This window comes from Mucilaginibacter hurinus (genome assembly GCF_003324525.1).
In the GTDB taxonomy this organism is placed as follows: Bacteria; Bacteroidota; Bacteroidia; order Sphingobacteriales; family Sphingobacteriaceae; genus Mucilaginibacter; species Mucilaginibacter hurinus.
Genome location: NZ_QGDC01000001.1, coordinates 461372 through 692057 on the forward strand (window position 1 = coordinate 461372; position 230686 = coordinate 692057).

Here is a 230686-nt window from a genome sequence, read left to right on the forward strand (position 1 = left end):
ATCCGTTATATTTCTTGTAAATTAACCATTCTCTTGAACCGCTCAGACACTTCAAGCATGGTGTCAAAACTCCCTGAAGCGGTTACCTTGCCTTTTTCCAACAGATAAATTATATCAGCATTTTTAATGGTGGATAATCTATGTGCAATAATAACCATTGTATACGTACCATGTAGCTTCTCTATATTCTCCTGAATTATCTTCTCAGTCTCCGAATCGAGCGCCGAAGTGGCTTCATCTAGGATTAGTATTTCTGCTTTTTTGTAAAGTTCACGTGCTATGGATATACGTTGCTTTTGGCCTCCTGAAATCAATATTCCATTATTCCCTAACCGGGTTTGTTCTTTTTCTGGCTGCGTGGAAATAAATGAGGTAAGCGAGGTCAATTCAACCACCTCCCAAAATCTTTTTTTATTCTCTTCAGAGGGTTCTGCCCAAAACGTAATGTTGTTATATATGCTATCATTAAATACTACGGCATCTTGCGATATGTAGCCTATTCTACTTCTAAACGCATTTAAATCATAATTATTCAGCGGAACCTGGTCTATCGTTATTTCACCTCTATCCGGAGATATAAGACCTGATATTAAGTTAGCTAATGTTGTTTTTCCAGATCCGCTTTCGCCTACTAACGCAATAGTTTGATTTCGCGGCATCTCCAAATTTATTTTGTCAAGTATTTTAGTTTCACCGTAAGAGAAATCAACGTCCTTGATTTTTAATGCGCGCTGAATAGTAGGAGGGGGCACATCGGTAATTTCCTCCCGCATATCGTACATATCGTTCAAGGTTGATGTTACTGACATCATGCCGCCGGTGTTCTGTACAAAAGACTGCCAATTGTTTTGAATGATTACCAGGAAATTCAGTGCCCGGTAAAAAAACATCAGACTTAACAATATCGCGCCAAGGCTTGTACCGATTACTGATATCTGAATTTGAATCACGCCCGCTACAATAATCATAATCATCGGCTCCTTAGCACTTAGTGAAATAGCATTATAAAATCCTACTCTTTTATTCAGAACCTCATTCTCATGCATCACATCTTTAAGCTTTTCAGAATACCGGCTAAAATAGTTAGTAGATTTAAGATACTTAAAATTATGTATTGCCTGAATCATGTAACTGGTGAATTTGACACCATTGGCTGACAACTTAATGGATATTTGCTTCGTCGCCGTGTAAATCTTTTTGTAAAGCAGGTTGGACAACACACCCCCTATGGCAACAAGTATAGCAAACTGAGCATTGGCCAGAAATGCTAACCCTATATATGTTAACAGCATAACCGCGTTCTGCAATGCCAGGAAATAAAAGTTCATACTGGTAAAAACTTTTGTAACCTCGCTGGTTAACGTGTTATGTACGCGGCCTGACTCTAATTTTAAAAATCCAGGATAGCTTAATTTAGTTAAATTTTCAATTAAAAGAGTGCGAACAGTGCGTATAAACTGATAACGCAAGTCTACCTGAAAATTAAGCTGTATGAACTTGCAAACCCCTTTAAAGGTAAAAAGTAAACCAAGCACGCACAAAACGGTGGTAATATTTAAAGATATACCCAGCGCCTGTATGCCGTCTGTAATGAATTGCAAACCACCCATCGTGCTATCATCTGCTGACACAGAATCGTCCTTACTCATAGCACTAAATAGGGGCATAAACATAGCCAGCCCAATACCGTCAAGCAGACTCACCAAAATGCTTAACACCAAATAGGCAAATATTCTGTTGCCTATAATTTTATAGTAAAATGTGAAATAACCCCGAAAGTTGTTTTTAAATTCTATCAACATATTTTAGGCCGGATTGTCAGTAACATACATCTATATTTACCTTTTAAGTATTGTTTCTCCAGCAATTCGGCTGACCAACGTTATCCCTAGGAAAGCAATTTGACGTAGCCAGACGTACTGCAAAATTAATAAATTATTGAAACATTGCACGATATAATATCAAAATATAATATTTTCGTCGATCTTAATAGTAAATTTTCAAAAAAAACGCACTTTTTATGAAAATCAAAAAAGCCGGACCATTAGCTCATCCGGCTTTGTACTTTTTATTAAGATTGCGATTTACCCTTCTTCCTTTTAAATGATCCCTTAATACGTGCGGCAAGAGATATATCACTTTGTTCTTTATCATCGGAGTAATATCCGTATCCATAACCCCCATATCCGTATCCATAACCATAGCCATAGCCGTATCCATAACCATAGCCACCAAATCCTTTATTTTGTTGTATACCGTTAATTACTATACTCATGTTAGGCAACTTCTTTTTGTGGTGTAGCTCATTGATAAGATTCAAAGACGACCGTACCGAATAATTGTGCCTAATAATAAATAACGATATATCAGCAAATCCGCCTATTGATATAGCATCCGATACTAGCCCTACAGGTGCATTATCCACTATCACATAATCAAAATTGCTTCTTAAATAATCGAACAATACATTCATCCGGTTATGAAGAATTAGTTCGCCGGGGTTAGGTGGTATAGGGCCAGAACTTATAAAAGATAAATTTTTGTGTGCCTTAAGGGGCTGCACAATGTCTTCTGGTTTTATATCCTGCACTAAAAAGTTGGAGATACCAACAAGTTTCGAAGCACCTAATTTTTCAGATATCCTTGGCTTACGAAGGTCAAACTCTAATAACACCGCTGTTTTGTTGCTTATTGCCAAGCTATTAGCAAGATTTAAGCTTATAAAGCTTTTTCCCTCCCCACTACTGGTAGATGTTACTAAAATCACCTTCTTTTCTGTACCCTGACCCATGTACGACAGGTTTGTTCGCAAGGCCCTGAATTGCTCTGCTATGGCCGATCTATTCCGTTCAGAGATAACCATGGCATCAACGCTTTCATTAGCCATGCTTATTTCTCCAATAATTGGAACATTGGTAACTGCCTCAACATCTTTCTTAGCCTCTATTTTATTATTGAGCAGCATCCTTACAAAAATGTAAGCTGATGGAAGGAGTAAACCAAGTATAACGGCTACTGAATAAATTAAAAACGGCTTAGGCGACACTACGCCATTAAAAAGCGCGGTATCAACAGTACGTGATTTAACCACATCTGCCGAAACTAGTTGTATTTCTGTTTCTTCTTTCTTTTGCAATAAAAACAAGTAAAGGGTTTCTTTTACACCCTGGTTTCTATAAATTTCGATATATTCCTTATCCTGTTTAGGTAAATTACTAAACCGGCCACTGTATTGTTTTTCCTGCGCCGCCAAATAATCACGACTGATTTTTAGTTCACGTCTTACGTTACCGATTGTTTTGACAATATTGTTTCTTATCTCTTCTAACTGGCCGTTTATTGGAATCAACAACGGATCTTTAGGCATTCCTTCATCGAGTATTTGCCTTTTTTGCAATACGAGCTCATTATATTTGCTGACAAGGCCGCCAATAACAGGATCTTGTAATCCTCCCGAGTTGGGTACGATTTCTTCTTTAGAGTCGTAGCTCTTAATGTAACCTTCAACCAAATCCAGCAGTTTGCTTTGATAATCATTATCTGACTGCTTTTTGTCAATTTCAGAAATCGTGGTCAACGCTTGTGTTGCCGCACTGGAAACATCGTAAAGCTGGTTACGTATTTTAAAATCGCGTATTTTATTTTCCTGCTCGTTTAATTCCAAACTTACCGCGTATAAACGGCTATTTAAAAAGTCTAGTGCTTTACGTATAGCTTGGTTTGTGTAGCGTAAGTTGGAAAGATTATATTTATAAATCAGTACATCTATAAATTTCTTTGCCCTGTCAGGAAGTTCGTCATTTACAGATACCTGAAGCATCCCTGTTCCGGCTTCCACTGCAGGAATTACTGTTAATCTTGAGATATACTTCTTTATTGCTTTCTCCCTGCTCAATAATGTCACTAAGTATTCTTTATCTTCTTTATAAGCATCAGAACTTGTTAAAACAATATTAATAGAACAATCATTGATCCTTATTGGTGTGCCATAACGGCCTTTATAAATCTTGGCTTTATGTACGAGTTGGTAAGTATCTTTAGATAGCTTTAGTACATATTCAGGGCTCGAAAAATTAAGATATGGCTTATCTACTATAACTTTAAAGGGTAGTAAGTCCAGATCTGCGGGCAGGTCTTTAATCAGCCCATGTCTGGAAACCGACACATCCAGATTTAAAGAATCTACTACCTCGTTAATAAGCGTTTGCGACTTCATAATGAATATTTCATTATTAATCTGCGTTCCATTGGTAGACTGGCTGCTGTTGATAACGCCCGCTGATTTCAAAATTGCTGATGCGCCACTTTCCAGTTCAGCACCGCCAATAATTATAAAACTTGATACCTGGTACAATGCTACCTGATAGCGCAAATACAGTTTAGAAGATACAACCGCTATAACTAAAAATAATGCAATCCAGGGCCAGCTCCCTAATATGTTGAGTAAGTACCTTTTGCTATCAAACCCCAATCCTGAAGAGCTTTCTTCTGACTTATTTTCTTCCATTTATCTTTTACTTGAATCTTAAGAACAATATAAAAACCCCTGCCGCAACTGTTAACAAAGAGGTATAAAACCTAGCCTCCTCGCCCGCAAACCGGCTATCCCTTGGTTGAACGTATATTACATCATTGTGCTTTATTTGAAAAACATCTGCATTGTTAAGTAATGCGCTTTGTCTAAGGTCAATTTTGGTTATGGTACGTTTGCCGTTATAGTCGCGATAAATTTGAATATCGTAACGTTTTGCAGTACGAGGCAAGTCACCCGCGGCTCCGAGTGCGTCTAAAATTGTGGTGCGCTGCATTGGTAACGAAAATGTGCCTGGCGAGCGTACTTCGCCAAGTACTGTAAATTTAAAAACATAAAATTTAACGGTAACTAAAGGCTCTTTCAAATACTCTTTTACCAAATTGCTTATCTTGTTCTTCAGCCCGTCTGCAGTTAAACCATCGGCTTTTACTTTGCCAATTATAGGAAATTCAACATTACCCTGCGCATCAACGAGGTATCCGGAGATTTCGCTGTTCGCTCCTCCTGCTGCCCTGGCTCCGCCGGCCATACCACCGCTTGTTAGCTCACCACCATATCTGTTAAAGATTTGGGCTGATGCGTCGTTAAACGCGCCTATTGAAATAAGCAATCTGTCCCCGATCTGGATATATCTCTCCTCTTGCGGCAAAGGCTTTAAATTAACCACTGTTGAATCGGGCAGATCATTAAAATATCTTAAATTAGTTGAGCACGAACTAAATAATGTATTCACTACTATAAGTAGCAATACGGCTCTGGTTATTGATAAAAATCTCATTTTATATTCATATGGCCAAATATAAAAAGTTCAGCGTACTACTTAGCTTCTTAAATTTAGATTTTAATTATTGATAATTGTAGTAATCTTTAAACCAATTCACAAACGTGGAAATACCGTTTTTAATATCAGTTCTTTCCATAACCCCAATCTCACCTTCCAGTTTACTTAGGTCGGCGTAAGTAGCAGTCACATCCCCGGGCTGCATAGGCAAATATTCTTTTACCGCTTCTTTGCCAACGGCTGTCTCAAGTTCGCTAATAAAGTCAAAAAGCTCAACCGGAGTATTGTTACCTATATTAAATATCCGTGCGGGCGGCAGTGTTAACCCTTGAAAATCAGAAACATCAGCTAATACCGGCGGCTTTGTAATTAATAACCCCAACGCCCTTGTAATATCATCAATATAGGTAAAATCACGTTTCATTTTACCATGGTTAAATATTTGTATCGGGTTACCTTCCAAAATAGCCTTAGTGAATGAGAAGTAAGCCATATCAGGTCTTCCCCACGTACCATATACCGTAAAAAACCGAAGCCCTGTAGAGGGAATCTTGTATAGATGCGCGTAGGTGTAAGCAAATAACTCGTTAGATTTTTTTGTAGCTGCATACAGCGACACTGGATTGTCTACACTATCATCCTCTGAGAATGGGATTTTTTTATTAGCTCCATAAACAGAGCTAGACGATGCATATATCAGATGTTTGACAGGGTGATTTCTGCATCCTTCTAAAATATTTAAATATCCATATACATTGCTGTCAATATAAGCGTGCGGATTGATAAGCGAATATCTCACACCGGCTTGTGCCGCCAAATGCACAACGTAGTCAAATTTTTTGCTTTCAAACAAATTTAACACGTTATCCCTGTCGCTCAAGTCAAGCTTTATAAAGTTGTAATTATCATACTTGGTGCTTGGCACAGCTTTGTTATATTCAATGTCCTCTTTGTTTATTCCTGCTTCCAGCAAACGCCCATACTTTAAATTTACATCATAATAATCATTAATATTATCTAAACCGGTAATTTCATAGCCCTCTTTTACTAACTTGTTTACAAGATGAAATCCTACAAATCCGGCTGAACCGGTTATTAATATTTTAGTCATTTGAGTTATGCATTTAATTTAAAGCTGTGTTCAATTAGTAAACTTGTAGTTGCCTATCTTTTTTAAACGTAATATGCCAAGCAATTCCTTATACATCCGGTAAATATTCAGAACTATTTCTAGAATTCAGAGGGGTAGTTTTGATTAGGTTGCGCAATATGATGCCTAGTATTATTAACCAAAAGAACAATATACCATACATTTGATATTGAGGAACCGGTGGTAGAAAAATAAATATCGATCTCGAAAAATCTATTATACTGTCAATCCTCAAAGCTACTATTAATGCAAGTCCTAATGTAACCACCAATTGAACAGTCTTCTTCGAAAGAATTTTCTTCAGGTAATTAAACGCACTCGTGTAATCCATAAACGCTAAATACACCAACCCATTGTTTATAAAGCTGATATTAAAAAACAGGACGTTCGTTAAGTGAAAACAGCAAGCGAATACCAAAAACAATTGCCATGATTTACGGGAATGTAGCAAAAAAAATAACGGACTCAACTCAAGTATAACACCTGCAAAATCCATAGCCTTAAAAATCCAAAATGGCGCGTTTCTTAGCGAAGAAGCCAAAAAATAAGTGCGCTCGAAATTAAAATAGCTATTGTAGAACCATTTGGCTGTACCGCTGGTTGTTAAATCAAAATTAATCCAGTTTAGCGCTTTTTCACATCCGGCAGAGAAAAAGCCGAAACACAACAGTATACTCAGTATTGAAAGGCTCTTAGCGGGCAGATGATACTTATCTTCTTTATCCGGATAGATGGCTAACCTCGTTCCCCATCCGGAAAACGACATACATCCTAAAAGCAGATAGAGAAATATATTGTGGCCAATTTTACCGAATGACGAAGCATAATTAATGCATATTACACTTATTAATACATGTATTATGGTTGCAACTCTTGCTTTGACACCCAAGGTAATACAAAGGGCAGTTAGAATAAGCGCAAAATCCATTATCCAAAAGAATTCTTTCGGTGGAAAGCCATGCGTTAGGAGGTTAGCCGGGCTAAGTATTGGCGGCATAAAAAATGCGTTAGGCATTTCACCTATCCACGCATAATTGTTGGTATAAATGATCAACAAAAAAACACCTGCAATTATTCTGAAAACTGATAAAGATTGGGAGTTACTTTCTGTCGATCTTAAAACCCTCGACCAAAAGTAATCGTTAATCTTACTTATTGAAAGTGAGGATTTTTTCATCTTTAACTATTTTCTCAACAATTCGTCCGGTTGCTAACGAAATTCTTTTTGTAACAGTATGTATTTTAACCTGATTTGGCATAAAACCTTGTTGGGCTAGTTTGCCATTAAGCCATAGCTTTGCCTCACGGATATCGCCAGCACCAGGTGGCACCTTTTTAAATCTAAGTATTTTTTTTATCGTTTTAAATTTGCCCTTATAAACGGTATCAAATCCCTCTATTCCAAAGTTCGCTTTTGCCAACGGACTTAAATTTTGGTAAGAAGCAGGACTTAGAAAAGCTCGGGCGTCGATAACTTCCCATTTGCCGGATTTTCGTAAACCCAATACCTCCGTATATCCTAAATCTGTAGTACCATTAGACACTTTAAGTACGTTGGCACCCGATGGGAACAATACAGCAGGGTATGGCTCCAGGTCCTGAAACCGTAGCAGCAAAGGAATAAATAAAATTAACAACAAAATAATTGTTGATCTTAAGGATAGCATAGTCGAGCGTTAAATCCGAATTTTGTGGTAGGTCACCTTATTAACCTCTATTATTATCAGATAGCAACGCCTGTCAAAAGACGGCATTGCTATTCTCTACAACATTAAGCTATTTTACAGCTTCTTTGCCAATTGTATAAACCTTAAAGCCAATTTCAGTTAAAGCTGCTTCGTTTAGCAAGTGCCGGCCGTCGAATATAAATGCAGGCTTCTTCATGCCATCATATATCCTTTTCCAGTCGTAATCTTTAAATTGATCCCATTCGGTTAATACAGCAATCGCATGCGCATCCTTACAAGCTTCGTAGGGATCTTCGAAAACGGTAACATATTGCTTATTTTTTTCGCTGTTACGGGTTTCCAGGTAATCAAGATCGCTGTAAACTTGTTCAGCAGGCACCTTTGGATCATATACAGCGATACCCGCCTGTTCGTGCAATAGGTCGTCAGCTACGTATATAGCGGCTGACTCACGTGTATCATTGGTGTCTTTTTTAAATGCCCATCCCAGGAAAGCTATTTTCTTTCCTGAAACAGTATTATATAATGTCTTAACGATATTGTTGGCAAACCTGCGTTTCTGATGATCATTCATTATAATTACCTGCTCCCAATAATCAGCAACCTCTTTCAGGCCATATGAGCGGGCTATATAAACCAAGTTAAGAATATCCTTTTGGAAGCATGAGCCACCAAAACCTACAGATGATTTCAAAAACTTAGGGCCAATGCGGCTATCGGTACCTATTGATCTGGCAACCTCTGATACGTCCGCTCCGGTACGTTCGCAAAGTTCAGACAGGGCGTTGATTGATGAAACCCGTTGCGCCAAAAATGCATTTGCGGTTAACTTGGATAATTCAGACGACCATAAATTCGTAGTCAATATTCTTTCTCTTGGCACCCACCGCGCATATACATCAACTAATGACTGCAAAGCTTCCTGACCTTCGGGCGTTGTATCTCCCCCAATAAGCACCCTATCAGGCGCATGAAGGTCCTCAACAGCAGTACCTTCGGCAAGGAATTCAGGGTTTGATAAGATTTGGTAATTTACACCATTACCGGTGTTTTGCAGGATGTTTTTCACCGCTTCCGCGGTTCTTACAGGTAAAGTTGATTTCTCTACAACAATTTTATCAGTTTTAGCAACACGGGCTATCTGGCGTGCACACAGTTCAATATATTTCAGGTCGGCCGCCATACCTTTACCTGAGCCATATGTTTTGGTCGGTGTGTTTACTGATATAAAAATTACTTCAGCTTCGTCAATAGCTTTATCAACGTCAGTAGAGAAAAACAAATTCCTTCCTCTTGCTTCGCCAACTACATCTGAAAGGCCCGGCTCATATATCGGAATATTTTCAACATCAGGATCATTCCAGGCATCTATCCTTGCTTGGTTTAAATCAACTACCGTTACTGTAATATCCGGACATTTCTGAGCAATAACTGCCATCGTGGGCCCGCCAACATAACCGGCACCGATACAGCAAATCTTAGTTATTTTTTTAGCCATAAAAGAGTTTTTTATTTAGTGTTACCTATATGCTTGTGTTTGTTTCAAGATAAATTTTGGCGTTATGTAATAAGAAGAGCAACCGCCGACTTGCCGCATTTCCATTTTGTCCGCAAAAATGCAAATTTTTTTAAATAATGACACTTTTTTATAAAAAAAATTATAAATATATTAATTGACGACATCTACAACCATGCATTTCTTCAGTATTTTGATGTATAATATCATGTATTTATTAATGTGGCTTACCATTATACCTATTTTGTTAACCACATTAAATCAGTATCTGGCATCATTTATTGTGAAGCAAATTACAAAATAAAATCAAATAAGCACGACGGCAGCATATGCTGAGATTGCCACAGTTTATGTGATTTATAACGTGAGACGCGGTTTAATAAAATAATAGTGACGATCGGATGGCTATCGATAATAATTTGACTAGGTGACATTGCTGTCCACTTAGTCAATTACCCTATATGTGTGAATCGTTATTGATGGCTAAGATCTTATCCGAAGAGTTCTGTATTTTTAAAGCCGTAAGCTTTAACTTTATCAAATCCGTCTTTCCAGGCACGTGGTTCGCGCATACCACGTAAATGTTTGTCATGGTGAAAATCAGTACCGGCGAGGTCATACCATTTGTTTTTGAGCAACTTCAGTGATGTTTCCTTCACCTCCTTTCCATAATATCCGGTAACCGATAATAAATTGAGTTGCAACAAACAGCCCATATCTTTAAACCGTTCTATTTTCTGCGGCATGCCATGATAAAAATTATATCGCTCCGGGTGTGCCAGTATGGGTTTGTATCCTTTTATACTTAAATCAAATACATAGGCTTCAATGTCTGGCGACTCAGCCAAATATGACATTTCGATAAGCACATAGTTACCGGGAAGCGTGAGCAGGTTGGTTTCTTTTACCAACGGTCCAAAGTCCTGGTTAACCATATATTCAGCAGCAGCATCGATACGTATATTTCGTCCTTTTAGCTCGTCTGACTGTTTTACCTGGTTCAAAGCCGCAGTTATGGTTTCGCGATTATTCGGATACAACTCCATAAATATATGGGGTGTGCAGAAGAACCTGTTAAAACCAAGGTCGTTCAACGCCGATATATAACGTATAGAACTTTCTACATCGGGCGACCCGTCATCAATGCCGGGCAATAAATGCGAATGCATATCGGTGCCTAACCAATCAAAACGGACCTCAGGTAGTGGTTTTTTGAAGAAACTAAACATGCTATAAAGTTAATGGTTTTAATCTAAATGCCCACAACTGCATCAATCACCTAAAAATAATAAAGCCTTCCATTTCTGAAAGGCTTTATTACAAAATTATCTATTTCCGTTTAAGCTTCTACATCTTCGGTTTTAGAAGCCATCAGGCGGTCAAACTCTTCTTGCGAACCTACACGTATATTTTCGTATTCGCGCAAACCGGTTCCTGAAGGAATCAGGTGACCCACAATAACGTTTTCTTTCAAGCCAAGCATGTTGTCTTTTTTACCTGCTATTGCCGCTTCATTCAGAACTTTTGTAGTTTCCTGGAATGACGCTGCAGATATAAACGACTTGGTGCCTAACGACGCCCTGGTGATACCTTGCAGTATCGGGCTTGATGTAGCAGGGATAGCATCTCTAACCTCTACTAGTTTTAAGTCTTTACGTTTTAACGCAGAGTTTTCGTCACGTAGTTTCCTTAAAGATAGTATCTGACCTGCTTTTAAAGTTTCAGAATCGCCCGGATCGACAACCACTTTTTTGTCGAATATTTCATCATTTTCAATCATGAAATCCCAACTGTCAACAGCTTCTTTTTCCAAGAAACGGGTATCACCAGCGTCCTCGATCTGCACTTTCTGCATCATTTGGTGAACGATCACTTCAAAATGCTTGTCATTAATCTTCACACCCTGTAAACGGTAAACCTCCTGAATACCGTTAACGAGGTACTCCTGTACAGCTGCCGGACCTTTAATGGCCAGGATGTCGGCAGGAGATATTGATCCGTCAGACAATGGCATACCGGCTTTTACAAAGTCATTATCCTGCACTAAGATGTGTTTAGACAATGGAACCAGATATTTTTTGATCTGCCCGTCTTTTGATTCGATGCTCATTTCGCGGTTACCACGTTTAACACCGCCTAACGTTACTACGCCATCAATCTCGGTAACTACAGCAGGGTTACTTGGATTACGTGCTTCAAACAATTCAGTTACACGTGGTAAACCACCTGTAATATCCCGTGTTTTACCTGTTGAACGAGGAATTTTAGCAATCACCTGTCCGGTCTGCAGTTTTTCACCCTCCTCAACCGCAATGTGTGCACCTACAGGTATATTATACCCTTTAACTACGTTACCTTTATTATCGGCAACCTGAATTACCGGGTTTTTAGTTTTATCTCTTGTGTCAATAATTACCTTTTCGCGGTGGCCTGTTTGTTCGTCAGACTCCTCACGGAAAGTAACACCTTCCAATACTGCTTCAAATTTGGCAACACCTGCAAACTCCGAAATGATAACCGCGTTATACGGATCCCATGAGCAGATACGATCGCCTTTTGTGATTTTGCTACCATCTTCAACATACAGGTATGAACCGTACGGAATGTTATTGGTCATGATCACTTTATTGCTGCCCGGCTCAATGATGCGGAACTCGCCTGAACGGCCAAGTACAACATCAACAGTACCTTCTTCAGTTTCATATTTAACTGTGCGCACATTTTCAAATTCAATGATACCATCAAATCTTGCATTAATCTGAGACTCAGCTGCAATGTTTGATGCAGTACCACCCACGTGGAAAGTACGAAGTGTTAACTGTGTACCAGGCTCACCAATTGACTGTGCTGCGATAACACCCACAGCTTCACCTTTTTGCACACGCTTACCGCTTGCAAGGTTACGACCGTAGCATAGCGCACAAACACCACGCTTGCTTTCGCATGTCAATACCGAACGGATTTCAATACCTTCTAACGGCGAGTTTTCAATTGATTTAGCTATTTCTTCGGTGATATCCTCGCCTGCGCTCACCAACAATTCGTTAGTTAACGGATCGGTAACATCATGCAGGGAGGTACGGCCCAGTATACGGTCGTATAAAGGTTCAACAATATCCTCGTTATCCTTAAGCGCTGTAGTGAAGATACCCCTTAAAGTACCGCAATCTACTTCACCTACAATCATATCCTGCGCAACGTCATGTAAACGACGGGTCAGGTAACCAGCATCGGCTGTTTTCAAGGCTGTATCCGCCAAACCTTTACGAGCACCGTGGGTAGAGATAAAATACTCTAATACCGACAGACCTTCTTTAAAGTTTGATAAGATAGGATTCTCAATAATTTCGCCGCCTGAGCCTGACTTTTGGGGCTTGGCCATCAAACCACGCATACCTGCCAACTGACGGATCTGCTCTTTTGAACCACGTGCACCTGAATCAAGCATCATGTAAACAGAATTGAAACCCTGGTTATCATTGCTAAGGATGTCCATTACATTGGCTGTTAACCGGTTGTTGATACGGGTCCAGATGTCAATGATTTGGTTATAACGCTCGTTATTGGTGATGAAACCCATGTTATAGTTACCCATAACCTCCTCAACTTCTTTCGAAGCCTGTTCAATAAGCTTAACTTTTTGCTCAGGGATATTAATATCCTTAAGGTTAAATGATAAACCACCACGGAATGCCATTTGGAAACCTAACTCCTTAATATCATCAAGGAACTGGGCAGCGCGTGCCATACCGGTATTTTTAACTACCTCACCAATAATATCACGCAGTGATTTTTTGGTAAGCAGTTCGTTTATATAACCTACCTCTTCAGGTACGTGCTGGTTGAACAACACGCGGCCTACAGTAGTTTCTATTATCTTGCTAACAATGCTGCCATCACGTTCTTTTACATTTGCCTTAACTTTGATAAAGGCATGCAGGTCAATTTTCTTTTCGTTGTAAGCAATAATTACTTCTTCTGACGAGTAAAAAGATAAACCTTCACCTTTTACAACACGATCGGCATCAGTTTTACGGCCTTTAGTTATGTAGTACAAACCAAGCACCATGTCCTGTGATGGTACGGTGATAGGTGTACCATTGGCAGGGTTAAGAATGTTGTGCGATGCAAGCATCAGTACCTGGGCTTCCAGTATAGCGGCGTTACCAAGAGGTACGTGCACAGCCATCTGGTCACCGTCGAAATCCGCGTTAAAAGCCGTACAGGTTAATGGATGCAATTGGATTGCTTTACCTTCAACAAGGCGCGGCTGAAATGCCTGGATACCTAACCTGTGCAGCGTAGGCGCACGGTTTAATAATACAGGGTGACCTTTTAATACGTTTTCTAATATATCCCAAACAAGCGGATCTTTACGATCAACTATCTTTTTAGCAGATTTTACCGTTTTAACCACACCACGCTCAATCATTTTGCGGATGATAAATGGTTTAAACAGCTCGGCAGCCATATCCTTTGGTAAACCGCACTCATGCAGCTTAAGGTTAGGCCCTACAACAATTACCGAACGTGCAGAGTAATCAACACGTTTACCTAAAAGGTTTTGACGGAAACGGCCTTGTTTACCTTTCAGGATATCTGAAAGTGATTTAAGGGCACGGTTACCTTCCGTTTTTACAGCATTAACTTTACGCGAGTTGTCAAATAACGAGTCTACAGCTTCCTGCAGCATACGCTTTTCGTTACGTAAAATCACTTCCGGCGCTTTTATCTCAATCAAACGTTTTAAACGGTTGTTACGGATAATTACACGACGGTAAAGGTCATTTAAATCAGACGTTGCAAAACGTCCACCTTCTAAAGGCACCAACGGGCGCAGTTCAGGCGGAATAACCGGAACAATCTTTACGATCATCCACTCAGGGTTATTTTCAATCCTGTTTTTTGCATCGCGGAAAGCTTCTACAACTTGCAAGCGCTTTAACGCTTCGTTTTTACGTTGCTGCGAAGTTTCGTTTGCAGCCTGGTGGCGAAGGTTGTATGATAACTCGTCAAGATTAAGTCGCTTTAGTAACTCCTCAAGAGCTTCAGCACCCATTTTTGCAACAAATTTCTGCGGATCTTTGTCGTCAAGGTACTGGTTCTCTTTTGGTAAAGTATCTAATACATCCAGGTATTCTTCTTCAGTAAGGAAATCCATCTTTGAAATTCCGTCACCTTCTTTAATGCCCGGTTGTATAACTACATATCTCTCGTAGTAAATAATAAGGTCGAGTTTCTTAGTAGGCAGCCCTAACAAATAACCGATTTTGTTAGGTAATGACCTGAAGTACCAAATGTGCGCCACAGGCACCACCAGGTTAATGTGGCCCATACGCTCACGGCGTACTTTCTTTTCAGTTACCTCTACACCGCAACGGTCGCAAACTATACCTTTGTAACGGATACGTTTGTATTTACCGCAATGGCATTCATAATCTTTAACCGGGCCAAATATGCGTTCGCAAAACAAACCATCGCGCTCAGGCTTATAAGTCCTGTAGTTGATGGTTTCCGGTTTTAAAACTTCACCGCTCGAACGCTCCAGTATAGCCTCAGGCGAAGCCAGGCTAATGGTGATGGTGGTAAAGTTACTTTTGATTTTATTATCCTTTTTGTAAGACATAGTCTCCTTTGTTTTTTTGTTGTGAGTTGTGTGTTATAAGTTGCAGGTTGTGGGTTGCAGACCGCATTTTCATACTACCTGCAACTCACAACACACAACTTTACTCTAACGTGATATCCAAACCTAAGCCGCGTAACTCATGAACCAATACGTTGAATGATTCAGGAACTGACGGAGTTGGCAGGTTTTCACCTTTAACAATAGCCTCATAAGTTTTAGCACGGCCGATAACGTCGTCCGACTTAACTGTCAATATTTCCTGCAGAATGTTGGCTGCACCGAATGCCTCAAGTGCCCAAACCTCCATCTCACCAAAACGCTGACCACCAAACTGAGCTTTACCACCCAATGGTTGTTGTGTAATTAATGAGTACGGCCCTATTGAACGTGCGTGCATCTTATCGTCAACCATGTGACCCAGTTTCAGCATGTAAATAATACCTACTGTAGTTGGCTGGTCAAAACGGTCGCCTGTTAATCCGTTGTACAGATAAGTACGGCCCGACTCAGGTAAGCCTGCTTTTTGCACCCACTCTTCCACTTCTTCATGGCTTGCACCATCAAAAATTGGCGTTGCGAATTTAATGCCCAGCTCTTTACCAGCCCATCCTAACACTGTTTCATATATCTGGCCCAGGTTCATACGCGATGGCACGCCCAGCGGGTTCAACACTATATCAACCGGCGTTCCGTCTTCAAGGAAAGGCATATCTTCATCACGTACTATACGTGCAACAATACCTTTGTTACCGTGGCGGCCCGCCATTTTATCACCTACCTTAAGTTTACGCTTTTTAGCGATATATACTTTAGCCATCTGTACGATGCCTGAAGGCAGCTCGTCACCTACGCTTATCGCGAACTTCTCGCGACGGTAGCCACCCAATTCTTCGTTAACCTTGATGTTGTAATTGTGCAGCAACACTTTAATTTGCTCATTCTTATCATCATCAGTAGTCCACTTGGTTGGGTTGATATTTTCGTAGTTAAGCTCAGTAAGTATCTTCTGGGTAAACTTAACGCCTTTTGCTACATAAAGCTCCTTGTAAATGTTATAAACACCCTGTGATGTTTTGCCGTTTACAATTTCAAATAACTTATCAACTAAAGTATTTTTAAGGTCTTTGATCGCTTTTTCGTGCCTTGTATCAAGTTTCTCAATCTGTGCTTTTTCTTCGGCCTTGGTGGTCTTTTTAGCACGCGAGAATAATTTAGTATCAATTACAACACCGGCAATAGAAGGAGGAGTTTTTAACGACGCATCTTTAACGTCGCCCGCCTTATCACCAAATATAGCACGTAACAATTTCTCTTCCGGTGAAGGGTCAGACTCGCCTTTAGGCGTGATCTTACCGATCAGGATATCGCCTTCTTTAACCTCGGCGCCTACACGGATAATACCGTCTTCGTCAAGATCCTTGGTAGCTTCTTCAGATACGTTAGGAATATCTGCAGTTAATTCTTCTTCACCACGTTTAGTATCACGAACTTCAAGTTCAAACTCCTCTACGTGTAACGAAGTGAAGATATCCTGTGAAACCACACGCTCAGAAATAACGATAGCATCCTCAAAGTTATATCCCTGCCAAGGCATGAACGCCACTTTAAGGTTACGACCTAATGCAAGCTCACCATTTTGGGTAGCATAACCTTCGCAAAGTACCTGTCCTTTTTCTACCCTTTGGCCTTTTTTAACAATAGGCTTAAGGTTCATGGTAGTACTTTGATTGGTTTTTTTGAACTTGGTTAAGCGATAGCTTTTTGTATCCCCGTCAAACGAAACTAAACGATCAGCTTCATTGCGGTCATACATTATCCTTATTTCATTAGCATCAACATACTCTACTACACCATTGCCTTCGGCATTTATTAGTGTACGTGAGTCTTTTGCTACACGGTCCTCCAGTCCTGTACCTACAATTGGCGCCTCAGGACGCAATAACGGTACTGCCTGGCGCTGCATGTTCGAACCCATCAGGGCACGGTTAGCATCATCATGCTCAAGGAACGGGATAAGCGAAGCCGCGATAGAAGTGATTTGGTTTGGCGCTATGTCCATCAAATCAAGTCTTTCCGGTTCAATAACCGGGAAGTCACCTTCAAAACGTGCTTTAACTTTAGGGGTGGCAAACTCCCCTTTATCATCATATACAGCGTTAGCCTGTCCGATGGTTTTACCATCTTCATCTTCGGCTGATAAATATATTACCGGCTCATTAACTTGCACTTTACCTTCAACTACGCGTTTGTACGGTGTTTCGATAAAGCCCAGATTATTAATTTTTGCGTGAACGCAAAGCGATGATATCAAACCAATGTTCGGGCCTTCAGGAGTTTCAATGGTACACAAACGACCGTAATGGGTGTAGTGTACGTCACGAACTTCAAAACCTGCACGCTCGCGCGACAGACCACCGGGCCCTAAGGCTGACAGACGACGCTTGTGCGTGATTTCTGCCAGTGGGTTGGTTTGGTCCATAAACTGCGATAGCTGGTTAGTACCGAAGAATGAGTTGATAACCGATGACAAGGTACGCGCGTTGATCAGATCAGTTGGCGTGAACACCTCGTTGTCACGAATGTTCATACGCTCGCGGATGGTACGTGCCATACGGGCTAAACCTACACCAAACTGGGCATACAGTTGCTCGCCTACCGTACGTACACGACGGTTTGACAAGTGATCAATATCATCCACCTCAGCCTTAGAGTTGATTAACTTGATCAGGTATTTCACAATTGCGATTATATCCTGCTTAGTTAAAACCTTAGTATCGTCTGAAGTATCAAGTTTTAGCTTACGGTTGATGCGGTACCGACCCACATCACCCAGATCATACCTTTTGTCTGAGAAAAACAAACGATCGATGATACCACGAGCGGTTTCCTCATCAGGTGGTTCAGCGTTACGCAACTGGCGGTAAATATGCTCTACTGCCTCTTTCTCAGAGTTTGAAGTATCCTTTTGTAAAGTATTGTATATAATAGTATAATCACCGCTGGTGGCCGCATCTTCCTTATTCAGGATAATGGTTTTAACACCGGCGTCAATGATCATATCGATATGGTCGTCTTCAAGTACGGTTTCGCGCTCAAGGATGATCTCATTACGGTCAATAGATACCACTTCACCGGTATCCTCGTCCACAAAGTCTTCAACCCATTTTTTAAGCACCCTTGCAGCAAGCTTGCGGCCTATAAATTTCTTTAAGCCCGATTTGCTTACTTTCACCTCGTCGGCCAGTTCAAATAACTCCAATATATCTTTATCAGAATCATAACCTATGGCGCGAAGCAGGGTAGTAACCGGGAATTTCTTTTTACGGTCGATATAGGCATACATCACGTTGTTAACGTCAGTAGCAAACTCTATCCATGATCCTTTAAAAGGAATTACACGGGCCGAGTATAATTTAGTACCGTTGGTATGACGGCTTTGACCGAAAAATACACCAGGTGAGCGGTGCAACTGCGATACAATAACGCGCTCGGCGCCATTGATAACAAATGTGCCTTTAGGGGTCATGTACGGGATGGTACCCAGGTACACGTCCTGTACTATAGTTTCAAAGTCTTCGTGCTCCTCATCATTACATGATAAGCGAAGCTTTGCCTTTAATGGCACGCTGTAAGTTAATCCGCGCTCAATACACTCCTGTATATCATAGCGAGGCGGATCAATAAAGTAATCAAGGAACTCTAAAACAAAGATGTTTCTTGAATCTGAAATTGGGAAATTTTCAGCAAACACTTTAAATAACCCCTCTTTATAGCGGTCATCTGAAGTTGTTTCCAATTGAAAAAATTCACGGAAAGATTGTAACTGAACATCCAGAAAATCCGGGTAATCCAATACCTTACGGCTGGTTGCAAAGTTTACTCTTTGATTATTTTTGTTTGCCAAGGGATTTAAATTTTAGTTTATTATTTTAAATAGATCTGAGAAGCGGGATATGAGATTTGAGTTTTACCTTAAGGTATTTGATCTGAATCTCATGTCTTAACATCTCATATCTCAAATCTAAACCTGTATAAACAGCAATAGACCCCGACCTAAAACGGTCGGAGTCTGATGCTATTGCTATTGGGTTAAATTATTTAACCTCAACTACCGCTCCGGCTTCTTCTAATTGAGATTTCAGAGCTTGAGCTTCTTCTTTAGATACACCAGTTTTTACTTCTTTAGGTGCACCGTCAACAAGATCTTTTGCTTCTTTCAAACCAAGACCAGTTAAGTCTTTTACTAATTTAACTACAGCCAGTTTCTGACCACCAGCTTCCTTAAGGATAACGTCAAATGAAGTTTGCTCAGCAGCAGCTGCAGGAGCATCACCATCACCACCAGCAGCAGGGCCGGCTACAGCAACAGCTGCAGCAGCAGGCTCGATGCCGTACTCGTCTTTCAGGATTTGAGCTAATTCGTTTACTTCTTTTACTGTTAAGTTAACTAACTGTTCAGCAAAGGCTTTTAAATCTGCCATTTTATTTTAAATTTTAACTTTAATACTTTGTTGTTTAATGTTCCGGACTTTAAAGGTGTCCGAGATTAACCTCTTTCTTGCAATGTTTTTACAACACCTGCCAATATGTTTCCGCCTGATTGTAATGCAGAAACAACGTTCTTTGCCGGTGATTGCAGTAAACCGATGATCTCTCCTATCAGTTGCTCTTTTGACTTTAGTTTGGTCAAAGCATCCAACTGATTGTCGCCGATGAATACAGCTGAGTCAATATAAGCCGCTTTTAAAACCGGCTTGTCACCTGATTTTCTTAACTGCTTAATCAACTTTGCCGGGGCAGTAGCTGACTTAGAGAAAAGAATTGATGATGAACCTTTTAAAGACTCGTATATTTCGGTAAAATCGCCGTCAACAGCTTCCATAGCTTTACGGATAAGGGTATTTTTAGCTACCTGTATCTTAATATCGCTTTCGAAACATTTACGACGGATGTCATTGATTTTTGCAACCGTAAGATTTGAAGTATCGGTGATATAAAAATTACCGTACTCTTTAATCTGTTCAGTAAGGGCAAGAACAAGTTCGTGTTTTTCTTCTTTATTCATGATTAAATCCCCGCTACTGTTTTGGTTTCAATTTCAATTCCAGGCGACATAGTTGAAGAGATGTGTATGCTCTTGAAATATGTTCCTTTAGCTGCAGATGGTTTTAATTTTGAGATAGTTTGCAATACTTCTAAAGCATTCTCATAAATTTTATCTGCAGAAAAAGAAGCTTTTCCTATTGAGGCATGGATGATACCTGTTTTATCAACCTTGAAGTCGATTTTACCACCTTTTACATCAGTTACAGCTTTACCAACTTCGGTAGTTACTGTACCCGATTTAGGGTTTGGCATAAGGTTACGAGGGCCCAATATACGACCTAAACGACCTACCTTCGCCATCACACTTGGCATAGTGATGATAATATCAACATCAGTCCATCCGCCTTCAATCTTGGCAATATAATCATCCAAACCTACGTAATCTGCACCTGCGTCCTTTGCTTCCTGCTCTTTGTCAGGCGTGCAAAGCACTAAAACACGTACAGTTTTACCGGTTCCATGAGGCAATGTTGCTATACCGCGCACCATTTGATTGGCTTTACGGGGGTCAACACCTAAACGTACATCTATATCAACAGATGAATCAAACTTGGTTAAAGTAATTTCTTTTACCAAAGCTGACGCATCCTGTAACGAGTATGCTTTGTTAGCCTCAATTTTGGAGAGTGCCACTTTTTGATTTTTTGTTAATCTAGCCACTGTCTTAAAACTGATTTTGTATAAATAATTAATTTAGAATTGAGATCTGAGATTTGAGATATTATATCTGAAATCAGAAATCAACTTAGTTCCAGGGAGCCGTACCAGATACGGTGATTCCCATACTGCGGGCAGTTCCTGCTACCATTTTCATGGCCGATTCAACTGTAAACGCATTTAAGTCAGTCATTTTATCAGTAGCGATAGTTTTAACCTGGTCCCAGCTTACGCTTGATACCTTTTTACGGTTAGGCTCTGCCGACCCACTTTTTAAACCTGTAGCTTCCAGCAGCTGGATAGCAACCGGAGGGGTTTTAATGATAAAATCGAATGACTTGTCAACGTATACAGTAATAACCACAGGTAACACTTTGCCAGGTTTATCCTGGGTACGTGCATTAAACTGCTTGCAAAACTCCATGATGTTAACACCTTTTGCACCCAATGCAGGGCCAATTGGTGGCGATGGATTTGCCGCGCCGCCTTTTACTTGTAGTTTTACTAACGCACCGACTTCTTTTGCCATTTTAATTTACTTTAATTATTACTCAATGTTAGTAAGTGGAAGCTATGTAACATTTTGTTATTCTGGTATCAAGTAGTTAGTGTCAAGTATGAATACTTTCTACGTGCTGCTATCACCATTGTCTTAAATTAGCTTGTGGTCTTTTATCAATATCAATCTGTTCTTAATACTTGATATTAACTACTCACTACTCCTTTTCTACCTGCATGTAATTCAACTCAAGCGGCGTACGGCGCCCGAATATCTTTACCATTACTTTTAGTTTCTTTTTCTCTTCATTAACCTCTTCAATTACGCCACTAAAGCCATTGAAAGGGCCGTCCATCACTTTCACATTTTCGCCAACGTAGTAAGGTACGTTTATGGTTTCAGTTTGTGAGGTCATCTCATCAACCTTACCCAAAATACGGTTAACCTCGGCCTGGCGTAACGGAATAGCATTACCGGCTTTATCACCCAAGAAACCAATTACACTATTTATATTTTTAATTACGTGCTCAAGCTCGCCATCAAGCGCCGCTTCCATTAACACATAACCGGGGAAATAATTGCGCTCCTTAGCTATCTTCTTTCCATCGCGCATCTGGTAGTATTTTTCGGTAGGTATTAATACCTGCGGTACCAAATGCGATATACCAAGACGGTTTACCTCGGCATCTATATATTGTTTTACCTTTTTCTCTTTACCGCTGATGGCCCTAACTACGTACCATTTTAACTGATCACTCATCTATCAAAAAATTAAGCCAGTGAACTATAAAATTGTTTAAGCACATAACCTATTAGCTGGTCCATGCCAAAAATAATTAAGGCAATTATGATAGCTGCTACCAACACCAATACGGCACTGTTTAACAGTTCTCTCCAGGTTGGCCAGGTTACCTTCTGGGTCAACTCTATATACGACTCTTTTATATACTCAGTTACGTTAGCCATTTCAGTTGTTGCTCTATAATGCACGGGAACAAGGATTCGAACCCTGATCAAAGGTTTTGGAGACCTCTATTCTACCGTTGAACTATTCCCGTATTATCCCAAAATCTGTTATGAGACTTTTATTGTTGTATTATATTACAAAGTACTTAGGCCTAAACCCAAGTACTTTGTAGATAAATTAACCTATCCTTTTCCTCCGTTAAGAGGTTAGGGGGTCTTATTTTAAGATCTCGGTCACCTGGCCGGCACCTACTGTTCTGCCACCTTCACGGATAGCGAAACGTAAGCCTTTTTCCATTGCGATCGCATTGATCAATTTTACAGTGATAGTTACGTTATCACCAGGCATAACCATTTCTACACCTTCTGCCAGTGAAATCTCACCAGTTACGTCAGTGGTACGGAAATAGAATTGCGGACGGTATTTGTTGAAGAATGGAGTGTGACGGCCACCTTCAGCTTTTGATAATACGTAAACCTCAGCTTTGAAATCTGTGTGAGGAGTTACTGAACCTGGTTTACAGATAACCATACCACGACGGATATCAGTTTTCTCAATACCACGTAACAATAAACCTACGTTGTCACCAGCTTCACCACGGTCAAGGATTTTGCGGAACATCTCAACACCAGTTACGGTTGATTTTAAGTTCTCAGCACCCATACCCAGGATATCAACAGGCTCTCCTGAGTTGATGATACCACGCTCAATACGACCAGTTGCTACAGTACCACGACCAGTGATCGAGAATACGTCCTCAACAGGCATCAGGAATGGAAGATCAGTCAGACGCGGAGGGATTGGGATGTAGTTATCAACAGCATCCATCAGCTCCATAATTTTACCAACCCATTTCGGATCAGCGTTAAGGCCACCAAGAGCGGAACCTTGGATAACAGGAATATCGTCGCCAGGGAATTCGTAGAATGATAATAATTCACGAACTTCCATTTCAACAAGTTCTAATAATTCCGGATCATCAACCATGTCAACCTTGTTCATGAAAACAACAAGTGCAGGTACACCTACCTGACGTGCTAACAGGATGTGCTCGCGGGTTTGAGGCATCGGACCATCAGTTGCAGCAACAACAATGATTGCACCATCCATTTGAGCCGCACCAGTAACCATGTTTTTCACATAATCCGCGTGACCTGGACAGTCAACGTGAGCGTAGTGACGGTTAGCTGTTGAATATTCAACGTGTGCAGTGTTGATTGTGATACCACGCTCTTTTTCTTCAGGAGCAGAGTCAATTGAATCGAAAGAACGAGCTTCAGATAAACCCGCGTCAGCTAATACTTTTGTAATAGCAGCTGTAAGGGTGGTTTTGCCGTGGTCAACGTGACCGATAGTGCCGATGTTTAAGTGCGGCTTGCTACGGTCAAACTTTTCTTTTGCCATGATTATATTATTTTTTGTAGGTTAATTTTTAAATTAATTGTTGTTTATTATTCGCTAAACAGAGCCAACAATGGGATTTGAACCCATGACCTCTTCCTTACCAAGGAAGTGCTCTACCCCTGAGCTACGTCGGCTTATTTCAGTTTACAGCTGCCAGTTACAGTTTGCAGCCTTAACTACTTACTGCGAACCGCCCTCTGCGTGCTGATAACAGAGCGGAAGACGAGGTTCGAACTCGCGACCTATAGCTTGGAAGGCTATCGCTCTACCAACTGAGCTACTTCCGCAAATTAATTAGTGAATGAGCGAATAAGTGACTTATTGAATTTAGATATTACTCATTCGTTCAATAACTCACTAACTCACTCATTAACCGTTGTGGGGGGAGAAGGATTCGAACCTTCGTAGCCGAAGCAACGGATTTACAGTCCGTCCCATTTGACCGCTCTGGTATCCCCCCGTTGTTTAATTATCGAATAAGTGATTGAGTGATTGTTGAATTTTCATTCATTTATTCACTATTACAATCCTTTACTCATTAATCAAAACAGAGCCTCCTATCGGGATCGAACCAATGACCTACTGATTACAAGTCAGTTGCTCTACCAGCTGAGCTAAGGAGGCTAATTTTTTACCCTTCATCCTCTTTACATTCGCTTTCGCGCGCAAGAAGTCGTAAACGGTTAAATTAATTTTACTTTTTTTATTTTAAAGAACCACCCTTTTAAGATTGATTAACACATTGTGCACCTCTCCGAAAGGGATTGCAAATCTACACAAATTTAAAGCTGTACAAAATTTTTTATCAAAAAAAATCGGCGAGTTGTAAACCCGCCGATTTTAGTTGTTGAGTACTATGGTTTTATACTTAAAACTCGTCGTCAACCGAATTTAATATTGCCTTTTTAGCCGCGGTGTCGGCTATGCTTTTCTTAGTTTTATGCTTCTCTATCTGCTTCCTTAAGCTTTCAACCGCCAGGTCTGTAGCCTCTTCAAAGGTTTTGCATTGTTCTTTTGCAAACAGCTGGTTGCCCGGTAACTGTATTTTTATCTCGGCTATTTTATTCGCTTCGTCTTCTACATTTTCCAGCTTTAAATAAACTTGCCCGTTTATAATATGATCATAAAATGTCTCCAGTTTGTCTGCCTTCTTCTGTATGAAATCCAACAATTTTTTGTCTGCAGTAAAATGAATTGATTGCACTGTGATTTTCATGTTTCCTCCGTTTTATGCCTTTGGATGGGCGAGTTTATAAATAGACTTTAATCGTTCAACTGAATTGTGCGTATAAATTTGCGTAGCGCTTAAATTAGCATGACCCAAAAGTTCTTTGATAGAATTAAGGTCAGCTCCGCGGTTTAACAGGCTTGTAGCAAAGGTGTGCCTTAATACGTGCGGGCTCTTTTTAGTTTGGGTAGATATGTAGGAGAGATATTTGTGCACAATTAAATATATAAGTTTCGGATACGCATTTGCTCCTTTATCTGTAACGATTAACGCTAACGATTTGTTATCAAAATTTTCACTTTTCTTTAACACCTGGTACTCATTTAGCAAAGCCACCAATTCTCTGTTCACCGGTATAATTCTTTCTTTATTTCGCTTACCCAACACCTTAACCGTGTGCTCATAATTATCTATATCGGTCTCCTTTATCCCAAGCAGTTCTGACAGGCGTATACCTGTTCCAAATAAAAACTCAATTACCAGTTTATCCCGTACACCTTTAAAATCCTTACCAAATACTTCATTGTTATCAAGCATTTGGGTCAGCTTAACGTCTTCTACAACCACCGGAAGATTCTTTGGCACCTTAGGGGTAGTGATTTTAGCCGTTGGATTATTTGTTATAACGCCCTCCTGCAGCAGAAATTTAAAATATTTGCGAAGCGTAGCAATTTTACGATTAACGGAACGGGCTAACAGTTTATCGTCCATCATGCTCACCATCCAGTTGCGGATGTCATGATGGCTTATGTCTGAAGGGTGCGCGGGGGGCTGGCCTGATAGCGTTAAGAACGCCATGAATTGATCCAGATCAGATTGGTATGCAGCTACTGTGTGAACAGAATATCGCTTTTCGAATTTAATGTATTGAATAAAACGCTCTGAAAACATAAAAACTATTTACACATCCGGTTAATTGAATGTACAAATAGTTTCTATATATGTTATAAAATCTGAAATTTTTTTCCAGGAGAAAAAAACTTACGATGCGTCTAAATTCAATCCTTGCTTATAGATGGCATTTTTCACAGTAGTTCTGCGGGTAACAGATTTTTTCTCAAAAGCCTGACGGCTACGAAGCTCTCTTAAAACACCGGTCTTTTCGAATTTCTTCTTAAAGCGTTTTAATGCCTTGTCTAATGATTCGCCGTCTTTTACGTTGATAATAATCATATGTCCTTAAATACCTCCTTTCGTGGGACGACAAAGGTAGGCAAAATGTTTTATTTACAAAATAGTTTTATCGCTTTATTTAGTTGACGTTGTGAGACATCGGTGCGTGCCTCCCGACTATAAAATAATGTCATCATTTATTTCGTCATCGGGTTTGCGGTCAACCACAATAGTACACTCTCCTATCAGCGCTGCAAGGGCACCTACCGCGGCCAAAACGGGCGCTATCAGCACACCAACCACACCATAGGTTAGTGGTATTGACATCAATTCCTTTGCCTGTTTATCCAGGATGGTTATCCGCCGTATATTTCCCTCCTTAATCAACTCTTTTATTTTGTCAAGCAATTGTTCGCCATTTATGCTGAATGATTCTTTTGTGCTCATGATTTTTAACGTTTATGTGTTAGAGCGATAGAATATTAAATTTGTTACACCACGCTGTAAAACCATAAATCATTTGCAGAAAAACCACTGTAATTTAATCCCGAACCAAAATATTCCTTATGGTCGCTATTTGTTAGTTTTAGCTCTATAGATGAAAGGCTATCAACAACGACAACCATAGTATTATGAAAAGAATTGGTGATAGTTTTTATCTTATCTACCACATCCTTTTTAACAGTAATTAACGGAAGTCTTTTCCATACGAAAGCTACTTCAATATCACTTTGCATAACAGTTGCCCAGTTTTCTTCATCTTCCGGATACGAAACACTAAAACAATCATTGTTTAACGCATCAAGGAAAGAATAAAATGTTGCTATGCTCCAATCATCTCTATTCTCTAATAAAAAATCCAGACCGACAGATATATCTTTCATTTACCTCAATACTCCGCCAGCACAATAACATTATCACTCATTGCCGATATCTTTTCCCTGCCGTTTAAAAAAGTAAGGTCAACTATAAAAGCGTACCCCGCTACTACTCCACCCATTTCCTGTATTAACTCGCTAGCTGCAGATACTGTGCCGCCGGTAGCTAGTAAATCGTCGTGCACCAATACGCGCGCACCGGATTCAAACGCGTCAGTGTGCATCTCAATGGTCGCGGTGCCATATTCAAGATCGTACATCTTTTGTTTAACGGTGTGCGGCAGTTTGCCGGCCTTCCGTATAGGCACAAATGGCACACCCAATTTATTAGCCAGTGCCACGCCAAGCAAAAACCCTCTGCTCTCAATACCGGCCACGGCGTCAATTTGCTCACCTTTTAATCGATGTGTAAACTCATCAACAATAGCAAGGCATAGGGCATGGTTTTTTAAGATCGGGGTTATATCTTTAAAGATAATCCCCTCTTTCGGAAAATCCGGAATATCGCGTATGGCCGATTTAATTTGTTGTTCTATCATTTAAATACGATGTATGGTTTTATTTTGTTAATAATCGTTCCGTCGAGTATAGCAATGTTAAGCAAATCGTTAGCAGATGTATAATTGCCGTGCTGGATGCGGTATTGCTCAATAGCGTTCATTTGTTTGTATGTAAGGTAAGGCACTTCTTTCAATGCGGCCATATCGGCTGTGTTAACATTTACTTTTTTCAGATGAGCCGCATCAACTCTTATTTGTCCGGCTATTTCGGCATACTTGTTTGCATCAAGCCCGTATACCTCCTTCAACTGCTCCTTATTAGCATATCCGCCCAGTAACTCACGGTACCTGATAATCCGACGCGCAAACGACGGGCCTATTCCGTAAACCGTTGTTAACGCAGCAGAGTCGGCCCTATTTAATTCGACAGGAATTACAAGACGGGCCTTCTTTGAAAAAAGTACTTTATCGCGCTTTTTGTAATTGTTCGAGGCAAACGAATAGGTTCTCTTAGATGAGACAGGGTTAAGCGCAGCCATAGCAGTACTAACTACCTTTGAGCTTAAGGGAGCACGGCCGTTAAAACATAGCTTAATATGCGCCGTTGATAAAATCAGCATAACCAATATCATCAGCACAACCAAACCGTTCCACTCCTTTTTAGTAACCGCTAAGTAAGATTTTAAATACGACGCCATGAATTTGCCTAACCAGGCGTTAAATTAAATAAAAATTTGAGATATTTATTTTTTTGCATTTACCCCTATTCTGCCAGATAAATGAAAGTAATTACCACCGAGGAATTTGCCAAAGCCACCAAACTTGACAGGCTTAAACTACCTGGCCTGGCATCACTGCTAATGGAGCTGATGAAGATAAACCAGGTAAATGAGTTGTTTGCCCAGGCACAGCCAAATGAAGGCCCCGATTTTGTTGACGCGATATTAAAAGGATGTGGGGTTACTATTGAATATGATGAAGAAGATCTGAAAAACATCCCTGCAAATGGCGCTTTTATAGCAATAGCTAATCATCCCTACGGCGGACTTGAAGGAATGGTGTTATTAAAAATATTATGCACTGTTAGGCCCGATGCAAAAATAATGGCTAATTTTCTGTTAAAGAAGATACCTAATTTAAGCAACTACTTTGTGGCCGTAAACCCCTTTGAAAACATTGATCATTCCTCCAGCATCAGCGGTTTAAAAAACACTTTAGAGCTCCTTTCCAATGGCACGCCTATCGGCATATTTCCGGCCGGTGAGGTATCAACCTTTAAGCTGGACAAACAAGAAATAACCGACCGTTTATGGCACCCGGTAGTAGGTAAAATAATTGCCAAGGCAAAGGTGCCGGTGGTACCTATTTACTTTCATGGCAACAACGGCCTGCTGTTTAATTTGCTGAGCATGATACACCCTGCTTTGCGAACCGCCAAGCTACCGTCAGAACTGTTTAACAAGCAGGGTGATACCATTAAGCTGCGTATAGGTAAGCCAATACAATACAATGACATTCCTGATAATACAAATGCAACAAAATTACTAAGCTTTTTACGCGCTAAAACTTACGCGCTTGGCGCCGGCCTTGCCGAAGAAAAGAAGCTGTTTAACCCGGGCAACCTATTTAAAATAAAAAAAACTCCCGAACAAATTGTAGCTGCTACCGATCCGGATGTACTTGAGAGGGAAATTGCCTCTTTGCGTGACGACTACCGGGTATGGGTTGAAGGAGATTTTGAAGTATTTGTGGTACCACCCTCATATATACCATGCACAATACGCGAAATAGGGCGCCTGCGTGAAATTACCTTCAGGGAGGTTGGCGAGGGCACCAATAAAAAGATTGACCTTGACGAGTACGACATTTATTATCACCACTTGTTTATATGGGATACCGAAGCACGCGTAGTTGTGGGCGCCTACCGTATAGGCCTGGGCGACGAAATATTTTATAGTATGGGCAAAAGCGGGTTTTATGTAGCCGAACTGTTTAAAATAAAATCGCAGCTTACACCTGTGCTTAAAAAAAGCCTCGAATTAGGCCGCTCATTTATCCGTAAGGAATACCAGCAAAGACCGTTGCCTCTATTTTTGTTGTGGAAGGGGATATTTAAATTTTTAATGGATAATCCCCGTTACCGTTATCTTATTGGGCCTGTCAGTATCAGCAACTCGTTTTCTACTTTATCAAAATCACTCATCGTAGACTATATTAACCGCAATCACTTTGATCATGACCTTGCACAGTATGTTAAACCCCGTAAAAAATTTAAGGTAGACTTTTCGGGCCTTGATACTGATGTATTGAAGGGTGGCGAGGATAACTTTAAAATACTGGACAATATCATATCTGACATTGAGGTACACCACATGAAGGTACCTGTATTGCTAAGGCATTATATTATGCTTAACGCTAAAATTATATGCTTCAACATTGACCCTAAGTTTGCCGACTCCCTGGATGGCTTCCTGGTACTTGACCTGGAGAAGGTGCCGCAGGATATGGTTGAAAAGCTATCTAAAAATATGTAGGGGCCGGTACCCTTTATGTGTTTATTTTACTAAAACATGTTATAAAGAAAGAGCCCTCGTTTTCACGAGGGCTCTTTCTTTATAAAAAGTAATTAACAATACTTTTATTTTACTGCGCCAGGCGTAGTGTATGGCAACGTTCCCGGATCAAAGCTTGCCCAATTTGCAGTCCAGTCAGTTTCACCCATTGCACCTTTAAAGGCAACATTTTCAAAGAAATCACCGGCTAATTTACTATTGGTGAACGCAGCGCCTGAAGCAGCCGCTGAGCCAGCTTTTACAGTAAATTTAGGTGTGCCTGCATTAGCAAAGCCTGTGGAATATTTAAAAGGATCGGCAATTACCGCGTCAGCAAATAAGGCCGCGTCAAATACGTTATCAGCCCGCAGTTTAGTTTCAAAGTCAGCTTTGCTTTGACCTTTTACTTCATTGCTTAATACGTTGCTACCATAAACAAGGTTATTTGCAAATACCAGGCGGCCTTCTGCAAAGTTGTTTGAGGTTGCCTTAGCTGTCACAACTTTTGAGTCGTCGATATAAACGCCTTCATTAAAGCCAGCAAATACTGAGTTAAATATGCTGATAGATGAGTTACGGCGTATTTGCGCGGCATGCTGATGCAGCGGATTAACTGTTGAACCTACCAACGCTTTTGGACCAATCAAAGTCATGTTTGAGAATACGGCCGAAGTTTGCGGCGCATCATTGGTTCCATTACCGTCATTATCTGATTCAAAGGCATTTGATCCGGAAATATCAGCAACGTTTGGATAGCGTTGAACTATGCCAAATTGCACCTTGCCCGAGAAACCGAAATCGCTGTCAAAATCATCATCAACTGAACCTATTACTACCAGGTGTTTGGCATTAACAGTACCACCAAACCACTCAATACCATCATCACCTGAACGGAATACTTCAACATAATCAATAGTAGTACCGGCACCAACACCACCCAAAGTAAGGCCATTTATTTCGTTATCAGGCGAGAAAGCAACGCCAGCATACTCTATACGTACGTATTTTAAGATACCTGAGTTATCATTTTTATCTGTGCCACCATATTGGATGTATTTGGGTGCGTCACCTTTAGCGTCAAGGCCACCTTCAATTTTTACGCCTTCTGGTTTGTTAACCGGTGCTTTGCCTAATAAAATCAAACCACCCCAATCGCCTGGAGCACGCGTACCCGCTGCAAATGATGAAGTAAATACAATTGGTTTATCTGCCGTACCTTCAGCAATTATTTTTGACCCCCTGGTAATTGTTAACGTACCCAAGGTAACTTTGTCCCCTTTAATAATAGTACCTGGCTGTATGGTTAACGCGGCACCATTTGTTACGTATACAAAACCTTTTAGTAAATATATCTTGTCAGCTGTCCAGGTAGTGTTAGCAGTTATATCGCCGGTAATTTCTACCACATTTTCTTTATCAGAATCTGTGGGAATAACGGGGTCAATGTTACTGTCTCTTTTACTGCAAGCCGTAATAAATAATGTTGCAGATACTGCGAAAAATAATAATGTTCTTTTCATTTTGTTTTCTTTCATTTTATAGTTCAAAGAAAGCCAGCTCGTGTTAACCCTGCATTAAGCAGGGTTTAAGCATTAATTATTATATTGTTATCAGAATGTGTAATTAAAAGTCAACGAATACGTAGCACCTATCAAAAATCTTTTAAAGCGCTGGTCGCCACCGGAAAGGTTATATTTTTTATTTCCGTCCATGTCATAATAAAACACGTTTTGCTGGTTAAGTATATCGCTGGCGGCAAACTTTATCTCGCCTTTCTTTTTCAGCACCTTATATCCTAACTGCAGATCTAAAACATTACGCGGGTTTTCCCACACACTTGGCAGGCGCCTGCCACCGGCATAAAAAATCCTGCGGCCAAGCCTGTTATACAATACATTTATTGATAATTGATTGTCAAAAGCCATATGCTGTGCGCCAGCGTTAATCACATACGGCGACTGGCCTACCATCGGACGAGTAAGCTCTATATTGGGTGAGTTTTGCTTAACTTCTGATTTGGTAACTGATACGTTGGCATATATTGTGGTATTCTTATAAAAACCTGCATCGTTTATAAAATCAAGATTCTTGCGGGCTTCCATTTCAAAGCCCCAGGCGTAAGCATTACGGTTTATATAATCTATTACTGCTGCAGAGCCGTTATCATCAATTGATGGCTCAATAGCGTTTGCAAACTTTTTGTAGAACGCCGAGAACGACACTATCTCACCCGCCGATGGATACCACTCGTAACGCAGGTCGGCGTTATCAATGAGTGTGCGTTTTAAGTTGGGATTACCTTGCAGGGTAGCCAATATTTCGTAGTCGTAATACCCAAAGGTAGACAGCTCCCTGAATTCAGGCCTTGTAAGTGTGCGATAATATGAAGCGCGTAAGTTCGCTTTGCTCGTAAGATTATAAGTGAGGTTTACTGATGGAAGGAAGTCAATATTGTCCATCTTCACTTTAGGGCTTAGCGGATCTTTTGATACCAGGTCAAGGTTAAATTTCTCAACCCTTAAACCATACACAGCCCTAAATTTCTCGCTTATTTTATTGTCAAGCATTAAATAGCCTGCGGTAGTTAAACTGTTAGCTGTATACCTGTCTTTAAAGTTCGCCAGTTCCTCTAATTCATATATGCCGGAGTTGACAGCATTTTTACCAAACAATGTACCAATTGGACGTTTAATAACCTCTAGCCAGGCTGGGTTCGATTGGTCGATGGTAAGTGCTATAAATCGAGCGTCAAACTTACGATCGCGATACTGAGTTGATAATCCTGCTTTGAAATTGCTTGTTTGATTGAATATTTTAACAGGCATTTTATAATCAACCTTTGCAGAGTAAATGTCCTCTTTCAGATATGAAAAAAGACGGGTATTTTCTTTACTTGGATTGAATACGCTGGCAATAAAATCGCCGTCTTCTGTTGCCTTGGTGTAGTTAATTTTACGCTGGTCAGGTTGGTCGTTAATAATGTTACTATAACCGAGGTTCCAGTTTAACTTTGCATTTTTTGAACCAATCTGATGATCGCCCTCAAGGGTGGATTTCAATAACGATTTTTGTAAAAGGTCAAAAGCATAAAACCTGTTATCAAATGCATTTGAGTTGTTGTTAGTTCCGGTACGATACGTGAACAGATCGTCGAAAGTACGGTTATATAAGTTTTTGAAATTGATTTTGCTGTTGCCAAAACTGTAACCGAAGTTGGCCAATGCACCTACGTTAGTTGAAAAACGGTACTGATTATCTCTGAAATTGTAAAAGTCGTAGTCACGTATAATATCAGGCGTTGTAAGTTCTGAGTTTCGATAGGTTAATGCGATGGTTGTACCAAACCTGTTTTTGTTTTCGCCTATCTCTGAAACCCTACCTAAGGCAAACTGGTAGCTTTGACCTAGGAAAGCATTTTTATGATAAACATTAAAGTTGTTGTTGAGCGAGTTTATCGACTGAATATTTTGTGTGGGTGTTAATTGCTTGCCAACAATTTGTTCGGTGGTTGGAAAACCGGGCAACAACTTGCGCGCTCCGCCGTCAAAGCCAAAATAATCACTTGTGTTGCGATACCCGCTTTGAAAATTTTTAAAGGTACTTTGAGTATTGTAGCTATATCCGGCACCGAACGATAAAAAGTTTTGATCGGGTATGTCCTTGGTAAATATTTGCACTGTTCCGCCTGCAAAGTCAGCAGGAATATCAGGGGTAGCTGTTTTAACAATTGTTATATTGTCAATCAGACTTGACGGAATAATGTCAAAGGAAAACGCTTTACGGTTTGGTTCAGTACTTGGCAGCGGTGTTCCATCTAAAAGCGCGTTGTTGTAGCGGTCGTTCAATCCACGCACTATAACAAACTTATTATCTTGTATAGTAGTTCCACTCACGCGTTTCAACACATCGCCTGTAGTCCTGTCAGGAGATCTGCGGATAATTTCTGATGAAATACCATCAGAAATAGAAACGCTATTTTTTTGAATGGCATACAAAGACGCTACTGACGCCTGCCTGTAAGTTGCTTTAATAACAACCTCTGAAAGGGCTTGTGATGTTGATTCAGATAATGCTACGTTAAGATTGGTAACATCTCCGGCTTTTACAGATATATCTGATATTGATTTACTTTGATAACCCATGTATTTTACGGTTATCGAGTATTTACCCGGAGCAAGGCCGGATAGTGTGTACTGGCCATCAACATTGGTTGCCACACCTTTAGTTGTGCCGTCAACCATAACAGTGGCACCAATTAACGTCTCGCTTGTTTTTTGATCGATGATCTTACCGGCTATTTTCCCGGTAGATTGAGCAAATAAATCGCCGGAAGCGGCGGTTGTGAGTAATGCGAATAATACTGATAATAATTTTTTCACTTGATTCTTATTTTTAATCAAGGGCAAAACTATTAACCCAATATTAGCTGAATGTTACAGGTGCATTACCTTACGTTTGTTAAAATGTTAAGGCAATATTAACACCCTAATATTTAACGGAGAATTTATTGAGCACAATGTGCCATAAATATGCCGGAGCAATAAAAATATGCTTTAAACGCACGCCAAAGCCGGGATTCTTTTTTTCGGCCGCGTACCCCAACCAGATGCCGGTAACGCCAATTATTAATATTAACAAAGAAACTTGCCAAAGCGCGGACCCGTTTGGCTGAAATTGTTGAATTAACGTGATGATATAACTTAAAATAAATAAAGTAAACAATATAAAATATGATATGACGGGCGAAAGCCTGTAATAGAAATATATGCTCACACCAATTAATACCGACGCCCAATTAAACATATCATTCCGCTCGCCTAAAAACTTCAGGTGAGGAAACGGTATAGCCCATACCAACCCAAACAGGCCTAATATAAATAACGGTATAAATATTACCTGAAGCAGCTTATTGGTAGGATGTTGATGGTAAGCAGTATATTCTGCGAATAATTGGTCAATGTGACGCTGCTGCTTTAAAGGCTGGTGCTTACCGGGTATTTTATTTTTAACCATGAGTAAAAAGCCCCCTCATTACTGAGGAGGCTCTGATTTTATTTAGCGAATGCTACTGAGCGGGTTTCCCTTATTACGGTAACCTTTATTTGCCCCGGGTAGGTCATTTCAGTTTGTATACGGTTTGATATATCAGCCGCGAGCACTTCAGATTGTGCATCGGTTATCTTTTCGCTTTCAACAACCACACGCAACTCACGGCCGGCTTGTATAGCAAACGTTTTTTCAACACCCGGATACGACAACGCCAGGTCTTCCAACTCTTTTAAACGCTTAATGTAGCTTTCAACTACCTCGCGGCGGGCACCTGGGCGGGCGCCTGATATTGCGTCACAAACCTGTATAATAGGCGATAACATTGAGGTCATCTCCACCTCATCATGGTGAGCGCCAATGGCGTTACAAACTTCCGGATGCTCCTTATACTTTTCGGCCAGCTGCATACCTAAAATAGCGTGCGGCAGTTCCGGGTTATCATCAGGTACCTTACCAATATCATGCAACAGGCCCGCGCGCTTGGCTAATTTAACATTAAGGCCCAACTCGGCAGCCATGGTGGCACAAAAATTAGCTACCTCGCGCGAGTGCTGTAACAGGTTTTGCCCGTATGATGAGCGGTAGCGCATACGACCAACCATGCGTATCAATTCGGGGTGCAGGCCGTTTATACCTAAATCTATTACGGTACGCTCGCCTATTTCAACAATTTCTTCTTCTATCTGCTTCCTGGTTTTGGCAACTACTTCTTCAATACGCGCGGGATGTATACGGCCATCGGTAACAAGGCGGTGCATAGCCAAACGTGCTATTTCGCGCCTAACCGGATCAAAACCTGATAAGATAATGGCCTCTGGAGTATCATCTACAATAATTTCAATACCGGTAGCCGCTTCCAGTGCACGGATATTGCGTCCCTCGCGACCAATGATACGGCCTTTTATTTCGTCGTTCTCGATGTTAAATATTGATACCGTATTCTCAATGGCCGATTCGGTGGCAGTACGCTGTATGGTTTGTATTACAATTTTCTTAGCTTCTTTGGTAGCAGTAAGCTTAGCTTCGTCAACAATATCTTTTATCTGGGCCATCGCTTTACTGCGGGCCTCTTCTTTCAGATTCTCAACAAGCTGGTTACGGGCATCCTCAGCAGATAATCCGGCAATAGTTTCAAGCTGTTTAACATGCTCATTTTTTAGTAAGTCAACCTCTTCCTGCTTCTTAACAGCAAGTTCTGTTTGCCTTTCCAGGTTTTTACGCACATTATCAAGCTCATTCTCTTTCCGTGTAAGATTCTCAAGCTTTTGGTTAAACGATTGCTCTTTTTGCCTTACGCCGTTCTCGCGCTGGTTTATCTCATTATTTTTTTGATTTACGCTTTGCTCATGTTCGGCCTTTAGCTGTAAAAAGCGCTCTTTTGCCTCAAGTAATTTGTTCTTTTTTAATATCTCCGCGTCATTCTCGGCATCCCGCAATATTTTCTTTACCTTATTTTGTGCCGATGCCTCCTGATCTTTAAAGAGCTTGCGAAGCATAAAACGACCAATGCCAAAGCCTACGATAACGCCGGTCAGCAAGCCGATAATTACATATAATAAATCCATTTTTTAAGTTTATAAAATAAAAAAACCGCAACTAAATCGTAAGTGTCATGTATTGAAAAACCTCTCATCAGATGTTGGGACCCGGGCTATCGTTAAATACATGAAGTAACGTATGCCTCGTTTTAGTCCGCTGATATTGAAGCGTTAAGTTTTTAATAGTGAAACTCAAGATTTAACCACGGTTATATCTTAATATGCTCGGTATGCAAAGAACACTTTACTGCTTTAAAAAAAACTCAGACAACATCTGATCAAGCCGGTAAACTTTGTCTGATACTTCGGTATCCTCAACTGTTACCTTCTTTTCAGCCTTTAATGTTGATGTAGCATAATGCAATACACACATCGAAAGCAAATCCTGCTTATCACGAACCGCATAGTTCTCCTGGTACTCTTTTATGCGGTCGTTTATCAGTTTGGCTGCCCGTCTTATTATTTCTTCTTCTTCCATGTTTACCTTTAACGGGTAAACTCTGTCAGCAATATTTATTTTTATGGAGATTTCTCCCATTTGAGCTATTCACTAATTGCGTTACTTTTTAAGCAATACAATACACTTGTCAATTTCCTGCACAAAGTCGTTAATTTTTTGCTTAATGTCAAGGCTTTTTTCATTTGTTTCTGAAAACGACTTCGCCATTTTCAATACACGAAGCTTCTCTTCCAGCTCGACACTCTTATTTTTACTGGCATTTAAAGCTACCGTTAGCGACTGGTTTTCCAGCCTCATCAGGTCATTCTCTTCCTGCAAAGCAGCGCAAAGCTCTATCAATCGTTCGGTTTTATCCAGTACCTGGTTTAACTGATTTGCTACCTGTGACATCTATTATATAGTGATTAGAAGCTGGTAATTATAGATCGGTAATTTTTTGCGAATCAAAAATTTCCACACCTATTTCCTTATCTCTGCGCCAACTTCTTTGCCTAAGTTAAAAATTAATTTTTGCATTATAGCATCAATAGCCTTATCAACCAGCGTTTTTTCGGCGTCCTGTAGTATGAAGCTCACCGCGTATGATTTTTTGCCAGCCGGCAGCTTATCGCCCTGGTATACATCAAATACATTTACGTCTTTAAGCAGCTTGCGTTCTGTTTTAAGGGCGACGTTTTTTATTTCCTCAAAAGTTACGCCCCTGTCTACAAGCATGCTCAGATCACGCCTTACTGCCGGAAACTTAGACACTTCCTGGTAAACAATTTTATTTTTCCGGGCTATGGATAACAGCGTGTCAAAATTGAAATCGGCGTAAAAAACTTCTTTGTCTACATCTGCTTTTTTTAACGCCGTCGAGTTTACGGCACCAAATTTTACCAATTGCTTACTGCCGCGGTGATATTGCAAACCGTACGTAAGCTTACTGCAGGTAGCATCGGTTACTACCAAATCTTTTATATTCAGTTTTTCAATAATCCCGTCTACAATTGCTTTTAAATTATAAAAGGAAACCGGGCTTTGCTTTTGAGCCCATTGTTCGCCTGTATTCGCACCTGTAATGAATATAGCGAAACGCTGTGTCTCGGTATACTTATCATCAACCATATTATACACCTTACCAAACTCGTACAGTTTCAGGTCAGGGTTTTTCCGGTTTTGATTATAAGCAATAGCTTCCAGCCCGGAGAACAGCAGGCTTTGACGCATAGCATCCAGATCACTACTCAACGGATTAAGTATCTTAACAGCTTTGTCCGGCTCACTTGAGTAAGCGAGTTTAGTCAATGAATTGGATAGTATCTCGTTAAAACCGTTGGCTGATAAAAGATCTGACAGCATATTTTGTACGGTATCCCTTTCCGGCCGTTGCGAGGTGTTTAATGACGCGCGGATTTGCGTAGGTATGCTGATATTGTTATAGCCGTAAATACGCAATATTTCCTCTATCACATCTACTTCCCGGGTTACATCCACACGGTAAGGATGCACTTTCAACAAAAGCCCTTCGGCACTTTCATTAACAATTTCAATATCCAATGCCGCTACTATAGCCTTTATCTCATCGTGCGGAATATGCTGCCCGATAAGCCTGATGACATTACTATAAAACAATTCAACTTCAAATGGCTCTACCGGCGAAGGATAAATATCCACCACATCTGACGCAATGGTGCCGCCGGCAATTTGCTGTATCAGAAGTGCAGCACGCTTAAGTGCATATACCGTTCCGTTAGGATCAGTACCGCGCTCAAACCTGAATGACGAATCGGTCTTAAGTCCGTGCCTTTTCGCTGTTTTACGTACCGATACAGGATTGAAGTATGCGCTTTCTAAAAATATGCTGGTTGTTGATTCGGTTACGCCTGAATCTATTCCGCCAAATACGCCGCCAATGCACATTGGTTCTTCAGCGTTGCAAATCATCAAATCGGCAGAAGATAGTTTACGTTCAGCATCGTCAAGCGTCTTGAATAGTGTGCCTTCGGCCACAGTTTTAACTATCACCTTATCACCCTTTATTTTGTCGGCATCAAAAGCGTGCAAGGGCTGCCCAAGGTCATGCAACACAAAATTGGTTACGTCAACGATATTATTGATAGACCGGACCCCGATAACAGCCAACCTTTCTTTAAGCCATTTAGGCGATTCTTTTACGGTAATGCCGGTTATTACCACACCACTATAACGTGGCGCAGCTTCGGTATTTTCAACTATTACCTCTATGGCACCGGAAGTACTGTCAACTTTAAATGCTGACACGTCGGGCATATTGACTTTTATCTTAAGAAATGCTGCGATATCCCTTGCCGTGCCTAAGTGAGACGCCGCATCGGCACGATTGGGTGTTAAACCTATTTCATAAAGGAAATCATCGTTCAGTTTAAAGTGGTCTTTAGCCAAAGCACCTGTAACGGCATCCTCGCCAAGTACCATAATACCATCATGCGAGTGACCCAAACCAATCTCGTCTTCAGCACATATCATGCCTTCAGACACTTCACCACGTATCTTGGATTTATTTATTTTAAATGGTTCCCCTTCTGTAGGATAGACAGTTGCGCCCACGGTGGCAACTACAACTTTCTGCCCTGCAGCTACGTTAGCTGCGCCGCACACAACCTGCAAATCTTCGGCGCCACCTACGTCAACTTTGGTAACCCGCAGCCTGTCGGCGTTGGGATGCTGCACAGCTTCTTTTACATAACCTATCACCAGGCCCTCAAGTCCGCCGGGTACCGCCTGCACGCGCTCAAGGCTCTCCACTTCGAGGCCAATACCCGTTAAAATTTGCGAAATTTCTTCGGGCGTTTTATCAGTTTGTATAAATTCTTTAAGCCAATTATATGATATCTTCATGTATGCCGGGTGATAATCGGCAAAGATACAATTTAAGGCGAAAGGATAAAGGGCTTAAGCCGAAAGGTAAAGAGGATAAAGGCGGGGAAGTTGTATCTTGGCAGAACCTCCCCCGCTAATCTTTATCCTTAAATTAGTCATTGTCTTCATCGTCGTCGCTGTCGTCATCACCCAGGTTTAATGTAAAAGAGGGCTCCGCGGCATCGTACGCTTGTTCGGCACGGTCAGTTTCGTCAATCTCGCCGATATCTTCAACTGTTTCATCAAAACCATTTGAATGAATATCACGCTGACTCATTTGCTCGTCGTTCTGGTCAAGAGAGTCGTCTTGTCTTAATATTTCGTCTTCTTCGGGAGTTTTCATAGTTGTTATAATTTGTTATTATTAACAACTGTGCAATACTAAGGTTGTTTGAGGAATTTTGAAAGTTGATGAGTTTAAGGGTGATAAAACCGTGTAAAAGGTCTGTTTTAGTACTATAGCAGTCCTTCGTCAGCAAAGCTGAAGTAGCTGCTATCGGTGATTATTAAATGATCAAGCACATTGATATCAAGCAGCCGTCCGGCATCAGCCACTTTCTTTGTCAGGGTAATATCCAGCTGACTCGGCTTCAGGTTACCCGATGGGTGATTATGGATAAGTATGATACCGCTCGCCTGGTGTTGCAAAGCCATGTGGAATATGATCTTCGGATCGGCTACCGTACCAGAAAGCCCGCCTTTGCTCACTAACTCTTTGCTAATTACCTTATTGGCGCGGCTTATCAGCAGCAACCAAAACTCTTCATGGTTAAGATCTACAAGATGGCGCCGCATAATATTATAAGCATCCCGGCTGCTGCCTATGTGCTCAGTGACTTTTATCTCCGTGCCGCCACGCCGGCGGCCTATTTCCAACGCGGCTATAATGGATATCGCCTTGGCTTCACCAACCCCTTTAAACTTGCAAAGTTCATTAATAGTGGCTTTGCCCAACTTATTCAAATCATTTTGATAGTGGTGTAAAATGCGTTTACTTAACTCAACTGCCGATTCATCCCTACTACCCGATCCTATCAATATCGCTATCAGCTCCGCATCGGTAAGCGAGCGCCTGCCCTGCCCGCTTAGCTTTTCGCGCGGGCGATCCTCCTCGGCCCAGGCTTTTATACTGATATGGGTATCGTATTTATCCATCGTTGTTGTAGCAGAATTTACAGAATATTAAAATTAGCAGAATATTTTAGTTTGAACAGTATTTACAAATTCTTTAATTCTTCAAATTCTAATCCCAACAGAAAACAAAAAAGGGATAATGCAGTGCACTATCCCTTTTGTATAAGTTAATAAACCTTATTTTAAGCCGTTAACGAATTTAGTCAGCTTTGATTTATTATTTGATGCTTTATTTTTGTGAATAACGTTCTTTTTAGCTAAACGGTCAAGCATTGATATTACTTTACCTAATAATGCAGAAGCGTCAGCCTTAGTTGTAGACGACCTTAATTTCTTGATAGCATTACGTGTAGTTTTTGCCTGGTACCTGTTACGCAGACGCTTCGCAGCGTTTGACCTAATCCTTTTTAATGATGATTTATGATTTGCCATTGTATAGCTTGTTATTCCTTCTAATTTTAAAGAGTGCAAATATAGGATGATAAATTTAATTTCACAAGCAAATTTTAAACTTAAAAACTTTAAGTTTATTGAAGCAGCTAGCCCAACAATGCTTATTATTGGTACGCCATGCGCAGAGCACTTATACTTTTTACAGGTTTAACCTTAATTTTAGCCTGCTCATCCTGGGGATATTTTGCGCACTTCCGTATAAACCGACTCGCTGTTGCGACATTGCCGAAAGGTATGAGCGGTTTCTATAAGAAGCACATTACCTACATTACTGATCATGCCATAACAGCCGATAAACGACGCTATGTGGACTCAGCTGAAATACCTAAACATTACTTCAATGCCGACCGGTACGGTAAACAACCTTTTACAACTATGCCACGGAAATGGAAGGACGCGGTAGCCAAATATTCGTTAGACACTATATTGAAACACGGCACATTGCCATGGACTATACAGCAAAATTATTACTGGCTTGTAAACGCGTTTAAAAAGCATGATACTATTGCTATCTTACGCATATCAGCCAACCTTGCCCATTACATAGCAGATGCACATGTGCCGCTGCACCTCACCCTCAACCACGACGGGCAACTTAGCGGGCAGGAGGGCATACACGCCTTATGGGAGAGCCGCCTGCCCGAGTATTTTGGCAACCAGTACAAAGTTAAGCCGCTAAAGGCCCGTTACATCAGCAATCCGCTTACAGAAGCGTTTGCCGTTTGCCACAGTTCCTTCAAAAGCGCCGACACAGTTTTAAGACTTCAGCGCCTGCTTAATAAGCGCATCCCTTTTGAAAACAGGTATGCCATGATACAACGTGGTGAAAAGAAAGTAAAGGATTACTCGCCCGAATATTGCCGGGCCTATAACAAAATGCTTACTGGCATGGTTGAACGTAGAATGCAAATGGCTGTTATCAGCGTTGGCAGTTACTGGTTTTCGGCATGGGTAGATGCCGGTCAGCCAACGCTAAAGTTATAACGTCACATCTTAATTTCGTCAATCGGCTTTTTAGTTTTGCGGGCTTTTATAGCGGCCCATACCGGCGGGATGATAGAGAAAAGGATGATAGCTACAACCACCAGTGTAAAGTTCTTTTTAACGATAGGTATATTGCCAAAAAAGTAACCTAAAAACAAAAAACTTATTACCCAGGCTAAACCGCCTACGATATTATACCAACTGTAGCGGCCAAATTCCATTCTGCCAACCCCGGCTACAAAAGGCGCCACGGTACGGAATATGGGAAGGAAACGGCTAAATATTACAGCCTTGCCACCATGCTTATCAAAAAAAGCTTTGGTTTGCAGGTAATAATCAAGTTTTAGTATCTTGTTGTTCTCTTTAAAAACCTTAGGCCCAAGGTAACTACCCAGCATGTAATTAACAGTATTGCCTGCAAATGCAGCTATTATCAGCAGTAAGGCCAAAATATAGATATTTAAACCTGTTTGCTCACCTGCAATTAAAGCGCCAGCAGCAAACAGCAGCGAATCGCCGGGCAAAAATGGCGTTACTACAAATCCGGTCTCGGCAAATATGATCAGGAATAATATAAGATAAGTCCAGGCCTGGTAATCATGGGTTATTTGCGCCAGGTGCTTATCTATATGCAGTATAAAGTCAAGTATAACTTCCACGTAATTTTGTTTTGCGCAAAAATAGAAATAAAAAACGGCTAACGGTTAGTTAAAATCTTTGCGCCAAAAGCAGCCGTATCAATCCTTCCGGCCAAACCATAGGTGTAAATTGTATACAATTTACCGTCTTCAATGTTGGTTCGCGGCAATTCGGCCAATGTCTCGCTGGGTTTTGCACTTGGGCGTATCCGTAAATTGTAAAGGCCGGCACTCAATTCCACATAATCGCTTACCTTTTTATAAGTATGCTGGCTGAAGGCTACTGTATCATTGGCCGTTAGGTCAAGGCCACGTTCGGTACCGCCAACGGGTAGCGCAGCATTTACAAACCTGATTTTACCACGACCAACACGCGGTACGGTGCTGCTATCAACAGTAAAAATATAAGTAAGGGTGTTGTTTTCCCTTGAGCCTGTAATAAAAACCGAATACTTGGTACGCCGGCTTAGTTTAGTACTATCTATAACTAAAAGGTTGGTAACCGAAGCGATATTTGCCGACCGTATCTGAAAAGGGGTATCAATGGTATTTAAGCTGATGTATCCCGAAGAATTAGGATAACTCACCGGGGATGTTGTTTGCTTTAAAAAATCAACGTATAAATTGACTGGCAAAATATCATAACTAAGATTTAACACCTGGTACTCTATCTTCGCCTCTACGGGGTTTATATTGCCCTGCTTTCCGCATGACGTAAATAATAAAGGTAACCCTATTAACCCGAAAGTAAATAGCGATAGAGTAACCAGTAGCCTGCTATTATTATTTTTGCCCACTTTTTACTTTTTATTGTTGATGAATGAACACCCCATGTCCAAAAGCCCTGTCACCACTTTGATTTAATCTGCCTTTTGCAAATATGGTATATCCTTGCCTTGCCTGCAAACTAATCGTGTCGGTTAACAGTGCATTAGAGGTTCCGTTTCTAAAAATTTTTATTTCGATATTGCCTGTAACTGCGTTTGTAAAGGCTGACGCTGTTTTGAAAGCTACGTTATCTATGCGCGTGGTTACTATCGTGGTATCCTCCTCCTCTTCCTCTTCTTCCTCGTCAATTATATTTCGCACCATCAGGTCCAGATTGATTTCTTCAGGCGAGGCATTCACAAACCTTACTTTTGCAACAGTATCCACATCAAACACCAGTTTGTCATTCAATAAAAATACTTCTTCCGGGCTTAAGCCTGTTACAAAAAATGAGTAATTGTTCAATGTGTCTAATGTCATTGGCATATTTAAAGCCACATCAGGCGAACCCATTCTTTTTAACTGGTAATTTTGTTCCCCGGCAGTTACGGCTGTGTATCCCATTGCTCCGCCGGGATAAAGACTAGCTTCGCCATTTATACGGTTGCCATTCTGCAATATGTTAAATACATCTGCCGACGCATTGATAACCGCCATGCGTGTAGATGGCAAAACCGGGGGTGCTAAATCATCTTTATTACATGAAGTTAATCCCGCAAGTATAGCTGCTGCACAAATAACTACCCTGAATTTCATATGCTAATGTATAACGCTTATAATAAATTTTGTTATATCGGGCTATAAAAAAAGTCCGGCGCATTCATGTCCGGACTTTTCTTTCTATATCATTCGGGTTTACAATTAGGCGTAGCTATTAAGCATTACCGGCATTACCAGCATTAGCACGTCCTCGTTATCATCACCCCCCTGCGGCAGTAGTAAACCGGCACGGTTTGGTGTCGACATTTCAAGCACTACCTCGTCGCTGCTCAGGTTTTTTAGCATCTCAATAAGGAAACGGGCGTTAAAACCAATTTCAATATCATCCCCTTCATACTGGCAGCTTAAACGCTCATGTGCTTCGTTGGCAAAATCAATATCCTCTGATGAGATATTCAATTCGCTGCCCGTTATCTTTAAACGAACCTGGTGCGTGGTTTTATTTGCATAAATGGCAACACGGCTTAGCGAGCCCAAGAATGCCAAACGGTCAATATTTAATTTGTTAGGGTTATTTAAGGGTATAACCGCCTCATAGTCGGGGTAACGCTCGTCAATTAAACGGCAAACTAAATTAATGCTGCCAAATTTGAAAAATGCGCTGGTGTTATTGTACTCAACAGATACGTTAACATCATCAACCGGTAAAGCCGACTTTAACAGCGTTAGGGCCTTTTTAGGCAATATAAATGATGTTGTACCGGCTGCTTTGGCATCCTTACGGCGGTACCGTACCAGTTTATGTGCATCTGTAGCCACAAAGGTGATATGATCTGTTGACAGTTGGCAATAAACCCCTGTCATGGCCGGGCGAAGCTCATCATTGCTCACCGCGAATATGGTTTTATTAATGGCTTCGGCTAATACTGATGCGGGTAAGCTTACTGATGAAGCATTTTCAACAACAGGTATCTTCGGAAAATCTTCGCCATTTTCGCCGCTCAATTTATACTTACCGTCACCGGCACTTATTTCAATTGCAAAAGTGGTATCATCAACTGAAAATGCTACAGGCTGCTCAGGTAATGATTTCAAGGTGTCTAACAGTATACGCGATGGTATGGCAATGCGCCCGTTTTCCTTTGCTTCAACCGCCAGCGAAGTGGTCATGCTGGTTTGCAGGTCGGTAGCCGAAATGGTTAGGTTACCATCCTTTATTTCAAACAAAAAGTTCTCCAATATTGGCAGCACGGTACTGTTGCTCAAGGCACCGCTAACAGCCTGTAATTGTTTGAGCAATGTTGATGTAGAAACAATAAATCGCATATCTGTTTTTTATATTACAACCAAAAGTATAAAATTTAACGGGCATACCTCCGCCTTCGCAAATAATGTTGAAAAATAGCAAATATTAACACCAAAGTCAATGGCGCCACCACGTTAATAATCTGCCAGGTTGCTTTTTCAGTGCGTATCCGGGCGCGGTCCAGCAGGCGTAATTTAAGCTCTTTACCGCGCAGTTCAATCAGTCCGGAATCATCAGTCATATAATCGGCAATATTGAGCAATAGGTTTTTATTGGCAAAGTTTTGACGGGTATAATGGTCATATCCCAAAGGGTACGGCGAACCATCCGCTGCCACTTCATTTTTAAAAATGTCGCCATCACTAAACACTATTATTTTTGCACGCTCACTGCGCGGTAATACGGCGATAGGCTCATTAGCCCCTGCGGGCACCGGCCGGTTCCGGAAGCTCGAGAGAAACTCCCCTTCAAGCAGCACGCCTGTTGTTTTCGGTTGGTTACGGAATTCTTCGGGCAGCGGTTCCTGCTCAAGTGCCTGTAACGAGAGCATGTAGGGCGCATTTAATTTTTTATTTAAAGGCGACGAAGTAAGCAATACGGTTTTTTTTATGCCTTTAGTAGCCAAAGTATCAATAGTTGAAACAAACTGACCTTTAATGCCATCTATATTTTTCACTACGGGGTGCTGCGAAAGCGGTATAAATACGGGGTAAAACAACCATGGTGCCATTTGTATTTGTGCCTGCCCGCCTATGTTGCCGGCCGCCACGGGTATTTGCGAGCAACTCATGTCTGCCAGTAAATCATAATTCACCCGTATTCCGTAACGAAACAACTGGTCATCGAGATTTAGCTTTTTAGGGAACGCAAGTTGCTGTCCGCCCCGTCCGCGCAGGCTGTCAAGTTCGGCACTTACCTGGTCAATGGTCAGCAGTACACGCCCGCCCTGCATCAGGTACTGGTCCAGTTTGAATTTTTCAGCTTCAGTAAACGGCGCGTCGGGTTTAGGTATAACCAGTAAATTTATTTTTTTTAAACTGTCAAACGGTATAGTATTTATATCTACCCGGCCAATCAGGTAACCGTCAGACAGTGTCCTGAAGGCATCATTTAATTGTACATTGCTCAACTCGCGGTGCCCCTCCGTGAAACCTATACGTGGCTTACCCGTGCCGGTAGTCTTTTTTATGGCCGATGTAAAAGCGTATTCGAGATTTTGTATGGAATTATTCAATACTTCATCAGGCGCCAGGCCAATGCGTGTTTGCAGCAGCTTAACAGCTATCCCGCGGTTACCAGCCTGTACCATGGCCGAGGGAAATATAATTTTTTGCGATAATCCGTCGTCGGTTTTGACGCTAAGGTTGGTGGCATCAATACCCTTATCCTGAAGTTCCTGTATTTTGTTTTCCTGTTCCTCCGCTGCCAAACCTTCAAGCGGGTCAACAAACTCAAATTGCAGTTTACCGTGGCTATAGGATTGCAAGTCGCTTAGCATATCCTTTGTAGCTTGCTGCAGCCTCTTAAAGCCGGCGGGGAAATTATCGCCTTGCAGGTACACTGTAACTTTAACCCGCATCGCCAGGCTATCCAATACATTCCGACTCGATGGTGATATGGTATAGCGCTTCTCTTTGGTAAAATCAAAGCGGGTAAAGGCCATTTGCGCCGCGACGCCGGTAACAATCAGAACCGTTATACTAACTATCATGAAACTCCCCCACAAGTTTCTACCACGCTGTTTGAGCAATACAAAAAGAGTAAGCCATAAAAAAATGCCTGCCAGCACTATAAAATATGCCAGGTCGCGGGTATCAAGCACACCGCGGCTTACGGATTGATAATGCTCGGTGATGCCTAGATTATGCAGGCCCAGGCCTTGCAATAGAAGCACACGGCTTAAAGAATCAAAGCCCGCATAAAAAAAGAAGCAAATAAATACGGCTATGGTGAACGCAACAATTTGGTTTCTACTAACCGATGACGCGAACAACCCTATGGCCGCGAAGGCCGAACCAAGCAGTAATAATCCGATGTATGAACCTATTACACCGCCGGTATCAATGTTACCTGCCGGATTGCCTAAATTATAAACTGTGTAATAGTAAATAAGCGTAGGTATCAGCGCGAACGAAATAAGGATCAGGGCGGCCAAATATTTTCCTGCCACAATCTGCACATCGGTAAGGGGGCGGGTAAGCAACAGTTCAAACGTACCCTCCCGACGTTCTTCAGCCAGCGAGCGCATAGTAATGGCGGGTATCAGAAACATGAACAGGTAAGGCGCTATGCTAAACAAATTATCGAGCGCCGCATAACCATTGTCAAGTATGCCAGTATCCGGAAATACCCATAAAAACAAGCCGAGCATCAGCAAGAACGCGCCTATAGTGATATAAGCGGTAAGTGAATTAAGATAGGATGTAATTTCTTTTTTTAGAATATTGAGCACAATTATATCTTAAATATAAGCCGAAATTACAATTAACCCTTTATTTACAAAAAAGAAAAGCCTACACTGCAGGCTGGCGAATATTATAGAAACATCGAAACTTAAGAAAAGCCGCGCAAACCAATGCATAACGAAATTCAAATTTTGACCGTTTCAAAGTCCAAGGCGCTGCACTTTAATTTCTATGTAAAACTAATTGGTCTACAAGATATCTCTCTGCTTTTTAAGAGGTATAAAAGGCAATATATGATATAAATACATTATTGATAAAACTACCCATGTATATCCTTCGATAGCTCACAATATGTTTAGGTTTGGAATAAAGCAAGGGAGCAGGAATACTCCCTCACTATCATATTTAAAATACTTAAAAGGAAACTCCTAATCTGAAACCTAGCTGTTGAATAATACCCCCATTTTGCGACCATCCTTCATAGCGACTACCAAACTCTACCCGTTCGGACACTTTTACACCTAATCCGATTGCCTGAGCCAGAGAAGTTTTGCCACCCTTTTCTGTACTAAATGCGGCACCTAATTGAGCCTCACCAAATAACGTTGAGGTAAAAAAGTACTTACCACCTATTTTTATAGGTACTAAGCCTACAGATCCTCCTCCAGATGTATTTGTGGCACCATTTTTTAATAAAACACTTGAGTAACCACCCGAAAAAGTAACAAATACGTTTTCTATAACTGGCAAATCATACTTTATCGAGCCTCCAACTATAAAAGATGAGAAATCACTGGTTGGACTAATTGGCACTCCACCTTCAAAAGAAATAGTTGTTTTACCGCTTGATTGTGCAAATGCTGCAACAGAAAGGAAGCTTAATAGAGCTGTTAATAGATTTTTTTTCATAATGTATAAAGTTTAGTAGTAATTTGATTATATAAAAAAACAAGCCTGTATATTTATACAGGCTTGTTTTTGAGGGTGTTCAGTTATTTCTAGAAACTGTAAGCTAAACGCAATCCGATTTGGCTAAGGGTAGCACCGCTTTTAGTCCAAGCTTCGTAACGAACGCCAAGGTCAACGCCGCCACCAAATGAATAACCAACACCAGGAGCATAAGCAAATGCAGTACCGGCACCATCTGATAAGAATGCAGCGCCAGCTTGTGCCTCACCGTAAAAACCTTCACTAAAAAAATATTTCAGACCGGCTTTTACTGGGATAGCGCTGCTATTACCATATTTAAAACCACCTACAGTTTTTCCTTGGATGTTACTGTAACCGGCAGAAAGGGTAACAAATGTACTCTCAGCTACAGGCTGGTCATACTTTAATGAACCGCCAATTATAAACGAAGAAGTTGTTTTCAGGTCACCTACAGGTAAACCAGCTTCAACGCCGATGCTGAATTTTCCACCCTCTGACTGTGCAGATGCACTAAATGCTGCGCCTGTTAATACTACTAAGGCAAGTAAAAATTTTTTCATTGTTTTAATTGTTAAATGAATTTAAGTTGTTTTTTCGGCGGCAAAATTATAAATTATTTCAAATTAGCAAATGGCCATTTTTTTCCACATTTAACATCTGCTTAACTGATTTAGATTATATTTCAGCTTACCAAGCTATAGATGTGCCTGGTTTGAATTTGTTACAGCGTGTTAGTAACTTGTTAATAACGCACTGATAATCAATTGTAAAAAAATCAATCAACCGTTGGTAATCTTTGTAAAAATTTGCTCGAGTAACTGGTTGTTGTACTTTTGTCGCAATCCTTTAACGGTGTCATCGGCAGCTAAGTGGCCCCTATTGATTATGACAACGTTATTACAAACAGCCTCTACTTCCTGCATAATATGGGTAGATAAGATGACCGTTTTAGATTTACCCAAATCAGTTATTAACTGCCTGATACTGATGAGCTGATTGGGGTCAAGGCCCGAGGTGGGCTCGTCAAGTATAAGCACATCAGGGTTATGCAAAATAGCCTGTGCCAGTCCAACACGTTGTTTGTAGCCTTTTGATAGCTGGCTTATTTGCTTGTGTTGTTCTGGTCCAAGTCCCGTTTGTTCAATTACTTCCGCTATACGCTTTCCGGGTTGACGAATGCCATGAATTCCGGCAACAAAACCCAGCGACTCTTTCACATACATATCGGTATACAGCGGGTTGCTTTCGGGCAGGTAACCAATATGCTGGCGTACATCGAGAGACTGTGTCGCCACATCAAAGCCGCAAACTTTTGCGGTGCCTGAAGTTTGGGGGATAAAGCATGTCAATATTTTCATGGTGGTAGACTTCCCCGCGCCATTAGGCCCCAAAAAACCAAGAACGCCCGGCCCGGCGGTAAACGTTATATCGTTTACCGCCTTTTGCGTGCCGTAAATTTTTGTCAGGCCTGATACCTCAATGCTCATACTTTCAAAGGTAATATTTAGTCTTTAAGTCCGGAAATGTGGAATCACGAGAGAATAACATTGGCGTATACCCAATGCGATTTTCGATGCATAGGATGTATACTTCAGGGTTTCAGACTTTCGGACTAAAAACTTCCGGACTTACGGACTAAAATATATCTTTGCCCCTATTATGAGTAAAGCGACCGACGAACTTTTTAAGAACGTAATATCACATGCCAAGGAATACGGTTTCGTGTTTCAGTCGAGCGAAATATATGATGGCCTCAGCGCTGTTTACGACTACGGCCAAAATGGCTCGGAGTTAAAAAACAATCTTAAAACTTACTGGTGGAAAGCCATGGTGCAAATGCATGAGAATATTGTGGGCATTGATGCCGCTATATTTATGCATCCTACCACATGGAAAGCCAGCGGCCACGTTGACGGCTTCAGCGACCCGATGATAGATAATAAAGATTCGAAAAAACGCTACCGTGCCGACCAACTGCTTGAAGATAAAATTGCGAAATACGAAGCGGACGGAAAAACCGACAAGGCTGCGGCCCTGCAAGCAGCTATGGACGACGCGTTGAAAGCCGAGAACCTGCCGCGTCTTAAAGAACTGATAGTAGAACAGGAAATAGCCTGCCCTGTAAGCGGCACCCGTAACTGGACGGACGTACGACAGTTTAACCTGATGTTTAGCACCCAGATGGGTGCCGTAGCTGATGATGCCGATGTTGTTTACCTGCGCCCCGAAACAGCACAGGGCATTTTTGTTAATTACCTTAATGTGCAAAAGTCCGGCAGGATGAAAATACCTTTCGGTATAGCGCAAATCGGCAAAGCCTTCCGTAACGAAGTTATAGCCCGCCAGTTTATCATCCGCATGCGCGAGTTTGAGCAGATGGAAATGCAATTTTTTGTGCGCCCCGGCACGCAAAAAGAGTGGTTTAACCAGTGGAAAGAAGAACGCCTGAAATGGCACCTTGCATTAAGCATTGACCCGGCGAAGTACCGTTTTCACGAACATACCAAACTAGCTCACTATGCTGATGCCGCTTACGACATCGAATTTGAATTTCCGTTTGGCTTTAAAGAAGTAGAAGGTATACACAGCCGCACGGATTTTGACCTGAGCCAGCATCAGAAATTCTCGGGAAAGAAAATGCAATATTTTGACCCGGAAGTTAACCCCGAGACCAACCAGCCATATGGCAATTATATACCTTACGTAATTGAAACATCTATAGGTTTAGACAGGTTGTTTTTGCTGACGTTAGTAAGCGCATACGAAGAGGAAGACTTAAGTACAGCTGAAAAGCAAGATAGCCGCACTGTGCTCAGGCTGCATCCTTGCCTCGCCCCGGTAAAAGCAGCTATATTTCCGCTCACTAAAAAAGATGGACTCCCTGAAAAAGCCCGGGAGATTATGGATAAGCTGAAACTGGATTACAACATCCAATACGAGGAAAAGGATGCTATTGGCAAACGCTACCGTAGGCAGGATGCCATTGGCACCCCGTTTTGTATCACGGTGGACCACCAGACACTAGAGGATGACACAGTAACTATCCGTTACCGCGACACCATGTCGCAGGAACGTGTAGCAGCTGCCGACTTGGAGCGCATTATTGGCAATTTGGTTAGCTGGAAGAACCTGTTGAAGTAAACATTATCCCCGATATCCGCATTTTTGCGAAGAACGAAGCAATCTCTCATATACAAGGCCGGAATGCATAGGCCTGGGATTGCTTCGTTTCTCACCATTACGTTTTTTTATCTATACCTTTTCCCTTTTTCCTGAGGCTATACTCCTGTAAATAGCGTCTATAACTTTCATATCTTTCATGCCCTCTTCTCCGGGCACACGGGTTGGCCTCTTGAGCATTACACATTGCGCAAAGTCGTCCATTTGATGTACCTGGTGAAACACCTGCGGGAAATCCATCTTTCCATCAGGGGTATAGCCATGTATCGGCCCATAACCAAAAGCGGGTTCTAAACCAAACTCGCCTTTTTCAGCTGCGGCTTTCAGGTACCCCCAGCTTTTATTGTAGCTTGACCTGCCAGTGGTTTTTAACCCACCGGGAAATTCTAATTCCCAGTATACTGTTTCGTCCACTTCTTTAAAGAGATCGCTATTGGTCTTCTCTTCTCTTGCGGTAACGTATAACGGCTCCTGCCCTACTGTATACCTCGAAGCTTGTATAGAATATACGCCCATATCCATTAAACCGCCGCCCCCGGCCATATCTTTTTTTAGTCGCCAGGTTGGCGGGCCACCCCATACATAGCCGTTCCCTGTATCTAAGGATTTTATTTTACCATATACCTGCTTTTGGCCTATCCGCATAATCTCCTGATTATGGGGCTCAAAGTGCAAACGGTATCCAATTGATAGCATTTTGCCGGCAGCTGTACAAGCGGCAATCATTTCGGCACACTCGGCGGCGTTAAGCGCCATAGGCTTTTCGCATATTACATGCTTACCTGCTTTTGCTGCGCGTATGGTAAACTCCTTATGCATGGCAATAGGCAGCACCACGTATATAATATCAATAGCGGGGTTATCTTTTATTGAGTCAAAATTATCGTAGTTATAAATATTGCTTTTGGAAATATAGTACTTTTTCGACCATGTGTCAGCCTTGGCTGGTGTACCGGTAACTATCCCTGCCAAGTAACAGTGTTCTGTTTTTTGCAAGGCAGGTGCCAGCAGGCCGGTGCTATAACTACCAAGTCCTACTAAGGCTATGCCTAATTTTTTTTCCTGCGGAGTTGCCGCGCAAGCCGACAGGCTTTGAAAAGCCGGCATAAGCGCGAGCGTGCCTGCACTATAAGATAGTGTTTTGATAAATTTTCTGCGGTTAAAAGGGTCTGATGTTTTCATGAGCGCGGTTTTAGCTTATGAATAACATCCTAACCATGAAAATGTTAGCAGATGCCCTTCACCCCAGGTATATTTCAAAAGATAAGACTTAAAGGTAGATACTTTCTGACCCGCCTTGAGTATCCTAAACTGCAGGTTCCTGCTGGCTTAAGCAGTGAAAACTACCCAGTCCCCAAATAATATCCGTAGAGTCAATGCCCACCACCCTCCTGTCCGGAAAACATTGCTGCAAAATATCAACGGCTTTCTGGTCTTTTTCGCAACGGAAGGTGGGCACGGCAACCACCGCATTACCGATGTAAAAATTAGCATATGAAGCCGGCAGTCGCTGGTCTTCATAAATAACGGGGTCAGGCATCGGCAATTCAATTATGTTCAGTTGCTTATCGTTAAGCAGCCGCATAGTTTTCAGAGTGCTCAAATTTTCCTGCAGGATATGATAATTTTCGTCGCTCTTATTTTCTTCAATAACGGTTACCACCGTATCCTCATTAACAAAACGGGTAATGTCATCAATATGGCCGTCGGTATCATCGCCTATTATACCGTCGCCCAACCAAAGCACTTGCTCAACACCGTAAAAGTTTTGCAGGTAGCCTTCAATTTGCTGCTGGTTTAAATGCGGGTTTCGGTTTTTATTAAGTAAACAAGCAGTAGTGGTTAACACCGTGCCCTTACCATTAAAATCAACCGCTCCGCCTTCCATTACAATGCCGGGATGATAAACCGGCAAATTGTAGTACTCAGCAATGCGGGTAGGTATCACATCATCCAGATCGTACGGGGGATATTTGTCGCCCCAGGCGTTATACCCCCAGTCTATAATTACCTTCTGTTTTGTTTCTGGATTGATTAAAAACGCCGGGCCGTGATCGCGGCACCATGCGTCGTTAGTCGGGAACTCAAAAAATTCCACTTTGCTCAAATCAGTATCAATAAGACTCAATTGCTGCTGCGCAAATGATTCCATTTCTTTATTCACCACATTAATGCGCACTAACTCGCCCGCAGTAAGCTCCTTAATAAACTCGCAATAGCGGCGGTATATCATCTGAATCTTTCCCGGCCATGACGCTTCCTTATGAGGCCAGCTGAGCCAGGTAGCTTTATGCGGATGCCATTCGGCAGGGAAGTGGAAAGTTTTTAAGTCCATAGACGATGGTCGATAGTCCATAGTAGCAAGATTATAAAGTGTTTCGTAATGAAGTAATCATTTTTGTTAAGGCCTGATACTCGTTATAAAGCCTTTCAAAATCGATTTCGTTAATTATATTTCTCCTTTTTGCAATAAATAAGCACGATACTACCTCAATAGCAGAACGTAATGCATAGTTAAGAAATGTTCTAAAAACTGCGTTAGTTTGTCCGGTGCAACCTTCAGCAATATTAAGTACCACTGAATCAGCAGCTCGTTTAATTTGTGACGTTAGTATAAATAGTTCATCCTTAGGAAATGAATTCTTTGTTAATGAATTTATCTCATCGGTCAAATCCAATGCCTTTTGCCAAATCTGCAGGTTTTCAAACTTAAACGACATATTTTACCATGGTCTATCGACTATTGTCTATGGGCTACTGCCTACTCTTCATCAAGTAATCTCTTCGTTATCGGCTGATACGTTTCAATCCTTCTATCACGTAAAAACGGCCAGTGGCTGCGATAATAGTCAGATTGGTCGAGGTCTAATTCATGCACAGTAACTTCCTCCTCATCAGGCGTAGCCTGGTATAAGATTTTGCCAAAAGGATTTGAAACGAATGAGCCGCCCCAAAATTTCAGTCCGGCTTCTTCACCTACCCTGTTTACACTTACAACATGCACCCCGTTTGCTACTGCGTGCGACCGTTGTATAGTTTGCCATGCATTGTATTGATCGGTATTGGTGGCATCGTCTTGTGTTGAGGCCCAACCAATAGCCGTTGGATAAAACAATATTTCGGCACCCATTAATGATGTAATACGCGCAGCTTCGGGATACCATTGATCCCAGCAGATGAGCACACCTATTTTAGCAAATTTGGTTTTAAATACTTTATAACCAAGATCCCCGGGCGTAAAATAAAACTTCTCGTAAAATCCGGGATCATCCGGTATATGCATTTTGCGGTATTTACCCAGGTAGCTGCCGTCAGCGTCTAACACCGCAGTAGTATTGTGATAAACACCCTGTGCACGTTTTTCAAAAAGCGAAGCGATGATAACCACCCCTAACTCTGCCGCTACCGCCGACAAGGCATCCGTGGAAGGACCGGGTATTGTTTCAGCTAATTTGAAATTATCGTAATCCTCTACGTCGCAAAAGTACAATGAGGTAAATAATTCCTGCAAACAAACAATCTGCGCGCCTTTTTTGGCCGCTTCGCGTACCTTAACTATAGCCTTATCCAAGTTTTGCTGCTTATCAGCAACACAACTCATTTGCACTACGCCAACCTTTACTTTGCTCATTCCGTTAAAATTTGGTGCAAAAATACTACTTTAAAGTTAACCGGGATGTCAAAAACTATATTGCAAACGCATGCCACACTACGCAAAACTTAACATTTTAAAATATACTGAAATTATTAGCTTTGCATGCAATGACCAATTTAGAGGAAACCCCTAACCTTAAAAAAACAAGCAGGCAAAAAATTTGGGATGCGGCAAAGCTCGTACTAAAAATTACCGTAACAAGCGCATTGCTTTACTACGTTTTTAGCAAAGTTCCAATCAGCGATGTGAAAGACAGGCTTTTAAAAGCCAACTATTGGTGGATGACAGTAGCCTTGGTTTGCTTTTTTGCTTCAACTATGGTTTCCTCGTGGCGCCTGCTCAGTTTTTTCAGATCGATAGACCTGAATTTATCACGCCGATTTAACTTTCGTTTGTATCTGCTTGGGTTGTTTTACAACTTTTTACTGCCCGGTGGTATAGGAGGAGACGGCTATAAGATATGGCTGTTAAATAAACGTTACAAATTACCCGCGAAACAGGTTTTCTGGGCTATTTTGTTTGACAGGTTAAGTGGTTTATGGGCTATAGGATTTATAATTTGTGCATTGATCATCTTTATCCCGCAAATTGATGTGCACCTTGCTATCCCGGGAGCCATATTTATAGTGGGCTCCATTATATATTATTTTGTGGCATATAAATTTTTTAAGGAATATACCCGGTTTTTTTTCCAGGCACACGCTAAAGCGGTTTTAGTGCAAGGGATGCAGGTATTGACTATCATATTCGTGTTGTTTGGTCAAAATTTTGAGGGCAAGTTCGCGCCATATTTGCTGTCATTTTTAGCGTCGGCTTTAGCCGCGGTAGTTCCTATAACCATCGGCGGCGCCGGTGCGCGTGAAACTATTTTTACACAACTTTCAGGTGTATTCAATATGGATGTTGGGTTGGCGGTATTCCTGAGTATTTCATTTTACCTTATATCGCTACTGGTGGCTTTAACCGGCATTTATTATGTAATACGTACAAGCAGGTTAGAGGCCGGCCTGCCAGGTATTGAGGAAACAGACACGGAAAACACAGCAAAATAGAGTGAGATATGAACATCATCGTAACAGGCGCCAGCAGCGGAGTAGGTTTTGAAGCCGTTATTGAATTGTGCTTGTCCGGACAGCATAATATAATAGCGTTAGCACGCTCGCAGGATAAATTGGGCAGGCTTTTGGAAATTGCCAAAGGGATAAATCCTGATTGTACGTTATACGCCCTTGCTTTTGACCTGGTGAATGATGATTATAACGACCTACAGCAATTTATTGCTAACAATTTTGACAACCGGGTTGATATACTGATCAATAACGCCGGCATGCTTGTAAATAAGCCATTTATGGAGTTACAAGAACTTGACTTTATTGAGATGTTGCAAAGCAACTACATCGGCCATGTGCGCATCATTCAAAGCCTGGTTACGTTGATGCCCCCGGGTGCCCATATTTTAAACATAGGGAGCATGGGCGGTTTCCAGGGCAGTGTAAAGTTCCCCGGGTTAGCTGCCTATTCGGCCAGCAAAGCGGCCCTGCATACGTTAACCGAATGCCTGGCTTTTGAACTGGCCGAACAACAGGTAAAAGTTAATTGCCTTGCATTAGGCTCGGCGCAAACAGAAATGCTCGAAAAAGCATTCCCGGGTTACGAGTCGCCTGTGTTGGCATTTGAAATGGGCAAGTATATCGCCGACTTTGCGCTTACCGGTCATAAATTTTTTAACGGTAAAATATTGCCGGTGGCTGTAACGACACCTTAACTTTTACTGTTAAGCTTTAAAAATTCATTTACAACCACTTCGGTTACGTAGCGCTTTACCCCATCTTTATCATTATAGTTGCGCGTAGCAAGTTTGCCCGCAACAGATACTTCATCACCCTTACGCAAATATTGTTCAGCCAAACTAGCCTGTGCTCCCCACAAGGTAAGGTGATGCCATTGGGTTTCGGTTACCTTTTCGCCTTTTTCGTTTTTGTAACTCTCGTTAGTAGCTATTGACAAACGTACCAGTTTACGGTTGTTATCAAATACTCTTACTTCAGGGTCGGTGCCAAGGTTGCCTATCAGGCGTACGCAGTTTCTTAATGTTGCCATGTTGTTATTATATTGTTTTTAATATTATAGTTGAAGGTTGCTATAACCTCTGTCATTCAACAATGCAAAGGTTTTGCGACGGCAAAAATTTATTCGGGTGATAAACGCTTACAATCGACAATATCCGTTTGCAAACGTTTGCAAACGGATATTTAATTCACTATCTTTCACTTATGAATAATGAGAAAATTTGTCTCGACTGTGGAAATGTTATGCATGGCCGTGCCGACAAGAAGTTTTGCAATGATATATGCCGTAATAATTACAACAATCAGCTTAATAGCACCACCTACAACCTGGTGCGTAACATCAATAATATCCTGCGCCGTAACCGGCGGATTTTGGAGGAGCTGAATCCGTCAGGTAAAACAAAAACCACGCGGGAGAAAATGCTGGTAAAAGGATTTGATTTCGACTATTTAACAAGCATCTATCAAACCCAGGCGGGCGCGCGCTACATTTTTTGTTATGATTACGGGTACTTGCTCCTTGATAATGATGAGGTTTTACTGGTGAAGAATAAAAAAGAAACCGGTAAATATTCCGAGGGTTGATTAAACATCCTCAAATTCACGATCCTGCGGTGTGGCACCCCACTTAGTTCCGAGCAAGCCCAGGCTCATGATGATACTGGTAGCCAATACCACCACAAATAGTAGCCCTGTGCCAATCTCTTCCATTTTTAAATGGGGCGGCAAGTTATAATATAGCAATACGCTTATTAAGCCACGAGGCACGAGTACAAGTTCAGGCATCATATCAGTTTTTGACACTGTTTTAATATATACAAACCTGATAAAGTAAATCGCAGCCAGCAGCAATCCGCCAACAATCAGTAAATTACTGTCGCGCAGCTGGTCTACCGCCATGGTAAATCCAAATATTACAAAGAAAAATGTCCGCATGATAAAGGCACTTTCGGCCGAGAGCTGCAGCAGCTGTTTTAACTCATGCGGCAGGGCCGGATATAAAAAATTCCGCCTGAACCAGGGCAACGTAATACTGCCTGCGTTATTTAAAAATAACCCAAAAGCGAGCACTACAATCAGCGACGATAAATGATATTGCTGGCCTATAACATACACCAGGATAATGATGGATATAATAAGGAAAAATTTAACGTGATGAGTTATGTTTTTGATAAGGTAAAGCAGCAAAAGGCAGGCTGCCATGGCAAACACAATAATGGTAATCAACTCAATGCCTAACCTGGTAAAAGCTGTGAAGTTAAAATAGCTGTTGCTTACTGCAAAATTGAAAAATACAATAGTTAACACGTCTGAAAAAGACGATTCATAAATAATAAACTCCTTCTTGCGTTTAGGGAGCGCCGAAGCTGATGGTATAGCAATAGAAGAACTTATTACCCCGAAAGGTATAGCGTTCACCATGCAGCGGTGAATGGTTTGCCCGGTAGTATAGCAAAAAATAGCTGTGATAGCGGCAGTAGTCAGCAGCAGTATAACCAGCGCCGAAAGAAAAGATTTTTTAATTATCTTGTTTTTTTCAGGGGTATATTTAAGTTCCAGTGAGCCTTCAAAAACAATAAGAATCAAACCCAGGGTACCCAGGGCAGGCAATATTTTTGAAAAATCAATGGTAACCCAGTTAAAGTGCAATGTTAACTGTTTTAAACCGATGCCTAAAAACAGCAATAGCAGCACCGATGGCAACTTCGTTCTGCCGGCAATAAGGTCAAACAAGTACGAAAATATGACCAGTCCGCACAATATCATTAAGGTGGTATAGGTGGTCAAATGATTTCGATTTTAAGGTTCAACTTACACATTACAACAAAAGTATTATATCAACCGGCATTTCCTAGCCTTGTTTTGATTATCATTTTAACATCATAAGCTTGGCATTTGACAAACATGTGAATATTAGGCTGCAGACGATGCTCATATTTACAAAAAAATAAACAGCCATGAGTAATTTGTTTTCATCACTAAAAATAAAAAACATTGATTTTAAGAACCGCATAGCAGTATCGCCTATGTGCGAATACTCAAGTACCGATGGCTTTGCCAATAACTGGCACCTCGTACACCTTGGCAGCCGCGCTGTGGGCGGCGCCGCGCTGGTAATTACCGAGGCCACGGCTGTATCGCCGGAAGGCCGCATTACCTACGGCGACCTCGGCATTTGGAAAGACGAGCATATTGCAAAGCTGAAAGAGATAACCACTTTTATCCATGAGCAGGGTGCTATTGCCGGAATACAATTGGCGCATGCCGGCCGCAAAGCCAGCCATGACCTGCCGTGGAACGGTGGCGCGCAAATACCATCCGGTGCCGAAAACGGCTGGATATCGGTAGCGCCGAGTGCCGTACCTTTTATTGAAACAGGGGAAGCCCCTGCTGAGCTTGATAAAGCAGGCATTGAAAAAGTAAAAGCTGATTTTAAAGCTGCCGCTATACGTGCGCTTACTGCCGGATTTAAGGTGATTGAGATACATGGTGCGCATGGATACCTGCTGCACGAATTTTACTCACCACTTAGCAACCAGCGTAACGACGAATACGGCGGATTGTTTGAAAACCGCATAAGGCTGCTGGTTGAAGTGGTTGAAACCGTACAGGAAGTGTGGCCCGCAGATTTACCGCTATTTGTTCGCATATCTGCAACAGACTGGACTGAAGGAGGCTGGACGGTAGACGATTCAATAGAGCTGGCCAAAGTTTTACATGCAAAAGGCGTTGACCTGATCGACACCTCGACCGGCGGCAACGTGCCTGCGGCCAACATACCTGTAAAGGCAGGCTACCAGGTAGAATTTGCACATGCAATAAAACAGCATGCAGGAATACGTACAGGAGCTGTGGGATTAATTACAGAAGCTGCGCAAGCGGATGAGATTATTCGGTCGGGCGAAGCTGATATAGTAATAATAGCCCGTGAATTGCTGCGCGACCCGCATTTTCCGCTGCGTGCAGCACATGCGTTAGGTGCTGATATACAATGGCCGGTGCAATATGAGCGTGCAAAATGGCGTTGATCAGAGTGTTATTTATGAGAACAGCATTTTGCTATCAACTATCAATCATTAGCTAAAAGTTATAACTTTACAAACAAACACCAAAATTACACTTATGAAACGTACAGCAACAGCCCATTGGGCCGGAACCTTAAAAGAAGGCAAAGGTGAGCTAACCACCCAAAGTACCACTTTAAATAACACCCAATACTCGTTTAAAACGCGCTTTGCCGAAGGCGTAGGCACCAATCCCGAGGAATTGATTGCGGCAGCACATGCTGGTTGCTTTACCATGGCAGTAGGCGCAGCCCTAAGCCAGGAGGGCTTTACCCCCGGTGATTTAACTACCGAAGCCATATTAGACCTTGATATGAATGCCCTTAGCATAACAGGTATTCACCTGGAGTTAAAAGCTTCAGTTATACAAGGCGTATCAGAAGAAAAATTTAAAGAAGTTGCTGAAGGCGCGAAAACAAATTGCATAATATCGAAAGCCCTTAGCGTACCTTTTACACTAAATGTTACTTACGCGTAAACTTTAAAAGACAAGATAAACTAATAAGGCCCGCCGACGTTGTATCGGTGGGCCTCTTTGTTTACTAACATTTTTTTTATCATGACCAGCATTCGCAGCCGACTCTCTATCAGCCTTATTATCTCATTAGTAATTGTAGGGTTTTTAATATTTATATTCTTCTATGTAAAACGCCAGTTTAGCAAATCGCACACCGAAGTAAGCCAGGTTGTTATGGTAAAAAAAATAACCAGCATGGGCAAACTGGAGCTGGTTAAATATGCCATGAAAGATATAGTTGAAAAAAAAGAGGTACATACTATTTTGCCCGATGAACGGGTGTTATTCTTAGCGGTTGGTGAGGTTACAGCATGTATAGATTTGACGAAGGTAAAAGCAACTGATGTTAAACAGACAGCGGACAGTGTGATTGTGACCCTGCCCCAGCCCGAAATATGTTATGTAAAACTTGATCATCAGCAGTCAAAAGTGTATGACATCTCTGGCGCCTGGTTCCCAGGCAATGCAAAGGAAATGGTTGAAGAGGTTTATAAAATTGCCGAGCAAAAAATACTTGAGGCCAGCCGCGAAATGCACATCACTGACAAGGCAAAGGAAAATGCCGGGCTGATTTTTAAACCCTTACTTGAAACCATAGCCAACAAGAAGGTGGCCTTACAGTTTAAATAAAATGCACCACATCCCCCTTTAGGTGGGAAATCCTTCCTGATTTTGTAATTTATGGAATAGACACTACGTCTTTTTAATTTATAGCAATATATTTACTTCTAATTTAACTGAATATTTTATGACCTCTATGTTTATCAAGCATTTATCGCTAAGTGTTATAGGGCTGTTGTTTACCTTGACCACCGCCGCCCAACCAAAATTGCCCGAGGGTTATTTCTGGAAAAAACTACCTAACGGACTTGAAATAGTAGTTATTGAGAATAGCAAAGTACCGCTGGCTACTATTGAGATTGCCGTAAAAAATGGGGCTTATACGGAAGGCCCGGAGTACAGTGGCTTGTCGCACCTTTTTGAGCACATGTTTTTTAAAGCCAATAAGGATTACCCCGACCAGGAAAAGTTTATAAAACGTACCCAGGAGTTGGGTGCAATTTGGAATGGCACAACCAATGTTGAACGGGTTAATTACTATTTCACATTTGACAGGGACAGCTTAAAAGCAGGTTTAAACTTCATGAATTCGGCGATACGGTACCCTATCTACCGCGATGAAGATATGAAGAAGGAACGGCCTGTGGTTGACGGCGAATTTCAGCGCGCAGAGAGCGATCCGGGGTTTACTATATGGCATGAATCAGCTAAAAAACTCTGGGGAGACCTTGTAACCCGTAAAAACCCGATAGGCGACCACGAAGTGATCAATACAGCCACGCCGGCAAAAATGATGATCATAAAGGATAAGTACTATCATCCTAACAATAGTATACTTGTTATTTGCGGCGACGTGAAGCATGACGCAGCGTTCAAATTGGCCGAAAATATATTTGGTGATTGGAAATCAAGCGGTTTTGACCCTCATGAAAAATATCCGATACCGCCGTTTAAGCCGCTTACTAAAGACGAATTCTTTATTAAAGAATCAACTATAGCGCAAACTCCTTATATGATGTATAACTGGCAGGGCCCGTCATACGCTACCGATTCTGCAGGCACCATAGCAGCTGACGTCTTCTCAACCATAGTTGGTTTAAATTCATCTAAATTGCAGCAGGCGTTGGTTGATAAGGGCCTCGTTTCAGCTGTCGACGTAAGTTATTCAACATGCAGGTATGTAGGGCCAATTGAAGTATTTGTGGTACCTAACCCCAATAAGCTTAAAGAATGCCACGAGGAGCTGATGAAACAAATAAGCATGTGGGATAAGGATGACTATTATACCGATGAACAGTTAAAAGATGCCAAAGCCAAGCTGTACCGGAACAGCCTTCGCAGAAAAGAGAAACCCTCAAGCCTGGCCAGCCAGCTTACATATCAATGGTGCAGTACATCACTAAATTACGGCACCGACCTGGACGATAATTACCAGAAAGTTACCCGTGCTGACATAAAAAAATACGTTGATACTTATATTGCCGGCAAGCCCAAAGTTGCAGGTATAATTATTAAGCCGGAGTTAAGTAAACAAAATAACGTAGCCTCATTTTTTGTGGCTAAATAACCGTTAATACATTACAAAATGAAGAGATACTTTTTGATATTATTTGTTGCCCTGACAGGAATAAATACCAGCCCGGTAATGGCTCAGGAGCAGGCTTACGAAATGATGGTAAATGGCGTTAAAGTAATTGTACAGCCAACCAAAAACGATATTATAGAGATACAAACTATTATAAAAGGAGGCGTACAAAACTATCCTGCTACTAAAATCGGCATCGAAGCTATGGCTATGTCGGCATTAACTGAGTGCGGCACTTTACAACGCGACAAAAACAGTTTTAAAGACGCGCTTGACCGGGTAACCGCCCAGGTTTATGGCAGTACCAACAAAAATTATTCGGTTATCAGGCTCAATTGTCTTAAGCCCGACTTTGACCTGGTATGGCCGTTATATGTTGAAGCTATAACACAGCCTAAATTTGATCCCAAAGAATTTGCCCGTGTAAAGCAAGACGCTATTAACAAGTTAAGGGTTGAGCAATCGCAGCCGGATGAAGCGATTGATAAGTTTGCCGATAGCGTTGCCTTTGCCGGTCGCGATTATGCCAAAGACCCCGCCGGCAGCGTGCCTGTGCTGTCAAAACTAACGCCCGAAGAAACCAGGACCTACTATAACAGCATATTAACTAAATCGAGGTTATTAGTTGTGGTAGTGGCCAATTTAGATAAGGCAACTATTGAATCGAAAGTAGGTGCCATGTTAAGTGGTATCAAACCGGGAAGTCCGTTTACATTCAGAAAAGAATCCTTCAGGGTATATAAAAACAGCTTCAGTTCGCAGAAGAAAGACCTCGCTACCAATTATGTAGAAGGGATAACGGGCGGTCCGCAACCCGGCACTAAAGATTTTGACGCCTTTAGCGTGGCTATGCGTATATTTGGCGATAGGCACTTTGTGGATGTACGCACCAAAAATGCCCTTTCATACGCGCCGCAATCATGGTTTAGCGGAGGTGCAACTGCCGTGGCACGGGTATCTGTTTCAACCACCGAGCCCAATAAATATATAGCTGTTTTTGATAAACTGGTTGACTCGATTAAAACCAAAGGGTTTAGCGCGGATGAAGTGGCTAATAAGAAAATAGAATACCTTACCGGCTTTTACTATAAAAATGAAACCAATGCGGCCCAGGCTTCATCAATTGCAGCAAATGAAGTGCTGCATAACAATTGGAAACGGTCGTTAACCATGGTTGACGATGTTAAAAAGCTTACGCTTGACCAGGTTAACAACGCTTTCCGTACATACATAGGCAATACGGTATGGGTTTACCAGGGTGATACCAAGAAAGTTAACCCTGTATTGTTTATCAATGGTACATTGAAAAAAGGGGAAAATCCGGTCAACCATTAATTTTAGTGAAGGGCGGCCTTTAGGTTAGTTTACCGGCCTTATAAAAAATTGCCTCTGCTACAGCGGGGGCTTTTTTTATGGGCGCTTAATTACCTTGGCAACTTTCACCGCCAAAAACACCGTGCTTACCGACTTCTTACTCCCTGCCGCCCATTTTATGTTGGCATAGTACAAATGTTATAGTAGTTTTGGTTTATAATAATTTCAATACAGATATAACATGAGCGATAACATAGAATATAAAAAGACGCCTAACAACGGCAAGCCTGTGGCGGGAATTATTCTGCTGGTGGTGGGTGCCGTACTCCTGTTCAGGCAATTTGATTTTTTCTTTTTTCCGGGATGGCTTTTTGGCTGGTACTGGTTTTTAATTTTACCCGGGCTGTATATCGGCTTTAAAAGCAACTTCCAAAAGCAAACCTGGTTTATTTTGGTGCTTACCGGCTTGGTTTTTATGTTTAAAGATGCGTTTAATGCCTCAAGCGGCGTAATATGGCCTGTAGCGTTTATCATATTTGGTATATGGATGATTATGCGGCGAAACAACAAACATGATAACAATAAATGGCAGCAATTCTCAAACGATTTAAAAAAACCATCGCCTTTAGGTGGCCCTGATCCGATAGTTGACTACCGGGTTAAAGAAGGCTTTGTTGAGCCTGTTGATACTACAGGCGTTAATGAGGATCCGCTCGGCTCAACTATTCCGCCTAACATACCTTATGCTGATGATTCGCTTAACGCGACAGCCATATTTGGCGGTGTTGACAAGGTTATACTTTCAAAAAACTTTAAGGGCGGTGATATAGTAAATATTTTCGGCGGAACTGAACTTGATTTCACCAAAGCTGATATCAACGGTTATGTAATTATCGAGATAACACAAGTATTTGGAGGCACAAAGCTTATTGTACCGCCGCACTGGCATGTTATCTCTGACATGGCATCTATATTCGCTTCGGTTGACGATAAGCGCAAACATTTTACTACAGCGGTAAATAACGATAAAGTGCTTGTAATAAAAGGGGTGTCCATATTCGCCGGGGTTGATATCCGCAGCTATTAATAAACCTACGGAAAACTAAATATTCACTGACAATGAACTGGTACGTAACAAAACTGGTATTTCGCATCGTTAGCGGCGACGGTAATCATCCCGCACAGTTTGATGAGCAACTAAGGCTGATCAATGCCGATACTGAAAAAAATGCCTTTGAAAAAGCCAATAAAATTGGCCGGGAAGTGCAGGATAGTTTTAGCAACGCGCAAAAACAAACGGTAAAATGGCAGTTTGTAGATGTAACTGAAATAAACCGCTTACATGACCTTACCGATGGTACCGAATTACATTACCAGATACACGAAGCGCCTGACGCCGAGCTTTATATAGCCTGGGCACATCACCGGTCTGCTTTACTAACTGTAAATAAATAAGTTTTGGCCATTCCAAAAACAGCGTTATCACGATTATACCTCGCTTTTGCGGTTTGCGGTGTGGCATGGGCCGCGCTGCAAACTTACATTGTGCATAGCTTTGGATTTGACTGGTACACCGCCGCAATTGACGGCAGCACAAGCGCTGTTTTGTTAACCGGCGCCTGCTGGCTTATTAATAATAACCTGCGTTATTATCAACCCGGTAAAGGCAGCTATATTAATCTTTTTATTTGGTGTTTGGCACTGGCCGCTATTTGCGCGGCCGGCGGGCGTTACATACTCCCGTTGCTTAAAACAGGCAATGTTTATTATACTTTTTTACAACGCTCGCTTGAGATACGTTTTTTTACCAATTTTTTAGCCATAGGCTGGATGGCTATGCTGAGCGCGATATATTTTTCGCAACTGGACCAGAAGGAAACGGAGAAACGTAAATCAGAAGCGGAAAAGATGGAGCGCGATGCAGAACTTTATAACCTGCGCCAGCAACTGCAGCCGCACTTTTTGTTTAACAGCTTAAACTCTATCAACGCGCTGATAGGGTTTAAACCCGAACTGGCCCGTACAATGATACACCAGCTTTCGGACTTTTTACGCGGCACGTTACGAAAGGATGATCAGCAAAAGGTTACCCTGACCGAAGAACTGGCACACCTGAATTTATATCTTGAAATTGAGAAGGTACGCTTCGGTCACCGGTTGCAAACCGAAATAAGCTGCGATAATAATTGCGGCGATGCGGTGATGCCCGCTATGCTGTTACAACCCATTGTAGAAAATGCCATAAAATTTGGCTTGTATGACACTACGGGCGAAGTTGTAGTAAGCATACGTGGCGAACTGGACGGTAATTACCTCGTTTTAATGGTACAAAACCCCTATGACCCACAAACTTCAAAACCCAAACAAGGGACCGGTTTTGGCCTGCGCGGTGTACAACGCAGACTTTATTTACTATTTGCACGCAATGATTTGATTGAAACTCATGCAAATGATAATATATTTACAACCATAATTAAAGTACCACAGGCATGAAACGCGCGCTAATTATTGATGACGAGCCATTGGCCCGTATGGTTGTGATGGAATATCTGCAGGATTTTAAAGATCAGATAGAACTTATACAGGAATGTGGTGACGGTTTTGAAGGACTGAAGGCTATACAACAGCACCAACCCGACCTTATTTTTTTAGATGTGCAGATGCCTAAAATAACCGGCTTTGAAATGCTTGAACTGGTTGACCAAGCGCCTGCCGTAATATTTACCACCGCGTTTGATGAGTATGCCATAAAGGCTTTTGAGGCCCATGCAATTGATTACCTTTTAAAACCTTTTAGTAAAGACCGCTTTAATAAAGCCATTGAAAAATACATAGCCTTATCAACAGACGTAAAACCTGTTAAACAAACCGAAAAATTGCTTGAGGAAGTTGCGCACTCTCCGGCGCAGCATGAACGTATTGTGGTTAAAACCGGTACTAAAGTTAAAATTATACCCGTACGCGATGTGCTATACCTGCAGGCAGACGACGATTATGTAAGTATAATTACTCCCGAAGGATCATACTTGAAAAACAAGACCATGAGCTTTTTTGAACAAACGCTTGACCCGCGCCAGTTTGTTCGTGTGCACCGCTCATACATACTAAGTGTGTCTGAAATCACCCGTATCGATCCCTACGAAAAAGACTCGCATCTGGCTATTCTAAAATCCGGAGCAAAAATACCTGTTAGCAAAACAGGTTATGGCAAACTTAAACAAGTATTGGGGATTTAACAGTTGTTATTGGGTATTAAGCCCTTTTAAATACCGTATTCTTTTTAGGCATATCTTTTCAAATATGTATTAACTTGTTGTATATTAGCACCATATAACGAAAAACAAGCCGAAATTCTGCTTCTTGGGTATCATTATCCGGAATACCGCTAAAAAATATCATTTTTTTGTTATTTGTGGTAAGGAATTTGATATACAGGATATTACAAAGATTAAAATTTATCTTTTGGTACTGGCCTTAGCATTAATTTTAAAAACTATCTTGTAAAAAATACATATGGATATCACTGAAGGGCATAATATTTCGACCGTTATGCCTGATAATTCTGATAATGACTTTGAAAAAAGTATAGGTGTATGGGAATATGACATAAACTACCATGCTGTTAAATGGTCTGAGGGATTTTACGAAATTTTGGGGTACGATCCACAGGACATTGACACCTCTTATGCTGTATTTTTTGACTACCTCTTATATCATGAAGACAAAGCCACTTTTTTAAATTTTATCAATAACAGGCTTCCAAACTCCAAGCCCACTGTACAAATAAGGCTGCTTACCAAAAAGCATGGTTATCAGTGGTTTGAAAGTACGCTTCACCGGTTCAGCGGCAAGCATAACCATAAAATCTCCGGATCAATTATCAATATCCACCAATATAAGCTGTTTGAGTTAAAGTTTATAAAAAAGGATATTGCCGTAAACGATAGCGAAAAAGTAATAACGATTGGAAACTGGCAGCTTAACCCGTACACAAAGGAGTTAATATTATCAAAAGAGTGTTATGATATCCTGGAGTATAAAGACCAGGTTAAATTATCACTTGAAGGCTTCATTGGCTTGTTTGAAAAACAATTTAATACGCAACTTACTGCTGTTGTTGAAAACGCTATAAAACTAAGCAAGCCGTTTGATGTTGACCTTGTAGTTAAAACAGCCAATAAGAATAAGCTGTGGGTTAGGGTAAAAGGTACAGCAGTAATTGATGATTATGGCACCTGCATACTTATTAAAGGCATACTGCAGGATATTGACAAAAGTAAAACCAGGGAAAACTGTTTGCAAACTAACCTGGACGTTTTAACCGAACAAAACAAAAGGCTACAAAACTTTGCCTACATCATCTCACACAACCTGCGTTCGCACTCAGGTAATTTGCAAACAATGATTAAAATGTATGATGAAACTGACGGCGAAGAAACAAAAACTGAAATTTTAGACCAGATAAAGAACGTAACCGAAAGCCTTACAAAAACCATTGAGCACGTAAACGAGATAGTAAAAATTCAAACAGATAAACCGAAAGATATACGTGAGATTGATTTCCTGTCGGTATTTAAGAATATCTTTTCGGCATTGCGTAATAATATCAGCGCTGTAAACGCTCATATTGAATATGATTTTAGCCGTGCCCCGGGTGTAAAATATTTACCGGCTTACCTGGAAAGTATTTTTCAGAATATGATTACCAATGCAATAAAATACCGGCACCCAGACCGCGCTCCACATATAAGGTGTTTTACTTACACTATGGGCGGCCAGGTATACCTCGTTTTTGAGGATAACGGCATAGGTATTGACCTTGACAGGCACGGCGACCAGGTGTTTGGCTTATATAAAACATTTCACCAAAATAGCGATTCACGCGGTGTAGGTTTGTTTATCACGCGTAACCAAATTGAAGCGCTTGGCGGCAGCATTGAGATTGAAAGTACTGTAAACGTAGGTACACGGTTTGTTATAAGACTAACAAAGTAGCCGCCCCTGGTACATGCATGCTGTATTACCGGCTAAAGCGTTAGTGCAAAAAACTTTATCGCTATGTTATTATGCCAGGACGGCGTTTGCTGCGCTACCGTTTATTCCTCAACGGCTTTTTCGCGAACAACTAAAAATACGTCTTCGTTATCCTTTTTCATCAGGTATTTTTCCCTAGCGAATTTTTCAAGCTGCTGCGGATTTGACGAAAGCTCGTCGAGATCTTTAGTTACCTTATCAGTTTCCTTTTGGTAAAAGTCGCGTTCGGCTTTTAGTTTCTCAAGCTGCTGGTGGTATTCATAGTGTGATAGCAGGTCATTTTTATCAAAAAAAATGAGCCAGGCGGCAAACGCTACCGTAACCAGGAAAAATTTGTTACCAAAAAGACCTATCAAACGCTTCATTGTACCGGGATATAAAATTTTCATTTTAAAGCTATCTAAAAAACAAACGCGATGCAAATATGATTATTAACTTATTAACATAAAAAAATTATCCCAAATACATCCTGATGAGTAACTAGGATGTAGTAATCTATCATTTTGAATGGTAAGAATCTTTTAGATAGATTGCTACTTTATCGCTCACGGATTAGTTTATTATCCCCGCCTGTTACCACCAGGCCTTGCACCGCTCATGTTAGCTTCGCCTTTTCCGCCACGTGATTTATTACGGTTACCGCCAAAGCGCCTGTTGCTACCGCCACCACTTTTATGCGACTGTGAAGCGCCGCCGCGATGATGGCCATGAGCTTCCTTCTTTATTTTTTCCAGTATACGCTCCTGATGCGTAAGCTGGGGCAGCGGATAAGGATGAGCCTCGTTAACCGGAATAGTTTTTCCTATCAACTTATGTATATCTTTTAAGTACTCCTTTTCTTCCTCATCGCAAAACGAAAGGGCTATGCCGCTGGCGCCTGCACGGCCTGTACGGCCAATACGGTGTACATAGGTTTCAGGTATATTGGGCAGCTCATAATTTATCACGTGAGTAAGTTCATCGATATCTATACCGCGTGCTGCAATGTCGGTGGCAATCAACACGCGCGTTTTACGGCTTTTAAAATTTGTCAAAGCCCGCTGCCGTGCATTCTGCGATTTATTGCCATGTATAGCTTCGGCGGTAATCCCAGCCTTATTGAGATCCTTTACCACCTTATCGGCACCGTGTTTGGTACGGGTAAATACCAATGCCGTAGCAATATCTTTATCTTTTAAAACGTGGTTAAGTAATTGCCTTTTATCGCCCTTAGCCACAAAAAATATTTCTTGCTGTATGGTATCCGCGGTTGATGATACCGGCGTTACCTCCACCCTTTCAGGCTTATGTAAAATACTATCGGCCAGGCTTTGTATCTCTTTAGGCATGGTTGCCGAGAAAAAAAGTGTCTGCCTTTTAGCGGGCACTTTGGCGATTATCTTTTTTACATCATGCACAAAGCCCATGTCCAGCATACGGTCAGCCTCGTCCAGTATCAGTATCTTCACATGGTCAATATGTACCAGGCGCTGGTTAATCAGGTCGAGCAAACGGCCGGGCGTAGCTACCAATATATCTACTCCCCTGCGCAACGCATCAACTTGCGGGTTTTGCGATACGCCGCCAAAAATCACCAGATGCTTAAGGCCTGTGTGCCTGCCATATGCGGCAAAGCTTTCATCAATCTGGATAGCCAGTTCGCGGGTTGGGGTTAGTATAAGTGCCTTTATAGTTTTCTGTTCTTTGTGTTGCTGCCTGTCGTTATACAGTAATTGTAGCGTAGGTATGGCAAAGGCAGCTGTTTTACCGGTGCCTGTTTGGGCGCAGCCTAAAAGATCAGTTTGCTGCAGTACTATTGGTATAGCCTGTGCCTGTATAGGTGTGGGCTGGGTATAACCCTCAGTTTTAAGTGCCTTTAAAATAGGCTCTATTAAATTTAAATTTTCAAATGACATGTATTGTATTTATTTGCTAACGCAAAGCATATCCGGATCTATAGCGTTTGTTATGTGCGGTGATCAAAACCGTTAAGCGAGCGGGTAATTATTTTAGCAAAGATAGGGAATATTATTGGAAGACGTATTAATGGGGAATTTGAGACCTTTTAAACGTATTGCGACGTTAGTATTTATACCGCAACAACACCGACTGTCAATAAAAAAGCCGGCGCAGGGCCGGCTTCTTAATATCAATAGTAAAAACCTTTCGGCTTTATTTTTAAGCTTTCGCCTACCTGTTTTTTACGTATTTAAAGTTTTTCCCGATGAACTTAGCGTTCTCGCCTAATTCTTCTTCAATACGCAACAACTGGTTGTATTTAGCGATCCTGTCAGACCTTGAAGCTGAACCTGTTTTTATCTGGCCGCAGTTTAAAGCAACAGCTAAGTCGGCAATTGTAGCATCTTCAGTTTCACCTGAACGGTGGCTCATTACTGAAGTGTAGCTGTGTGTTTGCGCTAGCGATACCGCATTGATAGTTTCAGTTAACGATCCTATCTGATTTACTTTTACCAGGATAGAGTTAGCCGTATCAGCATCAATACCTTGTTGTAAACGTTTTACGTTAGTTACAAACAAATCATCACCCACTAGTTGCACACGATCGCCGATTTTTTCGGTTAACAATTTCCAGCCTTCCCAATCGTCTTCAGCCATACCATCCTCAATAGAAATGATGGGGTATTTTTCAGTTAACGAAGCGAGGTAATCAGCTTGTTCAGCACTGGTGCGGATAGCACCTTTTTCGCCTTCAAACTTAGTATAGTCGTATTTACCATCTTTGTAAAATTCAGAAGCAGCACAGTCAAATGCCAGGAAAATCTGCTCGCCCGGCTTGTAACCCGCTTTTTCAATTGCTTGCAGTATAGTTTCAACGCCGTCCTCAGTACCTTCAAAAGTAGGGGCAAAACCACCCTCGTCACCTACAGCGGTTGACAGGTTACGATCATGCAATATTTTCTTCAGGCTGTGGAACACCTCGGTACCCCAACGCAACGCCTCGCTGAATGAAGAAGCACCGGCCGGCATGATCATGAATTCCTGGAAAGCGATAGGCGCGTCAGAGTGCGATCCACCGTTTACAATGTTCATCATCGGGATAGGTAATGTGTTAGCATTAACACCGCCTACGTAACGATATAATGGTTGGCGGCTTTCCTGCGCGGCGGCTTTAGCAACCGCTAATGATACACCTAAAATGGCGTTAGCGCCCAAATTACCCTTATTTTCAGAACCGTCAAGTTCAATCATCAGCTTGTCAATCGTATTTTGTTCAAATACATCAACACCTTTTAATGCTGCAGCAATTTTTTCGTTAACATTGGCAACGGCTTTTAACACACCTTTACCTAAGTAAGTGGCTTTATCGTTATCCCTAAGCTCTACCGCTTCATGTATGCCTGTTGAGGCGCCCGAAGGTACAGCTGCACGCCCCAAAGCGCCGTTCTCGGTTAATACATCAACTTCAATGGTTGGGTTGCCGCGCGAATCTAAAATCTGGCGGGCATGAACATCAATTATTATACTCATAGTGATTGTAAGCGTTTGAAAACTATACTTCTTTTAAAACGGCGCTAAGTTAAAATATAATCATCAAAACTCATCAGGGTTTGGCATTTATAATGATTATTTAACATCGCTTTCGCTATAACTAATCGTGCATGGCCGGAATAAATTCCTTCGCCTTGCCTTTTTTGCGGTTTATGCGGTATTGTATATTAATAGCGAGATTATTTTTTGCACCTGCAGTAGTGAGTGTGTAGTTATATTGATGCATCCAACCGGCTTGTACGCTTAATGATTTATTAAATTGATAACCCAGCCCCAGGTAAAAACGGTTACGCTCAAAATGCGGCGCCTTATTATTCAAAAATATCTCGTTAAAGGTTGCACCATACCATGTTTTAGGGCCAATTTTAGCATGGTTTATAGGGATAGCTAAATTCAACCGGTAACGAAACCTGTTACGGTACCCTGTGTTAAAAAATCGTTGTTCAACACGATAACGGTGCTCTATTTTAATACGGTCTAAAAACTGGTTGACGGTTAACTGCTGCCAAAGCCGCGTCTCTAAATTGGTTGGTGGCCCGTCCAAATCGTCATAATCATATGTAATGTACCGGCCGGTACCAATAAGTGCTGTGTAGTTGTTGGCAATATCGTAGCTTACCCCACCTTTAGCTTCGTAGTAAAATGCCTGATTAAAGAGCGTATTGGTACGTGTTTGCAGTTCTATATAAGCACCCCACTTATGCGTGCTATCCCCGGGCAGGGTTACGGTAACAATTCCCCAAGTGCCGGTTTTACTATTCTGTGCCTTAACATTAAATGAACACAAGCTTAAAACTGCGACCAGAAATACTATTAATTTACGATTTTCTAACATTTTTTTAATCTTATGCCGCAAATGTATTTCCTTAATATTACGCTATTGTTAATTAAACACTTCTTAATGTTATATTAATATTAAGTTTTATCGCTACAATGTTATCGCAATGTTAAACCTTACTCCCACTTAAAAGTTTTAACAGCTACGGTATAAATCACTAAGCCCCATATGCCCAGTATAAGCAATTGGTGGCTAACATCAATTAGGCCGGCACCTTCAAATGCAACCTTACGCAGAGCGTCGTTAAGATAAGTTAAAGGCAGGGCATGGCTTATAGGTTGGAGCCAGGCAGGGAAAGCATTGATAGAAAAGAAAGTGCCTGAGAGCAGGAACTGGGGAAGCGTGATAATATTGGCAATTGGCGGCACAGTACTTTCGCTTTTAGCTATACCGGAAACCACAAAACCAAAGCCCATAAAAACAATAACACCTATGGTTGAAAGTATAAGCATGTTAATAACTGTAACCACACCATTAACCAGCGTAAAACCAAAAGCATAATGTCCTATTATGATAATAAATAAGGCGCCCATCAGCGAAAAGGTTATACGGGCCAGCGCTTCGCCGATGACGATGCTGGCACGTTTTACCGGCGTGGCAAAAAAGCGTTTAATAACCAACGTTATACGCAGGCTTAAAAAAACAAAGGCCGTACCAAACACCCCTGTGCTTAAAAGCGAAAAGCCTAATTGCCCGGGCAATATAAAGTCAATGGTTTTGTACTCACGACCGCTGATAACCGTTTCCTTTAGGCGGGTAATCTGCGGTGGCGCCTCTTGTTTTAAAATACGTTGATGAAAGGCCTGGTTAATTCCGTTTAGTATATTGGCCAATACAGATTTAAGGATGTTACCTTTTGACGACGCCTTGGTGTATTGTACGTTAACTTCAAATACCGGATGCTCCCTTTCAAACTTTTTATCGGCATTGTTCCTTATATCTAACAATGCATCAATAGTACCTTTTGATAAATTGCTGTTTAACTCATCGGCGGGCTGATTATGAATGAGGTTAACCACGCTAACCTTTTTCAATTCCTGGTAAACAGGATTTACCGTATCGCAGGTTTTAGCTACCCCTACATCAACGGTTACTGCGCCGCCGCCGATAAAGCCAAATACCAGGATAAAAATCAGTGGGAACGCAAGGCTGAATATCACTGCAGACGGGCTGCGGAGTATTGACTTTAAGCTTGCCCGTGCTATGGCCAGGGTAGCGCGTATATTACTGTATTTCTTCATTTATTATAATCTGGTAACCGATAAAGTCTGAAGTCTCGGTAGTAGTAGTAGTTAAATATAAAATGTAAATCCGGTCAGTCTTTTGAAGACTTCCGTCTTTCCTGGCTTTCGGCCCTTAAACTATTCGTCCCGCCAATTTTTGCCTGTTAAGTTTATAAATACGTCTTCGAGATTTGCCAGTTTAACCTGCTTAGGCCGCTCAAAGCCGGATGATACCAATTTATCAATAAAATTATCGGGCGTATCAATGCCTACGACTTTGCCGCCATCAATAAAGGCCACACGGTCACACAGCACTTCTGCCTCATCCATGTAATGAGTGGTTATTACTACGGTCGTTCCAGCGTCGCGTATTTCTTTAATCAAATCCCAAAGGTTGCGGCGTGCCTGCGGATCAAGGCCGGTTGTAGGTTCATCTAAAAAAATTATGCGGGGATTGTTTATCAAAGTAGTCGCTATAGAGAAACGTTGTTTCTGGCCGCCTGAAAGTTGCTTGTATTTTGCCTTCGCCTTATCTGTAAGCGCTACTTTTTGCAGCATTTCCATAGGCGTTTTTGTAATGCCGTAAAGACCGGAAAATAAATCTATCAATTCAGACAAATTGAGGTTAGGATAATATCCTGCTGCCTGCAATTGCACCCCTATACGCTGTTTAATACTGTCAGCATCCGTATCAACCGAAAAACCGTCAACCCATATCTCTCCTGAGGTTTTGTCCCGCAAGGTTTCGATAATTTCGAGTGTAGTAGTTTTGCCGGCGCCATTCGGCCCCAGCAATCCAAATATTTCGCCTTCGTAAACCTCAAAACTTATATCCTTTACCGCCGCAAAATCCCCGTAATTTTTTACCAGGTTTTTTACAGTGATAACAGATTGCTTTTTCATCCCGTAAAAATGGTGTAGAAAAATGGAATAACCATAACATTTTGGGGAGTTTACTTAAATATTACAGCTATTACTTTAAACCGTTTACATCGCGCAATAAAAAACAGTGGTTATGCCGCTCCATACCTATTTTAGGATAATACTGCTCGGCTGCAGGTGCAGCAAGCAATATTAGCAAGGCTTGCGGGTAAAGCCTTTTTGTTTCGGCAATCAGCTTTTTGCCTATACCCTGGTGCTGGTAAGCCGCGTCAACTGCCAGGTCGCTCAGATAAGTGCAATATGAAAAGTCACTTACAGACCGCGCCGCACCTACCAGCTTACCATTATGCCTGGCTGTGTAAATTATATCTGCATTGCGGCACATGGTGTTTATCCGCTCTAAATCATCAACAGGGCGGCGCTCACCCAAGGTGCTCGCAACCAACAGATCACGATATTCCCCGGCATGCAGGTTTGATAAGTGATATTCATAACTAAAAATAGCAATTTACTTATAAAAAGAGCAGGGTTTCCCAAAGGAAACCCTGCTCAGGCCCAATCAGGGACTGCATGAATAACCTTTATTATATAAATAGATCGATATTAATAACTGTAACTGATACTAAAATTGTCAAAGACCCCCTCTTCACCAGTTTGGCCTTTAAAATTTATACCCGGACGGGGGCTCCTGTCCCATGGTGTCAGGTTATCTATAATAACCGGCTTATCAAGTGCAAGTTCCTGCCACGGGCCTGTTTGTTTCCAGTATATGTGACAGGTTAAATCCTGTTTCACTTCCATTTTCAGCTGAACTATTCCTGAAGCTGCATGTGCCGTTTTTAATACCTGGCGGCTGTTATCTTTCACTTGCCAGTATTCAATGATATTACCCTGTATACTTATACCTAACGAGCCGTTTGCATCGCCGTAAATAACCAGTCCTTTTTGAGCTGCATTAGTGTTTATTACACTTACCTGCATCCTATAGTTTGCTGTATATGGCCTGCGGGTGAGGACTATGCCTGAGTTATTCCCTGGTTTAACCGTGCCTGATAAATGCAGCTTTCCGCGTTGCTGTTTTAGTACAGGGGTTGCATTTCTGAAATCCCATTGCCAGGCTTTATCAGGTGTGTTACCTGTAAATGTATCGGTAATGTGGGCTTGAGTAGTTACTGGTTTGGGCAGCGTTACAAATTTAGGCCACTCATTTTTGGCGGGCCAAACAAGCTCACTTAGTAAACCCTGCCTGCCTGTATAAACTCCGGTAGTTTTGCTATAGGCGTGGTACAGGTAGTAGTATTTACCATCAGTGTTGGTAACAAAGGTGCCATGCCCTGTGCATTTCCATTCCTCATCGCCCGATAATAAAGGATTCTTTATATACGACTCGTAAGGGCCCATTATATTTTTTGCCCGGGCAACCTGCACACGGTAGCTACAACCACGGCCACAGCAGTCGCCTACCGACGAGAAGAGGTAGTAATAATCATCCTTTTTTAGTATGCTTTGCCCCTCAAGCCCAATACGCTCTACATCTCTTAGCAGCGTAACCGGCTCACCTTCCAGTTTAAACCCGTCGGCAGACAGTTTGCTGCCCAATATTTCAATCGGCTTTCCCGCTAATCCGTAGGCTTTCCAGGTAATATATAGCTGGCCATTATCATTAAACACAAAAGCATCAATAGCCTCGTTACCCCATTCAATTACAACCCCGTGATCGGTAAAGCCACGATCAGGGTATTTTGAAGTAGCTACGCCAATGCATGATATACCATCTTTTTTTCGGCGCGCAGTGTAATATATATAATACGTATTGTTATGGTAAAAATATTCGGGCGCCCAAAAAGAGCCGGATAACCACTCAGGTGTTTTATCAAACACATACCCGGTTTGCTTCCAACTTTTCAAATCCGTTGATGTAAAAATGGGGTAATGCGGCGCCCACTCAGACGAAGTAGCCGTAGCATAATAAGTTTTTCCTTTCCGGATGATGGACGGGTCGGCAAAGTCACCCGGAATGACTGCCCGTTGTGCGAACAGATAACCGGATGACAAGAACAACTGTGCAGTTAACAGTAATAACGCTTTACGCAGGAAATTTTTGGTTGATTGGTTCATGCCCCAAAAATAAATATTTACTTTTTGCCGCCGCTTTTTATTTCACTGGCAGATTTCAGCACTTTGTCTCCGTCCTCCTGTTTTATTTCATAAGCTGGTTTATCTTCAGTAGCGTTGCGTTTTACGGTTGTGCCTTTGATGGTTTTCTCAACGGTTTCGGTATGCTTTTTTATTATTTTCCCCTCGGCCTCGCTTTTCCCCCAATTCCAATGTACGGTATCGCCCTTTTTCATGATCATGTTAGTTTTTGATATAACATGGGCGTATGCAATTGGTTGAAAAAATCGCAAACCCATTTAGAATACGCTTATTAAAAAACTAAATTAGCGGATGCTGAACGCTTTCCATTCGTAATAAATTTTACCAGGAAATTGTGCGTACCTTTTGCTCCTGCGGTAAAGGAAGATATTCTGCAGTATATTCAAAACAGGATTATTCAAAAAAAGCCAATAATGTTACGTCGGGCGATTATGAGGTATATTACAAAGGCACGACCGGTTCCGCGCGTCAAAATTTATTTGGACTGCCGGATAATGGCACGATCCAATTAGTGCCGTACGAAGACAAACTCCACCTTACTCATTCCATTAACTTGGTCGGGTTATTTGCCAAAACCGCGCTTATGTCTATTGGATTTGGAATCTTTGGCATCTTCACTCATCGTTGGTGGATAGGTCCCGTGTTCTTTATTTGGCTGTGTGGAGCAAACTGGGTGATTGCTATAATCCGGCATGGTTTTTTCACTACCGAACTGGCTGACGACATTAATAAAACAATGAACTGTTTACCACCACCAGATCCCGAACCTGACAAAATGAACGGCAGAATAAAACATTGGATGTAATCAGCTTACATAACCGAGATTTGACGACTATTTCTATAACTTCACCTTGCCCGCGTTAAACTCAAAAATTGTTGAACTAATGCAGCAGGCTTTAGTAACTTAATAAATGTTGCATCTTTCCCTCAAGCCTACTTTTGGCCATAAACTGGTCTTCAAGCCCCTTGTCCATGGGCACAGGCGTATCCAGTCCGGCGCAGCGCATAATGGGTGCATCAAGGTAAGCAAAGCAGTGTTCGGCAATGTACGCGGCTATCTCACCACCAAAGCCACTGATTAATGTATCCTCATGTAAAATCAGTGCGCGTCCCGTTTTTTTAACGCTCGCTTCAACCGCTTCCTTATCCCAGGGCTGCAAAGTACGTAAGTCCACAATTTCCACGTCAATATCAAGGTGGTTACCGGCATATTCTACAGCCCAATGTACTCCCCAGCCGTAGGTAATTATTGATGCTACGCTGCCCTCACGAACAACCTTTGCCTTACCAATTTCAACAGTATAATACCCATCAGGCACGTCGCCACTGCAGGTTCGATACAGGTATTTATGCTCAAAAAACATCACCGGGTTAGGGTCTTCAATAGCGGACAGCAACAGGCCTTTAGCATCTGCAGGGTAAGCGGGATATACTACTTTAAGCCCAGGCGTTTTTGTGAACCAGGCTTCGTTAGTTTGCGAGTGAAATGGCCCGGCGCTTGTACCTCCGCCTGCAGGCATGCGTATTACAACGTCAACCGCCTGCCCCCACCGGTAATAGCTTTTGGCTAAATTGTTTACTATCTGGTTAAAGCCCGAGCTTACAAAATCAGCAAACTGCATTTCGACAAGTGCCTTATACCCGTTTAACGCAAGCCCCATGACCGCACCTACTATTGCAGATTCGCAGATGGGCGTGTTACGTACCCTATCGCGCCCAAACTCTTCAACAAACCCCTCCGTAATCTTAAATACTCCGCCATAACCCGCAATGTCCTGTCCCATTAAAACCAGATTGGGATATTTAAGCATCGCCTCATGCAGGCCATCGCTAATAGCATCTATATATCTTTTAACAGATATTGTACCTGCAGGCTTCGCTTTGTTAACAGGATAAGGTTTATACACGTCTGCCACTTCGGTCTGCACGTCGGGCACAACGTCGGGCTGTGAAAATGCTTTTTGTACTTCGCTATCTATCAACCGGCTAAATGCATTGCGGATATCCTGTGCCGATTTAATGCTTAGCACCCGCTCATCCAGTAAAAACCGTTCGAAATTTTCTAAGGGATCTTTAACCTTCCATTTATCAAACAGTTGCGGCGGAACATATTTGATACCAGATGCCTCCTCGTGCCCGCGCATCCTGAAGGTTTTACATTCAATTAAAACCGGGCGTGGGTTCTTCCTTATGTCATTTGCCAACTGACTTATAGTGTGGTAAACATCAAGCAGGTTGTTGCCATCTATCGTAAGGCCTTCCATGCCGTAGCCTTTTGCCCTGTCGGCTAAGCTGTCGCAGCGGTATTGCTCACTAACCGGCGTCGACAGCCCATAACCGTTGTTTTCTATCAAAAATATAACAGGCAAATCCCAAACCGCTGCGACATTGAGCGCCTCATGGAAGTCGCCTTCGCTGGTAGCTCCCTCACCCGTGAATACTAATGTAGCTTTTTGCCGCCCGCTTAACTTATTTGCTAACGCTATACCGCCGGCTAAAGCCATTTGCGGGCCAAGGTGTGATATCATGCCAATGATTTTGTGTTCTTGCGAACCAAAATGGAACGACCGGTCTCTGCCTTTAGTGAAACCGGTTGCCTTCCCCTGCCATTGCGCCATTAACTTCCATAACGGGATTTGACGAGCTGTAAATACGCCAAGGTTCCGGTGCATGGGCAGTATATACTCATCAGCCTGCATGGCTAAAGTGCTGCCTACCGCTATGGCTTCCTGCCCGATTCCTGAAAACCATTTATTTACTCGCTCCTGCCTTAATAATATCAGCATTTTCTCTTCTATCATCCTTGGCCATAGCAATTGCTTGTAAAATGCCAGTAAAGTATCGGTATCAAGCTTTTTACGGTCAAAAATCATATAGCTAAGCTACTGAAGTTTTCAAAACTTTGTATGTTTGGATAATCCAATGATTATGATGCAAATGAAACGTGTTTCACTCCTTATATTATCGGCGCTGGTGATTACTTTTTTAGTGGCAGCTACCGGCAATTACTTTTTGCTGGCCCAAAATTTCTTTTTAAAGAAGGGGGATATGCTGAGTGTACGCCTGTTTACCGGCCTACAGCCCGGCGATGATGCCGGCCAGGAAGGCCCGCCTGCAGGAGCCGGAAAGTTTGTATTGTATGAGGGATCAAAAAAAATTGACCTCGCTGCCCAGGCAACTGATACAGTTATAGCCATACAAGATTATAAAATTGTTAACCCCGGCCTAGCATTACTACAATACACACAAACAGCTGCTTACAATGAGTTTGATAAGGAGGAGTTTGAAAAGCAACTTAACGAAGATGGCAATACCGACCTGGCAAAACGGGTAGCAAAAAACAGGAAGTTAAGGGTGAAAGAAAAATACACCTGTTACCTAAAAACGCTGGTAAAAGTTGAAAAAAATTCAGGCAATGTGTACGAAAAGGTTTTGGGTGATCCGCTTGAGCTCGTATTAAAAACCAATCCTTACAAATTAAATTATGGCGACGATGTTACCGCTGTGCTTTATTTAAAAGATAAGCCTTTAGCCAATGAAGTGCTTATGTTATATATTAAAACTGCTACTGGTAATGTACATCCGCAAAAACTGGTGACTGATGCTGAAGGCCGGGTATATTTTAAATTAAGCCGTGAAGGAATTTATATACTTCGCTCGGCACGCACCCAGGTATCTGACACCAAAGATGCCGACTTTGAGACGATGTGGGCATCCTTCACCTTTGCGTTCAGCAGCGCTAACGAGTTGCCTAACAGCTATAAAGAATTTGGGTTTGGGGACAAGCATTAATGTACGGCGTAACGCAGCTGCACCAAACCACTTTGATAAGGAATAGTCTCCAGCAAAGTTAACCCAACACGTTCTTTTAAGCCCTCAAATAAAGGTTTGCCTTTGCCTAAAAGAATTGGGTGAACCGACAGCAGCAATTCGTCAATATACCCTTGCTGCATAAATGCAGATAGCAAGCTTGCACCACCGTAAAACCAAATATTCCCGCCATGTTCATTTCTGATCCGCTCTATGCTTTCAGCGAACACGTCGCTTGTAATAACTTCACCGTCGCCTTTTACTTCGGTAAGCGTATCTGTAAATAGATACACCTTTTTGTCAGGATAATACTCAGGATGGGCCAGTAATAATTGATAGCTTTTACGGCCAATAAATACAGCGTCGACACTATTCATAAATTGTGGCATCCCATAGTCCTGATCGGTAAGGCACCAATCATATTCCCCGTTAGGCCCCTCAATAAAGCCATCAAGGCTCACTGCAAGGTTTACAATAACTTTTCGCATAGATGTTGTTTATTCCCCTTTTTCGTGTTCACGCCACTGCTCGCTAAATGATTTTCCGGGAAGCGTTGGCAGATCGCGGTAGTGGCCCCAGGTATTTTTAAAGAACAGTTTAATAAATGTATTCTTGGTTTTGCCGCTGAAAAAATCGGTCATTTTACGGCTTAACATACTCTTTTTCCAGGCAAACCATCCCCATTTTTCTTTTTTGGCTACCAAGCCATCCTTTACGGCATCACGGCGGTTAAGCAGCAGCATCTTATGAATATCTATTTTTACCGGGCAAACCTCAGTACACTTACCGCATAAACTTGAGGCATAGCTTAAATGCTTAAACTCTTCCATGCCATCGGTATGCGGTGTTATTACTGAGCCTATAGGGCCGCTGTAAGTTGTTTGATAAGTGTGACCGCCAATGTTTTTATATACCGGGCAGGCGTTTAGGCAAGCGCCGCAGCGTATGCAGTATAGTCCCTGCCGCTGTTCTTTTTGGGCAAGCAGGTTGGTACGGCCATTATCCAGTAGTATTACATACATCTCTTCCGGTCCGTCAGTTTCGCCGGGTTTGCGCGGCCCGCTTAAAATAGTATTGTACACCGTAAGATTTTGACCGGTGCCGTGCGTAGCCAGCATCGGCCAGAATAAATCAAGGTCGGTAAGGGACGGTATCAGCTTTTCAATACCCACAATAGCGATGTGTATTTTAGGGAAAGAAGTACACAAACGCGCGTTCCCCTCATTTTCGCTGACGGCGATACTGCCCGTATCGGCAATTAAAAAATTAGCACCGGTTATGCCTACATCTGCTTGCAGGTATTTATCACGCAACAGTTCGCGTGCTTTTTGGGTAAGTTGCTCAGGCGTAAAGTCAATAGGTGTATCAAACTTTTCATAAAAGAGTCTCGCTATGTCTTCTTTTGAAAGATGCATGGCCGGCGTTACAATGTGGTAAGGCTTTTGGCCGAGTAACTGTACAATATATTCGCCCAGGTCAGTTTCCAGGCTTTCTACCTGGTTACTCTCCAAAAAAGCATTGAGGTGAATCTCCTCGGTAACCATCGACTTCGACTTGACAACAGTTTTTGCACCGGCTTTTTGTATAATGCTAAGTATTTCGCGGTTAGCTTCTTCGGCATCATTCGCCCATATCACCTTGCCGCCGCGCTTTTGAAAGTTCGCCTCAAATTCAGGCAGCAGCTTATCAAGGTTTTCCATCACCTTCCATTTGATAACGTGCCCCTTACGCTTAGCCGTGTCAAGGTTAGCTATGCGTGATAGGCCCCGGTCAACAGCAGCATCATACTTGCCAATATTGTAGTTTATAATACGGCGGTGATCTACGTCAAAAGCCTTCTCATCACTCGCTGCTAAAAATTCTTCGGCCGTGTTACGCATATGGCTAAATTACAATATTTGTGGGAACCGGAATTTAAAGAATGAATAGAATTACAAATTTTTTACCAACAAAAAGCCCTTACGCAATCAACATAAGGGCCTCTTGTTAATATTTTTTATCGACCAGAGAATGATTTACTTTTCAGCAGGCATATCATTCTTTACATCAACAGCGGGCCGCTCTGCACGGTTAGCCAGCTCCCAGCCGGTGTAAAACACCAGTTGCGCCCGTTTAACCAATAACGGAAAGTCTATCTTGTCCACCTCATCCTCTAAGCCATGATAGTCTTCGTGCACACCGTTAAAGTAAAAGATGATAGGAATGCCATGTTTAGCAAAGTTATAATGGTCTGAGCGGTAGTAAATACGCTCAGGATCATTCGGATCGTTAAACTTGTAGTCAATTTTCAGGTTAGTGTAAGTTGCATTCGCCGTTTCGCTTATACGGTGAAGTGTAGTACTTAACTTATCTGATCCTATCAGATAGCAATAGTTAGGGTCAGCCTTATGTTCGGGATCAACACGGCCTATCATATCAATATTTAAATTGGTAATAGTGTTTGCCAATGGAAACACAGGATGATCTGAATAATATTCTGAACCCAATAAGCCTTTTTCTTCACCTACATTGGCTAAAAACAATATACTTCTTTTAGCGCCTTTTCCTGCCTTTTTAGCAGCAACAAATGCATTTGCAATTTCCAGTATACCTGTTGTACCTGAACCGTCATCATCAGCACCATTGTAAATACGATCGCCGTTTTTACCTACAGGGTCAACACCGATATGATCATAGTGAGCTGATATAACCAGCACTTCGTTTTTAAGCTTTGCATCAGTACCCGGCAGGTAGCCCAATACGTCAACGGCTTTTACATCGCCTATAGTTGTTTTATATGAGGCCGACACGTCAGCTTTAATTACGCGGGAACCGGGTATACCATTCGCATCTATCTCGGCCTTTAACTGTTCGTAGGTTTTCCCGGTGCTCTTAAGCAGTTGGGTAGCCATTTGGGTAGTAATATTTAATACCAGGGGCTGGCTAACCGGCGCAGGCTCATTTTCCTTTTTTATAGTAAGGCTCGGCTCAATAAGGCTTAAACCATAACTCTTTAAGCTGGCCTCAACTTTAGGCCCTGTAGCCAGTATTAAGGCAGGCTTTTTACCGCGTAAAAACGTATTACGTTTTCCCCGCGAGATGCTCCACTGCGAACGTGTAGCTGTACCGGTAACAACTGATACGCCATTTTTTAGCGGCTCATTATCATTAATGTATATTACTACTTTCCCGGTAATATCAATATCTTTTAGTTCGTCATAGTTTTGGTCGCTTATGCCATAACCTACAAAAACCACCTCGTTCGCATTGATGCTGTTATCGGCAGTATAGCCAGCAGATGGATAAAAATCCTTACCTGCCGTTAATGCAGTGCCGTTTATTGTGAAATTATTTACTGTAAAGGCATTTTCAATAAGCGGAACATCCAAGAAATACGAACCTTTAACAGGGGCTTCCAGACCAAGCTTTTTAAACTCGCCCGCAATGTATTTAGCCGCTTTGTCTGCACCGGGTTTTCCCGTTTCCCGGCCTTCAAACTCATCAGAAGCAAGGATGGTTAAATGCTTTTTAGCGCCGTCTACACTGATGTATTGCGCAAAATCTGTGACAGCAGTCCCCTTGGGGGTGTTAATTTTGTTGGTAGCGCATGATGCTATTGCTGCAGCACATGCCAGTATCAGTAATTTTTTCATTAGTTAGTCAGTTATATTATAAAAAAATCCCGGTACACCGCCGGGATTTGCATAAAAAGCTTTTGTTAGCAAGAAATTTTATCGACGCGCCTTGCATGGCGGCCCCCTTCAAATTCAGTACTAAAAAATATCTTTACAATCTCTTTAGCTTCTTCAACGGATACGTGCCTTGCCGGTATGCACAGCACATTCGCATTGTTATGGCTGCGTGCCGGTACTGCTACTTCGGGCTTCCAGCAAAGTGCCGCGCGTACACCCTGGTGCTTGTTAGCGGTAATAGCCACACCGTTAGCGGTACCGCATAAAAGTATACCGAAATCGGCCTCACCTTTTTCTACAGCCGAAGCCACCAGGTGAGCAAAATCAGGATAGTCTGCAGACTCTGACGAATTGGTACCAAAGTCCTTTACTTCTATACCATCAATATCTTCAAGTAAAACTTCTTTCAGTTCAAATCCCGCATGATCAGCGCCTATAGCAATCCTTGTTCCTTGTTTCATAATGCAAAATTATCAATTATTATTAAGGTATACGTAACCTTTTTATTTATGATGATTGGCAAGCTCTTCCTGCTCTCTTCTCAACCGTTTCCTGTCAACAGCAGCGGCAACGATAATGCCAACCTCATACAGTATAAATAATGGAACAGTCACTACCAGCATGGTCATTATATCGGGCGTAGGAGTAATTACCGCTGCAACCACTAATATCCCCACCACAGCATATCGTCTGCCGGCGCGCATATTTTTTGCCGTAAGTATTCCCAGGTTTGAGAGTACATACACTACTATAGGCAACTCAAATACAATGCCCGTACCTATGGTTAAAGTAGCCACGGTTGACAGGTATGAGCTAATATCTATATTATTCTCTATGATCTTGCTCACCTGGTAATTTGCAAGAAATGACACTGACATGGGCGCTACTATATAGTAGCCAAATAATACACCCAGTATAAATAAAAACGATGCGTAAAACACAAAACCACTGGCAGATTTACGTTCTACATCCAGCAGCGCAGGTTTTACAAAGCGCCACAGTTCCCAAAGTAAATAGGGTATCCCGAGGGTTATCCCGGCCATTAGGCATGAATTAATGGTAAGCGTGAACTGGCCGGCCATTTCCGTATTAATTATCTTACCTGGTATTTTATCAATACAAAGGCCGGGGCGGCCAAGCATATCACCAATTTTGCATAGCATGCGATAGGTAAAAAATTGCGGATCGCGCGGCCCCATCAATACAACATCAAATACAAAATCGTAAAAAATGAAAGCTAATATGGTAAATAGCACTATAGCGATAGAAGCCCGTATCAAATGCCACCTTAATGCGTCAAGGTGATCAAAAAAGGACATTTCGGCTTCCATCGTTTTGCCTTTTTCCTTTATAGCCTTAACAAGTTTGTTTTCCGTATCGCTCATCTTTATACTAAAATACCCCTGCCTTATGCAGCAAGGGTATTTACGTTTTATTTTGTTAAAACAGTTTTAGTTTTCATCAAATTCAAATGTTTCCATGAATTTTGTAGTGAAATTACCCGCGCGGAAATTAGGATCTTTCAATAATTTTAAATGAAAAGGTATGGTGGTTTTAATACCTTCTATTACAAACTCACTTAGGGCACGTTCCATGGTGCTTAAAGCTTCGTCGCGGGTTTGCGCTACGCAAATTACCTTAGCTATCATCGAGTCATAGTTAGGCGGTATAGTATACCCGGAATATACATGGGTATCAACCCGCACGCCGTGACCGCCCGGCGAATGGAAGTTGGTTATCCGGCCGGGTGAAGGCCTAAAGTTATTAAACGGGTCTTCGGCATTTATACGGCACTCTATAGCATGCATAGTAGGCTCGTAATTTTTACCTGAAACCGGTATACCTGATGCTACCTTTATTTGTTCCTTTATAAGGTCAAAGTTTATCACTTCCTCTGTAACAGGGTGTTCTACTTGTATGCGGGTATTCATTTCCATGAAGTAGAAGTTCCGGTTTTTGTCAACCAAAAATTCAATAGTTCCCGCACCTTCATACCTAACCGCTTTAGCGCCTTTAACTGCAGCATCCCCCATCTTCTTACGCAGTTTTGGCGTCATAAAAGGGGACGGCGCTTCTTCTACCAGTTTTTGGTGGCGGCGCTGTATGGAACAATCACGTTCAGATAGATGTGATACTTTACCATATTGGTCGCCTACGATCTGAATTTCAATGTGACGCGGATCTTCTACATATTTCTCCAGGTACATGCCATCGTTACCGAAGGCAGCACCAGACTCGGCCCGGGCAGAATCCCATGCGTTTTCAAACTCCTCATCTTTCCAAACGATGCGCATACCACGGCCACCGCCGCCGGCTGTAGCTTTAAGAATAACCGGATAACCTATCTTTTTTGCAATTGTAATACCTTCTTTAACGCTTGTTAATAAGCCCTCTGATCCGGGTATAGTAGGCACGCCGGCCTTTTTCATGGTTTCCTTGGCTGACGACTTATCGCCCATGGCGTTAATCTGATCGGCAGTTGCGCCAATGAATTTTATTCCATAGTCGGCACAGATAGCTGAGAACTTAGCATTCTCAGACAAAAAGCCATAGCCCGGATGTATAGCGTCGGCATTTGTAAGTTCTGCGGCCGAAATAATGTTATGAATATTTAAATAAGAGTCTTTACTTGGCGGGGGGCCTATGCACACAGCTTCATCGGCAAAACGCACATGAAGACTGTCACGATCGGCTGTGGAATATACAGCTACAGTTTTGATGCCCATTTCCTTACAGGTACGTATAATACGTAAGGCTATCTCGCCGCGGTTAGCTATTAATATTTTTTTAAACATGTTTTTTTAGTTAAGGACTGTACCGATCATGCCGATTATACCGACGGTTGTGAGTACCTAATCGTTATATAATTAACAAATTATACCTCAGACCGGTAAAAATCATCAAAAAAATTACGCTGGTTCTACCAAAAATAAAGGCTGATCGTACTCAACAGGTGACGCATTATCAACCAGGATTTTTACGATACGACCTGATACTTCCGACTCTATTTCATTGAATAGTTTCATGGCCTCAATTATGCAAAGCACGTTACCCGGTTTAATTTCATCGCCAACGTTTACATATAAGGGTTTTTCGGGACCGGCAGAACGATAAAAGGTTCCGATCATTGGCGAGCGCACTGTGATATAGTTTGATGTATCAGACGGGCTAACGGCGGCCGGTGCAGCATTTACAGGCTCGGCAGCAACTGGTGCAGCAGCAACTGGAGCTGCGGGGGCGACAGGCGGAGCAGGAATTGTAGCATTCACTACGGTCTGAACCTGGCCGGTTTTTATTGTTATTTTGAAATCGTCCTGTTCAATAGAAACTTCGTTTACTCCGGCTTTTGATACAAAGCGAATGAGGTCCTGTATTTGTTTAATATCCATATCTGGTATTAATAGTTTATTGGATAAAGGGTTATATAAAGTTATTATTCACAATGCAGATGTGCAAATATGCAGATATGCAGGCAATTATTACTCAACAAATGATATTTAATAATGTGTTATTAATGTACAAATGCAAAAAGCGCAAATGTGCCGGATGAAATACATCACAATCAATCATTTGCGCTTTTACATTATATCATGCACACCGCGGTTAGTAGGCCCATTTTAAATAAACGGAACCCCAGGTGAAGCCGCCGCCAAATGCCGCCAGAATAATGTTATCGCCTTTTTTAAATTTCTTTTCCCACTCCCATAAGCATAACGGAATTGTACCATTTGTGGTGTTTCCGTAACGCTCAATGTTGATAACCACTTTATCAGCAGTTACGCCGGTGCGGCTGGCCGTAGCGTCAATTATACGTTTGTTTGCCTGGTGAGGTACCAGCCACGCTATGTCATCGGCAGTAAGGTTATTACGTTCCATAACCTCGGCTGCTACATCGGCCATATTGGTTACCGCAAATTTAAATACGGCTTGTCCTTCCTGGTAAGCATAATGTTCGCGGGCATCAATAGTAGCGTGACTTGCCGGTTTTAATGATCCACCAGCTTTTTGGTGCAGAAAAGGTATACCTGCACCGTCGCTGCGTAATATTGAATCAATAACGCCATTACCCTCATCATTGGGTTCAATTAAGGCTGCCCCGCATCCATCGCCGAAAATAATGCAGGTTGCACGGTCAGTATAATCTATCATGGCCGACATTTTATCAGCACCTACTACCAACACCTTTTTATGCTTGCCCGATTCAATGAACTGGGCACCTGTGGTTAAACCAAAAATAAAACCTGAACAGGCCGCCTGAAGGTCCCAGCCCCAGGCATTTATAGCGCCTATTTTATGGGCAAATATATTGGCAGTAGCCGGAAAAGGAAGATCAGGTGTTGTAGTACAAAAAATAATCAGGTCTATTTCTTCGGCGCCGATACCGCGCTTTTTCAACAACTCATTAACTGCAGGTACAGCCAGATCTGAGGTTGCAAGGCCCTCGCCTTTTAATATTCTGCGCTCTTTGATACCGGTGCGGGTGGTTATCCACTCATCATTGGTATCAACCATGGTTTCCAGCTCCTTGTTGGTTAAAATATACTCAGGGGCATAACCGCCAACAGCTGTAATAGCAGCATGAATTTTGCTCATTTTTAGTTTGTTTGATGAAATGCTTGCGTGATTTTTTCAATAAGGTTACTCTCAACCATATTTTTTGATAGCAGTACCATGTTCTTAATGGCTTCAGGATTGGATATGCCGTGCCCTACTACCACTGGCGCATTAAGGCCCATAATAGGGCTGCCCCCATATTGCTCATAGTTAAAACGCGCAAAAAACTCGTCTTTTAACCCTTTCTTTAAGGTTATAACATAAAAAGATTCGGCCAGTTTCAATATCACGTTACCGGTGAAACCATCACAAACAGCTATGTCAAACGCGTCATTAAACAGGTCGCGGCCTTCAATGTTTCCAACGAAATTAATCTGGGTGCTTTCTTTTAATAAGGGAAAAGATGCCTGAGTAAGCAAGTTGCCCTTTTCTTCTTCTTCACCAATGTTCATCAGCGCTACCCGGGGGGCAGGCATATCGTATACACACTCAGCCAATAAGCTACCCAGTATACCAAATTGCAGTAAATGTTCGGGTTTACAGTCGGCATTGGCACCCACATCAAGCAAAACACCCATACCGCCTTTCAGTTTAGGTATTATAGTAGTCATGGCAGGGCGGGTAACGCCCGGTATGGTTTTAACGCTGAACATCCCGCCTACCAGCATAGCGCCAGTGTTGCCGGCAGATGAAAAAGCTTGGATCTGGCCTTCCTTCAGCAACTTAAAACCAACACTGATGCTGGAATCGGGTTTTTGCACAATGGCCTTGGTGGGATGGTCGCCCATGCCTATCACTTCGGTAGTATGTACAAACTCAAAGTCGCCTGTGCCGGCGTTATTCTTTTGCAAGATATTTTCGGCTATCTCCCTGTCGCCAATAAGCACCAGCTTTTGGTGAGGTGATAGCGATTTACGGGCTTCAATGGCTCCTAAAACAGTTGCTTCAGGAGCGTAATCACCGCCCATAATATCTAAGCCAATCTTCATCTCAGAAAATTAAACTTATGCTACTGCTGCTTTTTCTATCAGTAATTTACCGTTGTAGTAAACGTTACCATCAACTGTGTAAGCACGGTGAGGCAAATGCACAGCGCCTGTAGTTGCACAAGTAGTTAAAGTTGGTGCCTCAGCTTTGTAATGCGTACGGCGTTTATCTCTTCTTGATTTCGAGAATTTTCTTTTTGGATGTGGCATAACTTCCTTATATAATTTTACTTAAATTTTTTGAGCGCATCCCAACGCGGGTCCGGCGTCTCATCTTTTTGTTCATTAACCGACAACTTGTTCAGGCTGTCTATCACTGTTTTATCACAATAAGGGGTATTCCCCTCATCTCCGCACGATGCAATGAACGGCACCGCAACATTTACATATTCATATAATAGCCCGGCTACATTGATCTCGTGATCATTTTTGCCAAGTGTAATTATCTCATCGTCTTCGCCTATCTCTTCCTCGCTAAATTTTGCTATCTGTTGCTCAGCAACAGCAATTGTTTGCGGATATTCAGCCAGGCACTTATCGCATGATAAAGCTATAGTGCCGTTTATTTTGAAATCAAGGATCAGCATGGTTTCCTGCTTTTCCAAATCAATCACACACTTCAGGTCAGCCTTTTTTACCAGTGAGTAATCAAATTCTTCAAAAAAAGAATCTTTTACATCAAATTCAAACTGGTGCTTTCCCAGCGCTAATCCTGTAAAAGGGATCGAATATGTTCTAAGCGATTTCAACGAGCAACAATTAGCCCGCAAATGTAGGAAATTTTCCTGTATCTGTAAAGAGTTTTTTATTTGTTGATAAGCGAAAACTGATTTACCGACTAACTATTTTATTAACGGGTGAGTTAATCGCTTATTCAATCAGCCAACTTAATCCCTGTCTCTGCTAAGCTTTGAAAATACCAGCGGGTTCTCATTCAATTCTATGTTTTCGCGGCGATGTTTAACTATGCGCAGCGCAGTAAACAACGCTTCGCGGAATGAAATATCAGACGCCTGGTTCTTGCCGGCTATATCATACCCCGTACCATGGTCAGGCGATGTACGCACAAAGCTTAACCCAGCGGTAAAATTAACTCCGGTTTCAAACGCCAGCTGTTTAAAAGGAATCAGCCCCTGGTCGTGGTACATCGCTAACACCGCATCAAATTTACTGTAAGCGGCGCTGGCAAAAAAACCGTCGGCACTGTAAGGCCCAAAGGCTAATATATCATTAGCCCTGGCCTGCTCAATAGCCGGAGCTATTATCTGCGCTTCTTCATTACCTATCAGGCCATTGTCTCCGGCATGTGGATTAAGGCCTAACACAGCTATCTTTGGTTTACGTATCCAGAAATCATTACGCAAACTTGCATCCATTAACCTTATTTTGGCAACAATTTTTTCAACACTTATAGCTTTAGCTACGTCGGCAACAGGTATATGACCGGTAACAACCCCTATCTTCAGCACGTCGCTTACTAAAAACATTAACGATTCGGCCGCATTATCCTGCTGCTGTAAATATTCCGTATGGCCCGGAAAATTAAAAGCTTCACTTTGTATATTATCTTTATTAATCGGCGCGGTCACCAACAAGTCCAGTTCGCCGGCAAGCAGGTCGGTTGTGGCACGCTGTAATGATATCAATGCGTATTTGCCGCCTGTAGAATTTACCACTCCCGGCTCAAGTTTTACATCCTCGTCCCAGCAATTAATCATGTTGGGTTTACGATGCGTTGCCTGCGCCGGGCTTGTTATTACATTAAAATTAAACTCATGCGCGTTACTTAAGCGGCGATAAAACGAGGCAACCTTTGTATGACCGTACACGATAGGGGTGCAATAATCATATACCTTACTTTCTGACAGTGTTTTGATGATTATTTCAAGCCCTACTCCATTTACATCACCTATGCTTATGCCTACTTTTAGTTTGTCGCTCATATAAATTTAATGATTCACCGCTACCTTAAGCAATCCCGTTTATGAGGGAGGCCTGAAGTATTTCCCTGTGACTTTATCCTTTTGGGTTTCACTCAAAAGGTGCAAATTAAATATTTTTCAGTTTAAACTTCCTGATTAAAGCGCAAATATGATTTAATTTGCTTAAAAATCATTCGCCAATGTCTATAGTAAGGGCAAAGAAACACCTGGGGCAACATTTTTTGACTGATAAAAACATTGCCGCAAAAATAGTGGATAGCCTGCGCCCCGAAAAAGGCTACAGCCAGGTATTGGAGGTAGGCCCCGGCATGGGAATACTCTCTGATTTCTTACTGCAAAAAACACAGTATGAAACTTTTTTGATAGATATTGACACCGAATCATACGAGTTTCTCCAAAAAAAATACCCGCAGTTAGGCGAACACCTGATCAATAATGACTTCCTGGAAATGGATTTTACCCATTTATTTAAGGGCCCATTTGCCATCATTGGTAACTTTCCCTACAATATATCATCGCAAATACTTTTTAAGGTGCTTGACAGCCGGCAACAAGTAGTTGAGGTAGTGGGTATGTTTCAAAAAGAAGTAGCCGAGCGCTGCGCAGCCAAACCCGGCAGTAAGGAGTACGGTATACTCAGCGTATTTTTGCAGGCATATTATAAAGTTGAATATCTTTTTACTGTTAAAGCAGGTGTTTTTAACCCGCCGCCCAAAGTGCTCTCGGCCGTGATACGGCTTACCCGCAATGAAGCAAAGCGACTGGATTGTGACGAAAAATTGTTTTGGCAAGTAGTAAAGGCCGGGTTTAATCAGCGCCGCAAAACATTACGCAACGCCTTGTCGTCGCTTATCAATAAAGAAAAAATGACTGAAGAGCCGACGCTGGATTTACGCGCCGAGCGCTTGAGTGTGAAGGATTTTGTGGAACTAACTAATAAGATAACTGCAAATAAGTGATTAGTTTACCTGAATTACTACCGGATCGGGATGTAATTCCTTTACCGTTTTAGCCATTCGTTTTATAAAAATGTAATTAGCGGTTCCGCCTATTACTGCCCCTACAACAGGCACTAAACGCCGGGCGGCGCGGGCACCCAGTTTCATTATCAGCTTTTCGGCAACAGCTTCCATAACGGTTTTACTGGCTGCCACCCCGGCTTCTACCTTAAATGATGCCGCTACAATTTTCATAAATTCAACAAAGCCAATTTTATAGCTGCCACGGTTATAATAAGTAATTGCCATGGTAACCCTAAACTGCTGACTAATCAAATTAAGCATATCAAGCGGCATCCCTACAACCATAGTAATTAACCCGCCACTACCAGATACAGCCCCTGAACCGGCGGCAATGAGCGCGCATTGTTCAATAAATTTGTCAAGCCCCATGCTGTCAACCCCTTTTTTTATATGCAGCTGGTCAATACGGTTAAATATTTGCCTGAAGCCGGTGTCGGCAAGTTTGTTAGCCTGCTCTTTTATATCGTCGCTGATTTTTTTTAGTTTCATAAATTGTATAGCGCTATTTACGTGCCAGTATTGCGTTGCCATGGTGTAAGTACGGTTTTGTACATTTGCTATATAAACTTATTCATTTGAAAAATAATATACTGATTGTTGACGACCTGCACCCCGCCTTTATGGAACAGGCAGAGGCCAAAGGCTACAGTTGCCACTACCACCCTGGCTTTACGGTAGCAGATACACTGGCCATTATAGCTGATTACGCTGGCCTGGCCCTGCGCTCGAAATTTGAAGTTGATAAAAGAGTGATGGATGCGGCCACTAACCTGCGGTTTATAGCACGTGCCGGCGCCGGCATAGACAATATAGATGGCGATTACGCCAAACTAAAGGGCATCAATATCATTAGTGCGTCTGAAGGGAATGCAGACGCTGTTGGTGAACATGCAATAGCGATGCTGCTGGCGTTAATGAACAAGCTTAATATTGGCAACCACGAAGTACGGCAAGGCTTTTGGCTGCGTGAAGAAAATCGTGGACATGAGTTAAAAGGCAAAACGGTCGGTATTATAGGCTATGGCTATATGGGGCAAAGTTTTGCCCGCAAATTATCCGGTTTTGAAGTAGAAGTAATTGCCTATGATAAATACAAAACCGGCTTTAGCGACCGGTACGCCCGCGAGGTGAGCATGGAAGAAATAGTAAAGCACAGCGATGTACTGAGCCTGCATGTACCACTAACGCGTGAAACGCAATACATGATTGACGACGAATACCTATTCCACTTTAAAAAACCAATATTTTTTATCAATACATCCCGCGGAAAAACCGCAAAAGTAAACGCTGTATTAAAAGCCATAAATGAAGGTAAAATTATAGCAGCCGGACTTGATGTACTGGAGGTAGAAAAGTTCCCGTCGCTGGCTGAGCAAGGATGGTTTGAGGAATTGGCCGCATCAAACAAAGTAATACTTAGCCCGCACGTTGCCGGATGGACATTTGAATCATACCGCAAAATAAGTGAGGTGATGGCAGCGAAGCTGCCGGAGATTAGTAAATAGAAAGATTAGCTGCATTGCAGTTAATACTACCTTAACAACAGTCTCCAATCGCTAAATAATTTGGATATTAAAATTTAAATCTCTTATCTTCGTTTTAATCAAAAGCAAGACTATGTAGGCCTGTGGGCTTATATAGTCTTGTTTGTTTTTTAAAGTCATACGTCCTTCTTACAACAGGAAGGGCGGTTTTTTTTGACAATACAAACCGAAATAAAGTATTAAAATAATTTGTGTGTTATGGCAGAGGTATCATACTATACCAAAGATGGTTTAGAAAAATTAAAAGAAGAGTTACAGCACTTAAAAACAGCCGGCCGGGCAGATATCGCTAAGGCAATTGCCGAGGCACGTGATAAAGGTGATTTATCAGAAAATGCAGAATATGACGCAGCTAAAGAGGCGCAGGGACTGCATGAAACTAAGATTGCCAAATTGGAAGAAGTTTTAGCGAATGCCCGCCTGCTTGACGAGTCAAAACTGGATACATCCAAGGTGCTGGCCTTATCGGTGGTGAAGATAAAAAATGTTAAAAACGGCGCCGTGATGAGCTACCAGTTGGTATCAGAAACTGAAGCGGATTTAAAAAGCGGTAAAATATCTGTAACGTCGCCAATCGCCAAAGGCTTGCTAGGCAAAAAAGTCGGCGAAACTACTGAGATCACCGTTCCCGCCGGTAAAATAGAGTTTGAGATATTGGAAATTAGTCGTTAGCGAGTAATACATTTAGGTGAGTAGTAGTCAAGTTCCACGACGACTACTCACCTAATTAAATAAACTTAGTCAACCACAATGAGCATTTTTTCAAAAATAATTGCAGGCGAAATTCCCGCCTATGTAGTAGCTGAAAGCAATGATTTTTTGGCTTTTTTAGATATCAATCCCCTGGCTAAAGGCCATGTACTGGTTATCCCCAAAAAGGAGGTTGATTATCTTTTTGATATGGATGACGAACTATATGCCGGCTTGCAGTTATTTGCAAAAATTGTTGCGAAAGGGCTTAAACAGGCTGTGCCCTGCATAAAGGTGGGTGTAGTTGTTATAGGGCTTGAGGTTCCGCATGCGCACATACATCTTATACCTGTTAACCGGGTGGATGATATCAATTTTTCGCGCCCCAAACTCACCTTCTCTCCCGAAGAGTATGCAGAAGTTGCAGCAAGCATAAAGGAAGCGTTAAGAGATTAAAGTTTAGCGTTTATTGCAGAAACGTCTATAAAGTAAATAGGCCATTACAGCGGTAGCCTATTTTTTCTTTAAACCGTTTACACGGCCGGCATTATCTTTTGCAAAAGTGTCCCATCCCGAGTAACTTTTTTTTGCAGCCCCACCACTGCTTTTGCCCGCTATATTCCGTTGAAACGCGTGGCAAACGGCTACGGCTAACCCGTCGGTGGCATCCAAAAAATCAGGCGTTTCGGTAAAGTTAAGCAAGCGCTGTATCATAGCGGCTACTTGTTCTTTAGTGGCGTTGCCGTTGCCGGTGATAGCCATTTTGATTTTACGAGGCGAGTATTCAGTAATGTCAATATTACGCGAGAGGGCAGCCGCCATAGCTATACCCTGGGCGCGGCCAAGCTTTAGCATTACCTGTATATTTTTACCATAAAAAGGCGCTTCAATGGCAAGGCAATCCGGGTGATAATTATCTATAAGAGCTACTGTTTTCTCAAATATACGCTGTAATTTAAGCATATGATCGTCAATAGCGCCCATCTTTACTACCCCGAGGCTTAACAATTCAATCTTAGTGCCTACCTCCTTTATCAATCCATAGCCCATTACTGCCGTGCCCGGGTCAATGCCTAAAATAATACGCTCCTTGGTTGCTATAGTGTTTTGCTGCATAATCATCGCGCCTCATCCTCCGCTCCGGAACATTTTGATTCCTTTGCCCGACGCCTTTTACCGGGGGTGTTTAGGTACGCCTTACAAATTTACTACACTTATTGGTTAATAGGTCAGCGCGGCCATATATTCTTGTCGACTTATCATTACTGCGCCCATCGATTCCAAATGGCTGGTATAAACCTGGCAATCTATCAGCTTATACTTACCTTGCAGGCACAGGTTTATCAGTGCTGTTTTTGAGGCATTGCTTACACTGCTAAACATACTTTCACCACAAAATACGCTTCCCATTTCTACACCGTACAAACCGCCAACCAGTTTTCCGCCCATCCAAACCTCAACTGAATGCGCATACCCTTTTTTATGCAAGTCGTTGTAAGCTTCAATCATACCGGCAGTTATCCACGTTCCATCCTGACCCTCACGTTTAGCAGCAGCGCATGCAGTTATCACATCTGTAAACGCCTGGTTATATGTAACAGAAAACGTATTTGACTTTAGCACACGGCGCATGCTTTTGGATATAACCAGCAAATGCGGATATAATACAAAACGTTGGTGCGGCGAATACCACATGATAGGCAAATTATCACCAAACCATGGGAAAATACCACTTTTATAAGCCAACAGCAGCCTTTCGGCCGACAGATCACCCCCAATTGCCAGCAATCCGTCGTCTTCTGCAAGCGCCGGATCAGGAAAAAGCAATCGCTCATCAAGGCCGAATATCATCAGCTCAAAGTTACGCCTTGCGTCGTATTACAAGCTTTTTATTTTGTGCTTTCGCAACAGCGTCAAAGTATTGCCGCATTTCAGGATACTTAGCTGCAGGTATTACATAGTTGTTTAAAACAAACGCCGCTGTACTAATTACCTGGTTTTTAGCCGCGTCGTAATTATACTTGATATCATAGCTCCCATACGCACACTTCAGCGATTGGTTAGCGGGCAATGTTTCCAGCTCGAACCCTTCGGGCAAATCAATAGTAGTTGTGCAGTTTCTTTGCATGGGATGCTCAAAATAATAATCTGTTTTATGCTTCTCTGAAGCAGGCAACGTAAATGCCCACAAATCAAACGCGGCAGGCCTGTAAAACTTTTTATCGCCGGTAGTAACATCGCAATACTTATCATATTCCAGCTCAAGTATAACTTGCTTTTTACCACCAATGTCGTCTCCGTCATTAAACCCAAAAGAGGACGGCTGCTTAAGCTTAATGCTTTTAATCAATTCTGTTTTCTGCTCATCCACACTATGGCGTGCAAGCCCTAAAAATTCTTCCCGATATTCGCCCGTGCCATCAATTTTCATTTTGCAGGTGGCGCCACCATCAACATAAAGCTTTATGTTAACATCAGCAGTAAAAACATTATCATTTGATTTACTTTTAGGTGTATTAACCAGTTTACCTCCCTCGTCGGTTATCAACAAGGCGTTTCGGTTTTCAGTAAAGTTGCCTAGCACGCCAAAAGGCGTTGTAGTGCTGGTACACTCCAGCCAGGTTGTATCGCCTTTAAAGGGGATACATAGTATAGCGTGGTTAAAGCTATTCCGGCTAAAACCGGCATCAGCCGGTTCGCCGTTAACACCGGCACGTATGAGGGCATAATTGGCAGGTATGTTTACCGCTTTTAAAAGAGCATACATGTAATTGGACAAGGCTTTACAATCACCATACTTCTTTTCATCTACAAATGACGCTGAAAAAGGCTTAAACCCGCCTATGCCTAATTGTATACTTACATATCGCATGTTCTTTTGCATGTATTCATACAAAAACCGGGCTTTTTCTTTATCAGTTGACAAGTGAGCTACCATTTGCTGTATTTCGGCAGCACGAGCCGGGGGCAAAGTGTTTACATCGCTGTTTAAACCTACTATCCACTTGCCAAAGCTTTCCCAGGTACTTAAGTTACCGGCATACCCGTCATATTGAAACTCTGCGGCCGAAAAATCAACCCGTGGAGTTACCCGCCACGCCGGTACGCCATCTTCCTTTTTTGTTGCTTTTAAATTAGCCACGTGCCAGGTATAAACTTGCCCGTCACCCGATTTAGTTACCTGCGGGGCTATGTTGGTATTTTTGTTGGCGTAACGAAGTGTTGTACCCGCGCTTACTGTTATTTTACAATAATCATCCTGGACTGATCGGTCCGGCTGTTGCAAATACCATGAATTGTAATGTAAAGAATTATTACTTTCTTCCTCATATATCATTTCCACAGTACAGGGATATGACGCAATAACATGATTAATAAATTTCAGCCGCGCATCTGTTACAATAGTGCCGCCGGATATTGCCGAACGATCATACATATCCGACTTTTTGTACTTTTTTAAAAATATACCCTCAGCGTTATATATGTTCATCACAAAGGAATTGACCGACGAGCCTTTGTCATAGAACAACATTAAACGGGCAGCATCTTCAGCATGCTCATTCAGCGCAGTTACAACCGAATGTGTTTTGTTAATTACTTTGGCAGGTCCCTTTATGATAGTTTCGTTGATATTATAACGAATCACTGCGTTTGCATCCTCTTTTAGCGAATCCGGAATAGTTGATGCTTTGTAAAGTTCGGGGACTAATACTTGTGCTGTAGCGGCCATACAGGTAAACAGCACAAATAAGTAAACTGATAATATGTGCCTCAATTTCATAATATATTATCAGGATTTCTTTAATACAATTTGCTCATTGAGCATGTCAAATACCTGCCTGTTAAATTCCCTGAAACCGTCGTAATCTTCTTTAAAGTATATGGTTTTGGCGTGATCTATCATATACCTGACTGTTACCGTATTGTCGGCATAATTTACGATACGCTTAAACGTAATACTTTTATCAGGCATAACTATACTTAAGCTTTTAGGTAAACCCTCCACCTTATAACCAGCGGGTAAAGTAAACACATTATACACCGTCCAGTTATCACGGTAGCCGTAATCAATATCGGTGAACCTGTGTTCGTTTACAAACTGGTTGGCATGCTGTGCAGTCAATATATTCGGTGTTAAATAAATATAATTGTCGTCAGAGGCGGGAGATTCAACATCAAAATTTATATTTTGTACAAACGGGGCAGGCTATCCGCGTCAGCATTTTCACATTTAAGCGCGGTAATTTTTAAATTATTGTCATTGTTCCTCAGGTACTCAATAAACTTTTCTTCGCCATCGCCTTTGTATTTTGATGTACGATTGATTTTGTTGTAGCTAAAACTACTTATTTGCGTTACCCCCGTCATCTTACCATCCGGTTTAACTTCCGCTTTGGTATAAACCATTTGCCGTACAGGGGCGTCGTTTTTAAGAAAAATCAGGTCGTACCTTTCCATCTCTTTATCAATATACAAGCCCGATGAGTTAAGCAAGTTATCAGGAATCTCGTTGTACAAGTTGTATTTACTGGTAGCATCAAGCACGTAATGCTTTGTACTGTCAACCGGTATATATACAACAGCACGGTTAAATTGCCCTAACAACGGGTTGAATGGGTTAACCTTACCGTGATCGCGGGTACTAACTACCATTGGATAAGCCTTAACGCCAGCTTGTTTTAACAACCTGTATAATATCAGGTTTATCTCGGTTGAATTGCCTGATTTATTTGTCCAGGCTTTAACCACGCCGTCATTTGTGTACCAGCGGTCAACTCCGTTCCATTTCAATGTATTTTTAACTTCATTAAACAGGTAGGCTATTTTTTTATCATCGTTTGGTAATTCCTTAGCTTTACCTATCAAAACCTCCTCAGTAGCGAGCTTCTTTTTAAATTGTTTTCCAAAATCTTCTTCGTCATTAAGCCTGCCCCCTACTTTAGGCCAGGTATCGGCCCCGGTCTGTTCAATTCCATACTTGGGCTTGATTGACATCAGCGTGAACGATATCGATTGCAGGTTGTCTACGTCAGAACTCATATAAGGTTCATCCGGCAAAGAGTGAATGTTAGCCAACGCCTTTGTTTCAACTTCGCAGTTAAAAACTACTGACTCATTTCCGACCCCTATACTTTCCGATTCAGCTTCCCGGTTGTTCTTAACAAGCTTTTGTGTGATATGTACACTTGGCTTATAGTAAAAAAATTCAGGCACTTTCGTTCTGATTTCGCTGTAGCGCACGGAATTTTTTCCTGAAAGTACCAACCCGGAAAATTTCCAAAATAATTGGATGTCCATTTATATTTAAATTCAATGACTGAGCCCGGTTTTACGTTAGGAAAAGTAAAAACCAGCGCCGACCGCCACTTATCGACACTTTCGGTAAACACCTGTTTTTTATCAATTTTTATAATTTCTACTTTTCCGTCGGCCAAGTTTATGGTTTGTGCCTGCAAGCCGGTAATGTACTCTAAACGGTTGTAGGTGTTGTATTGAATACGAATGTCAGCGTGCTTTTTCCCCTTGTCGTTAAATATTTTGATACGCTTATGCCGCTCGTTAATGATATTAAAATTTTGATCAAAATATACGTCAGCCTTATCAAACAACACCATGGCGTTTGCGTCAGTTTCAAAATCACAGTTTTTTAACGTTAAGTCGGCTTCGTCGATTTTACCGAAAGGCTGGGTGTTAACAGAGAGGCTTTGCGCTTTAGAATATAATAAAAATGCGCAAAAAACTAAACTTAGGTAAAGTTTTTTCATGTAATAAGGGTTGTGTTTAATCAATAATTCGGACTGAAAATTACTAATTATTGTTACTGTTACCAAATCCTTATAATACAATTTTTAAAGCGATTTATCACGCGTAGGTTAAAGGCTCCTATTGGCAGCATTTGCAATTCACCCCCTCAATTTGTAAGTTGCTGAAGTTTTAGCGCCATGACCTCATTTACAGTACAACCCAAACAACGCGTTGCTTCCATAGACATATTGCGCGGTATCATCATGGTAATTATGGCGCTTGACCATACCCGCGACTTCTTTATGCCCCAGCAGTTTGATCCTACCGATCTTACCAAAGCCTCTACCGGATTATTTCTTACCCGTTTCATTACCCATTTTTGTGCACCAATATTTGTTTTCTTAGCCGGCACCGGTGCATATTTATCTTTCAGCAGAGGTAAAACTAAATCTGAAGCCGCGAGATTTTTAGTAACACGCGGGTTATGGCTTATTGTACTTGAATTAACAATTGTAACTATTGGGTGGAGCCTGCGGTTGGATTTTAATTTAGTATTTGTACAGGTTATGTGGGCGCTGGGCATAAGTATGATAGTATTAGCCGCGTTAATCTACCTTCCGGTTAAAGCTATTGCTGCATTTGGCCTTGCTATGATTTTGGGACACAACGCCTTTGACGGCGTGGAATTTTCACACGTTAATACTACTGCGGACACCCTGTGGCGATTTTTACATGTGCCCGGTATAGTTAATATTGGTGACAACCTTAACGTATATGTGCTCTATCCCTTGATTCCGTGGATTGGCGTAATGGCGCTGGGTTATAGTTTTGGCGTGTTGTTTACTAAGGCACCTTTCGCGCGGCAAAAAATTTTAATCAGAATTGGAGGCTTAGCCATACTGCTTTTTATTATTATCCGAAGCCTTAACCTGTACGGCGATCCACAGCCCTGGAGTAAGCAGGAGGTATGGTACCGTACTGTGCTATCATTTATAAATGTACAAAAATACCCGCCTTCTCTCGACTACCTGCTGATTACACTTGGCGTAGCAAACCTGGCCCTTGCCGGATTAGAAAATTCAAAAACCAGAATCGCAAAAATCCTGATAGTTTTTGGCCAGGTGCCCCTGTTTTATTATATACTGCACCTGTATGTGCTAAAGCTAATGAGTGTTATTGCGTATATTATATTCAAACCGGCAGAAGCGCCCGGGCTCCCTTATACTTACCTGGCATGGGCTATTGGCATAATTGTTTTATATTTTCCGTGTCGCTGGTACAGGAATTATAAAATGACCCATAAACAATGGTGGTTAAGTTACCTGTAGTTTATAGAGGGTGGCTGATCGTTTATTGCCGCACTTTACTTAACATAACCCAGACCATCAACCATCAACCATGAACTATTTACAATACCTGTCGATAAATTTATCTGCGCGCGTACTCCCTATATTACGGATAAACATCCAGTCTTCACACGCTCCTACCCTGTCTTCCTGCTTAAATTTACTGTCGGCTTGCGCTAGTAACTCCGTTATCAGTTCATCATCAAAGCCAAGCTGTTTTTTCAGGTTAACAATTGTGGCTTCGCTGGCTGTATCTGCCTTACCCTGCTGCTTGCTTTTATAATAATGTATCACAACATCCTCCAGGTTCTGCCTGTTTTTATAAGTCTGTATAGCTCTATCACTTTCACTCGTAGTTATGTTGTTGCAACGTGTTTGGTCGGCTGTAAAGCTAACCGGGAGTACTATCCGTGTGGCCGTGTTATAGCCTGCCGGTACATCCCATTTACCCGAGGTTAACTTTACTACCCGCAAGGCTTCATCATCCAAATCAATCCCCAGGCCCTGGTGTATGACAGCATCGGTTACCCTCCCTGTTTTATCCAACCTGAAACGTACTTGTATTGTGCCCGAAATGCAATTTTGGCGCGAGTACTCCGGGTAAACTATTTTGCCGGATATAAACGCTTTTAAAGCGTTATCTCCTCCACGAAAAACAGGCTGGCCGTATATATTAATTATATCGGCCATGATACATGTAAGTGTAAGTACAAAACGCTTCATCATCATAAAGATGGGTACAATTAAGTAATTTATCAACGATAATTTGGGTTAAAGAATGGCAGCAGCAAAGTCGGATCGGGCACGTTCTTTAAATATTTATCTTTTTCGGCCAAACTGCATACACCCGGGTAATCTCCTTGCATTCCTTCCATGTCCAGCATCAGCTGAAAATGCAAGTGCGGCGGCCATCCGCCATTCTCATCCGCCACGCCAAATTCTCCTATCTGTTCGCCTGCTTTAATTTGCTGCCCTGTAAACAACCCTTTAAGGCTTTTGCGGGATAAATGCCCGTACAAACTATACAGCATAAATCCGTTTAAATCATGTTGCATGATAATCGTAGGGCCATAATCACCATCGTTACTATTATCATTAAAACTGTGCACAATGCCCGCAATAGGGCTATATACTGCGGTGCCTGCCATGCCCCAAACATCAATACCCAGATGGATGCTGCGGGCTTTATCTCCCGACTCAAAAAGATTACGGTTTTTATAAATAACGCGGTTTTCCATGTAACCGCCGGCAGCATACTTATAGCCACAGCTACTCAACTGCGCATTTATCCATTGGGAGAATGCAGCTACGTTGGTAACAACGTTTCTAAGGGCATCATTGCTGTTTGACAAGTTAATGCGAAATACCTTGTCGGTTTTCGCGTTAAAGTCGACCACTTTACTAATAGCTGGTCTTTTGTCCTTAACAACAGATGCTAATTTTGCTGATGCATCCATGCAACCACTACTCCTCAGTGTCCGGCTGGCGAGGCTCTTTGCTTATCTTTTCAAAAATTTTATCCATGCGTTCTACATATTCGCTGGTATCATCTACAAAAAATTCAAGCTGCGGTATTATCCTTACCTGGTCTTTTATTCGTGCGCCAAGTTTGTATCGTATCTCTGATGCATGCGATTTTATGGTTTGCAGGGCCAGCGAGGTATTCTGATTATTAAAAAAACTTAAAAACACCCTGGCTATGGCCAAATCAGGCGTTACCCGCACTTTGGTAATAGTTACCATGGTATTAGGCAATAAGCTGCTAACCTCGCGCTGAAAGATGGCGGCCAGGTCCTGTTGTATTACTCCTGCAAATTTTTGCTGACGTTTTGATTCCATGATAAAATATTTAAGTAAGGCTGATATTGTAAAGCTAATATTTAAAAGACAAATGCCGCTAATTTGTTTTAATTAGGATGAGCGGAAACCGGATGAAGTGAGCGTAAATTTGTAAATACGGCTCGGCATTTCGCTTTAGCCTTTATGCGTACTACAAGTCCTGCTTAATTTCGTGGAGGCCTTTAATACTTAACCTTGCGCTGATGCCCGAAGCGATAACCGCTATAAGCCCAACCGTTAAAAACACAAGCCCTACATCAATCATCTTAATATCTACGGGGTATGCGTCAATAACAGTTAACGAACCATTAATTTTAACTAACCCGAACTGCTGCTGCGCTACGCAAAATAATAAGCCAACAATTATACCGGCAATACATCCGGCAAGCGATATCAGCATGCCCTCAAAAAAGAAAATACCCTGTATAAGCTGGCGGTTTGCACCAAGGCTTGTTAATATTGCTATATCTTTACGCTTATCAATAACCAGCATAGTTAATGAGCCGATGATATTGAATACAGCGATTATAAGCACAAAGGTGAGTATCATAAATACCGACCACCGCTCGTAGTTCAGTGTTTTATAAAGTTCAGTGTTTTGCTCAGGACGGTTTTTTACATAGTAATCTTTGCCAATTTCTGCTACCATCTCTTCCTGAACCTTGTTGATGTCCGTCCCTTTTACAAAATTTAATTCAAGCGATGATACACTGACCTGTTCATCCAGCAGGCGGCGGGTAAAATCAAGCGGCGTTACTACAATATCATCAAAATCCTGTTGAATGGCAAATACGCCGGATGGCACAATATTTTCTACAACGAATTCATTTAACGGGTTTGCCGAATTTGCGGCACTGCGGCGGGGCGAGTAGATTTGCAGCAAGGCATTGGGGTCATCAATATTTACACCAAGGCTGGCCTGTATGGTGGCCCCTACTACGGCGTAGTTAAGTCCGCCGTTGGTTAACGTGAACGATCCGCTAAGGATAGTGCTGTCAATTTGCTTGTTTTTTAAAAAATCGTTACTAACCCCTTTTATTGTTCCAATAAACTGCTTTTGTCCGTACCGTATCAATACCTTTTCCTGCAATACCTGTGTGTATGAGAATACACGCTTATCCTGTTGCAATTGTTTAAAGTACACGGTATTGGGGTCAAATGTTTTTCCAAGGCGCGCCTCTATTTTAAGTTCAGGACTGAAATTGCTGTACAGGTCAAGTATAACTTGCTCTAACCCGTTAAATACCGATAAAATAATTATAAGCGCGGCTGTGCCTACAAACACCCCGAGCATTGAAATGCCCGAAATGATATTGATGGCATGAACCTTTTTCCGCGAAAAAAGGTATCTCTTAGCTATATATACCGAAGTATTCAAAAATGTTTACTGGTTAAAAAACGGATTATATTTTTTTTCATAACCGATAGTCGTTTCGGGGCCATGGCCGGGGAACACTGTACACTCATCCGGTAAAACAAATAATTTCTGGCGGATGTTTTGCAGCAACTGATTGTGATTGCCACCGGGCAGGTCGCTGCGGCCTATGCTTCCCCTGAACAGGACATCTCCGCCTATTAATATCTTGTCCGCACTATCATAAAAGCAAAGGTGTGCCGGGGAATGTCCCGGCGCAAATATCAATGTCAGTTCGGTAATGCCAAATCTAATGGTACCCGTTTCAGGCAGGTACTCTTCAGGCAAAGGCGAATTATCATACTGCATGCCCCACTGGGCGGCCAGCACCGGCGCATAACTTAACACCATTTCTTCTCCTTCATGAAATTTTGGCTTTAACCCGTACTGATCAAAAATGAATTTGTTACCGAGCACATGGTCAAGGTGGCAATGGGTATTAAGCAACAAAACCGGCTTCAGGTTATGTTGGGTTATAAAATCAACCACCGCGTTTTGCTCGGCCCCCGTATACATACCCGGGTCAATAATAGCACATTCGCCGCTGTCATCATACAAAATACAGGTATTTTGCTCCAACGGATTATTTACAAACGATTTAACCTTTGCCATGTGGGCAAATGTAGTTTTTTGATTTCAGATTTGTTTGCAGATATAGCAAACTTAACCAGGACAGATCAATGACGTGGGTTATTTTTATGGCCTTATACCCCCACTCTGATTACTTATGATAAGAATGTAACTTCACCTACCTGCTCTGTAAACGGTTATGAACCCTGTATATTTAATTGTGTAAACGGCCGGTTTGATCCTGCCTACTATCGGCCTTGCGGTACTATGTTACCTATGAGTTTGATCGATCCGTCGTTATAAACCCCACCACATCAACCTTTGTTATCTGCCTGATGAAATCATTTCCACTTAAAGCTCTTTATCATTACATCTACATCCTGTTTTACAAAATCAAGCACAGGCTGGATAGAATCAAGCCGTGGTTCGCTGCTGAAATAGAGGGCACCCCGCAGGTAATGTTGGGTACTGTCGGTTAAATAGAATTGCACTGAGGATGCGGCGTTGCCATCAATGGTGTAATATACGCCGTATACTTTTTTATCCGGGTAGTTGATATAGCCTTCGTCAATCGATGTGGCTTTAACCGTATGCTTAAAGGCAAATGTATGGGCGTCTTCTATCAACTCATCAAATATCGCCCGTGATGTTACACGCTCATAACTCAGGTGCAGTATGCCGTTAAATTGCGGAAACTCCATATTGATCCAACAAGGCTTTGCATCCTTCTCCCTGTCCGGCTCAATAACCGAATATTTAGGGTATTGAAAGGTGAAGGGACACGCACCTGTATACTGCTGGTATCCACGCGCAGGAAATTTGATACGGTAAAATCCCCTTGGTTTTGGCGAGTAGTCGCCACTGCCGCCGCAAGCAGTTAAAAGTAAAGCAGCAAAAAACGCCAGGGCAATTATCCTCATGACTGCCGTTCTGTTGAGTTCCATATCTCCCATGACCGTTCGGCCTGTAGTATCAGCATTTCTAATCCGTTTTTAGTTGCGGCGCCTTTTTCGGCCCCTTTTTTCAAAAACAGCGTTTGTTCAGGGTTATAAATGAGGTCGTACAACAGGTGATCTGCTGTAATATAGTCGTACAGTATGGGCGGACACTCTTCAACATTCGGGTAGGTGCCCAGCGGCGTGGTATTAATAATTAATGTGTAATCAGCCATTAATTCGGGCGTGAGTTCATTAAATAATATTGCGCCAGGCAGTGGGCGGCGGGTTACTTTTTGGTAGGGCATTTCCAATTTATCCAGCACACAGTATACCGCTTTGGCAGCGCCGCCGTCGCCAAGCACCAGCGCACTCTTATGGTGCGATTTGAGCAGTGGCCGTAATGACATTTCAAAGCCGTAAACATCAGTATTAAAGCCCTCCAGGCGGAAATCATCGCCGCCAAAGGCAACCTCGCCCTGGAAAGCTACAGATATCGGCGACTCTTTATCAATACGGATGCAGTTTACCGCGCCTACCTGCTTTGCTTCAGCATCCAGCCAATCTATATACTCCAAAACATCCAGTTTGTACGGGATGGTTACATTGATCCCGCACAGGTCAGGGTTCTCATGCAAAAACTTGCTGAACGTTTTAATATCCTCGATGGGGTATAACTCATATACGGCATCGGTTATACCCTCCTTTTCAAATTTTTCGGTAAAGTATTTTTTAGAGAATGAATGTGAAAGCGGGTAACCTATAAGGCCGAATTTTCTCATTGGGTTTATATTTCTATGGCGAATATAAATAAATGCGGAGTTTTTGAGCCATCATTTCTTTAATGCGCGATCTCTTGATGTGAAACCGCATTTAACAACCGTTCATTAAACTTTGCAGATTATTTTAGGCTATTTTGGTGTAAAGTCCTGTAAACTTTATTTTAACAGTACCAATAATAGTTATTATCAAATATTATATTTGTTGCAACCTTAACCCTTAATACATGAACTTCTTTAAAAAGCTTGCCTGTTTTTCGCTTATTGCTTTAGCTGGCTGTAAAAAGGACCAAACACCATTGATTTCAGGGCCGTCAGATAATGTATTGCCGCAGGTTAATGCTACGGACTTCACATTTTCGCCATCTGCGGGTTTAAACTTCACTGCTGTCACTTTTACTGGCAGCTTCAGCACCGCGCCCGGCGCTACTATTGTGAAATTTAACGGAAAGCCAGGCCTGATCAATTCAATTACCGCTACTAAAATTGTGGCTACAGTACCGGGTGATGCTACCACCGGCAAAGTTAGCGTAACGGTAAACGGCTCTACCGCCACCTCGATAACAGACTTTAAAGTACTCAGCCTGGTAAAAGAGCGAGCTTTTGACACTAACTTTTATATATCCAACCTATCATTTGATCGCTCGGGGAATGGTGTTGCTTATGCAATCAGTGGTTATCAGGAAGTAAAAAAGATCAGCCCGAATTGGGCCATCAATACTGTATATAAGGCACCCGTACCCATTGAAAATCCCTTTGAATACCATTACGATATAAGAGGAATTGACAATGATGGTTCGGGCAATGTGTACATCACGCGCGATCGTTACGAAGGTTACCAGGAAATAATTTACCCGGAAGGATGGGCTAACTGGAATTACAGGCTAACAAACAGCGCCGTTTATAAAATTAATCCCAACGGACAACTCAACAAATTATTGGGTGATGGCACAGGGAAAAACTTTGAGGGTTTGAGTGACTTGATGGTGGATATAAAGGGACAAAGGTTAATGCTGCTTGAGAACCTGTACCCCACTAAAAAAGTACTAAGAGCTAACCGGGCGGGTATAGTACAAACACTTGATGTACCTGTGCCGAAGCATAGTTTACTTAAAGATTATAATGATAACTATTATGTGATTAACAGTAGCGGACCGGATCAGGGGAAATTATTCAAAGTAAGTCCGAACGGTGTTGCTACCTACATATCCGGAACAAACGGGCCAGTTACAAAAGAAGGTGCTGCGAACGTGGCTGTAATAGCTCAACCACAAGGTTTAATAGTTGATAATACACAAAACATTTTATTGCTTAATAGAGGAGATGCCTTCAGGGTTGTTAATGCCGCTGGATATGTGGGCAAATTATCCACTGCGATGCCGGCAACTGAAAGCAATAACGCCATGCACTACAATCAGTTTACTAGCAAGATATATATCCTGAGCAATTCAAGTAACAAGGGCATTGTCTATCAATATGCTATAAAATAGTTTGTGATTAAAAACATCTTCTGGCAAAGAGGTTTTGGATCGTGTCAATCCTTAATCTCACACTTCCAAAAAATGATCAAACGTATCGCTCCTGATACCCAAACGGAGCGTTTCAAGCGGTATCACATCAGTAGTAGCAATATTGCCCAGGCTCACATTGGCGCCAATAAGTTTAATAAACCAGGCCTGCTGCGATTTGTGGGGTGCTTCCCAGATGATTTTGTCGGCCGGTATTTTTGTAAGTATCTCGTCAACCAAACCCTGGCGTACCTCGCCTGAATCACGGTAGATACCCACATTGCCGCTTTCGCGCGATTCAGCGATCAGCTTCCACGATCCGGCTTCCAGCTCGGCACTCATTAAGGTAATCCATTTATAAGGCGCAAATATTTTGGTAATGTCCTTTGAGCCTACTTCAGAAATCACCGTTACCTGTTTGCTTAGCTTATTAATGTAGTTGCACTTTTCCTCATGCGGGATGGTAATGGAGCCATCCGAAACTTCAGCAATTTCAAGCTTATATTTATCCAGCAGGCGGCAATAATCATCAAACTGCCCCCGGGCCACAAACACTTCAAACAGGGTGCCGCCAAAATAAACCGGCAGGCCAGCGTCTTTATAAATCTGTATTTTTTTATCAAGATTAGGGGTAACGTATGATGTTCCCCAGCCAAGCTTCACCAAATCGGTATAAACACCAGCAACTTCAATAAAATTTTCGGCTTCGCGCAGGCTAAGGCCCTTATCCATTACCATGGTAATGCCTGTATCACGTGGTTTTACCGCCCGCTCCGGAAGTCCGCTGATGGTATAATTCATATAAACGTATAAATATTAAAAACACCGCTAAAATAAAAAGGAAATCTAATATAACAGGGTTATAATAGATTTCCTTTTTGTAACACTACATTTCGGTATATGTTACGGTTATCTCGTGTACTTATTGATGATATCAATAATCACTTTATTTTTTTGTAATTGGGGCAGGTAATCAAATAAAATATAATGCTTCTCCGGATCAGAGGCTAAAGCCATTTCAAGATGGTTAAGCGCCTCGTTATAATCTCCTTTTGCAAAAAGATAGGCCACCATGCGGTAATACAGTTCCGCCGCTTCGGGGTTATTCTTTATTGCCTGTGTCATCACCTCTATGGCCTCAATCAGCTTTTCTTGCTCGTATAATATGGACGAATAATCCAGCCAGGCATCCACATCAAGCGGATTTAACTCTACTACCTTTTCATAAGCTTCTTCGGCTTCGGCTATCCGGCCAAGCTTGTACTCGGCATCGGCAATGGCAAACCAGTAATCGGCGTTGGCAATATCCAGATCCAGCGCTTTTTTATAAAAGTGCAGGGCTTCAAAGTAGCGTTCCTCAAAATCAAGCGTTACACCTATCCCAAACCAGGCATCAGCCAGCTTGGAATCCATTTTTACCGACTTTTTGTAGAATGCGCGTGCATCGTCCATTTGCTCAAGCTTTTCATAGCACTCGCCTATGGCGCAATAGGTATCGGCGTTTGGCTGCTCGTATTCAAAAGTTTGGCGGTAAACTTCAATCGCTTCAGCGTACTTTTCAAGATTTACCAGCGCGTTGCCTTTATTAAAGTACGCTGATGCAAAGCTGTCTTTAATGAGTATCGCGTAATCGTAGGCATCTATAGCTTTTTCAAATAAACCGAGTTTTGTATACGCGTTGCCCAGGTTATACCAGGCAGCATAGCTATACGGCTCATTATCTATATATTGCATGTAAAACTGTACGCTCTCCTCCTGGTTGTCCAGCACATCATAGCAAAACGCCAGTTCATACAGCGCGTCCTGGTTTTCCATGTTCTGCTCAAGACACCTTTTTAAGTAAGCAATTGCCTGCTCGTAATCGCCCATGTTTTGATGTACATAGGCTATATGCAACAACACCTCGTCGGTCTCTTCGGCCATATCAAGCGCCTTTTCATAATTCTCCAGCGCCTCGGTATAACGCTCCATACTCTCGTACAGGTTTCCGCGTATCACATATATGTCAGGGTCTGAGGCCTCCAGCATCGCGGCTTTGTCAAGGGCGGCAAAAGCCTCGCTGGCGCGGTTGGTTACCACCAGCAGCTGGGCTTGCTTTATTAAAAATACCGCGGCAAAAGGATGCTGATTACGTGCGTACTCAACTACCTGCAACGCCTTTGGCGGGTCGTTCTTTTCGATATAATAGTCGATAATGTTCTCAAACGCCTGCGCATCAAAAAAGTACTGATCATGATTCCGAATCATCTCTTCGTACCGCTCAACCGAAAATTTCGGATCTTCGGAAAAGCCAAATTCAAATTCTTCTTCCATTTAATTGGGTTTGCAGAACATGTTACCCGAAGCAAATTTCAGGTTGCTTAGGGGGTTAACTGCGTTTAAGTTAATAACAATCAGTATCCAAAAGGCAAATAAGTTTTCAACATTCGCACATTGTCAACAGCTGCAAACTACAACTGGCTGATAATAAATAATTATCAATTATACGGCAACGGGTAGGTGATCAATTTTTGCCTTAAAGATTTTTACCTTTGACAAATTTACGTTTTATGAGCCCGGATATCTCAAAAGTGCTGCATCATTTACATATAAACGACATTAATAACGCTTTTAGTACGGGAGCCGATTGGGGCAGCAATCCTGTTGCCGAAACCCGGGACATCATATCGCCGGTGGACGGAAAGCATATCGCGTCGGTAAAAATTGCTACACCCGGCGACTATAACCATGTGGTTGACCAGGCGTTAATTGCATTTAAAACCTGGCGCGGCATACCTGCTCCAAAACGTGGTGAAATTGTACGCCAAATAGGCGACGCATTGCGCAACAGGAAGGAAAGCCTGGGCACATTGGTGTCTTACGAAATGGGAAAAAGCCTGCAGGAGGGTTTAGGTGAGGTGCAGGAAATGATAGATATATGCGACTTTGCCGTGGGGCTGAGCCGCCAATTGTATGGGCTTACCATGCATTCAGAACGGCCGTTACATCGCATGTATGAGCAGTACCACCCCTTAGGCGTCGTCGGGATTATATCGGCATTCAATTTCCCGGTGGCCGTTTGGAGCTGGAACGCCATGCTTGCCTGGGTATGCGGTGATGTTTGTGTTTGGAAACCGTCTGAAAAAACACCGCTTACGGCGATAGCGTGCCAACGTATTACGCAAGAGGTTTTTAAGCGAAATAATGTGCCGGAGGGCGTCTCCGGCCTGGTTATAGGCGGCAGGGATATTGGCGAGCTGATGAGCGCCGACACACGGGTACCCCTTGTATCAGCAACCGGCTCAACCCGTATGGGTAAAGCGGTGGCGGCGGCAGTAGCGGGCCGACTGGGCCGCAGCCTGCTTGAACTCGGCGGTAACAATGCCATTATAATAACAGAAAATGCCGACCTGGACATGTCACTTATAGGCGCGGTATTTGGCGCGGTAGGTACAGCCGGACAGCGCTGTACCAGTACCCGCAGGCTTATCATTCACGACAGTATTTACGATCAGTTTAAACAAAAACTGGTGAATGCTTACAAACAGGTACGGATTGGTAATCCGCTTAATGAGCATAACCACATGGGCCCGCTTATAGATAAGGATGCAGTTGAGCACTACCTTGATTCGATAGAGAGATGTAAAGCCGAAGGCGGTAACTTTATTGTTGAGGGCGGGATACTTAGCGGCGAAGCGTATGCTTCTGGCTGTTATGTAAAGCCATGCATTGCCGAAGTAGAGAATCATTATAATATAGTACAACATGAAACTTTTGCGCCCATCCTCTATCTTATAAAATATACAGACCTTGATGACGCCATTGCCATGCAAAATGCTGTGCCGCAGGGCCTGTCATCAGCCATAATGACCAATAATTTGCGCGAGGCCGAACAATTTCTGTCTTACGCGGGTTCTGATTGCGGTATTGCCAACGTGAATATTGGCACTTCGGGCGCCGAAATAGGTGGAGCCTTTGGTGGCGAAAAAGAAACGGGCGGTGGTCGCGAGTCGGGTTCTGATGCCTGGAAAGTGTATATGCGCAGGCAAACAAATACTATAAATTATTCAAAAACGTTGCCTTTAGCACAGGGCATTAAATTTGACTTGTAGGTTTAAGTCTATGTGAACGTAAACCGGTATATTAAAATGAAACATATGTATAATATCCGAAAATTCATTGTGCCTTTTATAGCAGGCGCGTTATTTATCAATTTAAACACTTATGCGCAAATACCTCCTGATACGGTTGTTGCCGCAGCCGATGCACCAGCTAACTGGCATACGCTCGATTTAAAAACAGATGGTTTTTATGGCATTAGCCTTGCCCCGGCTTATAACCTGGTGAAAGGCAAAAAAAGCAAAACAGTTGTTGTAGCTACCATTGACAGCGGTATAGATACCGCGCATAAAGATCTGAAGTCTGTGCTTTGGGTAAACGCCAAAGAGATTGCCGGCAATGGCAAGGATGATGATAAGAACGGCTACGTAGATGATATAAACGGCTGGAACTTTTTAGGCGGCCCCGGGGGTAAAGCCAACTATACCGAAACTACCGAAGAAGTTAGAGAGTACAACCGGTTAAAAGGCAAATATGCTTCATTAACACAAGCTACCGCCACCAATAAAAAGGAATACGCTTATTGGCTTAAGGTAAAAGCTATACGCGATAGTACTGTAAGTAAGGCGCAGGTTGAATCAGAGCAAATATCGCCCGTGCTAAACGCACTGATGGCGAGCAGCGGCTTCATAAAAAGGTCACTTAACCTGGCGGCAGATGCATCATTTACAAAAGATGACTTATCCAAAGTAAATGCGGATAACGACACAGTTATGCGCAGCAAAATGGTATGGGAATCAGTATTTGCACAAGACGGCGGCAAAGATGCGGCTCATATTATTAAGGGCCTTAGCGAATACCTGGCTAAGTTAAATAACGACCTTAACCCCGACCTTACTTCACGGCAACGCATTATGGGCGACGATCCGGACGTTTGGGATACTAAGCCATACGGCAATAATCTGTTGAAATTCCCCGATGCATCACATGGTACAGGAGTATCCGGTTTAATTGGTGCCGTACATGGCAATAACTACGGCATTAACGGCGTGGCCGACAACGTACGCATAATGGGCATAAAAGCGGTACCAAACGGCGATGAGTATGATAAGGATGTGGCAAAAGCTATACGGTACGCGGTTGATAACGGCGCCAAAATCATTAATATGAGCTTTGGCAAAAAGCTGTCGCCGCATAAAAAATGGGTAGATGATGCGTACAAGTATGCGGCTGCTAAGGATGTATTGCTGGTACAGGCATCAGGCAACGACGGACAGAATGCTGATTCAACTTTCCACTATCCCAATGACACGTTTGAAGACGGATCATCAACAGATGCAGCTAACGTAATATCCGTGGGTGCATCGTCGGCCAAAAACGATGAACAACTTGCAGGCAACTTTAGTAACTATGGCAAAAAAAACGTGGATATATTTGCTCCCGGCGTTAGCGTAACCTCGATTGATAAGGACGCCGAATTTAACGTAGCCGACGGCACCAGCTTCGCCTCGCCAATTGTGGCAGGTGTAGCCGCCCTTGTGTTGGAATATTATCCTGCGCTTAGTGCGCGCCAATTAAAACAGGTTATTCTTCAATCGGCAACACCGGTAAATACTTTGGTTATTAAACCAGGCAGTAAAGAGGATAAAGTAAACTTTGCTACGCTGTCAAAAACCGGTGGAATTGTTAATGCGTACCGTGCATTGCAGATAGCGGCTACTTTAAAGGGGGAGCGGAAGTAGGGATCAGAGATTAGAGAAGAGGATTAGGGTATAGTATTAAAGCGGGCTTGACCCGCTTAGCTGCTACAGAACTCCGTGTACCAAGCCGAATTAAACGATTATGGTTACCGCAGTTCCTCAATTCTCGCCGATACGGTTTGCTCAAAATTCTTAAAGAAACCATCGTAATATTCAACTATTTCGCCCTGCTTGTTAATAATGTAAAAGTTAGGTGTGCCATACGTGTTATATGCTTTCGCCGCTTCTTTCCCATCAGCATAAATAGGGGTCGTTATATTATTCAGCTTCCTGAACTTAGAAATAGCATCGCGGGTATCTAATGTGTTGATAGTAACTATCTCTACGTCGCTGGCTTTATATTTTTGATGCAGGTTTTTTAAAGCCTTAACCGCAAGCATACAGGCTGGGCAGTTAATAGATGTAAAGTCAAGCAGCACAACCTTCCCCTTTAGCTTTTCCATCACAAGTAGCTCATTTTCAGTTGATTTAAGCTCCAAACGAGGGGCAACTGTGCCTTTTCTTAGGCCGGGTGTTAAAGTGGTTTTGCTTACTTCTTCGGTAAATCCGTCGGGTATACTAAAGACGTTGTCACGTGGCCATGCAGCGTTGAACTTATAGTTGGTAAAATACTGCTCGCTCTCCATCTTAAATAGTCCAAGTGACATACCACCTTTCAGCATTTCTCCCTGTAGTGCCTTTCTTAAATATATAATGTCGTTATCGGCTTTACTAATAAATATGTGATACTTAAAGTAAGAGCTTTTCAAGGTGTCCTCCAGCATTAAATACACATGTGAACATCCGATATTCTTAATCCTAGTATCTGCTAACTGTGTTAGTTTATACTTATCATTTTTCAGGTATTCAGCCAGATTATCAATTATAGCCATAGGTGAACTATCATAGCTCCCACTGGTATAATCTTTTTCAAATCTGTAATTACTTTGCTGAAAATCAATGCTTATCAGATTTTTATTTTGATAGATATACTTGTACTTGCCCGAATTTCTATTAGTAAAGATATAATACATCGCGTACCGCCCATCCGCGGCAAGATTATAAAATCCCGCACTGTAGTGGGATGTGTCAATATTACCGTCAAAGGGATTAAGTGACATGCTTGTACTGTTATAGGATATACTTTTGCAGCCGGATATCTTATCGATTACCTTTTGTATAATTTGTGCCTGCGCAAAAGTATTGGTAATGCAAATAACGCAGATCAGCAGAGTAAGGTTAACGGTTTTCATTTATTTCTTCTTTATCAAATAATATCCATCTGTATTATAAAAGCTGTTTACATTATCATCCTGGATGTCAATTGACATCTTGACTATTTTGATAGATATGATGTGATCAGCAGTTTCGCGGGTTACGGTAAGCATTTCTTCCGGTAAAGCATACTCGGTCTGATAGTCAGATTTTTTGATATACTGTTTGATGGTATTTTCCTGGCTTATCAGGCGCATGGCAACGTCATTCAGGTTTACTTTTACTATATCGCCGTTTATTGATAATTTGCAGTGTCCGCTGTCAACGTTGTAGTTTACTACGGTTAACCGATCATTTTTAACGCGCATGGTATCGCCGGCAGTACTGTAATATTCGCCAAATTTAACTGCATAGTCATAGCCGGCTATAGGTATCAGTGAGTGGTTTGCCATGCCAAATGTGTAGGTTGTATTAGTAATGAATCTTTCTGTAGAAAATTTATTCACACCCAAATATTTACTGAGCCATTGTACTTGGCGCATTTCAACTTCATTCCTGTACGAATACCTTTTTTCTTTTATATTTTTTGTCAGTGAATCACTAACCGCTTTTGCGTCCTCATCTATGTACCCCTGTAATGCCGCCATATTCTCTCCATCACATAGGTATTCTATTTTTTCGTAAGCTTCCTTACCGTCGCGGGCAGATATTTTAGTATCGCCTAAGGGCAGCAATTTGCCATCTTTATACCTTCCATACCGGGCAAAAATGTCAGTGAGTATTTTTCGCTGAGAATATATTGAAACGGAATAAGCGCTTTGAGGCCCGTAAACAGACAGCAAGCTAACCACACACAGCGAAATGGGTATAACCTTTATATTTTGCCTGCGCGACAACAAAAAATAGGCTGTGATAAAGAGAAGCCAACTCGCCAAAGCCAGCAAAAAATAACGCTCCTCTGTAATGCCATAAGGCAGTACGCGCGCCATTACTGCTAAAAACAGCAGTACCAGCAGGGGTATCATTAAAATATAAAAGCTGCGCGCATAGGTTTTTATCCACTTGTTTTCTTCATGGTTACGTATGGGGTAAACCAGCAGAATAGATAATATGCCAAATACCGCGTAACCTAATATCAGGTTGGAAACCATGCCTTTGGGTAAGCGCCATTCCATGGCTATCTTTACCTCGTACGACAGCAGGATGAGTACGTATACCGTAGCCAATGGTATCAATACATACTGGGTAAATAGTTTAAGGCCTTTAGGATATGATTCATCTTTATCTAATACCGCCGTATCGCGGGGCACTCCGGCTAAAAAGAAAAGCGTATTAAATATGCCGGCTATCCACACAAATACCGTCATATAAATATCGCTGTCTAGTTTAAGGTTAAACAAAAAGTTAGTAGCGGCTACCGCTGCAATTAAGCCCAGGTATAGCACAATGCTATACAATGCGCCGCCTAAAAAGCGCAGAAAAAGGGTTTTATTGAATTGCCAGAACCCATGTATATTTCCACCCGATGTAAAGGCCGCAAATGATACAAGCAAATGGAACCCGAGGCTGAACAACAGGAATCGCAGATAGTCAAATTGGCGCTCATCAGGATTGATAACCAGTAACAGCATTAACGCCAATAGCGCCACCAATCCGCGCAGCAGCCAACTTTTATTTGTTTTGCCAGATAACCGGCTTTCAGTGAACAGTGTAGTCGAAAGCGAAAGTAATAAACCGAGATTCGCCATCATCATTACCCGGAAACACCATGTTTCTTCGGGACGGTTATGCCAGTTATTATTGGTATTAATGTGGGCCGCTATAGTGCCGGCCAGGGCGAAAAGAACCTCAAAAGGAAAACGTTTAACGGTAGCGGCTGCACTTTCGGTCAGTATTTTAACGGATGGGAATTTCATGTAAAAAAGTGTTTACAGGTACAAGGTAGCAAAACATTTACGCAAGGGCACATGGTTGCCTGCTTAATATAGGTCACCATATCGGTAAAAAATGGGGAATATCAGCTTGCAGTAGCCGCTTATTACCCTGGCGCCAATAAAATAATATCGAAGCGGGCGACGGTTGAATTTCAAACAATATTCCATTATATTTGCAGCCGGAAAAATACATTTTAATCGTATAAAATGAGAGAAATACAATTCAGAGAAGCACTTCGGGAAGCAATGCAGGAAGAAATGCGCAAAGATGAGACTATATACCTGATGGGCGAAGAGGTTGCCGAGTACAACGGTGCCTACAAAGTGAGCCAGGGTATGCTGGATGAGTTCGGCGCTAAGCGTGTGATAGATACGCCCATCTCTGAATTAGGCTTTGCCGGCATAGGCATAGGCTCGGCCATGAACGGTTTAAAACCGATCATCGAGTTCATGACATTCAACTTTTCGCTGGTGGCCATTGACCAGATTATTAATGGCGCGGCCAAAATCATGTCAATGAGCGGCGGGCAGTTTTCTGTGCCGATAGTATTTCGCGGCCCTACCGGGAACGCGGGTATGCTTAGCTCACAGCACAGCCAGTGCTTTGAAAATTGGTACGCCAATTGCCCCGGTTTAAAGGTGGTAGTACCATCAAATCCGTATGACGCTAAAGGTTTACTTAAATCATCAATAATTGATCCTGATCCGGTAATCTTTATGGAATCAGAGTTAATGTATGGAGATAAGGGCGAAGTACCTGAAGAAACATATTACATTGAGATAGGCAAAGCTAACGTTACCAAAGAAGGCAAGGATGTAACTCTTGTAGGTTTCGGCAAAATCATGAAGGTAGTTAACGCTGCCGCAGCCGAACTGGAAAAAGAGGGCATTAGTGCCGAAGTAATTGACCTGCGCACAGTTCGCCCTATTGATTACGATACTGTTATTAACTCGGTTAAAAAAACCAACCGTTTAGTTTTAATTGAGGAGAGCTGGCCGTTAGGTTCGATAGCTACAGAGATAGCTTTCAAAGTACAGAAAGACGCCTTTGATTACCTTGACGCGCCGATTCTGCGCATCATGGGTGGCGATGTTCCGCTTCCGTACGCTCCAACACTTATACAAGAGTACCTGCCCAATGCCGATAGGGTAGTAAAAGCTGTTAAAGAAGTTATGTACGTTAACAAATAATCAACTCATAAAATATTGAAAGCTCGCATTAACAGCGGGCTTTTTTTGTACCTTGTCAGTTTTTATTTCGCCCTCATTTATCTATTTTTATGGCGAACAGAAAGTAAAATTTTTAATATGCACCTACACCCACATAAATTGACAATTGCACTGGCCATGGTTGCCAGCATATTTTGCACCAGCGTCCTAGCACAAACAAAAAAAGATACAACAACCGCAACAGCCAAGGCGCCTGTTATAGCTGTAACTCCGCTTATTGAAAAATTTTTCAGGGATTATAAAGAAAGTTCAAACGCTGCCGTACAAAACATATTTACATCTAACCCGAACATGGATGCCAGCAAATTTACCGAACTGGTATCGCAAATGGATAAAGCGCGTGAACTGGTTGGAAAGTACCAGGGAAAAGAACTCATCGTACAAAAAAAGGCTGGCAATAGCCTTGTAGTATATTCTTACCTGGTAAAGCACGACCTGCAGCCGCTACGATACACTTTTATGTTTTACAAACCCAAAAACGATTGGATGATATACCGATTGTATTTTGATGACAAAGTGGAAAGCGAGTTGCAGGACGCGACAAAGCTGTAATTGACTTAATAGATAGTACTTGCAAGCAGCTAAAAGTTCGCGACAAAATGATTACAGAGCCCGAAATGTCTTAGAATTTATTTTACTTACTCCACCAAAATATTCTCTCCAAATTTTTGTGATACGGTAGTGTTATCATTACCGTTAATACTTATCACCAGCGAGTTATCGTAACTTATTTTTTCTTCAAGGGATATTTTTGTGCCGATACCTATGTTAAGTTTCAGTAAATATTGCAGAAACGCGCTGCTGGTATCGCGTACAGCCGCTACCTGGCAAGTGGTACCTGTCTGCATATCGGCCAGGCTAACCGAATAAGGCTTGGCCATTTTACCGTTAGCCTGTGGTATCGGGTCTCCATGCGGGTCGTATTCAGGAAAGCCAAGAAACTTTTCGAGCCTGTCGGCAAGTGTAGTATCGCTTATATGTTCAAGCTCTTCAGCAATATCGTGTATTTCGTCCCAGTGATAGCCCAGTTTTTCAAGCAAAAAAACTTCCCACAGCCGGTGGCGGCGTACTATCAGTACCGCGTCTTTTCTGCCTTGAGTGGTTAAGCTTACCCCTGATTTTTTGTCGTACGCAATCAGTTGCTTGTCTGTAAGCTTGCGTATCATATCTACTACCGAAGCCGGGTTATTCCCTAACGAGTCGGCAATGGCAGTCGGCGTTATCTTCACGCCCTCCTCCTGCGATAGTCGATAAATGGCCTTTAAGTAATTTTCTTCTGATAGCGTATGCATCCTTAACTCTTCAACTGAACAAACATAATTAATACTTACAACAAATAAAATTAGACAAACCTAATTTTATTTGTTATGTTAATTAAATAATTTATTTACGTTTGCACAAAATAACAAATAATGCTTAGACAAATACTTTTTCTGTTTTTACTGCTTCCCCTCTTCGCTAACGGGCAAACCGTCAGCGTAAAAGGCCGCGTAATGGCTGATACCATACCGTTGCCCTATGCCACGGTAACGGTACAAGGCACGCGTTTAGGCACCACTACCAACGACAGCGGTTATTACGAACTAAAGGATATTGCGGCGGGCAGTTATAAAATAAATTTCTCAAGTGTAACCTATGAGCATTTACGGTTACCGGTTACTATAAAGGTAAATGAAACAACTACACTCAATGCCAATCTTAAACCATATAACTCCAGGTTAAGCGAGGTTGTTATTACCGGCGTATCCCGGGCTACCGAGTTGCGCAAAAGCCCTGTGCCCATTGCTGTAATGTCCAAGTCAGCACTCCAACAAAACATCGGCACCAATATTATTGAATCAATAGTAAAGGGGGTACCGGGTGTTAACGCGGTAACAACCGGGCCAAATATATCCAAGCCATTTATACGCGGGTTAGGCTACAACCGTGTGCTTACCCTGTTTGACGGGATACGCCAGGAGGGCCAGCAGTGGGGCGATGAACATGGCATTGAGATTGATGCTTATGGCGTGGGCCGTGTAGAGGTAATAAAAGGACCCGCCAGTTTAACCTATGGGTCAGACGCACTGGCAGGAGTTATTAATATGATACCCTATACCCAACAGGAAGAAAATGGCTTCAAAGGTGATTTTATCACTGAATACCAAAACAACAATGGCATGATAGGCTCCTCCATTGGATTGGGTTATAAAACCAACGCCTGGAAATACAATTTCAGGGGGACAGTAAAGGCCGCGCATGATTATCGCAATAGTGTTGACGGTTATGTATATAATTCCGGTTTCAGGGAAATCAACTTGTCAGGCATAGCGCGTACAGATAAAAAGTGGGGGTACACCCAAATAGCTGCAACGTTATACCATAACAAACAGGAAATTCCGGATGGAAGCCGCGACTCGCTTACCCGAAGATTCACCAAACAGGTAGCTGAGGGCGATGCAGATGATATAAAAAACCGGCCCCTGGTTACCGACGACGAGTTTAAAACCTACGCCATTGCGCCGCTTACACAAAGTATCAAACATTACCGTTTATATTCGCAAAGCCAGTTTAAATTGGGTAGCGGCACTATAAATACATTACTAGGCCTGCAGCAAAACATCCGCCGTGAGTTCACCCACCCTACCGCCCCCAACCAGGCCGCTCTTGACATAGTGTTGAATACATTAAACTATGAGGCACGCTACAATTTGCCGGCTTTAGGCGGCATAGAAAGCACCATAGGCGCAAACGGCTTTTACCAAACCAACCGCAACAAACAAGCAACGGATTTTCCGATACCTGATTACAACTTATTTGACATCGGTGCCTATGTATTCGCCAAAAAAACGTTGGGAAAAGTCGATGTATCAGGTGGCATACGGTATGACAACCGCCACATTCAGTGGAACGATTTTTATGTGGGCACGGATGCACAAACAGGTTTCGGTAAGCGCGTTAACGCGGGAACGCCGGGCGCCGACTTACAGTTCCCAAGGTTTAACCATAATTATACAGGTGTATCAGGCAGCGTGGGCCTAACGTATAACATCACCGGGCGCCTTCTACTAAAAGGCAATATAGCACGTGGATACCGTGCACCAAATATAACCGAAATAGGATCGAACGGGTTAGACCCTGGTGCACATATTGTATATTTAGGCAACCGCAACTTTAAGCCTGAGTTTAATTTGCAGCAGGATGTTGGCTTCATTGCTTACCTTAAGGATATGGACATTTTGCTGGAGCTGTTTAACAATAACATTGATAACTATATATACCAGGCTAAGCTGACCGATGAAAACGGAAACCCAGTGGTAGTAGTTCCCGGCAATAGCACGTACCAGTATCAGCAATCAAAAGCACGTCTTTACGGTGCCGAGGTAACGCTGAACCTGCATCCAGAAAGCGCCAAATGGCTGTGTCTTAACAACAGCCTGGCTTATGTGCAGGGAATCAATAAAAATGCGCAGTTGGTTGCACAGTCGAATGGCGCGGCAAAATATTTACCTTTCATCCCACCCTTACACATGCGGTCAGAACTGCGGCTGAAGCCTCAGGGTACTTACGGCATCTTTTCGAAAGTATACGCGGGTATCGAAGCGGACATCTACTCGGAGCAAACCAAGTTTTACGCGCTGGACGATACCGAAACATACACCCCCGGTTATACCCTGATCAATATCAGCGCAGGCGCTACCATTAAACCAAGGGCGGCAAAAAATTATCTCGAACTGTTTTTACAAGCCAGCAACCTATTTGATAAGGCCTATCAATCCAACCTTAACAGGTTAAAGTACTTTGAATATTACCAGTCATCGCCCACCGGCAGGCTGGGAATTTACAATACGGGCAGGAATGTGAGTGTGAAGGTGGTATGGCATTTTTGAGCGTAGGGATCAGTGATTGGGGATTAGAGATCAGGTAACTTCTCTGTGTCCTCTGTGCAAATTCTCTGCTATCTCTGTGGTTAAATAATCATAATAGCCAATTCTCCACACTGCTTTGATTTCTCGCTAAAGTACGCCAACTTCGCAAACCAAAAATTTGCGTATGACTGCTCATTTGAAAAAAATCGCTGCTGAACTTTCAATAGCCGAAAAACAGGTAAGTGCCACGGTTGGCTTGCTTGACGAAGGCGCAACCGTGCCTTTTATTTCCCGTTACCGTAAAGAACTTACCGGCAGTTTGGATGAAGTTGAAGTTGCAGCCGTACGCGACCGCATACAACAGTTACGCGAACTGGACAAGCGACGGGAGGCCATACTTAAATCCCTCACGGAAATGGGCAAGCTAACGCCCGAACTGGAAGCGAAAATAAATGCCGCCGAAACTATGGTGCTTTTAGAAGATATATACCTGCCCTACCGGCCCAAAAGAAAAACCCGCGCCACTACTGCACGTGAGAAAGGATTGCAACCATTGGCAGACACTATACTCGAGCAAATGAGGGTAGACGTACAACTGGAAGCCGAAAAATACGTTGATGCGGACAAAGGCGTCAGCACGGCCGAAGAAGCATTAGCCGGCGCAAGGGATATAATTGCAGAGACTATCAGTGAAGATGCTGACACGCGCGCTAAAATGCGTGCCTTGTTTATTGAGAAAGGCACGTTTCAAAGCAAGGTAATTACCGGCAAGGAGCAGGAAGGCATAAAATATAAAGACTATTTTGACTGGACAGAACCGGTTAGAACAGCACCCTCCCACCGCGTGCTTGCCATGCGGCGCGGCGAGAAAGAAGAATTTTTATGGTTGGACATACAGCCGGATGAAGATGAAGCGATAGCCTTGTTGGAAAAACAATTTATCAAAGGCAACAATCAATCAGCCGGCCAGGTACGTATCGCTATTGCCGACGGCTATAAACGCTTACTTAAACCCGGCATGGAAACCGAGGTGCGGCTGTTTACTAAAAAAGCTGCAGACGAAGAAGCCATACGTGTGTTTGCAGAGAACGCAAGGCAACTGCTGTTAAGCGCGCCGTTGGGCCAGAAACGGGTAATGGCTATTGATCCGGGCTTTCGTACCGGTTGCAAGGTTGTTTGCCTGGATGAGCAGGGCAAGCTGCTGGAGAATGCTACAATTTACCCCCATACCGGTGCGGGCGGCACCGTGCAGGCCGGCAAGGATATACAGCACTTGTACGATAAGTACAACATTCAGGCTATCGCTATAGGTAACGGCACGGCCGGCCGCGAAACGGAAGTTTTTGTGCGCGGCCTTGCCCTTGCCGGTGCTACCGTGGTAATGGTTAACGAGAGTGGCGCATCTATTTATTCAGCTTCTGACGTAGCGCGCGAGGAGTTCCCGGATAAAGACGTTACCGTACGCGGCGCGGTGTCTATCGGCCGCAGGCTAATGGACCCGCTGGCTGAACTGGTAAAGATTGATCCTAAATCAATAGGTGTTGGCCAATATCAGCATGATGTTGACCAGAACAAACTGCAAACCTCACTCGACGATACAGTTATCAGTTGTGTTAACGCAGTGGGTGTGGAATTGAATACTGCGTCAAAACAAATATTGTCCTATATATCGGGCCTGGGCCCGCAACTCGCTCAAAATATTGTGGAATATCGCGATCAAAATGGTGCTTTTAAACGCCGCGACCAACTGCGCAAAGTGGCACGCTTAGGTGATAAAGCTTATGAGCAGGCGGCGGGTTTTCTGCGCATACGGGATGCCGAAAACCCTTTAGATACCAGCGCCGTGCATCCCGAACGCTATACGCTGGTTGAGCAAATGGCCAAAGACCTTAACTGCTCTGTAAAACAACTAATGACCGATGATAAACTCCGCAAAAGCATTCCGCTGCAAAAATATGTATCAGCAACGGTGGGTTTGCCAACATTAAATGATATTATGGCCGAACTGGCTAAACCCGGCCGCGACCCGCGCGAACAGTTTGAAGCATTTAGCTTTACCGACGGCATTAACGCCATAGGCGACCTTAAGGTGGGCATGAAACTGCCGGGTATTGTTACCAACATTACCAACTTTGGGGCTTTTGTTGATATTGGCGTACATCAGGACGGGCTAGTACATTTGAGCCAGATAACCAACCGTTTTATAAAAGACCCTAACGAAGTGCTGAAGGTCCATCAAAAAGTTGAGGTGACGGTTACTGAAGTGGATGTTAACCGCAAAAGGATATCGTTATCGATGAAAGGTGACGAAAAACCGCAGGCCCTGCGAAAAACTGTTGAGCGGTTTCCGGTAAAACCCAAACAACAAACACCACTACCCGAAACCGATATCGCTGTAAAACTTGCAGCCTTAAAAAACAAATTTAAGTAAAGTTTACTCCAAAGTGATCTGCCTTTTAATGCTTTCCTCTAACGATATGAAAGTTTCGGTACGCTGAATACCCGACACGCTTTGTATATTTTCGTTCAATACCTCGCGCAGATGGTTTGTATCGTGACATACAATTTTTGCAAAAATACTCCAGCTCCCGGTGGTGTAATGCAATTCAACAATTTCGGGGATCTTTTTTAGCTGGGTAACAGCTTCCTGGTATTGGGAACCTTTTTCAAGGTAAATACCAAGGAAAGCGGTAATATCATAACCAAGCTTCTGCGGATCAACCTCAAGGCTTGCTCCTTTAATAACACCCATTTCCTCAAGCTTCTTCATACGCACATGTATGGTGCCGCCTGACACGATCAATTCCTTTGCGATCTCGGTATAAGGGGTGGTCGCATTTTTCATTAATATTGATAATATCTGTATATCCAGATTATCAATTTCTAAATTTTGGGCTTTTCTGTGGGGCATAAATTAAAAAATCTATATTTTAATACAAGTTTAATTAAAATCTGAATAAAAATAAAATTATTTTGTTGAAATATTTGCAAGAAATTACGAAGTACTTTAAATTTGTATTAAGCAAATGACAAACGCTTGTCGTTCTTTAAAATAAAAAACAATGTTGGGTGGTGAAATTTTTGGCAGACACACCTCCTTGTCCCGGTGGCGGAGATCATAGGAAACCCTTTCGGGGGCTAACTACTCTGTGGAGGTTCGAATCCTTCCCCAACAGCATCCCGACGCAAAGTCGGGACATACACTGTAGGATGGTGAAATTTTTGGCAGACACACCTCCTCGTCGCGGTGGCGGAGAAATTGGGAAACTTTTAGCAATAGAAATAACCACTCCGTGAAGGTTCGACTCCTTCTCCTACAGCTCTTCTCATAATTTAGGTTTATAATTGGTTAGTAAAGGCCCCTGCCCATCAGGGGCTTTACTTTTTTAACCCGTTTAGGAATTACAAAAAATCTTCTTTAATAAGCTCCCGGGTTTTATTTACAGGTACTGTAATTTATTAAACCGGAGGCTGAAATCAACGTTAGCATGGCTTGTTAGTATTACTTGTAATACCAACCCGAAAAGTTAAATTGGACCAAAATATCAAGATAATGGAACTTACAGACGAACAAATGCGCTATCCTATAGGAAAATTTACGCCACCAACCGAGGTTACAGCAGATGACATACGCCGATGGATAAATGATATCCGCATGCTGCCAGGTTTATTGCGCCAGGCTGTAATCGGGCTTAATGATGACGAACTGGACACCCCTTACCGCGAAGGCGGCTGGACGCTGCGCCAGGTAGTGCATCATGTTGCCGACAGTCATATTAACTCCATCACCCGTATAAAATTAGCGCTTACAGAAGAAAATCCTATTATTAAGCCGTATGAAGAGGCTTACTGGGCGCTGCTGCCTGATTACCGTTTGGCTGTTGAACCTTCGTTGAAAATATTAGAAGGGGTGCACCAGCACCTGGTAGTTTTATTTGAGAACTTTACCGAAAGGGAGTGGAACCGCACTTTTGTGCATCCTGAAACAGGGGCAAGCAACACACTGTTAAAAACGCTGGGAGTATATGCATGGCACGGCAGGCACCACTTGGCTCATATTACTGAAACGAAAAAGAAGTTTTAATTGCATTAAACAAAAAGGCCCCGTATCCGGGGCCATTAGTTGTACCAAAACCGTCATCTGTTAAACAACGTAGGTCCAGCCGCGGGTATCAGGCTCTGTACCATTTTTAATTGCATCAAGTGTTTTAAGTACCTTTTGCGAAAACTCTCTGTCTTTCGGGTCGCTTAAAAAGTATTCTTCCCCATCATAACTGATTGAGCCTACCGGCGCAATTGTGGCGGCTGTACCGGCGCCAAATGCATCGGTAAGTTTACCGTTTTTAGCACCTTCAATAATCTCAGCCACTGATACAGGCCGTTCTTCAACAGTCATACCCCACTCCCGTGCCAGGCACATAACCGAATCGCGGGTTACGCCTTTTAATATGCTGTCACCGGCAGTAGGCGTTATAAGCTTTCCATCCAATACAAACATGGCATTTGCGGCGCCCATTTCTTCGATGTACTCATGGCTTTTGGCATCAGTCCATATCAGTTGGTCAAAACCTTCATCAACAGCTTTTTTGGCCGGCATTAATGAACTGCCATAGTTGCCCGCTGCTTTAGCAAACCCCATACCGCCTTCGGCTGCCCGGGTATAGTGCGATTCTATTTTAACCCGCAGTGTTTTTGAGAAATACGGGCCAACCGGACCTGTAAGTACAATAAATTTATATGTTGATGACGGCTGTACGCCTAAAAACGGGTCGGTAGCAAACATAAACGGCCGTATGTACAGTGAGTGGTTAGCCCGTGTGGGTATCCAATCACGGTCAATATCAACAACAGCTGCTATACCTTGTAAAAATATCTCTTCGGGCAGGGCAGGCATACAAAGGCGCTCGCCCGACTTATTAAAACGTTCGGCATTTTTATCGGGGCGGAAAATGACCACCTTACCATCTGCATGTTTATAAGCTTTTAATCCTTCAAAAAAAGCTTGTCCGTAATGCAGGGCTGAAATAGCGGGGCTAAACCCGATTTCGCCGTAAGGAACCACTCGGAAATTTTTCCACTCGCCATCGGCATAATCCGCCACAAACATGTGGTCAGAAAATGTTTTTCCGAAGGGCAGGTTATCAAAATCCGTTTCCGCTAATCGCGAATGTGTAGTTTTGGTGATCTGGATGTCCAACGTCTCGGTCATAATAATGCGTATTTTATTCTAAATGGCAAGTTAGCTATTTTATCATTCAGTTCATAGGCTATACGCTATAAACCGCTGTTACAACACAACTTGACTTTCTTTTTACAAAATAACGATCATTTACAAACTAAATGCTAACCTTCCGAGCAAAAAACCGATGTACAATCCTAAAACTGACAGCGCAAAATTTACCATGATGTTTATTAAAGCCATGTTATGTTGGCCATTCTTAAATAACTCAACGGTTTCAAAAGTAAATGCCGAATAGGTACTGAAGCCTCCGCAAAAACCGGTTACTAACAGCAATTTTAAAGTATAATTAAGATTTAGCTTTTGTACCCCGGCTATTACTACTACGCCAAAAACCAGGCAGCTTAAAAAATTAGATGTTAACGTTGCGTAAGGGAACCCGGGCTGCCATTGCATGTAAAATTTGCCTACTGCAAACCGGGCCAAACTGCCCAGGCCGCCACCTATAAAAACTAATACAATGTCTTTCATTAAATATACTTAACTTTAATTGCGATAGCAAGCTGCAAAGGTAACATGCGCTGGCTACGCCCCATATATTTGCTTGCAATATTACACCCAAACAAAATAATACTTAATTGTTATATAATTCATTATCACAAAACATTTGGCAATGGACATAAAAAAAATAATCATCGGAATAGACGACAGCAAATACGCACATCATGCGGCTAAGTACGGATTTGGCATTGCGCGAAAATTTAATGCGGCTTTGGGTTTGGTAAACGTTATTGAGCCTATTGTGTCGCCACTTGACACCTCTGACAGCATATTGGGCATGCCGCTGGCCAATGTCTCTTCGCCTGAAGAGGTAGACCTTATTAATTCCCAGTCAACCATATCTGAGAGAATAATTGACCGCACCATAAATGAGTTTGGCGCCGATTTGAACGTTACTCACTTTAGCGAATATGGCTCAACAGCCGAAGGCATTTTACAGTGTGCAACTGAATTTGGTGCCGACCTGATTGTTGTGGGAACGCATAAGCGCAGCGGACTTGACAGGTTTTTAATGGGCGATGTAGCTGAAGGCGTAGTACGCCACGCCAAAGTTCCGGTACTTGTGGTGCCATTTAATGAGTAACTTACAGTTCATGGCTCAAAGTTGAAGCGGCCATGAACCGTGAACTTTTAACAGCAACTAGTACAATAATCTGAACTTTATGGTATGTGCGATGGTTTTTAGCTCGTTAAGCACTTCCGGATCATAACCGGTATTCACATCCGTAATTACGTAACCTATTTGGGGGTTGGTAACCAAAAATTCGCCCACAATGTTAATGTTATGGTTGGCAAAAACTTCGTTTATTTTAGCCAGTATACCCGGTACATTCTTGTGAATGTGTATTAGCCTGTGCGCGTTGCTTACACGCGGCGGCTGCAAATCAGGGAAATTACAGCTGGTATGTGTTTTCCCCTCATTCATAAAAGCAATTACACGCTTTGGTATAAAATCAACATTGCGCGGGTTGTATTTCGGATCGTCAAAAACAATGATGCCGTTATCGCAAGCTACTTCTGCCAGTTTACGGCTTTGTACTTTACCAAAAATGCCGATAACTTTTAGCCGGCCGGCGTTTTGCAATTGCTCAGAGGTGGGTTGGGTATCCTCGGCGCATAACAACACACCGGCCTCCTGTAAATATTCAGCTTCTATTTTGTCTTTATGCCTGATGTTATAACCCTCTTTACGCATTTGTGCAAGCGCCTCTTCGTCCACGTTGCCGGCAACAAGGCATTTTATGCGGTTTTTGGGATATGATATAGCACGTGGCAGCTTGTTAATGTATAAAAACTCATCAAAGCTCGGCGTGATGTGGTCAGCTTTTTCAGCAACTGATTTACGTTCGATATTTTCAGTAAAAGCAAAAAACTTTTTAATAAGGCCCGACTCTTTTAACTGAAAATCAGAATAGCCATCTCCAATACCATAAATATCGCCCTGTAAATTTAATTCCTTTAATAGAATCACCTTTCCGCCTTCTTTGGAAAGGGGGTTGTCACGGTCATAACCTATAATATTACCATCTTCGTCAAAAACAAAGGTGTTGGCATAAATATTTTCCTTTTTTATATGATACTCCGTTACTACCGGCGTGATGAATTCTTTAAATCCGCCTGATACTATAAGCACCTCGTCCGCATGATTTTTAAAGAATATCGTATTACGTGAAAAAGAAGTTGATACCTTTTTTTTAAGATGAGTTACCAGCAACTTAAGGTGTTCGCGATTAGCCTGCAGCAACTTAACGCGCCCTTCGAGACTCTCGCTAAAAGAGAGTTTACCCTCCATCGCCAGGTTAGTAAGGTCCTCTATCTGTTGGTAAATCTGCTCTCTGTCGGGATGCGATTTTAATGAAATACGCGCCAGTTCGTCTAAAGCCTCAACCTGGGTAAACGTACTGTCAAAATCAATTATAAAATGGTTCATGTATTGCGTGCCGGTATCCGGACTGCAAAGGTGCAATTTTTGCCCGTTACTTCATAACAGTACTTGCTGATAGTTTCCGGCTTAATAAGCCCTTAACTGATTATTGCAGCCTGCCGGCCTTTTGCTTCTCGGGCGGCAGCGCTTTAAATTTTTTGTAGGTATCGTTCACATAAAGCAACATGGCCTGGGCATCACTACTGGTAGCAAATTCATATGTTGGGCGGTAAAGCGTCATATAATCCTCCAGTTCCTGGCCCCGTAACGGTATAATGCTGCTTACGTATTTTTTATTGAAAACCTCGTCAATTTCCCTTTCCTGTACTTCACGTTTAAAGAATTTTTTTAACCGACGCGCATCACGTGCATCTTTACTAAACCATGATGTAGGCGACAGTGGCCTTATTTTGGCTTTTTCATATACCTGGCGATAATCCCTCCTTGGGTCAAAGGATAGCCGCTTGCCTGTAATATTTACTTCCTGCAGCGATACACCTTCGCTGGCTAAACGTATTGTTTTTGGCACAAAGTCCACCACATATATCGTATCAGATAAGTAAGCGGGCGAGGTAAATACTACTAAATGCCCGGGCGCCGCTTTTACCGAAAAATTCCCGTTATTATCTGTCATGGTAACCTGGTTGTTGTTTAGGTCGCGTACAAACACATTAGCCATTTTAGCATTGCTGCCCCCATCATAAACCGTACCTTTTAATTCCTGGGCACTGGCGGCCAGGCTTACTGAAAACAGGCAAACAAAAAGGGCGATTTGGATTTTCATAGCGGGTATAAATTGCTGTAAATATAACCTTAATTTTTATGTAATGGTTTTATTAACGCTTATTAGATATGATTTTGGCAGCCAACAATAGCAGTCTAAGTACCAATATAAATTTTTAATTAACGGCAGTTAAAGCGGGATATTCCCGTGTTTTTTTCTTGGGTTATTAACCACTTTATTCTCCAGCATTTTAAACGCGTGGATAAGTTTGATACGCGTATCGGAGGGCTCAATTACTTCATCAACAAAACCACGTTCGGCAGCACGGTAAGGGTTAGCGAATATGCGCGAATAAAGCTGTTCCTTTTCCTGCCATTTAGCTTCTTTGTCTTCGGCCTCGTTTATCTCGCGTTTAAAAATAATTTCGGCAGCACCTTTGGCACCCATCACCGCTATTTCTGCCGACGGCCATGCGTAATTTAAATCAGCACCGATGTGTTTGGAGTTCATTACATCATAAGCCCCGCCATAAGCTTTACGGGTGATAACCGTTACACGAGGGACTGTAGCCTCACAAAATGCGTACAGCAGTTTGGCGCCGTTGGTAATAATAGCATTCCACTCCTGGTCGGTACCCGGTAAAAACCCGGGTACATCTTCAAAAACCAGTAAAGGAATATTAAAACTATCGCAAAAGCGTATGAAACGCGCGCCTTTGGTTGACGAATTTATATCCAGAACGCCCGCTAAAAATGCCGGTTGGTTGGCTACGATACCAATGCTGCGGCCTGCCAGGCGTGCAAATCCTACAATAATGTTCTCGGCAAAATCTTTATGTACTTCCAAAAACGATCCATCGTCTATAACATGGCTTATCACCTCGCGGATATCATAAGGCTGCGAAGCGTTTTCAGGCATAATAGTGTTTAATTCGGGCCTGAGTTCATTGCCCGGTTCATATGGCAACGAAGGTGCTTTTTCTTCGCAGTTTTGCGGCATATAACTTAGCAGCTGCTTGATATGTTGTATGGCCACTATCTCATTAGCACAGGCAAAATGAGTTACGCCCGATTTAGTGGCGTGCGTATTAGCGCCACCCAATTCTTCCGAAGTAACAACCTCGTGTGTTACAGTCTTAACCACATTGGGTCCGGTAACAAACATATAGCTGGTGTTTTCAACCATCAATATAAAATCAGTAATTGCCGGGGAGTAAACCGCGCCTCCCGCGCACGGACCCATTACCGCCGATATTTGCGGCACCACACCTGAGGCCATGGTATTACGGTAAAAAATATCAGCGTAACCCCCTAATGACACTACCCCTTCCTGGATTCGTGCCCCGCCTGAATCGTTCAGACCAATTACGGGCGCGCCATTTTTTAATGCCAGGTCCATTATCTTACATATTTTTTCAGCATGCGTTTCAGAAAGTGAGCCGCCAAAAACGGTAAAGTCCTGCGAAAAAACGTAAACCAGGCGGCCATTAATAGTACCATAACCTGTAACAACACCGTCGCCGGGATATTTTTCCTTTTCCATTCCAAAATCTGTAGAACGATGGGCCACCAACATTCCTATCTCCTGGAATGAACCTTCATCCAGTAAAAAATGCAGGCGCTCACGAGCTGTGAGTTTACCTTTTTTATGTTGTGCGTCAATGCGCGCGGCTCCGCCCCCTAAAAGGGCTTCTTCACGTTTTTGTTGTAAGGTTTTTATTTTACTATCCACGTTGCTAAATTATAAGACGGCTAAAAATAGTAATTATATTATAACATAGCCGGTGGGCCATAAATAGCCGCAGCAAACTAAATTACCTGTTACGTGTTAGGGTATTGCTTATACTACTTCAATGTAAGTATATTGTTATATGCGCGATAAAACCGGTGTTGGTATGCTAATTTTTTTATATTTGCGAAGATGAAAGTCTTGAACTTTAAAATATTCGTCGCTTTGCTTTTTATTACTATCTTCTTTGCCAAGATGGTGATCTCAATAGCGCCGGTAGGTTTCAGACTTGATAATAAGGTTGTAAGGGCTGTGATCCTTCAGTTGGAAAACGAAACCAAATCGGATAAAGACACCACTGAAAAGGATATCGTGAAGGAGAAAAAAACCTTCGATGAGTATTACAGTCAACTTGTGCGTATGAATACGCATGTGGTTGAGATGAACATACTCCACAACCAGGAAAACCTTATATATCATAATATCTACTACCCATCGGTACTCACCCCGCCACCAAACGTATAAACGGCTCGTTTTTCTTAAAGCCTTATCAGGCACAGTTTTTACGAATACCTTTTACAGTTTAATAATTATTTATGGCTCTACAAGATCACAGCCCAAGTGCTGATGGATTTTTCAATGTAAAAAAATATTTTTCGGCTAAAAATCTTAAAAAAGATCTGCCGGCAAGTATAGTAGTATTTTTAGTGGCCCTGCCGCTTTGTTTAGGCATAGCGCTTGCATCAGGTGCACCTTTATTTGCCGGTGTTTTAACCGGTATAGTAGGGGGTATTGTGGTTGGCGCCATAAGTGGCTCGCAATTAAGCGTTGCCGGTCCGGCTGCCGGCTTAACAGCCATTGTATTTGCCGCTATTGCCAGTCTCGGAAGTTATGAGACCTTTTTAGTTGCAGTAGTTTTAGCAGGATGTATGCAGTTAATCTTCGGCTTGGTACGTGCCGGAATTATAGCTAATTATTTCCCATCTTCGGTTATAGAGGGCATGCTGGCAGCAATAGGCATCATACTTATAATGAAGCAATTTCCGCACGCGGTGGGTTATGATGCTGATTTTGAAGGCGATGAAAGCTTTATACAAGCTGACCACCAAAACACCTTTTCTGCCGTATTTGCCGCTTTTTCAAAAATAAACTACGGCGCCGTAATTATCGCTGCGGTATCATTGCTCATATTAAATATTTGGCCAAAAATTAAAAAAGTAGCGATAGTGCCTGCGCCGCTTTTGGTAGTGGTAATAGGCAGTATACTGGCAGCCGTATTTACCGGCACCGGTATAGCGCTTCAAAGAGAGCAATACGTGGTTATTCCTGTAGTAAATAGCGCCACAGAATTTTTTGGACTGTTTAAGGCGCCTGATTTTAGTCAGATGTTCAGCAGAGGCGATATTTGGTTAACGGCAGCAACCATAGCTATTGTAGCCAGTATCGAAAGTTTGCTCAGTCTGGAGGCTGTAGACAAAATAGACCCTATAAAGCGTGTATCGCCAACCAATCGCGAACTTATTGCGCAAGGCACCGGTAACGTAATCAGTGGTTTATTGGGGGGCCTGCCGCTTACGGCAGTTATTGTACGCTCATCAGCAAACGTTAACGCCGGCGCTCGTACAAAGGTGAGCGCCATTACGCACGGGCTTTTACTGCTTTTAGCATTGCTGGCCATACCTACGCTTATTAATATGATACCGCTTTCATGTTTAGCGGCTATTCTGTTAATGACCGGTTATAAACTTACCCGGATAGCTTTATTTAAGCATATGTGGCATAAAGGGATACCACAATTTGTTCCGTTTGTGGTGACTATACTGGCGGTAGTGCTTATTGATTTATTGAAAGGTGTGGCAATAGGTATATTTGTTGCAGGTTTCTTTATACTCTACACCAATCTGCGTAACTCTTATTTCTATAAGATCACTCATGATGGTGAGGGTAAAAAAACCATCCATATTAATTTAGCAGAAGAAGTTTCATTTTTAAATAAAGCTGCTATACAACTTATGCTTACAAACTTGCCCAAAGGCAGTGATGTTATTATTGATGGAAGCAACTCAAGGTACATTGATCCTGATGTGCTTGAAATTATTCATAATTACAGGCACAATGCATTTACGAAAGGTGTTATAGTGCAGTTAAAGGGAATAAAGGATAGGTATGATATGCCCAAACTTAAAGAACTGGATAAAGCTTAAGAAGAACCGGCTTAAAAAATTTTAAATTATTGTTTATGCCCGGCTGCTGTTAAACTGCCGGTGTTTTTAAAGAGTGCGAAGCGCTTTAATTAATTACTTTTACTAACATAACAACAAAACCATTTATACTATGTGCGCACAATTAGGAAAAGACCCGCTTGATACCAGCCATGTAACTTACCAAAGTTTGCTGGAGGGCAACCAAAAGTTTGTTGAGGATACCTTGAAAGAAGACTCAGATTATTTTAACAAATTAGCAAAAGGCCAAAAACCTCCTGTGTTATGGATAGGTTGTGCCGACAGCCGTGTTCCGGCTGATAAAATAACCAACACCCAGCCTGGTGAAATATTTGTACACCGTAATATAGCCAATATGGTGATACACACAGATATGAACATGCTAAGTGTGCTTGATTATGCCGTTAACGTATTGAAGGTAAAACACGTTATAGTGGTTGGTCATTATGGTTGCGGCGGTGTACTTGCAGCCATGGGCCATAGCTCAGTTGGTATAATAGATAACTGGCTGCGTCACATTAAGGACGTTTACCGTTTTCATGCAGAAGAACTTGATGCTATTACCGACGAGAAACAGCGTGGAGACAGGTTGGTTGAATTGAACGTAGTTGAAAACGTAAACAATCTTTGCAAAACCTCAATTGTACAAAACGCCTGGAAAAATGGCCAGGAGCTACAGGTACATGGCTGGGTTTACGGCCTTGCCACTGGCTTGATAAAAGATCTGCAGGTTAGTGCAGATAGCGCTAACGGACTGGATGATGTATTTCAATTTCAATTGGCATAATATCCTTTAAGCCTCCTCGACACTGAGGGGTGTAAGTGCAAAAAGCGTCAATGGGCTAATCATTGGCGCTTTTTGTTTTTATCGAATCTTTGACGCTTTTCCTGCGGATTAGAGGGTGTTTAACCCAAAAAAGGATACCGGTAATCTTTTGGCGGGTCAAAAGTTTCCTTAATAGTGCGTGGCGACACCCAGCGTAGCAAATTTATCATTGAACCGGCTTTATCATTGGTGCCGGATCCGCGGGCACCGCCAAATGGCTGCTGCCCTACTACCGCCCCGGTAGGTTTATCATTAATGTAGAAGTTTCCGGCTGCGTTTCGCAAATATTGGGTCGCCCTGGCTATAATATACCTGTCCTGTGCAATGATTGAACCTGTAAGCGCATAAACGGATGTCTTATCCACAATATCCAGTACTTCGTCAAACTTTTCATCTTTATATACATACACCGAAAGTACGGGCCCGAAAAGCTCTTCGCACATAGTTGTGTAATATGGATCATTCACCCGTAGCACCGTAGGTTCAATAAACCACCCGGTACTTTTATCATATCCGCCGCCGGCTACCAATTCGACATTACTATCTTGCCGGGCCGTATCAATGTAGTTTGCCAGCTTATCAAATGACGCCTCGCTGATAACCGCGTTAATGAAATTGCTGAAATCTTCTACAGGCCCCATTTTAAACGATGCCAGGTCACGCTGCATATTAGCTTTAACTGCAGGCCATAACGAAAATGGGATGTAAGCACGTGATGCGGCCGAGCATTTTTGTCCCTGGTACTCAAAAGCGCCGCGCAAAAGGGCCGTACTTACCACCTCTGCATCCGCGCTGGAATGGGCAAGTACAAAATCTTTGCCGCCGGTTTCACCTACTATGCGGGGATACGTTTTGTATTGATGTATATTATTGCCAATGGTTTTCCAGATATTTTGGAACACCCCGGTAGAACCTGTAAAATGTATACCGGCGAAATCATGGTGGCTGAATATAACGTCACCCGCCACAGGGCCATCAACATATATCAGGTTGATCACCCCCGACGGCAAACCGGCTTCACGCAGCACCTGCATGATTACATTAGCAGCATAAATTTGAGTATAGGCAGGTTTCCATACCACTACATTACCCATCATAGCCGCGCTGGCAGGCAGGTTACCGGCAATGGCGGTAAAATTGAAAGGTGTGAGCGCAAACACAAACCCTTCAAGGGGGCGCTGCTCTACACGGTTCCAAATACCTTTTGGAGATATGGGCGGTTGCTGCTGATATATCTCGGTCATGTAATGCACATTAAAGCGCAAGAAATCAATAAGTTCACAAGCCGAATCTATTTCTGCCTGGTAAACGTTTTTGGACTGGCCGAGCATTGTAGCGGCGTTAATCTTGTCGCGGTATGGGCCCGCAATAAGTTCTGCAGCCTTTAAAAATATGGCTGCGCGTTGCTCCCATGCCAGGTCCTCCCAGCCTGCCTTAGCGGCAAGGGCCGCGTTTATGGCAGCAGTAACATGGGTCGCATCACCTTCGTGAAACTTGGCTAATAAATGTTTATGATCATGCGGCGGACGTACCTCGCCTGTTTTGCCCGTGCGCACTTCATCTGCGCCTATATACATGGGTATATCCGCAATGTATGACCGTGCCTGCTGTAGCGCGGCCTGCAATGATGCGCGCTCGGCACTGCCCGGCCCGTAATTTAATACAGGCTCGTTCTGCGGCTTAGGGACGTTGAAAAATCCTTTAAGCATAATTTTATGAGGTCCAAAATAATACAACACAAACATACGGGTATTTGTGTGGATGTGCCATTGACGAATGTACACTAAGTGTAAAAATAAACGGATCATATATTTAAGAAAACCATTGGGTTTGACAAAAAAGCGTTTTGCTATCTTTACCCTGTTTTATGAAAATTCTGCGCCTGCTTTTATTCCCTTTTTCAATACTTTATGCAGCGGTAACAAGCATTCGTAACTGGTTGTATGATGCAGGTATATTTAAAAGCACAGAATTTAATGTTCCGGTTATATCTGTAGGTAACCTTGATGTAGGCGGCGCAGGCAAAAGCCCCATGACGGAGTATCTTATCCGTCTGCTAAAAAATGATTATAAAATAGCAACACTAAGCCGTGGCTACGGCCGCAAAACCACCGGCTTTATAAATGTTGGCACAAGTGCTACGGCTACCGAAGCAGGAGACGAACCCGCACAGTTTAAACACAAGTTTCCGGAGATAACGGTTGCCGTTTGCGAAGGCAGGGTAGCAGGCATCAGCCGTTTATTACCCCAACACGAGTTGATACTATTGGATGACGCGTACCAGCATCGCGCAGTAAAGCCGGGCTTAAGTGTTTTATTGTTTGACTATAATCGCTTAAACGAGCCCCGGTGGCTCCTGCCTGCAGGAAATTTGCGTGAGCCATTTATAGGGCGGTGGCGGGCGGATATTATTATAATAAGCAAATGCCCTGATGAACTATCGGCCGAAGAAAAAGCCAGGATTATAGCACGCGTGAAGCCGTTTCCATTCCAGCAAGTTTTTTTCACAGCAATTAATTACCGGCCCCTGCAAAACCTGCAGGGCGACGACGTACAAACCACTATAAATATTAACACAACGGTATACCTTTTAACAGGCATAGCCAATAGTACCCCACTGGTGCAGCACATTAAAAAATACACGCCCACTATAATCCATCACAAATATCCCGACCATCATCAGTTTAGCTTAAAAAATATCAGTAAACTTGCCGTAGAATTTTCGGCCTGCTCCGCACAAAAAAAATTGCTTATCACAACAGAAAAGGATGCACAGCGTTTAGGTGAACAGGAACTGATGCAGCAGGTAAAGCAGCTGCCGTTTTTAGTTTTGCCCATTGGCATAAACTTTCATGATAACGGGCAGCAACAATTTGATGAACTGATAATAAACTATGTTAGAAAACATACAGCGAACAACCGCATACATTAAAAGCCGCATAGGCGACTTTGAGCCTGAAGCAGGCATAATTTTAGGTACAGGGCTTGGCGGACTGGTAAATGAAATTGAGGTGGAAAAACAGCTGATGTATTCAAACATTCCGGATTTTCCGGTTTCAACGCTGGAGTTTCATTCGGGCAAGCTGATATTTGGTACCCTGGGAGGTGTTAAAGTAGTGGCAATGCAGGGCCGGCTACATTATTATGAAGGATACAGCATGCAGCAAATCACCTTTCCGGTGAGGGTGTTAAAAGCACTGGGTATTAAAACACTTTATGTATCAAACGCCAGCGGGGCGCTTAACCCCGCCTTTAAAAAAGGCGACCTTATGATTATTGAAGATCATATAAACATGCAGCCGCAAAATCCGCTGACCGGGCGTAACAACGAAGAGCTTGGCCCGCGTTTTCCGGATATGAGCCAGCCTTACCGTATTGACTTAATCAGTAAAGCGTTAAATATCGCTTCGGCAAATAATATCATCTGTCATAAGGGTGTATATGTTGCAGTTACGGGTCCCAACCTTGAAACCAGGGCCGAATACAGGTATCTGCGTATAATAGGTGGCGACGCGGTTGGCATGAGCACGGTGCCAGAAGTAATTGTTGCCAGGCACATGGATTTGCCCGTGTTTGCTATCTCGGTGCTTACTGACGAAGGCTGGCCGGAAGATCTTAAGCCCGTGTCGTTAGATGAGATACTGGAGGTAGCCGCCGCTGCCGAACCAAAAATGACGTTGATACTGAAAGAACTCATAGCCGCTAATAATTAATGCATCTAAGGCTAAAATATATATTCATTCTGCTGATAAGCTTATCGGCACAGGCAGGGTTTGCCCAATTCCCTAACAGAGGTCAAACAAACCAGTATCCCGGGCAGCGGCAACCCAATTACATGCGTGACACCAGCAGGCAAGGTGCGCAAAAGCAGCTTACCGATGAGCAAATGCTTGATACCCTGCGCAAGCGCGAAGAAGAAAAAGAAGATTCGGTGGTGTTTACGTCAAAGTTTATCAGGGTGAGCAGTGAGCGCTTTATGAGTGATAGCACACAAATATTTGCGCTTGACACCGGGCTGGTTAATTTTGAAAATTATAGCCCTTTAACACAACCACGCAGCCCACGCATAAGCCTTGGCGGTTATACCGGGATTACACAACGCCCCCTTTTATTTGAGCCTGTCAAAACAATCGGGTTTGATGTGGGTCAGCATTCGCTTGATCCATACCTGATGACGCCGGAGAAAGTTAACTATTACAAAGCAAGGGTACAGTTTACCAATATATTTTACGTGGGCGGCGGCAACAAAGAGCAGCTTGTGCGTATAACACATACCCAAAATGTAAAGCCTGAGTGGAACGTAGGCTTTAACCTGAACTTTAATGGATCAAGAGGGTTTTATGGTACCGACAAAATATCACAGAATGTAAGCGATGTAAATGCCGTTTTTTTTACCTGGTACGAGTCAAAAAGCAAGCGGTACAATTTACTTGCTAACGCCATATACAATAACCTGAAAGCCCCTGAAACCGGCGGTATATTAAATGACACCGTGTTTAGCGGCAGTTCAGTTATATTCGGTAAAAATTTCGAAGACGTACGCCTGCCAAACTCCTATCAGCAACAAAAGCAAACGGGGGTTTATTTTAAGCAGTTTTATTACCTGGGCCGCATTGACAGCGTAAGATCCGGCATTGAAACATCAAGTATATTGCCTACTCAGCGTGTGTCACATACGCTTCATTACACACAAAGTACTTTTAATTTCCGCCAAAACGACCAGGATATATACCGGGTTTTCCCCGATCATTATTTTAGCGCGAGGGTATCAAATGATTCGTTGAGGGTAAATCAAATGCATAATGACTTTTCGTACAGTTTTTATTTGCGCGGCAAGTCAGTAAGTTTTGTAAAAAACGAAGTTAAGCTGGATGTAGGGCTGGCTCATGATTTTTACAACTATACCCAGCACGTTTTAGACACAGGTGTAAACGAATTTGGCAGCCAGTTTATCCGTAAAAATAAGGTGCAAAACACCACCTTCCAAAATATTACCATTAAAGGCAGGGCCGGTTACCGTTTTAGCGACCGTATTGTACTTGAGGCAGATATACGCCAAATAGTGCAGGGCCGTGACTTTGGTAACTTTTTGTACGATGCCAAACTCATACTGGCCGGCGGCAACAAAGTAGGCAAAGTAATATTGGGTGCGTATCAGCAAAACAGTTCGCCGCCGTTGGTTACCACCAACTGGATATCAAACCATTATATATTTAAGAACGATTTTAGTAACGTTAAAACTACAAATCTTTCTTTTAGCTACATAAATGAACCCTTACAGCTTGATGTTAAGGCCGAATACTTTTTAATAAACGATTACATATACTTTACGGCACAACCAGGCGGTAAGGACGCGCACCCTGAACAATTAAACAGCCCGATTAACCTGCTGAAAATAAGTGTGGGCAAAAATCTTAAATGGCGCAGATGGCATTTTGACAACTATGCCGTTTATCAAAAAACAGATTTTCAGAATACACTGCGTACACCCGAGGTTTATACGTACAGCAGCTTGTACTTCGTGTCAACCTGGTTTAAGGTGTTGCATAATCACTTAGGGGTAACGGTGCGTTATAACACGCCATATGTTGCTCCTTCCTATGCCACAGGTCTCGGACAGTTTTACAACGGGCCCGATGTTACCTTTACCTCGTACCCGGTAGTTACCGCCTTTTTGAAAGCCACACTATACCGCACCAATTTGTTTGTGCAGTATGATTATGCCAACCAGGGGTTATTAAGCCAGGGCTTTTACACGGTGAACAGGTACCCGATGCAGGACAGATTATTGAAATTCGGGGTTTCGTGGACGTTTTATCAGTAGTTCTGATAGGATAGTAAGCAATTTTTGTTGTATTCTTTTGTGATTACAACTCCTGTTTAGTATTAAGCCTGTTAAACTGCCTATTGATACTATTCAACATCTTCTTCTTCATCATCAGCTGGCTTCTTCGCTAATTGGGCGGGCTGGGGCTTTCCTATCACTTTATAGCTACCTTCGCCATTGAGGATACTTGCTACAAGCGCTTTATCCTGCATGGTTTTTACGGCCTGGGCAATCTCCTTATCATATTTAAAATGGGTTTCATAGCGACCCTTTTGATGATAATATCTTGCAACAATTTCGTTTTCGAGCAGCTGCTTTATTTCCTGTTTGTGCTGGCGCAGATCATTTTTTTTGCTATTCAGCAGTTTAGCCCGTAAAATATCATATTCAGCCTGCACCTCGGTAAACAGCTTATCCTTCGTAGCTTCGGCCTTCAGGTTGTTTAAAAGCTTCTCTGATGCCGTAGTATAGTTGTAATCTTTATCTGCCAGGTATCTAACAAAATCTTCATATTCAGCATCCGTTAAGCTAAAACTACGCGCGTCGGCAATTTTTGCATGTGTTTCTTTATAGCGGGTAGCATAGTCAAAAATCAATAGTTTACTTATCAGCGCACGGGTTATATTGGCAAACTTATCACGGTTAACCAGCACATCAGGATAAACACCACTGCCATCATAAACCGAGCGACCGTTTTTTGTTTTATACTCGTGAATTAGCGAATCTGCAACTTTAACTACGCTGCCATCCTTTTTACGGTGCGCGTAATCAAGCTCCTGTACGCAACGGCCTGACGCTGTGTAGTATTTTGCCACAGTAACCTTTACCAGGCTATTATATGGCAAGTTAAATGATTGTTGTACCAACCCTTTGCCAAAGCTTCGCTGGCCTATAACAACAGCCCGGTCAAGGTCCTGTAACGAACCGGCCACAATTTCTGAAGCCGAGGCTGAGCGGCTGTTTACCAACACCACAAGCGGTAGCGCCGGCTCCATTGGCGCACTGGTGGTGTTATATATAAAATTTTTTTCCTTTATTTTCCCTACCTGAGATACCACTTTGATGTCTTTAGGCACAAACAGGTTAACTATTTTAACAGCTTCCTGTAAAATGCCGCCGCCATTTGAGCGGAGATCCAGAATAATGCCGCTGGGGTTGCTTTTTTTTACCGCTACGAGTGCATTGGTAACTTCTTCGGCCGAGCGCTCCAAAAACTTATCGAGTTTAATGTAGCCCATATTGCCGTCAACCATACCGTAATATGATACGTTGGGCTGCTTTATTTCCTCGCGTACAAGGCTTTTTTCAACAGGCTGCGCACTGCCGCGTTTAATAAGTAATTTTATAGCCCCGCCTTTGGGCCCTTTTAGCAACTGGCTTACCTCGTCACTGTTTTTGGCGGTTAAATCAATGTCGTTAATCTTTACAATCTGGTCGCCGGCACGGATATCATTTTTTTGGGCCGGAAACCCTTCAAAAACGTCAGAGACAAATACCTTATTCTCGCGTGAGAATATGCTTGCGCCAATGCCACCGTACTGGGTGCTTATATAATGAAGTTTATAATCTTCTATTTCAGATTCAGGAACAAATTCGGTGTAAGGGTCAAGGCCGTCGAGCATGGCGTCTACCCCCGTTTTTATCATTTTGGCCGAGTTTATGTCGTCAACATAGTTAATGTTAACTTCCTTATACAGTGATGCAAATACATCCAGGTTTTTTGATATCTGAAAAAGATCATCTTTAAAGCCCCATGTGGTTAGGGCTATGGCTACCAGCCCGGTACAAATCAGCTGTACTTTATATTTTCTGTTCACTGGTCCTAATTCCTCCCGTAATAAAATATAAATATACAAAAAAGCCCTTCAATTTTATTAAGGGCTTGTAAGCTTACAGTCGGTTGTTGTCAATATTCACCAACGCCTTTTTAAGGGTGAATACCACATACTCGCGATCGCGGTTAACCAGTTGCATTACACGCTGTATCAGTTCCTCTTCCTGGCCTTCGGTGTATTGCAGCTGTGCATCGGTAAGCCGGTTATATTTACGCTGCAGTTTAATTTTTACGCGTTCCCAATCCTTACTGCTTATGCTTATCTCTGCCATAGTGTGTTGCTTTGCGGCAAAAATATAAAAAATACAAATTGCCGCCGAATGTTAAATCAACACAAACACATTAAACTATTGTTATATAGTGCAATCTAAACCTATGTTAAACTAAATTAAAACACAATGAAAAAATTACTCTTATGTGTGGCCCTGCTTACTGCAGGTGTATTTAGCGCTAAAGCACAATTTACTGTTGGCGCTAAAGCCGGATTGGCATTCTCAAAAATCAATGCCGACGATGTTAGCTCATCATCAGTTACCGGGTACCAGGTAGGTGCGTTTGCGCGTGTGGGCAGCAACTGGTTTGTACAACCGGAATTATATTTGGGCAGCAGCGGCGGTAAAATAGAAGCGGATAATAACACTTTTAACGGTAAAGTTAAATTTACTACGCTTAACGTGCCTTTATTATTGGGTAAAAGCTTTGGCAACGAAGATTTTAACGTGCATGTAGTGGGGGGCCCTATTTACAGTTTTATACTGGATGACAGTAAAAGCTTTGGCGGTAATCTGGAATCGGGATTTGATAATTACAAAAGCAGCGCGCTCGGTTACCAGGTAGGCGCGGGTGTTGACGTAGGAAAAATAACCGTAGGGCTACGCTATGAAGGCGGCCTTACCAAAATAAGCGACAGTTTTGATCAGAAACAAAATCTTTGGTCGCTTAGCGTTGGTTTTAGATTTTTATAGGGAAATTGAGGCAGGATATGATAAGCGGGCCATCGCCCGCTTTTTTTGCGCACGGTCAAAAGCGCAGGTAATGTTGCATGAATTAACCATGCCATGCTTTAGTACCGCCTTAGCGGCTGAATTTTTAAATATGTTAATGACCGCCACAACCACTCAACCGGCCCAAAACGAAACCTGGACATCCACCACCGGGCAAACAAAACCTGGATTATATAAAAGGATATACCAACGCCAATAGCCTGCCCTACTCCCAGCCTGTTTACCATACCAAATCCAAAATGAAAAAAGAAGATCAACCCAAAGGCCGACTGAAGCAGGTAAGTGGTTAAGCCCATTTTGCCCACAGGGCTAAAAATGTTTAGTAAAGCTGATACTCGTGCCGACCAATAGAGCAATGTTACGGCTGAAACATAAACGCCTGCAAGTGCTATCTGGTTAAGTGTCGTAATTAACGAGGCCCAAGCCGCAGGCGGCTTCCTTAAAAAAAACAACACTGCCGCGGCTGTCAAGCCAATAATCATTGTCCAGGTAAAAAACCGGCGATGCGGCTCCGTGCATATAAAAAGCTTTTTGCGGCCCGCTGCCAAACCCAGTAAAAACAAACCCAATATTAAAAAGTAAATATCCTGTATATCCCGCCAAAACATCGCTATAAGCGTACGATTGGTTTTTAATACCCCGTTAAGACTGCCTGCAGTTTTAGCGTTATAGGAATTGATGGCCAACTCAGCCTTTGAAGCATTATATTCTTTCCTTGCCTGCATATCGGCAGCAGTGGTTTGTTTAGGATAAATGGTATCAGGTAACTTGCGCAGATAAGGCATAAAAAATATCATCATTACCCCTAAGCCTATCAAAGCGGCATTATTTAATTTGTTAGCAGGCAACAGCAATAAACCCAGCAATGCGTATTTATAAAGCACATCGCCGGTATAAAACTGCAGATGCAAACAACCTATCACAAAGAGGATTAATGATCGCCAAATAAAGTACCCGGTAAATCTTCGCTTTTTCGCCTCGGCACTTTGTAACTGAATGGCAAAGCTTAAGCCAAAAATAAACGAGAAAATCGCGTAAAATTTACCCTCAATCAAATAGTTAACCAATTGCAGCAATATGTTATCAAACCGGCTATGCAACGGCAGTTGCATAGCGCCGTATGAAAATGTACAGTGTACTATTATAATACCCAGTAATGCAAAGCCGCGTAACACGTCAATCACATCTATTCTATCGGTAGTTTTATGGATTTTAGGGTAGGCAGTTACCGTTGCCATATAGTCAGGTTAAATCAGTGGCTAAATATATCGGTTTATTTATAAATAGCGTAGATATGCTCATCCCAAACCTGGTTATTTTTGATAACCGATTGCTTTAAAACACCTTGTTTTTCATAGCCGGCTTTTTCCAATACCCGCATTGATGGGGAATTTTTACTTAATACACAAGCTTGTATACATATAATGTCAAGCTTATCAAACGCATAACCCGTTATCAGCTTAACCGCCTCGGGCATTATGCCGCGCCCTCTATACCTGCCGCTCAACCAATAACCCAGCAAGGACGTTTTGCGGTACACATCAACGCGCATCTCTAAACCTATTACCCCAGCAACTTCCTCATCAATAATTATAGGGAAATTAATGGCAGGGGCTTCGTTTATTTTACTATTAATAAATGCCACTGCTTTTTCTAGGGTATAAGGCGATGGGAACCTGTCAAGCAGGAAGTCAGACACATCGGTGTCATTCCCATTCTTTTGCAAAGTTTCGGCATCTGTTATTTTCCATGTACGCAGTGTAAAACCGTTTCCGTTAAGTACCATTTGCTAATATTGTAGTTTTAAGTATAACTTTAAGTGTTTAATAAAATTATGAGCAAATACCGGCTGCTTTTTCTGTTTATAATTTGCAGTTGCACTACTGATGTTGCTAAACAACATGTTAAAGTTGAACCCAAAGTTGATGGCAGCCTTAAAATAATTGGCCTGGACCCCGCTATTATTCAAGCAATAGTACGCGACACCATGGCGGATAAATGGCAAAACCTTTTCCCGGTATATAAAATTCCGAAAAGGTTGGACTCCGAAGATTATCAACCTCCGCAACCGGGCAATTACACTGTGGCGGGAGATGCAATTCTATTTGCGCCGGATACGCCATTTGTTAAAGGTAACTCCTATTACATACGACTTTATTTATATGAGGAAGGCACCAGCATGTGGGACATAATCAGCAAAAAAAACAAGCTTGGGCAATATAGGTATAACGATATACTTTTTGAGCCGCAGTACTTGAAAAACAAATAAATATGTTTATATTTGCATTAATAACGGAGAGGGGGCGGTAGCCCCCTCTTTTATTTTACCAATCAAAACGGAAAACGGTTAAATGAATATTGAGAAAAGGGTTACCGAACTGGTTGAGGAAAAAATTGCAGATAAGCCCGACCTGTTTTTGGTAGAAGTAAAATTTCACAGCAACGGCAAACTGGTGATACTGGTTGACGGTGATAACGGGATAGGCATTGACGAATGCGTTAAAATAAGCCGCCATGTGGGTTTTCACCTGGAAGAGGAAAATGTGATTGATACGGCGTATAATTTAGAAGTTTCATCTCCAGGTCTGGATACACCCTTAACCTTATTAAGGCAGTATCAAAAAAACATAGGACGGCAATTGGCTTTAAAAACCGCTGCCGGTACAAAAAGAGAAGGTAAATTGCTGGCTGCGGATGAAAATGCCATCACAATAGAAGAGAAAATAAAAGAAAAAGGGAAAAAGGCTGAAGTTATTGAAAGCGTTATCCCTGTTGAGCAAATAACAGAAACAAAAGTTTTAATATCATTCAAGTAAGGAAATGAGCAATCTGAATTTAATTGATTCTTTTCAGGAATTTAAAGATTTCAAGAATATTGACCGTCCCACGATGATGAGCGTACTGGAAGATGTTTTCAGGAGCATGATCAGGAAAAAATACGGTACTGACGAGAATTGTGACGTAATTGTGAACACTGACAATGGTGACTTAGAAATATGGCGCACGCGTACCGTAATGGAGGATGGATTTAGTGAAGATGATGACCTGGAGATTGAGTTAACCGAAGCTAAGGCTATTGACCCAGACCTGGAAGTTGGCGACGAGCATATAGAGTTGATAACATTAGAGAGCTTTGGCCGCCGTGCCATTTTAGCAGCGCGCCAAACACTGGTATCAAAAATATTAGAACTGGAAAAAGACGAGATATTTAAAAAATACAAAGATCGCGTTGGTGAGATTGTTACCGGTGAAGTTTACCAGGTATGGAAAAAAGAAACCCTGGTGCTTGACGATGAAGGCAACGAACTTTTGTTACCTAAAACTGAACAGATACCTGCCGACTACTTTAAAAAGGGCGACAGTGTTAAAGCAGTTGTATCAAAAGTAGATATGCTGAACAGCAATCCAAAAATTATTATTTCACGTACAGCGCCGGAGTTTTTACAGCGTTTATTTGAACAGGAAGTACCGGAGATATTTGACGGATTGATCACTATTAAAAAGATCGTGCGTGAGCCGGGTGAGCGGGCTAAAGTTGCTGTTGAATCATATGATGACCGTATTGACCCGGTTGGTGCTTGCGTGGGCATGAAAGGTTCGCGTATACATGGCATCGTTCGTGAGTTGAAAAACGAAAATATAGATGTTATCAACTATACTAACAATATTCAATTATACATTCAACGTGCTTTGTCACCTGCCAAAATCATGTCTATCAAATTAGATGATGAAAAGAAAACCGCGGCGGTTTATTTAAAGCCCGACCAGGTATCATTGGCTATTGGCCGTGGCGGTCACAACATTAAGCTTGCAGGCAAGTTAACAGGTTATGAAATAGATGTTTATCGTGAGGCGGACGAACTTGATGAGGATGTGGATATTGAAGAATTTTCAGATGAGATTGAAAGCTGGATTATTGATGAGTTTAAACGAATTGGTTTAGATACCGCAAAATCAATCCTGGCGTTAAGCGTTGATGAACTGGTTAAACGTACCGATCTTGAGGAAGAAACGATAAAAGAAGTATTGGCGGTTTTACAGGCCGAATTTGAATAAAATCAATTAACCGGAATTAAAATCGTATTTTTGGATAGTATTATAAAGCAGAGAAAGAGTAATAAATGTCAGAAGACAAATCAATAAAATTATTTAAGGCAGCAAAAGAGCTGAATATCGGTACAGGCACTATCGTGGATTTCCTGGCGTCGAAAGGTTTTAAAATTGAAAAAAACCCTGCCGCTAAGCTTGATGCTGATATGTATGAGGCGCTTTTGAAAGAATATGCCGTTGATAAAATTATTAAAGAGGAAGCCAAGCAAATAAGTATCGGTAAAATCAGGAAGGAAGAAACCGTCCCGGCTACCGAAAAACCTGTGGAAAGCAGGCGTTCAAGAGATTTTGAGAACGAAGAGATACTTATTAAAAATGCAGGCACTTTTGCTCCTCAGGCAGAAAAGCCAAAACCTGCTGAACCTGCGCCCGCAAAAACCGACGAGCGTAGTGATAATTTACCGGGTGTAAAGGTTGTTGGTAAAATAGATTTAAATAACCTGAGCGGGAAACCACAGCCGGAAGCAGAAAAACCTGCTCCGCCAAAACCCGAGCCCAAGCCCGAACCTGTTAAAACAGAGGCACCTGAAAAACCTGCTGAGCCGGTTGCCGAAGCTAAGCCTGAACCTGTTAAAACAGAGGCACCTGCCCCTGCACCACCAGAACCGGCAGAGGAGGCAAACGATGAGTCGTCAGTAATCAGGGCAAAAGCCGAGCGCTTAACCGGCCCTAATATCATAGGGAAAATAAACCTGCCGGTTAATGAGCCAAAACGTAACCCAATAGCATCATCATCAAATACGGGTGGTGCCGATCATAAACGTAAAAGAAAACGCAAAGAAGGCGGACCTAATCCGCAGCAAGGCGGCCAGCAACCCGGAACACCGGGCGCAGGCCCGCAACAAGGTGGCAACCGCGGCGACTTCAGAGGAAACCGTAACGCGCCGGGCGGACGTCCGGACTTTAGGGGAAATCGTAATGTTGCCCCCGGAACCCCGAAAGAAGAGCCTTCAGAAAAAGATATACAAGACCAGATTAAGGCAACACTTGCACGCTTAAGCGGCGCAGGTAAATCAGGCAAGTTTGCACAGCGTGCCAAGTTCCGCCGCCAAAAACGTGACGACGTTGCCGCCAGTGCCGAAGAGTTGGCAATGGAGCAGGAGTTACAGTCAAAGGTGCTTAAAGTTACCGAGTTTGTAACGGCTAATGAACTGGCATCAATGATGGACGTACCCGTTACGCAAATCATCTCAACTTGTATGAGCCTGGGTATGTTTGTATCTATTAACCAAAGGCTTGACGCGGAAACGCTGAGCATTGTGGCCGAGGAATTTGGATACCAGGTAGAGTTTGTTAAACCACAGGACGAAGAAGCCAACCTTGAAGAAGAGGATAATCCGGCTGACCTGATACCGCGGGCGCCAATTGTAACCATAATGGGCCACGTTGACCACGGTAAAACATCATTGCTTGACTTTATACGTAAAACCAATGTAATAGGCGGCGAAGCCGGGGGTATAACCCAGCACATTGGCGCATATGAAGTGACACTGCCTGACAATAAAGGAAAAATTACTTTCCTGGATACACCGGGCCACGAGGCATTTACCGCCATGCGTGCCAGGGGTGCCCAGGTAACGGATATAGTAATTATAGTAATTGCTGCTGATGACAGCGTGATGCCGCAAACCCGCGAGGCTATAAACCACGCACAGGCTGCAGGCGCGCCTATTATTTTTGCATTTAATAAGATAGACAGGCCGGGCGCTAATGCCGATAAGGTACGCGAACAGCTGTCAGCTATGAATATTTTGGTAGAAGAATGGGGCGGTAAATACCAAACCCAGGAAATATCAGCTAAAACAGGATTGAACATTGAACTGCTTTTGGAGAAAGTACTGCTTGAGGCAGAATTGCTTGAATTGAAAGCTAATCCTAAAAAACGTGCAGTAGGTACAGTTATAGAATCTGCCCTGGATAAAGGACGTGGTATCGTAACCACTATATTGGTACAGGCCGGAACCCTTCGTGTAGGCGATCCGATACTGGCAGGTTGTTACAGCGGCCGTGTGAAAGCATTAACCAACGAACGCGGACAACGTGTTGAGTCGGCAGGCCCTTCAACACCGGTGCAGGTACTTGGTATGCAGGGCGCACCAACAGCGGGTGATAAATTTAACTCCCTTGAGAGTGAAGTTGAAGCTCGTGAAATTGCCAACAAACGCCTTCAGTTGCAGCGCGAACAAGGCTTACGCACGCAGAAACATATCACGCTTGATGAAATTGGCCGCCGCTTGGCAGTGGGTAACTTCAAAGAACTTAACATTATTGTTAAAGGTGATGTGGACGGCTCTATCGAGGCGTTATCAGATTCGTTGCTGAAACTGTCTACCGAGCAGATACAGGTTAATATCATATCAAAAGGTGTAGGGCAGATATCAGAATCAGACGTATTGCTGGCTTCTGCATCTGACGCTATTATTATAGGTTTCCAGGTACGCCCGTCTGGTGGTGCACGTAAACTGGCAGAGGCCGAGCAAATAGACATCAGGCTATACTCTATCATTTACGATGCGATAAACGAGATAAAGGCCGCAATGGAAGGCATGCTTGCGCCAACCTTTGAAGAGAAAATTGTAGCTAACGTTGAGATACGCGAAACCTTCAAAATCAGCAAGGTGGGCACTATTGCCGGTTGTATGGTGCTAGATGGTAAAATAAACCGTAACAGCAAAATACGCATTGTACGCGAGGGCGTGGTAATTTATACCGGCGAACTGGCATCACTTAAACGCTTTAAAGATGATGTTAAAGAAGTGGCCACCGGTTACGAGTGCGGTTTAAATATCCAGAATTTTAATAATATTGAGGTAGGCGACATAGTTGAAGCTTACGAAAACGTAGAGATAAAACGTAAACTGTAATATCTCTGGTACATAATAAAAAAGGCTTACCAAAAGGTAGGCCTTTTTTATTATGTTATATCCCGTAGATAATAGTATGGTTAATACAGGCAATCGCTTAATATCATCACTCTGCTTTTAACAAATTCTCGACAAAAATCTGCCAGTGCGGTCCTGACAGCCCATGCCTGCCTGCCAGGCCCACAATAATGTTCCGCGCTTTATCTATAAGATTGCCATCTGTATTAGGCATTTCATTACGCCCATGTACTGACGCGACTACGCGGTTACCGGTACGTTCAACAATAAACGTATTAGTTGATTTGTGGCTGAAGAAGTGCGCCGTTAAAGCGTCGGTTTTTTTAGGGTTGGCTATAGGCCTTACCGTAAGCACAATATATTCGGACTCGCCCAAAGCGTCCTCAAATTCTTCCATTGCCTCTATGCGGACCCAATCGACACCACTTCCTGCTATCGAACCCGGGCCGGGCATATCAATATATAATATATCCCCTTTCTCGGCTGTTTTGAAGGCCGGATTGCCTGCTGTATCTGTTATAGCAAAATTTGATGATGCCGGGCCTGTGAGCGCTCCCCAGTTTCCTATGTCTTTTATACGGCTCTTGGCCAGCATAAACAATTTGTGCGCCTCTCCCTGCGATGGGAAGTCAACATAATACTCCACATCATTTTGCTCACCTTCAACCTGCTCAGGTATATGTGCTTTTGCAATTGCCATACGTTTATTTTTATGATTAAACAGTTAACATTAAAAACTGTTTAAGTCATTAATCTGGCACTATGCCTACATGCTTATACAGCTTTGGCGTTACGCATCAGGAAATGATTAATTATCCATGCCAGCAGATAGGCCATCCCGCAAAACAGGAATATCAGGTTATAGCCAATATGTTTGTTGGCATCAGTATACTGCACCAGCACGTACCCTACTATAACCGGGAAGGCAGCCCCGCTTAATGATCCGGCCATGCCACCTATCCCTATTACCGAGCTAACTGAAGTTTTAGGGAAATTATCAGATACGGCGGTATACAGGTTGGCACTCCAGGCCTGGTGTGCGGCAGCGGCCAAACTAATAAGCGCTACAGCCTGCCATATATCTGTAGCATAGCGGGCCGATACTATAGGCACAACACACAATGCAAACACCAGCATAGAAGTTTTACGCGCGCGGACAGGCGTCCAGCCTTTTTTTATAAGGTATGACGAAATGTACCCGCCGCCAATACTGCCAATTGTTGTAGCGGTATAAATAATTATAAGCGGCAGCGTTGGCTTTTTAAGATCGAGTTGAAACGCTTTGTTAAAGTAATCGGGCAACCACGTTAAAAAGAAATACCAGATTGGATCAGTAAGAAATTTGCCGATAAAAAATGCCCAGGTTTGTTTGTACCTAAACAACTGGCCCCAGCTTATCCTGGTATCTGTTAGGGTTTCGGCAACAGTATCTTCATGTATCAATGCCAGTTCAGCAGGATCAATATTCTTCTTTTTGGTTGGCACCTCATAAAATATTACCCAAAATATCAGCCATATAAAGCCTATGGCTCCTGTTACTATAAAGGCCGACTGCCAACCGTATAAACCGAGCAATAACGGAATAACTATTGGTGCAGCCACCGCACCGATGTTGGTGCCCGAATTCATTACACCGGTTGCCAAAGCACGCTCCTTTTTAGGGAACCACTCAGCTATACTGCGGATAGCTGCCGGAAAGTTACCCGATTCGCCCAGGCCAAGCAGACCTCTGAACCACATAAAACCTGCCGAACCTTTTGCCAGCGCATGCAGCATGGCGGCAATACTCCAAACCGTAATAGATATAATGTAACCGAGCTTAGTTCCTATCTTATCAATAAGGCGGCCGGACAATAATAAGCCGAACGCATAACATAAAATAAAAACCATATTAATGTAACCGTAGGTAACGTCATCCCAGCCGAACTCTTTTTCTAGCGTTGGCTTAAGATAGCTGAGCACCTGCCGGTCGAGGTAATTTATAGTGGTGGCAAAAAATAGCAGCGCAACTACTACCCATCTGTAGTTGCCGGTTTTTTGTTGTGACATGAATAAAGGTTTATTTACAAGTTTGTATTATTTCACTAACGCGTAAGGTTTCATTATGTAATTGATTGTACAATTGGTTATTTAGTATTTCGCTGGTTACAAAGTTACTGCCGAGGCCTACCGCACATACCCCGGCCCTGAACCACTCATTTATACTTTCTGCATTCAGGTTTACCCCACCTGTCGGGATAAATAGCTGCCCGGGGAATATATCCCTTATGCCGCTGATATACTTAGACCCCAGTATGCCTGCAGGGAATATCTTGATCAGCGCGGCACCATTTTCCTGCGCGTTAAATATCTCGGTGGTAGTCATGCAGCCCGGTATCCACAATAAACCATGCCGGTGGACTATCTCACCTACCGCGGGGTTCATTACCGGCGCTACCACGAAATCAGCACCGGCGCTAAGAAATGTTTCGGCCTCGCCGGTTGTTTTTACAGTGCCTATGCCCAGATACAGGTCGGGCATTTCCGCCTGCTGTAACTTTTTCATGGCTATAAAATTATTCAGCGCCTGTTCACCGCGGTTAGTATATTCAAATACCCGTATGCCGGCTTTATACAATGTTCGCATCACCTGCAGGCTTACCCCGGCGTCATCATAATAAAACAAGGGCAATGAGCCCTGGGCTATTATCTTATCTAAAACGGCTTCCTTTTTCGTCATGATCTTATCCCTTTCTTTATGTCGTCCACAGTCTGGTTGGTGGCATCGCTGGCTATAAATAGTTTTTGGAATGCAGCCGCCGTGGCAAACTCAAGCACTTCGGCAGGCGCCCATTCATTGTAAAACCCATATATAAGGCCCGCCATAAAGCAATCACCGCTGCCTACTTTATCTACTATCCGGGTGGCGTTGTACTCCTGCGAACTGTAGAACTTACCGCCTGTATACAACGCGGTATAGTAAGTTATATCCTCTTTGGCATCAAACCTGAAGGTGTTGGCTACCGTTTTGCATTTAGGGTATTGCGCCATAAGCTTTTCAGAAGTAATTAAGGCTTCCTTCAGGTAGATGCTTTTTTGCCCGCTTTCGTGAATGCCAGGCTCTACGGCGATACCGAGCATGGTTTCGGCAGCCCAAACGTTGCCCATTACCACATCGCAATACGGCAACAGCTGTGGCATCACCTCCTGTGGCGTTTTGCCGTATTGCCACAGCCTGGCACGGTAGTTCAGGTCAACAGATATCGTTATTCCTTTTCCCGAGGCCGCTTTTAAAACTTCTAAACAAACATCAGCGGCGCCCTGGCTCACCGCAGGCGATATGGCGCTGAAATGAAACCAGCTCACACCCTCCAGAACTTCATCCCAGTCTACCATGCCCGGCTGTAAACCCGCGAAGGCAGAATGTGCGCGGTCGTAAATCAGCGCATCGTTCTTCAGGTCTTTTCCTTTGGTTAAAAAGTAAAGCCCTACCCTGCTGCCGTGATAATGTATCTGCGCGGTGTCTATGCTTTTTTTGTTAAGATGACTAACCAGTTGCGCCGACATATCGTTATCCGGCAACGCCGTAAAATATTGAGATGGCAAGCCCCACAAGGCCAGCGCAGTAGCCACATTAAGTTCCGCGCCGCCGATGTAAAAAGGCAGTGTGTTAGTGCTTAGCCATTCGCCATCAGCATCGGGTGTTATCCGAAGAAGCAGCTCGCCAAATGATAGTACCTTACCTGTCATACCGCATTAAACTGAAAATAATTTTTTGCGTTATAATAACATATATCCTGTATGATCTTGCCGGTCCAGGGTATATCACCAGGCAGTTCGCCGTTTTCAATATCATTACCAAAAAGGTTACATACGATCCTGCGGAAATACTCATGCCTCGGAAACGATAAGAAGCTGCGCGAATCGGTAAGCATGCCTACCATGCGGCTTATTAAACCGATATTAGAGAGGGCATTAAGTTGCCTGGTCATGCCGTCCTTCTGATCTAAAAACCACCAGGCCGAGCCAAACTGTACCTTGCCGGCAACTGATCCGTCATTAAAATTTCCGGTCATGGCAGCAAAAAGCTCGTTATCGGCCGGGTTAAGATTATAAAGTATTGTTTTGGCCAGCCTGTTATCAGTATCCAGCTTATCCAGGAACTTCGATAAGCTTTTTCCCTGCGAAAAATCACCGATAGAATCCCAGCCGGTATTAGGCCCAAGGTTTGTTAATGCCCGGGTATTGTTATTTCGAAGGCCGCCTAAATGGTATTGCTGCACCCATCCCTTCTCATGGTTCCATAAAGCAAACTCGTACAATAACGCCGATTTAAACTTTAACACCTCTACCTGTGTAAGCGCACTGTTACTGCGTATCTTTTTGTAGATCACGCTTATCTCTTCCCGCGTAAAGTCTTCGGCATAGATATTTTCAAGCCCGTGGTCGGCTATCTTACAGCCGTTAGCCGCAAAGTAGTTGTGGCGAAGTTTCAGGGCTTCCAGATAGTTATCATAGCTATCCGCTGATATATTAGTTAACACTTCCAGCCTGCTGATATACGCGTTTAATCCCTGCAAACTATCTGCGTTCATAGCATTATCCGGCCTGAAGGTGGGTAATACCATCACCGCCGCACCGCTATTTTTTATTTGCTGATGATACTCCAGGCTATCTAAAGGGTCATCGGTGGTACATATCACCTCTACGTTACTCTTTTTAATAAGGCTGCGCACGCTGTATTCCGGCGTTAGCAATTTAGCTGAGCATTCATCATAAATAGGATCGGCCGTTGCAGGCGATAAAAGTTGCTGAACGTTAAAGTACCGCTGCAGCTCGAGATGTGTCCAATGGTATAGCGGATTGCGTAATGTATAGGGTATAGTTTCAGCCCATTTTACAAATTTCTCCTGATCACTCTTATCCCCCGTTATGTAGGCTTCATTTACACCGTTCGCCCGCATGGCACGCCACTTGTAATGGTCGTCGTAAAGCCATATATGCGTTAGATTCCTGAAGTTGATGTCGCCGGCTATTTGATCTGGCGGAAGGTGCGAGTGATAATCAATAATGGGCATACCCGCGGCGTACTCGTGGTATAGTACCCGCGCAGTTTTCGTTTTCAGTAAAAAATCATCGTCAAGGAAATTCTTCATGGCTGAATAGCGATATCCGCAGCAATATTAAGCTAATTTAAATTGGATATATTATCAAATAACGTCGATTTTATGCCAATTTCTAACCCCCGCAATTCTGCGAGACCTTTTAACCGGCCTATAATTGAGTAGCCTGGGTAGGTATTGTAATTAAAATCGTCAAGCAGTTTGTGGCCATGATCCGGCCGCATAGGTATGGCTATGTCATCCCGGCCTGCTATCTTCCTTTTTTGTTGTTCCAGTATAATATTTTTCATTACAGCATACATATCGGTGCTGCCGGCAAGGTGGTCATCCTCGTAAAAGCTGCCGTCGGCTTCGCGGCGCACGTTACGCAGGTGTAAAAAGTGTATATGCTGTCCCAGCCGGCTTACAATGCCGGGCAGGTCGTTATCGCCACGCGCACCTAATGAACCGGTGCAAAACGTAATGCCATTGCTTGGCGAAGGATATGCATTGACCAGAAACTCCAGGTCTTTTTCTGTGGATACCACACGCGGCAAACCCAGTATGGGAAACGGCGGATCATCCGGGTGAATACACATTTTTATCCCGGCTTCTTCAGCTCCAGGAATAATACCCTTTAAAAAATAGGCCAGGTTATCTTTTAGCGCCGCGGCATCAGTAGTAGCGGTGTAGCGTTGTAAGTGCGCCTTAAATTCGGGTATAGTGTACACCTTATTGGTGCCTGGTAAACCTGCCAAAATATTATTTGTCAAATCATGTACCTGCTTTTCGTCCAGCTTATCCAGGTATGCTTTAGCGGCCTGCTGCTGCGCAGGCGTGAAATCTTTTTCGGCACCGTCCCGGCCCAGAATATACAAGTCAAAAGCTGCTACGGCGGCCACATCAAACCTTAACGCCGAAGCGTTGTTGGCCAGGCGGTAATCAAGATCAGTGCGGGTCCAGTCGAGCACGGGCATAAAATTGTAGCATACTATTTTTATTCCTGCTGCGGATAGGTTTTTTAGCGTAGCCACGTAATTCTCAATATACCGGTCGCGTCCCGGACCGGCAGTTTTAATATCCTCGTGGATATTCACGCTTTCTACAACATCCCAGGTAAGCCCGGCGTCTTCAATCATCTGCTTCCGCTGCTGTATCTCGTCGATGCTCCACACATCGCCGCTGGGAATGTGGTACAACGAGGTAACAATACCGGTAGCGCCGGTTTGCAAAATGGCTTGCAGGGTAACAGGGTCTGACGGCCCGAACCAGCGGAAAGTTTGCAATAAATTATCGATCATCTTATAATGAAATTAGGCTATTTACTGGACAATAATGTATGAGGTATGGCTATGGCGACGAAAATAATGTAAATTATAATTGATGTTGCAAAAGCCTCAACTTTTTTACGTAACAGGTAATCCAAACATTAATAATGAGTTATACCCCGAAACAAGGCTGCAGCTATAAAAAACTAAAGTTTTTTATAAAAAAGTGCTTGTGTAATACAAAAACCTGAGTATATTTGCCAACCCAAAAACGGAGTGGTAGTTCAGCTGGTTAGAATACATGCCTGTCACGCATGGGGTCGCGGGTTCGAGTCCCGTCCATTCCGCCAAAAGAGCCGCAAGGCACATCAAAAGCGCTTAGATTACTGGTCTAAGCGCTTTTTTTATACCCAAAATTCTGCATATCACCTCAGCATTTATGACTCATCCAGGGACCTATCCGGTGACTGGTTCAGAACACCTAATTTAGTCACCAAATCAATGATTAACTGTCTGTATATCAATTATTTGAAATCATAAAATTTGGCCTCAAAAGACCTCATTTTATATCAAATTTTTGGTTTAAAAAAGGCAATAGATCAGGACTAAGATCGGATGCGTTTTAATGGCCTCAGTCCCGTTTGGTCCGAGGGTTCGGGACCCGCCGAAATTGGTCAAAAAACTGGTTTTGGTGACTAACTCGGTGACCTATTTTAGCATTTCAAAATAGGTCACCGAACAGGTAGTTAATGAATTGATTTTAAAGCACTTGAATAAGTTTAAAAGAGTCATGAAAAGCGAGTTTTCGTGACCAGATCATTTATCAGGTTTTAAAATTCATTAAAATGAAAAATGCACAGAAATTTTCAGTCCTGATCTGGGCTGATAGAAGAAAAACAGATTCACAGGGTATGGTACCGCTTTATGCCCGCATTACCTATTTAAGCAAACGCTGCGAAGTTTCACTCGGCAGAAAGGTCGATCCAAAAAAATGGGATTCAGAAACCGGTTACCTAAAAGGTAACGGTTCAGAAGTTAGGGATGTCAACACCCAGATCATGGAGGCGACCAATGAGATAAGAAGGGCCTTCGACGATCTTAAAAGGACAGAAGACTTCATTACGGCAGAGAAGATCAAGCAAAAATATACCGGTGAAGGCACTATTCACCGCATGTTGCTGGAGGTTTTCGATGAACACAATAGTAATTTGGAAAAGCTATTGGAAAAGGATTTCGTCAGGGCAACGCTAACCAAATATAAAACGGTACGAAAGAAGACTGCAGAGTACATCCAATGGCGCTACAATAAACCGGACGTCTATCTGGAGTCTATTGATTATTCATTTGTCACAGGGCTTGAAATGTACCTTAAAACGGAGGATAAGATCGAGCATAATACAGCCATGAGGTATATAAAGAACTTGAAAAAGATCATTAACCTCGCTGTCAATAATCAATGGATGAGTCACAATCCATTTAATCTGTTCAAGTGCACTTATAATAAAGTGAACCGTGTAGAATTGGAATGGGAGGAGCTCAACCAGTTGGCCGACTATAATTTTAAAGTTAAACGCCTGGCCGAAGTACGCGATACCTTTTTGTTTTGCTGCTACACGGGTTATGCTTTTGTCGATGTAGATAAGCTTACACCACAGCACGTTGTTTCCGGTGCCGATGGTGTAACCTGGATCAAAACTACGCGCACAAAAACTGCGATAGAAGCCAATGTCCCTTTAATACCGCAGGCCATAGCAATTATCGAACGGTATTCAGAACATGATACCCGGATAATTGAAAACAAGCTGCTTCCTGTAAAAAGCAATCAGAAAATGAATGCTTATTTAAAAGAGATAGGTGACCTTGCCGGTATTGAAAAAGTGCTGACCACGCACATCGCCAGGCACACTTTCGCTACAACCGTAACCCTTGAAAATGATGTACCATTGGAAACGGTCAGCAGGATGCTTGGCCATACCAAATTGACAACTACCCAGATCTATGCTAAAATGAAAGATAAAAAGGTCAACCGCGATATGCAGGCATTGAAGGTGCGCTTGCAAGTTAATGCTGAAATAGTTGATGAAAAATTAGAGGAGGAATTGGTATGAGCGAGATCATTTTAATAAATGAGATCAAAGGTCTAATTGAAGGTGCCAGAATCTCAGCAGCCCGAGCAATTGATCATGAAAGAGTAGTTATGTTCTGGCATATAGGTAAAAGGATTTTTGAAGAGGAACAACATGGCAAGGATCGCGCGGTTTATGGTGAGCGTTTAATACCATATTTGGCAGATGAACTAATGCCTCAATTTGGGAACGCATTTTCTGCAAGGAATTTAAATCACTTTAGACAATTTTATAGAACATTCCCAATTGTGTACGCACTGCGTACACAATTGACATGGACGCATTATCGGTCATTGCTAAGTGTGGAAGAAACTGAAAAGAGAGAGTTTTATATTCAAGAAACAGCAAAGAATAATTGGACCGCGAGACAGATGGATCGTCAAATAGGAAGCCAACTTTATGAAAGACTTCTATTAAGCACAGATAAAGAAAAAGTATTAACTGTTGCACGTAACGAAAAGCAGCCTGATAAGCCACAGGACATTATTAAAGACCCAATGATACTTGAATTTTTGGGACTTAAACCAGACGCCGCTTATTATGAAAAGGATCTCGAAAATGCACTGATCACCCATCTGCAAGAGTTCATGCTGGAGTTAGGTAATGGATTTTCTTTTGTCGCCCGTCAAAAGCGTATCCATCTGGATGGCGATGATTTTTTTGTTGATCTGGTGTTTTATAACAGGCTCTTGCAATGCTTTGTGATCATAGAGCTAAAAACCCACAAGATCACCCATCAGGACATTGGTCAACTACAGATGTATGTTAATTATTATGACCGCATTGAAAAACTGGCCCATGAAACACCGACTGTCGGCATATTGTTATGTCTCGAAAAAAATGATACCGTCGTTAAATTTACCTTACCTGAAAAAAGCAATGTTTTTGCTTCAAAATACCAATTGTATCTTCCAACTGAAAACCAGTTAGCGACAGAAATGAATAAGGAGATCGGCAAACGGCAACCCCGAGAAGATATAGAAAGTAAAAGCCAATAATACCGTTCTACTCAATTGTGTCCGCAGTGTGGACACAATTGAGTAGCATAATAATGTCTGATCTGAATAATAGCGTTAGGCAAAGAATAATAGCGGTGAAACTACTTCTTAAAAACGCTATCTGGCTTCCGTGGGAGCGGAACCTTTCCGGCTCTTACGATGGAATCTAACTTACGATTCAATCTATCAAGTTCTGTTCTCATCTTCACTAATTGCGTATCCTTTCGTGCAGATGATGACAAGATCTTATCGCGAAGGCTACTATCACCCATGGTCACATGCATTTGCTGAACTTTATTTTCTTCTTTCTTAATTACTGGGACCGCTAAGAAGAATACACAGGAAATAATGGTAAAGAATATGCCATAGCCAAGCATGACCCTCGCACCTTTTAAGATATCGGCTGTGTTATCAGCAACAGTTTGGTTATAAACTGTGCAAGTCAGGATCTCAGCTGTTACCGTGTTCCTGCTTTTCGGTACGGGCTCGGTATCTGCCTCAAAATTGAACATAGCGTCAATAAACAATACCTTCTGATGTTTAATGCTGATGCAGCGAAGGGATATGATGATCGCAAGCGTCAGACAAAACAGGGAAAGGATCACAAAAAGCTTAAACCAACCAGCTATCTCGGTGCTTAAAAAGTAGATCAGAATGGCTGAAACAGCTGATATATAGGTCAGCAATTTAAATCCTTTCTCCTCCAGCGCGTCGATGCGTTTCGTCGATTCTCTGTACATCTCCATCGCGACCTCATAGGTATAACTTTGATCATCCTGAAAATGGGATGCTTCAAACTTTTTTGGTGGCAGTTTGGCATGTTGATGTGGAACTAAGGCATGCTTTAATATTTCAAGATTGCCGCAAAACTCTTTCCAGATGGCTCTGAACATCTTTTTTTCCGGATCGACCAGCGGTGATTGATATTCACTTTGCCTGCTCATAGTAATTCTGCTAATAGTTTGCCGGATATATCCATACCTAATTCATTTTCAAGCCATACCCACTCCCCGACAGGGTTGATCTCCAGAAATATATATTCGCCGTCAGGCGTAAGGATAAGATCGATCGCAGAATAAACCATTCCAAAAAAGGCATTTAATTCCAGTAACTTATTCTCCAGACTTGGCGGCAATTGAGTTATTTCGTAATGCTTTTTAATGTCTGGCTTCCGCCAATCCACATCGTTCCCTTCTTTGGTGATTTTTACTGCGAAGACATGCTGGCTAACGGTCGTTACCCGAATGTCGGCACTGTTGGAGATCTTGTTTTGAAGAAATACCGGGGTATCAAAAGTTTCTGCCAGATCAAGATCACCGAATTCAGCCGGACTGATCGATGTGGTGTAAATTGAATAGGTGATATCAGTTAACACCTGCAAACCGTTTGATACCGGTTTGATGATCGAGGACCGGTTCCCGTTTAGAAATCCAAGCGCTTTCTGGCGGCTGTTCGTTATAAGTGACCTTGGTATTTTTAGCCCCATACGTGACGCGGTATGCAGCTGATACAGTTTACGTTCAGCGACATGAGTGGCGAACATCGGATTTATCCATTTCGCGTCAGAGAACGTCAGGTAAAGACCTTCAAAAAAATGTTTTCGCTCATTATTAAGATAGGGCCGATCCTCATCGGTTACCGGCGTATTAAATTTCGATGGCACCCGTTTAAACAGGACCGAAGTAACCTGCGAGAGATCAAAGACCGTATTTTCTATGATGCAGCGGGTTATTCCGGCCGGGTCAACTTCAAACTCTATCAGACCGATATCCTCCGAGTTGATCCGCAGGTAGTTCAAATGGTGCTGCCTGTATCTTTCTATCAGGTATTCGACGCTGATATCATCGCGGTTGGTTAAAAATAAGGTCCGGGGTTTTACCATTAAGATTGGGAATATTCTGATGCGTCCACAGCCTCCCGGGAACGTGTCATCATGGTTGAATAGTTGTAGGCGAAGCCATCACGATGCCCGATTTCATGCGTCCCAGAAAGAATGGAATAATTACCTTCTGGAATTTCCGGTGGTTCAGACATATCCTCATTTCTAAAATGCAGTATCGGATGGCTTGAAATATTTTTAGAGCTCACTGTTTTCAACGGTATCGATCGCCTCGCGGGTTTTTGTTTGCATGGAATTGGTAAATTCAGAACTTAAATTTCCATTAACACCTTGATCATGCAGGCCCGTAAAAAGATCATAAGTTATATTAGTCTCTTGGCCACATTCAAGGGCCCTGGCCCTGAATATTAATATTGGATCTGTACTTTTCATTTTATTGTCCTGAACTTTCTGTTGAGTCAGTAGCTTCCCTTGTCAGCGTTACCAAGGTTCGGGTATTATAGAAATTGAACTTGGTCCCGGGATCATTAGGCATCGCGATATGCTCCCCTTGTATCATATCATAACTTAAAGGCTCCTGGTCAATAATAGTGTCCGACGCTCTCCGGAAGTTAAGGATAGGGTTTTTTAGGTTATTCATGATATCTCCTGTGAAATAATAAAATTAATAATACTTCGCGTCATTTTCATGATTAAATATAAGTGTTTAAATTTCTATCGGCCCCGATCCGCTGTCGAAGCGATAAAGACCTTGACAGCGTTAAAAGAATTGTGAACCCACTGCGTTCACAATTAGCCTCAAAAACTGACCGCCAATTTCAGCGATGGCCTTGTCAGATCAATGCTTCTTTTCATTAAATTCGCTTTAAGATGTCTTTTAAACAATTTCCGCAGATCGACCAGGCTTCCGTTAACAGCGCGCGCGCTGAAAATGCGTTGGAAAGTTTTTTCAGCCAGGCCAATGGTTTTATAAGCCGGAAAGAATCACCTGACAAAGGCTGCGATTACGATGCCGAACTGATCATCGACGATACCAATGCTTATAATTGGAGATTCGGCATTCAGCTTAAAAGTATCGAAAAACTAAGGCTGACCGGTAATAGGACTCTGATCTCCTATGCATTTAAAACCTCCAGATTGAACTACCTGCTCAACCGTCCGGTAGGTGACGGCTTGATCGTCATTTTCGACGATGAGTCAGGTTCAGCCTACTTTGATTATGCTCAGGCAATTTACAAACGGTTAAATACTGAGCGAGGTTCTGAACTTTGGCATGAAAACGAAACGGTCAATATTCACATCCCTGTAGTTAATCTGCTTAATGCTGAAAGCGTAAAAGAAATTCATCAGTGGTTTGCGCAAAATTTTTCAAAGGCTTCTTTTATTTTGAGATCGCAAGGGCCCAGGTATAACTATCCGGTCATACCAAGCCAGGATGAGGAATTTGACATTAATAATCCGGAAAAGATCAAAGATCTCTTATTGAGATATGGATTTACACTGATGCGTGCCCATGATCTTGCCTTGCTGTATGATATGATCAAAGCCATCCCAACTTCTACCTTGGATCAGCATCCTGAACTGTTGATCATGGCGGCGATCGTTTTCGGAGAGATTGGCGCACGTTATGATTCACAACATATTATTCAGAAATTAAAGCGAAGGTCACTTATTACTGACGAACATCTTCATCTCATCAGGCTAACGGAGCTAAAAAACAGATTCGGACTGGGAGAGATGGATATCAAAGAGTTCATTGATGAGTTAAAGATCCAGCGACAATTCGTCAGCTCACCTCAAAATCAGCTGGCACTGGACATGACCATCATTTTGCATGAGTTACTCATGCCGAAGTTCTATCACCCCTTACCATCCGGCATTTATGAAAGGATCAGGCTTGCCAATGAACGCATTAAAACACTTGAAATTGACCAGCAAAGTAAACAACAGTTAGAGGTCTGGCACACAGAGAACCTGGCATCCTTGATTGCTTTTTACCGCCTGAAACAACTTAACCAACTGGCTATCCAAAGGTCGATGGGGTTTAAAAATCGTACTGCTGAACTGGTTAAAGAATCCAACATGTTGGCAGACCTGCAAAAAGAACTACACAGTGAATTAGAGCGCCTTTTCAAAGTCGGACAGGGATCTGATGATAAGCTATTACAGGCTTATGTGATCATGGTAAGAGCCAGTTATGTGCTGGCGCAGGAAATTGATGTAATTTCTCAAATGCCCGTTTTGGACGACATTAAGTTCCACACCGAGCAAATGTTCCTTAACACGATCACGCTTAGTTTACAAGCCGTTGATCTGTTTCGCGATCTCAATTTTTTAGAACCGGCCTACCGTTGTTTATATTATGGGATAGAACTCCTGACCGTTTCCCGTCAAGTTCACCGCTATACGGATTATTTTGATCTTGATCTTTTATACAAGCTCAAAAAAGATATGGAACAAAAATGGGATCTGCGCGCCTATGATTTTGTGGTCCCGGGTTTCATAGAAAAGCAGGTCGCGGAAAATGAACTGCAGGAGAAAAAACCGATGATCGTTACCAGGGATCTCGACGATGAACAGCTACTTAATATGGCCAAAACATTCTGTCAGGCAATAGATCTGCCGCATCAATCCCTTCGGTTCGTTATGGACGAACTTAAAGGCTATCGAACTTTCTACCGTTATAACACTGACGGTTATGAAATTAAAAGAGCGCCTTTAATCCCCTTTTATGAAAGGGAATATCAACAACCGGTAAAATTCATCATCAGAAATTTAGCTACAGGAATTTTCACTTTTCCTATTCAGGATGTTGAAGCTCAGCTAAAGCTGTGGGGGCTGACCGAAGTAAATAACTGACCTTAAACAACCGGTCGCTGAAAGAACGTGTTCCTATTCAGTGTCCACCCAATTTTTTGTAGCCCCATAACAATATTCCCAAACGTGCTTTGCATTGTTCGCAGTGTAATATTTAGTTGAAGGCTTAGCGATCTTCTTGTTGACGAAATACATTCCGGTAAGTTCTGAGACAATAGGCGATGAAGCCAAATATATCGCTGTAGCAGCCCCTTGCTCTGCGGTCTTCATAAAAGGTCTTGCGAGTTTAGCCAAAAAATTATAGAACCATCCCAGATCGCTTCCACTTGCGAAGCTCGTAGCGACAGCACCCGGGTGTAATGTGTTCGTCGTTATTTTAGACCGGCATTTAATCAATTCAGCAGCTAATAGCTCACTGTTCCAGATCAGATAAAGCTTAGCATTACCGTAAGCGGTCATAGCATCATACTTTTTCTTCATTTCAATATCGTTCAGATCTGGTTTGGCACTCAGGCTATGCGCATCGGACGAAACACTCACTATCCTGCCGTGGTCACTTTTTTTCAAATGGTCGATCAACAACCTCGTTAGCAGAAAAGGGGCTAATACATTCAAGGCCATCGTTTTTTCAAAACCTTCTGTCGTGAGTGACCTCTCCTTATCCATCACTCCCCCGGCATTGTTGATCAGGACATCCAGATGGTCATACTTTGCTTTGAATGCATCGGCTATCTTTTTGACATCACTCATCAAATAAAGATCGCCGGTCAGGTGATCGATATGATCATTCCCGGAAGCTGACCGGATCTCTTTTACAATAGCCTCTGTTTTGAGATCATCCCTACCGTGAATAATAATGGTATGGCCCATATTTGCCAGTGCAATAGCTGTAGCTTTACCCATGCCCCCGGTTGCGCCCGTTATGAGAATTATCTTCTTATGATCCATGAAATTTTCTTTTGACGCAAACCTACGTATATTAGCTAACCGCTGGTAAGTACTAACCTCCTGGTAAGCACTAACCAGGGAGTTAGTAATGAAATAAGTAATTATGATGAACAACAATGATGATCAAGAGGTCAAATGCGATGCGCTAACATTACGAGCGATCCGGGATGCTATGGAAACGCTCAGCGGGAACTGGAAACTGCAGATATTACTGTCATTAAATTCAGGCCCGAAACGGTTTCGACAGATCGCGAAGGACATAGATGGCATCAGTGACAAGATGCTTTCTAAAGAGCTTAAGTTGCTTGAAGTACACTTATTGATCTCAAGGACGGTCCATGACACCTTTCCTCCCACAGTGGAATATGCCAAAACACCTTACACCCAATCATTGTATGAGGTTATGTTAGCGCTTAGAAATTGGGGAATATTGCACCGGAAAACTATTGGTGAAAAATGATGGCTGCTTAAATCAGGATACGATATGAAAAACAAATACTGGATTTGATCCGGATGTGCAATGGAGGTTTAATTATTCTTCAACCTCACTAAATAACTTAGTATATTTACAGATATGAACACGCAGGAAAAAGCGCTTGCCCGGCAATTATTCAAGATCAAAATTCACGAGGCTAATGGTGATAAGTTTGAAGATCTGTTCACGACCATACAAAACTACAATGACGCAGGATTTCAACAGATCAAGCCCTGGGGACCATTGGGGGATCGTAAGAATGATGGCTACAATTCAAGGACCGGTGTTTATTACCAGGTTTATGCTCCTGAAGAAATAAGGAACAATTACCCGGAGGTCGTAAAAAAGCTTGAAACGGATTTTGCCGGTTTAAAAAAACAATGGCCTGATATCAAAGAATTTTATTTCGTGGTTAACGATAAATATTTGGGGGTAAATCCAGATAGTGAAAAAGCGATAAAAGCTTTGGTAAAAGATCAAAACCTGAATAATGGCGGTTTTCTTACGCCAAAAGATCTGGAAAACACCTTGTTTAATTTAGCCGATGACCAGATCCTGTCAGTAACTGGTTTTATTCCCGATGTAAACAACATCATTAATCTCGACTATTCTGTGCTGAGCGAAGTGATCGGTCATATCATGGCCTTACCGATACAGGCGGTCATAGCGAAAATAGAGTTCCCGGACTGGGGAGAAAAAATACAATTCAATAAACTTAGTGATACTACGCAATGGTATCTTAACATAGGCGTTCAGAAACTGGGCGCATTGAATACTTACCTCGGCAATCAAAGTTTTTTAGCGGATGACCTGCAGGAGAAGTTAACGGGGGTATACCAGGATTCTAAAAACAAGGATTGGACAGGTGTCGAAACAGAGACTCCCGGCGATCTTATATTCTGGGATATGGTAAAAAGTTGTGCTCCGAAAAATGAAGCGCATGTTGAGTCGGCAATTATTACGATAATTGCAAAGTATTTTGAATCATGCGATGTATTCGAGAAAAACCCTGAAAAACATTAAAGATGCTCCTACCAAGTAAACATGTGAATTTTTCGGAATCCCTTTTAGGGTTTGGGAGCTATTTGCTACAAATTCTCGACCGGCCTTTGAGCGTGGACGAGCTTTGGAAGAAATACCTCGCTGATCTCAACAATGAATTATATTTTGCTAAACAGAGCTTCGACAACCTGGTATTAACCCTCATATTTTTATATAGCGTACAAGCCATTAAAGAAGAGAAAGGCCTTATTATTAAATGCAACTAATTGAATTAAATTCAAACCATTCCAGTTTCAAGCCGGTAGTATTCAACAATATTTCTGGCCTGAACTTTATTGTTGCGAAGCAGGCATCCCCTGGCATAAAAGATAAAAGCAGGACCTACAATGGCGTTGGTAAATCACTTTTGGTCGCGATCATTCATTTTTGCCTGGGCTCAAGTAAGAAGAACTCTTTCAAAAAGCATCTGCCCGGCTGGGAATTTTACTTAAAATTCCAGGTAAGCGGGGTAGAATATAAAGTGTCAAGGTCAACCGATGGAGGTCAGGTGATCAAACTTGATGGTGAAGAGATCAAACAAAGTGAGTTCAATAAGAAATTCGAGAATCTGCTGTTCGATATACCCGATGATCTGAAACACCTGTCATTCCGTTCTTTACTGCCTTTTTTTATACGCCCACAGCGAGGGTCCTATGTTAATTTTAATGACCCGAATGAACTGGGCCAGCCCTACCAGGTATTATTATATAATTCATTTTTATTAGGCCTGAATGTACACCTTGTTCAGGAGAAGTATAAACTCAGGACCGAGCGTGAGCGCATCAAGGTCCTGATCAAAGAATTAAGCAATGATCAGCTGCTGAAAGACTTTTTCGCCGGGAACCGGGACGTTTCACTTGCTACGCAGGACCTTGCCGATAAGATAAAAAAATTAGAGGCCGATCTGTCGAAGTTCAATGTCGCGGAAGATTTCTACGATATTAAAAAAGAAGCGGACCGATTGCGTGTAGAACTTGACAATGCTCAAAATCAGATCGTTCTTTTACAAGGTCAGGTTCATAATATCGAAGAAAGCCTGAAGACCACGCCTGATATCAAAAAGGAAAGTATAGAGCGCATCTATAAGGAAGCGGCGGTCGTACTCTCACAGGTGGCCTTAAAGAAACTGGAAGAATTGGAAAAGTTCTATGAGCACCTGACCTCGAACAGGCAGAAAAGACTGCTTGATCAAAAGAATGAACTTGTTCGTCAGATCGAGGTTGTTACGGAGAAATTTTCGAGGGAGAAGGTCGCTTTCGACAACACACTTAAATATCTTGACACCCACCAGGCGCTCGACGTGTTTGTCAGGTTGACGAACCGGCTTGCGGATCTTAAAAGTGAAAAGGAAAACCTTGAACGGTATGATCAGCTACTTAAGCAGTATCAGGATCAAAAGATAAAACTTGATCAAAAGTTCGTGGAGGAAACATTGAAAACTTCTACTTATCTTACAGAGGCAGACGGGGTGATCAAAGATCTAAGGGACTTTTTCAGGGACTTAGCCAAACGTTTCTACCCTGAATCCGCCGCAGGGATAACCGTGTATAACAATGACGGTGATAACCAGCTCCGCTATAACTTCGATGCTAAAATTGAAGCTGATGCCTCTGATGGGATCAACAGTGTCAAGCTATTTTGTTATGACCTGACCCTATTGCTTAGCGGTTACGGCCATCATATGAACCTGCTTTTTCATGACAGCCGATTATTGGACGGAATTGATCCAAGGCAGGTCGCCGAACTATTCAAAGTTCTGAGAGATCTGATATTACCAACCCATAAGCAATATATTCTGACGATCAATCAAAATCAACTTGACGAGGTCAAGCCTTATTTGACCGCCGATGAATACCGAACGATCATCGAAGAAAACGTTTGCCATATCTTACAGGACGATTCTCCTGAGCATAAATTACTCGGGATCCAGGTGGATATGGAATACGATAAATAACAGGTGAGTCGATTTTGCATCACCAGTATACCAGCGGAGTGTTTATCGGCGATCACTTTAGTGAAAATGAATTGTGCAGACACTGTCTGCACAATTCATTGATAACTTCATCTCCATAACGATCAACTGAGAACATATCTTCTGCGTCGTCTTTTTCGCCACCATAGTATCGCTCCGGTCACACAGAGCAGACCCGGTGTGCAGCCGATGATAACGTAGAAGCCCTTAACAATCACATTTCCAAAGCTACCCGTATGCAAAGGAAAAACGGTTGCAGAAATACGACCGCCCCACGGTTGTTCGGCCAGGCGCTCAACATCAATTACTTTCCCATTTTGCGGATCGACAGAAACCGTGTTCCCGTGGGAATAGATAGGCAGCTGATCTTTAACCACGCCACTGACGCGAAAGCTCTTCCCGGGCTGAGTAGGCAGGTAAACATTTTTAATGAGCAGCTCCGGGAACGCTTGTTTTGCTGTGCTGAGCATACTGTCGATCGACTGTACCGCCATCAGGTTTTCAGGCAACTTTTGCGTTTGCTTAGCCCAATACGATGGTTGCATCGAGAACATATTCATCCAGAAGCCGGTAAAAAACAGGATAATATTGAATACCATGGCCCATACGCCTACGATCCGGTGCAGCGCCGACCAGATCGTCCAGCGGTCGCGCCATTTGAATTTTACCCGGAACAACAACACCTTCCATACATACTTACGGTAAATGATCAAGCCCGTGGCAGTAGACAGGAGCATCGTCAGGCCCAATATGGTGGCTAACAATAGTCCCGGTATCCCTAACTGAAAACTCCAATGGAACTGTACCAGCCAGTGTAATATCCCTGTCGTCAGATCCTTCAGGTTTCCTTGCCGCAGCACTTTAGCGTTGTAAGGGTCGATACTCATAATGCCAAGATCATAAGTGCTCAGTTTTCCATCATTCTGGTACAAACGGAATTCGTAAGCACGATCAGCCGGTGCATCCGGGTTGAGCCAAGCGATACCGGCAAGGTTCGGACGGCGTTGACAGATCGTCCGGTAAAGTTTATCCAGCGGGAGTTTTTCTCCTGCCGGTTTTACGGTAAGCAGTTCGGCATTGACGGCGTGGTCAAGCTCATCTTTAAACACGAGTGCTGAGCCGCTCAGACCCAACAGCAGGACAAATATCCCCGTGACCATGCCCAACCAACTGTGCAGGGCAAACGCCATTTTGGTTATTTTCTTCATCACCCTCATCTGATCTGGTAGCTCATACCGACCCTGAAATTGAACGGGTCGCCCAAACCTGCAGTTGTGGTGCCCGAACGGCTGCCGGTGAAGTAACGCTTGTCGGTCAGGTTATAGGCATTGAACTGCACATTACACCTGCCGAATTGATAATTAATGGCCGCGTCCAGGACCGTGTATTCCGGGAAAACGAAGTTCTGGTTACTCAACTACCCTACCTGGTCGCTGACATAGCGTAATCCTCCGGCGATGCCCAATCCCTTAAAAGTTGTGGCCTGAACGTTATACTTCAGCCAAAGGTTGGCCATGTTTTTAGGTGCGTTTGCAAAACGGTCCCCCTTTTTGCCATAGGTGCTGGTGCTGACCAATACATGCTCATTATAAGCATACCCGGCTATAATATTGAAATGATCAATGGTACCCGCTAAAGAAATCTCCACCCCGCGGCTGCGCGTGCCGTCGATGGCAGCTTGCCGGTGGGAGTTCTCTTCGGTCGGTGCCGCAGTTAGGATGTTCGCGTACCTGATCTGGTAAAGCGATACCATCGCTGATAAACGGTTATTGAAAAGATCTGCCTTGGAACCTATTTCATATTGCGTGGCGTGCCGGTTCGGGAACGGGCCGCCGGACAATACATTGCTGGAGATCTGAGGGTTGAATGACTTTAGGTAAGTTGCATACACCGACAGGTTTCTTAATGGCAGGTAAACCAAACTTACACGAGGTATCCAACCCGAGGCCTGCATCGCATCACCCTGTTTGTTGTCGCGTGCAGAAAGCGGCGTTTCTTTGCCGTCATAATTATCATACCGTAGTGATAGTAGTGCTTTTAACCCCTCACTAAAGCTTACCTGGTCCTGCACATAAGCGCCGATCAGGTTGGTAATGCGCTTGTTATCATCCGATTCTTCGGCAGGCGCTGCGAAATTCATTTCGTCTTTGCTGTAATCTGGGTTCAGTATGGAGATACGTGTCGATGCTTTGTATTGGTAATCGTTCTTCGTCCAGCCGTATCGGTTGTAATCAGCGCCAACAACGATCTGATGTCTTAAAAAGCCAGATCTGGCATTGTAGGTGGCATAGGCTGTAGACTGCAGGCTGAAACGATCTGTTTCCCAATCCTGCAACGCCCGGCTGATCGAATCATTACGTATCCTTCCGACGGGGATATGGTCCCGGTAATCCAGCGTATTCCGAACAGCACGCTGCACGATCACCAGTTTCAGGTCCTGGCTGAATTGATGGTTAAATGACAGCGTGGCCGAAGAGTTATTGGTCCTGCCGTAATCGCTTGGACTTTGAATGGTCAGGTTTTCCGAATAATAATTAAAATCGAAAGTACCATCAGCATTAGTGCGGATATAGGTGCCGTTATCATACTGTTGAACGGCTTTTTGACGGGCATAGTTCACTTCCAGGTTCAACGAAGTACGGTCAGAGAACAGGTAAGTAAGGGAAGGCGCGACAAATATATTTTCCTTGTCCTGATAGTCACGAAAACTTTCCGACCGGTCATAACCGATAATGGCGCGGTAAAGCAGTTTTTTATTACGGGTCAGCGGGCCGGTCAGGTCAACTGCTGCGCGCCTAAAGTTCCAACTGCCGAGCGACAGGTCAACACCTGCACGGCTGACCGGAAGCGGCTTTTTGGTCACGAAGTTGACCACCCCGCCGGGTGAGCCTTCGCTGAAAAGGGCACCTGAAGGGCCACGAAGCAACTCCACAGATTCCACGTTATAAAGCAAGGGCTGCTGACTCCAAAGGAAAAGGTTACCCCTGATACCGTTATACAACAGGAAACTGGCATCATTTGGCGAGTAAGCGGTAAACCCACGCATGGTGTATGAACCATTACCGTTATTGGCTTTCATTCCGGTAAAGTTTCCGGCGATCTCGTTCAGGGTGAATGCTTGCCGATCCTTGATCACTTCGCCGGTAATGGTTTGCACAGATTGTGGCGTTTCGAGCAAAGAAAGGTCAAGACGGGTAGACGAACCCGATCGTTCGTTCCGGTATCGGCTCGCTAATGAAGTTATAATAACCTCTTTGAGTTCATTGCGGCCTTCGGAAAGTTGCAGATCAAGATAGGGATTCTGGCCTGCCCTGACGATAATATTTTGCTTCAGGGCTGTGTAGCCGACATTGGAAACCGACAATATATAAGTACCGGGAGGGATTGATCCGATCGTAAAGACACCATTCTCGTTCGTTTTCGAAGCTAATTTAGTGTATTGAAGCTGTACTGTGGCGTCAGCGACCCCTTCGTTCGATGAAGAGACGATACATCCCTGAAGGATGCCGGCACCATTTTGTGCCAAACATTTGTACATTGGGAGAAATAAGAATGCTATAAAAATGGTATAGAATTTCATTGGAAATACCTGGTTAGCACAGACATACCATACCACGATGTATTCGGGCATAGCAGTGCTGTGATCAAATAATTTATTACAGATCTGTGGCTGCAATGCCTAAAGGCAGCAGCCGGGAATGTGCGGGAAATTTTAGGCTATCTTAGGTGGCTGAAAGATGGAATAAGAGCGGTTTACGATCAGGGGAGTTGCACTGATCGGGTATTTCAGATGAACTACAAGAGGAGCCGCCAAAGCGATACGTACAAAAAAAGCCTGACTTGCCTCCTGATAGCTATTTTTTTGGTTTTCTTTCTCTTGCTTTTTCTCCTTCTCCTCGGTCGCCTTGATCTTTTTCATCAGGTAACATTTACCATTACAGTGCATCAAGGGCCGCGATCTGTTTTCGCAAAGATTATCGGCTATAAATTTCTGATTGACCTCATACGCTGCGAAAACGACAAAACGCGAAAAGCCGGAACTGATCAATGCAAAAAGTACAACTATTGCGACAAAGCGTTTAAACATCGGGCGCAAAGATATTGAAAAATGCGAAGGCTTCCGCGCTCCTGATGATGTTCAAAATGAAATGATCCGTAAAATATTCCCTATCCGACTCGGATAAGGTCGGATACGATCGTTAACAAAAACCCGCACATTTGCATCAGTTTACCTCAAATGATATGAATTATGGCAGCAGAGATCATAACCAAAGAAGATTTACAGGAGTTTGGACAGCAATTATTAAATCAGATCAAGGGTCTGTTAGGCCAGGCTATCGAAGAACCGAAAAAGTGGCTAAAAAGCTACCAGGTTAAAAACATGCTTAAAATTTCGGATAATACATTGCAGACCCTTCGCGACAACGGAACCATTCCCTTCACCAAGATCGGCGGCATCCTGTATTACAGTATCGACGACATTAACCGTGTATTAAGTGGTGAGGTCAAAAGCAAAAGGATCAGGATCAAAGCCGAACGGGCCGCGTAAAACGCGAACAGACTATTCCTTTTCATCTGTAGCCGTAAAAAATCGTATAACTGAACAGGGTTAGTTCATTATTAAGCAGGGTATGATGAGGATTGACACTTCGCAGTAATTTGGTCACTTCCGGGCCGGGGTGATGTTTACGACCGGCACCATGGTTGATCACGTAAGCGGGGAAAGTATGCAGCTTGCTTTCCGGTATACCGAACGGCCAGTTCTTATCGGAGCCATGATGCATGACCTGGAAATACGCTACCTCATCCAGATAAGCATGGTAGTAGTCTTGAAAAAGCTTAAGTTTTTCGCTGGTATTCAATTCAAGATCACCCGTCATGAGCGTTGCATGTTTACGGTCGACCCGGTATAAATGCCGCAGGCCGAAATGGTGCCGCTGGAATATCTCATAACCGCCGGGATCCATGGCGAATCGATGAAACACAGCTAAAGAGGTACCGTTCAATTTTGCGGCGCCGAAGATCCGTTTATAGATCCTGGCGATCTCTTTAATTTGTTTGGCATTGAACAGATCCTGAAAGGTTTTTACGCCTGAGGAGGCATCGCGCCTGGCATTATCCAGATGATCATCGACCGCTTTCCTGAGCGCTGCTGTTTTTAACTTCAGATCAGCATCTGAACCATCTTCCTCGGACAATGTATAAAACAGGAACTTATAAAAGGGAGTACGTAACTGGTAGGGTAAATGTCTGACCGTTACCCTTTCAGAACTGATGCTTTCGTCTTCGCTTTTTAGTTGAGCGAAAAATTGTTGGTTCAGGTATTCATCCTGCCCGTCATCGTCCCGGTAATGTTCATTTCCCGCTTTGGTCAGTTCCGCCTGTTCTGTATCAAAGCTGCGATCTTCTTTCGGTACAGGTGCAATGGGGATCCGTTCCTGCAAATTAGTGGCAGTACCTCCGCCAAGCACAACAATGATCTGCCCGATATTAAAGCCTTCGCCAGAAAAATAAGCGTAAGGATCCTGCATCATTCGGCGGTACTCATCATCATCAGAATCTGACCGCAGGTAAACCATCAGCCGTTGGAACGGATCATAATAAGGGATCACCAGGCGATCACAGCGTATGTCTTTCAGCAACTGCGGTATCCCGCTGACATGGTCTCTGTGGAAATGAGAAATGATGCAAACGTTGATCATTTTTTCTTCCGCTGTTTTTACCGGCCAGCCGGCTATCGCATCACCTAAATAACTTTGTTCAGAATTAGTGCCGCAGTCATAGACGAAGCTGAAGACCCGTTCTTTATCATTAAAAAGTTCACCGGTGTAAAAACAGCCTTGCCCTATCGGATGAAAAATAAAATCGCCTTTATACATAGGATTTACTGGTTCAGATTAAAGAATTCTGTCCAAGTTCGTAAAATAGGGCTGTTCCACCAAAAGCTTTTGGCCATCGGGTAAGGTCAACTCAAATCTTGGGGATGTGTATTCACCGTTCAATAATTGCCGGAGGTTATGAAGCGTTAAGGTCGGATATACGGCATCATACATATACAGGGTCGGGGCATTGATCAGGAATATCCCCTGTACAGTGTAATCATCCTTGTCAGCTATCTCGACCTTGTTCACCACCTCCAGGTGGACCAGGATCCTTGCTGTTTCAGCATTGGCAAAGGTGATCTTGTTATTCAGCTGTGTTTCATATTTTTCTTTAAACACTGTATAATCCCGCTTCCAGTTAAAATAATCAAAGCGGGATTTGTTATGCTTGCACTCTACGATGTATAGAATCTTTCTCTGGGTATCTGCAAAAACGATATCCATTTCACCGACACCCTGTACATTATTGATTGGGAAATTATCTCCCTTGTGCTGCCTTAAGCTTTTTACGGATTTGTCAAATGGCAACTGTGCTACTTTTATTAGTTCAACGGCAGCATTTTCTAAAATATCATCATGGGTATCTTGCAGGTGTTGCACGAACTTTTTAATAGGTTTATGCTGCTTCCATTCATCTGCTACATGGCCCCATGGCAAAGCATTGGTAGTGAGTGTGCCCAGGCATTCCAGCCAACGGTTGTAACCTGCCATAATGAAAAGTTGGTTGTCAACATTTACTTCAACCAGCGGCCGGTAGATTATGCGGTTGGTGTCTTGACTCCGCAAGAGGCAGTTCTCAAAACTTAATACGTTTTTCCTACTTACTGTCAGACCATCATAGAAACTCAGCGCAACGTCCGCCCTTTCGCCAAATTCCTGGCTAATTTCATGATAGAGTTGATCTTTTGAAACCAGTGCGAACCTGAAACGGGGGTTATTAATTTGCTGAGCTAAAAACCCGGTCATATTCCCGTATTCCACCCCGACGGTACGCCAAACTTTGATCAGGTCTTCAATCGTATGGTAGAGGGCTATACTCTGGTCATGTTTAGATATGTCGCCATCCACATAATTGAAGAATGGTTTATAAGCTCCTTCTGTACCAATGCCCAATAAGCCATTCTCATCAATCTCAAAATTTATTGATCTTAGGAACAACTGGCTTCGAGCGATCTCCTCACTAATGAATAAGGCATAATAGCCAAGGTATAATAATCTATCGAGAGTGTCATGATACGCCTCCCGATTTTGAGCGATCTCTGCCATAAAATTAGGATGGCCAGTCAAGTCTACAGTTGTCGATTGTTCAAGGATTATACGTAAAGTTCTTCTTATACCAGCCAAATCACTTTTATTGATTTCCGGGATATTTTCACCACCAAGCATCGCTCTGTAGAAAACGAAAGTGTTTTCCAATAAATGCTGTGTGTATAAATAGAAAGATACATGTTTTTCGTTAGCGATAATCCCCATGAATAATTCATCACATTTGACAAATGCCAATTTAAGGGCTTCCTGAACAATGGCTGCATCTTTTATCTCGCCAACGCCATACGCATTTTTTATCGGCTCGCTGATTCGCGGCCAGTATTCTTCACTGAAATCAAAGCTTAGTGCTGGTATCTCTAAATTTCTGATGATCTGGACCGGCATATATGATTGGTTTTAAGGACATAAAGTTCGGCATTTTTAAGATCACGCGTATAACCACCTATACCTGTTTTAAGTTCGTTGGTGATAAAAATGCTAAAAAATCCATAAATGGTTTGGATTTAACGACATAATGTCGCAATTTTACTCCCATAAATGGATCAGATATGATTACAACGGACGACTTAGGATATTTCAATACCCAGTTCAATGAATTGGGATTGACACCGATCGAATTGGCAAGCCGCCTTAAAACCTGGGGAGATCATCGTTCCTACGATGCCATCATCCGTAGTATACAGCGTATGCTATCGGGGGATACGGGTGTATCCGGCGAGATCAAGGTTATCGTCAATATGCTCACCTATCTTCAGCATTTGGAAGATGAACAGAATACAGCATTGCAATGGATACAAATGCCGAGTGGTAGCTATACCGGAAAAGCAGGGGATTTTATGCTAACCCTTACACCTCAATCCAAGGGCAGATGGCTGATCAGCATTGTCCACCAGCCCTCGGGTTATAGCCACCCGTGGCCATCCTGGCAAAATGATCTTGACTCCGCCAAGCGAAAAGCCTTATTTTGTTTAGGAGATGCGCGCAGGCATATTTTCGAGTGGCAGCGTGATGAACGTTTACGATCAACCTGATCTCATCGGCCTTGATCGCAGCAGTCCGTTGATATGGAGCGCCCCGTGTTTTCACCATTCCTCAAACATCACAGCGAATACACGGGGCGAAACGGGGCGGGCGTATGCCCGCCCGCCGGACATTTCCGGCGGGTCGGCTATGAGATCAGGCTACCTTTAACGGCTGTGTCCTAAAATCTGCAAGGTTTAAGAAAAAACCTCTGTTGAATAGAATACCCTCACGGAACATTTGCCATAACAAGGAAGCCCCGCAGTTGGCCAATGCTGAATTGATAAACAAATCCTGTTTGCTTAATGCTTCGGCTAAACTGCAACTCGGCGTTTCGTCGGCATCTTCGGAAGCCTCCAATAAATCTTTGTATTCATCGGTCACTAAAGGCAATATCTCGACGGGGCGGTATTGTTCCGAAGCGGGTTGTCTGATCTTTTCGAGGGTGGATAAGATCACCTGTCCGCTCGAACGGCTGTTACCGAAATCAAGCCAGTATTTAACACGGTTGCGACCGCTGTAGTGGTTGGTCAGTTGTTGCAGTATCTCTGCGATCTCATAACGGGCGGCTACGGTATCTACGCAGGAAATGGTAATGATTGCGCTTGCCAAATCCATATTATTCAATGAACTCTTATCATAACGCATAGTTTCGGCTTTCCAGTTCGTCCCAAAAAAACGATTGATGCGGTTGATTAATGCGACCGCTTTGTATTGTCCAAGTTCGGCGGTGGTAAACAACTGCCTGCCGAGGTTGGCGGTATCTACTATATCATTATCAAATACCCTGACAAAGATACCTGCATGACCTAAAGCGGTCAACGCATGGTTCATGCGTGCAAGGGCGGTTAATAACTGCCCACCTGTGCCACCTGCACCGATTAAGTTAATAGTAACAGGATTATAGGGTTGTAACAATTCCTTTTGAACGATATGCACAGCAGTTTTTTTCACTTTTTGCTTTTTCATCGGATGATCTGTTTAAGGGTTAAATGATTATTCAGCAGTTCCGCTTGCGGAAACGGTTCGGCTTTACCTGCGAGGGAACGCCACAAATCGGTCGTATTCGTTTTGGTACTGTTGTTCCCGCTGATGGAATGGCTGAAATTGCTGTTAAAAAAATAGCGTTCCCAAGTGGCCATAAAATCCTCCAAACAGGTGGATCTGCCGATATTGATCTGTACCGTACCCATGCACACCTGACCATTTCCATAAATGTTCAGATAGGGTGCGTGGCAAAGTTTAGTATGCTCATTGGGTTTGCTTTTGCCCTTTAAGCCATAAACATGCAAGGTATCAGCATTGGCTTTCCAAAGCATCGCAGGTATATGGTATTTCCCTGATGGTATATTCAATCCATCAATAAAAAACAAGTTTACTGCCTGTGGCGGGGTGTACCAAACAGCAAAACCGTTAGCTTGCTGATTGACATACAAAACTTTGTTAGGTAATAAACCCTTACTTTTTAAGTAGGTGTCCTGCAATTCTTGTGAGGTCTGCAAAAGGGCATGTAAAGCAGTCATTTCCTTTAAGGTAAAAGGATGCGCATTTATAGGGCGACCATCTTTTCCAATGTCGTAGCTTTCCACATAGATCTGCGTTTCCTGTTCTTTGCGCTGAAACTGGTTAATTTCCTGTTCTTCGTTGTGCCGGTATATCAGCAGGGCTTTAAAAGGTTCAAAGCCACTGTTAAACTGTTCCGTGATATTTTTCATGGTCGTATTGGTCTAATAGATCCCTTAATCTTTCGATCAAGCCAAAAAGCCGTGTTTCAAAATCAAAATCTACTTTTTGCGGGTCGGGTAGCGTATCAAAAAAATGTACGGCGGTGGGTTCATCCTGTACAGGTCTTTCCTGAAAACTACAATTGATCATTTCCATGAGTTCGTCCTGAAAACAATCCCTGTCACTCCAGTAAAAATGGGTGTATTCTTCAACCCTGATACGTTCTTCCTCGTAAGGATATACTAAATCGGGGTGGATACCATCTGAAATTGAGCGGTTCGGGTACTGGCGATAAAGCTGTAAAAACTCGATGGCCAAAAGTTCCCATTCCAGTTCATGTTTATCCCGATGATGGTAGTTCAGCACGATCTCTTCCATGCGGGTTAACCACGCAGGGTTTTTAATGACAGGCATGATGTGACCACCTGCCCTACGCATTTCATAGATCGTATCTTCCTGCTGTTTGCGCCAACCCTTTTCTTCCTCGTCCGTGTTACCCTCGTCCTCCGCTTCGTATATCCATTGTTCCAACGTATCGTATTGGTAATCCAAGAATGTACCGCTTTCCGCATAGAACGGAATTTCTACCACTTGGTGCAGGTAAGCGAAAATGACCGTCACCAGTTCGGTGATGCGTTCCTTTTCGGCAGTTTGCGACCAATTCCAGTACGCCCTCACAGGAATATAAAACAGGCAGTTACTCAAATCAAAAGTTTTGATGACAGAAAGTACCGCTTTTTTCCTTTTGTCCTGTAAAATCTGACAATGAAAATTGGGGTCAATGGCGCTCACCTGTTTGGCGACCACCTCCCACGTATCGTAAATGTTTTGCGGAAATGGCAGGTCTGTTTGCGGAACGGATAATTGAAAATAAGCGCAGAGATTGGCAAGAGAGTAAAAATACTCCCTTGCTATCCTGTCCCTGTTCCCGCTGAATGCCCAAAACGGTTCAAAGCTATGGTTCAAAAAACCATTTCCGTTAGCCCTGCGGGTGCGCTTCGTAAAGGGTTGCGCCTTACCTCGTCCGCATCGCGCAGGCGGTCTAACCTGACCGCCAATTCTCCGAACAACTGCTGTATTTTCCATTGGTCGTTATGGGTGTTGATTTTTATTACTCGGTTCTTTACGTTCTTTTTCATGGCTATCCTTTCGTTCCCATCGTGCTTTCAAATCGGTAAACCGCTTCATCATTGATGATCTCAGGCCCGATCACTTTGGCATTGGTGAGTACAGGGTAGGTGCCTGCAAAAAAGTTTTGTACATCGGTAACTGTAAAATTGTCGTTGGGGTCGGTCAGTCTTACATCCTGTCCGTTCTCCTTGTGCAGGAATACCCTCGGTAAAATCAGTGTTTTCATGGCAATTGCTTAATCTTTAAATTGGTTCGCTAACTTGTCGTAGATCTCTTTGCCTGCTAAGATCTCTTTGCGCCTGCTTTCGATCAGTTCCGCTTTATCGGCGTGATCGGCAGGGTCAGGCAACTGCGCTAATGCTTCGACATATTTCATCTGTTTAGCCAGTTCTTTAGATCTTTCCATCGCTTCGTCGAATAACCTCTTTTTCTGAGCTTTGGCTTCGGTGTCGTCAACCTGCGGACTGAACAAATTTTGTTCGTCGTCCTTGTCATCCTCGGGTTCAGTAGCACCTCCTTTGGCTATTTTATCTTTATCGTTCTTGCCGTTCTTTTTGGCTTTTTCCAGTTCCTTTTGGTAGGTTTCCAAATTGTTAATGATGCCAACGGTTTGTTTAACTGGCTGTGCGAACTGCCCAAAAAATCCCTCGTCCAGTTCGGTAGCTGTTCCTTTGAATAGCATGGGTGGCAGGCTGTTCCCTGCGGTTGCGGTGATATTTCCTTTTTTCAATACTGCTGAAACGGTTATCACCCCTGTTTCATCGTGGTGGATATTTAAGAGCAGGTTTCCATTAATTTGCAATCCTGCTATCTGTTCAAAAAAGTTCGTTTTCATGGTTCTTAATTTTAAAGTGATTTAAATAAAATGTAATTGCCGTTGCGGGTTCGGGCGGTAAAGCCGTTACTTTCAATGATGCCTTTAATCAGGTTCTCGGCCTGCCTTGCTTCTTCGGCATCTACCGCACTCATATTTAAGAGTGCGGTTTGGTCAAAGAATTTGAGGGTCTTGCCCAAAATGCGCAGGGCTTTTATTTCGGTCTTATTCGCTAATATGCTCATGGCTTATAGTTTTAAATGGTTAATGCCTGCGACAGCCAGTAGAAACAAACCTGCCAATCCGCACAGGTTAGCGGCTATCATTAAGATCAGTTCGATGGTCGTGGTCACCACCAAACGGTGGTAACTGCTGAATTGCTGTAATCCTGTAACTCCCCTGCGGTTAAACCTGCGCCTGCCGATAGTGTAGCGGATGAACAGGCATAAGGCAATCAAGATCATTGCGCAGGGGATGGTATAGCTGTGTTGTGTTTTCATGATCAGGTAAATAAAAGTTCTACTGCGGCTTTAAACTTGGGGTCGGTCTGTTTTTCCAGTTGAACGTATAGGTTCAGGGCATGGCGGGTAAACATCGCCAAATACCCATCGAATAACTGGTCAGCGAAAACGTTGGGCGACCTGTACAGATCTTTGGGGTATTTAGCCATAATGGCCTGTACCCTTTCAGCCAGTTCAAACCACATTTCTACATTTAAAAAACCGTTGTCCCATTCCTCGCGGATATGCTCTTTGTCATTTAATACCGTTTCGGTCAACTCGTTCAGATAACCCAAAAATTCGGGGATCTCCTCTCTTAGTAAACTGTGCAAAAGCCTTGCTTTCGCTACGTTATTCATCAGCGTTAAAGGTTGCATGTGTCAATTTTAAGGGTGGATAAAAAAGCAGGGGAATTGCTCCCCTGCATGGGTTATTAATTCAGGGTCAGGGCATCCGCTCCATTTCGGGCGAACTTTCCGCAGAGGTCGAAAGCCACCTGCGCCCTTTGTTTGGCGGTGCCATCCATGATGGATCTGAATTTGGCATCACCATCCTTAAAATTGCGCACGTTTTGGTAGTAGCCTGTGATGGCATTATAGGCCCCGAACAATGTTCCTGCGGTCGTTTCCATCGTTTGGGTGGGGTTACCCATCGCATAGGCTAAGGCATTATCTACGATGTTGATGTAGGTGGTAGATAGCTTATCTACCAAACCCAATTCCAAATTGTTAATTACCTCTTTGTTGGGTGCCAATGCCAATTGTATCAGTTTTTTCACCTGTTTATCGGTGATGCGCACGTTTGTCCAGTGATTGAACAGTTCCTCTAATTCCTGCGCCATTACCTGCGATATGCCCATTAAGGTATGCGCCTGTTTCAGGCGCTCATTAGCTGATGCGGTGTGCCTGATCTTGATGGCGTTGGTATGATTTCGCATGGCGGCATTCAAGGTGTTATTACAAACGATGCGGGTCGGGGTAAATGCTGCGGTTATACTCCCGAAGCCATCATGCGAGGTGGTCAGGAACAAATACTGCTCGATCAGATCCTCTTTGCCGACCTTGATATAATCGGGCAGTTTAGCGGTAATGAATATGCGCTCGCCCTTACCCAATGCGCCTGCGGTCTCATATTTAATGCCGTTACCACCACCTACGATAGCATCAAAGAATTGGAAGGCATCGGCATTTTGTACGACTTCGTAGTCCTTGCCAACCACACCCAATACCGAATTATTATCGGTGCGAACGGTAGCAAAAAAGTTAGGTACATCAATTTTAGGAAATGCGATACTTTCTGCCATTTCATTCAATTCGTTGGGCAGGGAGTTGGTGAACAAGGGACGTTTTTCAACGTTATAGTCTAACCCCGCATAGCTTATCGCCTCGGCACTGGTGGGGTGATCTTCTACGATCTGACCTAACCCGTGCCATGCCTTTTCCTTTACACTGAAAAAACTAACTTTCTCTGTTTGCTCGTTATAAAAAAGATTGTGTGCCATTTTCTTAAATTTTAAAGGTTAATTACTCTGTAGTTGGGATAGCTTAGTTTGCCGATTTGGTCAGCATTTGGATCTGTTCGGTACGAAACCGCAGGCTTGCCATTGGCTCACCGTCACGGCTTACCCACGGTTCGGCGGTCATAAAGCCCGATAGCTGAACCAACATGCCTTTGGTTAAATAAGGTGCGATACCCTCCCCACGCCAGTAGGTGCAATCCACAAAGGCGGTTTCTTCCTTGCGTTCGCCTTTGGATCGGTAGGTGCGGTTAACTGCTACCCTGAAACCTGTTACTTTTTTGTCCTCGCCTGCTGCTCTCACGGTAGCGTCTGCTACCAATCTTCCTGTGATCTCCATGATTTTAATTTTTATGGTTAATTAATTCTGTTATGGCCATTCGGCGGAAAACCTCATTTGGCCTTTGATAGAGGCAGAAAATTTGCGCGGGGGGCTGGCATGCAAGGCTGACATAGAAAAAATACGACCCGTAGCGCAGCGGAGGTGTGGAGATTTTTTCGGTCACGAAGCCTGGCCTTGCTTGCCGAAGAGGTATAAATTTGCCTCAGCAAAGGCTAAATGAACGGGACCTTAAACAGTCTGTAATTGCTATCCCTTAACAGGGTCATTGGTGTACCGAGCGAAGGCCCGCATATACCAGCGGGGAAAAGCAGGCCGCCCTGCCGGCTACCATTGCCGGCCGAGGCGTCCGAAGGATCACAGTCGGCTTTTCCCCGTACCATTTGAGATCACATCAAGTCAGTGGTGAAAACGGCCGGACCTTAAAACCCCAGAAATTGCGGGGTTAAGACGAACGCAGTTTGACCAGGCGCATGCCGTCAACCAGTGAAGACAGAGCCCCGCTTTTTTACGGACATTGGCTACGCCGTTTGCAGCGAAGCGAAAATGGCGTGGCACCCGGTCAATGATCGCAGCGGCATCCTTTGTAAAAGATACAGCGGAGAGCGTGGCCCGAAGGGGACCGTATAACCCTTTTTATGAATCATCAGATTGTGGAAATTTAATTTGACCCGAACCAGCTTTTGTTATTTAAATTAGCCTTTCGCTATTCCTGAGGCCATTTTAGACCGATCGATCTGAACGACATGAACATAGAAGATATTAAAAATCGCGAGGATTATATCAATTATATCCTGCTGCAACTTTATGCAAAGATCCACCCCATTAAATTCGGCGCGTTCTTCCTGGAACTCATGCCAGCCGGAGGAATTGACGGTTTTCGCGATCTGTTAGACGGACTTACCGATAGTGGATTGCTCAACCGCATCTCCCAGCCCGGCCCGCCGGTTGCCGTGTTGCCCGGAAGAAATGAACTTGACCTGCGTTACAGTATCAGTGTTAAGGGTATTCAGCATTTGAAAGATGAAGGTCTGATCGGCACGTCCAAAAAGCAGTCCATTACTTCCGTTCCGGAAGTGACAGAAAAAGAAGTGTTCGTCACTTATAGCTGGGATAGCCGGGAGCATAATGAAAAGGTGATCTCCTTTACCAATTTTCTCCGTGATGAAGGATTCAATGCCGAAATGGATCTGATGCATTCGCAGGCACAGTCTGCCGTGGATTTTATGAAGATGATGCACCAGATCATGACCGATTATAAAAAGGTCATCATCGTATTGTCCAAAGGATACAAACAGAAAGCAGAGGCTTTTCAGGGTGGCGTAGGTAATGAATACAACCTGATCCTGAAGGATATGGATACGCATCCTAATAAATATATCCTGGTATCTTTCGACGGCATCCATGACGAGCTATTTCCGTTGTATTTTAAAGGCCGCCAGGTCATCGACCTGTCTGACAGAACACGATTGAACGATCTTTATGCCAAGTTAAAAGATGAACCGTTGATCACATTTTCTCCTGTCGGCGCTAAAAAGCCGGAGGTCGTACAAAAAGAGATCGCGAAGTTTTCGATAGCAGGGAAGGATCTGGAGCTGCGGGGGCTGATCAGCCATGTTAATAATTCCAGCCAGTTCGCACAGGAATACACGAACATCGAATTCGATCTGTCGCTTGAGTATAACAATCCTACGGACCATGTATTTGGGGATTACAGCATAGAAGTACATTACCCGGTAAATAGTACTGGTTTTGATGTTAACGGCCGTATTGAGGGTGAGTACAAGGTCATCACATATGATAATCCGCCGAAGATCTTTGCCGGGCAAACCAGGACCTATAAAATGGAATCATTGATCGTCAGGGACAGCAATGTGCGAAAAGTGTTAAACTCCGCGCTGAAGATCAAGGTCTTTACCGAAAATGGTACGATCGAAAAAGAGTTTCCGCTGGCCGGCAGTTTGGTCGTTAAAAACAATTATGGGCAGGAGCTTGTCCTGACACCGGAAATGTTCAGAAGCTGACCTGAAAAAACCTGATCTCGCTATTTTTACGAAGCCCGATCAATATATTTGACACCGATGAGAATGATCTGCTTCCTGCTTTCCCTGTTTTTTCTTGCGCTGGACCTGGAGCCGTGCAAAGACTTTATGGGTGCTTCTGATGCGGTCATGACCACATATCTGAAAGAACATCATCAACCGGAACAGTCGCAGGACCAGTGCCCGCCGATGTGCAGTTGTAATTGCTGTAACATGCAGGTCGTGTTCCGCCACCAACCTGAATTTTGCCCTGTCTCAGTCCGCGCAGGCGATACGCTGTTCTATCAAATTCCGGAAAAGCCGGTCAACCGCCCCGGCATGATCTGGCAACCCCCAAAGTTTTCCGCTTAAATCATTCTCACCGATAAGAACCTGATCAATGATCAGGTATCCGGGATCCCTTACGTCATTTTTTTCGAGCTCGTTGTCCATTGTCAAACAGCAAGGCTGATCCGCGCTGTGTTCAGAGGAAGGAAAACCACGCGATATTTCACCTGTTCGCCTATCGCCCAGATCGAAAAAAACGGGAGGGCGGTATATCGGTATGACTGATCGCTACCCCACGGTAAGCGCTCATATAAATCGATAAAAAACCAATGATCTAATTAAGCCATTGCCTAATGCCTTATTATTTTTCTACCTATCTATTCCTTAGAATGCCAGTATTTCCACTGACCGACAAGCAGCGGTCAATGAAGCAAATTCTCGCAGACCCGCTGTTCAGGGCAGCAATATTTATAGCCAGCCCCATTTTCTACCAGAAAATATCCAAGAACAAATTTGATATCGCGCGCTTATCAGCGAAAGAGAAGCTCACGCTATGGAAATACATGAACCGGGCTACCTACCGGCCAACACCGTTCGGCTTGTTCGCTTCCATTAGTTCCTGCTACTGGTCAACCCTGACAGATATAAGGCCCGCTGACGATGGCGGTCTTTGGGCACATATAGCGCCGGACCAGCGATTTACCCGCCTCGCCGGTGAAAAGTTGTTGAACGTGATGCAGAACCAGCTTTTATATGAGGCCAACCCGACGCTCTATCTGTTGCAGCGCAATTACCGGTTTATACGAACAGAGATCAACCAAGAACAAAAGAGGATCTACCGGTTGCAATCCGTCAGGGCATCCTCCGTGATCCGGGACCTGTTCAAGTTCTGCAGGAACGGCAGGGCACAAGCGGTCATTATACAACGGATCATGAATAAAGCCAGGTGTACCGATGCTGTGGCGACCGATTACTTTGCGTTTTTGAGGGACACGCAGTTATTGTTACCCGTACACAGGGCAACGATCAATGGAAAGGATCATTTACAATGGCTGATGCAATTTGAACCCAAAGATGGACAGGCTTCTACTGAGCTGGAGCGGCTGCTGGCGTTGTTCGGAAAGCAGCGGCTACCATTGGCAGGCCAATTAAAAGGAATGAATGGGGAACTTGATTTGTTCCTGAACCAAAAGGATCAAGGCGATCAGAAGACGGGTGTCAATATCACGCTACAACGTGAACTGGCCGCCGCGACCTTAAGCAGCGATTACCAGGAAATGATCAAAGCCGGGCTGTTCGCCTTAAATTGTCTTTGCCCGACCCAGGACATTGACGGCCTCAGGCAGTTTACACAGCAGTTCCAGCGACATTTCGAGGGGCAGCGCATTCCTTTACTGCAAGCGCTTGATCCGGAACGCGGTATCGCCTATCAGGATATGGCATCGAGCTCCCAGAACCCCCTGTTGGAGACATTGAACATCTACCGGCGTAACAGCCATGCAGACCCGGGCGAGTGGCACACCTCGCATGCTTTCCTTCTACAGCGGTGGCTGGCAATGGAAAAAAATGGCGAACAGGTCATTATGCTCGACCAGGAAGACCTGGAGAACCTACAGCCTAATGAAACCACCAGCTCCGGCCCCGGATTTTCGGTTTTGTTCCGGATCGCCGGTGATACGTTATTTCTCGAAAGCGCAGGCGGTGCAAATGGGCCCGCCATGCTCGCACGTTTCACTGTGACCGATCCGCAGATCGCTGCAAGTGCCAAAGAAATGGCCCGTCAGGTGGAGGCCTTGAATCCGAATATTATTTTTGCAGAATTATTGCACCTTTCCGATCCGCATACGGATAATATCAATCGGCGTGAAAAGATATGGGCATACGAAATTCCGCTTACAGCCGCAGCTCAGTCACACCCTGATACACAAACGTTGAGGCTCGATGACCTTTTTATTGAGATCAAGGCACAACGCATCATGCTTTGGTCTAAAACGAACAACAAGTACGTGATCCCGCGGATGACCTCTGCCTATAATCATAGTATCGACCAATTACCTGTTTTCCGGTTTCTGGCGGATCTTTCCTACCAGTACGGCGTGAACCATTTACACTTTGCATTGGCAGATCACTTTCCAGGCCTGATCAGCTACCCGAGGGTCAGCTATGGTCGAACGATCATCAGTTTAGCGACCTGGATCTTTAGCAATACGCAATTACAGGACATTCTACAGGCGGACGATCCGCAGTTGCCGGAATTGTTCGGTCGTTTCGCTACAACTTACCGGCTGCCACCCGTATTCAGTTTGAGCGAAGGGGATCAGCAACTGGTCTTTTTCCGAGATGATCCGGAAGATGTCTGTTTTTTTAGAGCATCCATCCGGTCGAAGGAAACGGTTAAATTAATGGAGTTTTTAATTCCGGGGAACGAGGTCGTATCTCGTGATCCCGACTTCCGGTCTTATCTGAACCAGTTCAATGCCTACCTTATTCCTTCCATCCCGATGGACCTGCCCAGGGCCAGCAACTATCAAGGCCGACCTAATGCCAGAAGGAAATTCATTCCCGGTTCGGAATGGTTATATCTGAAGATCTATCTTCCCCATTTGAGCGCGGACCGGATACTATTGAAGATATGGCCGCTGCTAAAGAAACGTTATGTCCAGGGTAAGATCAGGCAATGGTTCTTTATCCGTTATGAAGACCCTGCACCGCACCTTCGCCTTCGGATCAAACTTGATCCGCTGGAGATCAATGCGGTGCTTGTCGCCTTTCGTTCGCTTTTGGATGATCATATCCAGGAGCAGGTGATCAGGGAATATCAGTTGGATACCTATGACCGCGAGCTTGAGCGGTATTTCGCGGGCGGCATCGAGGCGACCGAGCGTTTCTTTGCCGCGAGCAGTAACTTTGTGATGAGCTACCTGTCTGCGGGCCGGCGGCGGCCGCTCCCCCCGGTTCACTTAACTGCACTGGTCAGCACCCAAAAGCTCCTCGACCATCTGCTGCCGGAGGATCATGAGCGTATCAGCTACCTTAAAAGTTCCTATGAAGGCCTGGCCAGCGAGTTTGAAGGGCAGCAGATGAAATATGAAATGGATCTAAAGTTCCGGAACTTCCGCCAAGCCATCGATGCCATACTCTCCCAGCAACATCCCTTTGGGCCGGGCGTCCTGGAGCGGGCGTTCCGAACCCTTATTCATGCGGGGAAAACCTTGAAGCCTGCGATAGACAAGCATCCGGAAGACCGGGCGGCTTATATTCAAAGCATCCTGCATATGCATTTGAATCGGGTGTTTACGGACCAGCAGCGAAAGCAGGAAATGCTGATCTATTATCTGCTTTATAAATGGCACATCGGCCGGCAGGCAAAGCGCTGAACCGGTATTTTCAGGGATGCCGGTCGGTCTTGATCAGGTTTTTGTCCATCAGTTCCAGGAAATGAGTTTTATAATGATCGCCCATTACCAGCGTTTCCCCATTAGTAAGCCGCAGGCGGGAACGCTCGACCACGGTAACGAAGTCAAGATTGACAATGAATGAGCGGTGGATGCGGATAAATTTAGCCGGAGGAAGGTGTCGTTCGATCTCCTTTAGGGTCAGGTAGGTCATGTGCTTACCCTCCGCCGTAAATATCTGGATATAATTGACAGCCCCTTCAATGTAGATGACCTCATCGAAGCGGATCTTGAGCAAGCGGCCTTTGATCTCACTCTTGATCGTGAAAAAATCGTTCGGCTGGATATCTGACACCTTTTCCTCGGGTTGGCTAAGTCTGCGCTTGACCCGTTGAATACATTTGGCAAAGCGTTCGTAGTTAATGGGCTTTAACAGGAAGTCAAAGGCTTCTTTATCGAATGCTTCCAGGGCGTATTCCGGAAAAGCGGTGGTAAATACGACCGTCGTGTACAGGTTGACCATGCCGGCCAGTTCCAGGCCGGAGAGCTGGCGCATATCCACATCCAAAAATGTGATGGCGGGCGCGTGCTCACCGGTCAGAAGGTCCAAGCACTCCACGGGGTTCAGCGATGTGCCGGTCAGTTCCAATCCTGGTGTCATTTGGACGTAGTCCCGCAGTAATTCGATGGCATCAGGTTCATCGTCAATAATAAAACAGGTAATTTTCATAGGCGTAAGGTTAGTAAACAGGTAAACTCTTCCTCATTTTCAAGGATATCGAAGGTAAAACGGTCAGGGTAATAATTATTCAAACGTTTACGGACATTCGACAGGCCGATACCGCTCTTCGGATGAGGGTTGCTTTTTCTTTTCCTGTTCCAGGTCCGGACGGACAGCGTGCCAGCATCAACGGCCAGGCTGAATACCCCGGGCTGTCCCGGCACACCCAGTTCACCGTGTTTGAGCATATTCTCGACGAGCGTGACCAAAAGCAATGGCAGAATGACCACTGTTCCGGTGTCCCCCTCGCAGACCAGCCTTAAGTGCAGATCGCCGCGGTACCTGAGGCTGGTCAATTCGATAAGATTGTTAAGTTGTGCCACCTCATCACCCAGCGTTACCAGGCGCTGGTCAGCTGAACTTATTAGTGAATACCGCATGATCTCGGATAATAACATCACGCCTTTGCCGGCCCGGTCAGAGACCCTTTGAATTGTGCTGTACAGGAAATTCAGTGTATTAAACAAAAGATGTGGACTGATCTGGTTCTGCAGGTAAGCATTCTCAGCGGTGATATACTTATTCTCCAGTTCCAGTGTTCGGGCCTCATGGCGCAGCTGCTCCTTCTCCATCGCATGATTCTTGTCCCTGAACCTGATCATATATAGCATAGACCAGTAGGCGATACTGAACCCGATCAGGAATATCTCCCTGAAAATATTGGAAAGCCAGATCTGTTTGTTGACGGCCGTGTAGGTGAACTCTATCATCAGCTTTCCTTTGAACAGCCCATCGAGCAGGATCTTGATCCCAAGATAAACGACGATCTCCAAAATGATCAGCAGGATCGCGGTCAGGTAGGGACGCTGCGTTCTGAAAAAAGCATAGTCCAGCAACACGTGGGCATTAAAGTAGAACAGCACAATGTTGGCGGTATAAAAGGTTACGTACTGCAGAACCGGGGCATTCAGGCCAGCAGAAACATCAATGAGTGCTAATTCGTAGGTAATATAGATCGCCCATACCAGGATATGGCGGAAAAGGATCGTTCTTTTAAGTAACATGATCTGTTATTAAAGGAGGCAGAAATACCATTTCTACATAGCACAATTGCCTCCCGGCGTAATAAAGTTTAGTTCAAATTAACACGGTCATAGCTTTGATCAAAACATCAAAAACATCAAAGCCATGAAAAATACAAGATCAAAACTATTGCAAAAAAAGGTGGAGACCATTTGCGACTTCAATCAGGTACGTTCAAATCACCAAGCCCAGCCGACCTTTAACCCGACACCGACAGATCCGACCTCAGTAACGGCCACGATCATCACCACTACGGTTAGTACGCAAAGAATAGGTAAAATGTTAATATAAAGTTAAATAATCTTTCCAAAGATCCTCAGGACGACCACCTAAATCTTTTAAAACACGGACCAAGGCTTAATTGGAAGTAAAAATAAAGGTTTTGCTCAGATCAGAATTAACATATCTGGAAGCCTGCGCCAGGCTGGCTGTTAACTTTAACGAAAGCGATGCATCCGCTACAGCGGTCATTCCGGCTCAGCTCGTTGAGGAAATGGCACAACGCTGCAAGGAATTTAAGGAGCTTATGCTGCGGGAAGTTTTCAGCCCCGCTAAAGATCAGGCGATCCGCCGTTATGTACAATTTCACCAGGCAGGTCTGGTCGTACTGTCGGACGAGCTGTTCGCGGGCTTGCGTCACATCACCGGGCCGGCTGTTCCGGGTAAAAGCGAGTTGTTGCTCAGCATGCTGGAACTGGTCGAAGAGGTGCTCAGTTACCTGGAGAAGCAATTCTACGCGTATTTCGACCCGCGGCATCCCTTATCCAGTTACCATTGCGACGCTGTCAGCCGGGAATTAAGAACAGCAATTGAAGAGCTTGCACCTTTGTTGTCGGAAAGCGGCATCGGTTCGTCATTAAAAGACGTCTTTCTGCATTCTATGGACGATGCGCTGACGCGCGTCCGTATCCATGGTGCTGACCGGGGGCAGGTGGATCACCTGTATGGTCTTAATTACCAGATCAGACAGTATTTATTGCTGCCCACCGTCGATGACCGGTCATTTCAAGACCTGTTATACCGGCACAATTTTAACAGTACGCAGTTCGAGAGCCGGCTTCGCGCGCAGTTCCAAAGTGAACTGGCTGCGGGCAGGCAGCCGGATCTTTTACCAATAGACCGGGAGACCGGTCTCGTGGCCGGAAGGCGGCCTTTGGATATTTTGCTGAAGGAATGGTATGCCATGCAAAACGGTACCGCTTTGGCCAAAGGCAAAGCCAGAACATTAAAAATGCTGCGATTACCGCTGCATTTATCTGTCCCCCAACTCGCGCTTTTTGCCAGGTTGTGTTACCTGGAAGGCTGTTTTCAGATCACTAACATATCGACCATCATGCGTTTCTTTACCGAGCATTTTGAGACGAAAAAACAGCTGGACATTTCACTCAAAAGTTTTGGCAAAGCATTTTACGCGGCAGATCAAAGTTCCGCAGCCGCTGTCCGTGACTATCTGCAACGGATGATCGGCCTGATCGATAAAAACTATTTCCCAAAAACCTGATGCCTATGGATAAATGATACGCTACCTCGCTGTTAACTACATCGGTTTCGGATAACCGGTGGCAGCGCGATCACTTAAATACTATATATATGTTAACTAAGTTTAGCGATCGTCTATACGCGGATCTTAACCGGGACCTTAACGCTTTGGTCCTGGAGGAAGATCAGCTGATCAAAAGGTATGAGCGCTCGATCCATGCCTGTGTCAAATACCTTAAAAAACTCAAGGACCACTGTAAAACGAACGATCCCGGAACGCCCGCAGAGGAGATCTTGTTCTTTAAAACGATCAAACCGAAATTTAAGTCACAGCTTATCTATTACCAATCTTTACTGAACCTGGAGGTAAGAAAACCTATCGGGGATTGTAATGTCATCGCGGACTATCTGCGCAATGAAGGTAAAGTATTACATCACTTTTTTGAAAGCAATCTGTCATTTTATCAATACGTGCGTACCCATGCCACTTATCTTGATGACTATTATTTTGTCCGTGGCAACTATGATGTCTTCCTGGACCCTGACCAATGTGTGGTCGATTTTGACCCCACCTTCAGTACGACCCATGATCACAAGCTCGCCCAGGTCCTGGCAACGGAACTTTTGCAGGAGTATATCGATCATACCATCCAATTGGTAACGCAAAAAGATGGTATAGTACAATTGGATGCTGATTTTAAGGACTTTGACTGGAAGCAGACCAAGGTGGCACTGATCGAACTGATCTATTGCTGGCACGAAACCGAGGCCTTTGGCAAAAAGAACCTGAAAAGTATCGTCAAATTTATTGAAAAGGCTTTCAATATTTCGCTGGGAAACTTTTATGACACCTTCGACTGGCTCTGCGGACGCTCCAGCCCGACCACCTACATCGATGAGATGAAAGAAGCCTTTATGATACGAATACAAAAACGGTTAAAATGAAGTATAGAAAAGCGGCGAAATGCCGCTTTTCCTGCTATTTAAAAAAAAGTTGACATCCGAGTCGGATAGACTCGGAGGGTCCCAGGCAGGATTAAACGGAACTTTGACCTGTCAACGGCAGCAATGGGGTTGCCGGAAAAACCGAATGTTATGTTACAACAAATTTCATGGGCCGCCTACGCAGCTACGATATTTTTTACGGCGGTCATCTATTACGGTTATGTTATGCTGACCTATTACCGTTCAGAGCTCACCGGTACTTTTCGAAGACTAACCGGTAAAGCACCTTTAAAACAACAAACAGGTGGTGATCTTTTATTACCGGAACTTTCCGTTCTGGGAGCCACGAGGCAGGATGGCGTCGATCATATCGCCCATGACGAACTGCTTTTTGAGCCGGAAAATGAAGAAACGGCAGCAGGCAGTACGGTACTACCTATCGGAAACGTCGCGCGGTCAGCGCTTTCAGACACGCTGGCTGAGATGATCGGCGAAACCAAAATGCTTATCCGGGTCATCAATGAATCCGGCGAAAGCCAGGAAAATTTTGAGCTGCTGTTCAGGCTGATCATCCAAAAATACCCTGAACTGACAAACACGCCGTATGAGGACCAGGTCAACCACTTCCTGCTTGGCGAAGGTGCTGAACAATTGCCGTTCACGCTCAGCCTGAGTCAATTGAAAACTTATTGGTCAACTGAAAAAGAACTTCAAAGCGCATGAGAACGAACAGCAAAAAATCAGCCATGTCCGGCCGCAGTTTTGCCGGCAAGGTATCGGCAACCCTCAGCATCATGCTGCTGACGGTCGTAAATGCCGCGCTGGCCCAGGATGGAAATGCCGGGATCACCCAGGCGACCTCACAGGTCAAAAGTTATTTTAATACAGGCACGAACCTGATGTATGCCATCGGGGCCATTATCGGGCTGGTAGGCGCGATCAAGGTTTATAAAAAATGGAACGATGGTGAGCATGATACCGGGAAAGTGGCCTCCAGTTGGTTTGGCAGTTGTATCTTCCTGGTGATCGTTGCGACCGTATTGAAATCATTCTTCGGTGTCTGATAAAAGAATAGCGTAATGGAAACTGTAAAAACTGCTTTGATCCCGGATAAATTGCTGGAAACCCCTTATTCGGGGGAGGTCATCGCGTCACTTGAGGACGCTTTGACCCGAGGTTTAGCACATGTTCTTGTGGAACTGCAACCCTCCGAACGTTCCCTTCGACCGGCGGACCTGGTGTATTATGACGATGAAGATGAGGCGACGGATGACTGGGAGCTGAAGACGACCGGCGGGTATCTGCCTGGTGGTTCAGATCATCCGGTTTATTGCCGCCGTACGGAACGGCTACTGTGCGATGTTCGCCTTGCGAACATGACGATGCCTGAACACCTGATCGCAGGCGTTCTATTCGTTTACCACGCAGAACAGGATGTATTTCTGGAAAAAGGGAAGCCTTTCAATCAGATCCCTATGACCAAGATATGGGAAGATCAGCTTTGGTCGCAATTCTTTTTCGATCACCAAACAAAGAATGTCTACCAGGGCGGCTTCCCGAACGGTGAACCGCCCGCTCATGTCCAACTGGTGATCCTCCCGACCATACCCTATTGCGATAAACTCGGAATAAATATAAAGACCCATCAGGAAAAGCAAGGAGGATCAAAGCAGGCGGCCAAACGGGCCCATCCAATTGGCAAGCCGGAAAAAACTAAATTAAAAAAAGGAAGGAAGGTGCAATAATGGCCATTTACCAGATCAACAAGGGCATCAATAAGCCCATAGAATTTAAAGGACTGAAAGCGCAATATATCGGCTATCTCGCAGCAGGGCTGGTCGCATTGCTTATCCTATTCGCCGTAGCCTACATCGCCGGTTTACCGGTATATGTTTGCCTGCTGGTCATCGGTATCCTCGGCGGCACACTGTTCATGCAGGTATACCGGCTGAGCAATACCTACGGACAGTACGGCCTGATGAAAAAAGGGGCCAAACGCTTCCTGCCCGGTTACCTTAAGTTCAACTCACGTAAAATATTCACACAAAAAGACCGATCATATGCCCGTTTTCAGTAAAGCAGAAAAGATCTTTCCGATCTACAAAATACAGCATAATTGCCTGGTATCGGTACATGGTGATCTCACTGTGGCGTACCGCCTGCACCTTCCGGATATTTTTTCCCTGTCCGAGGAAGAGTATGAGGTCTACCACCAAAGCTGGATCAGGGCCATTAAGGTCATGCCGAAGAACAGTATCGTGCATAAGCAAGATATCTTTATGCGCGATAGCTACCGGGGCGCGGAAGGCGTTTCAAAGAACTTTCTTACGGAGAGCGCCGACAGGCACTTCAAAGGCCGGACGTTCCTGGCACATACCGCCTACCTGATGCTGACCCAGAAAGCGGCCGACCGCAAACCGGCGAGCAGCGCATTTTCCGGTATCATGCGCCGCAGCGTCACTCCCAAACAGACCACCGACGGCCGAATGTTGCCCGACTTTCTGGAAAAGACCGGTCAATTCGAGCGTATCTTGTCTGACAGCGGGCTCATCGGTCTTGAACAGCTTAACGACAATGAGCTATGCGGGACGGCTGAACATCCGGGGCTCCTGGAGCAGTATTGCTTTCTGCAGCATCCCGACAGCCGTCCGATGCTGAAAGATATCCATCTGAAAGATCGTATCCAGATCGGCGACCAATACGGGCAATTATTTACGTTAAGTGATTGCGAGGAACTGCCCGGGCTTTGCGGCAGCCGCCTGACCTATGAAAAATACAGCACGGATAAAACGAAGTTCCCGATCGGGTTCGCTTCCCAGCTTAACCTTTTATTGCCCTGTGACCATATATATAACCAATTCATTTTTATCGGCGATACCGGCAAAACGCTGAAGCAACTGGAAGCCAAAAAACTGCGGCTGCAATCCCTTTCCGCATACAGCCGCGAGAATGCCATTGGTCGTGACGCGACCAATGACTTCCTGAACGAAGCCATCAGCCAGCAACGTCTTCCGGTCAAAGCTCATTTCAATGTGTTCGCCTGGACCCGCGATCAAAATGAATTGCAGGACATCAAGAACCAGGTCGGTTCAGCAATGGCACAGATCGGTGCATCCGGCAAATTAGAGTCCGACGGTGCCGCACAGATATGGTGGGCAGGTATTCCGGGGAACAGTGCCGACTTTCCGGAGAACGATACTTTTGACACTTTTCTGGAACAAAGTACCTGCTTTCTCAACCTGGAATCCAATTACCGGAGTGACCCGCCTGCGACCGGTATCCGTTTCTGTGACCGGCTGACCGGCAGGCCGGTTTTTGTGGATCTCTTTGACGCGCCGCGTAAGAAGGGCATCACTTCCAATATGGGCATGTTGGTCTGTGGCACCAGTGGTGGTGGAAAAAGCATGACGGTCAATCATATCTTGCGTACGCTGTATGACCAGGGGGCACATTGTGTGACCGTTGATATCGGCGGCAGTTATAAAGGTCTGTGCGAACTGGTGGGCGGTTATTATTTCACCTATGATGAAAAGACGCCTATCAGTTTCAATCCCTTTTACCTGCCGAAAGGCCAACTTCTGGATACCGAAAAGAAGGAGAGCCTAAAGGCCCTGCTGATCACGCTCTGGAAACAGGAGAACGAAAGTTTTATCCGCAGCGAATATGTGGCGCTCTCCAACGCGCTTCAAGGCTATTATGATCACTTAAAACAACGTCCGGAAGCATTCGCCTGCTTTGATACTTTCTTCGAGTTCCTGGAAAACGAGTACGTACGAACGCTCAAGGCGCAGAAAGTCAAGGACAAGGACTTTGACATCGACAATTTCCTATATGTATTGCGCCCATATTATCAGGGAGGCGAGTTCGACTACCTGCTGAATGCCAGAGAGAACCTCGACCTATTGGAACAGCGCTTTGTGGTCATCGAGCTGGATTCGATCAAAGACCACCCTATCCTGTTTCCCGTCGTTACGCTCATCATCATGGAAATGTTCCTCTCTAAAATGCGCAAGCTGCAGGGTGTGAGAAAAGTATTAACGATCGACGAAGCCTGGAAGGCCATCGCCAACTCCGGCATGGCTGGCTTTATCCAGTACGCGTTCAAGACCATGCGGAAATTTAACGGTGTACCGAACGTGGTGACGCAGGAACTGGACGACCTGATCAGCTCGCCGATCATCAAAGATGCCATCATTAACAACGCGGACATCAAGATCCTGATGGATATGCGCAAGTTCATGAATAAGTTCGATAAACTGCAGGATACGCTGGGCATGTCCGATAAAGGCAAGACCCAGGTATTGTCGGTGAACAAGGACAACCGGGAGATCTATATAGACCTTGGAGGACAAGTGATGAAGGTCTATAAAAATGAACTGGCTCCGGAAGAATATTATGCCTACACCACGGAAGGCCGGGAACGCGTCAGGGTCCAGGAATACGCTGCCAGGTATGGCAGTATGGAAAAAGGCATTAGCGCGATCGTGCAGGAATTAAAAAATAAACCATAAAAACGTTATGAAAAACCTCAAAAATTTAATGCTGATCACGATCAGCCTCATCGCCATTTCCGCTTGCAAAATGAATTCAGACCCTGCGATCGAAGGGACCTATGTGACGGCTTTTGAGAACGAGTATTCCAGAGCCAATGATACGTTGATCGTCTCGGTTTACAATAAAGATGGTGATTCCTACAAGATCGAACGCCGCAGTGGTTTTAACCGGATCCGCGAAGGCAGGATCTTGCCGAGGGAGATTAAACAGGAAGAGTGGATGGCAACATTCTCACCCGAAACCCAGGTTTTAACGATCGCTAATCTGGGCAGGAGCGTGTACATGAATGCTGCCAAAGGGGAAGCGGTCATGGGCAATACAGTTTTTAAACGTGTTCGTTGAAACAGCGGATCATTCATCCGCAGAAAGGAATTGTTATGAAAGCGATATTAAAATATTTCCGGGTATTCCTGTTACTCTTCATCCTGAGTCAGCTACCCCAGCCCGCCAGTGCGCAGTTCATCATTGGGGACATCATTAAACTGACCGTCACCAAGGTGATCAAAGCGATCGATCTTAAAGTGCAAAGGTTGCAAAACAAAACGATCTGGCTGCAGAACGCGCAGAAGGTGATCGAGAATGAACTATCAAAACTGAAGCTTACCGAAATATCCAACTGGTCATCGGATCAGAAAAAACTATTCAGCACGTACTACGATGAATTATGGAAGATCAAAGCGACCATCAGTTATTACCAGCGGGTGAAAGACGTAGCGGTCAGGCAGGTCGCACTGGTGAATGATTACCGCAGGGCCTGGAACCTGTTTCGCCAGGATCGCCATTTCGATCCCGGAGAGCTTGACCAGATGGCGAGGGTCTATGCAGGTATCCTTAACGCAAGCGCCAGGAACCTCGATGATGTGATGACCGCTGTCAGTGCCGGCAAAACGCAAATGACCGATCAGCAACGTTTAGTGCTGATCAACCAGGCGGCGGACCGCCTCGATGAGAACTTCAGTGACCTCAAACGATATAATCAGGAAAACCGGATGCTGAGTTTACAAAGAAGCCGTGACCTGAATGATACCAAATTGACCAAACTGCTATATGGCGTTCAATAAACCATTACACTTTTTGATGGTGCTGGGATCTTTGACCATAGCCCAGGCTGCGGACGCGCAAACTTTCGCCGAGTGGTTCAGGCAAAAAAGCACACAGAAAAAATACCTGTTGCAGCAGATCGCGGCCTTGCAGGTGTATTCCGGTCACCTGCGAAAAGGCTATACGGTCGCGAAGGGCGGGTTGGGTTCGATCACGAATGAGTTGCTCAGCGAAAATAGTTCGCATGTAACCTATTATAATAAGTTGCGCAGGGTCGATCCGGTGGTGGCCAGGAATGGACAGGTCAGGGAGATCTTGAGCTGGCAGGAGGATATCATCCGGCTTTTTGCGGGGCTATCGCAACTGCCGGCGATGAAAGCGGCCGAACGGAACTATATGCTCGCGGTACAGCGGTCCGTTTTCCGGGATTGTGAGGCCCTGATCAACACCCTGCAGGAGGTGGTCACGGATAACAAAGTACAGATGAGTGATGCGGACCGGTTGAAGCTTATCAATGAACTACACCGTGACATGGAGGAGAGCCTCAGGTTCACGGCGACCTTTACCGGGCAAGCTAAAAACTTTGCGCGGTCGAGGCAACAAGAAAGTAAAGATAACCGAAGTATCAAACAAGCTTATGGCTTAGCTCAATAAAGGAGGATCAAATGAAAAGGACGATCATGTTGACCGCACTCGGAATTGCCCTGGCATTAGGGACAAAGACCGCGCAGGCACAAGGACAGGCATTACAGCAATTACTATTGAACATTGAAAAGCTGACACAGCTTAAAAGTATTTTGTCCGATATGAGAACGGGCTACCAGATCTATCAGCAAGGTTATGGCATGGTATCGAACCTGTCAAAGGGGAACTTCAGCCTGCATCAAACCTTTTATAACGGCTTGCTCCAGGTCAGCCCGGCGGTCCGGAATTATGGCCGTATCGCCGAGATCGCCCGTTTGCAGGCCAGGCTGATCAGTGAATATAAGAGCAAGCAGGCTTTGTTCCTGCGTAGCGGCACCTTCTCTGCAGGTGAACTGAGCTACCTGAGTAAGGTTTATGGGCATCTGGTCACGAAGACCCTGAGCGACGCGGAAGAATTAGCGAATATCCTGCTATCCGGAAAGCTCCGTATGTCGGATGCTGAACGGATCAGCGCGATCGACCGCATCTATTCGGGCAGTTCGGACCGGCTGCAGTTCCTGCGGTATTTTAATGATCAGGGGATGGCCCTATCGCTGCAACGGAGTAAGGAGTCCGCTGATGCGCGGACCATTGGCAAGCTGTACGGGCTTCAATAAAAATCAAAAAATCATGAAAAAGTTTATGATCACCACTGCACTGGCGGTGGTAATGGGAATGTTTTTGCCCTTATTTTCATATGGTGCAGGTCTTGCCGGCGATATTCGCGGCCTGCAAACGACGCTTGACAGCGTGTATAACGAGATGCTGACCCTTTGCGGTCAACTTGTCGGTATCGGCCAGGGCATCGCCGGCTTCGGCGCGTTGTGGTACATCGCTGCCCGGGTCTACCGGCAGATCGCTAATGCAGAGCCGCTGGATTTTTACCCGCTGATGCGCCCTTTCGGCCTGGGCCTGGCGATCCTGTTCTTTCCGGCAGTGATCGGCCTGATCAATGGGGTGATGCAGCCAACGGTCAGCGCTACCGGCGGCATGGTACAGAACTCAGATGCCGCCATAGCCAAATTGCTCCGGGCAAAAGAAGCGGCGGTGCAGAAAACAGAGGCCTGGCAGATGTATAACGGGGAGGACGGCAATGGAGATCGTGCTAAATGGTACAAGTACACCCACCCTGACGATCAAAATGCATCCGGCGAAGGGATATTTGAAAGTATCGGTAATGACATGAAATTCGCGATGGCCAAGGCTTCCTACAATTTCAGGAATACCGTCAAGCAGTGGATGTCCGAGATATTGCAGGTCTGTTATGAAGCAGCGGCCTTATGTATCAATACCATCCGTACCTTCTACCTGATCGTACTTGCCATACTCGGACCGATCGTTCTGGGCCTTTCCGTCTATGATGGGTTCCAGCATGTCCTGACCTCCTGGCTGGCCAAATACATCAATGTGTTCCTGTGGCTTCCGGTGGCCAATATCTTCGGGGCGATCATCGGCAAAGTCCAGGAGAACATGCTCAAACTTGATATATCCCAGGTGCAGGGCAATGGCGACACCTTCTTCAGCTCAACGGACACCGCCTACCTGATCTTCCTGCTGATCGGTATCATCGGCTATTTCACGGTTCCCAGTGTTGCGAATTACATCGTCAGTGCGGGTGGCGGTCATGGTCTTTTACAGAAGGTCAATACAATGGTCATCAATTCCAGCCAGGTCGTATCACAAGGAACGACCATGACCGGCGAACGGATGGCGCAGGGCGCTGTCAACCTGAGCCGCGCCCCCTCAGACTTTATGAGCGGGTATAACGGTGAAAGCACCAGTAAAGATAATTACCAGGCACAGCGCCTGTCCAAATAAGGATCTATTCATTTAAAACCATGTATTATGTTCAGTCATCTTAAAAATATCGACACCGCCTTTAAGCATATCCGGCAGTTCAGTTTATTCCTGATCATCGGCAATGTGCTGACCATGTGTTTTTGCATTTACAAGACCAGCCAGGCGGTAAACAACGCGCAAAATAAGGTACACATTCTGTACAACGGCAAACTATTGGATGCCGTCGCATCGGACCGGAAAACCAATCTTCCGGTAGAATTGCGTGATCATATCCGCACGTTCCACCAGTATTTCTTTAACCTCAGCCCGGATGATAAGGCGATCCAGGCCAATGTCAGCAGATCGTTGTACCTGGCGGACGAGTCAGCCAAGCGTCAATATGATAACCTGCGGGAGGCGGGCTACTTCAACAACCTGATCTCCGCGAATATCTCACAGGAACTGCAGGTGGACAGCACCACGCTGAGCGGTGATCAATGGCCCTACCGTTTTACCTTATACGGCACGGAAAAACTCGTCCGCTCCAGCGGCACCGTTTACCGAAAACTGGTGACTCAGGGCGAGGTCAGGGATCTGGGCGAGCGCTCCGACAATAATCCGCACGGTTTCCTGATACAGCATTGGGAGATCCTGGCCAACCGTGATACCACTTTAAGTCATTAGCGATGTGGTTCAGCGATAAAAAGAAAAATGGAGCGCAAGTGCCTGATGAGGTCGCACGTTCGATCGCGGGCAGGATCGTCCGCGTGCAAAAGGCAGCATCAGAACACCTCAATAACAGGGTGAACCGCTATGACCGGCGCACCCAGTTACGCTGGTTCCTGCTCGGTTGCTTCCTGGCTTTGCTGGCGATCCTGAGCAGCGTATGGGTGACCATGCACCATCGACCTATGCCCCAGCTCAGGTCCAACGCGATGCCGGTCCATATCGGCAAAAGTTCTGATGGCATACCGTTGAAACCTGAACCATCAAAAGACTCTGTTAACATTAAAAATAAAGCTTATGGAAACGACAAATGAAATGAACGGTCAAGTGCCGTTAAACCCTGAATTGCAAAAAAAGAGAAAGTTCTATCTGGTGGTACCCCTGCTGGTATTGCCCTTTCTAACACTGGCGTTCTGGGCGCTGGGTGGTGGCAGCGCGAAGAACGATGACCGGCAGGACCTGCAGCCGAACGGGATCAATATGGCCCTGCCTTCCGCACAGTTCAAAGGCAAAGAAGAAACGGACAAGCTGAACATCTATCAAACAGCAGCGAAGGACAGCGCACGCATCGACGATGGCGTGAGCAAAGACTTTATAGAAACGATGGGATTCGATCCCCGAAAGGCAGATCATAGCGCTTCGGCCGAGACCCCGCAATTCAACAATGAAGCCGATCTGGGATCGGCACGTATCACCGCCAAACTTGCGGAGATCAACAGGCAGGTCAGCCGGCCGGGACCAGATCCAGAGACCGAAGAAAGCAGTGCGCAGGTCAAAAAATTGAACCGGATGGTCAAGGCCATGAACAGCCCCAGTGCCCGGGATCCCGAGATGGAACAGCTGAACGCGATGCTGACGAAGATACAGGCGATCCAAAACCCGGAACTGGCCTATAAACAACCTGCCAAAAGAACGGATAATACGCCTTTCCAGGCGGTACCCGCCGTCATCGACGGCAAACAAAAAGTGGTTGACGGCGGAACGGTCCGCTTAAAATTAACAGACTCGGTCGTGCTGAGGGGATACCAGTTGCCAAAGGGACAATTGTTATACGGAGCCTGCCAGGTCACAAACCAGCGACTGTTACTGACCATCCAGAACATCCGGCTGGACCAGCAGATCATACCGGTCAGTCTGACCGTATTCAGTCTGGATGGTATGCCCGGTATCCCCGCCCCGGAAGCTGACCTGGGCACTGTGGCCGGTAACGGCGCGGACAACGCGATCCAAAGCATGCAGATCATGAGTATGGACGCCAGTATCGGCGCTCAAGCCGCTGCGGGCGGGATCAATGCGGCCAAAGGCTTATTCAGCAAAAAGGTGCGCAAGATCAAGGTCAAGTTGAAAAATGAATATCCGGTATTGTTAAAGATCAATAAATCTTAACGTTATGAAACCCGTCAATCGCGTACTGTTGGCTTTCAAAGCATGGGATGACCAGAAGGCCGAATTCGATCCGTTGCTCAAGAACGGCGCATCGGATGAAAAGACCATGCATCGTCTGCAATTACTACATCTTCAGCAAGCCCGGCACCGTCTTCTGCGCAGTATTCGGCCTGATGAGCTGCCCTTTATGGCGCTTTTGAAGGCTCAGATCGAACGATCGGAAAAAAAGGTCTATCCCAATCTTTGGCTTCGCCTGTTCTTCCGGCTGAAAGATCGCTTCATGGATGGTCCGGCCTACCTGCAAGATCAGGCCCGGCAAAGAAGCGAAAATATGGAAACGCTGAAAGAGCAGTTAAAGGAACGTGGCTTAAGTTCGGTCGCGGGCCGGCTGGATCATCACCTCGACCTTGATCACCGGCAGGTCTGCCTGCCCTTGAACAGCCAGTTGGGGCCGGACAAACGCCTGGACCTTGACCTGCATTTTGAGAAAGATGCTTATGGCAATTTCCAATTACAGCTACTGGAAGGCACGCTGTTGCAAAAAGATCAGGATATACGCCATTTCCGCTTCGAGTTATCGGACTGGCCAGGCTTAAAAGCCAGCCAGGCGCTGAACCTGTTAGAAGGCCGCCCGATCAAGCAGGTCTATACCGATGCTACCGGAAGCGAGAACCAGCGCTGGGTCGAGCTTGGACAAAATGGTGTGCAATATTACTCACCCGGTCACCCATTTGATGTCGCAGAGGCCATCTTGGTCTTTCCCAATATCACCCGTAACCCGGAGGACCTGATCCATTACTTAGAAACCGGCAAGCAGGTCGCGACATTTTGGAAACACGATGGCAACCTTCAATCCGTATATGTGCAAGCCGATCCGGGCAATAATACCCTAAAGTTCTTTGACGGTAAACAGCGGCCGGTAACAGCGGAACAGCTTAACCAGAAAGCGAAGCAGGCGACAAAACTCCAACGACCGGACCAAAGCCTGGCGGTCACGCAAAAAAAACTGAAGAACGGCCATCGGGTCAACTGAACAAACTCATAAAAGGACATGAACAAAGCGATCAATTTTTATGAACTCAAGGCGGAGCTGGCCCAATTAGGTTTCCGTGATCCCGGGGTCACCGACCACCTGCGGCAGGCCATATACCAGGACAGCGGCGAACATCATCTCTACACAAGCCTCGGCGAGGTGGCCTTTGACCTCGACCTGATCAGGGACGGCCATCACCGCCTGTCCTTTATCGGCTATTCCGGCAGCCTGGGTGCAGGCAACAGTAACTGGCAGTTGCAAAGCTTTCAGCCTGATGTACCGGCGGACGAAGCCGCCGCCTTGCTGACCGCCAGAGCTTCCCGAAACTCGGAGATAGCAGATATTTCCCTGATCCCGATCGGACGACCGGAAGTGGCGGACTATATCGAATCAATACCTGTGGCCCGCGAGATGGCCATGGCATCCATAATATCAAATCATGAAACCATGAACGTACAAAATTTAGAATTTCTGAAAAAAAGCTTACTGAACCTTGGGTTCGGTGACAAGGTGAACGGCGAACTGGAAAAACAGATCGGCAACAAAGTTCCTGAATTTACACTGGGTACTAAACACGAATTCAATCAAACGCCTGTAGATTACACCTTACACTTTAAGGCAGGGGATACAGATGGCATGTATTTCTTCAACAAGTTCGACGCTGCCCTCAACCAGGGTAAAGATAAGGAAACCAAGCAAACCTTTTATATCAACAAAGGCAATGGTATCACGGCCAAAGAAGCCTTTAACCTGATGGAAGGCCGCGCGGTCCACAAACTGCTTTTCAATAAAGAAAGCGAAAAATACTACGCCTGGCTGCAACTGGACCCGGATAAGCTGAACGAGAACGGCAATAAGGAGATCAAGCGCTTTAACGAGAATTACGGTTTCGACTTGGACAAAGTTCTTTTGGGCAAGGGTATCAAAGAGCTAAACACACAGGAGACCGCTGAAAACCTGATGCGTTCTTTAAAGAAAGGCAATCTGCAGCAAATCACGGTGGAGCGCAATGGGGAAGAAAAAAAATACTTCATCGCCGCCAGCCCGCAATATAAAACGGTCGACCTGTATGACCACCAAATGAAGCGCATTAAACGCGAAGAACTCTTACAACCGGCACAAAAAGCCGGCAATACCCAAAAACAAACCCGGCAGCAAAAGGAGGGCCTGCCCGAAAAAAAGCAGCGTTCGCAAAAGCGTAAAATGACGGTTTAAAAAAAGGGCGGGATAATTATCCTGCCCTTTTTCATTCCATTCATTTTTAGCGATATTTGAATATGCCGAATATCTTGATCACAAATCTCACCACCATGATGCCTCCTGTCAATAAGGGGCAGTATACCGCTAATCGCGAAGTTCATTTGGAAACCTTGAGTGCCAACGAATTCGAGGAATTCACCTATTGGTTGTATAAAACCGAGATCGCTGACGGCACATGGAACGGAATGTATGATACCATCCACCTGATTCAGGCGTCATCAGACATGGCACGGGATTGTGCCTTATATAAAAATAATAAGCTGGCCGGTGTAATCCAGTGTAAACATAGCACCAATCCAACCAACGCTTTAAGCGAAAGTGTTTTTGCTAAAGAGATCATCAAATTCGGATTGTATGCCATAGTATTTAAGACAGAACTACCTATCAGCCAGGACCTGCCTTACTACATCGTCACGAATACCGGTTTTAAGGAAGATTGCGAAAAATTGATAGACGATTTTCGAAACCAGATCGACACGTATGCAAATCTGGAAAAATACAGTAATTCAGCGATCAGCACTTATAAATCTCTTAAGGGACTAAATTTTAAAACCATCGAAAATGAGCTAAGGGATAACCTTAAAAAACTATCTCTGAAGAAGGTTGATCACCATGAGTTAAAAAAGACCCTTCTTAAACCCTACCAAGAAGCTACCATACTCAATTATTTTCATGCGATGCCGGTCGTGAGTAAGGCATTGATCGCTCCAATTGAAGCGAAGTTGGATGATGTCTTACAAAAAGTTCAGGTAATGGTCTCACCTCCACCACCTGAAAGACCATCTCAGATCATTTTTGAAGGCACTTATATACCGCGATATGTTCACGCCGTCGAAAATGATTTTTTTGCTTACATGCTTGGTCAAAAGGATACCCTGGAAGATGAGCTGCTAAAGAACCGGCACTTAGCGCTTATTGGTTGGGGACAAACCGGAAAAAGTACCGCACTACGTCATCTCGCCGCTACGCTTTCGGATGGAGATCACGAAGATCATGTTTTCTTTATCCATCTTGATGACTATACCGATAAGGACATCAAAGATCTTATCCCCCGTATCAATGAACGTCCGGTCGACAAATTGCTTGTTATTTTAGATGGATTAGATGAAGTACTTCAGCAACACTACAGTACAGCTGTTGCCAAGATCAAAGCATTCGTCCGGGAATACCCTTTGGTCCGGATGGTGGTAAGTTGCCGCGAAAATTTTTATGCGATCCATGCGGATCGAAGTGAGCTCAATACTTTGCCGCATTTCTTATCATTGCGCTTACAAGATCTTGATGAGGAAACGATCGATGATCACCTTAATTCATATGAAAATTTCGACCTAAGCAATTTCGTGAACAGGATAAAGGAGGAAGAACTTCAAGACTTGGTTAAGATTCCTTTTTATCTGATCCGTTTTGCATCAGAATTCCATCAAACGGGTAAACTGATCAAAGGGAAAAGCGCATTATTTAATGAACTATTTGACAAAAGCGCTATTGAGGCGGCTAAAAAGCAGCCCGGAAAAGATATAAGCGCAAAGGTTCCCATAATAAAGTCAGCCTTGGAACGCCTGGCCTTCGTAATGGAAGTTCAAGGTAAGAACTTCTTTACCCGTGATGACCTTGTCAAAATTTTGGATGGCCCCGCTGCAGAATTTGTGCAGGAAGCCGGCACGATCATCTATGGCAGTGCTGACGCCGAAGGACATTGGCGATTTATCCATCATCATATGCAGGAATACCTTGCAGCAAAAGTTTTAGCGCGGCAAACACCCGATCTTGTCATGGGTATCATCACGCGGGATCCGGCTCATACCATATTACGGCCAAGTTGGGCACATACCATATCGTTCCTGATCGGTATTCTTGAGCAGGGAGATCATCTACGACAAGAAATCATCGATCTGCTGATCAACAATGAGCCTGGTTTACTCATGCAGTTTGAGCCCGAAAATATTTCGAAAGAGGTTCGGCATGCAATATTTAAAAAGCTAATGGACTCTGCAGGGTTACAGGATAAACGTTTACACAGAAGCAAATTTGAACCCATAAAACTGGCTCGGTTCTCTCAAACAGAAGATAATATCCGGTATGCCATTGACTTGTTAAATTCTCCGAAGTCAGATGTACAACTTTCAAATATCCTGGAGGTCGTAGCTTTTTATCGGCTGGAAACTTTTCCCACGTTAAAACCGGCTTTACGCAGAGCTGTCGAGCAACATTTAACTCATGACGATGAATTTACGCGCTATTTGGCGATCAGAGCGCTCATACAATTATTCCGATTGAAAGATAACGAGTATCAGTTATTATTTGATCAATTCCAATCTTCATCGAACAGCTATATCAGGTATATATTATTTCATAGTATATGGCAACAGGGATATACAGAAAAATTTCTCGGCTATGCGTTAAGCCAGATCAGGCTTATCATGAGTGAAGAAAAAAGAGAGTCAGGTCATTCAACCACGCATTCCAGCCGGCTTGGCAATGAGGCTTACGAGCTTTTGAATGTCATTAGGTCCGTAGCTACCGAAGCAGGTGTTATTGAAATGGTGAAACATTGGAGCAATAACCTTGGTCTATACAGTTACACGATCTCTTTCCGCGAGTACCGCACACAACTATTTAAACTTGCGAAGAAATTACAAAGCGTTTCGATATTCGGCCAGGTGACGGCAACAATTCTAACCAATATCCGGACTTTCGCAGGCGGTCATTCCTTTTCGGAGATCGCGGTATATCTACAATCGACGGGAAGAGCTTCTGAATTAGTGAGATCTATTTATCAGTCTGCTGCGCCAGCTGGTTGGGAACACTTTATATTGATCTCACAGCTAATGGATCAGCAAGGATTTGAATTTTTAGAGCAAGAAGCGATAAATAAAAAAATGACCGAAGGACAAGCGCAAATGTTTCAACGGCAGATCCCCGAAAAAGCGCCGGATTGGGAGGCCAAATGGAACGATGTGGTAACTACAAACTTTCAAATACCACCTCCGGTGATCATTGATCATAAAGCGGAACATCAGCAGGAAACTGTCCGTAAAGCCAAAGCGCTTTTTGACAGGGCGGTATTTAAGCATGAAGTTCAATCATTATTTACGGCGGTCAGCAAAGACCCGATAAAATATGATGACCTTCACGTGCTGGATCCTAAGGACCGGATCAATTATCACGTGTTTTACTGGGTATTCAAGAACCTGGAGCGTAAGTTTGATTTCTTGGGTGAATATAATTTAGCCGGAGTGTTATCCGATATAGATACGATCCCTGAAATTCCATGGATGTCAAAAATTTATATATTCTTGAAGGAACAGCGGGATGTCAACCTTGATCAGGATCAGATTCAAATACTAAAGGAGTGGGTGGATGTTCAAATCGATAAACTGAACTTTAAGAACTCATATGGATTTATGAGCGACGAAGGCGGTGTAGAACCAGAACTCGATCCGATGATCATTACTTCTTTTCTTTTAAGGAGGTTCGAGTTTAAAGGATATGCCAAGGAAAAATATCTTGACCTGTTATCAACACACAGATATAATGATCAGGAAACAGACATATTTGAATTTGTATTATCGGCGACAAAATTGAGTGATGTTACAGAACGGGTTTATGAGAACCTCGCGGAAGGTGGTCTAAAGTACCAGGTCTTGCAAAATCACATAGATCATCTGTTAGCTCATGATCTAAAAGATGGAGCTGACCTCTTAATTCCTTATTTGGCAAATAAAGAAACCTATGAGTGGCCCAATGTGCTTTCTGCTTTCCGAAAGCTTGGTGGCGATATGAAAAAGTTGCAGGGACTGCTGGACAAGTTGGACGGCTATGTGCAGACCACTTTGATCAACGCCCTTAAAGAGACTATACCAAATGATACCAGACAATGGTTGTCGGCGATGGTAAAGACCCCAATGGATCAAGATCAAAAGTTACGCTATGCGAAGCAATTGATCTGGCTTCAGGACCGTGACGGTTTGCAGATCTACTATGACCATATCAGATCAGAAGGCCGTATACCGGATAGCTCAGCACCGGGGAACCCTTTATATGTTGTTCATCAACTATCGCTAATGGATCTTGCGCTCGAAATTTATCAGTTCGCTTATGAAGGAAGTTATATTTACGACATCATGAGTGATCTGAAATCTATTGCGACACATATGTTAAGTTCACTTGCATTCAGCGGCAATAATTTTCAATCGTTCAAGTCAGCCTTCGAAACATTTCTGGATGACAAAGCAGCGGAAGTCGCACCGGAACCTGAAAAAAGGCAAGAATTATTATATCAGGCAAAATATTGGTTTGAAGGTGCTGAACATCAATATTATTTAAGGGACGAAAAGCCCATCGGATCAGATGAAGCTATCGCAATGGCTAAAAAATTAAAGACAGATTAAAGTATCCCCTGTTAATTATCAGGAAGTTTTTTTTGGTTGAGCTGCCGCACCTGTTTTAAATACCAATCATCGCTTGCTATTAGCAACCGGTTGATCCGTTGCATCGAATTGTTGTTAACTTTGATCACCTGATGATCACCAACGACAGTATGTTTTATCATTTTGGAGTTCATTCCTTTTGAATAACTTTCATCTCTGACGAAGCCATTTATCGCAAAACAATGCCTGAAGGAGATTGGGAAATAATAGACAAAATCGCCCGTAAAATTACTGTTGTAGATAAGGCCGTCCAGCTTGATCCCGTGACCCGGATTATCGGAGGTGATAAAATACGGCCCTTCCTGAGGTGCTGTAAATAGCTCCCATTGACAGTCGATCAACGCTATCCGGTATTTTTCATTTCGCTCGGAATCAGGTGACGAACGCATGATCAAACCATAAAGCTGCATCTGTTTACCAAAATCTTTGTTATTTAGATTAGCGTTCTTTAAGGCTTGAACGGCAGCGATCCTGATATCTGTTGGTAACCAAGCAAATGGGCCAACGGCACTGTTTTGCACTTCGTATATTTGAGCGATAGCCGTTTCGATCCAATCGACCTTGTTTTTTTCGATAACATCTTTTAACCAATAGGGATTGCGCAACTTCATCTGGAGCAGGAAATCACATAGGCGCGCAGCATCATTCATGGGCAACTCATCACTATTGATTAATTTATCAGTGATCAACCGGTACTCATTTTCTAAATGATGCAAAACCTCTGATTCCACAAATAGCTGATCATATTCATCTAACTTAAATGTGGTGCCTGTAAATTCAGGTTTGATCGAGTAAAAGTTTTCTTCGATGCATATCCGATTAGGATGATTCTTTTTGATCGGCTCCTGAAATCCACCCTGTACATTTTTGATGTCCAGGGTATAAAGGTGATCTCCATTCATAAAATTGCGCAGGTAACACCGAGGCACGTAATGGTGACGCTTGGGTTTTATTGCGGGGTCTTTTGGTTGTTCCTTGTTCATCAGATAATAAATTTAAGCAATTAAGCACAATACAACAGCTACACACTATTTAAATAGCTGAAACTGTAAGTTCACTTCGCTATGTTTGAAGCGACAGGTATCGCTGCTGTAGAATCCGGCTAAGTGTTTGGTGTGCGGGCAATATCCATATCGGATGAGTTTGATCTTGCCTTCCCGGACAAGACGCGCAACATACCTGCAAATGTTGGGACGTAATATACCTGTCTGAACCTCGACCATTCGCATCGTGGCTGGTATTCGAAAAAAGGCATCGTAGGTCCTGATAATTTCAGTACGGCGGTTATGGTCCAGCGAAATACTTTGGTGATCTGTTTGCATAAAACTTTAATTTTTACGCAAATTGCCCTAAGCGATCTTCCTTATCATTCACAATGAAAGTAAGGAAGATAACGACATTAAAGATCTTTGATCAAAGCTTCCAACTTGGGGTAATAAGATCTTGAAGCCCTTTTATGGGTATTACCCAAAGAGCGTTTGTCCATATTTAAATTAGGAATGAGCTGATTTAAAAGGGTGGTCTTCTGATCTGCTGTAAGGCTTGAGTCAATGTTACCGCCGCGATCCAGTATATCGAACCAGGCTACCACAGCACTTTTACTTCGTTCCCCCAATCGGTAAGTGCCCTCATTATTTAAAATTGGTGGTTCGACCCTTTTTAAGACATCAATAAAGATCGACGTCTTTGAAAGATCCAAAAACAAGCTTTTTTTACCGGTTAATTCTCGCACGGCTGCACGTGATGATGCGCCAAGGACTTCGCGCTTAGCCTTTAACCAAACTCGAAAAATGTCGGCTTTCCGGATACTTGAACCTTGAAAAGAACTCTTAAGATTGGCATTGCCAATGATCTCTACATAGTCTAAAAAGTCCGACTTATTAGCGGGGGTAAGTTCAAACTGCTCCTCTAAAAGTGACTTTAGATCGTCTGCGTTCGCAGCCTTAAAAGCATGTAGGAATTTAGTTTCCAGAACGATCTGGCGCAGGCGGAATTGTTCTTTTACATTTGCAGGCTCAGAGCTTTTGGAGAACTGATAATTATTCAGGTCATAAGAAAAAAAGCGATCCGGCCAATTATAGTAGCCATGGGTCCGATCTACCAGATTTATCGGTATTGTCGTTTGTTCTGCTGGAGTACTGTCGTCCGTTGCCGGGAGCGCTATCTGATCTTTAGCTTCATAAAGTATTTCATCCGCGTAGGCTTTTAGAATGATAAATCTTTTTTTAATAGCATTCAGTTCTGTTTCCGAGACTTTTTTTACAACGATCAATACCGTAATTTCAGTTTGAAGATCGGCCATAATTAGCTCGTTAAGTATCGCTGCACGCAGCTTAAGATCAATGATCTTATCCAGTTGCTTCATCAAACTTTTCGCTGCGGCTTGCGCATAATCTCGGTAGGTCGTTATGTCGGGATTGTCAATGACATATTGCTTGAAAACATCAAGCTGATCGGATAGCTGTTTTAAGTTGTTTGCTAACTTAGTTTCCGAGATCCTGTGACCGTAATATTTTTTATCCAGAGTGTTGGCAAGCGCTTTGTCAAAAAATTCTTCCGTAAGTCTTTTGGACTTGGTCTCCAGCGGAGTATCCGCAACAAAGGGAGCGGCGAACGGTTGGCTATGCCTTTCATTACTTTGCGTCCGGGGCAAACGCTCCGCGCTATCCTTTGCCCATTCTTTATCGGAGATATATTCCCGCAAAAATAAATGAGGCTTTGGACATAGGGGCGCCTGCAAATATTCAGCTTTGAGGATATTTTTAAAATGAGGATCTGCTTTGATCACTTCCTTGAATGGAAATGCTGAAAAATTTAATTCATGTTCAAAATCGATCTCGATATTTTCAGCTAACTTCATTTAAAACTATTGATCAGGTTCACGGAAAGTTAAAAATAAAAAAATTACCTCTTGAATGAATTATTTAGACGAATGGTATGATAGCCTGCAAGCGTTCAAATGGAAGAATGCCCTGGTCAATGATCCTCATTTTCGTAATCTTGATGCCATTAAAAATGAGGTCGGCAGCTTTTTTCCTGAGAAAGACCTGCAATCACCATTGCGTAAAAATCACGACAACTGGCTGTTACACATCCTTGCAGATAAGCAACCAAGCTCCATCTATTTACTCAATGAGGTAGCCGAGCTAATTAAATTTTACCGAAAACTTCCGAATGGAGAAGCGCTCCATATTTTTCAAAAGAACGGAAAGATCAACTACCGGAGTTTTAACGAAAAACTTTTTGAATTGCAGGTTAATTATCTGTTGCGGTCCGTTGGTTTGCATCCTCAGATCGGCCAGTCTTATCTTTTGGATGGGAACGAAAAGGAGATCGATCTTTTACTCGAACATAACGGCCAAACCTATAATATTGAAGTGACCAAATACTATGATGCGTTTACGGAGGAGTTACTTGCTTTAAGTATGGATATTATTGGGACCCTTCATCAGACGACGATCAAAAGGACCTTAACCCTGGATGAAATTTTTTCCGGCTATATCGCATTTAAAAAAAGGAAGGACGGGCTTATTAAACAAAACAAAGAATTGTTTCATAAGGGGGTCAAGGACTTTATACATGGTTACCGTTCCGTAAAAGAAGATGACACGATCAGACATCCCGCAAAAAAAGAAACTGATGATCTTGTATTCCAGATAGAACCTGTTTTCAGTCAGAATTACGAACGCACCTATGACCAGAAGCTGGACAGATACCCTGGATATATTAAATTTAAGATCGAAGCAGACCTTAAAACTAATCGTTATCATGCGAACGCCTACACTGCGGCCAGGACAAGTGTTGAGGATGGAAATAAACGTTTGATCGGCAAGATCAGGGAAAAGCTGAAGCAACATAGTAAATATCAAGATGGCTTACTGGTTATCGTGCTGGCTATAGAGCAGGTTTTCAGCAGCTTCTCCAACAACCGGGCGATCCCGATCAGGCAGAATGATGTTGACAAGCACGCTATACATGCAGAGATCCGCGGTAAGGCAGCAGTTGTTTTGTTGTTTAAAGAGCTTAAACCGGATGGTATTTCTTACCAGAAAATGATATTAGGTGATAAAGTCTTGTATAGTGGGATATTAGATCTGATATTAAAGATCTATCCGAATATCCGATATATAACGGACGAGAACACAGATCAGCACTAATTACACACATCAATTGAACCGGTACATAAGCCCGACCGAACCCCATTGATGCGTATCCTTTTCGGCTTGTTTGGTATCGCTCGATTCAATCGTCACTCCTAAGTTGACGATCATCCGGCTGCCCGCATAGCTCAGTCCCATTTGATTGCACCATAAAACGGGTTCTTTGCTCGTGGTGATCTCTTCCGTGCCCGCCACCGGATGATCGCGAAATAAGCTGCCCTGGATCGTGGCATCAAACAATACCGCATGGACGGCAGGCTTGCTGTAAAAGAAAAATTCACGTTTATGCAGTAACGGTTGATCCTCGTTGAAACTTGCCGTACTTTGGGTACTTACCGAACGGTACAAGGGGTTGAAATTACCCAGGCGGATCAGCGTTCCGATGCCCGCCCCGGTGAAGCCAGTGCCTAACCGGGCATAACCGGATAAACTCAGATCAGCCCAGCTTGTACGGGCCAGCAGTCTATTCCCTTCAGCATTCAAGTTCAGCTGAAAGTCGTTCTGAACCTGGTATGGCCAGGAGTTCAAACGGTAAAAGCCGAAAGTATCATGTATAAAATTTTGGATCACTTCGCCACCCGAGGCCGGTCCGACCACCGCCAGGCTGCCCGTCAGCTTTAAATTTATTTCGTTTTTATACAGGCGGTTCTCGGAAACACTGACGTACAAATAACCGGCAATGGGCCTGTCAACATACCGCGCGTCAGGTAACGCGCCCGATCTTGCGTTGAATATCTTCTGACCCAACTCCAAACCGAAGATCACGTTCGCCAGGTTCTTGCTTTTGAAACGGGACGGATCTACAGCCTTATGGTAGTACAGGAAAAATCCGTTGGTGTAATACCGGTCGGAACCCTGCCCCAGGAAAGAGTCATTTTCTGACATAAAGCCCGCTTCAGCGCTTCGGGTCTGCGCGAAACAGGCTCCATACACGAAAAAGCACAGGATCAGTGATACAATAGATCTTTTCACAGCAATATAAATTCACCTAAAGTACGCAAATTATGCGCTTTCAAATTAAAAATAACTGGAGATCCCCAGTTGAAATCCACCTGTGCGTGACGGTGAGTTGCCTAACAGGTCCGTTTGACGGACGATCTTATAATTCAAACGGAAAACGGTTTGCGGGCCAGGCCGCCAGCTGATACCAGGTGTCAGGGCCCAGAGGTGGTCACCTATCGGGTCACCTGTTTCCCGGAACCTGCCGACGTTCCAATCGACATATTCCGCACGCAGCGCGAGATTGATCACGGACCTGGGTAACCCGGCGATCGTGCCGCGGAAGACAGGCTGCACGATATCAAGGAAGCCACCCTGTTGCCGCCGGCCATACTGCTGCGTATAAGTGGGCGCGACATCGATCTGGACCCAGGCCCATTCCGCATTGAGAGCCGTTCCCCATTTAGCTAAAATAGTATTCATATCCAGGGCGAATACATCCACACGCCGCTTCTTATCCAGCGTAAGGCCGTCATCCTGAAATTTGTTATAGATGCCACCCATGTAGGAAACACCTATCTCCGCAAGACGCTGCTTTTTGACAGCGGTTTTTAATGTGAACAAAGGCATCCCGTTATAACTCTCTTCAAATCGATCCGGGTTCAGTTTAGCTGCGGCTAAAGACGTTCGGCCACTGGGATTGTTAATGATAAAATCATTAAAACCGTTCGTAAGATACGCTTCGTAGGCAAAGATCCAGTCCCGGCGATAAGCCTTACCATAAAGTCCGAAGCCGGCATTGCTCCAGGTCGCCGGCAGCATTTCCGTCGCTGACACGGGCCGGTCGATGAATTCCCACTTCGGGCCATCGTGGTTTTGGTTGAACGATCCGATCGGATTTAACACGATGCCGCCCCGTAAGTTGACCAATGGATGCAATTCGAGATCAAGTGCGGCGAACTCTATATTGATCTCTTTGGCCCCATCCTCAAACTCGACCTCGGATAAAAATTTGATACGGTCATAAACCGTCGAGGCGACAAACAATGTAAAGCGCCGCATTTGGAACTGATGCCCTTCTGATACGCCATCAGTTCCCAGGTGCTGGTAGTTAGCTTCCGCATAGCCGCCTAAGGACACAGGTAGTTTACCCAAAGATAAAAAGGGCCTGTCATACGTAGCGTCCATATTCAGTTTAAGTCCGCTGGAGTCCCGGAAGGACCTTCGCAATAAGGTGCTGTCGATCTGCGCGAGAGCTGTCCGGATGCCCGTGAACATCAGGATCATTATAAAGACCTTCTTCATGATCTTGCTTTTCTGAGGTCGATGAATAGGTCACTGCCAGTGATGCTGACGGGAAATTTACGCAGATCTCTGACCGCAGGTCCCTGAGTGACCTTGCCGTTACGGTCATACTCGCTCCCATGCGCCGGGCAGACCAACTGGTTACCAGCCACCTGTAATTCTGCCCCTTGATGCGCACATTGCATCCACAGCGCAGTATACGTTGCTTCGTCCAGGCGGAACACAGCGACCGGAAAGCGCAGTTGTTCGTGCCTGACAATAAAAAAATTACGCTGTTCTTTTGCCGGCTTTAACAGATCGATCGGGATCAGCAAACCATCGGTGACCATTTTAGCGGTGACGTAATGATAGGAAGTGCAGGCGGTCATCAAACCGGCCAGGCCAGCGGTACAGGCTATACACGCGTCAAGTAAAAAATCTCTTCTTTTCATATTAAAGTGATTCTAAGAAATTGAGTAATTTTTGTTTTTCAGTGGGTGACAATGCACGATAATTATTACGGCTGCGGCTGGCTTCCCCGCCGTGAAGGTTGATCGCCTGATCGATACTTGCAGCGCGTCCGTCGTGTAAGAGATAATATTTACCTCCCTGAGAGTTCCGGGATAGACCCAGTCCCCAAAGTGGTGGTGTGCGCCACTCGGGCGCTTTCGCGCTGCCTTCAGTATAGCCATCATTAAGTTCATTGCCCATATCATGAAGCAAAAGATCAGTGTAGGGCTGAAATGTGACATAAGACAGCGAACTGACCGGGGAGTATCCGGTTCGCAACTCGGGTCGGTGGCAGCCGGCGCATTTCGCAGTGATAAATATCTCCCGGCCTTCCTTGATCTGCGTTGAGTTGGCCTCCCGCTGAACCGGGGCTTTAAGTGTTCTCAGGTAAAAAACGATATCCGATATTTTTTGGGTAGCGATCTCAGGGTCGCTTTCTTCTCCGCTATAGGTGTCTGTGGGTTCATAAACAGAAGTTATTCCGATATCCTCATTATACGCCACTGCTGTCTGCTGCAACAGATCATAGGTCGCCGCCTTTTTGCCAAAACGGCCGATCGCCCGACCATTCCGTAATATTCCACCGACTCTTGGCCTTACATAGTTTTTAGGAACTATCCAATTGGGTACACCGCTTATTCCGTCACCATCCGTGTCCTGCGGATCTGCCAAAGCGAGGATCAGCGAATCCGGCACCGCATCCAACAGGCCCAGGCCTGTATTCGCAGGCGGCGTAAAACGGGAAAAAGCCGCCCCGGCGGGCAATTGCTCCGGCTGGTATCCCTGGATCGCCCGGTGCTGGAGCTGAGGCCCGCCCGCCTGGAGAAAACGGTTGCCCGTTTCGTCGACCTGCCCGAACCTGGTCAGCGTGGTAAATGGATGCCCTTTACCGTCGCCCGCATGACAGCTTCCGCAGGACGTTGAGACAAACAACGGCCCCAGCCCGGTCTCTTTCGTGAACACCTCATTATTAAAAGCGACATCCCCCCGCAGAAATTGGAGGCGTTGTTCAGCTGTAAGCCCATCCAGAGGCCCATCCAGCACCTGGTCATCGGCGGGTGCCGCAGGTTGGAACTTCGTACAGGCGACCATGAACACGGGCAAAAGGTATAGGAATCGAATCTTCATATTTGAAATTTTGGTAAATCTAAATATAAAATTAGATTAACCTAATTTTTTTGTTTAGTTATACAAAAGAATATAAATATGACTTAACTTTATTTGGAGTGTGTAACGCTCGTCAGGGAACATTTTTGAAACTAAACAAATGTTTATCTGTAGTTATATGCATCGGAACGATATGAAAAAAGCAGCAGCCCTCTCTCTTGCGACGTTTTACCTTTTACTCACAACAGGGTTATTCGTTTGCAATTTTGATTACGGCGGCTATTTTCTTTTTGAGCTCACACAAAAGGCGACGATCGCGGAGACTTCGGTCCAGGTCGATCGAATGATCGAAAGCCATAAAAATGACCGAACAGATGTGGTCTGCACTTACCTGAGTAGCAGGGAGGTCATCAAACCTGGTGATCCTGACCAAAAAGAATTCTATCCTTTGATCATCGGTTCGGCATATACCGCTATGGTTGCACGATCATCCATAGCAGTTCATGAACCTCGCCCAATGATCAACCGGCCTTTCCTGGGTGCTGTTCCGATCTATCTTAAAAAACGTGTTTTACTGATCTGATAAGTGCCTCTGACAGACCTGCGAACCAACACAACCTGTTAACTAATAAGCCATGAAGGCTTACATTATCATTTATCAATAAAACATCAGATCATGAATACTGAAAATTCAAATAAAAATCGCGAAGAACAACATCAGCACGCTGAACATCATACACATCCTGAACACCATGAAGGGCCGGGTCATGAGAATGAACCTGAACATCATCAGGAAAGTGAGCATCACGAAGAGGGCGAGCACCATGACCCGGGCAAAACGGGCCAACAAGAGCAACATGACCATAAAGAACATCACGTTCACCCTGAACACCATGAAGGCCCCGGTCATGAGAATGAGCCTGAACATCATCAGGAAAGTGAGCATCACGAAGAGGGCGAGCATCATAACCCGGACAAAACGGGTCAACAAGAGCAACATGACCATGAAGAACACCACGTTCACCCTGAGCACCATGAAGGGCCGGGGCACGAGAATGAACCAGAGCATCATAAAGAGAAAGAGCATCATACAGAGGCTGAACACCATGATGCTAAGAATAAAGACCAATAATGCTTAAAACAGAGCGGCCCAATGATCTGGGCCGCTCTTTTTTAATGTTCAGACGAACGCCGATCACGATCCCGGCAATGATGCGCAATGTTGCTGCCAAGTCGCCGAGATGCGCGGCAATAGCAGAAACTCGCATGTCAGCCCGTGATGAGACTGCCGCTCCTATTTTGAAGAATATTAATAGTGCGGCGTGGTAAGTGATGAAATTCGGGAAATGTTAAATTTCGTTAAATTCAGTAACAGCTTTGTACCTATCAAGTCAAACAAATCACAAAAGCCGTTGTTATCGAGGTGTTTGAAAAATGTTTGGTAACATCGTCTTCTAAATTTTATTTATAAAACATTATCTTTGCATTCGTAATGAGATGGATTTGCTTCATATTCGCCCTGTTTTTTCTCTGCATGGACCTTGAGCCGTGCAAGGACGGGATAAATATCGCAAGTCAAACCGTTAGCATTTTAACTGCAGCTCATACGCAACATTCGGCACCTGTTCAGGATCAATGTCCGCCGATGTGCCATTGTAGCTGTTGCAGTGTTCAGTTGGTGATCGCTAAAAAACTGGTCATCCAGCCGCTCACCGTTGTTGATACTCCTGTACAGATGAGTTTCATCCCTGAAAAACCAGTGACCCGTCCTACGAACGTTTGGCAACCTCCTAAGCTGAACGCATAACTTTTCCTTTTTCCGCTTGAGCATCCTTTGATGCCTGTCAGCGGCTATAATCCAAATTTTCAATATTTACTTGTATTGGTATGGCAAAAACCAGGTCGAAACCTGTGGCGCATACCTCTGTCAAAAAGAAACGTTCATCACGAAAACCATTGTGGATGAGGATCACCCGTATGATCGGGCTGATCATCGTGACCATAGTGCTGTTGATCGCCATGATCGGTATCGTACAGAGGTACTGTCATATCTTATCCAAGCATTAAAATAAGTTATGCTTAATAAGATCATTCATTTTTCAATTAATAATAAGTTAGTTATAGGGATCTTCACCCTGGCCCTGATCGGCTGGGGCATATGGTCCTTGAAACAACTGCCCATCGATGCCGTTCCTGACATCACCAACAATCAGGTTCAGGTCATCACGCAAAGCCCTGCACTCGCCACACAAGAAGTGGAACGGTTAATATCGTTCCCGGTAGAGCAAACGATGGCGACTATTCCCGAGATCGAAGAGGTGCGTTCTATCTCCCGTTTTGGCCTATCGGTGGTCACTATTGTTTTTCATGACGATGTCGATATATACTGGGCACGTCAGCAGGTCAATGAAAAGCTTGCGGAAGCCCGTAACAACATACCCTCTACTTTAGGCAATCCGGAGATATCACCCATATCTACCGGCTTAGGCGAGATCTTTCAATACGTGGTCCACGCCAAGCCCGGTTATGAAAAAAAGTACGACCCCAAGGAGTTAAGAAGCATCCAGGACTGGATCGTACGCCGCCAGCTATTAGGTACACCAGGCATCGCCGAAGTGAACAGTTTTGGAGGTTTACTGAAGCAGTATGAGATAGCGATCGATCCGGATCGGCTGCGGAGCTACAACCTCGGTCTGGCCGATGTGTTCAGCTCGCTTGAAAAGAACAATCAGAATACAGGTGGTGCTTACATCGATAAAAAGCCCAATGCGTATTTCATCCGGAGCGAAGGTTTGGTCGGTAACACTGATGATATAGGCAAGATCGTTATCAAAAATAATCCGAACGGCACGCCGATATTGGTACGGGATGTGGCGACGGTTCAGATCGGCAGCGCTATCCGGTATGGCGCACTTACCCGCGCCGCGAAAGGCACTACGGGTGAAGCGGTCGGTGGTATTGTTATGATGCTGAAAGGCGCTAACGCCAACAAAGTGGTCAATGAGGTCAAAAGCCGCATCGAACGCATCAACAAGACCTTACCCCAGGGTGTGGTCATCGAGTCGTTTTTGGATAGGAGCTCCCTGGTAAAAAGAGCTATAGGCACGGTCGAGAAAAACCTTGCAGAAGGCGCGCTCATCGTGATCTTTGTACTGGTCATATTTTTGGGTAATCTGCGTGCCGGTCTGATCGTGGCGTCGGTCATTCCATTGGCTATGTTATTCGCTATTTGTCTGATGAACCTGTTCGGTGTGTCAGGTAATCTGATGAGCTTAGGCGCGATAGATTTCGGTCTTATCGTTGACGGCGCGGTGATCATTGTAGAAGCGACGATACATCACCTGGCCCTTCGGAAGACCACGAAGATCATGAGTCAGCAGGAAATGAACGATGAGGTTTATGAATCCGCCAGCCGTATCCGTTCAGCCGCAGCTTTCGGCGAGATCATTATTTTGATCGTTTACCTGCCGATATTGGCCCTGGTGGGTATCGAAGGTAAAATGTTCCGTCCTATGGCAGAAACAGTGGCCTTCGCCATATTAGGCGCGTTCATACTATCACTGACCTACGTACCGATGGCCTCTGCCTTGTTCCTGAGTAAAAAACCGCATCACAAAAAAAACTTTTCCGATCGTATGATGGATGTGGTACATCGTGCCTATCTGCCGATGATCAATGGCGCGCTTCGTATGAAGGCCATTATTGTAGGTACCGCTGTCGCCCTGTTAATTGTCGCGGTATTCGTTTTTTCCCGTCTGGGCGGTGAATTTATCCCGCAACTGGAAGAGGGTGACTTCGCGGTAGAAACAAGACTGCTGACCGGTAGCTCCCTTTCCCAAACGATCGATAAGGTCAATCAGGCCTCAGCCATACTGGTGAAAAAGTTCCCGGAGGTCAAAGAAGTGATCGGGAAGATCGGGGCTGCAGAGATACCGACCGACCCGATGCCGATGGAAGCCTGTGACCTGACCGTGATCTTAAAAGACAAAAAAGAATGGACGTCTGCCAGCGACCGGGAAGAACTGGCCAACAAAATGGCTGAGGAACTGGAAAATATTCCCGGGGTCACTTTCGGATTTTCGCAGCCGATCCAATTACGTTCCAATGAACTCATATCCGGTGTTCGCCAGGATATCGGTATCAAAATATTCGGCGAGGATCTGGCAACCCTGACGACCTTGTCACAAAAGATCGGAAGGATCGCAGGTTCTGTACAAGGTGCCGCCGATATCTATGTCGAACAGGCGACAGGTCTGCCACAGGTGGTCGTTAAGATCAACCGCGACCGGGTGGCGCAATACGGCATGAATGTAGAAAGCGTCAACCAGGCTGTTAATACCGCTTTTGCAGGTCAGGCTGCCGGCCAGGTCTATGAAGGTGAACGTCGTTATGATATGGTGGTCAGGCTGGATGACCGCAACCGTCGCAACATCAATGATGTAAAAGATGTGTTCGTTACCGCCCCGGATGGACGTCAGATCCCGCTGGAGCAACTGGCGGATATCAGTTTACAGGTCGGGCCTAATCAGATACAGCGTGAAGACACGAAACGCCGCATCATTGTAGGCCTGAATGTTCGCGGCCGCGATATTGAAAGCGTGGTCAATGAGATACAGGGTAAAATAGAGCAGCAGGTAAAAATGCCGACAGGCTATTATGTGTCCTATGGCGGACAATTTGAGAATTTGAAAGCGGCCTCTGCCCGTCTATCGGTAGCTGTGCCCGTGGCATTGTTGCTTATCCTGGTGCTGCTTTATTTCACTTTTGGTTCCTTTAAACAATCGATACTGATCTTTACCGCTATCCCGATGGCGGCCATCGGTGGCGTTTTCGCCCTACTGGTGCGAGGCATGCCGTTCAGTATTTCAGCAGGCGTGGGTTTCATCGCCTTGTTCGGGGTCGCTGTTCTGAACGGTATCGTATTGATCACGGAATTTAACCGCTTAAAAAAAGGTGGGCTGACCGACCTGAAAAAGATCGTTCTCGAAGGCACCAAAGAGCGACTTCGTCCGGTATTGATGACCGCGACGGTGGCGTCGTTAGGCTTTATGCCGATGGCCATATCCACTGCGGCCGGTGCCGAAGTGCAAAAGCCGCTTGCCAGCGTTGTGATCGGCGGACTCATTACTTCCACTATTTTGACCTTAATCGTATTACCTGTGTTGTATACCTATTTTGAGAATTTTCGTTTTGGCCGTAAGAGGTGGGCCAAGGCGGGAACGGCAGTTTCCTTAGTACTGCTGACATTTGTGATGTCACCGAACCCGGCCGCGGCGCAGTCCCGGCCGGCTATCGGTGCCCAGCGCCTGACCATGGATCAGGCATTGAACACTGCATTGACCAATAACGTAGGCATCAGAGTATCCCAATTGGGGATCAGCCAGCAAACGGCACTGAAAGGTAGTGCGTTTGACCTCGGCAAGACCAATTTCGATATGCAGTACGGACAGTTCAACAGCATCAAACGCGATAACTATATCTCCATACAACAAAGCATCCCTTTCCCCGGATTGATCAGCAGCCAGCGCAGGGTATTTGAGGCCCAGGAGCAGAACGCCCGTATCGGTCTCGACGTAACCAAAGCGCAATTGCGTTACCAGGTCCGTCAGGCCTACGGGCAACTGGCGTATTTTACTGCACTGCATGACCTGTACCAGCGCCAGGATTCAATTTACGGCGAATTCCTGCGGGCCGCCTCTGTGCGGTTTGAGACCGGCGAGAGCAACCTGCTGGAGAAGAAGACCGCGGAGACGCAACTGAACGAGGTACGTAACCAGAAGAACAAGAATGACGGCGATATCGCCGCCGCAAGTGCTGAACTGCAACGCCTGCTTTACACCAAGGACTCTGTGGCCATCGATCCGCGTGAGTTCCGCAAAGCGGTCTCCGAGTTCCGGCACCTGGACAGTGCCATCAAACAAAGCCCGCAGTTGGCCTACCAGCGTCAGCAGGTAGAACTGGCAGACCGTAACCTGTCTTTAGAAAAAGCACGTTCGGGACCTGACTTCCGTGTGGGCTATTTTAACCAATCCATTATGGGCATACAGAACGTTAACGGACAGGATCAGAATTTTACGGGCGGGAAACGTTTTCAGGGCGTACAAGCCGGAGTATCCATCCCGCTGTTCTTTAAACCCTACAGCGCACGCATAAAGGCCGCGCGTATCGAAAAGCAGGTCACAGAGAGCCAGCGTGATCTTTATGAGACCAATCTGGCGAGCCAGTATGAACAGGCCTATCACCAGTTGCTCAAGAACGACCGTTCACTGCGCTATTATGAGAGCAGCGCCAATCCGAACGCGAACCTGATCCTGAGCCAGGCCCAGATCGCTTTCCGAAATGGCGAGATCACCTATGTGGAGTTCCTGCAGGCGCTCAAGACCTTTTCGGATATCCGTTTCGCCTATTTACTGGCGATCAATCAATACAACCAATCTGTTTACGACCTACAATACCTTACCGGTTTATAATAATGAAGAAAATGAATAAGATAAAGATCACGGGGCTTTTTACAGCCCTGGTATTTTCCCTGATCCTGAGCAGTTGCGGCGGGAAAAAGAACGAAGAAACGGCAGCGGCCGACACGGCCAAAAAGGAAGAAGCGGCCGACCTGGCAGAGATCAGCGAGGCCCAATATCGTACCATAGGCATCACCACCGACATCGCAGGTCAGAAGGCTCTGAGCGGCGTACTCAAAGTGAACGGTTTTATCGATGTGCCACCACAGGACCTGGTAAGTATCACCACCCAGATGGGTGGCATCGTCAAGTCGATACCGGTATTGCAGGGAACGCGCGTCAGCAAGGGCCAGGTCATAGCCGTACTGGAGAATCAGGACTATGTACAATTGCAACAGGATTTCCTGGACAGCAGAAGCCAGCATGACCTGAACACCACTGAATACAAAAGGCAGCAGACGCTTTCACAACAGAATGTGACCGCGACCAAAGTGCTGCAACAGGCCAAAGCGAATTATGAAAGTTCGCTGGCCCGCGAATCCGCCCTCAAACAGCGGCTGCGCCTGATCAATATCAACCCGGATAAGTTAACCCCGGAAGGCATCCGCAGTTCCGTGAACATCTATGCGCCTATCAGTGGGTATGTCACCAAGGTAAATACCAACATCGGGAAGTTCGTCAATCCGAATGATATCATGCTGGAGATCGTCAACAGCAGCAACCTGCACGTGGAATTGAACGTGTTCGAAAAAGATGCAGAGAAAGTAAAAAGCGGACAGACCGTACGATTTACGCTGACCAATGACACTACTGAACGTGAAGCTACCGTATCCTTGGTCGGACGCGAGATCAATCCCGATAAGACCATTCGTATCCACAGCATTGCAAAGGGCAGTTTTAACTTCCTGCCGGGAACTTACGTAAAGGCCTTTATTGAGACAGGGAAAGATCTCACTACCGCCTTGCCGGAAAGCGCGATCGTAGATTTTGAAGGGAAAAAATACGTATTCATAAACGAAGGCATAGTGACCGAAAAGCGAAAAAACGAAAATGGAGAAGAGGCCGATACAAAAATGTATCGTTTCAAGATGACCGAGATCGCTGTCGGAGTAAGTGAAGGTGGCTATGCTGCCGTGACCTTGCCGGGCGGTCTGAAAGAAGATGCGAAGTTCGTGATCAAAGGCGCTTATGACCTTTTAAGCAAACTCAAAAACAGCGAGGAAGAAGAATAAATCAACATCATATGAAAAAACAGGAAGATAAAAGATCCAAAACCGCAAAGACCGGGCGAACTGCCGCTGTGCGCATGGCTAAGAATGGCCCTAAAGAAGACAAAGGGCATGATGAGCATGGGAAAGACGGACACCAGCATGGACCTAAAGAAGAAGAAGCCGGCCATGCCCACGGCGGTATATTTGGTAAAAACACAGAGCTTATTTATGCTATTCTCTGCGGGGCCTTACTGGCCACCGGCTGGGGCTTGTCCTTTATTAACGGCGTTCCCCCTACGGTCAGCCTGGTGCTTTACATCATCGCCTATTATTTTGGTGGGTATTATACCGCTAAAGAGGCCGTGCAAACGATCGCCAAAGGCGGTTTCGAGATCGACTTCCTGATGCTGGTAGCCGCCATCGGCGCAGGGATACTTGGTGAATGGCTGGAAGGGGCTCTATTGCTTTTCCTTTTCAGTCTTGGACATGCCCTGGAGCATTTTGCGATGGAAAAGGCACGCAAATCCATAGCCGCACTCACCGACCTTGCTCCCCCCACCGCACTTGTTGTGCGGGACGGCAAGGAAACGGAGGTGCGGATCGAAGAGTTGCAACTCGGTGAGACCATTATCATCAAGCCAAACTCCAAAATACCGGCTGACGGCGTAGTGATCAAAGGTGAAGGCAGCGTTAACCAGGCTCCAATCACCGGCGAAAGTGTTCCCGTAGATAAGCGTCCCGTGGACGACCCAGCAAAGGATTACACTGCTGAAAAGTCGATCAAAGCGGAATACCGCGTCTTTGCCGGAACGATCAATGGTGGTTCGGTCCTGGAAGTAAAGGTTATTAAAGAGGCGAAAGACTCGACCATCAGCAGGCTGATCAAAATGGTCAACGAAGTGGAGAAGCAAAAATCACCTACTCAGCAATTCACCGACAAGTTCGAAAAATACTTCGTTCCGGCGGTATTGATATTGGTGACCGCTTTATGTTTCGCGTTCCTGGTCATCGATGAACCTTTTAGTAAGAGTTTCTACCGCGCGATGTCGGTGCTTGTAGCGGCAAGTCCCTGCGCACTGGCTATTTCGACGCCAAGCGCCGTACTTAGTGGTGTTGCCCGTGCAGCCAAAGGTGGTGTATTGATCAAGGGAGGACGTCCATTGGAGAATCTCGGGGAACTGACCGCGATCGCGTTTGATAAGACCGGAACGCTGACAGAGGGTAAGCCAAAACTGACCAATGTTTTTCCGCTGGATGACATAAAAGAAGAAGAAT

218 protein-coding genes and 7 tRNA genes (1 of these 225 only partly in view) are annotated in these 230686 nt (G+C 43.7%); 83 read left to right on the forward strand and 142 right to left on the reverse strand.

The window, feature by feature from the left end; genetic code table 11:
- Positions 1-5: 5 nt before the first annotated feature.
- From DJ568_RS01995 to DJ568_RS02135, 29 genes are all read right to left on the reverse strand, one after another.
- Positions 6-1802: an ABC transporter ATP-binding protein gene (locus tag DJ568_RS01995; RefSeq protein ID WP_114003553.1), complete on the reverse strand. Its 1797-nt coding sequence runs from the start codon at positions 1800-1802 to the stop codon at positions 6-8.
- 269 nt (positions 1803-2071) lie between these two features.
- Complete coding sequence (locus tag DJ568_RS02000; RefSeq protein WP_114003554.1) at positions 2072-4507, reverse strand: GumC family protein; 2436 nt, start codon at positions 4505-4507, stop codon at positions 2072-2074.
- Positions 4508-4514: 7 nt separating this feature from the next.
- The gene (locus tag DJ568_RS02005; protein WP_114003555.1) at positions 4515-5312 is read right to left on the reverse strand and encodes a polysaccharide biosynthesis/export family protein; all 798 of its coding nucleotides are present in this window, start codon (positions 5310-5312) and stop codon (positions 4515-4517) included.
- A 67-nt stretch (positions 5313-5379) separates the two neighbouring features.
- On the reverse strand, positions 5380-6426 hold the full coding sequence (locus DJ568_RS02010; protein ID WP_114003556.1) for an NAD-dependent epimerase/dehydratase family protein: 1047 nt from the start codon (positions 6424-6426) through the stop codon (positions 5380-5382).
- A gap of 88 nt (positions 6427-6514) precedes the next feature.
- Positions 6515-7642 (reverse strand): hypothetical protein, encoded by a 1128-nt coding sequence (locus DJ568_RS02015; protein WP_114003557.1) that lies wholly within the window; start codon positions 7640-7642, stop codon positions 6515-6517.
- Entirely contained in the window at positions 7614-8102 is a 489-nt protein-coding gene (locus DJ568_RS02020) for a hypothetical protein (protein WP_147238693.1), read from the reverse strand. The genes DJ568_RS02015 and DJ568_RS02020 overlap by 29 nt, the downstream gene beginning before the upstream one ends.
- 139 nt (positions 8103-8241) lie before the next feature.
- Positions 8242-9651, reverse strand: coding sequence for a UDP-glucose 6-dehydrogenase (locus DJ568_RS02025; protein ID WP_114003559.1), 1410 nt, complete (start codon positions 9649-9651; stop codon positions 8242-8244).
- 509 nt (positions 9652-10160) lie between these two features.
- The gene (locus tag DJ568_RS02030; protein ID WP_114003560.1) at positions 10161-10898 is read right to left on the reverse strand and encodes a tyrosine-protein phosphatase; all 738 of its coding nucleotides are present in this window, start codon (positions 10896-10898) and stop codon (positions 10161-10163) included.
- A gap of 110 nt (positions 10899-11008) precedes the next feature.
- A complete protein-coding gene (gene rpoC / locus DJ568_RS02035) occupies positions 11009-15295 on the reverse strand; it encodes a DNA-directed RNA polymerase subunit beta' (RefSeq protein ID WP_114003561.1) in 4287 nt (1428 codons plus the stop codon).
- A 100-nt stretch (positions 15296-15395) separates the two neighbouring features.
- Positions 15396-19199, reverse strand: coding sequence for a DNA-directed RNA polymerase subunit beta (gene rpoB / locus DJ568_RS02040; protein WP_114003562.1), 3804 nt, complete (start codon positions 19197-19199; stop codon positions 15396-15398).
- Between the two features lie 190 nt (positions 19200-19389).
- Positions 19390-19776 (reverse strand): 50S ribosomal protein L7/L12, encoded by a 387-nt coding sequence (gene rplL, locus DJ568_RS02045; protein ID WP_114003563.1) that lies wholly within the window; start codon positions 19774-19776, stop codon positions 19390-19392.
- Between the two features lie 65 nt (positions 19777-19841).
- A complete protein-coding gene (rplJ, locus tag DJ568_RS02050) occupies positions 19842-20360 on the reverse strand; it encodes a 50S ribosomal protein L10 (protein ID WP_114003564.1) in 519 nt (172 codons plus the stop codon).
- Positions 20361-20362: 2 nt separating this feature from the next.
- Positions 20363-21061, reverse strand: coding sequence for a 50S ribosomal protein L1 (gene rplA / locus DJ568_RS02055; RefSeq protein ID WP_114003565.1), 699 nt, complete (start codon positions 21059-21061; stop codon positions 20363-20365).
- Between the two features lie 85 nt (positions 21062-21146).
- Entirely contained in the window at positions 21147-21587 is a 441-nt protein-coding gene (rplK, locus tag DJ568_RS02060; protein ID WP_114003566.1) for a 50S ribosomal protein L11, read from the reverse strand.
- A gap of 187 nt (positions 21588-21774) precedes the next feature.
- Positions 21775-22317 carry a transcription termination/antitermination protein NusG gene (gene nusG / locus DJ568_RS02065; protein ID WP_114003567.1) on the reverse strand — a complete coding sequence of 181 codons (543 nt, stop codon included), beginning with the start codon at positions 22315-22317 and terminating at the stop codon, positions 21775-21777.
- A gap of 11 nt (positions 22318-22328) precedes the next feature.
- Positions 22329-22523 carry a preprotein translocase subunit SecE gene (gene secE, locus DJ568_RS02070; RefSeq protein ID WP_114003568.1) on the reverse strand — a complete coding sequence of 65 codons (195 nt, stop codon included), beginning with the start codon at positions 22521-22523 and terminating at the stop codon, positions 22329-22331.
- A gap of 21 nt (positions 22524-22544) precedes the next feature.
- Positions 22545-22615 (reverse strand) — tRNA-Trp (locus tag DJ568_RS02075).
- Between the two features lie 125 nt (positions 22616-22740).
- Entirely contained in the window at positions 22741-23928 is a 1188-nt protein-coding gene (tuf, locus tag DJ568_RS02080) for an elongation factor Tu (protein ID WP_114003569.1), read from the reverse strand.
- Between the two features lie 62 nt (positions 23929-23990).
- A tRNA-Thr gene (locus DJ568_RS02085) sits at positions 23991-24062 on the reverse strand.
- Between the two features lie 80 nt (positions 24063-24142).
- A tRNA-Gly gene (locus tag DJ568_RS02090) sits at positions 24143-24215 on the reverse strand.
- Between the two features lie 92 nt (positions 24216-24307).
- Positions 24308-24388 (reverse strand) — tRNA-Tyr (locus tag DJ568_RS02095).
- A gap of 91 nt (positions 24389-24479) precedes the next feature.
- Positions 24480-24552: transfer RNA gene (locus DJ568_RS02100), tRNA-Thr, on the reverse strand.
- 244 nt (positions 24553-24796) lie between these two features.
- On the reverse strand, positions 24797-25144 hold the full coding sequence (hpf, locus tag DJ568_RS02105; protein WP_114003570.1) for a ribosome hibernation-promoting factor, HPF/YfiA family: 348 nt from the start codon (positions 25142-25144) through the stop codon (positions 24797-24799).
- A 12-nt stretch (positions 25145-25156) separates the two neighbouring features.
- The gene (locus DJ568_RS02110) at positions 25157-26047 is read right to left on the reverse strand and encodes a tyrosine-type recombinase/integrase (protein WP_114003571.1); all 891 of its coding nucleotides are present in this window, start codon (positions 26045-26047) and stop codon (positions 25157-25159) included.
- Between the two features lie 90 nt (positions 26048-26137).
- Positions 26138-26329, reverse strand: a complete 192-nt coding sequence (rpsU, locus tag DJ568_RS02115; protein WP_114003572.1) for a 30S ribosomal protein S21 — start codon at positions 26327-26329, stop codon at positions 26138-26140.
- A 117-nt stretch (positions 26330-26446) separates the two neighbouring features.
- Positions 26447-26716, reverse strand: coding sequence for a DUF4342 domain-containing protein (locus tag DJ568_RS02120; RefSeq protein ID WP_114003573.1), 270 nt, complete (start codon positions 26714-26716; stop codon positions 26447-26449).
- A gap of 44 nt (positions 26717-26760) precedes the next feature.
- Positions 26761-27153 (reverse strand): hypothetical protein, encoded by a 393-nt coding sequence (locus tag DJ568_RS02125; RefSeq protein ID WP_114003574.1) that lies wholly within the window; start codon positions 27151-27153, stop codon positions 26761-26763.
- A gap of 5 nt (positions 27154-27158) precedes the next feature.
- On the reverse strand, positions 27159-27686 hold the full coding sequence (locus DJ568_RS02130; RefSeq protein WP_114003575.1) for an adenine phosphoribosyltransferase: 528 nt from the start codon (positions 27684-27686) through the stop codon (positions 27159-27161).
- Positions 27683-28345, reverse strand: a complete 663-nt coding sequence (locus DJ568_RS02135) for a ComEA family DNA-binding protein (protein ID WP_114003576.1) — start codon at positions 28343-28345, stop codon at positions 27683-27685. The genes DJ568_RS02130 and DJ568_RS02135 overlap by 4 nt, the downstream gene beginning before the upstream one ends.
- An 81-nt stretch (positions 28346-28426) precedes the next feature.
- Between DJ568_RS02135 and DJ568_RS02140 the strand changes: the two genes are divergently transcribed.
- Complete coding sequence (locus DJ568_RS02140; RefSeq protein ID WP_114003577.1) at positions 28427-30181, forward strand: lysophospholipid acyltransferase family protein; 1755 nt, start codon at positions 28427-28429, stop codon at positions 30179-30181.
- Positions 30182-30285: 104 nt separating this feature from the next.
- Here the strand turns inward: DJ568_RS02140 and DJ568_RS02145 are convergent, their stop codons facing one another.
- From DJ568_RS02145 to rpsT, 10 genes are all read right to left on the reverse strand, one after another.
- Entirely contained in the window at positions 30286-31734 is a 1449-nt protein-coding gene (locus DJ568_RS02145) for a hypothetical protein (RefSeq protein WP_233496602.1), read from the reverse strand.
- 75 nt (positions 31735-31809) lie between these two features.
- Positions 31810-34578 (reverse strand): TonB-dependent receptor, encoded by a 2769-nt coding sequence (locus tag DJ568_RS02150; RefSeq protein ID WP_233496603.1) that lies wholly within the window; start codon positions 34576-34578, stop codon positions 31810-31812.
- Between the two features lie 106 nt (positions 34579-34684).
- Positions 34685-35212, reverse strand: coding sequence for an Mpo1-like protein (locus tag DJ568_RS02155; protein ID WP_114003578.1), 528 nt, complete (start codon positions 35210-35212; stop codon positions 34685-34687).
- Between the two features lie 38 nt (positions 35213-35250).
- Positions 35251-36813, reverse strand: coding sequence for a ribonuclease Y (gene rny / locus DJ568_RS02160; protein WP_114003579.1), 1563 nt, complete (start codon positions 36811-36813; stop codon positions 35251-35253).
- A 217-nt stretch (positions 36814-37030) separates the two neighbouring features.
- Entirely contained in the window at positions 37031-37324 is a 294-nt protein-coding gene (locus DJ568_RS02165) for a cell division protein ZapA (RefSeq protein WP_114003580.1), read from the reverse strand.
- Positions 37325-37345: 21 nt separating this feature from the next.
- Positions 37346-37636, reverse strand: a complete 291-nt coding sequence (locus DJ568_RS02170) for a hypothetical protein (protein ID WP_114003581.1) — start codon at positions 37634-37636, stop codon at positions 37346-37348.
- 69 nt (positions 37637-37705) lie between these two features.
- The gene (gene pheT / locus DJ568_RS02175; protein ID WP_114003582.1) at positions 37706-40105 is read right to left on the reverse strand and encodes a phenylalanine--tRNA ligase subunit beta; all 2400 of its coding nucleotides are present in this window, start codon (positions 40103-40105) and stop codon (positions 37706-37708) included.
- 133 nt (positions 40106-40238) lie between these two features.
- A complete protein-coding gene (locus DJ568_RS02180; protein WP_114003583.1) occupies positions 40239-40469 on the reverse strand; it encodes a hypothetical protein in 231 nt (76 codons plus the stop codon).
- Between the two features lie 113 nt (positions 40470-40582).
- On the reverse strand, positions 40583-41281 hold the full coding sequence (radC, locus tag DJ568_RS02185; RefSeq protein WP_114003584.1) for a RadC family protein: 699 nt from the start codon (positions 41279-41281) through the stop codon (positions 40583-40585).
- 156 nt (positions 41282-41437) lie between these two features.
- Positions 41438-41692 (reverse strand): 30S ribosomal protein S20, encoded by a 255-nt coding sequence (gene rpsT, locus DJ568_RS02190; RefSeq protein ID WP_114003585.1) that lies wholly within the window; start codon positions 41690-41692, stop codon positions 41438-41440.
- Positions 41693-41830: 138 nt separating this feature from the next.
- On the opposite strand from rpsT, the gene DJ568_RS02195 reads away from it, so the two are divergent.
- A complete protein-coding gene (locus DJ568_RS02195) occupies positions 41831-42697 on the forward strand; it encodes a zinc dependent phospholipase C family protein (protein ID WP_147238694.1) in 867 nt (288 codons plus the stop codon).
- A gap of 2 nt (positions 42698-42699) precedes the next feature.
- Here the strand turns inward: DJ568_RS02195 and DJ568_RS02200 are convergent, their stop codons facing one another.
- From DJ568_RS02200 to DJ568_RS02235, 8 genes are all read right to left on the reverse strand, one after another.
- A complete protein-coding gene (locus tag DJ568_RS02200; RefSeq protein ID WP_262510659.1) occupies positions 42700-43356 on the reverse strand; it encodes a DedA family protein in 657 nt (218 codons plus the stop codon).
- A gap of 38 nt (positions 43357-43394) precedes the next feature.
- Positions 43395-44132 (reverse strand): DUF4397 domain-containing protein, encoded by a 738-nt coding sequence (locus tag DJ568_RS02205; protein WP_114003587.1) that lies wholly within the window; start codon positions 44130-44132, stop codon positions 43395-43397.
- 10 nt (positions 44133-44142) lie between these two features.
- Complete coding sequence (locus tag DJ568_RS02210) at positions 44143-44859, reverse strand: DUF4397 domain-containing protein (protein ID WP_114003588.1); 717 nt, start codon at positions 44857-44859, stop codon at positions 44143-44145.
- A gap of 105 nt (positions 44860-44964) precedes the next feature.
- Positions 44965-46089 (reverse strand): DNA polymerase III subunit beta, encoded by a 1125-nt coding sequence (dnaN, locus tag DJ568_RS02215; RefSeq protein ID WP_114003589.1) that lies wholly within the window; start codon positions 46087-46089, stop codon positions 44965-44967.
- A 35-nt stretch (positions 46090-46124) separates the two neighbouring features.
- Positions 46125-48521, reverse strand: coding sequence for a gliding motility-associated ABC transporter substrate-binding protein GldG (gene gldG, locus DJ568_RS02220; protein WP_114003590.1), 2397 nt, complete (start codon positions 48519-48521; stop codon positions 46125-46127).
- Between the two features lie 367 nt (positions 48522-48888).
- Positions 48889-49383: a hypothetical protein gene (locus DJ568_RS02225; RefSeq protein WP_114003591.1), complete on the reverse strand. Its 495-nt coding sequence runs from the start codon at positions 49381-49383 to the stop codon at positions 48889-48891.
- Positions 49384-49472: 89 nt separating this feature from the next.
- Complete coding sequence (locus tag DJ568_RS02230) at positions 49473-49964, reverse strand: outer membrane beta-barrel protein (protein WP_114003592.1); 492 nt, start codon at positions 49962-49964, stop codon at positions 49473-49475.
- A 219-nt stretch (positions 49965-50183) separates the two neighbouring features.
- Positions 50184-50891, reverse strand: coding sequence for an ATP-binding cassette domain-containing protein (locus DJ568_RS02235; RefSeq protein ID WP_114003593.1), 708 nt, complete (start codon positions 50889-50891; stop codon positions 50184-50186).
- 172 nt (positions 50892-51063) lie between these two features.
- On the opposite strand from DJ568_RS02235, the gene DJ568_RS02240 reads away from it, so the two are divergent.
- Positions 51064-52545, forward strand: coding sequence for a glycine--tRNA ligase (locus DJ568_RS02240; protein ID WP_114003594.1), 1482 nt, complete (start codon positions 51064-51066; stop codon positions 52543-52545).
- Between the two features lie 111 nt (positions 52546-52656).
- On the opposite strand, the gene DJ568_RS02245 is transcribed toward DJ568_RS02240, so the two are convergent.
- From DJ568_RS02245 to DJ568_RS02260, 4 genes are all read right to left on the reverse strand, one after another.
- Positions 52657-53766 (reverse strand): Gfo/Idh/MocA family protein, encoded by a 1110-nt coding sequence (locus DJ568_RS02245; protein ID WP_114003595.1) that lies wholly within the window; start codon positions 53764-53766, stop codon positions 52657-52659.
- A gap of 124 nt (positions 53767-53890) precedes the next feature.
- Positions 53891-54940, reverse strand: coding sequence for an agmatine deiminase family protein (locus DJ568_RS02250; protein ID WP_114003596.1), 1050 nt, complete (start codon positions 54938-54940; stop codon positions 53891-53893).
- 10 nt (positions 54941-54950) lie between these two features.
- Positions 54951-55304: a four helix bundle protein gene (locus DJ568_RS02255; RefSeq protein WP_114003597.1), complete on the reverse strand. Its 354-nt coding sequence runs from the start codon at positions 55302-55304 to the stop codon at positions 54951-54953.
- Between the two features lie 41 nt (positions 55305-55345).
- The gene (locus tag DJ568_RS02260) at positions 55346-56215 is read right to left on the reverse strand and encodes a carbon-nitrogen hydrolase (protein ID WP_114003598.1); all 870 of its coding nucleotides are present in this window, start codon (positions 56213-56215) and stop codon (positions 55346-55348) included.
- Positions 56216-56346: 131 nt separating this feature from the next.
- Here DJ568_RS02260 and DJ568_RS02265 point away from each other — a divergent pair, with 131 nt between their 5' ends.
- Both DJ568_RS02265 and DJ568_RS02270 read left to right on the forward strand, forming a co-directional pair.
- Positions 56347-57291 (forward strand): lysylphosphatidylglycerol synthase transmembrane domain-containing protein, encoded by a 945-nt coding sequence (locus DJ568_RS02265; RefSeq protein WP_114003599.1) that lies wholly within the window; start codon positions 56347-56349, stop codon positions 57289-57291.
- A gap of 8 nt (positions 57292-57299) precedes the next feature.
- Positions 57300-58004, forward strand: a complete 705-nt coding sequence (locus DJ568_RS02270) for an SDR family NAD(P)-dependent oxidoreductase (protein ID WP_114003600.1) — start codon at positions 57300-57302, stop codon at positions 58002-58004.
- On the opposite strand, the gene DJ568_RS02275 is transcribed toward DJ568_RS02270, so the two are convergent.
- Positions 58001-58339, reverse strand: coding sequence for a single-stranded DNA-binding protein (locus DJ568_RS02275; protein WP_114003601.1), 339 nt, complete (start codon positions 58337-58339; stop codon positions 58001-58003). The two genes, DJ568_RS02270 and DJ568_RS02275, sit on opposite strands and share 4 nt — an antisense overlap.
- A gap of 173 nt (positions 58340-58512) precedes the next feature.
- On the opposite strand from DJ568_RS02275, the gene DJ568_RS02280 reads away from it, so the two are divergent.
- Positions 58513-58893 carry a hypothetical protein gene (locus DJ568_RS02280; RefSeq protein WP_114003602.1) on the forward strand — a complete coding sequence of 127 codons (381 nt, stop codon included), beginning with the start codon at positions 58513-58515 and terminating at the stop codon, positions 58891-58893.
- Here DJ568_RS02280 and DJ568_RS02285 read toward each other — a convergent pair whose 3' ends face one another.
- On the reverse strand, positions 58894-60096 hold the full coding sequence (locus tag DJ568_RS02285; RefSeq protein ID WP_114003603.1) for a cation:proton antiporter domain-containing protein: 1203 nt from the start codon (positions 60094-60096) through the stop codon (positions 58894-58896).
- A gap of 170 nt (positions 60097-60266) precedes the next feature.
- Between DJ568_RS02285 and namA the strand changes: the two genes are divergently transcribed.
- The 10 genes from namA to DJ568_RS02335 all read left to right on the forward strand — a co-directional run bounded on the left by namA (position 60267) and on the right by DJ568_RS02335 (position 70345).
- Entirely contained in the window at positions 60267-61337 is a 1071-nt protein-coding gene (namA, locus tag DJ568_RS02290; RefSeq protein ID WP_114003604.1) for an NADPH dehydrogenase NamA, read from the forward strand.
- A gap of 94 nt (positions 61338-61431) precedes the next feature.
- Positions 61432-61851: an OsmC family peroxiredoxin gene (locus DJ568_RS02295; protein ID WP_114003605.1), complete on the forward strand. Its 420-nt coding sequence runs from the start codon at positions 61432-61434 to the stop codon at positions 61849-61851.
- Positions 61852-61932: 81 nt separating this feature from the next.
- Entirely contained in the window at positions 61933-62520 is a 588-nt protein-coding gene (locus tag DJ568_RS02300) for a DUF4230 domain-containing protein (protein ID WP_233496604.1), read from the forward strand.
- 118 nt (positions 62521-62638) lie between these two features.
- Complete coding sequence (locus DJ568_RS02305; protein ID WP_233496605.1) at positions 62639-64018, forward strand: M16 family metallopeptidase; 1380 nt, start codon at positions 62639-62641, stop codon at positions 64016-64018.
- Between the two features lie 18 nt (positions 64019-64036).
- Positions 64037-65371, forward strand: a complete 1335-nt coding sequence (locus tag DJ568_RS02310; protein ID WP_114003607.1) for a M16 family metallopeptidase — start codon at positions 64037-64039, stop codon at positions 65369-65371.
- Positions 65372-65591: 220 nt separating this feature from the next.
- Positions 65592-66437, forward strand: coding sequence for a LiaF transmembrane domain-containing protein (locus tag DJ568_RS02315; protein WP_114003608.1), 846 nt, complete (start codon positions 65592-65594; stop codon positions 66435-66437).
- Between the two features lie 32 nt (positions 66438-66469).
- Entirely contained in the window at positions 66470-66805 is a 336-nt protein-coding gene (locus DJ568_RS02320) for a DUF4288 domain-containing protein (protein WP_114003609.1), read from the forward strand.
- Between the two features lie 3 nt (positions 66806-66808).
- On the forward strand, positions 66809-67843 hold the full coding sequence (locus tag DJ568_RS02325) for a sensor histidine kinase (protein WP_233496606.1): 1035 nt from the start codon (positions 66809-66811) through the stop codon (positions 67841-67843).
- Entirely contained in the window at positions 67840-68586 is a 747-nt protein-coding gene (locus tag DJ568_RS02330; RefSeq protein WP_114003610.1) for a LytR/AlgR family response regulator transcription factor, read from the forward strand. Before DJ568_RS02325 ends, DJ568_RS02330 begins: the two co-directional genes overlap by 4 nt.
- Positions 68587-68863: 277 nt before the next feature.
- Positions 68864-70345 carry a sensor histidine kinase gene (locus DJ568_RS02335; protein WP_114003611.1) on the forward strand — a complete coding sequence of 494 codons (1482 nt, stop codon included), beginning with the start codon at positions 68864-68866 and terminating at the stop codon, positions 70343-70345.
- A 101-nt stretch (positions 70346-70446) separates the two neighbouring features.
- Here DJ568_RS02335 and DJ568_RS02340 read toward each other — a convergent pair whose 3' ends face one another.
- From DJ568_RS02340 to DJ568_RS02380, 9 genes are all read right to left on the reverse strand, one after another.
- Complete coding sequence (locus DJ568_RS02340) at positions 70447-70773, reverse strand: FtsB family cell division protein (protein ID WP_233496607.1); 327 nt, start codon at positions 70771-70773, stop codon at positions 70447-70449.
- A 171-nt stretch (positions 70774-70944) separates the two neighbouring features.
- Positions 70945-72279 carry a DEAD/DEAH box helicase gene (locus DJ568_RS02345; RefSeq protein ID WP_114003612.1) on the reverse strand — a complete coding sequence of 445 codons (1335 nt, stop codon included), beginning with the start codon at positions 72277-72279 and terminating at the stop codon, positions 70945-70947.
- A 274-nt stretch (positions 72280-72553) separates the two neighbouring features.
- On the reverse strand, positions 72554-73852 hold the full coding sequence (eno, locus tag DJ568_RS02350) for a phosphopyruvate hydratase (RefSeq protein WP_114003613.1): 1299 nt from the start codon (positions 73850-73852) through the stop codon (positions 72554-72556).
- A gap of 121 nt (positions 73853-73973) precedes the next feature.
- Positions 73974-74708 carry a DUF2490 domain-containing protein gene (locus tag DJ568_RS02355; RefSeq protein ID WP_114003614.1) on the reverse strand — a complete coding sequence of 245 codons (735 nt, stop codon included), beginning with the start codon at positions 74706-74708 and terminating at the stop codon, positions 73974-73976.
- A 119-nt stretch (positions 74709-74827) separates the two neighbouring features.
- Positions 74828-75952: an ABC transporter permease gene (locus DJ568_RS02360; RefSeq protein WP_114003615.1), complete on the reverse strand. Its 1125-nt coding sequence runs from the start codon at positions 75950-75952 to the stop codon at positions 74828-74830.
- Positions 75953-76072: 120 nt separating this feature from the next.
- Entirely contained in the window at positions 76073-76837 is a 765-nt protein-coding gene (locus DJ568_RS02365) for an ABC transporter ATP-binding protein (RefSeq protein WP_114003616.1), read from the reverse strand.
- A gap of 70 nt (positions 76838-76907) precedes the next feature.
- Positions 76908-77261 (reverse strand): GNAT family N-acetyltransferase, encoded by a 354-nt coding sequence (locus DJ568_RS02370; protein ID WP_199560825.1) that lies wholly within the window; start codon positions 77259-77261, stop codon positions 76908-76910.
- Positions 77262-77419: 158 nt separating this feature from the next.
- The gene (locus DJ568_RS02375; protein ID WP_114003618.1) at positions 77420-78934 is read right to left on the reverse strand and encodes a glycoside hydrolase family 43 protein; all 1515 of its coding nucleotides are present in this window, start codon (positions 78932-78934) and stop codon (positions 77420-77422) included.
- Between the two features lie 17 nt (positions 78935-78951).
- Positions 78952-79167 carry a hypervirulence associated TUDOR domain-containing protein gene (locus tag DJ568_RS02380; protein WP_233496608.1) on the reverse strand — a complete coding sequence of 72 codons (216 nt, stop codon included), beginning with the start codon at positions 79165-79167 and terminating at the stop codon, positions 78952-78954.
- A gap of 140 nt (positions 79168-79307) precedes the next feature.
- Between DJ568_RS02380 and DJ568_RS02385 the strand changes: the two genes are divergently transcribed.
- The gene (locus tag DJ568_RS02385; protein WP_114003619.1) at positions 79308-79778 is read left to right on the forward strand and encodes a hypothetical protein; all 471 of its coding nucleotides are present in this window, start codon (positions 79308-79310) and stop codon (positions 79776-79778) included.
- Positions 79779-79869: 91 nt separating this feature from the next.
- Here DJ568_RS02385 and DJ568_RS02390 read toward each other — a convergent pair whose 3' ends face one another.
- The gene (locus DJ568_RS02390; protein WP_114003620.1) at positions 79870-81846 is read right to left on the reverse strand and encodes an alpha-ketoacid dehydrogenase subunit alpha/beta; all 1977 of its coding nucleotides are present in this window, start codon (positions 81844-81846) and stop codon (positions 79870-79872) included.
- A 55-nt stretch (positions 81847-81901) separates the two neighbouring features.
- Between DJ568_RS02390 and DJ568_RS02395 the strand changes: the two genes are divergently transcribed.
- Positions 81902-82765, forward strand: a complete 864-nt coding sequence (locus tag DJ568_RS02395; RefSeq protein WP_158534853.1) for a DUF4198 domain-containing protein — start codon at positions 81902-81904, stop codon at positions 82763-82765.
- Here the strand turns inward: DJ568_RS02395 and DJ568_RS02400 are convergent.
- From DJ568_RS02400 to pdxA, 12 genes are all read right to left on the reverse strand, one after another.
- The gene (locus DJ568_RS02400; protein ID WP_114003622.1) at positions 82762-83271 is read right to left on the reverse strand and encodes a dihydrofolate reductase family protein; all 510 of its coding nucleotides are present in this window, start codon (positions 83269-83271) and stop codon (positions 82762-82764) included. The two genes, DJ568_RS02395 and DJ568_RS02400, sit on opposite strands and share 4 nt — an antisense overlap.
- Positions 83272-83280: 9 nt before the next feature.
- On the reverse strand, positions 83281-84663 hold the full coding sequence (locus DJ568_RS02405) for a LutB/LldF family L-lactate oxidation iron-sulfur protein (RefSeq protein ID WP_114003623.1): 1383 nt from the start codon (positions 84661-84663) through the stop codon (positions 83281-83283).
- A gap of 135 nt (positions 84664-84798) precedes the next feature.
- Positions 84799-86415, reverse strand: coding sequence for a M28 family peptidase (locus DJ568_RS02410; RefSeq protein WP_114003624.1), 1617 nt, complete (start codon positions 86413-86415; stop codon positions 84799-84801).
- A 65-nt stretch (positions 86416-86480) separates the two neighbouring features.
- Entirely contained in the window at positions 86481-86915 is a 435-nt protein-coding gene (gene rpiB / locus DJ568_RS02415) for a ribose 5-phosphate isomerase B (RefSeq protein WP_114003625.1), read from the reverse strand.
- A gap of 42 nt (positions 86916-86957) precedes the next feature.
- The gene (gene tatC, locus DJ568_RS02420; RefSeq protein ID WP_114003626.1) at positions 86958-87839 is read right to left on the reverse strand and encodes a twin-arginine translocase subunit TatC; all 882 of its coding nucleotides are present in this window, start codon (positions 87837-87839) and stop codon (positions 86958-86960) included.
- Between the two features lie 66 nt (positions 87840-87905).
- Positions 87906-89249, reverse strand: a complete 1344-nt coding sequence (accC, locus tag DJ568_RS02425) for an acetyl-CoA carboxylase biotin carboxylase subunit (RefSeq protein WP_114003627.1) — start codon at positions 89247-89249, stop codon at positions 87906-87908.
- A gap of 114 nt (positions 89250-89363) precedes the next feature.
- A complete protein-coding gene (gene accB / locus DJ568_RS02430) occupies positions 89364-89843 on the reverse strand; it encodes an acetyl-CoA carboxylase biotin carboxyl carrier protein (RefSeq protein ID WP_114003628.1) in 480 nt (159 codons plus the stop codon).
- A 214-nt stretch (positions 89844-90057) separates the two neighbouring features.
- Positions 90058-91047, reverse strand: a complete 990-nt coding sequence (locus DJ568_RS02435) for a beta-ketoacyl-ACP synthase III (protein ID WP_114003629.1) — start codon at positions 91045-91047, stop codon at positions 90058-90060.
- A gap of 2 nt (positions 91048-91049) precedes the next feature.
- On the reverse strand, positions 91050-91997 hold the full coding sequence (gene plsX / locus DJ568_RS02440; RefSeq protein ID WP_114003630.1) for a phosphate acyltransferase PlsX: 948 nt from the start codon (positions 91995-91997) through the stop codon (positions 91050-91052).
- Positions 91998-92012: 15 nt separating this feature from the next.
- Positions 92013-92204 carry a 50S ribosomal protein L32 gene (rpmF, locus tag DJ568_RS02445; protein ID WP_114003631.1) on the reverse strand — a complete coding sequence of 64 codons (192 nt, stop codon included), beginning with the start codon at positions 92202-92204 and terminating at the stop codon, positions 92013-92015.
- A 17-nt stretch (positions 92205-92221) separates the two neighbouring features.
- A complete protein-coding gene (locus DJ568_RS02450) occupies positions 92222-92743 on the reverse strand; it encodes a YceD family protein (RefSeq protein WP_114003632.1) in 522 nt (173 codons plus the stop codon).
- Positions 92744-92881: 138 nt separating this feature from the next.
- Positions 92882-93937, reverse strand: a complete 1056-nt coding sequence (pdxA, locus tag DJ568_RS02455; RefSeq protein WP_114003633.1) for a 4-hydroxythreonine-4-phosphate dehydrogenase PdxA — start codon at positions 93935-93937, stop codon at positions 92882-92884.
- Positions 93938-94116: 179 nt separating this feature from the next.
- Here pdxA and rsmA point away from each other — a divergent pair, with 179 nt between their 5' ends.
- Entirely contained in the window at positions 94117-94896 is a 780-nt protein-coding gene (rsmA, locus tag DJ568_RS02460; protein ID WP_114003634.1) for a 16S rRNA (adenine(1518)-N(6)/adenine(1519)-N(6))-dimethyltransferase RsmA, read from the forward strand.
- Here rsmA and DJ568_RS02465 read toward each other — a convergent pair whose 3' ends face one another.
- A complete protein-coding gene (locus tag DJ568_RS02465) occupies positions 94897-95448 on the reverse strand; it encodes an EcsC family protein (RefSeq protein WP_233496609.1) in 552 nt (183 codons plus the stop codon).
- A gap of 86 nt (positions 95449-95534) precedes the next feature.
- Between DJ568_RS02465 and DJ568_RS02470 the strand changes: the two genes are divergently transcribed.
- From DJ568_RS02470 to DJ568_RS02480, 3 genes are all read left to right on the forward strand, one after another.
- Positions 95535-96464, forward strand: coding sequence for an NAD(P)-dependent oxidoreductase (locus tag DJ568_RS02470; RefSeq protein WP_114003636.1), 930 nt, complete (start codon positions 95535-95537; stop codon positions 96462-96464).
- Positions 96465-96701: 237 nt separating this feature from the next.
- Positions 96702-97175, forward strand: coding sequence for a transcription elongation factor GreA (gene greA / locus DJ568_RS02475; protein WP_114003637.1), 474 nt, complete (start codon positions 96702-96704; stop codon positions 97173-97175).
- Positions 97176-97253: 78 nt separating this feature from the next.
- Positions 97254-97649: an HIT family protein gene (locus tag DJ568_RS02480; protein WP_114003638.1), complete on the forward strand. Its 396-nt coding sequence runs from the start codon at positions 97254-97256 to the stop codon at positions 97647-97649.
- A gap of 57 nt (positions 97650-97706) precedes the next feature.
- Here DJ568_RS02480 and ruvC read toward each other — a convergent pair whose 3' ends face one another.
- The 6 genes from ruvC to DJ568_RS02510 all read right to left on the reverse strand — a co-directional run bounded on the left by ruvC (position 97707) and on the right by DJ568_RS02510 (position 102958).
- The gene (gene ruvC, locus DJ568_RS02485; protein ID WP_114003809.1) at positions 97707-98309 is read right to left on the reverse strand and encodes a crossover junction endodeoxyribonuclease RuvC; all 603 of its coding nucleotides are present in this window, start codon (positions 98307-98309) and stop codon (positions 97707-97709) included.
- Between the two features lie 105 nt (positions 98310-98414).
- On the reverse strand, positions 98415-99044 hold the full coding sequence (gene aat / locus DJ568_RS02490; RefSeq protein WP_114003639.1) for a leucyl/phenylalanyl-tRNA--protein transferase: 630 nt from the start codon (positions 99042-99044) through the stop codon (positions 98415-98417).
- 10 nt (positions 99045-99054) lie between these two features.
- Positions 99055-100974 (reverse strand): DUF3857 domain-containing protein, encoded by a 1920-nt coding sequence (locus tag DJ568_RS02495; RefSeq protein WP_114003640.1) that lies wholly within the window; start codon positions 100972-100974, stop codon positions 99055-99057.
- 9 nt (positions 100975-100983) lie between these two features.
- A complete protein-coding gene (locus DJ568_RS02500; RefSeq protein ID WP_114003641.1) occupies positions 100984-101316 on the reverse strand; it encodes a hypothetical protein in 333 nt (110 codons plus the stop codon).
- Between the two features lie 59 nt (positions 101317-101375).
- Positions 101376-102233, reverse strand: coding sequence for a hypothetical protein (locus tag DJ568_RS02505; protein WP_114003642.1), 858 nt, complete (start codon positions 102231-102233; stop codon positions 101376-101378).
- 86 nt (positions 102234-102319) lie between these two features.
- Complete coding sequence (locus tag DJ568_RS02510) at positions 102320-102958, reverse strand: DUF3857 domain-containing protein (protein ID WP_147238695.1); 639 nt, start codon at positions 102956-102958, stop codon at positions 102320-102322.
- A 177-nt stretch (positions 102959-103135) separates the two neighbouring features.
- Here DJ568_RS02510 and DJ568_RS02515 point away from each other — a divergent pair, with 177 nt between their 5' ends.
- Positions 103136-104266: a DUF1624 domain-containing protein gene (locus DJ568_RS02515; protein WP_114003644.1), complete on the forward strand. Its 1131-nt coding sequence runs from the start codon at positions 103136-103138 to the stop codon at positions 104264-104266.
- A gap of 75 nt (positions 104267-104341) precedes the next feature.
- On the opposite strand, the gene DJ568_RS02520 is transcribed toward DJ568_RS02515, so the two are convergent.
- From DJ568_RS02520 to DJ568_RS02550, 7 genes are all read right to left on the reverse strand, one after another.
- A complete protein-coding gene (locus tag DJ568_RS02520) occupies positions 104342-104974 on the reverse strand; it encodes an energy transducer TonB (RefSeq protein ID WP_158534854.1) in 633 nt (210 codons plus the stop codon).
- Between the two features lie 65 nt (positions 104975-105039).
- A complete protein-coding gene (locus DJ568_RS02525; protein ID WP_114003646.1) occupies positions 105040-105741 on the reverse strand; it encodes a peptidoglycan DD-metalloendopeptidase family protein in 702 nt (233 codons plus the stop codon).
- 7 nt (positions 105742-105748) lie between these two features.
- Complete coding sequence (gene rbfA / locus DJ568_RS02530; RefSeq protein ID WP_114003647.1) at positions 105749-106123, reverse strand: 30S ribosome-binding factor RbfA; 375 nt, start codon at positions 106121-106123, stop codon at positions 105749-105751.
- A 151-nt stretch (positions 106124-106274) separates the two neighbouring features.
- Positions 106275-107501 carry an FtsX-like permease family protein gene (locus DJ568_RS02535; protein WP_114003648.1) on the reverse strand — a complete coding sequence of 409 codons (1227 nt, stop codon included), beginning with the start codon at positions 107499-107501 and terminating at the stop codon, positions 106275-106277.
- 6 nt (positions 107502-107507) lie between these two features.
- On the reverse strand, positions 107508-108149 hold the full coding sequence (locus DJ568_RS02540; RefSeq protein WP_114003649.1) for an MBL fold metallo-hydrolase: 642 nt from the start codon (positions 108147-108149) through the stop codon (positions 107508-107510).
- A gap of 299 nt (positions 108150-108448) precedes the next feature.
- A complete protein-coding gene (gene gldD, locus DJ568_RS02545; protein ID WP_114003650.1) occupies positions 108449-109027 on the reverse strand; it encodes a gliding motility lipoprotein GldD in 579 nt (192 codons plus the stop codon).
- Entirely contained in the window at positions 109024-109824 is an 801-nt protein-coding gene (locus tag DJ568_RS02550) for a shikimate dehydrogenase family protein (protein ID WP_114003651.1), read from the reverse strand. Before DJ568_RS02550 ends, gldD begins: the two co-directional genes overlap by 4 nt.
- Before the next feature lie 224 nt (positions 109825-110048).
- Here DJ568_RS02550 and DJ568_RS02555 point away from each other — a divergent pair, with 224 nt between their 5' ends.
- Positions 110049-111311: a hypothetical protein gene (locus DJ568_RS02555; protein WP_114003652.1), complete on the forward strand. Its 1263-nt coding sequence runs from the start codon at positions 110049-110051 to the stop codon at positions 111309-111311.
- 57 nt (positions 111312-111368) lie between these two features.
- Here DJ568_RS02555 and DJ568_RS02560 read toward each other — a convergent pair whose 3' ends face one another.
- Complete coding sequence (locus tag DJ568_RS02560; RefSeq protein ID WP_114003653.1) at positions 111369-112130, reverse strand: phosphosulfolactate synthase; 762 nt, start codon at positions 112128-112130, stop codon at positions 111369-111371.
- A 108-nt stretch (positions 112131-112238) separates the two neighbouring features.
- Positions 112239-113642, reverse strand: coding sequence for a tetratricopeptide repeat protein (locus DJ568_RS02565; protein WP_114003654.1), 1404 nt, complete (start codon positions 113640-113642; stop codon positions 112239-112241).
- Between the two features lie 236 nt (positions 113643-113878).
- On the opposite strand from DJ568_RS02565, the gene amaB reads away from it, so the two are divergent.
- Together amaB and DJ568_RS02575 are read left to right on the forward strand one after the other, a co-directional pair.
- Positions 113879-115420, forward strand: coding sequence for an L-piperidine-6-carboxylate dehydrogenase (gene amaB, locus DJ568_RS02570; protein ID WP_114003655.1), 1542 nt, complete (start codon positions 113879-113881; stop codon positions 115418-115420).
- A 45-nt stretch (positions 115421-115465) separates the two neighbouring features.
- Positions 115466-117109, forward strand: coding sequence for a S8 family serine peptidase (locus tag DJ568_RS02575; protein WP_158534855.1), 1644 nt, complete (start codon positions 115466-115468; stop codon positions 117107-117109).
- Between the two features lie 104 nt (positions 117110-117213).
- Here the strand turns inward: DJ568_RS02575 and DJ568_RS02580 are convergent, their stop codons facing one another.
- Together DJ568_RS02580 and DJ568_RS02585 are read right to left on the reverse strand one after the other, a co-directional pair.
- Positions 117214-118359, reverse strand: coding sequence for a peroxiredoxin family protein (locus DJ568_RS02580; RefSeq protein ID WP_114003657.1), 1146 nt, complete (start codon positions 118357-118359; stop codon positions 117214-117216).
- Positions 118360-120237, reverse strand: a complete 1878-nt coding sequence (locus DJ568_RS02585) for a DUF4153 domain-containing protein (protein ID WP_114003658.1) — start codon at positions 120235-120237, stop codon at positions 118360-118362.
- Between the two features lie 225 nt (positions 120238-120462).
- Here DJ568_RS02585 and DJ568_RS02590 point away from each other — a divergent pair, with 225 nt between their 5' ends.
- Together DJ568_RS02590 and DJ568_RS02595 are read left to right on the forward strand one after the other, a co-directional pair.
- On the forward strand, positions 120463-121446 hold the full coding sequence (locus tag DJ568_RS02590; protein WP_114003659.1) for a pyruvate dehydrogenase complex E1 component subunit beta: 984 nt from the start codon (positions 120463-120465) through the stop codon (positions 121444-121446).
- A 138-nt stretch (positions 121447-121584) separates the two neighbouring features.
- Positions 121585-122037 (forward strand): hypothetical protein, encoded by a 453-nt coding sequence (locus DJ568_RS02595; RefSeq protein WP_147238698.1) that lies wholly within the window; start codon positions 121585-121587, stop codon positions 122035-122037.
- Between the two features lie 86 nt (positions 122038-122123).
- Here DJ568_RS02595 and DJ568_RS02600 read toward each other — a convergent pair whose 3' ends face one another.
- The gene (locus tag DJ568_RS02600) at positions 122124-122777 is read right to left on the reverse strand and encodes a metal-dependent transcriptional regulator (protein ID WP_114003661.1); all 654 of its coding nucleotides are present in this window, start codon (positions 122775-122777) and stop codon (positions 122124-122126) included.
- 120 nt (positions 122778-122897) lie between these two features.
- Here DJ568_RS02600 and DJ568_RS02605 point away from each other — a divergent pair, with 120 nt between their 5' ends.
- Both DJ568_RS02605 and DJ568_RS02610 read left to right on the forward strand, forming a co-directional pair.
- On the forward strand, positions 122898-125354 hold the full coding sequence (locus DJ568_RS02605; protein ID WP_114003662.1) for a TonB-dependent receptor: 2457 nt from the start codon (positions 122898-122900) through the stop codon (positions 125352-125354).
- Positions 125355-125517: 163 nt separating this feature from the next.
- Complete coding sequence (locus DJ568_RS02610) at positions 125518-127764, forward strand: Tex family protein (protein ID WP_114003663.1); 2247 nt, start codon at positions 125518-125520, stop codon at positions 127762-127764.
- 3 nt (positions 127765-127767) lie between these two features.
- Here the strand turns inward: DJ568_RS02610 and DJ568_RS02615 are convergent, their stop codons facing one another.
- Positions 127768-128244 carry an Lrp/AsnC ligand binding domain-containing protein gene (locus DJ568_RS02615; RefSeq protein ID WP_114003664.1) on the reverse strand — a complete coding sequence of 159 codons (477 nt, stop codon included), beginning with the start codon at positions 128242-128244 and terminating at the stop codon, positions 127768-127770.
- Between the two features lie 152 nt (positions 128245-128396).
- Here DJ568_RS02615 and DJ568_RS17145 point away from each other — a divergent pair.
- Both DJ568_RS17145 and DJ568_RS02620 read left to right on the forward strand, forming a co-directional pair.
- Positions 128397-128509, forward strand: a tRNA-Asp gene (locus tag DJ568_RS17145).
- Positions 128510-128886: 377 nt separating this feature from the next.
- Positions 128887-129417 (forward strand): YfiT family bacillithiol transferase, encoded by a 531-nt coding sequence (locus tag DJ568_RS02620; RefSeq protein WP_114003810.1) that lies wholly within the window; start codon positions 128887-128889, stop codon positions 129415-129417.
- A gap of 60 nt (positions 129418-129477) precedes the next feature.
- On the opposite strand, the gene DJ568_RS02625 is transcribed toward DJ568_RS02620, so the two are convergent.
- Both DJ568_RS02625 and crcB read right to left on the reverse strand, forming a co-directional pair.
- Complete coding sequence (locus DJ568_RS02625) at positions 129478-130542, reverse strand: branched-chain amino acid aminotransferase (protein ID WP_114003665.1); 1065 nt, start codon at positions 130540-130542, stop codon at positions 129478-129480.
- A gap of 120 nt (positions 130543-130662) precedes the next feature.
- Entirely contained in the window at positions 130663-131043 is a 381-nt protein-coding gene (crcB, locus tag DJ568_RS02630) for a fluoride efflux transporter CrcB (RefSeq protein WP_114003666.1), read from the reverse strand.
- 142 nt (positions 131044-131185) lie between these two features.
- On the opposite strand from crcB, the gene DJ568_RS02635 reads away from it, so the two are divergent.
- Positions 131186-131656 carry a universal stress protein gene (locus DJ568_RS02635; RefSeq protein WP_114003667.1) on the forward strand — a complete coding sequence of 157 codons (471 nt, stop codon included), beginning with the start codon at positions 131186-131188 and terminating at the stop codon, positions 131654-131656.
- 57 nt (positions 131657-131713) lie between these two features.
- Here the strand turns inward: DJ568_RS02635 and DJ568_RS02640 are convergent, their stop codons facing one another.
- From DJ568_RS02640 to DJ568_RS02650, 3 genes are all read right to left on the reverse strand, one after another.
- Positions 131714-133003, reverse strand: coding sequence for an HAD-IB family phosphatase (locus DJ568_RS02640; protein WP_114003668.1), 1290 nt, complete (start codon positions 133001-133003; stop codon positions 131714-131716).
- Positions 133004-133103: 100 nt separating this feature from the next.
- Positions 133104-133781: a peptidase associated/transthyretin-like domain-containing protein gene (locus DJ568_RS02645; RefSeq protein WP_114003669.1), complete on the reverse strand. Its 678-nt coding sequence runs from the start codon at positions 133779-133781 to the stop codon at positions 133104-133106.
- 129 nt (positions 133782-133910) lie between these two features.
- Positions 133911-135452, reverse strand: coding sequence for an acyl-CoA carboxylase subunit beta (locus DJ568_RS02650; RefSeq protein WP_114003670.1), 1542 nt, complete (start codon positions 135450-135452; stop codon positions 133911-133913).
- 189 nt (positions 135453-135641) lie between these two features.
- Between DJ568_RS02650 and DJ568_RS02655 the strand changes: the two genes are divergently transcribed.
- The 3 genes from DJ568_RS02655 (at position 135642) to can (ending at position 138458) form a co-directional block, all read left to right on the forward strand.
- Positions 135642-135974, forward strand: coding sequence for a hypothetical protein (locus DJ568_RS02655; RefSeq protein ID WP_114003671.1), 333 nt, complete (start codon positions 135642-135644; stop codon positions 135972-135974).
- A 71-nt stretch (positions 135975-136045) separates the two neighbouring features.
- The gene (locus tag DJ568_RS02660; protein WP_114003672.1) at positions 136046-137653 is read left to right on the forward strand and encodes a SulP family inorganic anion transporter; all 1608 of its coding nucleotides are present in this window, start codon (positions 136046-136048) and stop codon (positions 137651-137653) included.
- Between the two features lie 130 nt (positions 137654-137783).
- Positions 137784-138458: a carbonate dehydratase gene (gene can / locus DJ568_RS02665; RefSeq protein ID WP_114003673.1), complete on the forward strand. Its 675-nt coding sequence runs from the start codon at positions 137784-137786 to the stop codon at positions 138456-138458.
- A gap of 119 nt (positions 138459-138577) precedes the next feature.
- Here can and pruA read toward each other — a convergent pair whose 3' ends face one another.
- The gene (pruA, locus tag DJ568_RS02670) at positions 138578-140206 is read right to left on the reverse strand and encodes an L-glutamate gamma-semialdehyde dehydrogenase (RefSeq protein WP_114003674.1); all 1629 of its coding nucleotides are present in this window, start codon (positions 140204-140206) and stop codon (positions 138578-138580) included.
- Between the two features lie 158 nt (positions 140207-140364).
- On the opposite strand from pruA, the gene lpxK reads away from it, so the two are divergent.
- From lpxK to DJ568_RS02685, 3 genes are read left to right on the forward strand one after another with little or no spacing between them, the layout of a single operon-like run.
- The gene (gene lpxK / locus DJ568_RS02675; protein WP_114003675.1) at positions 140365-141429 is read left to right on the forward strand and encodes a tetraacyldisaccharide 4'-kinase; all 1065 of its coding nucleotides are present in this window, start codon (positions 140365-140367) and stop codon (positions 141427-141429) included.
- On the forward strand, positions 141392-142210 hold the full coding sequence (locus DJ568_RS02680; RefSeq protein WP_114003676.1) for a purine-nucleoside phosphorylase: 819 nt from the start codon (positions 141392-141394) through the stop codon (positions 142208-142210). The genes lpxK and DJ568_RS02680 overlap by 38 nt, the downstream gene beginning before the upstream one ends.
- A complete protein-coding gene (locus DJ568_RS02685; protein WP_114003677.1) occupies positions 142210-144321 on the forward strand; it encodes a putative porin in 2112 nt (703 codons plus the stop codon). Before DJ568_RS02680 ends, DJ568_RS02685 begins: the two co-directional genes overlap by 1 nt.
- Positions 144322-144410: 89 nt before the next feature.
- Here DJ568_RS02685 and DJ568_RS02690 read toward each other — a convergent pair whose 3' ends face one another.
- Together DJ568_RS02690 and DJ568_RS02695 are read right to left on the reverse strand one after the other, a co-directional pair.
- Positions 144411-146141 (reverse strand): S41 family peptidase, encoded by a 1731-nt coding sequence (locus DJ568_RS02690; protein WP_114003678.1) that lies wholly within the window; start codon positions 146139-146141, stop codon positions 144411-144413.
- Positions 146142-146214: 73 nt separating this feature from the next.
- The gene (locus tag DJ568_RS02695; protein ID WP_114003679.1) at positions 146215-146430 is read right to left on the reverse strand and encodes a hypothetical protein; all 216 of its coding nucleotides are present in this window, start codon (positions 146428-146430) and stop codon (positions 146215-146217) included.
- A gap of 126 nt (positions 146431-146556) precedes the next feature.
- Between DJ568_RS02695 and DJ568_RS02700 the strand changes: the two genes are divergently transcribed.
- A complete protein-coding gene (locus DJ568_RS02700; protein WP_114003680.1) occupies positions 146557-147123 on the forward strand; it encodes a porin family protein in 567 nt (188 codons plus the stop codon).
- Positions 147124-147221: 98 nt separating this feature from the next.
- Here DJ568_RS02700 and DJ568_RS02705 read toward each other — a convergent pair whose 3' ends face one another.
- Positions 147222-148400 (reverse strand): DUF418 domain-containing protein, encoded by a 1179-nt coding sequence (locus DJ568_RS02705; RefSeq protein WP_114003681.1) that lies wholly within the window; start codon positions 148398-148400, stop codon positions 147222-147224.
- A gap of 35 nt (positions 148401-148435) precedes the next feature.
- Positions 148436-148948, reverse strand: a complete 513-nt coding sequence (locus DJ568_RS02710; protein ID WP_114003682.1) for a GNAT family N-acetyltransferase — start codon at positions 148946-148948, stop codon at positions 148436-148438.
- 48 nt (positions 148949-148996) lie between these two features.
- Between DJ568_RS02710 and DJ568_RS02715 the strand changes: the two genes are divergently transcribed.
- The 4 genes from DJ568_RS02715 to infB all read left to right on the forward strand — a co-directional run bounded on the left by DJ568_RS02715 (position 148997) and on the right by infB (position 154136).
- Positions 148997-149431: a hypothetical protein gene (locus DJ568_RS02715; protein ID WP_147238699.1), complete on the forward strand. Its 435-nt coding sequence runs from the start codon at positions 148997-148999 to the stop codon at positions 149429-149431.
- 82 nt (positions 149432-149513) lie between these two features.
- Entirely contained in the window at positions 149514-149978 is a 465-nt protein-coding gene (gene rimP / locus DJ568_RS02720; protein WP_114003684.1) for a ribosome assembly cofactor RimP, read from the forward strand.
- 4 nt (positions 149979-149982) lie between these two features.
- Positions 149983-151218 carry a transcription termination factor NusA gene (nusA, locus tag DJ568_RS02725; protein WP_114003685.1) on the forward strand — a complete coding sequence of 412 codons (1236 nt, stop codon included), beginning with the start codon at positions 149983-149985 and terminating at the stop codon, positions 151216-151218.
- A 65-nt stretch (positions 151219-151283) separates the two neighbouring features.
- A complete protein-coding gene (gene infB / locus DJ568_RS02730) occupies positions 151284-154136 on the forward strand; it encodes a translation initiation factor IF-2 (protein WP_114003686.1) in 2853 nt (950 codons plus the stop codon).
- Positions 154137-154242: 106 nt separating this feature from the next.
- Here the strand turns inward: infB and DJ568_RS02735 are convergent, their stop codons facing one another.
- The 6 genes from DJ568_RS02735 to uxuA all read right to left on the reverse strand — a co-directional run bounded on the left by DJ568_RS02735 (position 154243) and on the right by uxuA (position 160536).
- Entirely contained in the window at positions 154243-154854 is a 612-nt protein-coding gene (locus tag DJ568_RS02735) for a hypothetical protein (protein ID WP_114003687.1), read from the reverse strand.
- A gap of 74 nt (positions 154855-154928) precedes the next feature.
- Entirely contained in the window at positions 154929-156203 is a 1275-nt protein-coding gene (locus DJ568_RS02740) for an MFS transporter (RefSeq protein ID WP_114003688.1), read from the reverse strand.
- Positions 156204-156213: 10 nt separating this feature from the next.
- The gene (locus DJ568_RS02745; RefSeq protein WP_233496610.1) at positions 156214-156873 is read right to left on the reverse strand and encodes a beta/alpha barrel domain-containing protein; all 660 of its coding nucleotides are present in this window, start codon (positions 156871-156873) and stop codon (positions 156214-156216) included.
- Complete coding sequence (locus DJ568_RS02750) at positions 156870-157883, reverse strand: sugar kinase (RefSeq protein ID WP_114003690.1); 1014 nt, start codon at positions 157881-157883, stop codon at positions 156870-156872. The genes DJ568_RS02745 and DJ568_RS02750 overlap by 4 nt, the downstream gene beginning before the upstream one ends.
- A complete protein-coding gene (gene uxaC / locus DJ568_RS02755; RefSeq protein ID WP_114003691.1) occupies positions 157880-159289 on the reverse strand; it encodes a glucuronate isomerase in 1410 nt (469 codons plus the stop codon). Before uxaC ends, DJ568_RS02750 begins: the two co-directional genes overlap by 4 nt.
- 32 nt (positions 159290-159321) lie before the next feature.
- Entirely contained in the window at positions 159322-160536 is a 1215-nt protein-coding gene (gene uxuA, locus DJ568_RS02760; protein ID WP_114003692.1) for a mannonate dehydratase, read from the reverse strand.
- Between the two features lie 240 nt (positions 160537-160776).
- On the opposite strand from uxuA, the gene DJ568_RS02765 reads away from it, so the two are divergent.
- From DJ568_RS02765 to DJ568_RS02775, 3 genes are all read left to right on the forward strand, one after another.
- A tRNA-Asp gene (locus DJ568_RS02765) sits at positions 160777-160853 on the forward strand.
- Positions 160854-161348: 495 nt separating this feature from the next.
- Positions 161349-162611, forward strand: coding sequence for a site-specific integrase (locus DJ568_RS02770; protein WP_114003693.1), 1263 nt, complete (start codon positions 161349-161351; stop codon positions 162609-162611).
- Positions 162608-163627, forward strand: coding sequence for a PDDEXK nuclease domain-containing protein (locus DJ568_RS02775; RefSeq protein WP_114003694.1), 1020 nt, complete (start codon positions 162608-162610; stop codon positions 163625-163627). Before DJ568_RS02770 ends, DJ568_RS02775 begins: the two co-directional genes overlap by 4 nt.
- 101 nt (positions 163628-163728) lie before the next feature.
- Here the strand turns inward: DJ568_RS02775 and DJ568_RS02780 are convergent, their stop codons facing one another.
- The 4 genes from DJ568_RS02780 to DJ568_RS02795 all read right to left on the reverse strand — a co-directional run bounded on the left by DJ568_RS02780 (position 163729) and on the right by DJ568_RS02795 (position 166107).
- Entirely contained in the window at positions 163729-164571 is an 843-nt protein-coding gene (locus DJ568_RS02780; RefSeq protein WP_114003695.1) for a hypothetical protein, read from the reverse strand.
- Positions 164568-165509: a hypothetical protein gene (locus DJ568_RS02785; protein WP_114003696.1), complete on the reverse strand. Its 942-nt coding sequence runs from the start codon at positions 165507-165509 to the stop codon at positions 164568-164570. The genes DJ568_RS02780 and DJ568_RS02785 overlap by 4 nt, the downstream gene beginning before the upstream one ends.
- Positions 165510-165704: 195 nt before the next feature.
- On the reverse strand, positions 165705-165899 hold the full coding sequence (locus tag DJ568_RS02790) for a hypothetical protein (protein WP_114003697.1): 195 nt from the start codon (positions 165897-165899) through the stop codon (positions 165705-165707).
- Position 165900: 1 nt separating this feature from the next.
- The gene (locus DJ568_RS02795; protein ID WP_114003698.1) at positions 165901-166107 is read right to left on the reverse strand and encodes a hypothetical protein; all 207 of its coding nucleotides are present in this window, start codon (positions 166105-166107) and stop codon (positions 165901-165903) included.
- Between the two features lie 230 nt (positions 166108-166337).
- Between DJ568_RS02795 and DJ568_RS02800 the strand changes: the two genes are divergently transcribed.
- Positions 166338-168326, forward strand: a complete 1989-nt coding sequence (locus DJ568_RS02800) for a DUF4365 domain-containing protein (RefSeq protein WP_114003699.1) — start codon at positions 166338-166340, stop codon at positions 168324-168326.
- Between the two features lie 33 nt (positions 168327-168359).
- Here DJ568_RS02800 and DJ568_RS02805 read toward each other — a convergent pair whose 3' ends face one another.
- Positions 168360-169232: an SDR family NAD(P)-dependent oxidoreductase gene (locus DJ568_RS02805; protein ID WP_114003811.1), complete on the reverse strand. Its 873-nt coding sequence runs from the start codon at positions 169230-169232 to the stop codon at positions 168360-168362.
- 103 nt (positions 169233-169335) lie between these two features.
- Here DJ568_RS02805 and DJ568_RS02810 point away from each other — a divergent pair, with 103 nt between their 5' ends.
- The 4 genes from DJ568_RS02810 to DJ568_RS02825 all read left to right on the forward strand — a co-directional run bounded on the left by DJ568_RS02810 (position 169336) and on the right by DJ568_RS02825 (position 172702).
- Positions 169336-169692, forward strand: coding sequence for a winged helix-turn-helix transcriptional regulator (locus tag DJ568_RS02810; RefSeq protein WP_233496611.1), 357 nt, complete (start codon positions 169336-169338; stop codon positions 169690-169692).
- Between the two features lie 114 nt (positions 169693-169806).
- The gene (locus DJ568_RS02815) at positions 169807-170730 is read left to right on the forward strand and encodes an ABC-three component system protein (RefSeq protein WP_114003700.1); all 924 of its coding nucleotides are present in this window, start codon (positions 169807-169809) and stop codon (positions 170728-170730) included.
- A 2-nt stretch (positions 170731-170732) separates the two neighbouring features.
- Positions 170733-170975: an ABC-three component system middle component 6 gene (locus DJ568_RS17600; RefSeq protein WP_114003701.1), complete on the forward strand. Its 243-nt coding sequence runs from the start codon at positions 170733-170735 to the stop codon at positions 170973-170975.
- Complete coding sequence (locus DJ568_RS02825) at positions 170966-172702, forward strand: DUF2326 domain-containing protein (protein WP_114003702.1); 1737 nt, start codon at positions 170966-170968, stop codon at positions 172700-172702. The genes DJ568_RS17600 and DJ568_RS02825 overlap by 10 nt, the downstream gene beginning before the upstream one ends.
- A 122-nt stretch (positions 172703-172824) precedes the next feature.
- Here the strand turns inward: DJ568_RS02825 and DJ568_RS02830 are convergent, their stop codons facing one another.
- From DJ568_RS02830 to DJ568_RS17335, 4 genes are all read right to left on the reverse strand, one after another.
- On the reverse strand, positions 172825-173928 hold the full coding sequence (locus DJ568_RS02830; protein WP_233496612.1) for a PepSY-associated TM helix domain-containing protein: 1104 nt from the start codon (positions 173926-173928) through the stop codon (positions 172825-172827).
- Positions 173929-173933: 5 nt separating this feature from the next.
- Positions 173934-174137 (reverse strand): hypothetical protein, encoded by a 204-nt coding sequence (locus tag DJ568_RS17605; RefSeq protein WP_394339533.1) that lies wholly within the window; start codon positions 174135-174137, stop codon positions 173934-173936.
- The gene (locus tag DJ568_RS02835; protein ID WP_394339534.1) at positions 174138-176351 is read right to left on the reverse strand and encodes a TonB-dependent receptor domain-containing protein; all 2214 of its coding nucleotides are present in this window, start codon (positions 176349-176351) and stop codon (positions 174138-174140) included.
- An 81-nt stretch (positions 176352-176432) separates the two neighbouring features.
- Complete coding sequence (locus DJ568_RS17335; RefSeq protein WP_199560843.1) at positions 176433-176639, reverse strand: hypothetical protein; 207 nt, start codon at positions 176637-176639, stop codon at positions 176433-176435.
- 76 nt (positions 176640-176715) lie between these two features.
- Here DJ568_RS17335 and DJ568_RS17340 point away from each other — a divergent pair, with 76 nt between their 5' ends.
- Together DJ568_RS17340 and DJ568_RS02845 are read left to right on the forward strand one after the other, a co-directional pair.
- Positions 176716-176904 carry a hypothetical protein gene (locus tag DJ568_RS17340; protein ID WP_199560845.1) on the forward strand — a complete coding sequence of 63 codons (189 nt, stop codon included), beginning with the start codon at positions 176716-176718 and terminating at the stop codon, positions 176902-176904.
- A 65-nt stretch (positions 176905-176969) separates the two neighbouring features.
- Positions 176970-177269, forward strand: a complete 300-nt coding sequence (locus DJ568_RS02845; RefSeq protein ID WP_114003705.1) for a helix-turn-helix domain-containing protein — start codon at positions 176970-176972, stop codon at positions 177267-177269.
- A gap of 22 nt (positions 177270-177291) precedes the next feature.
- Here DJ568_RS02845 and DJ568_RS02850 read toward each other — a convergent pair whose 3' ends face one another.
- Together DJ568_RS02850 and DJ568_RS02855 are read right to left on the reverse strand one after the other, a co-directional pair.
- The gene (locus DJ568_RS02850) at positions 177292-178599 is read right to left on the reverse strand and encodes a hypothetical protein (protein ID WP_114003706.1); all 1308 of its coding nucleotides are present in this window, start codon (positions 178597-178599) and stop codon (positions 177292-177294) included.
- 18 nt (positions 178600-178617) lie between these two features.
- The gene (locus DJ568_RS02855) at positions 178618-180255 is read right to left on the reverse strand and encodes a hypothetical protein (RefSeq protein ID WP_114003707.1); all 1638 of its coding nucleotides are present in this window, start codon (positions 180253-180255) and stop codon (positions 178618-178620) included.
- A gap of 218 nt (positions 180256-180473) precedes the next feature.
- Here DJ568_RS02855 and DJ568_RS02860 point away from each other — a divergent pair, with 218 nt between their 5' ends.
- Entirely contained in the window at positions 180474-180902 is a 429-nt protein-coding gene (locus DJ568_RS02860) for a hypothetical protein (protein ID WP_147238700.1), read from the forward strand.
- Between the two features lie 145 nt (positions 180903-181047).
- Here the strand turns inward: DJ568_RS02860 and DJ568_RS02865 are convergent, their stop codons facing one another.
- Genes DJ568_RS02865 through DJ568_RS02910 form a run of 11 tightly spaced genes read right to left on the reverse strand, consistent with a single transcriptional unit; the run spans position 181048 to position 186917 of the window.
- Positions 181048-181860 carry a PRTRC system ThiF family protein gene (locus DJ568_RS02865; RefSeq protein WP_114003709.1) on the reverse strand — a complete coding sequence of 271 codons (813 nt, stop codon included), beginning with the start codon at positions 181858-181860 and terminating at the stop codon, positions 181048-181050.
- Entirely contained in the window at positions 181857-182606 is a 750-nt protein-coding gene (locus DJ568_RS02870) for a PRTRC system protein B (protein WP_114003710.1), read from the reverse strand. Before DJ568_RS02870 ends, DJ568_RS02865 begins: the two co-directional genes overlap by 4 nt.
- Positions 182581-183582: a hypothetical protein gene (locus DJ568_RS02875; protein WP_114003711.1), complete on the reverse strand. Its 1002-nt coding sequence runs from the start codon at positions 183580-183582 to the stop codon at positions 182581-182583. The genes DJ568_RS02870 and DJ568_RS02875 overlap by 26 nt, the downstream gene beginning before the upstream one ends.
- Positions 183579-183755, reverse strand: a complete 177-nt coding sequence (locus tag DJ568_RS17150; protein WP_158534856.1) for a hypothetical protein — start codon at positions 183753-183755, stop codon at positions 183579-183581. The genes DJ568_RS02875 and DJ568_RS17150 overlap by 4 nt, the downstream gene beginning before the upstream one ends.
- A gap of 2 nt (positions 183756-183757) precedes the next feature.
- A complete protein-coding gene (locus DJ568_RS02880; protein ID WP_114003712.1) occupies positions 183758-183973 on the reverse strand; it encodes a PRTRC system protein C in 216 nt (71 codons plus the stop codon).
- Between the two features lie 9 nt (positions 183974-183982).
- Complete coding sequence (locus DJ568_RS02885; protein WP_114003713.1) at positions 183983-184582, reverse strand: PRTRC system protein E; 600 nt, start codon at positions 184580-184582, stop codon at positions 183983-183985.
- 11 nt (positions 184583-184593) lie between these two features.
- Positions 184594-184806, reverse strand: coding sequence for a hypothetical protein (locus DJ568_RS02890; protein ID WP_114003714.1), 213 nt, complete (start codon positions 184804-184806; stop codon positions 184594-184596).
- 3 nt (positions 184807-184809) lie between these two features.
- Positions 184810-185061 carry a hypothetical protein gene (locus tag DJ568_RS02895; RefSeq protein ID WP_114003715.1) on the reverse strand — a complete coding sequence of 84 codons (252 nt, stop codon included), beginning with the start codon at positions 185059-185061 and terminating at the stop codon, positions 184810-184812.
- Positions 185062-185063: 2 nt separating this feature from the next.
- Positions 185064-185438, reverse strand: a complete 375-nt coding sequence (locus DJ568_RS02900) for a hypothetical protein (protein WP_114003716.1) — start codon at positions 185436-185438, stop codon at positions 185064-185066.
- A 56-nt stretch (positions 185439-185494) separates the two neighbouring features.
- On the reverse strand, positions 185495-186562 hold the full coding sequence (locus DJ568_RS02905; protein ID WP_114003717.1) for a DUF932 domain-containing protein: 1068 nt from the start codon (positions 186560-186562) through the stop codon (positions 185495-185497).
- A 43-nt stretch (positions 186563-186605) separates the two neighbouring features.
- Positions 186606-186917 (reverse strand): single-stranded DNA-binding protein, encoded by a 312-nt coding sequence (locus DJ568_RS02910; protein ID WP_114003718.1) that lies wholly within the window; start codon positions 186915-186917, stop codon positions 186606-186608.
- Positions 186918-187771: 854 nt separating this feature from the next.
- Between DJ568_RS02910 and DJ568_RS02915 the strand changes: the two genes are divergently transcribed.
- The 3 genes from DJ568_RS02915 (at position 187772) to DJ568_RS02920 (ending at position 192603) form a co-directional block, all read left to right on the forward strand.
- Complete coding sequence (locus DJ568_RS02915) at positions 187772-188941, forward strand: SEFIR domain-containing protein (protein ID WP_158534857.1); 1170 nt, start codon at positions 187772-187774, stop codon at positions 188939-188941.
- Between the two features lie 57 nt (positions 188942-188998).
- Complete coding sequence (locus tag DJ568_RS17080) at positions 188999-189310, forward strand: DUF6660 family protein (protein WP_147238701.1); 312 nt, start codon at positions 188999-189001, stop codon at positions 189308-189310.
- A gap of 341 nt (positions 189311-189651) precedes the next feature.
- Positions 189652-192603: a lantibiotic dehydratase gene (locus DJ568_RS02920; protein ID WP_158534858.1), complete on the forward strand. Its 2952-nt coding sequence runs from the start codon at positions 189652-189654 to the stop codon at positions 192601-192603.
- Positions 192604-192613: 10 nt separating this feature from the next.
- Here the strand turns inward: DJ568_RS02920 and DJ568_RS02925 are convergent, their stop codons facing one another.
- Together DJ568_RS02925 and DJ568_RS02930 are read right to left on the reverse strand one after the other, a co-directional pair.
- Positions 192614-193351 carry a LytR/AlgR family response regulator transcription factor gene (locus DJ568_RS02925; protein WP_114003721.1) on the reverse strand — a complete coding sequence of 246 codons (738 nt, stop codon included), beginning with the start codon at positions 193349-193351 and terminating at the stop codon, positions 192614-192616.
- Positions 193348-194406, reverse strand: coding sequence for a sensor histidine kinase (locus DJ568_RS02930; RefSeq protein WP_114003722.1), 1059 nt, complete (start codon positions 194404-194406; stop codon positions 193348-193350). Before DJ568_RS02930 ends, DJ568_RS02925 begins: the two co-directional genes overlap by 4 nt.
- Before the next feature lie 380 nt (positions 194407-194786).
- Between DJ568_RS02930 and DJ568_RS02935 the strand changes: the two genes are divergently transcribed.
- The 18 genes from DJ568_RS02935 to DJ568_RS03020 all read left to right on the forward strand — a co-directional run bounded on the left by DJ568_RS02935 (position 194787) and on the right by DJ568_RS03020 (position 213703).
- Positions 194787-195926, forward strand: coding sequence for a hypothetical protein (locus DJ568_RS02935; RefSeq protein WP_114003723.1), 1140 nt, complete (start codon positions 194787-194789; stop codon positions 195924-195926).
- 89 nt (positions 195927-196015) lie between these two features.
- Entirely contained in the window at positions 196016-196849 is an 834-nt protein-coding gene (locus DJ568_RS02940; protein ID WP_114003724.1) for an RteC domain-containing protein, read from the forward strand.
- 150 nt (positions 196850-196999) lie between these two features.
- A complete protein-coding gene (locus DJ568_RS02945; RefSeq protein ID WP_147238702.1) occupies positions 197000-197572 on the forward strand; it encodes a hypothetical protein in 573 nt (190 codons plus the stop codon).
- A gap of 71 nt (positions 197573-197643) precedes the next feature.
- Positions 197644-197913 (forward strand): DUF4134 domain-containing protein, encoded by a 270-nt coding sequence (locus DJ568_RS02950; protein ID WP_233496617.1) that lies wholly within the window; start codon positions 197644-197646, stop codon positions 197911-197913.
- 15 nt (positions 197914-197928) lie between these two features.
- Positions 197929-198594 carry a hypothetical protein gene (locus DJ568_RS02955; RefSeq protein WP_114003727.1) on the forward strand — a complete coding sequence of 222 codons (666 nt, stop codon included), beginning with the start codon at positions 197929-197931 and terminating at the stop codon, positions 198592-198594.
- Positions 198594-198926: a DUF4133 domain-containing protein gene (locus tag DJ568_RS02960; RefSeq protein ID WP_114003728.1), complete on the forward strand. Its 333-nt coding sequence runs from the start codon at positions 198594-198596 to the stop codon at positions 198924-198926. The genes DJ568_RS02955 and DJ568_RS02960 overlap by 1 nt, the downstream gene beginning before the upstream one ends.
- Positions 198910-201360, forward strand: a complete 2451-nt coding sequence (locus tag DJ568_RS02965; RefSeq protein WP_114003729.1) for a TraG family conjugative transposon ATPase — start codon at positions 198910-198912, stop codon at positions 201358-201360. The genes DJ568_RS02960 and DJ568_RS02965 overlap by 17 nt, the downstream gene beginning before the upstream one ends.
- 7 nt (positions 201361-201367) lie before the next feature.
- Positions 201368-201745: a hypothetical protein gene (locus DJ568_RS02970; protein WP_114003730.1), complete on the forward strand. Its 378-nt coding sequence runs from the start codon at positions 201368-201370 to the stop codon at positions 201743-201745.
- 35 nt (positions 201746-201780) lie between these two features.
- Positions 201781-202464, forward strand: coding sequence for a conjugal transfer protein TraI (locus DJ568_RS02975; protein ID WP_114003813.1), 684 nt, complete (start codon positions 201781-201783; stop codon positions 202462-202464).
- The gene (locus DJ568_RS02980) at positions 202451-203098 is read left to right on the forward strand and encodes a hypothetical protein (RefSeq protein ID WP_114003731.1); all 648 of its coding nucleotides are present in this window, start codon (positions 202451-202453) and stop codon (positions 203096-203098) included. Before DJ568_RS02975 ends, DJ568_RS02980 begins: the two co-directional genes overlap by 14 nt.
- An 11-nt stretch (positions 203099-203109) precedes the next feature.
- Complete coding sequence (locus DJ568_RS02985; RefSeq protein ID WP_114003732.1) at positions 203110-203745, forward strand: TerB family tellurite resistance protein; 636 nt, start codon at positions 203110-203112, stop codon at positions 203743-203745.
- 13 nt (positions 203746-203758) lie between these two features.
- On the forward strand, positions 203759-204946 hold the full coding sequence (gene traJ, locus DJ568_RS02990; protein ID WP_114003733.1) for a conjugative transposon protein TraJ: 1188 nt from the start codon (positions 203759-203761) through the stop codon (positions 204944-204946).
- 27 nt (positions 204947-204973) lie between these two features.
- The gene (gene traK, locus DJ568_RS02995; RefSeq protein ID WP_114003734.1) at positions 204974-205591 is read left to right on the forward strand and encodes a conjugative transposon protein TraK; all 618 of its coding nucleotides are present in this window, start codon (positions 204974-204976) and stop codon (positions 205589-205591) included.
- Positions 205592-205593: 2 nt separating this feature from the next.
- Positions 205594-205947 (forward strand): hypothetical protein, encoded by a 354-nt coding sequence (locus DJ568_RS03000; protein ID WP_114003735.1) that lies wholly within the window; start codon positions 205594-205596, stop codon positions 205945-205947.
- A complete protein-coding gene (traM, locus tag DJ568_RS03005) occupies positions 205931-207019 on the forward strand; it encodes a conjugative transposon protein TraM (RefSeq protein ID WP_114003736.1) in 1089 nt (362 codons plus the stop codon). The genes DJ568_RS03000 and traM overlap by 17 nt, the downstream gene beginning before the upstream one ends.
- Before the next feature lie 4 nt (positions 207020-207023).
- Positions 207024-208052 carry a hypothetical protein gene (locus DJ568_RS03010; protein WP_114003737.1) on the forward strand — a complete coding sequence of 343 codons (1029 nt, stop codon included), beginning with the start codon at positions 207024-207026 and terminating at the stop codon, positions 208050-208052.
- Positions 208053-208070: 18 nt separating this feature from the next.
- Entirely contained in the window at positions 208071-209267 is a 1197-nt protein-coding gene (locus DJ568_RS03015; protein ID WP_114003738.1) for a hypothetical protein, read from the forward strand.
- Between the two features lie 62 nt (positions 209268-209329).
- Positions 209330-213703, forward strand: coding sequence for an NACHT domain-containing protein (locus tag DJ568_RS03020; protein ID WP_114003739.1), 4374 nt, complete (start codon positions 209330-209332; stop codon positions 213701-213703).
- Between the two features lie 11 nt (positions 213704-213714).
- Here DJ568_RS03020 and DJ568_RS03025 read toward each other — a convergent pair whose 3' ends face one another.
- Together DJ568_RS03025 and DJ568_RS03030 are read right to left on the reverse strand one after the other, a co-directional pair.
- Positions 213715-214725, reverse strand: coding sequence for a DUF4238 domain-containing protein (locus DJ568_RS03025; protein ID WP_114003740.1), 1011 nt, complete (start codon positions 214723-214725; stop codon positions 213715-213717).
- A 416-nt stretch (positions 214726-215141) separates the two neighbouring features.
- Positions 215142-216602, reverse strand: coding sequence for a hypothetical protein (locus DJ568_RS03030; RefSeq protein WP_114003741.1), 1461 nt, complete (start codon positions 216600-216602; stop codon positions 215142-215144).
- A 55-nt stretch (positions 216603-216657) separates the two neighbouring features.
- Between DJ568_RS03030 and DJ568_RS03035 the strand changes: the two genes are divergently transcribed.
- Entirely contained in the window at positions 216658-217899 is a 1242-nt protein-coding gene (locus DJ568_RS03035; protein ID WP_114003742.1) for a hypothetical protein, read from the forward strand.
- A gap of 9 nt (positions 217900-217908) precedes the next feature.
- On the opposite strand, the gene DJ568_RS03040 is transcribed toward DJ568_RS03035, so the two are convergent.
- From DJ568_RS03040 to DJ568_RS03055, 4 genes are read right to left on the reverse strand one after another with little or no spacing between them, the layout of a single operon-like run.
- On the reverse strand, positions 217909-218874 hold the full coding sequence (locus DJ568_RS03040; protein ID WP_147238703.1) for a lipid A deacylase LpxR family protein: 966 nt from the start codon (positions 218872-218874) through the stop codon (positions 217909-217911).
- A gap of 45 nt (positions 218875-218919) precedes the next feature.
- Positions 218920-220146 (reverse strand): hypothetical protein, encoded by a 1227-nt coding sequence (locus DJ568_RS03045; protein WP_114003744.1) that lies wholly within the window; start codon positions 220144-220146, stop codon positions 218920-218922.
- Positions 220143-220577 (reverse strand): QcrA and Rieske domain-containing protein, encoded by a 435-nt coding sequence (locus DJ568_RS03050; protein WP_114003745.1) that lies wholly within the window; start codon positions 220575-220577, stop codon positions 220143-220145. Before DJ568_RS03050 ends, DJ568_RS03045 begins: the two co-directional genes overlap by 4 nt.
- Position 220578: 1 nt before the next feature.
- Positions 220579-221763, reverse strand: coding sequence for a di-heme oxidoredictase family protein (locus tag DJ568_RS03055; protein ID WP_114003746.1), 1185 nt, complete (start codon positions 221761-221763; stop codon positions 220579-220581).
- 172 nt (positions 221764-221935) lie between these two features.
- Here DJ568_RS03055 and DJ568_RS03060 point away from each other — a divergent pair, with 172 nt between their 5' ends.
- The 3 genes from DJ568_RS03060 to DJ568_RS17610 all read left to right on the forward strand — a co-directional run bounded on the left by DJ568_RS03060 (position 221936) and on the right by DJ568_RS17610 (position 223549).
- Positions 221936-222325: a hypothetical protein gene (locus tag DJ568_RS03060; protein WP_147238704.1), complete on the forward strand. Its 390-nt coding sequence runs from the start codon at positions 221936-221938 to the stop codon at positions 222323-222325.
- A gap of 93 nt (positions 222326-222418) precedes the next feature.
- Positions 222419-222874 (forward strand): hypothetical protein, encoded by a 456-nt coding sequence (locus DJ568_RS03065; protein ID WP_114003748.1) that lies wholly within the window; start codon positions 222419-222421, stop codon positions 222872-222874.
- A gap of 360 nt (positions 222875-223234) precedes the next feature.
- Positions 223235-223549, forward strand: a complete 315-nt coding sequence (locus DJ568_RS17610) for a DUF6660 family protein (RefSeq protein WP_394339535.1) — start codon at positions 223235-223237, stop codon at positions 223547-223549.
- Between the two features lie 37 nt (positions 223550-223586).
- Here DJ568_RS17610 and DJ568_RS17155 read toward each other — a convergent pair whose 3' ends face one another.
- Complete coding sequence (locus DJ568_RS17155) at positions 223587-223763, reverse strand: hypothetical protein (RefSeq protein ID WP_158534859.1); 177 nt, start codon at positions 223761-223763, stop codon at positions 223587-223589.
- A gap of 54 nt (positions 223764-223817) precedes the next feature.
- Here DJ568_RS17155 and DJ568_RS03075 point away from each other — a divergent pair, with 54 nt between their 5' ends.
- The 3 genes in view from DJ568_RS03075 to DJ568_RS03085 are tightly spaced (at most 11 nt apart) and all read left to right on the forward strand, a layout consistent with a single transcriptional unit that may run on beyond the window.
- Entirely contained in the window at positions 223818-228212 is a 4395-nt protein-coding gene (locus DJ568_RS03075; RefSeq protein WP_114003750.1) for a CusA/CzcA family heavy metal efflux RND transporter, read from the forward strand.
- 11 nt (positions 228213-228223) lie between these two features.
- Positions 228224-229432, forward strand: coding sequence for an efflux RND transporter periplasmic adaptor subunit (locus DJ568_RS03080; protein WP_233496613.1), 1209 nt, complete (start codon positions 228224-228226; stop codon positions 229430-229432).
- 11 nt (positions 229433-229443) lie between these two features.
- A protein-coding gene (locus DJ568_RS03085) for a heavy metal translocating P-type ATPase (protein ID WP_233496614.1) crosses the window boundary here: on the forward strand, positions 229444-230686 show its 5' portion. It continues 869 nt past the right edge of the window; only the first 1243 of its 2112 coding nucleotides appear in the window; it begins with the start codon at positions 229444-229446; its stop codon lies beyond the right edge, outside the window.

What these genes read in the sequence shown, in the direction of transcription:
- pheT (WP_114003582.1), bottom strand. Translation starts at nt 40,105, where the DNA reads ATGAAGATATCATATAATTGGCTTAAAGAATTTATACAAACTGATAAA.
- DJ568_RS02945 (WP_147238702.1), top strand. Translation starts at nt 197,000, where the DNA reads ATGTTACAACAAATTTCATGGGCCGCCTACGCAGCTACGATATTTTTT.
- DJ568_RS02280 (WP_114003602.1), top strand. Translation starts at nt 58,513, where the DNA reads ATGAATAATGAGAAAATTTGTCTCGACTGTGGAAATGTTATGCATGGC.
- DJ568_RS02405 (WP_114003623.1), bottom strand. Translation starts at nt 84,663, where the DNA reads ATGCGTAACACGGCCGAAGAATTTTTAGCAGCGAGTGATGAGAAGGCT.
- DJ568_RS02335 (WP_114003611.1), top strand. Translation starts at nt 68,864, where the DNA reads ATGGATATCACTGAAGGGCATAATATTTCGACCGTTATGCCTGATAAT.
- DJ568_RS02845 (WP_114003705.1), top strand. Translation starts at nt 176,970, where the DNA reads ATGGCAGCAGAGATCATAACCAAAGAAGATTTACAGGAGTTTGGACAG.
- radC (WP_114003584.1), bottom strand. Translation starts at nt 41,281, where the DNA reads ATGGATAAATACGATACCCATATCAGTATAAAAGCCTGGGCCGAGGAG.
- DJ568_RS02510 (WP_147238695.1), bottom strand. Translation starts at nt 102,958, where the DNA reads ATGAAAAAACTTTACCTAAGTTTAGTTTTTTGCGCATTTTTATTATAT.
- DJ568_RS03015 (WP_114003738.1), top strand. Translation starts at nt 208,071, where the DNA reads ATGAACAAAGCGATCAATTTTTATGAACTCAAGGCGGAGCTGGCCCAA.
- DJ568_RS03045 (WP_114003744.1), bottom strand. Translation starts at nt 220,146, where the DNA reads ATGAAGAAGGTCTTTATAATGATCCTGATGTTCACGGGCATCCGGACA.
- DJ568_RS02975 (WP_114003813.1), top strand. Translation starts at nt 201,781, where the DNA reads ATGAAAGCGATATTAAAATATTTCCGGGTATTCCTGTTACTCTTCATC.
- DJ568_RS03060 (WP_147238704.1), top strand. Translation starts at nt 221,936, where the DNA reads ATGAAAAAAGCAGCAGCCCTCTCTCTTGCGACGTTTTACCTTTTACTC.
- DJ568_RS02695 (WP_114003679.1), bottom strand. Translation starts at nt 146,430, where the DNA reads ATGGCAGAGATAAGCATAAGCAGTAAGGATTGGGAACGCGTAAAAATT.
- DJ568_RS03035 (WP_114003742.1), top strand. Translation starts at nt 216,658, where the DNA reads ATGAATTATTTAGACGAATGGTATGATAGCCTGCAAGCGTTCAAATGG.
- nusG (WP_114003567.1), bottom strand. Translation starts at nt 22,317, where the DNA reads ATGAGTGATCAGTTAAAATGGTACGTAGTTAGGGCCATCAGCGGTAAA.
- can (WP_114003673.1), top strand. Translation starts at nt 137,784, where the DNA reads ATGTGCGCACAATTAGGAAAAGACCCGCTTGATACCAGCCATGTAACT.
- greA (WP_114003637.1), top strand. Translation starts at nt 96,702, where the DNA reads ATGGCAGAGGTATCATACTATACCAAAGATGGTTTAGAAAAATTAAAA.
- DJ568_RS02905 (WP_114003717.1), bottom strand. Translation starts at nt 186,562, where the DNA reads ATGGCACACAATCTTTTTTATAACGAGCAAACAGAGAAAGTTAGTTTT.
- DJ568_RS02590 (WP_114003659.1), top strand. Translation starts at nt 120,463, where the DNA reads ATGAGAGAAATACAATTCAGAGAAGCACTTCGGGAAGCAATGCAGGAA.
- DJ568_RS02970 (WP_114003730.1), top strand. Translation starts at nt 201,368, where the DNA reads ATGAAAAACCTCAAAAATTTAATGCTGATCACGATCAGCCTCATCGCC.
- DJ568_RS02270 (WP_114003600.1), top strand. Translation starts at nt 57,300, where the DNA reads ATGAACATCATCGTAACAGGCGCCAGCAGCGGAGTAGGTTTTGAAGCC.
- DJ568_RS02030 (WP_114003560.1), bottom strand. Translation starts at nt 10,898, where the DNA reads ATGTTTAGTTTCTTCAAAAAACCACTACCTGAGGTCCGTTTTGATTGG.
- DJ568_RS02805 (WP_114003811.1), bottom strand. Translation starts at nt 169,232, where the DNA reads ATGGATCATAAGAAGATAATTCTCATAACGGGCGCAACCGGGGGCATG.
- DJ568_RS02260 (WP_114003598.1), bottom strand. Translation starts at nt 56,215, where the DNA reads ATGAGCAAAGTAAAGGTTGGCGTAGTGCAAATGAGTTGTGTTGCTGAT.
- DJ568_RS02345 (WP_114003612.1), bottom strand. Translation starts at nt 72,279, where the DNA reads ATGTCATTTGAAAATTTAAATTTAATAGAGCCTATTTTAAAGGCACTT.
- DJ568_RS17335 (WP_199560843.1), bottom strand. Translation starts at nt 176,639, where the DNA reads ATGAAAAAGATCAAGGCGACCGAGGAGAAGGAGAAAAAGCAAGAGAAA.
- DJ568_RS02505 (WP_114003642.1), bottom strand. Translation starts at nt 102,233, where the DNA reads ATGAGTTCTGACGTAGACAACCTGCAATCGATATCGTTCACGCTGATG.
- DJ568_RS02585 (WP_114003658.1), bottom strand. Translation starts at nt 120,237, where the DNA reads ATGAAATTCCCATCCGTTAAAATACTGACCGAAAGTGCAGCCGCTACC.
- DJ568_RS02680 (WP_114003676.1), top strand. Translation starts at nt 141,392, where the DNA reads ATGTTAGAAAACATACAGCGAACAACCGCATACATTAAAAGCCGCATA.
- DJ568_RS02700 (WP_114003680.1), top strand. Translation starts at nt 146,557, where the DNA reads ATGAAAAAATTACTCTTATGTGTGGCCCTGCTTACTGCAGGTGTATTT.
- DJ568_RS02705 (WP_114003681.1), bottom strand. Translation starts at nt 148,400, where the DNA reads ATGGCAACGGTAACTGCCTACCCTAAAATCCATAAAACTACCGATAGA.
- DJ568_RS02910 (WP_114003718.1), bottom strand. Translation starts at nt 186,917, where the DNA reads ATGGAGATCACAGGAAGATTGGTAGCAGACGCTACCGTGAGAGCAGCA.
- amaB (WP_114003655.1), top strand. Translation starts at nt 113,879, where the DNA reads ATGAGCCCGGATATCTCAAAAGTGCTGCATCATTTACATATAAACGAC.
- DJ568_RS02740 (WP_114003688.1), bottom strand. Translation starts at nt 156,203, where the DNA reads ATGTCACAACAAAAAACCGGCAACTACAGATGGGTAGTAGTTGCGCTG.
- DJ568_RS02360 (WP_114003615.1), bottom strand. Translation starts at nt 75,952, where the DNA reads ATGAAGAAATACAGTAATATACGCGCTACCCTGGCCATAGCACGGGCA.
- traM (WP_114003736.1), top strand. Translation starts at nt 205,931, where the DNA reads ATGGAAACGACAAATGAAATGAACGGTCAAGTGCCGTTAAACCCTGAA.
- DJ568_RS02980 (WP_114003731.1), top strand. Translation starts at nt 202,451, where the DNA reads ATGGCGTTCAATAAACCATTACACTTTTTGATGGTGCTGGGATCTTTG.
- DJ568_RS02240 (WP_114003594.1), top strand. Translation starts at nt 51,064, where the DNA reads ATGAGTAAAGCGACCGACGAACTTTTTAAGAACGTAATATCACATGCC.
- DJ568_RS02155 (WP_114003578.1), bottom strand. Translation starts at nt 35,212, where the DNA reads ATGGTTAAAAATAAAATACCCGGTAAGCACCAGCCTTTAAAGCAGCAG.
- rpsU (WP_114003572.1), bottom strand. Translation starts at nt 26,329, where the DNA reads ATGATTATTATCAACGTAAAAGACGGCGAATCATTAGACAAGGCATTA.
- rpiB (WP_114003625.1), bottom strand. Translation starts at nt 86,915, where the DNA reads ATGAAACAAGGAACAAGGATTGCTATAGGCGCTGATCATGCGGGATTT.
- rplJ (WP_114003564.1), bottom strand. Translation starts at nt 20,360, where the DNA reads ATGAATAAAGAAGAAAAACACGAACTTGTTCTTGCCCTTACTGAACAG.
- DJ568_RS02815 (WP_114003700.1), top strand. Translation starts at nt 169,807, where the DNA reads ATGAACACGCAGGAAAAAGCGCTTGCCCGGCAATTATTCAAGATCAAA.
- DJ568_RS02180 (WP_114003583.1), bottom strand. Translation starts at nt 40,469, where the DNA reads ATGAAAACTCCCGAAGAAGACGAAATATTAAGACAAGACGACTCTCTT.
- DJ568_RS03020 (WP_114003739.1), top strand. Translation starts at nt 209,330, where the DNA reads ATGCCGAATATCTTGATCACAAATCTCACCACCATGATGCCTCCTGTC.
- rpoC (WP_114003561.1), bottom strand. Translation starts at nt 15,295, where the DNA reads ATGTCTTACAAAAAGGATAATAAAATCAAAAGTAACTTTACCACCATC.
- DJ568_RS02950 (WP_233496617.1), top strand. Translation starts at nt 197,644, where the DNA reads ATGCTGCTGACGGTCGTAAATGCCGCGCTGGCCCAGGATGGAAATGCC.
- DJ568_RS02380 (WP_233496608.1), bottom strand. Translation starts at nt 79,167, where the DNA reads ATGAAAAAGGGCGATACCGTACATTGGAATTGGGGGAAAAGCGAGGCC.
- DJ568_RS02555 (WP_114003652.1), top strand. Translation starts at nt 110,049, where the DNA reads ATGAACTTCTTTAAAAAGCTTGCCTGTTTTTCGCTTATTGCTTTAGCT.
- DJ568_RS02810 (WP_233496611.1), top strand. Translation starts at nt 169,336, where the DNA reads ATGATGAACAACAATGATGATCAAGAGGTCAAATGCGATGCGCTAACA.
- DJ568_RS02780 (WP_114003695.1), bottom strand. Translation starts at nt 164,571, where the DNA reads ATGAGCAGGCAAAGTGAATATCAATCACCGCTGGTCGATCCGGAAAAA.
- DJ568_RS02365 (WP_114003616.1), bottom strand. Translation starts at nt 76,837, where the DNA reads ATGAAAAAGCAATCTGTTATCACTGTAAAAAACCTGGTAAAAAATTAC.
- DJ568_RS02375 (WP_114003618.1), bottom strand. Translation starts at nt 78,934, where the DNA reads ATGAACCAATCAACCAAAAATTTCCTGCGTAAAGCGTTATTACTGTTA.
- DJ568_RS02465 (WP_233496609.1), bottom strand. Translation starts at nt 95,448, where the DNA reads ATGAAACTAAAAAAAATCAGCGACGATATAAAAGAGCAGGCTAACAAA.
- DJ568_RS02395 (WP_158534853.1), top strand. Translation starts at nt 81,902, where the DNA reads ATGATGCAAATGAAACGTGTTTCACTCCTTATATTATCGGCGCTGGTG.
- DJ568_RS02305 (WP_233496605.1), top strand. Translation starts at nt 62,639, where the DNA reads ATGACCTCTATGTTTATCAAGCATTTATCGCTAAGTGTTATAGGGCTG.
- hpf (WP_114003570.1), bottom strand. Translation starts at nt 25,144, where the DNA reads ATGAAAATCACAGTGCAATCAATTCATTTTACTGCAGACAAAAAATTG.
- DJ568_RS02895 (WP_114003715.1), bottom strand. Translation starts at nt 185,061, where the DNA reads ATGAAAACACAACACAGCTATACCATCCCCTGCGCAATGATCTTGATT.
- DJ568_RS02865 (WP_114003709.1), bottom strand. Translation starts at nt 181,860, where the DNA reads ATGAAAAAGCAAAAAGTGAAAAAAACTGCTGTGCATATCGTTCAAAAG.
- DJ568_RS02610 (WP_114003663.1), top strand. Translation starts at nt 125,518, where the DNA reads ATGACTGCTCATTTGAAAAAAATCGCTGCTGAACTTTCAATAGCCGAA.
- DJ568_RS03075 (WP_114003750.1), top strand. Translation starts at nt 223,818, where the DNA reads ATGCTTAATAAGATCATTCATTTTTCAATTAATAATAAGTTAGTTATA.
- DJ568_RS02655 (WP_114003671.1), top strand. Translation starts at nt 135,642, where the DNA reads ATGAAAGTCTTGAACTTTAAAATATTCGTCGCTTTGCTTTTTATTACT.
- DJ568_RS03055 (WP_114003746.1), bottom strand. Translation starts at nt 221,763, where the DNA reads ATGAAGATTCGATTCCTATACCTTTTGCCCGTGTTCATGGTCGCCTGT.
- DJ568_RS17080 (WP_147238701.1), top strand. Translation starts at nt 188,999, where the DNA reads ATGAGAATGATCTGCTTCCTGCTTTCCCTGTTTTTTCTTGCGCTGGAC.
- DJ568_RS02775 (WP_114003694.1), top strand. Translation starts at nt 162,608, where the DNA reads ATGAGCGAGATCATTTTAATAAATGAGATCAAAGGTCTAATTGAAGGT.
- crcB (WP_114003666.1), bottom strand. Translation starts at nt 131,043, where the DNA reads ATGAAAGACATTGTATTAGTTTTTATAGGTGGCGGCCTGGGCAGTTTG.
- DJ568_RS02170 (WP_114003581.1), bottom strand. Translation starts at nt 37,636, where the DNA reads ATGTCACAGGTAGCAAATCAGTTAAACCAGGTACTGGATAAAACCGAA.
- DJ568_RS02245 (WP_114003595.1), bottom strand. Translation starts at nt 53,766, where the DNA reads ATGAAAACATCAGACCCTTTTAACCGCAGAAAATTTATCAAAACACTA.
- DJ568_RS02900 (WP_114003716.1), bottom strand. Translation starts at nt 185,438, where the DNA reads ATGCAACCTTTAACGCTGATGAATAACGTAGCGAAAGCAAGGCTTTTG.
- DJ568_RS02250 (WP_114003596.1), bottom strand. Translation starts at nt 54,940, where the DNA reads ATGGACTATCGACCATCGTCTATGGACTTAAAAACTTTCCACTTCCCT.
- DJ568_RS02000 (WP_114003554.1), bottom strand. Translation starts at nt 4,507, where the DNA reads ATGGAAGAAAATAAGTCAGAAGAAAGCTCTTCAGGATTGGGGTTTGAT.
- DJ568_RS02795 (WP_114003698.1), bottom strand. Translation starts at nt 166,107, where the DNA reads ATGAATAACCTAAAAAACCCTATCCTTAACTTCCGGAGAGCGTCGGAC.
- DJ568_RS02800 (WP_114003699.1), top strand. Translation starts at nt 166,338, where the DNA reads ATGTCTTTTAAACAATTTCCGCAGATCGACCAGGCTTCCGTTAACAGC.
- DJ568_RS02580 (WP_114003657.1), bottom strand. Translation starts at nt 118,359, where the DNA reads ATGAAAACCGTTAACCTTACTCTGCTGATCTGCGTTATTTGCATTACC.
- DJ568_RS02010 (WP_114003556.1), bottom strand. Translation starts at nt 6,426, where the DNA reads ATGACTAAAATATTAATAACCGGTTCAGCCGGATTTGTAGGATTTCAT.
- DJ568_RS02435 (WP_114003629.1), bottom strand. Translation starts at nt 91,047, where the DNA reads ATGAGCAAAATTCATGCTGCTATTACAGCTGTTGGCGGTTATGCCCCT.
- DJ568_RS02355 (WP_114003614.1), bottom strand. Translation starts at nt 74,708, where the DNA reads ATGTTAGAAAATCGTAAATTAATAGTATTTCTGGTCGCAGTTTTAAGC.
- DJ568_RS01995 (WP_114003553.1), bottom strand. Translation starts at nt 1,802, where the DNA reads ATGTTGATAGAATTTAAAAACAACTTTCGGGGTTATTTCACATTTTAC.
- DJ568_RS02275 (WP_114003601.1), bottom strand. Translation starts at nt 58,339, where the DNA reads ATGGCAACATTAAGAAACTGCGTACGCCTGATAGGCAACCTTGGCACC.
- DJ568_RS02145 (WP_233496602.1), bottom strand. Translation starts at nt 31,734, where the DNA reads ATGAAAGAAAACAAAATGAAAAGAACATTATTATTTTTCGCAGTATCT.
- DJ568_RS02520 (WP_158534854.1), bottom strand. Translation starts at nt 104,974, where the DNA reads ATGGCCGATATAATTAATATATACGGCCAGCCTGTTTTTCGTGGAGGA.
- DJ568_RS02225 (WP_114003591.1), bottom strand. Translation starts at nt 49,383, where the DNA reads ATGAAAAAAAATCTATTAACAGCTCTATTAAGCTTCCTTTCTGTTGCA.
- DJ568_RS02265 (WP_114003599.1), top strand. Translation starts at nt 56,347, where the DNA reads ATGACCAATTTAGAGGAAACCCCTAACCTTAAAAAAACAAGCAGGCAA.
- DJ568_RS02550 (WP_114003651.1), bottom strand. Translation starts at nt 109,824, where the DNA reads ATGAGAAAATTCGGCCTTATAGGTTACCCGCTTTCACATTCATTCTCT.
- DJ568_RS03025 (WP_114003740.1), bottom strand. Translation starts at nt 214,725, where the DNA reads ATGAACAAGGAACAACCAAAAGACCCCGCAATAAAACCCAAGCGTCAC.
- dnaN (WP_114003589.1), bottom strand. Translation starts at nt 46,089, where the DNA reads ATGCGATTTATTGTTTCTACATCAACATTGCTCAAACAATTACAGGCT.
- DJ568_RS02965 (WP_114003729.1), top strand. Translation starts at nt 198,910, where the DNA reads ATGCCCGTTTTCAGTAAAGCAGAAAAGATCTTTCCGATCTACAAAATA.
- DJ568_RS02320 (WP_114003609.1), top strand. Translation starts at nt 66,470, where the DNA reads ATGAACTGGTACGTAACAAAACTGGTATTTCGCATCGTTAGCGGCGAC.
- lpxK (WP_114003675.1), top strand. Translation starts at nt 140,365, where the DNA reads ATGAAAATTCTGCGCCTGCTTTTATTCCCTTTTTCAATACTTTATGCA.
- rsmA (WP_114003634.1), top strand. Translation starts at nt 94,117, where the DNA reads ATGTCTATAGTAAGGGCAAAGAAACACCTGGGGCAACATTTTTTGACT.
- traK (WP_114003734.1), top strand. Translation starts at nt 204,974, where the DNA reads ATGTTCAGTCATCTTAAAAATATCGACACCGCCTTTAAGCATATCCGG.
- DJ568_RS02390 (WP_114003620.1), bottom strand. Translation starts at nt 81,846, where the DNA reads ATGATTTTTGACCGTAAAAAGCTTGATACCGATACTTTACTGGCATTT.
- DJ568_RS02735 (WP_114003687.1), bottom strand. Translation starts at nt 154,854, where the DNA reads ATGGCAATTGCAAAAGCACATATACCTGAGCAGGTTGAAGGTGAGCAA.
- DJ568_RS02310 (WP_114003607.1), top strand. Translation starts at nt 64,037, where the DNA reads ATGAAGAGATACTTTTTGATATTATTTGTTGCCCTGACAGGAATAAAT.
- DJ568_RS02890 (WP_114003714.1), bottom strand. Translation starts at nt 184,806, where the DNA reads ATGAGCATATTAGCGAATAAGACCGAAATAAAAGCCCTGCGCATTTTG.
- tuf (WP_114003569.1), bottom strand. Translation starts at nt 23,928, where the DNA reads ATGGCAAAAGAAAAGTTTGACCGTAGCAAGCCGCACTTAAACATCGGC.
- DJ568_RS02525 (WP_114003646.1), bottom strand. Translation starts at nt 105,741, where the DNA reads ATGGATGCATCAGCAAAATTAGCATCTGTTGTTAAGGACAAAAGACCA.
- DJ568_RS02515 (WP_114003644.1), top strand. Translation starts at nt 103,136, where the DNA reads ATGACCTCATTTACAGTACAACCCAAACAACGCGTTGCTTCCATAGAC.
- DJ568_RS02920 (WP_158534858.1), top strand. Translation starts at nt 189,652, where the DNA reads ATGAAGCAAATTCTCGCAGACCCGCTGTTCAGGGCAGCAATATTTATA.
- DJ568_RS02130 (WP_114003575.1), bottom strand. Translation starts at nt 27,686, where the DNA reads ATGATAGAACAACAAATTAAATCGGCCATACGCGATATTCCGGATTTT.
- DJ568_RS02575 (WP_158534855.1), top strand. Translation starts at nt 115,466, where the DNA reads ATGTATAATATCCGAAAATTCATTGTGCCTTTTATAGCAGGCGCGTTA.
- tatC (WP_114003626.1), bottom strand. Translation starts at nt 87,839, where the DNA reads ATGAGCGATACGGAAAACAAACTTGTTAAGGCTATAAAGGAAAAAGGC.
- DJ568_RS02830 (WP_233496612.1), bottom strand. Translation starts at nt 173,928, where the DNA reads ATGAAGAAAATAACCAAAATGGCGTTTGCCCTGCACAGTTGGTTGGGC.
- traJ (WP_114003733.1), top strand. Translation starts at nt 203,759, where the DNA reads ATGAAAAAGTTTATGATCACCACTGCACTGGCGGTGGTAATGGGAATG.
- DJ568_RS02605 (WP_114003662.1), top strand. Translation starts at nt 122,898, where the DNA reads ATGCTTAGACAAATACTTTTTCTGTTTTTACTGCTTCCCCTCTTCGCT.
- DJ568_RS02930 (WP_114003722.1), bottom strand. Translation starts at nt 194,406, where the DNA reads ATGTTACTTAAAAGAACGATCCTTTTCCGCCATATCCTGGTATGGGCG.
- DJ568_RS03000 (WP_114003735.1), top strand. Translation starts at nt 205,594, where the DNA reads ATGTGGTTCAGCGATAAAAAGAAAAATGGAGCGCAAGTGCCTGATGAG.
- rplK (WP_114003566.1), bottom strand. Translation starts at nt 21,587, where the DNA reads ATGGCAAAAGAAGTCGGTGCGTTAGTAAAACTACAAGTAAAAGGCGGC.
- DJ568_RS02620 (WP_114003810.1), top strand. Translation starts at nt 128,887, where the DNA reads ATGGAACTTACAGACGAACAAATGCGCTATCCTATAGGAAAATTTACG.
- DJ568_RS02925 (WP_114003721.1), bottom strand. Translation starts at nt 193,351, where the DNA reads ATGAAAATTACCTGTTTTATTATTGACGATGAACCTGATGCCATCGAA.
- rny (WP_114003579.1), bottom strand. Translation starts at nt 36,813, where the DNA reads ATGGATTTATTATATGTAATTATCGGCTTGCTGACCGGCGTTATCGTA.
- DJ568_RS02850 (WP_114003706.1), bottom strand. Translation starts at nt 178,599, where the DNA reads ATGTATAAAGGCGATTTTATTTTTCATCCGATAGGGCAAGGCTGTTTT.
- DJ568_RS02165 (WP_114003580.1), bottom strand. Translation starts at nt 37,324, where the DNA reads ATGGGAGAAATCTCCATAAAAATAAATATTGCTGACAGAGTTTACCCG.
- rbfA (WP_114003647.1), bottom strand. Translation starts at nt 106,123, where the DNA reads ATGGAATCAAAACGTCAGCAAAAATTTGCAGGAGTAATACAACAGGAC.
- DJ568_RS02340 (WP_233496607.1), bottom strand. Translation starts at nt 70,773, where the DNA reads ATGAAAATTTTATATCCCGGTACAATGAAGCGTTTGATAGGTCTTTTT.
- DJ568_RS02855 (WP_114003707.1), bottom strand. Translation starts at nt 180,255, where the DNA reads ATGCCGGTCCAGATCATCAGAAATTTAGAGATACCAGCACTAAGCTTT.
- rimP (WP_114003684.1), top strand. Translation starts at nt 149,514, where the DNA reads ATGAATATTGAGAAAAGGGTTACCGAACTGGTTGAGGAAAAAATTGCA.
- aat (WP_114003639.1), bottom strand. Translation starts at nt 99,044, where the DNA reads ATGATATTCGGCCTTGATGAGCGATTGCTTTTTCCTGATCCGGCGCTT.
- DJ568_RS02960 (WP_114003728.1), top strand. Translation starts at nt 198,594, where the DNA reads ATGGCCATTTACCAGATCAACAAGGGCATCAATAAGCCCATAGAATTT.
- DJ568_RS02315 (WP_114003608.1), top strand. Translation starts at nt 65,592, where the DNA reads ATGAGCGATAACATAGAATATAAAAAGACGCCTAACAACGGCAAGCCT.
- DJ568_RS02230 (WP_114003592.1), bottom strand. Translation starts at nt 49,964, where the DNA reads ATGAAAAAATTTTTACTTGCCTTAGTAGTATTAACAGGCGCAGCATTT.
- accB (WP_114003628.1), bottom strand. Translation starts at nt 89,843, where the DNA reads ATGGATATTAAACAAATACAGGACCTCATTCGCTTTGTATCAAAAGCC.
- secE (WP_114003568.1), bottom strand. Translation starts at nt 22,523, where the DNA reads ATGGCTAACGTAACTGAGTATATAAAAGAGTCGTATATAGAGTTGACC.
- eno (WP_114003613.1), bottom strand. Translation starts at nt 73,852, where the DNA reads ATGAGTATAATAATTGATGTTCATGCCCGCCAGATTTTAGATTCGCGC.
- accC (WP_114003627.1), bottom strand. Translation starts at nt 89,249, where the DNA reads ATGTTTAAAAAAATATTAATAGCTAACCGCGGCGAGATAGCCTTACGT.
- DJ568_RS02120 (WP_114003573.1), bottom strand. Translation starts at nt 26,716, where the DNA reads ATGAGCACAAAAGAATCATTCAGCATAAATGGCGAACAATTGCTTGAC.
- pruA (WP_114003674.1), bottom strand. Translation starts at nt 140,206, where the DNA reads ATGCTTAAAGGATTTTTCAACGTCCCTAAGCCGCAGAACGAGCCTGTA.
- DJ568_RS02255 (WP_114003597.1), bottom strand. Translation starts at nt 55,304, where the DNA reads ATGTCGTTTAAGTTTGAAAACCTGCAGATTTGGCAAAAGGCATTGGAT.
- DJ568_RS02955 (WP_114003727.1), top strand. Translation starts at nt 197,929, where the DNA reads ATGGAAACTGTAAAAACTGCTTTGATCCCGGATAAATTGCTGGAAACC.
- DJ568_RS03010 (WP_114003737.1), top strand. Translation starts at nt 207,024, where the DNA reads ATGAAACCCGTCAATCGCGTACTGTTGGCTTTCAAAGCATGGGATGAC.
- DJ568_RS02110 (WP_114003571.1), bottom strand. Translation starts at nt 26,047, where the DNA reads ATGTTTTCAGAGCGTTTTATTCAATACATTAAATTCGAAAAGCGATAT.
- DJ568_RS02495 (WP_114003640.1), bottom strand. Translation starts at nt 100,974, where the DNA reads ATGAAATTGAGGCACATATTATCAGTTTACTTATTTGTGCTGTTTACC.
- DJ568_RS02480 (WP_114003638.1), top strand. Translation starts at nt 97,254, where the DNA reads ATGAGCATTTTTTCAAAAATAATTGCAGGCGAAATTCCCGCCTATGTA.
- DJ568_RS02745 (WP_233496610.1), bottom strand. Translation starts at nt 156,873, where the DNA reads ATGACGAAAAAGGAAGCCGTTTTAGATAAGATAATAGCCCAGGGCTCA.
- DJ568_RS02195 (WP_147238694.1), top strand. Translation starts at nt 41,831, where the DNA reads ATGCGCAGAGCACTTATACTTTTTACAGGTTTAACCTTAATTTTAGCC.
- DJ568_RS02835 (WP_394339534.1), bottom strand. Translation starts at nt 176,351, where the DNA reads ATGCCCGAATACATCGTGGTATGGTATGTCTGTGCTAACCAGGTATTT.
- DJ568_RS02300 (WP_233496604.1), top strand. Translation starts at nt 61,933, where the DNA reads ATGACCAGCATTCGCAGCCGACTCTCTATCAGCCTTATTATCTCATTA.
- rpsT (WP_114003585.1), bottom strand. Translation starts at nt 41,692, where the DNA reads ATGGCAAATCATAAATCATCATTAAAAAGGATTAGGTCAAACGCTGCG.
- rplL (WP_114003563.1), bottom strand. Translation starts at nt 19,776, where the DNA reads ATGGCAGATTTAAAAGCCTTTGCTGAACAGTTAGTTAACTTAACAGTA.
- DJ568_RS02295 (WP_114003605.1), top strand. Translation starts at nt 61,432, where the DNA reads ATGAAACGTACAGCAACAGCCCATTGGGCCGGAACCTTAAAAGAAGGC.
- DJ568_RS02015 (WP_114003557.1), bottom strand. Translation starts at nt 7,642, where the DNA reads ATGAAAAAATCCTCACTTTCAATAAGTAAGATTAACGATTACTTTTGG.
- DJ568_RS02940 (WP_114003724.1), top strand. Translation starts at nt 196,016, where the DNA reads ATGTTAACTAAGTTTAGCGATCGTCTATACGCGGATCTTAACCGGGAC.
- DJ568_RS02885 (WP_114003713.1), bottom strand. Translation starts at nt 184,582, where the DNA reads ATGAAAACGAACTTTTTTGAACAGATAGCAGGATTGCAAATTAATGGA.
- DJ568_RS17150 (WP_158534856.1), bottom strand. Translation starts at nt 183,755, where the DNA reads ATGAAAAAGAACGTAAAGAACCGAGTAATAAAAATCAACACCCATAAC.
- plsX (WP_114003630.1), bottom strand. Translation starts at nt 91,997, where the DNA reads ATGAAGATTGGCTTAGATATTATGGGCGGTGATTACGCTCCTGAAGCA.
- DJ568_RS03065 (WP_114003748.1), top strand. Translation starts at nt 222,419, where the DNA reads ATGAATACTGAAAATTCAAATAAAAATCGCGAAGAACAACATCAGCAC.
- infB (WP_114003686.1), top strand. Translation starts at nt 151,284, where the DNA reads ATGTCAGAAGACAAATCAATAAAATTATTTAAGGCAGCAAAAGAGCTG.
- DJ568_RS02685 (WP_114003677.1), top strand. Translation starts at nt 142,210, where the DNA reads ATGCATCTAAGGCTAAAATATATATTCATTCTGCTGATAAGCTTATCG.
- DJ568_RS02025 (WP_114003559.1), bottom strand. Translation starts at nt 9,651, where the DNA reads ATGGCTAAAAAAATAACTAAGATTTGCTGTATCGGTGCCGGTTATGTT.
- DJ568_RS02985 (WP_114003732.1), top strand. Translation starts at nt 203,110, where the DNA reads ATGAAAAGGACGATCATGTTGACCGCACTCGGAATTGCCCTGGCATTA.
- DJ568_RS02565 (WP_114003654.1), bottom strand. Translation starts at nt 113,642, where the DNA reads ATGGAAGAAGAATTTGAATTTGGCTTTTCCGAAGATCCGAAATTTTCG.
- DJ568_RS02710 (WP_114003682.1), bottom strand. Translation starts at nt 148,948, where the DNA reads ATGGTACTTAACGGAAACGGTTTTACACTGCGTACATGGAAAATAACA.
- pdxA (WP_114003633.1), bottom strand. Translation starts at nt 93,937, where the DNA reads ATGAGCGACAAACTAAAAGTAGGCATAAGCATAGGTGATGTAAATGGA.
- DJ568_RS17600 (WP_114003701.1), top strand. Translation starts at nt 170,733, where the DNA reads ATGCTCCTACCAAGTAAACATGTGAATTTTTCGGAATCCCTTTTAGGG.
- DJ568_RS02410 (WP_114003624.1), bottom strand. Translation starts at nt 86,415, where the DNA reads ATGAAAAAATTACTGATACTGGCATGTGCTGCAGCAATAGCATCATGC.
- rpmF (WP_114003631.1), bottom strand. Translation starts at nt 92,204, where the DNA reads ATGCCACATCCAAAAAGAAAATTCTCGAAATCAAGAAGAGATAAACGC.
- DJ568_RS02880 (WP_114003712.1), bottom strand. Translation starts at nt 183,973, where the DNA reads ATGAAAACACTGATTTTACCGAGGGTATTCCTGCACAAGGAGAACGGA.
- DJ568_RS02635 (WP_114003667.1), top strand. Translation starts at nt 131,186, where the DNA reads ATGGACATAAAAAAAATAATCATCGGAATAGACGACAGCAAATACGCA.
- DJ568_RS02645 (WP_114003669.1), bottom strand. Translation starts at nt 133,781, where the DNA reads ATGAAAATCCAAATCGCCCTTTTTGTTTGCCTGTTTTCAGTAAGCCTG.
- DJ568_RS02400 (WP_114003622.1), bottom strand. Translation starts at nt 83,271, where the DNA reads ATGCGAAAAGTTATTGTAAACCTTGCAGTGAGCCTTGATGGCTTTATT.
- DJ568_RS02135 (WP_114003576.1), bottom strand. Translation starts at nt 28,345, where the DNA reads ATGGCGTCGTATTTAAAATCTTACTTAGCGGTTACTAAAAAGGAGTGG.
- DJ568_RS02140 (WP_114003577.1), top strand. Translation starts at nt 28,427, where the DNA reads ATGAAAGTAATTACCACCGAGGAATTTGCCAAAGCCACCAAACTTGAC.
- DJ568_RS02750 (WP_114003690.1), bottom strand. Translation starts at nt 157,883, where the DNA reads ATGACAGGTAAGGTACTATCATTTGGCGAGCTGCTTCTTCGGATAACA.
- DJ568_RS02330 (WP_114003610.1), top strand. Translation starts at nt 67,840, where the DNA reads ATGAAACGCGCGCTAATTATTGATGACGAGCCATTGGCCCGTATGGTT.
- DJ568_RS02715 (WP_147238699.1), top strand. Translation starts at nt 148,997, where the DNA reads ATGAGCAAATACCGGCTGCTTTTTCTGTTTATAATTTGCAGTTGCACT.
- DJ568_RS02660 (WP_114003672.1), top strand. Translation starts at nt 136,046, where the DNA reads ATGGCTCTACAAGATCACAGCCCAAGTGCTGATGGATTTTTCAATGTA.
- DJ568_RS02640 (WP_114003668.1), bottom strand. Translation starts at nt 133,003, where the DNA reads ATGAACCATTTTATAATTGATTTTGACAGTACGTTTACCCAGGTTGAG.
- DJ568_RS03050 (WP_114003745.1), bottom strand. Translation starts at nt 220,577, where the DNA reads ATGAAAAGAAGAGATTTTTTACTTGACGCGTGTATAGCCTGTACCGCT.
- DJ568_RS02210 (WP_114003588.1), bottom strand. Translation starts at nt 44,859, where the DNA reads ATGAAATTCAGGGTAGTTATTTGTGCAGCAGCTATACTTGCGGGATTA.
- DJ568_RS03030 (WP_114003741.1), bottom strand. Translation starts at nt 216,602, where the DNA reads ATGAAGTTAGCTGAAAATATCGAGATCGATTTTGAACATGAATTAAAT.
- DJ568_RS02560 (WP_114003653.1), bottom strand. Translation starts at nt 112,130, where the DNA reads ATGAATTATACCATCAGCGGACTTCCGGAGCGGGCGGTAAAACCACGT.
- DJ568_RS17610 (WP_394339535.1), top strand. Translation starts at nt 223,235, where the DNA reads ATGAGATGGATTTGCTTCATATTCGCCCTGTTTTTTCTCTGCATGGAC.
- DJ568_RS02600 (WP_114003661.1), bottom strand. Translation starts at nt 122,777, where the DNA reads ATGCATACGCTATCAGAAGAAAATTACTTAAAGGCCATTTATCGACTA.
- DJ568_RS02005 (WP_114003555.1), bottom strand. Translation starts at nt 5,312, where the DNA reads ATGAGATTTTTATCAATAACCAGAGCCGTATTGCTACTTATAGTAGTG.
- DJ568_RS02785 (WP_114003696.1), bottom strand. Translation starts at nt 165,509, where the DNA reads ATGGTAAAACCCCGGACCTTATTTTTAACCAACCGCGATGATATCAGC.
- gldD (WP_114003650.1), bottom strand. Translation starts at nt 109,027, where the DNA reads ATGAGGATAATTGCCCTGGCGTTTTTTGCTGCTTTACTTTTAACTGCT.
- uxaC (WP_114003691.1), bottom strand. Translation starts at nt 159,289, where the DNA reads ATGAAGAATTTCCTTGACGATGATTTTTTACTGAAAACGAAAACTGCG.
- DJ568_RS02825 (WP_114003702.1), top strand. Translation starts at nt 170,966, where the DNA reads ATGCAACTAATTGAATTAAATTCAAACCATTCCAGTTTCAAGCCGGTA.
- ruvC (WP_114003809.1), bottom strand. Translation starts at nt 98,309, where the DNA reads ATGCAGCAAAACACTATAGCAACCAAGGAGCGTATTATTTTAGGCATT.
- DJ568_RS02915 (WP_158534857.1), top strand. Translation starts at nt 187,772, where the DNA reads ATGCCAGCCGGAGGAATTGACGGTTTTCGCGATCTGTTAGACGGACTT.
- DJ568_RS03080 (WP_233496613.1), top strand. Translation starts at nt 228,224, where the DNA reads ATGAATAAGATAAAGATCACGGGGCTTTTTACAGCCCTGGTATTTTCC.
- DJ568_RS02790 (WP_114003697.1), bottom strand. Translation starts at nt 165,899, where the DNA reads ATGAAAAGTACAGATCCAATATTAATATTCAGGGCCAGGGCCCTTGAA.
- DJ568_RS17155 (WP_158534859.1), bottom strand. Translation starts at nt 223,763, where the DNA reads ATGGCGATCAACAGCACTATGGTCACGATGATCAGCCCGATCATACGG.
- DJ568_RS02770 (WP_114003693.1), top strand. Translation starts at nt 161,349, where the DNA reads ATGAAAAATGCACAGAAATTTTCAGTCCTGATCTGGGCTGATAGAAGA.
- DJ568_RS02870 (WP_114003710.1), bottom strand. Translation starts at nt 182,606, where the DNA reads ATGAAAAATATCACGGAACAGTTTAACAGTGGCTTTGAACCTTTTAAA.
- uxuA (WP_114003692.1), bottom strand. Translation starts at nt 160,536, where the DNA reads ATGATCGATAATTTATTGCAAACTTTCCGCTGGTTCGGGCCGTCAGAC.
- nusA (WP_114003685.1), top strand. Translation starts at nt 149,983, where the DNA reads ATGAGCAATCTGAATTTAATTGATTCTTTTCAGGAATTTAAAGATTTC.
- DJ568_RS02625 (WP_114003665.1), bottom strand. Translation starts at nt 130,542, where the DNA reads ATGACCGAGACGTTGGACATCCAGATCACCAAAACTACACATTCGCGA.
- DJ568_RS02125 (WP_114003574.1), bottom strand. Translation starts at nt 27,153, where the DNA reads ATGAAAGATATATCTGTCGGTCTGGATTTTTTATTAGAGAATAGAGAT.
- DJ568_RS02540 (WP_114003649.1), bottom strand. Translation starts at nt 108,149, where the DNA reads ATGGCAAAGGTTAAATCGTTTGTAAATAATCCGTTGGAGCAAAATACC.
- DJ568_RS02235 (WP_114003593.1), bottom strand. Translation starts at nt 50,891, where the DNA reads ATGAGCATTGAGGTATCAGGCCTGACAAAAATTTACGGCACGCAAAAG.
- namA (WP_114003604.1), top strand. Translation starts at nt 60,267, where the DNA reads ATGAGTAATTTGTTTTCATCACTAAAAATAAAAAACATTGATTTTAAG.
- DJ568_RS02615 (WP_114003664.1), bottom strand. Translation starts at nt 128,244, where the DNA reads ATGCCCCACAGAAAAGCCCAAAATTTAGAAATTGATAATCTGGATATA.